Raw genomic sequence first — 230,686 nt, 5'->3', positions numbered from 1 at the left:
AACCGTCATTTTATCTGCAGCGGTCATTCTGAGCGGTACATTTGCTGCGATGTATCCATCCGGTGTTCTCTCGATGATGCAGATTGCCACAGTAGTCCTTAGCGGACTGATCTTGTACTCTCTGCTGTTCCTGCCATTCTTCGTCCCAGTGATGGTGAAGATGTTTGGCCGGGCCAACTGGTGGCCGTTCCCGAACAAGGAACAATCAGATTCCGTTGATTCGGATCGAACCATAGGCATGTAATGCATTGCAATGGATTAGGCTCTGCCGCGTTATGCGGCAGGGCTTTTTTCTTTTTCTTCCTCTACAGAGAAGAAATATGGTTTTATGCAGCAAAAGAAAGGTACATGCCTAAGGACACCATCCCGCGCCTTGTCTTGCCTCTCATCATAAGATATAGAGCAGTTCATTATTGTTCAGAGACATCACAGCAGAGAGGGGCGACGGGATGGTATATCGATATGTGGCTATAGGAGATTCATTAACGGTAGGTACAGGAGCGTTGCTGGGCACCGGCTTTGTTCCTTTATATCGGCGAATGGCAGAAATGAATGTTCGTACGTTTGTATCCATGGAAAATATGGGCGTAAATGGACTGACGTCGGGGGAAATGTTGCAGATGATCTCTTCGCATCCCCGAGTGCGGCAATCGCTCCGTGAAGCGGATATCATTACCATATCTATTGGCGGGAATGATCTGATTCGTACGTTCAAAGCAAGTAATGGCATTCCAAATGCCAGCAAAATGACACAGGTGCTCGGAGAAACCCGCAGTAATGTATCCCAGATCATGCGGCACATTCGGCAGTTAAAGGGTAACCATGAGTATATGGTCCGATCCATCGGATTGTACAACCCGTATCCACAAGCGACGGAAGCTGCCTACTGGGTGCGCCAATATAATTCGTTTTTGAATGGAGCGGGATCAGGCAACTATGCGTGTGCTCAGGTGTATGACAGGTTTGAAGGTCGTGAGCGTGAACTGTTGTTCTGGGACAGAGTGCATCCCAATGCAAGAGGATATCGTGTCATTGCAGAGCAGCTTAATCGGACGGGATATTATCCGTTCTCTTGATCACTTTGGAACAGAACTAGACCGAGCGATGGACTTCCTTTAAGATAAATAGAAGACAGTTCCATTTTGTGAGATAAAGGGGTTAATTTTTGGTGCAAAATATCGATTCCGGTTTCCTCCATCCTTCAGAGCAGCAACGTATATCCGAAGTGTTGGCCTCATATGGTTTCACATCGGACTGGAAAGGTGAGCGTGGAAAGGGTGGGATGAATAATTCTACCTACATGCTCCATATAGACGGGACGAGTTACGTCATGAGACAATATGAGACACATAATGATCCGATGAAAATCACCTTTGAACACGAGGTGTTGGAAGCCCTCCAACATTCGAACTTTAAGTTTGATACTCCTTCACCTGTTAGACTGTTATCTGGCGAGGGAGATACATTCCTTCCTGTAAAAGATCCCCTCACAGGTCATACCAAAATTGCAACGCTGTTTCATTATCGGGAAGGTGTCAATCCCATCTGGCATAAGCCAGACCAATTATTTGGCCTCGGTAAAGCGGCGGGGGCCCTGTCTTCTGTTATGGCAACGCTGGATATACCCCTTGATCCTGTATATCCACCGTACTATCGAATTCAGGATTCGTATCCGCTCTGTTCACCAGAACGATTATTACAGCTATGTGCATCGCCGCCGGAGCAATTGGTCGCATGTGCGCATGAGCTGAAACAACTGAGGGATGGGCTACCAGATCTGTTTGAAGCTCTGCGGGGAATGGAACAGTTGCCGCATCAATTGGTCCATGGAGACGTGAATGCTTCGAATGTATTGGCAGATCAGCAGGATGGTGAAATCTGTGCCATTTTGGATTTTGAATTTGCGACATGGGATTTGCGGGTCATGGAGTTAGCTGTTCCAATGTCTGACCTTCTGACCATGGACAAGAGTGAAGATTGGATGTGGCAGGCACAGGAGGGACTGATCAGGGGATTTCGGGAACAGGTCAGCCTGGAACCGGAAGAGTTGCTGGCCATACCTCGATTGATTTTGCTGCGCAGTCTGGATGTGGTCATGCATTTCATCAGTCGGATGTTTGAAGGTACAGATGAGCCGGAAGTGGCTGTGGAGCAGATTGTGAAACTCAAACTGCGGATGGACTGGATGCGTCTTCATGAAGAACGACTGCGTGAGATATTGGTGTATTAATATCGTTGTTAAGAATAAAGTGCACTGGTTCTGCTCATACGAGGGCAGAGATCAGTGCACTTTTATTGGTTAGCAGAGTGATATATGCAAATTACAGCGCATAGCGGATGAAATTATAATCCACGTTTGCGGAACCAACTGCGGACAGCCCAGCGGCGCTCCTGACGTTTCTTGTATTTGGGTAACGAACGATAGACGTTCAACGATTGCTCGTAAGCCTGCTTCGCGTCTGCATTGCGCCCAAGGGAACGGTGAACCGAGCCAAGCAGATAATAAGCTTCACTGGAAGAGGAATGAATCTCCTGAAACTGATGCACATAATCCAGCGCTTTGTCCTCATGCGTATCTTTGAAGGCTCCAGCAAGGGTTAGGTATGGACGTCCGTACTTGACTCTGGGGTTGATCTCGAGGGCTTGCAAAATATGACGTTCGCCTTTTTCGATGTTGCCCAGATGAAGCTCAGTCGTTCCTAGTGCCTCCCAATACTCAGCCGATTGTTCGTATGGGCGCTCCAATTCAAGCAATAACGTATGTGCCTCATTGTAACGCTTGCGCTCAATCAGCAGGCGAGCCAGCTCCAGCTTGGAAGAAACTTCATTGGGGCTCATAGCAAGTTGTTGCCGAAGCCGGGAGATGTTACGCATACGTTTCAGAGGTTTCGTGAAGCTTGGGAATACGCCAACATAGCGACGATCCAGGAAATACAGTATAACGAGTAAAATGAGGATGGCAATGAACGGATTACCTACAATCCGCCATAGAAGGCCAAAGATAAGAAATTTAATAAGCACAGGTTCAACTCCATTTATGATGTAATCGCGTTTCGTACACTTAAAATATACTTCGATTGATCCAGTGGGTTAACTCCTCTGCGCTTGCGAGCATGAGTCACATCCGTAGGACAATCCTGATATCCGGCAAACGAAGTCGTAAGCACCCCGCGGCCACTTGTCTCGGAACGCAGTTTCACCGGATAATCCATTGAGGTGGCAAGAGGCATAACTCCTTCAATAATACAACGTCCGCTACCAATGACGGGGGCTTCGAAGGTTGCCCGCATATGTACCAGATCGCTAAGGGCCTTACCACCGTATTCTTCGGGGACCGTCAGCCGGAACTGAAGAAGGGGTTCCAGCAACGTGGTACCTGTTCTCGACAATCCATCCATGATTCCCATAGGCGTGGCTACAACAAAATCCAGCGGATGTGTATGCCAGACATGATGTTCCCCTTCTACCAGCGTGATGCGCAGATCGGTTACTTCCCAACCGAGCATACCTTGAGACAAGGCTTCCGGAATACGTCGTTCAACTTCATTTTGATAACGTAATAGCAGATCGTCTGTCCTTACGGTCGAGGCATAGATCAGACCGCTTCCGCGAGGCAAAGGTTCAATCTTGAAGCGGAGGACGGCCCAGCAGGGCTTAGGCATCGTATAGGCGATGTAACCTTCTCCGGCTGTACGGGGTGTCTCCTTATAGATGACGGATGGCGGATCAAACACGACATCCAATCCGAAACGACTCAGCAACAGGCTGGATAAAATCTCAAGCTGAATGGTTCCCATGACCTTGAGATGCAGTTCTCGTTCCTCCGGCAACCATTGCAGGTCGAGTAAGGGATCTTCATCCGTCAACTCTTGCAATGCTGCAACAAGATCGGGGTACTGTGCCGGGTCCTTGCCATGTACTTGTACGGTCAGCAAAGGTACAGCCATCTGTGGCAGAGGAGGTACACCCTCAGGATTGCCGATAATGTCACCCACATGTGTGTCACTCAGTCCGTACAGCACAGCAATCTGTCCCGCGTGAACGGCACCGGTATCCGCCCATTTCCGTCCATCCATGCGGCGAATCTGTGTCACTTTCTCTTCAAGCTCCCGCGTCGAATTATGGATGGTATCCCGATTGTGTAAGCTGCCACCATACATACGGACGTAAGCCGTGCGTCCCATTGTGCGGTCACGTTCAATCTTGAACACAACACCCGATACGGGAGAATCCACAGGTTGGGCAGGTGGCGGCAGAAAAGCAAGGACCGCGTCCAGCAATGCCGTGACGCCAATTCCTTTGCCGGAAGCACCATAACACACGGGGAAAAGCTCACCCTGATGCACATACCGCAGGAATGCTTCATTCAGATCCCTTTGCGATAACGGAGTCTCCTGGATGTAGGCTTCCATGACCTCTTCGTCCAGCTCGGCAAGTATCTCGACCAGACCTGGAATGGAAGGTGTCCCATCGGACAGAGAATCTTGATTCGGGTTCCATAGGGAGTCGATGCCATGAAATGAATCTTCATGGAGCTGATACGTTTGGATTTCGCATGCGAAAGGGGACAGGGTGGAACGAATCTGCTCCATGACTGCTGGGGCAGATGCGCCAATCCGATCCATTTTATTAATATAAATGATGGTTGGGATGCGAAGTGAACGAAGGGCATGCCAGATGGCTTCACTCTGGGACTGAATGCCTTCAACTGCCGACAGAATGAGAATAGCGCCATCCATTACCCGTAGCGTTCGTTCTACTTCGGAGCTAAAATCAATGTGACCAGGCGTATCAATGAGGTCAATGATGGTGTTCTTCCAGATCAGAGAGGTCATGGCTGCCTGAACGGATATGCCACGTTCTTTCTCAATGTCCAGGGAGTCTGTGGCTGTTGTTCCATCATCTACACGTCCCGGACTGCGGACGACACCACTCTCAAATAACATATGCTCGGTGGTTGTTGTTTTCCCCGCATCCACATGGGCGAAGATGCCAATATTCCTGCGATTCAATTCGTTTAACATGGAATGCTAAGCTCCTCTGACAACGGAATGCAATGTTTCCGACAAGTAATAATCCAGATTATCATACCACATCTTCCATATGGAAGAATATGTGGATATATATGATTAGATCCAGGAACCTACGTCCAGTCTGGTTCTATTTTAACGAGAACTGTTCATGGTTCTGCGGTATGCTGCGGGGGTTGTACCGGTTAATTTTTTGAATTGACGGTAAAAATGGGGCAGACTGTCGAACCCGCAAGCATCGGCAACGGCTGCCATCGTCTCATCACCTTGGGCCAGATGCTCTTTCGCCATAATAACCCTTCGTGCTAATGCATAATCCGTTAGAGTCATACCCGTGTATCGTTTGAATGCACGACTGAAATGGGCAGGGGATACAGAGGCGTACTGCGCCAGTTCAGGGAGGGACAGGCCACTCCGAAGGTTATCGTCAATATGAGAGATCGTAGAAGAGAGCCATGAGGGACCCGGAGCGGATTTACCAGGATTCGCAGGTCCCGCTGCTTCCAGACGTTCCAGAAAAATGAGTAACAGTTGCAGTCTTAACAGGGCCGCATGTGCGCTTAGATGATGACCGAGCTGGAATTCGGTCTGAATATCATCAATGAGGGCGGCCACCTCTGATTGCTCCTCTGTGTTCAAATGCCTCTTATACACACGTTGTTTACGACAACGTTCAAACAGGCTTAGCAAGGAAGAAGCAGCGCCTCCGGCGGTCGATGCCAGTAAGCCCGGGCTGAAGAACAATGCGGAAGATGTGACAGGATTGCCTGCATCCGGCAAGGCTCGATGAACCGTGCTGCCCGGTATAATGAACAGATCGCCTTCCTGCATATTCTCAAGTCCTGTATCAATAAAGATGCTTCCCTGTCCACGATATACATAGATAATTTCATGCCAGTCGTGAAGGTGATCTGGCAACTCGTTCTGAGGGGATTTGGTGTCGCTGTACACCAGGCGGAACGGAATACCGGATTCTGCTTGAATAGTGGTGCGAACAGGTGAACGTTCCATAAAGCTCCTTTCCAGACGATCGTCTTCAACGGGATGTTATACCTGGTCATGAGAGAGTATATTTACCGCAATATAAGCAATTTAATTTCCTTTTATTGATGATACAATGAATTTAAAGCGTTTACAATAAAAGGGTGCAGAGCCTTCGAGCTGCATTCCGACAGTACAAATAATCGATGAGGTGAGTGTCCATGTCGGCAAGCACGAAACGGCCAAGGTTGAAGCTGAATTTACTGGGGAGCGATGGTCAGCGCAAGTGCAAGGAGATTATGGAGCGTCCCGTGAAGGTTTTGCAGATTGGAGAAGGTAATTTCTTGCGGGGATTTGCAGACTGGATGCTTCATGAGAGTGCCAGACAAGGCAAATTCCATGGAAGTGTAGCCGTTACCCAACCACGACCGGGAGGCAAAGCCAAGCTGGAGCAGATTCGTGATCAGGACGGATTATATACGATGATTACGCGTGGTCTGTCTCAAGGAAAGCCAGTTGAGCGGACAGAGTTGATCTCCATTTTCTCACAGTGTATCAATCCGTATGAGGAATGGGATGCCTTTCTGAACTTGGCGGAACTGCCTTCACTTGAGTTCGTTATTTCCAATACAACCGAATCAGGATTGAAATATATGCAGACAGATTATATCGAGGGTGAACCGGTCCAATCATTTCCGGGGAAATTAACGGTTTTCCTGCATCAGCGATATTTGAAATTTGATGGTGATCCATCCAGAGGTTTGATTCATCTGCCATGCGAGCTGCTTGAACGCAATGGTGATGTGCTGCGCAGTTGTGTCCTCCGTCATAGTGAGGATTATGGGTATTCGGATGGTTTCCGTTCATGGATCGAGAACCATAATCACTTCTTGAATAATCTGGTAGATCGAATCGTAACAGGTGCGCCGACCCAGGAGGAAGCTGATTCCCTGACAAATCGCTGGGGGTATGAGGACCAGTTGATTAATACGGCAGAGCCATATCATTTCTGGGCCATTCAGGGTGATGAATCATTGGACAAAAAACTTCCTCTCAAGCAGGCAGGTCTCAATGTACATTGGGTGAAAGATCTGAAGCCTTTTCAGGTACGCAAGGTTCGTATTTTGAATGGGGCGCATACCTTAATGTCATCCCTCGGCATTCTGCAAGGCAAGCAGCATGTGAGAGAAACGATGGAAGATCCACATTTTGGCACATGGATCAGGGAAGCTGTTCATCAGGAGATCGTGCCTGCTCTGGATATGCCCGATCATCAGCTGGACCAGTATGCAGAAGAAGTGTTCGAACGGTTCCTTAACCCATATATTGATCACAAATTGCAAGATATTGCTTTGAATACGATCGGAAAATTCAAGGTGCGTGTGCTGCCTACACTTTTGTCTTACGAGCAAAATCAGGGAAGTTGGCCAGAACGATTAATTCATGGATTTGCTGGATTATTGTGTCTCTATCGTCCGGTAAATACGCCAGAAGGTTACAAGGCACAACGACTGAATGGGGAAGATATTCTGCTGCGGGATGACCCGGATGTCCTGGCTGCTTTGGCTGCACACTGGGAAGGTTATGACACGCTTAACAGGAATCAGAAGCAACTGGATGACCGGGTAGCGGCTGTGTTGTCGGATACCTTGATCTGGGGCGAAAATCTGGATGCAAGAGAAGGACTGCGTGCAGCACTTGTTAATGAAATCGGTTTGTTGGAAGGTGAAGGGAAATGAACACAACAAGTACAATCAATGACTGGATTGCCATTCAACCACAGGATGACGTCATTATAGCGCTTCGGGATTATGCCAAAGGAGAACAAATTACACTACCAGAGGGAGTTTCTTTTAATTTGCTGGATGACGTGCCCAAAGGGCATAAGATTGCTGTGCATACGCTGGCACCGGGCGATGATGTGATGAAGTATGGTTTCTCCATCGGGATTGCCCAAGAGCAGATCGAGCAGGGAAGCTGGATTCATAGTCACAATCTGAAGACGGGTCTGCACGGATTGCTTGAATATGAGTACCAACCGGGAGTCCAGATTCAGACAGACATGCCTCCGGAACATCTGTGCTCATTCGATGGATATTTGCGTCCCAATGGTGAAGCAGGTATCCGTAATGAGATCTGGATTGTCAATACGGTCGGGTGTATCAATAAAGTGTGTGAAGCTTTGGCACGTATGGGTCAGTCCCAGTTTGGAAGCCGGATAGATGGTGTATTTCACTTTCCACATCCATTCGGGTGCTCACAGCTTGGTGATGATCTGAAGTATACACAACAGTTGCTGGCCTCCTTGGTGGAGCATCCGAATGCAGGAGGCGTGCTCGTCATCGGTCTGGGCTGTGAGAACAATCAGGTCGATGAATTCCGTGAGTGTATTGCTCCGGAATACCGCGGCAAAGTACGGTTTCTCAAAGCACAGGAAACGGATGACGAGCTTGAGGAAGGGCTTCGACTGATGGAAGAACTTGTGGAGATCGCTGAACATGAACAACGGCAGCCGCTTCCGCTCAGCAAACTCAAAATTGGTTTGAAGTGTGGTGGTTCCGATGGTTTATCTGGCATTACAGCCAATCCACTGGTCGGTGCTGTTGCTGATATGTTGGTTGCTGCCGGGGGTACGGCTATTCTGACGGAAGTTCCGGAGATGTTTGGTGCGGAGACGATCTTAATGAACCGAGCTGCCAATGAGCAGGTATTTCACGATTTGGTGGACCTTGTGAACGGCTTCAAGCAATATTTTGTTAACCATGGCCAGAACATCTATGAGAATCCTTCACCTGGGAATAAGGCTGGTGGCATCACAACACTAGAGGAAAAGTCACTTGGATGTACGCAAAAGGGAGGACGTTCTTCCGTTGTCGACGTTCTGCGCTATGGCAAACGTGTAACTCAAACCGGTCTGAACATTGTAGAAGCACCTGGTAATGATCTGGTGTCTGTAACGGCACTGTCTGCGGCGGGTGCCCATATTGTGCTCTTCACAACAGGGCGGGGGACTCCCTTCGGAGGTCCGGTACCTACCGTCAAGATTGCGACCCAATCCGATCTGGCGAATCGCAAAAAACACTGGATTGATTTCAACGCAGGCCAGCTGTTGGAGGGGCAGACGATGGATGAGGTGAAAGTACAGCTGTTCAGCCAACTGATTGACATTGCTTCCGGACGGTCACACACACTCAGTGAGCAGCATGGATTCCGGGAAATTGCCATATTCAAGGATGGCGTAATTCTCTAAATCCATTGTCGATGGGTGCTGTTAATCGTCTGGGTTACATTATATGGTGAACCACAGCCAATTCCGGTTGAAATTTGCACGACAACCGGAATTGGCTTTATTTAGATTCCACGGATGCCAAGTGCTTTGGTAATACTTGATAATGCGGCGGATGATGCGTGTTGCTGCAGTTGCGTAACCAGCAGTTCACGTGCTTCTACTGCGCTGCCTTCAAATGGCTTAATGTCATGACGTTGCATCCAGTGATCTGCGGTTTCATATGCGGAGCTGTTCCATGCAACTTTGCCTTCTGCGAGCCCCTCTTTTTCTTTGGTTCCACTGATCACAATGGCTGCACAGCCCTGAAGGTCCAGAAGTCCACGGTCAAATGTTTTTTTGTCCTCTTTTGCCCCGAAACCGGCTTGTGATCGCAAGGCACGTCCATCAATGCCTTCCTGTTCTGCAACTAACGCATGGAGTTTGAACGCTTCACGGGAGAGCAGACCCGCTTCATACTGTTCCTTGATGGTTCTGGAGTCAGCAAGCAGTCGGTGTACCCAAGGGAAGTATTCAGATGAGACAAGAAGCGCTTTCTTTTTGATAAATTTTCCATATGCAGCAATGCCCTCCTCAGCCAGGCGTGAACGCCATAACCAGGGATCGAATTCATCATCCTTGTGCCAATTTTCTTTGGGGGTTAGCGATGATAGAGAAGGATATTCGGCAAATAGTGGAGCCAGAGGCAGCAGCCCTATAGACTGGATACGCTGTACTGCTTCTTCGTACGTTATAACGGCTTCATATGTCATGATATCAGTAGGCTCCTTTTTTTGTGTAGTCAAGCTACGACTTGGTTGAAGCAAGGTATCTCCGGCTTACTTCCTCGGCATGCTGACGAATCTCACTGCGAAGTTGGAGGGGTTCGATCACTTCGGCTTCACGTCCCAATCGGTAAAAGAATCGTACGGCCCAGTCCCATTCCCCTGGAGGACAAAGGAATGATAATTCCCAGAGATCCGGGGCAATTTCAATCATCTTCTCACCAATATGCTCGTCCTGTTCGGCTTCAATCATTCCCCGATAACTCAGTTGTGCCTTAACCAGGGTTGGCGGCTGTTCTGGAGGGATCGGCTTGCTCTGCTGTTGATCCACCTGTTCGTTAAGCACCTGTGCATCCTTTGGTTCGATCGCTTTGACATCGATAATTCGGTCAACCCGGAACAGACGCTGTTCACCATGTTCGAGGGAATATGCTTCACAGTACCAGAAGCCGGAGGAAGCATATACCCGTGTGGGACAGATATGCAACCATCGCTGACGCGATACGGAGCGATACAGCACACTGAGCCACCCGTGTTCGGGTATGCATGCCAGCAATGCGTCCAGATGAGGAAGAATGTAATTGCGGTCTGGAATATGATGATGCAGCTGTTTGAGCATGGGATCAATTCGCGACATAATATCATCCGGAATGATGGCCTTAACTTTGTTCATCAGGGTCCAGCGTTTCTCATGAAAGGGTGTGTCGGCGTAGCGACTTAGACCTTCAAGAGCGAATAGGAGCGTCGCTGCTTCTACCGGGTCCAGCTGTAATGGGGGTAATACGTAACCCTCCATCAGTCTGAAACCGCCTCCCGGACCGGAAATGGCAATAATGGGCACATTCATCTCGGAGAGGGACTGAATATCCCGAAGAATCGTGCGACGGGAAACTTCAAATTTCTCACCTAATGAGTGTGCCGTTTCGTGACCATGCTGTAATGCCATTACGATGGCAGCAAGCCGATTTGTTCTGTTCATGTCAGCCACTCCGTTTCGATCTGCGCCGCCGGAAAGTGAAGTCGTAGTTATATTTCTATTGTAACAAAGAATAAGTGACATCATGAGTGTCACCAATATTTGAACTGTTCATTATTTTATAATGGATCAGCATCAGGATTCACAAGCATGTTCCGGCAGGCTTTGTTAAAATGTGTTTCTCGTCCAATTCGCTTTGCATACTGATATTTCCTTCTATCAAAAATACCACAGATCATGCCAAAAACCCGCATCCGGTGTAGATGGATACGGGAAGTAGCAGCTTTTGGCTTACAGAAGACGATAAAGGTCTGAAATCTATACCAATATCCTCGCTGAAGACAATAACAAGTATAAAAGGAATGAATATGTGACACTTTGTATCACGGGTATTTCTATCACATTATATTATTCCGAATGATTTCAATGAAGTGAAATCGCTTATTTCATTTCGAGCAGTTGCACTCCACGGGCTTCAATCTCAACACTTCCCGAAAGCTCACGATTGGTGAGCAGATCATGTGCTTTAGCTGTTCCCAGATCATAGGATTGCGTGGTTGCGTTATGGTTCATGACAAACAGGTACGGTTTACCTTCTTTGGTTCGTGCGCTTACTTCAACACCTTCTGGTGTCTCAAGCAAGGACTCTACGTTCTTGGCTGCTGCAAGCTGTCCCAGCAAACCATCCAGGAAGCGCTCATCCGGGTCGGATGCAACGTACCAGGCTTCACCTTGACCAAAGGTATTACGTGTAACAACAGGCATGCCTTTATAAAAGTCGTCTCCATACTCCGCGATGACTTCGGCTCCTTCACTGTGCAGCAGGTCACACAGCATGCCGCAACCATACTCTCCTTGAAGATCACCGTACGTTTCTTTGAGGACAATGCGGTTCTTTTGCTCAGGCAGCAGGGCATCGATCTCTTCCACCCAGATTCCGAGCAGTTTACGGAGTTCTCCCGGATATCCACCTGTAGTCACGAGATCGTTCTCGTTCACAATGCCACTGAAGAAGGTCGTCAGGAATGTTCCACCTGCTTCAACATACTTCTCCAGTTTGGTGGCAAACCCTGGTTTTACCATGTAAAGGACAGGGGCAAGGACAATGTCGTATTTGCTTATATCCGTATCCACACTGATGATATCTACCTGGATGTTGCGACGGAAGAAGGCTGCATAGTATTTATGGATCTGATCCACATAGTTCAGGGCAACCGTAGGTCCGCTTGATTTTTCGATGGCCCACCAGTTATCCCAGTCGAACACAATCGCTACTTTGGATTCAACAGATGCATCCAGCGTGGTATCTCCAAGGATCTGCAATTCCTTACCCAACTCAGCGACTTCGCGGAATACACGTGTGTTCTCATGCCCAGCATGCTCAATAACTGCACCATGATACTTCTCACAGGCACCGATGGAGCGGCGAAGCTGGAAGAACATAATGGTATCGGCCCCGTGCGCAACAGATTGATAACTCCACAGACGCATGACACCTGGACGTTTCAGTGAGTTATACGGCTGCCAGTTCTGCTGACTTGGTGTTTGCTCCATCAGCATGAACGGTTGACCATCCTTCAATCCGCGCATAAGGTCATGAGCCATTGCCGTGAAGCTGACAGGAGTGGCGAGACCAGGATAACTGTCCCAGGAGACGATATCCAAATATTTTGCCCATTTGAAATAGTCCAATTGTTTGAAGAATCCCATCAGATTGGTAGTAACGACGGAGTCCGGAATATGTTTTTTGATCGCATCGTATTCCAACAGATAACAATCCAGCATGCCGTCGGAGTTGAAGCGAGAGTAGTCCAGCGAGATGCCCTGGAACGTTGAATTATTGTTACCCCAATGTTCGCTCAGGTTGCTTGGTAATACAATCTCGTCCCAATCGTAGAAGGTATGCCCCCAGAAATTTGTGTTCCATGCTTTGTTGACCTGTTCCAGAGTCTGATAGCGTTCTTTCAGATACACGCGGAACGCTTTCTCACAGTTGTCACAGTAACACTCACCGCCATATTCATTGGAAATGTGCCATACGAGAACCGCAGGGTGATCCTTGTATCGTTCGGCCAGTTTATCTGCAATCTTCTCAGCGTATTTGCGATAGGTCGGGCTGTTGGGACAGGAATTATGGCGCCCACCGAATTTGCGTTTGCGTCCATCGGCATCCACACGAAGCACGTCTGGATATTTCTTCGCCATCCAGGCCGGATGGGCAGCCGTACTCGTTGCAAGGCATATATAGACACCATTTTCATATAAACGATTAATTAGTTGGTCGAGTTCTTCAAAACGGTAAGTAACTTCATCAGGCTGAATCAGTGCCCATGAAAATACGTTGATTGTGGCAATATCAATGCCTGCCAATTGGAACATGCGCAGGTCTTCAAGGTGGGTTTCGTGATCCCACTGTTCCGGGTTATAATCGCCCCCGTAGAACATTTTGGGCAGTTTGCTGCTAATCAATGTGTTCACCTCTTGTATAAGAATAATCCTATACTATATGATACATATGACTTTTAAAATATAATAAAAGTAATGACTCATATAAGAATACGGAAGTTTATTTCAGCTTATACCCAAGGAGGCATCCCATGTTTATCTCCCCCCGACATCAACGATATTTCATGACATCACGTGATCAGCCGCTGCCCCTTTATATTGAGAGCCTGGGTTATAACGGCAATCAGGAGAAGGTGTCAAGACCTGTGGGGTATCCCTGTTACCACTGGCTTCAGACCGTGAAGGGAGCCGGAGAATTCAAGTTTGCCGGGTCCACGGTCATACTGGGGGAAGCATCAGGTATTTTGCTGCCACCGAATGAACCGCATGAATATGTGCGCGCCCAAGGAGAGTGGGAGACCCTTTATATTACATTTGGCGGTTCCCAGTGTCCGGCAATCTTGGAGCCACTTAGTCTGGGTGAAGCGGCGTTCCATCAGTGGGAGCAGAGCAGTCCGTTCAACGATTACGGCCAGGAAGTGCTGAATTCAATCAGAAGTGATCAGGATTTGTCGGGACTCGAGGCGTCAGCGGATATATACCGATTTTTGATTTTGCTCAAAAAACATGGCATGACGGGCAATCGGTCTTCGATCTCTCATGCCGTGGAGAGACTCGCTCCGCTCATTGCATTCATGGAACAGCATTATGCGAATCCTGAGATTGGTCTCGAACATATGGCTGACGTCACGGGGATCTCATCCAGACATCTGAACACCTTGTTCAAGCAGTCCTTTGGCATGACAGCCTACAGTTATTTCATTTTGCTGCGCATTCGCAAAGCCAAGGAAATCATGACCGCAGACCATAGACCCACGATTAGAGAAACTGCAGTTAGGGTAGGGTTTCGCGATGCAAGCCATTTTGTAGCAACCTTTCGCAGGATTGAGGGGGTGACTCCTGAACAGTTCCGTAATTTGTACTAACATGTACCCAAATGAACAAAAAGTGATGCCAGGAAGGTATTGATGCGTTAGGGTCATTACCGTTATGATGGTATCGATTCCTGAGATTCGAAAACGTTTAAACGGACCCATGTATCCGTTCTATTTGGAGAGGATGATTGAAGATGACAACAACGATACCCTTATGGGATCATGCTGCACCATATGCAGCCCAGGGCCATGAAGACGAAATGCCACATTTGATTCCATTTATTCACCCTGGTTCAGAGAGCGCTGTCATTGTGTGTCCAGGTGGCGGTTATGGATTTTTGGCTGATCATGAAGGTGCTCCAATAGCTGAATTGATGAACCGTGCAGGTATAAGTGCATTTGTCCTGAAATATCGGGTGGCGCCTCACCAGCATCCTGCACCGATAACAGATGGTCAGCGTGCCATACGTTATGTTCGTGCGCATGCTGAGCAGTATGGTATCAACCCTGCCAAGATTGCAGTACTCGGTTTCTCCGCAGGCGGACATCTCACAGCAACATTGGGAACGCTATATGACGAGGGACAACCGGATCATGAGGACCTCATTGAACGCCAGAGTTCACGCCCGGACCGAGTTATTCTCTGTTATCCGGTCATTACGATGGAGTCCTATGGACATGCCGGTTCCCGTGAGAATTTGCTTGGGTCTGATGCGTCTGCCGAGCAGATCAAGGCTTTCAGTGCGGAGCAGCAGGTGAGAGCGGATGCTCCTGAAGCGTTCATCTGGCACACCAGCGCTGACCAGGCAGTGCCTGTAGAGAATAGCTTGCGTTACGCACTTGCATTGGGTGAGCATGGCATTCCCTATGATTTGCACGTTTTTGAAAAAGGTTCACATGGTCTTGGATTGGCTGAGGACAACCATGCGATTCGGGTATGGTCGGATCTGTGTCTCACATGGCTCAAGAATCAAGGCTGGTAATTTTTCTGGCCGGTATCAAGTGAACGGTCCTGACTAATCGAGTAATCCGTATATTAGCGCTTTGAAGCGAAGGAGAAAATAACGATGAAATTGCAAAAAAACGACAAGCTTTTGTTTATCGGGGATTCGATTACAGATTGCGGTCGGGAGCATCCTGTAGGTGAAGGCAGTTCAGGTCTGGGCCATGGTTACGTAGCGCAAGTGTATGCCCTCTTGCGGTCCATCTATCCGGAATTGATGTTGCGTGTCCAAAATGTGGGTAATGGTGGAAATACGATTCGTGATCTGAAACAGCGCTGGGATCGTGATGTGCTTGACCTTAAACCGGACTGGCTGACGATCATGATTGGCATTAATGATGTATGGCGTCAGTTCGACAACCCATTGTCAACAGACTCACATGTGTTTCTTGAAGAATACGAATCCACATTGCGTGAACTGGTGGCTTCGGTTCGTCCCAACCTGAAAGGTCTGGTACTAATGACGCCTTATTATCTTGAGGCCAATCCGGAAGATCCGATGCGGGCAACGATGGATATCTACGGAGAAGCGGTACGCAGGGTAGCCAGTGAGTATGATGCGGTGTATGTGGATACACAGGCTGCATTTGCTCCATTTTGGGATCATTTCTATACGTCTGTGTTGACTTATGACCGGGTACATCCAGATGCAACGGGCCATATGGTACTGTCCAAAGCATTCTTGGATGCCATCGGATTCGAATGGTCAGGCGGCGTCAAATCTGAATAAGGACGTGATGGCATGAGCGACGTAACTGTAGCAGTACAAACCCCGGCATTACTGGGGGAAGGACCAAGCTGGGATGCGGAGAACAATCGATTATTGTGGGTAGATATTGAAAGCTTTAAGGTGCATGTGTATGATCCGGCTACAGGGCAGGATCAGGCTTATGATGTCGGTGAACATGTCGGGGCTGTTGTTCCCTATCGTGGTGACGAAGTTTTGGTTGCTTTACGCAGTGGATTCCATACGTATCACTTGCATACGGGTGAGCTGCATGCCATTGAGGACCCCGAACAAGATAAGGATACCAATCGTTTTAATGATGGAAAATGTGATGCGAAGGGCCGCTTCTGGGCAGGCACGATGAGCATGAATAATGAAAGCAAAGCCGGATCGTTGTATTGTTTGGAGCAAGGGCAACCCGTTCGCACAATGGTACAAGGTGTGTCTACATCCAACGGCCTGGGCTGGAGTCCGGATCGGCAGACCATGTATTACATTGATACCCCGACACGTTCTATTGACCGGTTTGATTTTGATCTGACGGCAGGTACGATACAAAATCGGACAAGTGTCATTCACATACCGGAGGAATTCGGTTTTCCGGATGGGATGACGGTTGATGGTGAGGGCATGCTGTGGGTTGCGCACTGGGGCGGAGGAAGAGTCACTCGCTGGAACCCGCATACATCAGAACTGTTGCAACAGATCGAGGTGCCGGCAGATCAGGTAACATCCTGCTGTTTTGGTGGACCGGATCTCGAAGAGTTATACATTACAACAGCACGTATAGGGATTAAGGAAGAACGTCTGAAAGAGACACCGGATGCGGGCTCACTTTTTGTCATCAGACCGGGGGTTAAAGGGCAGGAGACTCACACTTATGGTAGCCAGAAATAAACAGGAGCCTATGTAGTGAACCTTAGTGAACTTCTGTCTTGTTTGCCAGGTAAGATACGATTTCATTTTTTAATCTTATATAAAATGTACAAAGGTGCTGCTCTAACAGCATCTTTTTTTGATTTAGATTATCGTCTGTATAGAACAAAAATAAAACGACTTTTCATTAAAGTAACGGACCAAATAGTTCCATTATGTGGTATTATTTGGATTGAAGATAAAACTCTACGGAGGACGTATTAAATATGTAGGAAAGGGTGTAATTATGAAATTAAATCATCTGAACCTAACAGTTACTGATGTTCCAGCTGCTCGCGAGTTTTTAGAGACTTATTTTGGTATGACATGTGAAGGTACGAGAGGAAACGCATTTGCAGTTATGTTTGATGATGAAGGTTTTATTCTCACCCTAATGAAGGGTAAAAACGTACTCTATCCAATGACTTTTCATATCGGATTTCCCCAACCGACCGAACAAGAGGTTGACAGGATATATAGACTTTTGAAAGACAATGGTTTTGAAGTAGACGCACCTAAGCATGCACACGGTTATACTTTTTATGTTGAAGCCCCTGGTGGATTTACTGTTGAAGTCTTGTGTTAATCTATATCCCATTGAAGTCGCTATTTTAGCGGCTTTTTTGTTGTATAAACAAGTTTAAACACTGAAAAAAATTTACAAAAATCGGAATTTCGACAGAGGGGTTTGGAGATTGCCAGCGAATGTTATTTATTGAAAGTATTATCCAGATAACCACGAATCAAGAACAATTATGTAAGCGCTTAACGATATGACTGGAAGGGGGTGAGGCTTCTTGTATCAAGGGATGCATTGATTCGTCTGGCACGCCATCATCAGCACGATGAGACAGCGGGGATAGACCGAAATGCAGTAACGAAGTAGAAGAGGAGGATAAGTTGATATGAGAACGTTTATGGGGAAATTGCGAATGATGAGCCTGACGGTTGCCGTAGTAACCGCCTCGCTGGGAGGACTTGCTGGAACAACAGCGGCGGCACCAAGTGAAGCTTATGAGTGGAAAAATGTGGTGACGGGTGCAGGAGGCGGGTTTGTACCGGGCATTATTTTCAACGAGTCGGAAAAGGATCTGATCTATGCCCGTACAGATATCGGGGGAGCCTATCGCTGGAATGCGGCTGACGAGAGGTGGATACCCTTAACGGATTTTGTCGGCTGGGATGACTGGAACAAGAATGGTGTGGACGCACTGGCTACGGACCCAGTTGATCCTGATCGGGTGTATATGGCAGTTGGGACGTATACGAATTCGTGGGACCAAAATAATGGCTCCATCTTGCGCTCTACGGACCGGGGAGATACATGGCAGACCACAACACTTCCGTTCAAAGTTGGCGGCAACATGCCGGGACGTTCAATGGGAGAACGTCTGACCGTGGACCCAAATGATAACAGTATTCTGTATTTCGGTGCACGAAGTGGTCATGGGTTATGGAAAAGTACCGATTACGGTGTGACCTGGAACGAAGTCACAAGCTTCCCGAATCCGGGAAATTATGTGCAAGATCCTTCGAATGAATATACCAGTGACATCGTAGGTCTGGCATGGATTACGTTTGACAAAACAACAGGTTCGGCAGGGCAAGCAACCCAGACCATCTATGTGGGTGTTGCGGATAAAGCTCAAAGCGTGTATCGCAGCACAAATGGCGGCCTGACCTGGTCAGCTGTTGCTGGTCAACCTACAGGTTATCTCCCGCATCATGGTGTGTTTGATTCAGACGGCAGCCTCTATATTACCTACAGCGATGGTGTTGGACCGTATGATGGGGCAAAAGGTGACGTGTGGAAACTGAATACGTCGACAGGTGTCTGGACCAACATCAGCCCTGTTCCAAGCAGCAGCACGGATAATTATTTTGGATATGGCGGATTGGCTGTTGATGCTCAGAATCCCGGTACATTGATGGTTGCGACATTGAATTCCTGGTGGCCTGATGCCACGTTGTTCCGCAGTACAGATGGCGGAGCGACGTGGACACGCATATGGGAATTTGATGGATATCCGAACCGGAAGTTACGGTATACACAGGATATTTCGGCAGCGCCATGGCTCACATTTGGTACCAATCCTGCCCCACCCGAAACAACCCCGAAACTGGGCTGGATGATCGGTGATCTGGAGATTGATCCGTTTGATTCGGATCGCATGATGTATGGAACAGGTGCTACGATCTATGGAACGAAGAATCTGACAGACTGGGATGATGATGAAAAAATCAATATTTCAGTGATGGCGAAGGGGGTTGAGGAGATTGCCGTACTGGATCTGATTAGCCCGCCAAGTGGTGCACATTTGATAAGCGGGGTGGGGGATGTCTCCGGATTCCGTCATAACAATCTGGACCAGGCGCCAGCTACCATATTTACGAGCCCGAACTATTCTTCCACAGAAAGTCTGGATTTTGCAGAGTTAAGTCCAAATACGATGGTTCGCGTAGGTAAAGCAGATTATGCTGCTGATCCAAATGCAAAATCCATTGGTTTGTCGAGTGATGGGGGGACTACGTGGTATAAGGCCAATGCAGAACCTGCCGGCACAACCGGAGGGGGGACTGTAGCCATCTCTGCGAATGGTAACCGACTCGTATGGAGCACGTCAGATAAAGGTGTACATTATTCGACTGGCGGCAATTCATGGACGGCAAGTACGGGCATACCTGCACAGGCGAAAGTGATTTCGGATCGTGTGAATCCAAACAAATTTTATGGATTTGCAGCGGGTAAAATCTATGTGAGTGTGAACGGTGGTGCTACTTTCACGGCATCATCTGCGACCGGACTTCCGATGGAAGGAAATGCCGATCTGGATGCCGTTCCAGGTGTCGAAGGCGAACTCTGGTTTGCAGGTGGTAGTGAGGAAGAAGGTCCTTATGGATTATGGCATTCCACAGATTCAGGAGCGACATTCACAAAGCTTGCCAATGTAGAGGAAGCAGATAGTATCGGATTTGGTAAAGCGGCCCCTGGGCAGAGCGTTGTTGCGTTATACACGGTTGCACAGATCGATGGAACACGTGGATTCTTCCGCTCCGATGACGGTGGTGCCAATTGGGTTCGTATCAATGATGATCAGCATCAGTATGCTCGTGTAACCACAATTACGGGTGATCCGCGTTTGTATGGAAGAGTATATCTCGGAACAAATGGCCGCGGAATTTTGTATGCTGACCGTGTTGGAGGTAACAATGGCGGGGGTACTCCAGTGACCAACTCTGCGATTACACCGGTTACAGCCGAATTTGATCGCAAAGCAGGCAATCAGGTTAATATTCCAGTCACGTTAACACTTAACGGCAATACACTTGCATCCATCCGTAACGGGAATGCAACGCTGGTTCCAGGTACAGATTACACGTTGACAGGCAATGAGGTCGTATTAAGTAAAAACTACCTGGCTTCACTGCCAAATGGCGCAGCGACGCTAACCTTTCAATTCAGTGCAGGCGACCCTGCGACCTTGAATCTGCTCATTAAAGACACGACAGCTGCACCTGTTGGAACCATACGCATTGAGATGTTTAACAGCAACACTTCAGCGACGGGCAGCTCGATTAGTCCCAAATTTAAACTGACAAACACAGGTACTACAGCCATGAATCTGTCTGATGTGAAAATCAGATACTATTACACGATAAATGGTGAACAGCCTCAGAACTTCTTCGCTGACTGGGCGACAGCTGGCAGTTCGAATGTAACAGGCACGTTCAGTGCACTCAATCCAGCTCGGACAGGTGCTGACCACGTGCTTGAGATTGGATTCACAGCTTCCGCTGGAACTCTGAGTGCAGGACAAAGCACGGAAATCCATACGCGCATCTCCAAGAACAATTGGACCAACTATACGCAAACGGATGATTATTCTTTTGCAGGTAGTCAGACTTCCTATACGGACTGGTCCAAAGTCACCGGTTATATCGCGGGAAGTCTCCAATGGGGAATTGAACCATAAGTGAGTGATTTAACGAAATAAAGGATTGAAATAGGGGTCCTGATTCGCCAGATGATCAAATGGCGAGTCGGGGCTTCTTATTTTGTCGAAATATAGTGTAAACTATAGATAGTTACCATTGCTTAAAGGAACGTTTTAGGATATAAAAAGATGTACAATTAATTTAAAATTAATGTAACCGCTAACACTGGAAAGTGTTTATAACCGATCTATAATAGTTGGTATAGCCTGTACAGATATAGAGGAAAGATTAGACAAGGGGGTCGCGATCATGAACCGGTTGTGCAAGGTGCTGATTGTTGACGATGAGTTTCTGGTAAGACAGGGCATAAAGCACCATATGAACTGGGAAGCGGAAGGATTTATCATTGTGGGTGAAGCTTCCAACGGTGAAGAAGGATTACAGCAGGTGAACCTGTTAAAACCGGATATTGTGATCACCGACATTGTCATGCCTGTCATGGATGGCGAAACGTTTGTCCGTACACTAAAAGCCAGTAATCCGCAGATTGAAGTTATTGTACTTAGCAGCTTCAGTGAATTCGAGTATGTACGTTCAACGCTTCAGCACGGGGCAGCAGATTATATACTGAAACCCAAGCTGGATACAAATGAATTATTGCAAGTCCTTCAACGCACAGCGGGTAAAATTCCCGAGCTACAGTTCGAGCCGTCGCACGATGGCTGGAGACTGGGGCAATTGATGGAGAAGATGTTGTCCGGATTTACACTGGATGAAGATAGCGAAATGCCGATCATTCGAGATACCTTTCCGTATGAATCCTTTCGCTTGCTGGTGTATAAACCCGTGGGTGCTGGAGGGAATCCGCTGAAGATGGATCAGGAACAGATTGAATCCAAGCTCCGCAGTGATCTGCCTGAAGTAGAATGTGCAATGGTTCCCGCAGAGGGTACATTACCTGTGATGCTCCTTAATGTCGATCCTGCGAGAGATGAATGGATGCTTGAACGGATCAGACAGTTGGCCAGTGAAAATGCAGCAGGAGAAGGCAGTCCTGGTTGGGTGCTTAGTGAAAGCTTTACTTCATTTGAACAGATGGGTGTTGTTTACCGGGAACGCCTGATTAAGCTGATTGAATATCGTTTCTATTATAAGGATCGACCAATCCTGGTGTATGGTGAACTGCCTCCAATGCATCCCGCAGGTTACCAGTTTAATGTGAATATGTTTTTGCAGCATGTGAAGCGTAACCGGGTCGAAGCGGCAAGGGAGTATTTACAGGATCATGCAAAAACACTTGGACGGGATTATATTGCCGATGTGTTTGAGATCAAATCATTTCTCGGTAACTTGATCTTCAACGTGACCATTACCCTCGCGGATATGGATGTCCAGTCTGCCGGGCTGGAAGAGAGCAAATATACGTATTTTAAAAATGTGGACGGGGCTTCGAGTCTGGACGAAGTCATGACTGTGCTTGACCAATTCATGACGGAAGTTCAGGAGTGCTCCGTTGGTGCGGGTGGAAAACGAAGTGATCCCAACATGAAGATGCTGCTGGATTACATGCATGAGCACTTTGATCAGCCGCTCGGGCTTGCTGAAGTAGCCAAGCACTTTCATTTTAATCCCTCGTATTTATCCAGTTATTTTTCATCTCACAAAAAAGAAGGATTTAATGAATACTTGAATAAAATCCGGATTGAAAAAGCCGAGGAACTGCTTCGATCCGATGATGTAACGATTTCTGAGATTAGCAGTATGGTAGGCTATTCCGATCATAGTTACTTTTGCAAGGTGTTCAAAAAATTCACCGGATTATCACCAAGCCGATACCGGCGCAAATTCTGGGCATAAAGTCAGAAGGATAAGATTATGAAGAAATGGATGAACCAATTATCTCGTCTCGGATTGTTTCCCAAGTTGTTTCTGGTTATGGTGGTCAGTATTGTCCTTGTTTCTGTACTCATCTTATGGACGACCATTCATATGTCAACCAATCTGTTTACTGAGACGTTCAGTATCACAAACTCCAAGGTGCTTAATCAGATCAAAACAAATTTTGAATCCTTTAATGAGGCCATTGCTGCCGTATCGAATAATGTGACGCAGAGTGGATCGATCCGAGGATTCCTGTCCGAAGGAGATGCCGATTCCCTCACGATGGCCAAATCCTTCTATAATATGAGGGAAACGATGGATCGAATTCAATCCATCACAGAATCCTACGAAGTCGGGATAACAATTATCGGGATTAATGGACGGAGCTATTCCACGAATCGTGCTCACCTTCAGTTGTCCGTGGATGAATTGAAGCAGGAGCCAATTACGATGGAAGCCGCTGAGACGCCGAGTCGTCTTATCTTTGATGTTTACCAAAACGAGGCAACGCTCGGGAGTCAGCAGATGATCTCTGCAACGAAGGCGTTGACGGACCGAACACGCAGCCGAATATACGGTACGCTCTATGTCACGATGAGAGAAGACATATTCCGGCAATTTTACAGCAGCTTTACAAGTCGTGGCAATGATGTAGTCATTATGAATGAAAAAGGTGAGATTGTATCATCGAATCGTGAAGACTGGATCGGAACAACCCAGCTGGATTTGCTATCATATGCCCGGGATATGAACAACAACTCTCCGAGAAGTATTAATGCTCGTGTGATGGATCAGGATAGCGTTGTGCTATCCGAGTATTTACCGTTCTATCGGTTTTATATTGTCAATGTAGTGGATAAGGATCTGGCGATGGGTCAACTTATCGACATGAAGACGGTTGCCCTGATCTGTGCAGCTATCGTTGTGGGGGCACTCATCCTTGTGTTTCTCATCACCAGTCAGATTACCAAGTCACTGCGCAGACTTGTGAAGCAGATGTCCAACATTACAAAAAGTGATCTGGACAACTACATTCCGGTGAGTGGAAGCTACGAGAGCAGGCAGCTTGGTCATGCTTACAATTACATGCTTGATGAACTGCATGATTATGTGGATCAGTTAGTGCAGACACAGCATGAACAACGGAACGCAGAGCTTGCGGCATTACAGAGTCAGATTAATCCTCACTTCTTGTACAATACACTTGCATCTGTCAAAGTTCTGGTGCAACAAGGCAACAAAGACAGGGCTGCGGAGACGATTAATGCATTAATTGGATTGCTGCAAAATACGATCAGTGATGTGAGTCAGACTGTTACAGTGGAACAAGAAGTCGAGAATTTGAAAAATTATGTCTTCATTAATCACGTCAGATATGGTGGTCGGATTAAAGCAGCTTTCTACGTGGCTCCGGATTGTACACACTATCATGTACCCAAACTGGTGATTCAGCCGTTTATTGAGAATGCATTTTTCCATGGATTCATCAAGAAAGAAACGGGTACGATTCATGTCATGGTTTCCAGAGCGGGAGAATCACTCATCTGTGAGATTATGGACAACGGGGATGGAATTGAAGGACTTGTCTTGGGAGAAACGTTGCCCAATCCAAAGAACAATCGTCAATTATTTAGCGGTATCGGTATTCGCAATGTACATGACCGTATTGAGTTATTATATGGTTCACCTTATGGTGTCACCATTATGAGTACGGTTGGGGAAGGAACGAGAGTCACCGTTACACTACCTTTAATCACGAGTTGAATCGAAACCCGATTCGATTAAATACACTTAAAATCGAGATCCCTCGCTTCTGTTTTATACAGAGTCGGGGGATTTTCACGTGTCAGAGGTAAAGCGTGAAATCATTTTTGTACTATTTCAAGATCAAGAAATTACAAAATCAAAAGAAATTACAAAAAACCAAATTTAATGCAAACGGTTTCTGTAAAGGTTTTCATTGTGGTGATAAGATGACAAATCCGTACAAAATTATTACTAACGAATGGAGATATGGGAATGATAAGATGAATACATCGAAAGCAACCGCTTTCAGAAAACGCAAACAAATTACACACAAAGAGGTCGAAGGGGAGTTGAATGTTTTGAAAAAAATGTGGGTATTGATGCTCGTTACAGTACTGCTGTTGTCCGCATGTTCATCCGGAGGCGGAGGTAAATCCGCTAGTGGTGGTGACGAAAAAACAAACGAAATTACGGTCTGGGCTTGGGACAAAGCTTTTAACGTAGCTGCAATGGAAACAGCAAAAGAAGCATATCAAAAAGCAAATCCTGATGTGAAAATCAACATCATTGAATACGCTCAAGCTGATATCATTCAGAAACTGAACACAGGTCTTAACTCCGGAACTGCCAGCGGTCTTCCAAACGTAGTTCTGATTGAAGACTATCGTTCACAAAGCTTCCTGAATGCATATCCTGATGCGTTCAAAGATCTGTCTTCCAGTATCACGGCTTCCGATTTTGCAGATTACAAACTCGGACCAACAGCGTTTGATGGCAAACAATACGGAGTACCATTTGACTCCGGCGTTGCTGGTTTGTACTACAGAACAGATCTGCTGGAGCAAGCTGGCTACAAAGCAGCTGACCTGCAAGACATCACTTGGGATGACTACATCCAAATTGGTAAAGACGTAAAAGCTAAAACAGGTAAAGAGCTTCTTTCTCTTGACCCGAATGACCTTGGTTTGATTCGTATGATGATCCAAACTGCAGGTAAATGGTATTCCGCAGAAGATGGTAAAACACCTGACATTGCTAATAATGCTGCTCTGAAAGAAGCGTTTATTACTTACAAAGCAATGATGGATGCCAACATTGTTAAATTGCACTCTGACTGGAGTCAATTCGTTGCGAACGCCAATAACGGTAGCGTAGCAACAATTCCTACAGGTAACTGGTTCTCACCATCTGTACGTCAAGAAGCTTCCCAATCCGGTAAATGGGCTGTAGCTCCAATGCCAAAAATGGCTGGTCAACCAAACTCTGTTCACGCATCCAACTTGGGTGGTAGCTCTTGGTATGTTATGAACAACGTTCCTGGTGCAGATCAAGCAGCTGATTTTGTAGCAAAAACATTTGGTTCTGACAAACAATTGTATCAAGATCTGTTGAACAACATCGGCGCAATTGGTACGTACAAACCAGCAGTTGATGGTGACGCGTATGCCAAAGCAGACGAGTACTTCGGCGGACAAAAAATCTTCACAGACTTTGCGAATTGGACGAAAGAAATTCCAAGCGTAAACTATGGTATCAACACATATGCCATTGAAGATATTCTGGTTGTAGAAATGCAAGCATTCCTGAACGGTAAATCAATCGATGACGTTCTGGCTGATGCACAAAAACAAGCTGAAGCACAATTAAACTAAGATACCCAAGGTAACTTATAGAACCCTAGGAAACATCGGAGCCGTCTCCCACGTCCGGCGCAAGTCGAACCGGATATGGCGAGAGGCTCCGTGGGTTCTACCCATGTTCCATGGAGAGAGAGGAGCCATACTGTGAAAGCCATGAATACAGGAGACAGTCTCCAAAAGAAAAATAATTTGACTGGATGGGCTTTTGTTTTGCTGGCTGTTGTCGGGATTGTTGCATTTTACTTCTACCCGATGATTCAAGCGCTGCTCTTATCGTTCAAGTCTGGTGTAGGAGCCAATCTTGAATTTTCGGGCCTTTCTAACTACAAAAGATTGTTAGTTGATACAACATTCCGTACAGCATTATCGAATACTTTTATCTACTTGATTATTCAAGTGCCTGTAATGATTATTCTTGGTTTGTTTATTTCCGTATTGCTGAATGACAGCACACTACGCTTCCGGAGTTTCTTCCGTACAGCGATTTTCTTGCCTTGTGTAACTTCATTGGTAGCGTACTCTGTTGTATTCAAATATTTGTTCGCACCAGATGGAATGGTGAATCAATTCCTGATGGGCTTGCACATTATTGGCGATCCAATTCAATGGATCACAGACCCGTTCTGGGCTAAAATTACGATCATAATCGCCGTTACTTGGCGTTGGACCGGATATAACATGATTTTCTATCTGTCATCCCTGCAAAACATCGATCAATCAATCTATGAAGCTGCAAGAATTGACGGAGCGAATGCTTTTACACAATTCTTCAAAATCACTGTACCTTTGCTTAAACCGATTATCCTTTTCACGTCCATCACATCAACGATTGGTACATTGCAAATCTTCGATGAGATTATGAATATTACCAAAGGTGGTCCAGGTAATGCGACCATGTCGATTTCACAATACATCTACAACCTTTCGTTCAAATATTCACCGGACTTCGGTTATGCAGCAACAGTGTCGTATTCCATCGTAATCTTGATTATTGTATTGTCCATCATCCAGTTTAAAGTGGCAGGTGATAATAAAAATGGCTAAAGCTAAAGCAAAACGGATTTTCACGTATGTGTTCCTATCCATCGTCGCCTTTGTATCCATTTTCCCTTTCTTCTGGATGCTGGTCAGTTCAACGAATGCATCTGTCGATGTAACGAAAGGCAGATTGTTACCGGGTTCAGCTTTCATTGATAACTTCAACAAACTGATTGATTCGACAAATCTGGTACAGGCTCTCGGAAACTCGGCGATTATCTCTGTAGTCTCCACTCTCTTGGCACTGTTTATTGGTTCCATGGCAGGTTATGGTTTCGAGGTATATCGCACGAAGTCTCGTGACATTGTGTTTAATATCCTGTTGTTATCCATGATGATCCCGTTTGCAGCGATCATGGTACCACTGTATCGTATGTTTGCAACAATCTCGGGAGTTGCACCGGTTATCGGAATCAACACGATGGCAGCAGTGATCCTGCCAACCATCGCAACAGCGTTCCTGATCTTTTTCTTCCGTCAGAACACCAAAATGTTCCCGAAAGACTTGCTGGAAGCTGGACGTATTGATGGTTTGAGTGAACTCGGCATCTTCTTGAAGATCTATATGCCAACCATGAAAACAACATATGCAGCGGCAGCAATCATTACATTCATGAGTAGCTGGAACAACTATCTGTGGCCACTCATTGTATTGCAAACACCTGACCAACAAACGATTCCACTGTTGATCTCAAATCTGGGTGCTGGTTATTCTCCGGATTACGGAGTAATCATGACAGCAATCGTGATTGCAACACTGCCTACAGCAATCGTTTTCTTCATCATGCAGAAACATTTTGTTGCAGGTATGGTAGGTTCCGTGAAGTAATGAAAACAGCATAATCCGTGCAAATGACGGATGCAGGAAAGAAGAGAGGGCGCTGTTATGGCGTACCTCTGTCTTTTTTGTTTATGTAAAGCAAAAGGAAATCCAGCGTAAACCTTGAATAAGTCAAACTATAACGTTTTAAAGGGAGAGAGAGCCGATGAAAGCAACAAAGGCAGATATCAACTGGTTGGGGGACGTAAGTGTATTTGAGGTGAACCGTCTTCATGCCTATTCCGATCACCGTTACTACCAAACAATGGACGAGGCTGTAGGTTCAGGCGCGATGTCCATGCGTTATGATCTGAATGGTACGTGGAAATTCAACTATGCAATTCGTCCAGACAGCCGTTCTGAGTTTTTCTATACATCCGATTTTTCCAGTGAAGGCTGGGATGATATTGAAGTTCCGGGGCATATCCAACTTCAAGGATACGGACAGATTCAATATGTAAATACACAATATCCTTGGGATGGCTTGAACGACATTCGTCCACCAGCATTACCACAGGATAAAAATCCGGTTGGAAGTTACATTCGCACATTCCACCTGCCGACAGGTTGGGAGTCGAATCCGGTATATATTTCTTTCCAAGGTGTAGAGTCTGCATTCTATGTATGGCTTAATGGACAATTCGTAGGATACGGGGAGGACAGCTTCACGCCATCTGATTTTGACCTGACACCATTCCTTCAGGATGGAGAGAACAAACTCGCGGTTGAGGTGTATCAACGCAGCACAGGCAGCTGGCTGGAAGACCAGGATTTCTGGCGTTTCTCCGGCATTTTCAGAGATGTGTATCTGTATACCGTCCCGACAGCACACGTACGTGATGTTCATGTTCGCACAGATCTGGACAAGTCCTATACCAACGGTACGTTGCAAGTGGATCTGAAGCTGGAAGGAAAAGCGGTTGCAGGAGCACGTGTAGAGGCTGAACTTCGCGATCGTGAAGGTAATACCGTTAAAACGTTTGAATCCAAAGTTAACGATGGACAAGTAAGTCTTCGGGAAGATATTGGTACAGTGAATCTGTGGAGCGCAGAGATTCCATACTTGTATCGCCTTTATATTCGTGTATATGATGCTGCGGGTACACTGGTTGAGGTTGTTCCTCAAGCCGTTGGTTTCCGTACATTTGAAATGATCGATAAAGTGATGCACATCAACGGTAAACGTATCGTATTCAAAGGTGTGAATCGCCATGAGTTCAACCCGCGTCGTGGACGTGCGGTTACGAAGGAAGATATGCTGTGGGATGTTCGTACGATCAAACAGAACAACATGAATGCCGTACGTACGTCACACTATCCAAACCAAAGTCTTTGGTATGAGTTGTGTGATAAATACGGACTTTATGTTATTGACGAGATGAACCTGGAGACACACGGATCTTGGCAGAAACTTGGCGCCGTTGAGCCTTCATGGGTTATTCCAGGTGACAAACCGGAGTGGCATGATATCGTTATGGACCGCGCTGTATCCATGGTGGAGCGTGACAAAAACCATCCGTCCATTCTGATCTGGTCTTGTGGTAATGAATCACATGGTGGTGAAGTCATCTACAAAGTATCCCAATACTTCAAATCGGCTGATCCAACACGTCTGGTACATTATGAAGGTGTATTCCATGATCGCCGTTTCGATGAAACAAGTGATATGGAGACTCGCATGTATGCCAAACCGGCGGACATTGAGGAATTCCTGAATGCAAACCCGACGAAACCTTATATCAGCTGTGAGTACATGCATGCCATGGGTAACTCTATTGGCGGTATGCACAAGTATACGGAGTTGGAAGACAAATATCCGATGTATCAAGGTGGATTCATCTGGGATTACATCGACCAATCCATTTATAAAAAAGATCGTTACGGCAAAGAGTTCCTCGCTTATGGTGGAGATTTCGGTGATCGTCCATCAGACTATTCGTTCTGTGGCAACGGTATTGTCCATGCTGATCGTAAAGTAACTGCGAAAATGCAGGAGGTTAAATTCCTGTACCAGAACATCAAGCTGTTCCCGGATCGTGAAGGCGTCAAAATCGTAAACGGTAATCTGTTCGCAGATACATCTGTATTGGAACTGGTATACAGCCTGGAGCGTGAGGGACATGAAGTGCTGCGTGGAACATTGGAAGTGAACGTGGATGCGCAAAGCGAGACAGTAGTTAAGCTTCCGCTGGGTACAGAATCCCTGGTGGGCGGCGAGTACGCTGTGAACACCGCATTTGTGTTAAAAGAAGCTACACTGTGGGCTGACAAAGGCGAAGAAGTGGCATTTGGACAGTTTATTTTCACACAGGATCAGGTAAATGATGCAGCCCAGACGGACCTGAACCTTGTAAGTGATGTACAAGTGGTTGAAGGTGACGTTAACATCGGTGTTCGTGCTGGCAAAACGCATGCGCTGTTCTCCAAACAGTTTGGCACACTGGTTTCCCTAAAATTGTCCGGTCGTGAGACCATTGCTGTACCACCTGCACCGCTCTTCTGGCGTGCAATGACGGATAATGACAAAGGAATGGCGATGGGCTTCGAACTGGGTGCCTGGTATGCAGCGAGCCTGATGCCACGTTCTGTAGAGTGGAAAGCGGAACAGAAACCGGATCAATACCGGATCGAGTTCACGTACAAGCTCAACATTTCGGAGGATGTACAAGTGAAAGTGGTCTATACTGTACATGCAGATGGAAGCGTGCGTGTGCATAATACGTACAAAGGTACAGCTGGATTGCCTAACCTGCCAATCCATGCATTGTCCTTCAGAACATCACCTGACTTCGAAAACGTGGAATGGCTCGCGATGGGACCCGAAGAAAACTATGCAGACCGCGCATTTGGCGCACGTCTAGGCATCCATGGCAGCAAGGTAGCTGATACTGTAGCTCCATATCTGGTACCACAGGAATCGGGCAACCGTACTGGCGTTCGTTGGGCCAAATTGACAGACAACGCGGGACGTGGCTTCAAAATTGAGGCATCTGGAACTCCGGTTGAGCTGAATGTATCACCATATACAGCATTTGAGCTGGAGAACGCACAACATGCGTACGAATTGCCTCCTGTGCACTATACGGTCGTGACTGTAGCGGGTAAACAAATGGGTGTTGGCGGTGATGACAGCTGGGGTGCTCCGGTTCATCCAGAATACCTGATCCCTTCGGACGGCGAACTGACATTTGAATTTGTTATTCGTGCACTGTAAGTAAAAGGATCGTACAGAATAAAGAATGTATTCTATTAAGAACAGAGGTCTTCGCTCATCGGAGGCCTCTGTTTTGTTATGTCAACGAACAGCTTGAGAGGCTTTATATGAAACCGTTCTCTCTCCAACCTCGTAATGTACGAGACAGGAAACATAAGAGGGGGGTTCAAGATGAGTAAAAAAGCAAAGACAGGTATATGGGTGACGGTGTTGGTCTTCTTGGGTATCATTGTTGGATGTTTCATATGGTATTTCAATACCGCTTCAGGTGAACGTGCACTCAAAACGATGAGGTCCAATAACTCGGGTGGCCTGGAGAGGGTTGTTAAAGTGTACAGCAATAATGGTGAATTGATTCAGACCTATGATGGCAAGATTGACGTGGAAGATACGGAATACGGCAATAAAGTATTATTTGATCTCAATGGGAAACGTGTCGTGATCTATAATGCAACGATTGTTGTTGAAGAGAAGTAAAGCGTAAATTGCCAGTCTTGACGAAGCGCTGGTTTGGAATTGGGATAACACCTTATCTCTTATATGGTAAAATTAAGGGAATAATATAAGGGTCGGGTGAGATTTTTATGGTGGATATGTACCTCATAATCCTTGTTGCTATCTTGGGAATGATCCTGTTCTATAGCTTTATCGCTTATTTCTTGATTCGCTTTATTTCAAAAAAAGCATTCAAGCTGACGTTAACCAAATATGAAATGATGGAGATTATGACTTGGCTTGCTGTGCTGTTTATCACCTTCATGATGATTAAGAATGGTTCGATTAATCTTCTCTTACCGGTTGTTCTACTTATCATTCCATTGATCAATTTACGACTTTCCAATCGAAAACATCGAGAGCCGAACTCGTAAGGCCTTGCTACGTTGGGGTAAGGCACAAGAAGGATGAACATAGGAAAGGTTGACGGAGATTACATCACTAGTCAACCTTTTTCAGTTGCATTATGAATGGTGAAAATGAATGGGAGGAGTTCAATAATGATCTTCGGAAAGTCAACGGATACTTCAGGTTTAACGCAGGTTGCCAATCTGTCGGATGAGCTGCAGCCTGTTTTTGATAAAGTAAAAAGCAAGTATCAAGTCGTTGATATAGAACTCTTCTTTGTTTTCAGGTGCCTTCCTGAAGAATACGAGAGAAGGTCCACAGTCAGGCATGTGAAGAAGGAGAATGTCATCTATTTTGATCTGGTGGTCAGTGAGGATCGGTATAAGACATTAAGCAAAAGCAAACAACGGTATGTGTTAAGCCATGAGTTTTATGCTTTTTTGAGTGAAAAGATTATGAAATACAAGATTGAACATCTAGATTCAAATGAATTTATCGCAAATATGGGCATGTGGCTGAGGGAGATCGGATGGTTACAGACCGAAGAGGAAGCCGAAATAAGTGATTTTGAAGAAAAATATAACTAACATAATAAATGAAAACTTAAACAACAAAAAGAAGCCCTCTTTCGAGAGCTTCTTTTTCATGGGAGAGGAGAAACCGGACGAAGAGCTTATGGGGAAACGTAAGTCTTCTCCGCGGTTGTCTACGACACTTGTGATGTCGATAATTATAGAATCGCCCGATTGTTTCCTTTTTATACATATTCGTCAACAATTCGTCAACAATTTTCCAAGGGAAATGAAGACCGCACATTTTTCAAACCGAACCCGAGTGTGGTAGGATAGTCGTATCAATAAACTTACATAGAGAAAAGGTGACTCGTCAAGTGAGAGTGGTATCTGGGAGTGCAAAAGGCAGGCCGCTGAAGGCTGTTCCTGGCACGGGTACGCGGCCAACCACCGACAAGGTGAAGGAAGCGTTATTTAGCATGGTTGGTCCTTATTTTGAGGGCGGCACAGCATTGGATCTGTTTGCAGGCAGTGGAGGTCTCGGTATTGAGGCGCTGAGCCGCGGCATGGACAAGGCTGTTTTTGTTGATTTGGAATCAAAAAGTATTGAAGTTATCCGCATGAATCTGAAGGCGACCAAGCTGGAAGACCAGGCGGCTGTATATCGTAATGATGCAGGTCGGGCATTGAAGGCACTCGCCAAGCGAGGCACAACGTTTGATCTGGTGTTTCTGGACCCGCCATATCGCATGAAGAACGGGCACGAGTTGATGTTAACCATGCACGAACTGGAACTTCTGGAACCCGAAGCAACCATCGTGCTTGAATATGAATCCAAACATGATTACCCTGAGCAATTCGGCCCGTTTGAACAAACGCGCAAGGCTTTGTATGGGGAGACGGCAGTATCCATCTATTATTATGCGGCAGAAGCAGTTGAAGGTGGAGAATCCATTACACTGGAAGAGGAGGCTCCTCATGACTGAAATGATACATCGACAGGAACGGATCGCCGTATATCCTGGAAGTTTTGATCCCGTAACGATGGGGCATTTGGATATTATCGCCAGAGCGTCGAAGCAATTTGATCGCGTCATTGTGGCTGTGTTGAACAATATGAGCAAAAATCCGCTGTTTACGGTGGAGGAGCGCAAAGAACTGATTACGGAAGTAACCCGCCATTTACCCAATGTGGAGGTGGACAGTTTCCGCGATCTGACAGCCAATTATGTCCGGCAAAAGGAAGCTCAGGTCATCGTTCGTGGTATACGCTCGGTAACTGATTTTGAATACGAGTTGCAATTGGCATCGACCAACAGCAAGTTGAACCCGGATGCGGAAACCATATTTATGATGACAAATCCCAAATATTCCTATTTAAGTTCCAGCATCGTCAAAGAAATCGCTCATTATCATGGAGATGTTACAGATCTTGTCTCACCTGAAGTGGAAGCTGCGCTCCGTCAGAAAATCAGCGAGAAAACCGGCGGTTAAACCAGAAGGTAAGCCCCGATAGACTAACCATGACTGCAAGAAGTAACGCAAGTCCCATGCATGCAGCAGGGAAGATGCTCCAAATGGTGTTGATCGTGTATGTGTTACCTGGACTATGTATGAGTAGCCAACCAAATGGTGTTGAGAGGTCTTGCTCTGCATTCGTCTGTAATGTGGTCCAGACTTCTGTGCTATAACGGCTGAACGGCATCCATAGGAATAGACTGATGAAAAAGGCGATGAATCCATGAGTCAGACGAACTCCAGCAAAGTACAACATCGATTTGCTGCCCGGACCAGTTGTTTTCAGGACAGTAGAGACTTGCAGATGGGAGCATAAACCACCCCATCCAAGAACGGCTGCAAGTAGAGATATGAGCAGCATGGGTGTTAATGAAGTCTGGCTCAAATGATAGGTGCCGAGGTGAAGCTCGAAGAAGGCTGGCCACAGCGCAGCAGAGGACCCGGGAGTCAGATAAAGGGAGACCAACCGGATAAATACGGCAAAACCGATCATGTATCCCCCAGTCATCATTAAGGTCTGCACAGCTTGGGATACGGTGTCACCGAGCAGTTTGCCAAATCCTCTTCCATCACGACGATGGGCTTCTCTGGCTGCAATCATCATATCGGACCATATACTGCGTCGTTTGGACGTTGCGTGGTGGGGTGTAGATGAGCGACTTATGGAACTTACAGGACTTGCAGGGCTTGCAAGCTGAGAATGAAAAGAGTTGTTATCTGCTTGCGCGGCTGTGGAGCCAACCCTGTTTGTCTGGTTACCCGGTGCTGGCAGGAGACGTGTGGCAAGAATGGCAGCAATCCAGCCGCTGATCCAGTGGACCACAAGTAAAAAATATCCGGCCGCTGGCTGGTGGAGAAAAGCAGCACCAACGACCAGTATGATCATCATTGGATTGGCAAAATGAGATGCCGCCGCAAGGACAACCGCCTGCTTGGCGGTAATTTGTCTATCCTGAAATAAACGGGATACCACATCTGCTCCTGCGGGGAATCCGCCGCACATGCCAACGGCAATCGCCAGACCTGCGTTGCCTGGGAGTCTGAACCAGCGTTGCATTAACGGTCCGAGCAAGGCGCCGATCGCGTGGGTGAAGCCAAACGCAGTGAGCATTTGGGATAACATGAGGAAAGGGAGCATGGCAGGGAAGATGATTTTCCACCATATATCCAGACCTTGAATAGAGGCGTCAAACGCTTCTTTGGGGGACGCAACTACCGCAATGACCAACATTAAAGCGCCGGTGCTTAGGATTATCGTTCGTAACGGGCCAGAATCTCTAACCTCGCTCTGTAATGTCATCGTTTCACCTCATATCAGAGATAACGCCGATTTGGCATCTGAATCGTAATGGACGGCCGAATGACGCCCGAAGGGCGGTTCGGCCTTGACCGGACAGGCTATTGTATACAGCGGCCTATCCGGCCTGTACCATTGTATGCACAAGGACCAGAGTGTTAGACTTGAAAAAATGATTAAACAAGATCAGCTGAGTATCTGCATTACAAAGAGCGTGAATCCAACCGGAGAATCGAAGTATTCACAAGGTGGAATTACGATCGCTGATTAGTGTAGAATTCGGCTTGTATAGAGATACAAAGAACGGAGGCTCATGCGATGAATCGGATTCGGAAATCTGGCGGATTCAGAGCTTCGATCTTTGTGATCGTGGTGGCTCTGGTCGTCTATGTTGCCGTGTACATGCCAACGCCGTATATCATATATATGCCTGGCAGTGCAGATGAAGTAAAACCAATGGTAACCGTTAAGGGTGGGGACCAGGAAGAACACGGTGTGTTCATGATGACAACCGTGTCGGCAACATATGCCAATGTGTTTTTGCTAGGAACCTCTCTGTTCAATAAAAATGCTCAAGTGGATAAAAAAGAAGACCGACTGCGCGGCAAAAGCGAAGCGGAATACTCTGCCGAACAGGTGTGGTTCATGAGTGACTCACAATCCTCCGCAATGGAGGCTGCATATGAGCAGGCGGGCGTGACTTACTCTATTGTACCTGAACATATCTTTGTATTTGGACTGTCCGAAGATCCAAAACCGGAAGGAGACATTGCACCGGGAGATATCATTCTGGGAGTGAATGGAACAGCTACGCCGGATAATACGGTGCTTTCTGCCCAGTTAAAAGATAAAAAGGTCGGAGATACCGTCGAAATGCAACTGGAACGTGGTGGAGAGACCATTAGCCGGGATGTGAAACTGATTCAGGTCAAAGACAATAAAACAGGTGAAACCCGCCCGGGACTCGGTGTAATGATTGGTGCGGTTCAGAAGGTGAAAGCTGAGGACCCGAATAAACAGATTTCCTTCACAGATACTCAGGTGGGGGGTCCGTCTGCGGGCTTGATGTTTACGTTGGAGATCTATAACCAGTTAACACCTGGAGATCTGACCAAAGGGCATCGAATCGCGGGTACAGGTACCATTACCAAAGAGGGTGTTGTGGGTGCCATTGGTGGTGTAGTACACAAGATAGTAGCCGCTGATCGAAAAGAAGCGGAGATCTTCTTTGTACCTAAGGATAACTATAAGGAAGCAGCAGCCAAGGCTGAACAGATCGGCACCAAAATGAAACTTGTGCCTGTGAGCACGGTGGATGATGCGCTGGCTTATTTGAAAATCTTGTCCGTGAAATCATAGGATTTTAAACGGGCGGGAAGAGATCGAGCCAACGTTGAACCGGATGGATAAAGAACGGATGAAATCGGAATAATTGATTACAGTGGAATGAAGTGTGATCAAGAGATTTGAGAAGATTAACAGACTCACTAGACCCAAAGGGGTAGAGATACCCAAAAGATCTAAGAGAACAAGAATTAAGATAACAAGAGAAGTTAATAAGGAAATCCCCTTGTTGCGAGGTGCCTGAGCGGCGCGCAACAAGGGGATTTTTTAATTTGTAAGTTTTGTAACGAATAGTGGACATCAATGATCTGCTTGATGATGGATTAAAAAGCTCTATAGAGATGAAGCCTTATGGTCAAAAGCGGATTACAGTCTCACCGGAGACTCATAGTAGTCACTGAACATCTTGCGTGTGTCCCTATGCTCGCAAGCGAGCCCATACGCAACCTGAGCTTGTATATCCAGTTCAAGTTGATTGTGTGTGAACGTCGACGGTTTCAGTACAACAGGCAGTGAGGCAGTCTTCTTCATTTGTTTAAGTAGGCTCTGCCCTTGAGCATTAAATCCGAGGACTCGGAGATATCCGGGTCCGGCAGCCAATTGCTCTGGTGAACACTCCGCTTTGGTGTGATTCAGGAGCAGGTGGGCGAGCATACGCTGGAGTTTGGTGCGTGTGTATCGTTTGGTCTTCAGTGCATTCAGGAGTGCTTCGACTGAAGGCTCCGGGAGCTGAGCGAGTATACGGATCAGCCGGTGTTCCAGGCCTTCCGTGACTTCGGCGATGCGTTCCAGCTCGGAGGCACGGCGGGTGGCCGCAAGGTGCAACAGCGGCTGTGCAAAGCGCTCCCAGTGTATGGGAGCGCGCCCTTCCTGCCATTCGCGATGCAGAATGGCAAGGGTTGCCGCCGGCACGTATGGCGCGGCGGCGTTGGGTCCGTCCGCCATCAGCAGACGGCGGACGGCTGTGGCACTGGCGATCGCCCCCGGCCCGGGCGTCGCCTCATGATACGCGGCACCGGTACGCGCCGCCGTAAAGGGCTGGATCGCGCTGCCAAGTCGTTGCAGCGCGATCAGGTAGTGCAGCCCAAGCGAATTGTTGGGCTGCTCCAGCAGTGCAGCGGCGTCGTGAGCATCGACGCCGCCGGGCGCCAGCGCTGCCGCCGCGCCTGCGTACGCGGCGGGGTAGCTGGCGCCTTCCCGCAGGCGGCGCGCGATGTCCTCGCGCATCCCTGCGGGCTCCACAGCCAGCACGCGCGCAATGCGCTGCAGGCTGTCCAGGTCGCCGGACTCGCTGCCAAAGCAGAGCGAGTCCACAACGCCGGTGCGGTGCAGCAGCGATACCGCGCCGAAGGCAAACCACTCGGCCGGTTGGACCGCGTACGCAACCGGCAGTTCAAGCACGAGATCCGCGCCTGCGTGCAGCGCCATCTCGGTGCGCGCCCTTTTACCCACGATGGCGGGTTCGCCACGCTGGAGAAAAGGGCCGCTCATAACTGCGACAACTGCGTCTGCGCCGCTTAGCCGCCGAGCTTCCTGCAAATGATAGACATGCCCATTGTGCAAGGGGTTATATTCAACAATGACGCCTACGGCTCTCATGATTAGACGTACTCCTTTCAATTGGATAACCGAGTATGTATAACATCCATTCCATCATAGGGGATGACATGTATTAGATCAAATCATGCACCCATTCAGACAAGAAAAAGCACAAATCCGACATCAACGGATGTCAGACTGTGCCTGCAAATTTATTGTATATTACAGATTTTTCGATAATCGGAGAACGGCTTCTTCATCTGAATAAATCAGCACGCTTAGACACTTTCCGGCGCGGGAGATAGACTTGCTTTGGGCCCGAAAAATTCATAATGAATGTTGTCCGCTGCAACACCTAGCCCCTGAAGTTCCGTATACACTGCCCGCATGAACGAAACCGGTCCGCACAGATAATAGGTGGCATCCAGTTCATCAATCACTTGGCGAAGCCAGACCGCATCCATATAACCTTCCTTATGAAAATACTCATTTTCACGATCAGAAACAGCAGGTTGAGTATAACAATAATAAGCTTTAACGCCCTGATTACGTTCGGCCAGACTGTTCACATGATCACGGAACGCGTGAGATTGACCATTTGGACTTGCATGCAAAAATGTAATGGTGCGATTTTCATTCAAGTTAACCAGCGTATTTAACATACTGATCATGGGCGTTAAGCCAACACCACCACTCAGGAGAACAACAGGCCGTTTATCGTCTGCATTCAGCGTGAAGTCGCCAGCAGGAGCGGATAGCTCCACTAGACTGCCTTCTTCAATGTGATCGTGGAGATACGTGGATATAACTCCGTCAGGGCGCTCTAATACACCTCGCTCACGTTTAACGGAAATGCGATAGTAGGGTTTACCCGGGGTATCTGAAAGGCTATACTGACGAATCTGGGTAAATGACTGTGCCTCTGGTTTGATTTTGATACTGATGTATTGTCCCGGTTCATAACTGGCAATGGGCTGACCATCATCTGGAACGAGGTAAAAGGACGTGATGACTTCACTTTCCTGCACTTTCTTGGCAACCTTGAAGGTACGAAATCCTTCCCAGCCACCCGTCTGGTTTTCCGCTTCTGTATACATGTTCTGTTCGATCCCGATAAAGGCGTCTGCAATGACATTATAGGCTTCACCCCACGCCGTGATAATTTCATCCGTTGCCGCGTCTCCAAGTACATCTTTGATGGCTTGAAGCAGATAGGTGCCAACAATCGCATATTGCTCGGGAACGATACCCAGGCTGCGATGTTTATGTGCAACTTGCCGGACGGCAGGCAGGATGGAGGACAGATTATCGATATGCAGGGCAGCGGTGTATACCATATTGGCGAGGGCGGCTTGCTGTCGTCCTTGTTTCTGATTTGCGTGATTGAAAATATTCAGTAGTTCCGGATGAGCTGTGAACATCGTTTCATAGAAATGGCGTGTGATCGCTTCGCCGTGGACTTCAAGTACGGGTACTGTAGATTTAATGACTCTAATGGTGTGCTCACTTAACATACATTTTCCCTCCCGATATGATATGAAATAGTTGGATAATAAATCGGTCATGGAGCTGATCGTGTTTCGGTTTATAGCAAGTATAGATAGGGGACAAGCGGGTCTGTGTGATATAGATCACACTAAACGTTAACGAAATGTGACCGGTGTTTGCAAGGAACTACAACTAAAATGACGACTTGTGATTTATCTTGAAGTGAGTCTATAATAGACCAGATGGAGTAAACGTCTGTGCGGTCAGTGTTTTTAAAAAGGGTGTAAAGTTAAAAGTGTTGACAAACGTCTTGAAAAATCGGTATAATGATTTTTGTTTGTTAAGTCAATTTCATAATACTTTTAACGAAGATTCGTCAGAATACATACAGTCAGGATATATTGCTTTACAAAAGCAGGCTTGACCTGTATAACTGTCGTGAAACGTTTGATACGAATTATGAAATTGGTTTCGTTTGGAGTGATGGAAATGTTAATGCCATTTCGCAAAGTGGCTACCAGTGATGGTCCCCTGAAGTTTAACGAACAGTGGGAGATCAAGGAACTGGTTTCTAACCGACAAGATATCACAGCCGTTACCCCGCTGACTGCGGACTTATCTGCAGAATTCAGAGAAGGTGACGTTGTGGATGTTCATGGCAAGCTGACTGTAGGAGTGGACATGTTGTGCTCCCGTTGTCTTAAGCCAATCAATGAACATTTTCATATTGATTTTCATGAGCAATTCAAGCAGGGAAAACAGCCAAAGGAATTACACGAAGACGATGATACGCTCTATGTGGATGGAGATAGCGTTGATCTGAAGGGTTATGCCGAGGAAGCTTTTCTGCTGGATCTTCCGTTTATACCGCTATGTAGCGATACATGCAAAGGGTTATGCCCCAAGTGTGGCCATGAGCTGAACGAAGGTGACTGCGGTTGTGATAACGAGGTTATTGATCCGCGGCTTGCAGGGCTCAAGGATTTTTTTAAATGAGCATGATTGAAAATCGAACATTTTAAGACTACCTGCAAAGGTTGATTTTGATAAGGAGGTGGGAATAATGGCAGTACCTCAACGGAGAACGTCCAAGACGCGTCGCGACAAACGTCGCACTCACTTTAAATTGGCTGTACCGGGCATGGTGAAATGTGAACAATGTGGCGAACTTAAACTTAGTCACCACGTGTGCAAAGTGTGCGGAACGTACAAAGCAAGAGAGATCATCTCTCAATAATAGTTGGACATTAAGTAGCACTTCATTTCGATGAGGTGCTACTTTTTTTGGATTAGAGAGTGCAGGTAGAGTGAGCTAACAAGCATGAAATCCTTGCACCAGAAGGGTGAATTGTTTTTGTTAGGCCAGTCTTTCTTTTTGACACGGGATGAGATATACTATAGTTTAGTACCAGGTTCTAAGATTTGACGTTACATATAGATGAACCATAATCCGTTTGAGAACGACCCTGGTGACCAGGGATGCAACTATAGAAGCAACACGAAAGAATGGTTGAACTGGCCGGACGGGACGGTTCCGTAAACGATACAGCGGGGGGTGTCAGGCATCGAACGTGTACCGAAAAGACAGAGGCAACAGCAGTTAACCAAAATGATAGAAGAGAACCCGTTTGTGACGGATCAGGAACTTACACGCCAATTGAAGGTGAGTATTCAGACGATTCGTCTTGACAGGCTGGAACTTGGAATACCCGAACTTCGGGAGCGGATGAAACTGATGGCAGAGCTCTCGTATGATCAGGTACGCTCGTTGCCCTTGCATGAGATTATCGGTGATATTGTGGATCTGCAACTGGATAAGAGCGGGATTTCCCTGTTTGAGATTAAGGAAGAACACGTGTTTTCCAGAACAGGGATTGCACGCGGACACTATGTCTTTGCACAGGCTAACTCCTTGGCTGTAGCCATTATTAATGACGAGATCGCGTTGACTGCATCAGCAGACATTCGCTTTGTCCGTTCGGTTCATTTGGGAGAGAAATGTATTGCAAAGGCTTATGTGAGATCGATTCCGGGTCAAAAGGGCAAAGCCAAAGTGGAAGTATTCACTTATGTAGGTGAAGAAATGGTGTTTCAAGGCAACTTTGTAATCTACCATTCAGGTGGAGAAGACAGCGGAGAAGGAGGTCATTTGGAATGAAAATCGTCATTGATGCCATGGGAGGTGACAATGCACCTGCATCAACGGTAGAAGGTGCGATTGCCGCAGCCACGGAATGGGCGGATACACAGATCGTCCTGATCGGCGATGAAGCCAAGCTGGAGCCTCTTTTGAGTCAGTCAGGTGTGAGACCTGCTAATCTTACGGTCCGGCATGCTTCCGAAGTTATTGGTTCGGATGATGAACCCGTCAAAGCAGTGCGTCGCAAAAAGGATGCCTCCATGGTGGTCGCAGGCCGCATGCTGAAAGAGGGCGAAGCGGACGCGATGATCTCGGCGGGCAATACTGGAGCTTTGATGACAGCGGGTTTGCTTGTTGTAGGTCGCATGGAAGGCATTGAACGTCCGGCGCTTGCACCTATGATTCCAACGATTGATGATGTAGGTGTGCTTGCGCTGGATCTTGGAGCGAATATGGATGCCAAACCGGAGCACCTTGCACAATATGGTCTGATGGGCAGTTTGTATCGGCAAAAAGTACAGGGCATTGAGTCCCCGCGAGTGGGCTTGCTTAATGTAGGAACAGAGCCAGGCAAGGGAAATGAGTTAACCAAACATGCATACCCTTTACTGGAACAACTCCCAATTCGTTTTGTTGGTAATGTTGAGGCACGTGATGTGCTGACTGGTGCTTGTGATGTGCTTGTATGTGACGGTTTTGCAGGGAATATCCTGCTGAAGTCGCTGGAAGGCACAGCAGGTGCCATTTTCGCCTTGCTTAAGGAACAATTTTCATCTTCTCTCAAAAGTAAACTGGCTGCAGCTGTACTAATGCCTGAGCTGCGTGGGTTGAAACGAAAGCTGGATTATACGGAGCATGGCGGAGCGCCACTCCTCGGTTTGAGCAGACTGGTTGTGAAAAGTCATGGATCTGCTGATGGCAATGCCATCAAAAATGCTGTGCGCCAAGCTCGGATTGCAGTGCAGAATCAGCTGGTAGAGAGCATATCTAAGGAAATTAGCGGGAAGTGAGTGACGATATGAATAATTTGCGCCCAGTAGGGATTATTGGTACAGGGAAATATGTGCCTGAGAAAATTTTGACAAATAGCGATCTGGAGAAAATGGTCGATACCAATGACGAGTGGATCCTCAGTCGTACAGGAATCAAAGAGCGTCACATCGCTGCACCCGAACAGGCAACTTCTGATCTGGCATATGAGGCGGCTATTAAAGCCCTTGAATCTGCAGGCATGACAGGCAGTGATCTTGATCTGATCATTGTTGCAACGATTACTCCGGATTCTTCGTTCCCATCGACAGCCTGCATTTTGCAGGACAAATTGGGTGCAAAAGGTGCTGCGGCATTTGATCTGTCGGCTGCTTGTTCCGGATTTGTATACGGTTTGGCTAGTGCTACGAGCTTCATCCAAAGCGGTATGTACAACAATGCACTTGTTATTGGAGCGGACTGCTTGTCTCGTATTACGGATTATACAGATCGTAACACATGTGTCCTCTTTGGGGACGGAGCAGGCGCGGTAGTCGTAGGTGAAGTTCCGGAAGGTCGCGGATTCAAAGCGTTCGATCTCGGTGCCGAAGGTGCTGGCGGTAGTCTTCTTCAGATGGAAGGCGGCGGTTCCCGACTGCCTGCTACTGCAGAGACCGTTGAAAATAAAAAGCATTACATCAACATGAACGGTCGTGAAGTGTTTAAGTTTGCGGTACGTGTCATGGGGACGGCTACCATTGAGGTATTACGCAAGGCTGGTATGGAGCGTACGGATGTGGATCTGTTTGTTCCTCACCAAGCGAATATTCGAATTATCCAATCTGCGATGCAACGCCTTGAACTTCCTGAAGAAAAGGTTGTAGTCAACGTGGATAAGTATGCAAACACATCGGCTGCTTCCATCCCGCTTGCTCTGGTAGAAGCAGCAGAAGAAGGTCGCATGAAAGCCGGAGATACCGTTCTGATGGTTGGATTCGGTGGCGGTTTGACATGGGGTGCATCGGTACTCGTTTGGTAAAATAGACATCTGGGAGATGAATGAGATGGGTAAAATAGCATTTGTATTTCCCGGACAGGGATCACAGGCTGTAGGCATGGCCAAGGACGCGTATGAGTCCGTGCCTGCGGCAACCGAGATTTTTCGCACAGCAGATGAAACATTGGGTTTCTCGCTGAGCACCCTTGTATTTGAAGGACCGGAGACCGAGTTGAAACAGACATCAAATACACAACCGGCTCTGTTGACAGCAAGTATTGCCTTGCTAGAAGCTTTCAAAGAAAAAGGAATTCAGCCTGACTATACGGCTGGACACAGTCTGGGAGAATACAGTGCACTGGTGGCAGCGGGCGTTCTTTCGTTTGCTGACGCAGTGAGCACTGTGCGGGCACGTGGTCAGTATATGGAACAGGCAGTACCGGGTGGACAAGGAGCGATGGCTGCTGTGTTGGGTGCAGATCGGGAAGCGCTGGGGGTGCTTTGCCGTGACGTATCTGAAAGTGGTCATGCGGTTGAACTTGCCAACATTAATTGTCCGGGACAAATCGTCATTTCTGGTGTGAAGGAGGGCGTAGCTGCTGTCGCGGAACGAGTGAAAGAAGCAGGCGGTAAACGCGCTATTGCATTGGAAGTAAGCGGTCCGTTCCACTCTTCATTGATGAGGGGTGCAGCTGATAAGCTGGCAGAGAAACTGAAAACCGTTACGTTCTCACCGGCAGCGGTCCCTGTAGTCGCTAATGTGACTGCAAGACCTGCAGAGGATGGACAGGTTCAGGATTTGTTGACAGCTCAGGTCTATTCTCCTGTATTATGGGAAGACAGTGTGACATGGCTTATTGAGCAAGGCGTGGATACGTTCATTGAGATTGGATCTGGCAGTGTATTGACCGGTTTGATTAAAAAAACAGATAAAACCGTAAAACTGTACAATGTGAACAGTCTTGAAACGCTCGAAGCAACGGCAAGTGCGTTGAAGTGATTAGCAGGGATTAGATTTGGGGAAAGGAGGAATGATTATGTCTAAACCATTAGAAGGTAAAAATGCACTCGTTACCGGGGCATCCCGGGGCATTGGACGCAGTATTGCACTGGCACTTGCAGAAGCTGGAGCGAACGTAGCTGTGAATTATGCGGGTAGCCAAGCGGCAGCTGAGGAAGTGGCGGAAGCGATTCGTGCCAAAGGAGTCAAGGCGATTACACTTCAAGCCAATGTTGGCCTGATGGATGAAGCTGAACAAATGGTCAAAGCTACACTCGAAGCATGGGGCAACGTTGATATTCTGGTGAACAATGCTGGTATTACCCGTGATAATCTGATCATGCGTATGAAAGAGGAAGAATTCGATCAGGTTATTGAAACCAATCTCAAAGGTGTGTTTAACTGCCTTAAGGCGGTTACACGTCCAATGATGAAACAACGGTCGGGAAGAATTATCAATATCTCCTCGGTTGTAGGTGTGCTCGGTAATGCTGGACAAGCGAACTATGTTGCTGCCAAAGCAGGAGTCATTGGCCTGACAAAGGCATCTGCTCGTGAACTGGCTTCTCGTGGAATCACAGTCAACTGTGTTGCACCAGGTTTCATTGAGACAGATATGACAAAAGAGTTGTCCCAAGAGCTGGTGGACGGTATGCTAAGTGGTATTCCGTTGTCCCGTCTGGGTCAGCCGGATGAAATCGCCGGTGTAGTCACGTTCCTGGCTTCACAGGCTTCATCTTATATGACAGGGCAGACGTTGCATGTCGATGGTGGCATGTACATGTAATTCTTCCCGGACTTGAACAATAGTCGGGGAACAGGCGCTGGACGATCCGAAATGCCGGAAAAAGGCCGGGTTCCCCGGCCGGGAGCCGCATATGTCTTCTATGGCATTTTGCCTGCGATTCTCGTATAATACCAAAGAAGGAGGTGAACCGGATGTCCGATGTATTGGAGCGTGTAAAACGCATCGTCGTCGACCGCTTGGGCGCAGACGAAGCTGAAGTTACACTTGAAGCATCTTTCAAAGAAGATTTGGGTGCTGATTCTTTGGATGTAGTGGAATTGGTCATGGAATTGGAAGATGAATTTGATTTGGAAATCTCTGATGAAGATGCAGAAAAAATCACGACCGTAGGTGAAGTTGTAAACTACATACAATCTCATACCTAAAGTCATTTTTAGTCCCGCACATGTTTTCGAACAGGCGGGACTTCTCATCATTCATTGGTTTTTCTCATTCCGCAAGCAGCTCTACTCAAACAGGCCTATCTTGGTTGAATAGATGTCTGTTTGCGGATATTCCCACAAAATACTTGCGTAATGCAGTCGATATAGAGGTGACTCGGTTTGAAACAAAGAGTAGTAATTACCGGAATGGGCGTAATGACATCGCTCGGAAAAGATTTGGAAACGTTCTGGGGCAGTTTAATGGCAGGAAAGTCCGGAATTTCTCAGATTGAGGCGTTTGATGTTAGTGAATACACGACACAGATTGCAGCCGAGATCAAGGATTTCAACCCGGAAGAATATATGGATCGCAAGGATGCTCGCAAAATGGACCGTTTTGTACAGTTCGCTGTGGCAGCCGGCTTCAAAGCCGTTGAAGACAGTGGTCTGAAAATTAACGAGAATATTGATGCAGAGCGTTTCGGTGTATCTATCGGATCAGGTATTGGTGGATTGGGTACGTGGGAGGACCAACATAATGCATTGTTGCAAAAAGGTCCAAAACGGGTTAGCCCATTCTTTATTCCCATGATGATCTCCAACATGGCTTCAGGCCAAATGTCCATTTCCCTTGGTGCCAAAGGTCCTAACATTAATGTTGTTACCGCTTGTGCAACAGGTACACACTCCATCGGAGATTCCTTCAAGCTGATTGCCAATGGTGATGCAGATGCCATGATCTGTGGTGGTGCGGAAGCAACAATCAGACCAACGGGTCTTGCAGGGTTCTGTGCGATGCGCGCAATGTCTACACGTAATGATGATCCTGCGAAGTCAAGCCGTCCTTTTGATACAGAACGTGATGGGTTTGTTATGGGCGAAGGCGCTGGTGTTCTGATCCTGGAATCCTTGGAGCATGCTCAAAAACGTGGTGCACGCATTTATGGTGAAGTGATCGGTTACGGTCTGACAGGTGATGCACATCACATGACAGAACCAGATCCGGACGGAGCGGCACGTTGCATGAAGATGGCACTTCGTAATGCGGGCATTGAGCCTGAAGAAGTGGACTACATTAATGCACACGGAACTTCGACACCTGTAGGCGACAGATCCGAAACGCTTGCGATCAAAAAGGCGTTTGGTGATCATGCGTACAAGCTCGCCGTGAGTTCCACTAAATCCATGACGGGCCATATGCTTGGCGCTGCTGGTGGTGTAGAAGCGGTTATCTGCGGATTGTCACTGACACATCAGACACTGGCTCCAACGATTAACTTGGAAAATCAGGACCCAGAATGTGATCTGGATTATGTACCAAATGTTCCACGTCAAACCAAAGTTAATATTGCCATGTCCAATTCATTTGGATTCGGCGGTCACAATGCCACCATTATTCTCAAAAAATTTGAAGCATAAGGGGCTAGTTCGTTTGAGTGAAGATCTGAAGCAGTTACAACATAAACTTCAAATCAAATTTGACAACAGGCAGCTTTTAAAACAAGCGTTTACCCATGCTTCTTATGTAAACGAACACCGGTTCAGTCAGCATCAGGACAACGAGCGCCTGGAGTTTCTGGGCGATGCGGTGCTGGAACTGACTGTATCGGAGTACTTGTATCATTTGTATCCTAACCGTCCGGAAGGTGAATTAACTAAGCTGCGGGCATCCATTGTCTGTGAGCCTTCCCTCGTCAAATTTGCTGAAGCGTTGGGTTTTGGGCAGTATGTACTTCTTGGTAAAGGTGAGGAACTAACTGGAGGACGGACACGGCCGGCTCTGCTGGCAGATGTGTTTGAATCTTTCATTGGTGCATTGTATCTGGATCAGGGGCTTGCGCCTGTTCGGACATTTCTTGATCAGCATGTCTTCCCATTAATCGTATTGGGCAGCAAGCTGCAAATGAGTGATTACAAAACGGAACTGCAGGAACTTACTCAGCATCACAATATGGGAGCTTTGGAATACCGTATCGTTGAGGAACGGGGACCTGCCCATGAACGTGAGTTTGTCTCGGAGGTCCATATGGGTCAAGAACGGCTTGGCAGAGGTACAGGACGTTCCAAAAAGGAAGCGGAACAACAGGCTGCATCTGCAGCACTTGATCGACTGAAGCTTCCGGAAGCCGGAGCTTAACCGATAGCGCATAGACAAACGAAGAGCAAAGAGCAGCCCGCGGGTCCGCCCCGGCGGAAGTAATCGGCCGGACTGCTTTTTGCTCTTTTTTTTGTAAAGAGGTTCAGGGGGAGTTAGCCTGATCGTTAACTAGATAAATGAACTTTATTTCAGTTCAATTTATTTAGGCGCTGGAATGCAATACTTGAAATTTGCAAGAGGAGGTGACGAGAAACCCTATGTTTTTAAAACGGATTGAATTGGGTGGATTCAAGTCATTCGCCGACAAAACGGAGATGGAGTTCGTTCGTGGCATTACGGCTGTTGTAGGTCCGAACGGAAGTGGAAAGAGTAATATATCGGACGGAATCCGCTGGGTTCTGGGGGAACAAAGTGCCAAGTCGCTGCGTGGTGGCAAGATGGAAGATATCATCTTTGCAGGCAGTGACGCACGGAAGGCCGTTAATTTCGGTGAAGTGTCGCTAACGCTTGATAACGAGGATCACGCACTTGCATTGGATTTCGGTGAGGTGACGGTGACTCGTCGTGTACATCGCAGCGGAGATAGTGAATATTTTATTAATAAACAATCTTGTCGTTTGAAGGATATCACGGAGTTGTTTATGGATACCGGCATTGGTAAGGAAGCCTACTCGATTATTGGACAGGGGCGAATCGAAGAGATTCTGAGTACCCGTTCAGAGGATCGCAGAGGCATCTTTGAAGAAGCTTCAGGTATCGTTAAATATAAATCCCGCAAGCGGGATGCGACGCGCAAACTGGATGAGACCGAGCAGAATTTGCTGCGGATTCATGATCTGGTGACTGAACTTGAAGATCAGATTGGACCGCTAAAGGAACAATCGGAGAAAGCGATCCACTATAAAGAACTTCGTTCACAGCTCAAATCGCAGGAAATTTCCATGTATGTGTACCAGATCGAACAGATTCATGCTTCCTGGAGTAAGGCAAATGAGCGCCTGCAATCGCTAAAACAGGAAGAGGTTGGACTCGCAGCGATTGTCTCTACCCATGATGCCAAGCTGGAAAATGATCGGAATGCGCTGCGTATCCTGGAAACAGAGACAGAGCAACTGCAAGCCGCCTTATTGCAATTCAGTGAAGCGACAGAGAAAAGTGAAGGACTTGGAGAATTGCTCAAGGAGCGCTCTCACCATCTGCAAACAAATCAGGAGCAGCTCAAAGTAACACTTTCTGCTAGTGAAGAGAGACATCGCGAACGGGAAACCGAGCTGCTTGCACTGCGTGAGAAGTTTGGCAAACTTGATCTCGAACTGAATGATGTGAGAAATCAGTTGTCCCAGGAAGAAGCCAAACTCATCGGTGTTACAGGTGGCATTAGTCAACAGCAAGAGGAAAGCCTCAAAGGCAATTTGCTGGAACTGATGAATCAGATGGCTCAGACACGCAATGAAATTCGTTATGTGGATCAGCAGAAAGAAACGCTGGAGCGCAGAATGAATCGCGCGGCTGAAGAATCAGGCAAATGGGAAGATCAGAAGGAGACACTGGAGAGTCGCAAAGCGGACATTGAGAAAAAAGTTGTTCGTTTGGGCAAAGAAATCAGTGATCTACGTGGTGGCTACATTACGGAAAGTGAACGACTCCAGTCGCTGCAGAAGCTGCTCGAAGAAAGTCGGGGTACGGTCCGTAAATGGGAACAGAAGCGTGAAGCTCAAGTTTCCCGCCGCGATACGATGAAAGAGATGCAGGATGATTTTGACGGATTCATGCTGGGTGTCAAGGAGGTTCTCAAGGCTTCGCGCAAAGGCACACTTAACGGTGTTCATGGAGCTGTAGCTGAACTCGTAAAAGTTCCCGAGAAGATCGAACTTGCGGTAGAAACAGCAATGGGAGCGTCCTTGCAACATGTAGTCATGGAAAATGAATCAGTTTCCAGACAGGCAATTGCTTTTCTGAAGCAACGCCAGTTGGGGCGTGCAACGTTCCTGCCTCTGGATGTCATTCGTCCTCGTGCCATTGGAGTGGCTGAACGTTCCATGATCGAAGGTATGGAGGGTTTTGTGGGGATCGGTGCTGATCTTGTACAATTCGAATCCAAGTACGCTTCAATCATTGGCAGTCTGTTAGGTAATGTTATTATTGCCGAAACGTTGGAGGTCGCCAATAAAATTGCGGCTCGCTGTCAGTATCGTTTCCGGGTTGTGACGCTTGAAGGTGACGTGGTCAATGCGGGTGGTTCCATGACAGGTGGTAGCCAGCACAAGAAAAATGTGAGTCTGCTCAGCCGGAAACGGCAGCTGGACCAGCTCGACCAGGATATTCTGGATACGGAAAATCAGATCGTGAAACTGCATCGCAGTGTGGATGATGTAAAAGTTCAACTGGAGCAGTGTCAGGACAAACTGGATGAACTTCGTCAGTCCGGTGATGATACCCGAAATGCAGAACAGCAGGCTTCGATGGAAATGAAACAGGTAGAGCATGAGCTTCGCCATGTGCTTGAACAGGTTGCCGTTGCCGGGCAGGAGAAGAGCGGCTTTACCGAAGAGATCAAAGAGCTGGATACGGCTCGTATCGTCGCTGTGAAGAAGCTGGAGCAGCTTGAAGAGGAAGAAAAAGCGACTCATCGTGCCATTCATGCAGCCGAGTTTGCTCGGAAAGCCAATGAATCCGCGAAGGAAGAATTGCAGAGCCAACTCACCGAATTGAAAGTGCGCGAAGGCAAGCTTGATCAGGAGCGATTCTCCAATGGAGAACAATTGCGACGTCTGGAGCGGGAAGTAGAGTCGCTGGTGAAAGATCTTCGTCAGAATCGCACGTTGCTGGCTTCGATGGAAGCAGATCTCAAGAAAACACAGACCGAGAGTGTTAAACAGATTGAAGATCTGAACCAGTATAAGCTGAAAAAAGCGGAAGCTTCTCAGGAGCTGGACTTCAAACGTGCTGCCCGAAGTGAGTTGTCGAAAAAGCTTGAGCTTGCCGAGAGCGAAACGAAGGAACAGCGCACGCAATTAAAAGCTGTGGAAGAACAGATGCGACAGACGGAAATTTCCGTGAACCGGCTGGATGTTGAGCTGGAAAATATACTGCGAAAACTGACGGATGAATACGAACTGGGTTATGAACTGGCCAAAGAGCGTTATCCTGTGCCAGAAGACGTGGAGCATACACAGGCAGAGGTACAGAAGCTGAAGCGCAGTATATCGGCCCTGGGTGATGTGAACCTGGGAGCGATTGAGGAGTTCCAGCGAGTCAATGAGCGATACGAGTTCCTGAGTGAACAGAAGAATGACCTGGTTGAAGCTAAAACAACGTTGTACCAGGTTATTCGGGAAATGGAAGACGAGATGGCGAAGCGATTCAAGATCACGTTTGATGCCATCCGCCGTGAGTTCGGTACCGTGTTTAGCAAGCTGTTTGGCGGGGGACGTGCTGACCTTGTTCTGATGGACCCGGAGCGCTTGCTTGAAACGGGAATAGATATCGTGGCTCAGCCACCAGGCAAGAAACTGCAAAACCTGCAACTGTTATCCGGTGGGGAGCGGGCTTTGACGGCGATGGCTTTATTATTTGCTATTCTGCATGTGAAACCAGTACCATTCTGCGTGTTGGATGAAGTAGAGGCAGCACTGGACGAAGCTAACGTGGTACGTTTTGCCCAGTACTTGCGTGAATTCTCCGAACAGACACAGTTTATCGTTGTTACCCATCGTAAAGGTACGATGGAAGAGGCAGATGTGCTGTACGGTGTTACAATGGAAGAGGGCGGAGTATCCAAGCTTGTTTCGGTTAAACTGGAAGATGAGGAAGCAGTAATTGCCTGATCTGATCCAAACCTGCGAGACAAACGAACTCATTGTAATCATTGAAAATCATTCAGATTGAGCATTTTTGCAGAAGCGCTTAGATTATGGACACGATGGAGGGGCTTTATGAGTTTTTTTAAAAAGCTGAGAGACAGCATTGCAAGCAAAACGGAGTCGGTCACCAAACAGTTCAAGGATGGATTGGAAAAGACACGTAAAGGGTTAGTGGAAAAAGTGTCGGATCTCGTAATCCGCCGCAAAAAAATCGATGAAGAGTTCTATGAAGAACTGGAAGAGATTTTGATCGGAGCAGATGTTGGCGTGAATACAGTCATGAATCTGATCGAAGACCTGCGCGTTGAGGTGAAAAAACGCAAAATTGAGGACGCGGCTGAGCTGCAGCCTGTATTGTCCGAGAAACTGACGGGTCTTCTTCGCGGTGAACAGAATAACGAATTGAAAATGAATCCGAATGGCATTACCGTTATTTTGTTCGTTGGCGTTAACGGTGTTGGTAAAACAACAACGATTGGCAAGTTGGCACATCGATTTAAACAACAAGGTAAAAAAGTCATCATGGCAGCTGGAGATACGTTCCGTGCCGGAGCCATCGAACAGCTGGAAGTATGGGGACAACGTGCCGGTGTCGATGTGATCAAACAGCAATCTGGTTCTGATCCAGCAGCGGTTATGTATGATGCGGTACAGGCAGCGAAACAACGGGGTGCGGATGTTCTGCTCTGTGATACAGCAGGTCGTTTGCAAAACAAATCGAACCTGATGGACGAGCTTAACAAGATCTATCGTGTCATTCAGCGTGAAATTCCGGATGCTCCGCATGAAGTACTGATGGTACTGGATGCAACAACAGGTCAAAATGCTTTAAACCAGGCTAAACTTTTCGGTGAGAAAAGCGGTGTAACTGGCCTCGTACTGACGAAACTGGATGGAACGGCCAAAGGGGGTATCGTTGTTGCGATCCGTCAGGAGTTGGATTTGCCAGTGAAGCTCGTGGGACTGGGTGAGAAGATCGATGATCTGCAACAATTTGATTCAGAGCAATTCGTGCATGCCTTGTTCGCCGGATTGATTCAGGAACAGCCAGCTGAAAGTGTCGAAGAAAAGGAAGCTAATTCCTAGACATTATTAATTGGACAAATGAATAGCGTTAACCGTATTGCCAGTGATATACGTGATAAGTGTCACGTGTAATGTCACTGGCAATACGTGTATAATGGAGGAATAAAGCAGGCAATGTTAAAGGGTTAGAAAGGACGGTTGAAAATGGCCAATACGTATACCTATTCTCGCCGTGAAGAAGTCGCCAATGCGGTGACACATGGAATCGGCGCTGCACTCAGTGTAGCTGCACTGGTGATATTGATTGTATTTTCAAGTATGAAAGGCACGGCTTGGCATGTGGTCAGTTTCACGATCTACGGAATCACCATGCTGTTGCTCTATACAAGCTCTACACTCGTGCATGCATGGAAAGATGGAAAAGTGAAAGATTTATTTGAGATTTTCGATCATTCTTCCATTTATTTGTTTATTGCGGGATCGTACACTCCGCTTTTGTTTATTGCTGTTCGCGGTACACTTGGATGGACCCTGTTCGGTATAATCTGGGGTATCGCATTATTCGGCGTGATCTTTAAGGCGTTTTTTACGAAAAAGTTTCTATTCATGTCCACGATTTTCTATATTGCGATGGGCTGGCTCATCGTTATTGCCTGGCAACCGCTTATGGCTGCCATTCCTACAGGCGGCATTGTGCTGCTGGTTGCTGGAGGCCTGATGTATACACTGGGTACGCTCTTTTATGTATGGCGTGGTTTTCCGTACCACCATGCGATTTGGCATCTCTTTGTGCTAGCAGGCAGTATTCTTCATTTCTTTATGGTACTGCTGTACCTGACACCACTTCGTTAGAACACCATAAACGGATGCATCTCCACGGACTGAGATGCATTCGTTTTTTCTTCTACATCGAGGTGGGTCGCAGGGATACAGATAGAATTTGCTTGTAGTGAAAAAGGTATAAACCGCCCGTTAAACATCGAAATAACATATCATCAGAGCTGTTTTTATTGTGACAAGTATTTTTGCTTGACAACCTGATTTGTTTTAGGTATTATTAGGAACGTTGCAAGAGTGTAAAGTGTTTTTCCTTGACGAAGGGAGTGCCCCGATGTGAGTCAAGAAAATCGGCTTGAGAAGACAAACCGGATTAACTTGCTGTTTGCTTTTTATGAATTGTTACTTACCGAGAAACAGCAGACTTTTCTAAAGTATTACTTTCATGACGATTTCTCACTTGGTGAAATTGCAGCCGAGTTTGAGATCAGCCGCCAGGCGGTATACGAGCATATCAAGCGTGCCGAACAAGTGCTGGAAAATTACGAAAGCAAGCTGGGCTTGCTGGAAAAGCATGAACGGCGTAATCGCAATCTTGAAGATTTGCAAAATGCATTGGAACGCGCAGGCGTCTCCATTGATAACAACAAACAAATACACGATATCGTTGCTCAGCTTAGTGAATGAAAAATTGGCTGAGCGGAACGGATCGGTCTTGAAAACAGTATTAAAGCTTAAGGAGGTGGGATCATGGCATTTGAAGGATTAACGACCCGATTACAGAATGTGTTCAGCAAGCTGCGCGGCAAAGGCAAGGTGTCTGATGAAGATGTAGCCGAGGCTATGCGCGAGGTACGTCTGGCATTGCTCGAAGCGGATGTAAACTTCAAAGTGGTCAAGGAATTCATCGCCAAGGTGAAAGAGAAGGCTGTTGGCAAAGAAGTGATGGAGAGCTTCACGCCAGGAATGGTCATCATCGACATCGTTAACAAGGAACTAACGGATTTGATGGGTGGAAGCCAAGCAAAACTGGCTAAAGCGAACAAACCGCCTACGGTGCTGATGATGGTTGGTTTGCAGGGTGCTGGTAAAACAACCACATCGGGTAAACTGGCTAAAATGCTGCAAAAGCAAAACAGCAGACCATTGCTTGTTGCAGGAGATATTTATCGTCCGGCAGCGATCAAACAGTTGCAAGTACTTGGCGAGCAGATCAAAGCGCCGGTATTCACACTGGGAGATCAGACAAGCCCTGTTGAGATCGCACGTCAAGGTCTTCAACATGCCAAAGATAACGGTAATGACTATGTCATTATCGATACAGCTGGACGTCTGCATGTTGATGAAGAACTGATGGAAGAACTTCGCCAGATTCACAGCGTAGTGAATCCGGATGAAGTACTGCTTGTCGTAGACAGCATGACAGGTCAGGATGCGGTTAACGTAGCAGAACACTTTAACCAGCAGCTTAATCTGACCGGGGTTGTCCTGACAAAGCTGGATGGAGATACTCGTGGTGGTGCTGCGCTTTCTGTCAAAGCAGTTACGGGTTGTCCAATCAAGTTTGCTTCCCTTGGAGAGAAACTTGACGCTTTGGAGCCGTTCCACCCGGAACGTATGGCTTCACGGATCCTCGGTATGGGTGATATGTTATCTCTGATTGAGAAAGCACAATTAAACATTGATACCGATAAAGCCAAGGAAATGGAACGGAAGATGCGTAATGCAGAATTCACGTTTGAAGATTTCCTGGAGCAGATGGATCAGGTGAAAAAGCTGGGACCAATCGACCAGATCATGGATATGATTCCCGGCATGGGCAAGATGAAACAAGCCAAGGATCTGAAGGTTGATGATAAACAGATGGGCCGGATCGAAGCGATCGTTTACTCAATGACGACCGAGGAGAAACGTAACCCGGACATGATCAACCACAGCCGCCGGAAGCGTATTGCTACCGGAAGCGGAACATCTCTGGCTGAAGTAAATCGTCTGATCAAACAGTTTGATGAGATGCGCCGCATGATGAAACAGTTCTCGGATATGATGGGACCTAAAGGCGGTAAAAATAAAGCGATGAAGCAGCTTAAAGGTATGGGCAAAGGAATGAAGTTTCCTTTCCGTTGATTTAAGCAAAGCTGGATCATATACAGATTTCATTGAAGGAGGTGAATTTTCAAATGGCAGTTCGTATTCGTCTGAAACGTATGGGTGCTCACAAAGCTCCTTTCTACCGCGTAGTGGTATCGGATTCCCGTTCCCCACGTGACGGTCGTTTTATCGAGGAGATCGGTTACTACAACCCGGTTGAACAACCGGCTGTTGTTAAGATCGATGAAGATAAAGCATTGGCATGGCTTCAAAACGGTGCACAAGCATCTGACACTGTCCGCAACTTGCTTAGCAAAGCGGGCGTGATGAAGAAGTTCCACGAGTCTAAATTATCTAAATAAAGTGCTGATTCGGAGGGTCATCTATGGAAGAATTAGTAAGCATAATTGCTAAGGCTTTAGTCGATCATCCGGAAGATGTGGCGGTTCGGACGGTTGAGAAAGACCGGCTTGTCGTTTATGAGTTAACCGTTCATCCTGACGATGTCGGGAAGGTAATTGGTAAACAGGGACGAATCGCGAAATCACTTCGTACGGTCGTCACATCAGCAGCAGTTAAGATGGATAAACGGGTTACCGTTGATATCATATCTTAAAGATATACGAAAGGGGGTTAGGATGCATGTCCTAGCCCCTTTTCGTGCATGCTGAAACTAATATGTTAGACTAAATATTATATTGTATTAAATTTTTTGGGTATGAGTGACTTCGGAGCAGTGCGGGGGACGGAATCGATTCTGGAGAAGCGTTAGCGCTCGCCTTAAAGCTTTCTGAAAGAAAGCTACATCGGAAGCATACGCTATCACCTCATTTTCACCTTTTAAAGCAATTTTCAAAATGAGGGGGTAACAGCGATCGAAAGAACGAACCGTCGCCGGAACGGCTGTACCAGAGTCGAGGCACCTGTTTAATTTGATTTAATTTTATAGGAGGATTTATGGCAGAGTTTATGAATGTAGGTAAAATCGTTAATACGCATGGAATTCGCGGTGAGGTGAGAATCATGCCTATAACCGATTTCCCAGAAGTGCGTTTCGCGAAAAATGCAGAGTTGTTTTTCTTTACACCAGATAATCATCCCGTCATAGTTAACGTGGAATCTGCACGTTTGCATAAGAATATGTATATTCTTCGTCTGAAAGAGTATGGCAATATTAATGAAGTAGAGAAGTTTAAGGGCGGCATGGCCAAAGTGTTGAAAGAGAATCTGGCTGAATTGGAGGAAGGTGAATACTACTTCCATCAAATCGTTGGGTGTTCGGTTATCACCGAAGAGGGTGAAACGCTTGGAGCCATCTCTGAAATTTTGACTCCGGGTGCCAATGATGTATGGGTTGTCAAAACGCCTGCAGGTAAAGAAGTGCTGATTCCCGTTATTGATGATGTAGTACTTGATGTGGACATCGAACAGAAGCAAGTGAAGATTCACCTGATGGAAGGGCTGCTGTAACATGAAAGTGGATGTATTAACGCTATTTCCGGAGATGTTTGACGGTGTGTTCGGAGCAAGCATTCTGGGTAAAGCTCAAACGAAGGGGCTCGTATCCCTTGGTGCAACCAACTTCCGTAATTATGCGACCAATAAACATAATACAGTAGATGATGCTCCTTACGGTGGGGGTGGGGGCATGGTGCTGAAACCAGATCCGATCTTTGCTGCTGTAGAAGATGTTCTGGAGCAACGCGGAGAAGCTGCGGCATCGATGAAATCTCCACGTATCATTCTAATGTGTCCGCAAGGTGAGACGTTTACACAGAAAAAAGCAGAAGAACTTGTGCAAGAAGATCATCTGATTTTTATATGTGGGCATTATGAAGGTTACGATGAGCGTATCCGCGAATTTCTCGTGACGGATGAACTATCCATTGGTGATTACGTACTCACGGGTGGGGAGTTACCTGCTATGGTTGCGATCGACAGTATCGTACGTCTTATACCCGGTGTGCTTGGCAATGAGACAAGTGCTGTGACGGATTCATTCAGTACTGGACTCCTCGAATATCCACACTACACACGTCCACCCGAGTTTAGGGGCATGAAAGTACCGGATATGCTGTTGTCGGGACATCATCTGAACATTGAGGCATGGCGCAGAGAACAGTCGTTGCTTCGTACGCTGGAGCGCAGACCGGAGATGTTGGAAAAGGCCGATTTGACGGATAAAGAACGTATTTGGTTGAAAAAGATACGCCCGAACCGTAAAGATAGCACAGAGTAAGTATATGTATCGTATAAACACGTAAATATTATTTTCCAGAGTTCGAAAAGGCCGACCTTGATACCAAAGGTTGGCTTTTTTTTGTGTACATTGAAAAGAATACTGGATTTTCATTAGTATATTTTATAAAATGTAAGTATAATAATGAAACTTAGTTTCATTAAGTGAAACGAAAGGCGGTGTATGAATGGCTTACAATATTATTGGTCTTGATCATATTCAGCTCGCGGCACCTGAAGGTTGTGAAGCGGAGGCATGTCATTTTTTCAATAACCTGTTAGGCTGGACGGAGATTCCCAAACCTGAAATTCTGAGAAAACGGGGTGGTGTATGGTTCGAGTGTGGCAGACACCAAGTGCATATTGGAGTACAAAAAGATTTTATTCCCGCCACAAAAGCTCATCCGGCATTTCATGTACAACATTTGGATCAGTTGCGTGATCATCTCATTTATAACCAAATTCATATTGTCGATGACGAAGCAAGAGCAGATGAAGGAGTAAGACGTTTCTATATAAATGATCCTTTTGGCAATCGCCTTGAGTTTTTAGAGTGGGTTTAAAATCATTCATTTAAATCGTTTAATTACGTAGGCACTTTTTTGCAGCTTTGAACTTTTTTGCATGATTCTAAATAGGGTTGTAAAAGAAAGGGATTTTCTTTATGGTGAACTCAGCTGGATTTGAATAATAAAGATAGCTGAGGAGGAAGGTTATGAATCATCAGCCTTATGAAATCGCCAGAGTAGATATTAGCCAAGCTGGAGAACGCTGCAAAATGCTTTTGGGGGATCTAAACGGGGATGGCAGACTTGAAATGTTGCTGGTACAGGCAGATGGGGGTATAGACGATCGGTATGTCCCACATCAGGTATGTTGTTTGACTGCGTTTGATCTGGAAGGAACATTACTATGGCAGGTTGGAACTCCTGATCCCGATGCAGGTGGTCCGGGTTCAGACTATCCCGCTCAGATCGCAGATTGGGATGGAGATGGAAATAATGAAGTATTGTGTGTTATGGACAAACAATTTCTCGTGTTGGATGGCCGGACCGGAGAGATCAAAGAAACACGTGATCTGCCAGGGGATGAAGCACATGACTGCATTATTCTCGCCAACCTGACGGATAACCAGCAGAAAATGGACATTATACTGAAAGACCGCTATAGGACGTTATGGGCACTCGACCATGATTTTAATTTGTTATGGAAGCATGAAGGGAATCCGGGACATTTTCCATGGGTATATGACATCGATGGAGATGGGAAAGATGAAGTGATGGCCGGATATGACATGCTGGATCATGATGGGACGTTGTTATGGTCTTGTCATAATCTCGAGGATCATGCTGACTGTATATGGTTTGGAGACGTTGACGGTGATGGGGAAGTTGAGGTTGTTATCGGTGGCAGTGTCACGGTCATGATGGACCGCTATGGTAATGAGAAGTGGCGTTATGAAGATTCGATTGAATCACAGCATATTGCATTGGGTCATTTTTGTACTGGAATGGAAGGTTTACAGATTGCAGGCCTGGACCGGATTGTCCGAGGGGATGAGCATGGTAAGGATGGAATGTTCATGCTGGATAGCGCAGGGCAAGAAATTTGGAAAGAAAATCGCGCGACTCGGGGCTGGTTAACCATTATAGAGCCTGTGTGTAACTGGGATGAGGGTGGACTCGATTATATATTGGCGTATCGCAGAGGTGGAAATGTGTTGCCTTCTTTGGTAGATGGAGATATGAAAACGGTTACTGAATTTCCGAAAGAGGGATATGCGGTGCATGCAGACCTGGTTCAGACGGGGAAAGAACAGATCATTATCTATGACGCAGAGGAAGCGGTGATGTATTCCAGCTCTCCGATGACATTATCACTTACCGATGCAAAAAGAGCCAAGCCACAGCTTAAAAGGCTGTATAGCTCGACTCTGTATCCGGGCGGTGAAGTTAAAATCTAGATTTTACTGGTCATTCTCCGATGCAGATAATTCGTTCTGCGGACTGGATTCGGGTTGAAGCAAGATCGCCAAATCAGTACCTGTCGTGACCGTCAAGCGAGGCAGCTTCATGGGATGATCTCCTGGATGCACAAATCCAGACTTTACGGTAAAGGCCATGCGATATCCATGTTGCTGTAACTTGTAGATCATCTGTGTACTGGTATAACCAAAAGGATAGGCCAGATAAGGTGTGTCTATTCCGGTTTGCTTCATATGCTGGATATCATCATCCAGAAGACTGGTGTCCAGACCGACAGGAACACTGTTACCACAGCGCATAAATCCCTTGTGATGCAGGTTATAGGTATGGCTGTTAAATTCAAATACATCAGTTGCTGCCTGCATCTCTGGTTTGGAGATGAAACTGTTGATTGCGGGCTCAAATTCCGAAGGTTGATCTTGAATTTTACTGCCTATGACAAACAGCGAGGCATGAAAATTATATTTTTGAAGCACAGGGTAAGCTAATGTATAATTGTTCTGGTATCCATCATCAAAGGTAATCACAATGGATTTCTGTGGCAGGGAAATCTTCCCGCTAACATATTGCTCAAGCTGATCCAGTGTAATCGTGCGGTAGCCTTCATCATGCAGGTATTTCATATTTTGCTCAAAATCCTCCAGATTAATGATGGATTTATTATCTGTCTCGTGATTATTCAATTTGGGCTCTATGTAATGATACATCAGTACAGGTACTTCTGTAGCAGTACCTTGTTCAATCCTGAAGGTAGAACGATCCAGCGCAGATTGGTTAGAGAAGTCAGTGTGTGACAGCTCGAATGCTTTGCGTTTGACTATGTCCCAGGATGTGCAGGCTTTGTGTGACAGTGCATTCGTTGGGTGAGTTACGGCATATGAATATAGTGTAATGGAGCATGTGAGCATGGCGAGTAGGACAAGTGTGATCTTTTTCCAATATTTCATAAGTCTGGGTATTCTCCTTTTAAAGTGGTCAATAAGTTATATCATAGACGATATTACTACACTGGAAGTTACAGTTTTTTTTCCTGTATCAGGTTGACTTGCAGATGAGAGCGTTGATTCACTATCCATATGGGAGAATGTATTTTAGAATGAAGTTAACATGTGATGGATGAGTTTCAGAGTGGCAGATTGAACAATAGGCATTTGTTTAAATTCTCTTGTGTTTTGATATGCTGCGTGATACAATAAGTCTGTTATGTGGAATACGGCGGTCCTCTATGGATGATGAAGGAGACAAGGTGATCTCTGGAAGAAGTATGAACGCCTGTATGGAAGGAGGGAGTCATAGATGAATATCGTTCAAGCGATTACACAAGAACAACTTCGCAAGGATCTTCCGAGTTTTCGTCCTGGTGACACTTTGAAAGTGCACGTTAAGGTAATCGAGGGAACTCGCGAACGTATCCAATTGTTCGAAGGTGTTGTGATTAAACGCCGTGGTGGTGGAATCAGTGAGACTTTTACAGTTCGTAAAATTTCTTACGGTGTAGGTGTGGAAAGAGCTTTCCCGCTTCATTCCCCTAAAATCGATAGAATCGAAGTGGCTCGCCGTGGTAAAGTTCGTCGTGCGAAGCTTTATTATCTTCGTGAACTACGCGGTAAAGCAGCGAGAATTAAAGAAATTCGTTAATATAACGGATACCGGGAAGGGCTTGGAGACAAGCCCTTTTCGTTTTTGTCCGGGAAAAGTTGAACCGGAGGTACACTTCCGAGTAAAATGGTATGGCAACACATGCGGTGAATAGTCCGGGAGGCTTGTAAAATCAGTTATTGAAGTGCGTGTTCAAAAGACCGGTTTCAGTACCGACTTTTTGAACAACCTCTTGAAGGCATTTGAATTGTGGATTAAATGTACTGTAATGCTTGGTGAAAGATTACATAACTGATGTGAATGTTTTGTATCCATCCATTGAGTTATTGGAACGATACAGAATGCTGGATGTGTGTACTGCTATAAACATGTACTGTGAAGAGAGGAAGATCTTGAATGGAACAAGAAGTTCAACATGACCGGGGCAATCCTGCCGAAGAGAAAAATAGTCGATCCAAAAAAGCCAAAAATGAAATTGTTGAATGGCTTAAAGCTATTGTTATCGCATTAGTTCTTGTCATTCTCATTCGGTGGTTGCTCTTCAAACCGTTTGTTGTGGACGGTCCGTCCATGCAGCCGAACTTTGAAACGGGTGAACGTGTGATTGTCAACGAAATCTTATATGATATCAGAGAACCGAAGCGCGGTGAAGTTATCGTCTTCCATGTACCATCCGAAGGTCGAGATTTCATTAAACGTGTTATTGCTGTAGAAGGTGATACCGTTGAGGTTCAAGACGATACCGTTATGGTTAACGGTAAAAAGGTTGATGAAACGTATATTCAAGGAGCCATTGATGCAGCTGAAGCAAATGGTGGAACCTATAACGTGAAGGATTTCCCGAATGAACAGTTCCCTGATGGCAAAGTGCCGGCAGGTCATGTGTTTGTAATGGGAGATAACCGTCCAAATAGTACAGACAGCCGTATGATCGGTTATGTTTCGTTAAAAGATATTATTGGTCGTGCAGATGTGATTTTCTGGCCGATCGGTGAGATCAAGTGGATCAACCACTGAAATTGAAGTAAATAATGAGGTGAAGACAAGTTGACGATACAATGGTTTCCAGGTCATATGACTCGAGCCAGACGCCAGATTCAGGATAAGTTAAAGCTCATCGACGTGGTCATCGAACTATTGGATGCCCGTCTGCCTGTCTCCAGCCGTAATCCAATGATTGACGAAATATTGCTGGATAAACCCCGGATGATTTTGTTGAACAAATCGGATTTGGCAGATGCAAAAGTGACGCAAGAATGGATTGAATATTTCAAAAAAGAAGGAATTACCGCTTTTCCTGTAGATGCTTCGACGGGAACCAATGTTAAAGATATTCCCGTTCAGGCCAAGCTTCTTCTTAAAGAAAAAATTGATCGTCAAATTGCCAAAGGGATTAATCCTCGTGCGGTTCGCGGGTTGATCGTAGGGATTCCCAATGTAGGTAAATCAACACTGATTAACCGACTGGCTGGACGGAGTATTGCGTTAACAGGAGATCGTCCTGGTGTGACGAAGGGGCAACAGTGGATCAAAGTTGGCAAAGAAATGGAGTTATTGGATACTCCGGGTATTCTTTGGCCCAAGTTCGAAGATCAAAATGTAGGTTATCGTCTTGCCGTAACAGGTGCAATCAAAGAGGAAATTTTGAATGCAGAGGATATCGCCTTTTTTGGAATCAGTTACCTGATGCGTTATTACTGGGACGCTCTTGAAGAGAGATACGGACTTCAGGAGTTCTCCAAAGATGCAGATGATTCAGACAGTGTTATTGCGATTATGGAACAAGTCGGTCGTATCCGTGGATGTGTTGTAAGCGGTGGACGCATTGATCTGGAAAAAGCATCACGAGCATTTCTGCGTGAACTGCGAGCGGGAAAAATGGGACGTTTTTCTATGGAAGCTCCCTATTAAAAAAATGGACTCTACACGATGAAGATCATTATCTTCATTTGTTCATTTCATATATACAAGTGCCGAAAGAAGCGGCCGTTACCGGATTACCGGGAGCGGTCGTTTTTTTGTGTATACAAAAGCGGAAGAAGAGCTGGAACATACGTCGAAAACGATAAAATGGAAGAGGATTGAAGAACAGTACGCTTTATGGAATTGGCTGACCTATATATCAGGTGTATCTAATTCGTGCTATGATGAATGGTGGTGCAATTTAAATTAGACGAGGTCTGATATATTCAATTTAAACCATCAAATACCGATAAATGAAGACATAACTATCTTTATTATTGTAAACCTCAAGGAAAAGTTTTGCTGTGAGAGACAGGTTGTACAGAACAAAAGACAGAGGATCTACGTCTATATTATAAAAAAGTTGTAAGTGATACGCATGCTGAAAAAGCGTGGGTAGAGGAGATGAGTATTATGTTTGAAAATAATGAAGAGATCGGGTTGAATCTACTGGATACACCGATTGGACCAAAGAAGAAAAAAGAAGCCAGTGAACCTCGAGACCTGTTGCTCTACGAGCGGGAGTATTGGGACAGTGGATTTGAACGTATTGCTGGCATTGATGAGGTAGGACGGGGCTGTTTGTTTGGGGATGTTGTTGCAGCGGCGGTTATTTTACCGAAGGATCTTATCCTGGAAGGTGTGAATGACTCCAAGAAATTAACGGAGAAAAAACGAGATGCATTATATGACATCATTATGGAAAAAGCGCTGGCGGTAGGTATCGGGTACGCGGATGCAGAGACAATTGATCGGCTTAACATCAAGCAGGCTGCGAGACTTGCGATGAAACGAGCTGTTGAAGCATTGGGAGAAACTCCTGATTATATGCTGGTGGATGCCGAGAAGGTGGATGTAAATGTACCTCAACTGTCCATCATTAAAGGTGACGCTAATAGTCAATCGATCGCAGCGGCATCTATTATTGCCAAGGTAACGCGAGATCGGCTGTGTAAGGAAGAATGGGATACGTTATATCCGGAATATGGTTTGTCGATACATAAAGGATATGCAACAAAAGTTCATCGGGAGCAAATTATGGCATTGGGGGCAACCCCGATGCATCGGCGCAGTTTTCTGGGCAACCTGCTTGGAGAGCAGCAATCGTTGTTTTAACACAGGTTTGAAGAAAGGAGGGGGAGAGATTTGAATATCGGTTCCATGATAAAGGGGTTAATGGGAGATAGTAAGCCCGGTAATGCCAAACCGCTTGAATTAAAGGAAGGTCAGGTGGTTCGTGGCTCCGTCGTTAGTGTATCCGATGATGGAGGAGAAGCAGTTCTGCAGATTCAAGGTGTGCAAGTGCGCGCCAAGTTGGAGACTCCACTCCGTCCGGGTGAGACCACGTTGCTTCAAGTGCAGCCTCCAGGTGAAAATGGCATAACGGTAATGAAACCTATGACGGGTACACTTGCTGAGCTGCCACAAGCTTCGCTGAACAACCTGCTTAAGGATGTCGGACTGCCGGATACAAAAGGGAACCGGGAGCTGTTACTTGCCATGCAGCGTAGCGGATTGCCTCTAACGAAGGATAATGTGGCTATGGTCCAGAATATGATGACTGCCAAACCCGCACAGGTTCCTGTGGAAGAATGGGTGCAGGCGACGGGGATTGCTTTTCAGCGTGGTCTTCCGGTTACGGCGGAAACAGTAAAAGGATTACACCAGACGGTGTTTGGCCCCCCTCTGCACCAGTTGTTAAGTGGGTTGGCTGACCAGTTGGAAACGATGCTTACTCAAACTACAGGTAAACCGGCATTGCCTGGAGAACAATCTGCTGCGATGAAACCAGCAGTCATGGCTGGTGCACCTGTTGTACCGAATGCATCACAGGCGGAAGAAGGATTGGTTGCATCAAGCAATGGTCGTCAGGTGACTGGAACCGGAACGCCTGCTTTGTCGACGCAACAAGGACAAGCGGCATTGGCAGGATCTATATCCATGACGGATGGCGGGGCAGAGGATGCAGGTACTGCGGTGAAAGGAAACCTGCAGACTGGCGCAGGGGCAGGAAATGCTGAAGCCGGGGCAAAGGCAGTTGCCAGCAGCGTTGAAACGGCTGGCAAAGGGGGCGCAGGTATTCCGTCTGGAACCGGAATACCTGGGGAGAGCCCGCGCGGAGCTGACGCGGGCCAAGTCGGGAGCCGCCCGGGTACACCGGGGGCGGCAGCTGAATCTGTGGCTGGCCGTGTAATTACAGGCCAGCCTGAAACAGGCGCGGCCGGGCGGACTGACGGCCGCGCTGAAACGCCTGCTGCTGCGGGGACGCCGTCCGCAGCAGGCCAGGCGGCGCCAGCAGCGCCTACGGCAGCGCAGCTGGCGCCCAAGCTGCTGGCGCTCCTGGACGCCTTGCGCAGCGCGTCCACTGCCGCACCGGCACAGCCTGGTGCGGCAGCACAGGCTGCCCCTGCATCGCAGGGCGGCCAGACGGCTGCGGCTGCCGGAGGCGTGCCGCAGCCGTTGCCAGCCGGCGCTGATGCGCCGCCGGCTGGCGGTAATGCCGCAGCACCTGCGGGAGCTGCGGCAGTGCACGCGCCTGTCACCCATGAGGGGGACCCGTGGGTGGGGCGCGTGCTGAAGCTGCTCGGTGCGGAGCACGAGCAGCAGGCCGTTCACGGCGCGGCAGCGCAGCCGCGCGTGGGGGATGCGGCGAGTCCGGCGAATGCGGACACGCTGAAGGGCTTGCTGCTGCAGCTTGCCAGCAGCGAAGGTGCACCGGCGGCGCTTAAGGATGCCGCCGGACAGGCCGTGCAGTATCTGACAGGTCAGCAGTTATTGCTGACGACAGATCGCAGTGCTACCTTTGCACAGATGCACTGGTTTATTCCGATCACTGGACCGGACGGGGAAGAAACGGCGTCTGTTCAGATTCAATCACGTCGTGGACCTCGTGGAGAGCTGGATGCGTCCAACTGCCGTCTATGGTTTGATCTGGACATGAAAAGTCTTGGGCCTACTCTGGTAGATGTCCATGTGGTTAATAACATTGTCAGTCTGCGTGTATTGAATGATCGCGAAGGAATGGGACCGCTCCTGGAGAGCGGACGAGAGGTCATCCATCAGGCATTGGACAAGCTGGGCTATCAACTGCTGACCTTCAAGGCGGAACCGTGGCCTGCGGGCCAGGAGCCGGGCGCGGAGCGGAAAATGACGGCCTCGGATTATAGTCCTGAACGTTACAAAGGGGTGGACTTGAAGGTATGAAAGACGAGTCGTCACAACCGGACCTGCTCTCCAAAAAGGCGGTTGCCCTAAAATATGTTCCTGGAGAGAGTGAAGCACCTGTTGTTATAGCTAAGGGGCGCGGTAAAGTGGCAGAAGCCATTCTGGATAAAGCCAGAGAAAACGGCGTGGCAGTTCAGGAGGATGCAGCACTTGTGGAGGTACTCTCCAAGTTGGATCTGGATGAACAGATTCCGGCAGAACTGTATCAACTGGTCGCAGAGGTGCTAACGTACGTCTACCGTGCAGATCGAATGGCCTCAGGACGTGAGGAAAATGAGTCATGGTAGACCGTAGATTGGGTCAGGAGCCAGGATTAAAGCTCACACGACAGCAGAAAGGCCGATTAGGTGAAGAGGCTGCCTGTCAATGGTTGCGAGAGAACGATTATCGGATCATTAGACAGAACTGGCGTTGCCGTAGCGGTGAGATTGACATCATTGCTTCCTGCGAGGGTCTGATTGTCTTTGTAGAAGTAAGAAGCAGAAGTGGAGCCGCTCAGTACGGTACACCTCAGGAATCGGTTGATATGCGTAAAATGCAGCAGGTGCGTTCAACCGCATCCGTTTATTTGCAAATGACGGGAGAGACGGAACTTCAGATCCGTTTTGATGTAATTGCCGTAATGCTTGATCAAGCAGGAAAACCTGTCTCTGTGAATCATATTGTTAATGCTTTTTAAGAATTACACTCCAAGTTGTTATTGCTGTATTAATTGATACGAAATGTATCTTTTTAATGTGTGTTGGTCAGTGATTTCGAAGTACAAGTTTAATTATGTCTTATCTTTGCATTCGTTTTAGTTTTAAAATTAGTTAATATACTAAAGCCGTAGTTCCTGTTTATACAGGAGCTGCGGCTTTTTTTGATTTAACTATGAAATCATTAAACAGAGGATAGGGCATTGATAATAAAATCATTGTATTTCAGAAATTTATGGATACAAAATGTATCATTTGTAATAAACTAAGAAAGTTGAAATTTAAAGAGAGGTTGGTGGGATGTATGAAAGAGCTTCAGAATACTTCGAACAACACAGTAAAACAAGTATGGGAGTGCCCTCGGATGGAAGTGCTGGATATCAGCGAGACCATGAACGGTGGACAGGGGATTTGGCAATATGTTTGGGACGGAGAATTCTGGAAGCTTGAACTTATGGTCAGTTAATTTAAGAGGTTAAAGAGGAATGTTTGATCAATAAAATAAATGGTGAGGTGTAGTGAGAAGATGCAGACAAGTATCAAATGGATCATTCGACTAAGTACACTATCTTTATGTTTCATTTTGTTTGGAATCATGTATTCCGGAGTTTCTTATGCAGCGGATCCGTCTAGCCAGGCAAAAATATCAGGTAAAGTTACTGATCTCGAAGGGTTTCCTATCCAAGATGCAACAATCAAGTATTCCCTTAGATATCAAGGGGAAGAAACTGAAAAAAGCGTAAAGACAGATGGCACTGGAAATTATTCCATACTTGAGTCTGTCCAGGATTATACGGAAATTAGTTTTATAATTGAAGCAGAGGGCTATGTGACAGACAGGCACCGTAATACCTACTATTTGTCAGAAGGAGAACAGATTCTGGTTAATTTCGAGCTATATGAACCTTCTACGATTGTAGGGTCTGTAACCGATCAAACAGGCAAACCGATTCCAGATGCCTTGGTCAAAGTAACAGGAGCCTTGGATCGCCCGGTTAAAACAGATCAGCAAGGCCGTTATGCCGTTACTGGGCTTGATTTTGACTACAATCCGAACATTGCGATCTGGGTAGATTCTGCGGATTATATGCTTTATGAACAGGATCGATTGAATGTTCAGGCTGGAAAAACCTTAATCGTAGATGTTGTTTTGACAGAAGCCGCACATGTGCGGGGGAAAGTAGTAGATGAGGCGGGCAATCCAGTAAGTGGAGCTAAAGTGAATGCCGGAGGCTCGGCAACAACAACAACAACGGATGCTCAAGGAAATTATTTCATAAAGCGCGTGCCAACAGGCACCAGAACAATAACGGGGGAAGCAGCAGGATACTTAAAATCTACTCAGAACGTTACCTTCGTACAAGGAGATCATAATACGTTTAATATCGTACTTAAGAAAGATGCAGATATTACACCTCCAGTAACCAAGTACAGATTAGTTCCTATTACAGATACTGTGAATGGGAAAATATACATCAAAGGATTTACATTCAGACTTCAGGCAACGGACGAAGTCAAAGGTTCGGGTGTAAAAACAACGCAATATCGAATCAATGGGGGAGCATGGGAGACTTATGAAGGACCCGTCAAGTTTTATGCCCCTGATGTCAAGGTGGTAGAGTACTACAGTACAGATGTTGCAGGTAACCAAGAGAAGTATAACAAAATGGATTTTGTTAATGGCACATTTGAAGGCGCAGGCTCATATTGATTCATCATTGATGTGATTTTTGAATAGTATTAAGATGCTAAATTAATTAGACGGCTCCGACATGATGATCGCCCTCGGTAGATCAGTATTCGGAGCCGTCTTTACCATTTTTAATGCCTGTAGCCCTAGGAGTCGACGCCTTCCCTTTGAATCTCGTGAACAGAAGGGTGTATAATCAAGGATGTAATCTGGAGTTTTAATCTTTGATTTGTCATAAACGAATTGTTCCAGACCGTAACCCATCGTTAGGGTTACAAATCATATTATAAACAGGAGGTACGGCCGATGAGTAAAGCTACGAAAACAATAAATGAAGTCAGAAATGCGATTCAAAACCGTCGTACGGTGAAAAAATTCAAAAAAGAAGCTGTTCCTACACAGCAGATTATAGAATTGCTGGACACCGCAGTCTGGGCTCCTAACCATAAACTGCGTGAACCTTGGAGATTTTTATTGTTTACCGGGAATGGACGGAAGAAACTGGCTGAGGCTATTGATGCAGAAATGGGAGAAGACAACAAATTCTCAGCCAATATTATGCAAGTTCCATCCGTTATGCTTGTCGTGCTGGAAGAAGATCCAAGACAGAATATCTGGGACGAAGACTTTGCTGCGGTCAGTGCTTTGGTTCAGAACTTTATGCTTGCAGCCTGGAGTGAAGACATTGGAACGTTCTGGGTGACCAAGCCATTTTTGTACGCTCCCAAATTCCGCAAACCGCTTGGAATAGAGGCGGGAGAGAAGATTGTAGGCATGATTTATATGGGATACCCTGATGTTATTCCTTCTGCCAAAGAACGCACACCAGCTAAGGACAAACTCACTCTTTTTGAATAATATATTATTAAATTATTGTAGACCTTAGCTATATACGATCCCCTTATGTTACAGGGAAATTTACGTACAAGTACCTTTCTTCACAGAAGAGAAGGGCTTGTACGTTTTTTGTCATGTTGGCGTATCCGCATTGTAGAATCTGCATAAGGCACCTTTCTCGATTTTCCTCTGCTGTCTACAGTTGCATGCCCATTTCACTGCCTTTGGGTAAATCGACCCGTTCTTCTTCCATATGCTTCTTAAAATAGCTTCAAAATAAATTAAGATCCAGTTGACGATACTGGATGGCTTCAGCCACATGAGCTGTCACAATTTCACCTTCATGGTCCAGATCGGCAATGGTCTGTGCCATCTTGATAATCCGATCATGTGCACGCATGCTCAGGTTTAATGTTTGCAGCGTTTGCTCTAACAGTTGCTCTGCCTCTTGGGGGAGATGGATTGTTCGTCGCAAAAGCGTGCCGGATAGCTGGCTATTCCAACGAACCGAACTTTTGGCATAACGTGTAGCCTGAATTTGATGAGCGTGGATCACTTTTGCCTGCATTTCTTCAGAGGAAGGGGAAGCAGCAGACTTGCGCCACTCGCCTGGTGGAGGAACCTCAACCTGAAGATCAATACGGTCCAGCAGTGGTCCTGAAATCTTGGCTCGGTATGCGGCAACACGGGCTGGACTACATATGCAGCGTTGCTCCTCCGAATGAGCGGACAAATATCCGCAGGGACAGGGATTCATGGAACATGCAAGCATGAACTGGGCCGGAAAGGTGAATGCAGCGCGAGCCCGACTAATTGTCACTGTGCGATCCTCTAACGGCTGCCTTAATACCTCCAGCACTTGGCGCTGGAATTCAGGTAATTCATCCAGAAACAATATGCCCCGGTGGGCAAGGCTCACTTCACCCGGTTTCGGGATACCACCGCCTCCAATCAGACCAGAAGTGGATATTGTATGATGAGGCGAGCGAAAAGGTCTGTCTGCAATCAGGCCTTGAGGCGCTTCTTTCAATTTGCCTGCGGCACTTAATACTTTGGTGACTTCCAATGCTTCATCTTCTGACAAAGGAGGAAGGATGGAAGGCAGACGTTTGATTAACATCGTTTTGCCCGTGCCTGGCGGTCCAACGAGCAATATGTTATGCATGCCTGCTGCTGCAATCATAAGCGCGCGTTTTACATGATGCTGCCCCAGAACATCGCTATAGTCATCTGCAAATAATGGTGTTTGTCTTGGCTTCCTATCCGCCATCTTATGAGTCATATCCGTTATAGGAGCAGCGAGGTGTACATAATTTTTCAACACGACTGGTCCTGCATTCGAATTATTTGGTATCCTCACTGAACTAGCGGGTTGATCTGGGTTTTCTGGAGCAATATCTTGTAAATGACGAATGCCAAACACCTGGATACCTCGAATCAGTGACGCTTCCTCCACGTTATCCAAAGGCAGGAGCACGGACGTAAAGCCTTGTCGTTTGGCCAGATCCACCATGGATAAAATGCCGGGCACGGACCTGATCGAACCGTCCAACGCCAGTTCGCCAACCACTAGTGTCCGTTCCTTGGGAGGGAGTACAAGCTGGCCGCTTGTCATGAGTAAACCAATAGCAATAGCTAGGTCAAAGGAGGATCCCTCCTTGCGCAGATCAGCGGGGGCCAGATTGATTGTGATCCGCTGTAAAGGATACTGATATCCGCAGTTTTTAATCGCTGCACGGACACGTTCAACGGCCTCACGAATGGCTGAATCCGGTAATCCGATGATGGACGTCTGTGGCAGACCATTGGATAAATCGGTTTCCACCTCGATCAGAACGCCATCGATTCCGTACAAACACGCACTGTGCAATTTTCCGTACATAACAAAGAAACACCTCACTCGATTCTTGACTCCGCATAATACGGGTCAGTCTACGAATTAAGGTGCTTCCTCAGCTTCTACTAAGCATTTTATATAAAAGGAATCATGGAGTCAACCTGTCATTGTCATTGCCGCAGTCATCTTTCCTGATCCCTGAATTTTATTTCTGGAAGGAAATCATTAAATTACTTTGGCGAAAATGGTTACGTATAAACTTTCATTATGTTTATTAGATTTGACTCGAGAAAGCGTGGATCTGTTCGATGGACTTATCTATTATTGTTGTTAAATCATGGGGATGAACTGCTGATTATCTAATCATATTTATGTTTTACACAATCTAATTTATCATAATTAAATTGATTAGTAAAATCATTTGTGCTCAATTATTCTGTTTTTTTTCTATTTTGTGATAGTATAGAACTATAGTTCCTGTGTTATAAGGAATAGAATGCACAATAGGCAGGTGAGAAAGACATATGCAGACTGACAGTTTGAAGCTGGATAACCAATTATGCTTTGCCATATATGCTTGTTCACGTGAGATTACGAAGATGTACCAGCCTTATCTGGAGGTGCTCGGCGTAACGTATTCCCAGTATTTGGTGTTGATGGTTTTGTGGGAACGTGAAGAATGTACGGTTAAAGAGATCGGGGAGGCTCTCTATCTCGATTCGGGAACGTTGACACCCCTTCTCAAACGTTTGCAGTCAGCAGGACTTATTAATCGCGAACGCTCGGCTCAGGATGAACGAAAAGTATTAATTACACTAACCGACTCGGGCCGTGAGTTGCGGAACAAGGCATTATCCATACCTGAATCCATTCAGGGAGATGCGTGTTTGAACAGTACAGAGTTTGAAACATTGCTGGGTCAGTTCAAAGGATTGCTGGAGAAAGTTCACGAAACCAACACGAACGCAGCCAAAAAATAAAATGTAGTTTTACATCAAGGAAACCTCAGTTTTTAGCTGAGGTTTTTTCCATATATACCCAAGCATTCACAATATGGGATCATACTCATATCAAAATACTGTCTATTAAACATTAATTTTTTAAGGAAAGCGTTTTAAAAACGTGTTACAATGAATTGGGTTTAAGTGAAAATAGTCAACATTTGTCTTTTGTTAGTCTACCAACCCGCCTTGTTGCAGTCATGTTGATAGGAGGATTCGAGAATGAATATCCATGAATATCAAGGAAAAGAAGTACTGAAACAGTATGGAGTTACCGTTCCAAACGGAAAGGTTGCTTATACAGTCGATGAAGCGGTTGCGGCCGCAGAGGCATTGGGCAGTCCGGTGACTGTTGTTAAAGCACAAATTCACGCAGGTGGCCGGGGTAAAGCCGGCGGCGTAAAAGTGGCAAAGAGTACGGATGAAGTTCGTGCCTATGCTTCCGAAATTCTGGGCAAAGTATTGGTAACACACCAGACTGGACCAGAAGGCAAAGAAGTGAAACGTCTTCTGATTGAAGAAGGATGCGATATCCGCAAAGAGTATTATGTGGGTGTTGTTGTGGACCGTGCCACAGGCCGTGTAGTTATGATGGCTTCCGAAGAAGGCGGTACTGAGATTGAAGAAGTAGCTGAAGCTACACCTGAGAAAATTTTCAAAGAAATCATTGACCCTGCCATTGGATTGCAAGTGTTCCAGGCCCGTAAACTGGCTTACAGCATTAAGATTCCGAATGAACTGGTGAACAAAGCTGTTAAGTTCATGCTCGCGCTGTACACTGCATTTGTCGAAAAAGATTGCTCTATTGCCGAGATCAATCCTCTCGTTGTTACCGGAGATGGAAACGTTATCGCGCTAGATGCAAAATTGAACTTTGACTCCAACGCCCTGTTCCGTCATAAAGACATTTTGGAACTGCGTGACCTGGATGAAGAGGATGAAAAAGAAATCGAAGCTTCCAAATACGACCTCAGCTACATAGCACTTGATGGCAACATCGGCTGTATGGTCAATGGTGCGGGACTTGCGATGGCAACGATGGACATTATCAAATACTACGGTGGAGACCCGGCCAACTTCCTTGACGTTGGGGGCGGTGCGACAACGGAGAAGGTGACTGAAGCATTTAAGATCATCTTGTCCGATGCCAAAGTAGCTGGGATCTTCGTTAACATCTTCGGTGGCATCATGCGCTGTGATGTTATCGCCAATGGTGTTGTTGAAGCCGCGAAGCAGCTTGGCCTGACCAAACCGCTGGTTGTTCGTCTTGAAGGAACTAACGTGGAGCTTGGCAAACGTATTCTGGGTGAATCTGGCCTGAATATCGTTCCTGCTGATTCCATGGCCGATGGTGCACAGAAAATTGTTGCCCTCGTAAAATAAGTTCATTCCTTAGTACCGGAGCTGTCCGGGAATTGAAAAATAACCGTAAGGATGTGAAGCAACGTGAGTATTTTGATCGATAAAAATACAAAAGTCATTACGCAAGGCATTACGGGTTCAACGGGAATGTTCCACACGAAGGGCGCATTGGACTACGGAACCCAGATGGTAGGCGGAGTTACACCGGGTAAAGGCGGAACTAATGTGGATATCACGTTGGAAGACGGCACAGTAGCTAGTCTGCCGGTGTTCAACACTGTGCAGGAAGCGAAGGAGGCTACAGGCGCAACAGCGAGCGTCATTTACGTTCCTCCTGCATTTGCAGCAGATTCCATTATGGAAGCTGTTGATGCTGAGCTGGACCTCGTAATCTGTATTACAGAAGGTATTCCGGTTCTTGACATGATCAAGGTTGACCGCTTCATGGAAGGTAAAAAAACCGTCCTGATCGGACCAAACTGTCCAGGTGTCATTACACCAGGCGAATGTAAAATCGGTATCATGCCTGGTTATATCCATATGGCAGGGCACGTAGGCGTTGTTTCCCGTAGTGGAACACTTACCTATGAAGCCGTTCATCAACTGACGACACGTGGCATTGGACAATCTTCTGCTGTAGGAATCGGGGGAGACCCTGTAAAAGGCTCCGAGTTCATTGATATCCTCAAACGGTTCAATGAAGATCCACAGACTCATGCGGTCATCATGATTGGTGAGATTGGTGGTACAGCTGAAGAGGATGCTGCAGATTGGGTACGTGAAAACATGACCAAACCGGTTGTTGGCTTTATCGGTGGCGTAACAGCGCCTCCAGGCAAACGGATGGGCCATGCTGGCGCTATTATCTCTGGCGGTAAAGGTACAGCCAAAGAGAAAATTGCGAAGCTGGAATCATGTGGAATCAAAGTAGCACCAACTCCTGCTGAGATGGGTTCAACTTTGGTGAGTGTACTTGAGGAACGCGGTATTTTGAATTTGTGCACGACACATTAATTCTTTTTCGTTATAATAGAAGAAACGGCTCGGAAATGATTTATTTCTGGTAGACCGACTATTATGGTTACGGAAAAGGTAAGCAACCTTTTGTCCTTGAACAGGGCGAAGGGTTGCTTTTTTGCGTTTTTTTTACGGGAAAAGGGGGAGGAATTGTCTCTCATCTGCGTAAACGCTTGCATTCCGTGGTCACTTAACACACAATATGAGGGAAGATCTCTTCCCACTTTGGGAGGTTTATGGTATGGAAGAACGATGGATCTTGTTTGGGTTGCATGAGATGGAGGGTATTGGCAAGAAAACAATCTCGAAACTGATTTTGGGACAACATGAATTAACCGAACTATTGAATTATGGGGAAAACGACTGGGTCGCAGCAGGCTTGCGCAAAGATCAGGCTGCCCGTTTGGCTAGCCAATTTACTATCGACTGGATTGAGAGTAAAAGAGAACACGTTTACAATCAGGGGATAGAGGTTATTACTTATCTGGATCAGAATTATCCCATATTAATGAAGGAAACCGTTCAGCCTCCCTGGGTAATGTATGCTCGAGGGGATGTTAGTTTGCTACACGATTCGTCTATTGCCATGGTGGGAACTCGTATGCCAACCGTGTATGGACGCAAAGTTGGGGAAAAGCTTGCAGAGCAATTATGCAATGCAGGACTGACGATTGTAAGCGGGCTTGCCCGCGGTATTGATAGCGTATGTCATGAGGCAGTACTACGTGCAAAGGGAAAAACGATCGCAGTATTCGGAACAGGGATTGATAATATATACCCTCCCGAAAATACAAGTCTCGCTGAGCGAATCGCGGAGACGGGGCTGCTTTTGTCGGAGTATCCACCAGGTACGAGAGCGCGCCAGGGATTATTTCCGGAACGGAATCGAATCATTGCCGGTCTGACACTGGGAACATTGGTTGTTGAGGCTGACATTCGCAGTGGTTCACTCATTACAGCAGATGCTGCGCTTGAAGCAGGCAGGGATGTATTTGCAGTCCCTGGACCTATTACATCGCCGAAAAGTCGGGGAGCACACAATCTTATCCGTCAAGGGGCCAAATTGGTCACTTGTGCAGCAGATGTATTGGAAGAGTATCGATTGGGCTTGCCAAATGCAGAACAACTTCCTTACAATAGAGGACGTTCGACCGAAACAACCGAGCCTTCCGGGCGAGGGATATTCGCTGAGGTTAAGCTCTCTCCAGATGAACAACGCGTGATTTATCTGTTGGAACAGGGAGAACAATCATTGGATCAAATGGTTGAGCTGCTTGGTTGGGATTTTGGACATTTGCATTCAGTTCTGTTATCTTTAATCATAAAAAAGCAGATTAGCCAATTACCAGGCACTAAATACGCGAGGGTATGACGAAGCTACAACCTACGTAGTGCGTGGAAATATATAATTAGCAGAAGTTATTAACTATGCATAAGCTTACAGAAACAGTTTCATGACAGTTTCATGACTGAGAGGAGGATGAACCTATGGCGGATGCACTCGTAATCGTGGAGTCGCCCTCAAAGGCGAAGACGATAGGCAAATATTTAGGCAGCAAGTTCATCGTAAAAGCTTCGATGGGGCATATTCGCGATTTGCCAAAGAGTCAGATCGGCGTTGAGGTAGAGAATGATTTTAATCCGAAATATATTACGATCCGCGGCAAAGGTTCAATTCTGAAAGAACTGAAGGATGCACGTAAGAAAGTGAAAAAAGTGTATCTCGCAGCTGACCCGGATCGCGAAGGTGAGGCTATCGCATGGCATTTAGCCCATGCCCTTGAACTGGACGATACGGCAGATTGCCGGGTAGTATTTAATGAAATTACAAAACAGGCGGTCAAAGATGCGTTCAAAACGCCGCGGAAAATCAATATGGATTTGGTTAACGCGCAGCAGGCAAGACGTATTCTGGATCGGCTCGTTGGATATAAAATTAGTCCGTTATTATGGAAGAAAGTGAAAAAAGGTTTGTCAGCAGGCCGAGTTCAGTCCGTGGCTGTTAAAATCATTTTAGATCGTGAAAATGAAATTGATGATTTTGAGCCGGAAGAATACTGGAGCATTACCGCCAAACTGACAGCAGACGGCAATCCGTTTGAAGCCAAGTTTCATAAACTGAACGGGGCCAAAACAGAGCTGGGCAGTGAAGCGGAAGTGCAAGCGATCCTGAAACAGATCGAAGGTGCAGACTTTACGATCAAGGAAGTTAAAGAGAAAGAACGGAGCCGTAACCCCTCCGCCCCGTTTACGACAAGTTCTCTGCAACAGGAAGCGGCACGTAAATTGAATTTCAGAGCTTCCAAGACGATGTCGGTCGCCCAACAACTATATGAAGGTGTAGACCTTGGAAAAGAAGGCACAGTAGGTCTCATCACGTATATGCGTACGGACTCCACACGAATTGCGGCATCTGCACAAGAAGAAGCCAAAGAATATATCGTTGGTAAGTATGGTGAGCCATTTGCACCTGAGACTCCACGAAACTATTCCAAAAAAGCAGCTAATGCTCAGGATGCGCATGAAGCGATTCGTCCAACTTCAATTCTGCGTGACCCTGACTCAATCAAGTCATTCATGAGTCGCGATCAGTTCCGGTTGTATAAACTGGTATGGGAACGTTTTGTAGCGAGCCAGATGTCTTCGGCTATTCTGGACACACTCTCTGTAGATATTGCTGCGGGGGACACCATTTTCCGTGCAGCAGGTTCGAAGGTACGATTCCAAGGTTTCATGAAGGTATATGTTGAAGGAAACGACGATGGTACAACTGATGAAGATCGTCTGCTGCCTCCGTTGAAAAGTGGAGATGTGCTTGAGAAGCAGGAGATTGAGCCAAAACAGCATTTTACACAACCGCCACCCCGATATACGGAGGCAAGGTTGGTTAAGACGCTTGAGGAGTTGGGTATAGGGCGTCCGAGTACATATGCGCCAACACTGGAGACCATTCAGAAGCGCGGATATGTTGCAATTGAGGAAAAGAAATTCATGCCAACGGAGCTTGGTGAACTGGTCATCGAACAGATGGAAGAGTTTTTCCCGGAAATCCTGAATGTAGAATTTACCGCAAACATGGAAGGTGATCTTGACCATGTGGAGGAAGGTTCGGAGGATTGGGTCAAAGTACTCGCAGAATTCTATGAATCTTTTGAGAAACGGCTTGAATTTGCGGAAGAAGAAATGAAAGAAATCGAGATTGAAGACGAAGTATCGGATGAGATCTGTGAGAAGTGCGGCAAACCGCTGGTTTATAAACTCGGACGTTTTGGCAAGTTTCTTGCGTGCTCTGGCTTCCCTGATTGCCGGAATACCAAACCGATTATCAAGGATATCGGCGTGACTTGTCCGAAGTGTAAGGAAGGTCATGTTGTAGAGCGTCGTAGTAAAAAAGGACGTATTTTCTACGGTTGTGACAAATATCCTGAATGTGATTTTGTCTCATGGGACAGACCTTCAGCTAAACCATGTCCAAGTTGCGGATCGCTAATGATTGAAAAGCGGAACAAAAAGGGAGCACGATTGCAGTGTACTTCATGTGATCATCAGGAGCCGGTGGATGAACCGGATGACGAATCAGCAGATTAGTATATATGTGAATCAATTCAATTATAGTGAAATATGAAATTGCTTTATGGGGGTAAATGATTTTGACGAATGAACAACAAGTAACCGTTATTGGTGCCGGGCTGGCAGGAACAGAAGCGGCCTGGCAGATTGCAAGTCGCGGCGTACGCGTAAAATTATACGAGATGAGACCTGTTGTGAAAACGCCAGCTCATCATACGGATAAATTTGCAGAACTGGTATGTAGCAATTCGCTGCGTGCGAATGGATTGACCAATGCAGTGGGTGTGTTAAAAGAAGAAATGAGAATGCTCAATTCTCTTGTATTGTCAGCAGCAGACAAACATGCGGTTCCCGCAGGTGGGGCACTTGCTGTGGACCGGGATGGATTTTCAGGTGAGATTACATCCACGTTGCACCAGCATCCGCTCATCGAAGTGGTGAATGAGGAACTAACTTCTTTGCCGGAAGATGGCATCGTTGTTGTTGCAACGGGACCGCTGACTTCACCTGCATTGTCTGAGCAAATCAAGGCACTAATGGGGGAAGAGTATTTCTACTTCTATGACGCAGCTGCACCGATCATCGAAAAAGATTCAATTGATATGAATAAAGTGTATCTGGCTTCCCGTTATGATAAGGGTGAAGCGGCATATCTGAACTGTCCGATGACAGAAGAAGAGTTTGATGTCTTCTATGAAGCTCTCATTACTGCTGAAGTCGCTCAATTAAAAGAGTTTGAGAAAGAAATCTACTTTGAAGGCTGTATGCCAATCGAAGTGATGATGAAACGGGGAAAACAGACGGCTCTGTTTGGTCCAATGAAACCGGTAGGTCTGGTTAATCCTCATACAGGAGAGTTGCCACATGCGGTTGTTCAGCTTAGACAGGACAATGCAGCTGGAACACTGTATAACTTGGTGGGCTTCCAAACGCATCTGAAGTGGGGAGAACAGAAACGTGTCTTTTCTCTTATTCCTGGACTTGAAAATGCAGAATTTGTTCGTTATGGCGTAATGCACCGAAATACATTTATTAACTCTCCTAAACTGCTTCTTCCGACGTATCAGTTTAAAGAGCGTCCTAACCTGTTCTTTGCAGGTCAGATGACGGGTGTAGAAGGATATGTGGAATCTGCTGCATCAGGGCTGATTGCCGGCATGAACGCAGCCAAAGCAGCACTTGGGCAGGAACTGGTGGTATTGCCGGTAGAAACAACACTTGGCAGTATGGCTCAGTATATTACAACTGCTGACTTCAAGCACTTCCAACCAATGAACGCAAACTTTGGTTTGTTGCCGAAGCTTGAAACGAAAATCCGTAACAAAAAGGAAAAAAATGAAGCTCTTGCACAGCGTGCACTGGATGGCATCACTAGTTTTGCTGCGGCAGAAGGTCTAACTGTTCCAGAACGCGTATAAATTATTCGTGGGAGGATGCTGATATCATGGATATGTCATTTCATGCTACAACGATCTGTGCTGTTCGTCATAATGGTAAGGCAGCAATCGCAGGAGATGGTCAGGTGACCATGGGCCAAAGTGTTGTGATGAAGAATACAGCCAAGAAGGTAAGACGTTTGTACCGCGGACAGGTTGTTGCTGGCTTTGCTGGTTCTGTGGCGGATGCGATCACCCTGTTTGAGAAATTCGAAGGTAAGCTGGAGGAGCACCATGGTAACTTGCAGCGTGCCGCGGTAGAGCTTGCCAAGGATTGGCGTCAGGATCGGATCTTGCGTAAGCTTGAGGCGCTCTTGATTGTGATGGACAAATCAGGTATGCTGCTCATTTCAGGCGGCGGGGAGATTATCGAACCGGATGATGACGTTATTGCTATCGGATCAGGTGGAAACTTTGCCTTATCTGCTGCGCGTGCGTTGAAACGTCATGCAGTAAACCTGGAAGCGAAAGATATTGCGCGTGAATCGCTTCAGATTGCATCGGAGTTATGTGTATATACCAATAGTAATATTATTGTAGAAGAGTTATAAGCCAAAGAAATCTCCCGTAGTGGAGCATGATTCTGTAATCTGCTCCAGGACGTCTAGGGGATTCTTTGTCCTTGTTAGGAAAAATAAATTCAACATACTGGTAGGAGGGAAGCAATATGAATACTCAAGCGTTAACACCGAGACAGATTGTTGCAGAGCTTGACAAGTATATTGTAGGTCAAAAGAAAGCTAAAAAATCGGTAGCGGTAGCTCTTCGTAATCGTTATCGGCGTAGCCTTTTGCCTGAGCACACTCAGGACGACATTGTGCCTAAAAATATCTTGATGATTGGACCTACCGGTGTGGGTAAAACGGAAATCGCTCGTCGCCTCGCTAAACTGGTAGGTGCGCCATTTGTGAAAGTGGAAGCTACCAAGTTCACGGAAGTAGGTTACGTTGGCCGTGACGTTGAATCGATGGTGCGTGATCTGATTGAGACATCATTGCGGATGGTGAAGTTGGAGCGGACTGAAAAAGTGAAGGACAAAGCTGAAGAAGCCGCCAATGAGCGAATTGTACATATTTTGGCTCCTTCACAGTCCAAGTCCAAGAGTCAGCGTAATCCCTTTGAGATGATCTTTGGTAATAATGGCAACAACGTTCAGGAACAGGATGAGCCAGAACCGGATACTGGGGTTGCCGAACGCCGCCGTAAGATCAAGTTTGATCTGTTGTCCGGCAAGTTGGAGGATGACATCATTGAGATTGATGTCGAAGACACTGCGCCTAACATGATGGACATGTTTGCTGGACAAGGTAATGATCAGATGGGCATGAATATGCAGGAGATGTTTGGCAGCCTCTTACCTCGTCGTACGAAAAAGCGCAAGCTCGCTATTAAAGAAGCGCGCAAAGTGTTGACCCAGGAAGAAGCAGGCAAATTGATCGATATGGATGATGTTACACAAGAATCCATTCGTCGAGCAGAGCAGACAGGTATCATTTTCATAGATGAAATTGACAAGGTTGCCAGTCAAGGGCGCGGTAGTGGTCCTGATGTATCCCGTGAGGGTGTGCAACGTGACATATTGCCTATCGTAGAGGGCTCTACAGTAATGACGAAATATGGCCCTGTCAAAACGGATTATATCCTGTTTATGGCAGCTGGCGCATTCCATGTCGCCAAACCCTCTGATCTCATTCCCGAGCTTCAGGGACGCTTCCCAATTCGTGTGGAACTAAGCAGTCTAACACTGGAGGAGTTTGTATCCATTCTGACTGAACCCCAAAATGCACTGACCAAGCAGTATGTTGATCTGTTGCGGACAGAGAATATTGAGATTGAGTTCTCGGATGAGGCCATTCGCGAGATTGCCAAATTGGCTGAATCCGTCAATCAAAATACAGAAAATATAGGCGCTCGTCGATTGCATACGATTCTTGAAAAGCTTTTGGAGGATTTATCCTTTGAGGCACCTGAGCTTACACTGGAACGTATGGTTATCACTCCTGAGTATGTCCGGGAGAAATTAAATGATATTGCGCTTGATCGTGATTTGAGTCAGTATATCCTGTAACATGGGACTAGCAACGTAGTTGTTAAAATGATGTTATAAATGAACGGTATGCAAGAGAGTAGAGAACATTTGTGTGATCGACAAAGGGAAGCAATCCTTTAGCGATTCATAGAGGCCCTCTTACTTGACGCATATCGTTTATTTTTGTTTCCATCTAAAGGATTTTGAAGTTACAACCGATAAAAGATGTGTGGTTGTTATACGGATCGACAAAACCTAGGACTTGTGCCGCATGTATACGAAGTTAAAACCTATCGGAGTGATAATTATTCTTCGTTTCAATACCCAACGATTCCCATTAAAAGGATTTTCCTTATTCCAAGTCTGGTCATCGGTTTAGTCGATAGATTGGTAAATGTTGCGTAAATGCGCAAAATTATGAATTGTAGAAAAGTGTGAAGCCACTAATTGTTTTCTTAAAATTAAAATATAGAGACTCTACTTAATTGTTAAGAAAGTGTTGTGTAGGAAGGACGAGTTTTCTTCATTCTTGAAAGATAATTTGTCAATTGATTAATATACAGCTTTGTATGTATACCTATCGTATTGTCCATAAACCCTTAGTATAACAGCAAAAAATTCTAACATTATCAACTATGAAATATTCGGAAATATACATAATTACGGGCGTTGTAAGCTCATGTTGAGACTTGAAAGTTTTTTTTTATTTTAAGAATGTTTAAGAACAATAAGGGAGAGTATTAACATACTTTTGTTTTGGGCCCGAACATTTACGAAAAAATTCATAATTTGCAGAAAATACACAAAAAGCCCCGTCTTTCAGAAAAGATAGGGCTTTTTTCTTATTGTAATATATCCCAAACTCGAAGAAACTTATGTTATACGACAACATCAGAGTTAATTCTACTTAAGTCCTAGAAAACCGTGTAAAGACGAATGTTTTTGTCGAAAAAACATAAGAATTTTCAAGGGAAAAGATTCAATCTTTTTCCATTACTTCTAAAGAGAGGAGGGGGATTGTGAATCTTTTAAACGATATCAGCTTTAAAAGATTGCAAGGTGCACTCGATGCGTCCAATATCAGACAACGAACGATTGCTGACAACATCGCGAACGCCGATACCCCGTATTTCAAGCGCTCGAACGTTTCTTTTGAAGAAATGTTGCAAGGGCAAATGAATGGAGATATGCCTGTTCTTAAGGGTAAAGTAACTGATGCAAGGCATTTTGTCATAGGTCCTTCCTCTTCCGTACCAACGCCAGTAGTTAATATGGACCAGTCAACTTCCATGAATAACAACGAAAACAATGTCGATATAGACAGGGAAATGAGTCTTCTGGCGGAGAATCAGTTGCGTTATAACGCTTATATTCAGCAAGTGAACGAACAAATTAAAATCATGCGTGTTGGCGTGGAAGGGAGATAACCTAAATTGAACATTAGTAATAGTTTTAGTATCAGTAGCTCAGCGCTGACAGCCCAACGGTTGCGGATGGACGTTATATCTTCCAACATTGCCAACGCAGAGACGACGCGCGCGAGCGTATCCAATGGTGAAGCGGTCCCTTACAAACGTAAAATGGTTGTGCTTGAGCCGAATAAAACGTCATTTGGTACGATGCTGCAAAATCAGATGAGAGGTAGCGGTTCAGGAGATGGCGTAAGAGTAACGGAGATTCGCGAGGATCAGTCACCTTTGAAGCCTGTGTATGACCCTTCTCATCCGGATGCAAACGCAGAAGGATATGTATTTATGCCTAATGTGGATATTGCGAAAGAAATGGTTGACATGATTTCTGCCTCGCGTTCCTATGAAGCAAACGTAACAGCACTGAATTCAACCAAAGCGATGATCTCCAAAGCTTTGGAGATTGGAAGATAATCTGCTTTGAGATGAAAATAAGAAAAATACAAACCAGGGATGAAGGGGAGGGACATTAATGATTCAGAACAACATGTTTAGCACACAGGGGATACAACCGCTACAGATGAAGAGTGCAACCGAAAGTAAGCCTTCTACACCAGCCGAAACCATTCAGAGCTTCGGTACATACTTACAGAATGCATTAGGGTCCGTTGCAGCACAGGAGGCTCAATCGCATGAAATGTCGAATCAATTTTTGGTCGGCAAAGCGAATGTGGATCAGGTGATGATTGCTTCAGAACAGGCCTTGTTAAGCCTACAACTCACAACTCAAGTCCGAAACAAAGTGGTCGAAGCATACCAGGAAGTTATGCGAACGCAGTTATAAAATAACCTACTTGCGCTTCGATAATAGCGCTGATCATTACAACAAAGCAGCTGCGATGCTGCTCCTGATCGTCAACCTATGAAACGGCTGGGGTTGAGTAAGGACAGACTAAGCAAAGTTTCGGATGGGGTGACAGAGTGAATGAGAGAATTGCCCAGTACAGGGATAAGGCATCCCAGTATTGGAATAGTTTTAGCAAAAAGCAAAAAGTATTATTTATTTCCACCTTCCTGTTTCTGATTTTGGCTGCAGTTGTACTCACGATGCAATTGTCAAAAACGGAATATGAAGTTGCTTTTACAGATTTGAATGCAAGTGATTCAGCGGGCGTAATCAGTTATCTCGATTCATCTAGCATTCCATACAAATTAAGTTCAGATGGCAAGACCATATCTGTACCGAGTACAAGTGTTGCAATTGCAAAGGTGAACGTTGGATCTCAAGGGATTATTCAGAATGGTTCATTAGGATATAAGTCATTCGAGGAGTCATCATCCCCCATCGGGATGACGGATAAAGAGTTTGATGTAAAGTACAACAACGCTATAAACGGAGAAGTTGAACAGTTACTTCAGCGGATGCAAGGGATACAGGATGCTAAAGTACTGGTTAATATGCCGAAAGATAACATCTTTGCTGGTTTAGAAGAACAAGACAAAGCATCAGCATCGGTAGCTCTCCAATTCAAACCGGGTTATCACCCAAATCAGGCAGCGGTAGATGGATACTTTAACTTGGTCAAAACTGCAATTCCTAATCTGCCTGTTGAGAATATCACGATTACAAACACAGATGAAGCAGAATTGATTCCAACTGCCCGAGGTGGCAGTGGCGGGTTGTCTTCCGAAGTTCAAGAGAACATGGCACTACAGAAAAAGTTTGAAAACGATGTCCGTAATAACGTGAAGCAATTCCTTTCCCAGATTGTAGGCGAAGACAAAGTTAATGTTTTGGTAGCCTCCAAGCTTAATTTTGACAAAGAAACACGTAAGGAAAATCTGGTCACACCTGTTGATGTAGATAATATGAAAGGCATCGAGATCAGTGTGCAGGAGATTCAAAAGAGCTACACTGGCGCAAGCAATCCCACAGGTGGTGTTGCTGGCACAGGACAAGAGGAAGTTCCGGGTTACCCATCATCTGATGCAGCCGGTAACTCTACCTCTGAAGAATCATCAAGTACTATAAACTACGATGTTAATCGAATCGCCAAGGATATCATTTCCAGTCCGTATACTGTAAAAGACTTAACCATTAATGTTGCAGTTGAACCACCGAATGGAGAAACAGAATTACAGGGACCGGTTCAGGACGCAATTGAGAACATTTTGGTTAACATTGTTCGTGCTTCACTGGCAGACTCAGGCACTATAATAAGTGACGCCGATCTGACAAAGAAAGTTTCAGTCATGTCACAAGGATTCCAGTCTGCCTCTGCAGACAATACAGGTTTCCAGCTTTCCTCAACGATGATGTGGGGTGGAGGCGCACTCATAGCGGCATTGATCGCAGCGGTAGTTATTTTGTTAGTACGCCGTCGCCGCAAACAAAACGAAGTCGAAGAAGAAGAGATTCCTCTTCCAATAGCAACAGAGTTCCCGTCCATTACGCTGGACAGTGTAACGAACGAAAGTCAGGTGCGCAAACAATTGGAGAGTTTGGCCAAGAAAAAGCCAGACGAATTCGTCAATCTGCTGCGTACATGGCTGGCTGACGAATAGAGGTGAACGCATTGGCGAAGGCAAGCAGTCAAGGTTTGACTGGAAGACAAAAAGCAGCAATTTTGTTGATTACATTAGGTCCGGAAGTATCGGCTCAGATCTTCAAACATCTGCGTGACGAGGAGATTGAGCAACTGACGTTGGAGATTGCCAACGTTCGCAAGGTTGATTCTTCCGAAAAGGACATGATCATGGCCGAGTTTCACCAGATCTGTCTGGCGCAGGAATATATCTCTCAGGGCGGTATCAATTATGCGAGAGAAATCCTGGAGAAAGCTCTGGGTTCTTCAAAAGCACTTGAAGTCATTAACCGTTTGACAGCTACGCTGCAAGTCAGACCGTTTGACTTTGCACGCAAAGCGGATCCGAACCAAATTTTGAACTTTATTCAGAATGAAAGCCCGCAAACGATTGCCCTGGTTCTGTCTTACCTGCAATTCGAACAGGCAGCAGCGATTCTATCATCCTTGCCACAAGAGAAACAGGCAGATGTCGCTCGCCGGGTGGCTGTTATGGATAGTACTTCGCCGGAAGTCATCTCTCAAGTGGAGCGGGTTCTGGAACAGAAACTATCTTCTACCGTAACGCAGGATTACACGAATGCGGGTGGTATTGAATCGATCGTTCAGATTCTGAACGGAGTCGATCGGGGTACAGAGCGTACCATTTTGGACTCGCTCGAGATTCAGGATCCTGAGCTTGCAGAGGAAATCAAAAAACGCATGTTTGTATTCGAAGATATCGTCAATGTGGATGATCGTTCGATTCAGCGCATTATTCGGGATATCGACAACGCAGATTTGCAGCTGGCACTCAAAGTGGCAAGCGAAGAAGTTCGGGATGCCGTGTTCCGGAATATGTCGAAACGGATGTCCGAGACATTCAAAGAAGAGATGGAATTCATGGGACCTGTGCGATTGCGTGATGTTGAGGAAGCTCAGACACGTATCGTAGGAACGATACGCAGATTGGAAGAAGCCGGTGAGATCATTATCGCACGCGGTGGAGGAGATGATATCATTGTCTAATTTGATTAAGTCTTTCCAGTATGTACCCGTTGATGACCGTAAAAAACTTGAAAATCATCATCATTATGGTGGTGCTGAGGAGTCAGAAACGGAATTATACGGTGATAGTGCTGAAGATTCTGAAGCAGAAACGCTTCAAGCACGCGTGGACGAAGAAACACAACGTCTTACCGCAGAGATGCTGGAAGATGCCAAGGAGTTTGCAGAAAAGCAAGTACGTGAAGCTTCAGAAGAGGCAGAGCGCATGCTTCAAGAGGCCCGTGAACAGATCGACAGCTGGTGGCAGGAACAACGACAACAGGATGAACATCTGACTGAAGCGCTTCGTTCACAAGGTTTCCAACAGGGTTTTGAAGAAGGCAAAGTACAAGCTGAACTGGATCTCCAGGTGCAGATCGAAAAGATGATGATTGAAGCCCAGGAAGTGCTCAAGGAAGCTTATGTAGCTAAAGATCAGATCATTCAGGAAGCCGAACCGTTCCTCGTGGAACTCGCTTGCGGGATCGCTGAGAAGGTCATTGATAAGCAACTTACCATTGAACCCGATCATACATTGGAACTGATTCGTCAGAGTTTGTCACGTAAACGGGAGCAGGGTTTGATCACACTCTGTGTGGCACCTGATCAGTTTTCATTTGTACAGGCAGCTCGTGAAGAATTATCTCTGTCCATTGACTCTCAGGCAGAATTGCAGATTTTGCCTGATTCAACGGTCAAAGATAAGGGTTGTGTCATTCGTTCTTCGTTCGGAAGTGTAGATGCGAGAATTGATACACAGCTTGCTGAGATAAAAAAAGAACTGGTCCGCATAGCACTTGAGGATGAGGAGCGAAAAAATCAACATGAAGGTTCTTAGTTCACAGCGATATATGGAACATTTGCGCCAATTCGATCCTGTTCGTATTAACGGCAAAGTTACTCAGGTCATTGGTCTTATGGTGGAGTCAGAAGGGCCAGATGCAAGTATCGGTGACGTATGTTATATCTATCCTGGTAAATCGGCCAAACCTCTACAAGCCGAAGTTGTTGGGTTTCGAGATAACAAAGTGCTGCTTATGCCACTGGGTGAACTTCAATCCATTGGTCCTGGTTGCGATGTAGTAGGTACGGGTAAACCACTCGGCGTTCAGGTAGGCTCCGAATTGCTCGGTAAAGTGCTGGACGGACTTGGGCAGCCGCTAGACGGTTCCCTTCTCCCATCCAGAATGCCGATGTATTCTACCTCCAATACTCCGGTTAATCCAATGGATCGTCCACGTGTACTTGAAACGATGGGTGTTGGTGTAAGAGCTATCGACGGATTGTTGACCGTAGGTAAGGGACAGCGTGTAGGTATTTTTGCCGGTTCTGGTGTTGGTAAGAGTACGTTGATGGGCATGATCGCTCGGAATACGGCAGCAGATGTCAATGTCATCGCGCTTGTAGGTGAGCGTGGACGTGAGGTTCGCGACTTTATCGAACGGGATCTGGGTCCAGAAGGACTGGAACGCTCCGTAGTCATTGTTGCAACTTCAGATCAGCCTGCCCTGATTCGGATTAAGGGAGCAGTTATTGCGACCACTATTGCAGAGTATTTCCGAGATCGTGGAATGAATGTGATGCTCATGATGGATTCGGTAACCCGATATGCGATGGCACAAAGGGAAGTGGGTCTGGCCGTAGGTGAACCTCCGGCAATGAGAGGATATACGCCATCGGTTTTTGCAAGTTTGCCCAAACTGCTTGAACGGGCGGGTACAGGACCTACCGGTTCGATTACAGCCTTTTACACCGTTCTGGTCGATGGGGATGACATGAATGAACCGATCGCGGATGCGGTAAGGGGTATTCTGGATGGACACATTGTGTTAAATCGATCCATTGCAAATAAGGGTCATTTTCCAGCGATTGATGTGCTAGCCAGCATAAGCCGTGTTATGAAGGATATTGCTCCGGAAGAGCAGTTGGAAGCCGTTAATAATATGAAACGTTTGATGGCTGTGTACAAAGAATCGGAAGATTTGATCAATATTGGAGCTTACCAGCGGGGATCAAATGCAGCCATAGATGAATCGATAGACCAGATTGATAGTATATGGAACTTTACCAAGCAGAAAGTCGACGAGAAAGTCACTTTAAGTGAAGTACAGGAACGTTTGATTCTTGAATTTGCAAGGAGATGAATGGGTAAACGATGAAATTTCGATATCATTTCCAGAAAGTTGTTGACCTGAAGAGTAATGAAAAAACACAGGCAGAGTGGATGTTATCCACAGCGATCGGTAAACTTCAGACGGAGGAAGAACATCTGATACAACTTCTTAATGATAGAAGTAATCTGATCGGCATTATCCAATCTGCTACGGAAAATACAGCGTCTGTAAACAGTCTGCAGGAGATGCAGCGTTATGTACATCACCTTGACGAGTGCATTTCACGCAAAAACAGTGATGTTAAACATGCTCAGGTCAATGTGCAACGGAATCAGACGTTTCTGAACGGTAAGATGGTTGATGAAAAAGTATGGCTTGGAGCGAGAGACAAGGCAAAAATCAAATTTCAGCAGGAGATGCTCCTCCGGGAACAGAACGATCTGGACGAGATGGCTACTGTACGCTTCGCTGCCAAAGCCGGACGCGCGAATTGATGTGAGCCGGACGCGAAGTTGTCTCGTGAAGGAGGAATGAACGATGGCTGTTAAAGATGATAGCGACATGGAAAAAGAGTCGGGAGGCGGTTGGGAAAAATTTCTCATGATTTCAATCCCGATTGTATTCACCGTAGTATTGCTAGGTGTACTACTAACGCTATTTAATGTAGATATTCGTAATAATTTGTTTGAATTCGCCAATAAGATACCGGTAGTCAAGGAATGGGTACCTGATCCTGTATTGGATCCGGAGAAGGAGAAGCTGGAGAAGAGCGAGCAGCAGGTTGAAAGTGCTGAAGCCACAATCGAAAAGCTGAAATCCCAAGTAACCGCCAAAGAAACAGAGCTCAAGGCAGCACAGGAAGCAACAACAACCGAAGCAAAGAAGGCCAGGGACCTTCAGAAGAAGTTGGATGATGCGGAAAAAGCGGCTGAAACGGCTACAGCAGCAACGCCCGAAACGGAATCTGATTATCAGAAACAAATCAAGGATTTGGCTAAAATGTATGCTGATATGAGCCCAAGCAAAGCAGCACCGATTTTGCAAAATATGACGAATGAGGAAATGGTATTGTTGTTGAATGCCATGCAGTCATCTGCTCGGACCAAGGTGCTTGAAAAGATGGACCCGAAAACAGCAGCCGACGTCACTATGATGATGAAGGATGCTAAACCGTCCGGGGATCTGGCACTGGATGCGCTGCAATCCAGATTGAAGAAAGAAACCGCAGCAACTTCAACTGCATCCACAACCACTAGCAAAAACCTGGATAAAAACCAGCTTAGTCAAACATTTGCTTCGATGTCTGCTTCAAGTGGTGCCAAGCTATTATTGGAAACATACAAGTTAAGTCCTGACAAAACATTGACCATCCTGAATTCAGTAGATGATGCAACACGCTCTCAATTGCTTGAGAACATGTCTTCAGAGGACTCGGTTGAAACTGCAAAAATTTTGAACAGATTAATGGGTAACAAGTAGAGTTGATTACACTGTATAACCGAGAGGAGGTGAAAATAAATGTCGATTGTATATCAAATGGCATCCACAGCATCTGCAAAAGCAACGGGAGCAGGTCAGACGACTGGAGCACAATCGAAAGGTTCAGCTGCAGGTGCTATCGGTGAATTTCTCCAAACTCTTGCACAATCGTTATCTGGAGGAAACACAGAAGGTGATAGTTCAAGCGCTACTGGAAGTTTAACTGCCAATCCGTTGGTGATTTCCTTTGCTACAAGTGAAGAAGGAGAAGCGGCATCAATCACGGCTGTACTGAATTCGTTGTTCACGGACTTGGATGTGCTTGACGAAGCTTTGGAAAATGACCCAGCTCTGCTTGCAGGTTTGCAAACTCTGATCCAACAGATGTATACACAATTAAGTAATCCTTCAGGTACTAATGCAGAAGGTTCCGACGAGTCTTCGAACGGAGCGGAAAGCATAAAAACAGTACCCGCAATTGAATTGTCGCAGCATCCGGCAGCAGTACGTTTTGTTCTGCAAGATATGCTTACACAATTAGTAGCTGGAATGAATGATCCTGAGAGTAACGTTGCGAAGAACGCTCCTGAATTCAAACATTTGTTACAATCTCTGCAGAGTCAGCTTCAAGAGGCTGGAGTGGATACCACTAGTAACAAAGGATGGACTGAACTGAAATCCATACTGGATACATTGACTGCAGTTAAGGATCAGACTGCACAGGTCGCTCCAAGTACTTCGCTTCAAACATCCAAACAGGATTCGGTCGTACCACAAGTTCTTGTTGCGGCAGTGGCGAATTCTGGAACCCAGGTGAAAGCTGAGGCTGAGACAACATCTGCTTCAAATGCAGGTGGAGAAGTGGAACACTCAACCATCATTACTGCAGGAGAGCTGTCCTTGCGTTCATCAGGTACAACAGTAGGAAAACCGGCTGAACCTGTAATGCAAACATCACAGTTTGCCAAGGAAATGACACAGTTTGTTGTTAACAAGCTGGATATTGTCCAGCAAAAAGGATTTTCCGAGGCAACCATCTCACTTCGGCCTGAGCATCTAGGTAAATTGGATGTTCAAATTACCTTGCAGAACGGGCAGTTGGTTGCACGGTTTATGACTGAGCATACGATGGCTAAAGACATGCTTGAACAACAAATGACGCAGCTGCGTTCTTCACTTCAAGCCCAGGGAATTCAAGTGGAACGACTTGAGGTTACCCAGAACAGTTCAATCGGATCACAGATGTATCAGGACGGAGGCCGTCAGCCGGGAAGTAACTCTCAACAACAACGCCGTTCGCGTGAGCGTGAGGAACAATCGGATGATGCTATAGCTACAGCAGGGGTTCAAGAAGAATTGCGTAACTGGCGTAGCGAGCAAGTCGAAGGAAATGAATTACAGAGAGATACGTTTAGTGCTAAGGCTTAAACAGAAATGAGGTGAGCATATGGCTAATGAAATTGTCTCAACGAATAATACCTGGCCGAACTATTCGGCAGCCAATAAAGCAACCACAAGTGCTGCAACAAAAGAATTGGGTAAAGATCAGTTTCTAAAAATCCTGATTACCCAGTTGCAAAATCAAGACCCGATGCAGCCGATGGAGGATAAGGAATTTATCGCTCAAATGGCACAGTTCAGCTCCGTGGAACAATTGGTCAATATTTCTACGCAGCTTAAAACATTGAACCAGTCCCTTGGTGCTGTATCCGGCATGATTGGCATGGAGGTAAGTTGGCTTTCTTCTAATAAAGATGATAACGGAACTCTTCGTCAGGGTATTGTAGATTCCATCATTGTAAGAGATAGCGTCCAATACGCAAAAGTAGGCAACGACGAGATTAAGCTGGATGAGATCATTCAGGTGAATTATCCAAAACAGGCAGAAGAGAGCCAAACTCGGGTACAGAACGTTCAGGATGTAACCCCTGAAACGAACGAGAGCCAGGAAGTTGAATCATCTGCTGAAACGGGTGATACGGAAGATAGCGGGAAAACGATATGAGTGATCGCATAACGGTTGGACAATTATACGCAGGCCCGATTACACCGAATATGCTTCAAAGACCCAAAACGGGAGAAGCTTCGGCTATACCCGAAAAACCTTTTGCAAAGGTGCTGGAAGATAATCTTCTGAAATTGAGCAATCATGCTGCCAAACGATTGGAACAGCGTGGTATTGAACTCAAGACTGAGCAAATGGAACAGATTGGTTCTGCTTTGGACAAAGCTGCTGCCAAAGGAGCCAAAGAGTCGTTGATTTTAATGCAGGATATGGCTTTTATCGTCAATGTCAAAAATCGTACTGTGGTTACAGCTATGGATAGTGAGAGCATGAAGGATAATGTGTTCACTCAGATTGATAGTGCCGTAATCATTTCTTAACCGGCTGGCCCTTCTCGGGAGCCGGAATGCCGCTGACCGACTGATGCGGTAACCAAATGAAGACTGGGAGGATTTTTAAAAATGATAAAATCAATGTACTCAGGCGTTTCCGGGATGCGGGGTTTCCAAACAAAACTCGACGTAATTGGTAACAATATTGCGAACGTAAACACGGTTGGCTTCAAAGGCAGTCGGGTTATGTTCAAAGATATTATGAGCCAAACAACGGCAGGGGTAACTGCCCCTGGCGATGCAAGTGGTGGTGTCAATGCGAAACAAATCGGTCTTGGTGTAACGGTAGGTTCAATTGATACGCTGCATCTGGCAGGTAGCCCAATGACAACGAATAATCCAACAGATCTTCGGATTAATGGAGATGGATTCTTCTTGGTACGTTTGAGTGAAGATCAGGAAGTACCTTACCTGACTCGTGCGGGGGATTTTCATGTGGATGCTGCACGTAACCTTTTGACATCGGATGGATTGTTTGTTCTGGATAACGGTGGCGGAAATATTACCATTCCAGATGACGTCGTTTCCTTTACGATTGGTCAGGATGGAACGATTAACCAGACCATGGCAGACGGAACTATCGAAGCGGGAGCACAACTTGGTATCGGAAAAGTGGTCAATCCAGAAGGTCTTGAGAAAATTGGGGGCAACTTGTACCGTATGACAGCAAACGCGAATCCGGATGGGGCACTGGAACCATTGACAGCGAACAGTGCTGAGGACGGAACGGGAGCAATCATTGCTGGACAGCTCGAAATGTCTAATGTGGATCTGACCGGTGAATTTACTGAGATGATCGTAGCTCAGCGTGGATTCCAGGCCAACTCCCGGATCATTACAACGTCGGATGAAATACTTCAGGAAGTTGTTAACCTGAAACGTTAATAGCTGATTAATGAATTTTTAAAACGTGGGGGAGCTTGCTCCTCCCACTCTGATCAAGGGGGCTTAGCATGATTTCGGTTACGCGGTTAAATGGTTCTCCCATGTGGTTAAATGCGCTGATGGTTGAAATTGTGGAAGAGACGCCGGATACGTATATTACTCTGGTAACTGGAAAGAGACTGATTGTGCTTGAAAAAGCCGCTGACGTTATTTCCAAAATTAAAGATTACAACCGTGAAATCGGGGTTCAGGCAGCCACTATTAAAGTGCAGCAAACGGAGGAATCCTGATGAAAAAAATGATGCCCTGGCTTGCAACAATGTTGCTGGCGATAACACTCATTGTGGTGGTTGTGTTTGTATTTATGCAAGGACAGAACGGGAATAAGGACGACACACATACGGCGGCAGCTTCAGAAGCCAAGAAGATGACTGCGGATGAGATTGTAGAAGTTTCCTCTGAGCTTGGAGAAATTAAAACCAATTTGGCTGATACAGATCATGTTATTGTCGTTAGCTTCTCATTCAAGTTGGCTGACGTAAAAGCCAAGGAAGATTTCGAGAAAATTAAAGAAATTGTCGTAAAACCGATTATCATTCAGACGCTTGCAGATACGAAGTCTGATGAACTGGCTACAGCAAAGGGTCGGATACTATTTAATGAGAAATTAACAGGTCTTATTAATGAAGCTTTACCAGAAAGTAATTTAAGTAGTACGAGCTTTTCATCCATTGTGATAGCAACGATGTAAATGAACAGAACATGCTGTAGACCTGTAAGGGGGTGAGAACATGGTGGATGTATTATCACAAAATGAGATTGACGCCCTATTAGCAGCCCTTTCCTCTGGTGAGATGGATGCTGAGGAATTGAAGAAGGAAGAAACTCAGAAAAAAATCAGATCGTACGATTTTAAGCGGGCAGTGCGTTTTTCCAAAGACCATATCAGAAGCTTGACTCGTATTCACGAAAACTTTGCACGCTTTCTCACCACTTATTTTTCAGCCCAACTGCGGACGTTCGTTCAAATCAATGTCGTTCAGGTCGAACAGTTGCCTTATGATGAGTTTATCCGTTCTATTCCTAAGATGACGATATTGAACATTTTTGAAGCGGAGCCACTACAGGGACGAATGGTGATGGAAGTCCATCCAAACGTGGGATATGCGATGTTGGATCGCCTGCTTGGTGGAACCGGAACTGCTCCAACCAAGATCGCATCGATGACGGAGATTGAGACGACCATCATGGAGCGGATATTCAGCCGAGCATTTGAAAGTTTGCAGGAAGCATGGAAGACTGTGTTGGATATTTCCCCAAGGATGGAAGCGCTCGAGACCAATCCGCAATTTATGCAGATTGTATCTCCCAATGAGACCATTGCTCTGATCTCGCTCAGTACCAAAATTGGTGACACGACAGGCATGATCAATCTATGTATACCGCATGTCGTTCTTGAACCTATTATGTCACGGTTGTCAACTCATCAGTGGTTTGTTTCGGAGAAGAAAACGAGAGCTCCGGAGGAGTATGATGCTCTAAAAGAGCGTGTGAACAAAGCCAAGTTACCAATCGTTGCGGAATTGGGAGAATCGAGAATTTCAATTGCAGAATTTCTGGGTTTGTCCGTTGGTGATGTCATTACGTTGAACAAACCAGTTGATGAGGGACTTTCCATTAAAGTGGGTGACAAACTGAAATACATGGGCAGTCCGGGGACAATCAAAGACCGTGTGGCTGTGCAAATAGACAAGATTGTCACCGAAGGAGTTGAAGAATTTGACGAGTAAGGATTATTTATCCCAAGAAGAAATCGATGCTTTGCTCAGGCAATCGGAATCGATAAACAGCTCTGAACCCGCTGAAAAGACGGTTGATGATTTTTTGACCGAGCTGGAGCAGGATGCCTTGGGGGAGATTGGTAACATTACATTTGGTAGCGCGGCAACAGCCTTATCCACGCTATTAGGCCTCAAAGTAGATATTACAACACCTAAAGTTTCTATTATTAGTCGAACGCAGTTTGAAGAAGCTTTTCCTAAGCCGCATGTTGCTGTTCATGTGAATTACGTGGATGGATTCGAAGGCATTAACTCACTTGTTATCAAGAAGAGAGATGCTCAAGTCATCGCTGATTTGATGCTGGGTGGCGAAGGAAATCCGGTCGATGAAGAACTGAATGAAATCCATATTAGTGCAGTACAGGAAGCAATGAACCAGATGATGGGTTCCTCTGCAACCTCAATGTCCACCATTTTTAATCGTTTTGTGAATATTTCCCCTCCAGGAATCGATATTCTCAATCTGGAGAGTGGAGAGGGTGTAAGTAATCTTCCAGCAGATGAGACCCTTATCCAAGTTTCATTTCGTTTGTTAATCGGGGATCTGATCGATTCCAATCTGATGCAGTTGCTTCCAGTACATTTTGCCAAAAACATGGTAGATATGCTGATTGGAGGCGCTCAGGAGTCAACTGCAAGCGCACCAGTGGCATCAACATCTGAACCTGCGCCAGCAGCTGTACCAGCAACGCCACCACCGGTTGCGGAGCAGCCGCCCGTTCAGCACCAACAGGCTCCACAGGCTCCACAACAACCTGCGCAGGACTATAACGGATATGGACAGGCCCCGATGGGTATGCCTCAAGGAATGCCGCCACAGCAGCCGTATGGCACGCCACCGCAGCAACCTTATGGTGCACCTCAACATTACGGTGGAATGCCAAATAGGAATGTTAACGTACAACCAGTTCAATTCGCCAATTTGCAAAATGGGGCGTATGGTCAGGTAGACGAAAACAATTTGAATTTATTGATGGACATTCCCCTTAAAGTCACCGTAGAATTAGGAAGGACCCAGAAGCAAATTAAAGATATTTTGGAACTGTCACAGGGTTCGATTGTCGAACTGGATAAGTTAGCCGGGGAACCTGTCGATATTTTGGTAAATAACAAACTGATCGCCAAGGGAGAAGTTGTCGTTATTGACGAAAACTTTGGTGTTCGTGTTATAGATATCGTTAGCCAATGGGACCGAATTCAGAAATTACAATAAGCACAATTTAGGGAGGACTTGAATCAAGATGGCAAACCGAATTTTAGTCGTAGACGACGCTGCATTTATGAGAATGATGATCCGGGACATTTTGTCCAAAAATGGATATGAGGTTGTTGGTGAGGCTCAGGATGGCTCACAAGCAATTGAGAAATTTAAAGAGCTTCGTCCGGATCTGATCACAATGGATATTACGATGCCTGAGATGGACGGCATTGCAGCTTTGAAAGAAATCAAGAAGATTGATGCTAACGCTAAAGTAATTATGTGCTCCGCGATGGGTCAACAAGCGATGGTAATCGACGCTATTCAAGCAGGTGCCAAAGACTTTATCGTTAAACCGTTCCAATCTGACCGCGTTATCGAAGCGATCAGCAAGACACTGGGCGTTTAAGAGACATGATGATGGCTCAGGGTGATATTCCAGGAGGAGCTGGCGTGGGAAGTAATTATTATTTACAGCTTGTATGGGTGATTGTTGTCCTGGCCGTCATCCTGGCCCTTATTGTTTACCTGATCCGTTTTCTAAACAAACGGAATCAGCAAATGTTCCGGCACGGCACAATTCGTACCCTGGGTGGAGTTGGACTGGGGCAAAACAAGTCGTTGCAAATTATGGAAATTGGTGGATGTGTATATCTGCTTGGTGTAGGTGAAGACATCCAGTTGATAGATAAGGTTTCGGATCTGGAAGAGGCCCAAAGAATCATTGATTCCTTTGAACGAGATGCTGCTGCACAACAAGGAAATCTCTCACCTCTCATTGCCAAGCTGACAAAACGTTTCCGTAGAGAAGAACCGCCGCGGGAAATGGAACTAGAGGACACAACTTCTTTTCACGAAATGTTTGAATCCAAACTTCGGCAGATGCCTAACCGTAAAGAGAAGATGGAAAAGCTCCTGGATAAAGACAATACTACAGATCGGTCGAGGGATTCATGAAGAAAAAGATTTGGTTAGCGTGTTGTTTATTAGGACTTATCAGTCTGGCATCTGTAACGGTTGCCTTTGCCGAACCCATTCCGAATATTGATATTCAGATTGGAAACGGTGATGGAGGGACGCCAAGTACGAGTTCACTGTCCATCATTCTGTTAATTACGGTGCTTAGTATTGCTCCAGCAATGCTTGTACTGATGACCAGTTTTACTCGGATTGTGATTGTGCTCGGTTTTATACGTACATCTTTGGGTACACAACAAATGCCACCCAATCAGGTGCTGGTCGGTTTGGCGCTATTTCTGACACTTTTCATTATGTCGCCGACATTGTCTTCCATAAATCAGGTAGCGCTTCAGCCCTATCTCCAGGGAGAGCTAACGCAAACCGAGGCACTTGAAAAAGCAGCGGATCCCATGAAGAAATTTATGTTTAGTCACACCAGAGAAAAAGATCTTCTGCTGTTTATGAAGTACAATCAGACTGAACAACCAAAGACCTATCAGGATATCCCAATTACTGTTATGGTGCCGGCATATGTAATCAGTGAGTTGAAGACAGCATTCCAGATGGGGTTTATGATTTTTATTCCGTTTCTGGTTATAGACATTGTTGTCGCGAGTACACTCATGGCAATGGGGATGATGATGCTTCCGCCGGTCATGATCTCATTACCTTTCAAAATACTGCTCTTTGTCCTTGTGGATGGGTGGTATCTGGTTGTCAAGTCACTGTTACTGAGTTTTAACACTTGATCCGGAAAGTTAAAGGAGGACGGTCATGACTTCGGAATTTATTATCGGTCTGGCCGGGAAAGCGGTATACACGTCATTGCTGGCCAGTGCACCCATGCTTATACTAGCTCTGGTTGTAGGACTTGCAATCAGTATTTTTCAAGCGACAACTCAAATTCAGGAACAAACATTAGCTTTTGTACCCAAGATTGTTGCCGTACTTCTGTCAGTACTTTTGTTTGGACCTTGGATCTTAAATATCTTGGTCGATTTTACGTTCAACATTCTCGATAATCTATACAGATACATAGGGTAGGCTTTAGCAGATGGAGACATTGTTGCAAAGTTTCCCTGTCGCTCTGCTTATGTTTTGTCGAATCACATCATTTTTTGTAACTGCGCCAGTTTTTTCGGCTCGAAATGTGCCGACTTCAGTTAAAATTGGTATCTCTGCATTTGTCACATTGTCTGTCTATCTGATTTACGGAATAGACCAGACCGTACCCACCGATCTGAGCTATGTTTTATTGATCATCAGAGAGATTCTAATTGGCCTGCTTTTAGGTTTTGTGGCTTATCTTTTGATGACGGCTGTTCAGACTGCGGGAACCTTTATCGATCTACAGATCGGTTTTGGTATGGCCAATGTATATGATCCAATGACAGGTGCTTCAGCGCCACTTACGGGTAACTTGAAGTATGCATTTGCTATGCTTCTGTTTCTGACGATGAATGGACACCATTATTTGCTGGATGCGATCGTTTACAGTTACCGGTGGGTACCATTATCGAATGTGTTTTTCCTACGGTTGGCAGATGGAAGTATTGCTGAATTTTTGATTCAGACCTTAGGTCAATCATTTATGCTGGCTTTTCAGATGTCGGCTCCGATTGTAGTTGCGTTGTTTTTGACGGATGTTGGATTAGGTTTTTTGGCCAAAACTGCTCCTCAATTTAATGTATTTGCAGTTGGGTTGCCGCTTAAGTTACTCGTTGGTCTTGCTATTCTGCTTTTGCTGGTTCCCAGTTTCTCCTTTGTATTTAGTCAATTGTTCGAAGCGATATTCAGATCGATGGAAAAATTGCTTGGAACCATTGGACAAAGGCCCGGCTGAGTGAAACGGAGGAAAAGACACAAATGAAACTTCAACTCGACCTCCAGTTGTTTTCAGGGGAGAAGACGGAGAAAGCTACCCCGAAAAAGAGACAGGATACACGAAAAAAAGGACAGATTGTCAAAAGCGCTGAACTATCTGGCGCATCCATTCTCCTAATCGTGTTTTTGATCATGATGGTATTCAGCAATTACTATAAAGAACGTATAGTTCGTCTGTTTACAGATATCTTCATCAATCGATTGAGTATGGATATCACCGGAGAGAATGTGATGGCGCTTATGATGCGCTATGGCATTGAAGTTTTGTTATTGATCGCTCCCGTTTTGCTGGGTGCGTTACTGGTTGCTTTGATCGTTAACTACATGCAAGTTGGTTTTCTTCTTGTAGGGGAAGGTTTGAAGCCAAAACTTGAGAAACTGGACCCGATTAAAGGTTTCAAAAATATATTCTCTCTCCGCTCATTAGTGGAATTTGCTAAATCCATTTTGAAAATGTCGATTATCGGTTATCTCGTTTACAGTACAATTAAGGGCTACCAGTCAGATATTGCTTCACTTTCTCATTTTTCATTGGATGCTATTTTACATTTCGCTGCGTCGATCACTTTAAGTCTTGGGATCAAGATTGCAGTGGCATTAATGATACTTGCGATATTTGATTACATGTATCAGAAGTATGACCATGAGAAGAAGATTCGTATGTCCAAGCAAGACATCAAAGACGAGTACAAGAAAATGGAAGGTGATCCGCTGATCAAAGGTAAAATCCGGGAACGCCAGCGTCGTATGGCAATGCAGCGTATGATGCAGGAAGTGCCGAATGCGGATGTAATCATCACGAACCCGACCCACTTTGCGGTTGCGCTAAAGTATGAAGGTTCCGAGATGGAGGCACCACAGATTATTGCCAAAGGTCAGGATTATGTCGCCTTGCGTATTAAGGAAATTGCCAAAGAAAACGGTGTTATTACGATGGAAAACAAGCCGCTGGCACGGGCATTGTTCCAGAGAGCCGAGATTGGTGACGCTATACCGGCCGATTTGTTTCAAGCGGTAGCTGAAGTGCTGGCTTATGTATATAAACTAAAGGGCAGAACGAAATAAAAGGGGATCGGAGGCCGTACATTCATTGAAGATTAAAGATATAGCTGTCCTTGCGGGTATCATTGGCATTGTGTTAATGATGATTCTCCCGATCCCGCCCTGGCTGTTGGACTTGTTGCTCGTCGTCAACATTTCAATTGCACTGATGATACTCCTTGTTGCCATGAACAGCAAAGAAGCGTTGCAGTTTTCTATTTTTCCAGCTTTGCTGTTGATCACTACACTATTCCGACTGGCACTGAACATTTCGACAACCAAGCTAATCCTTGGTGATGGGGATGCGGGAGCCGTAGTTGCTACCTTTGGTAGCTGGATTGCTGGAGGGCAAATTGCAATTGGATTTATCGTGTTTTTGATCCTCGTTGTTGTTCAGTTTATCGTTATTACAAAGGGGTCTGAGCGCGTAGCTGAAGTTGCTGCCCGATTCACCCTCGATGCGATGCCTGGTAAACAAATGAGTATCGATGCGGATCTGAATGCGGGTCTAATCAACGAGCAACAAGCTCGTGAGCGTCGTTCCAAAATTGAACGTGAAGCCGATTTCTATGGAGCGATGGATGGGGCAAGTAAATTCGTAAAAGGTGACGCAATTGCAAGTATTATCATCCTCCTGATCAATCTCATAGGTGGGTTCATTATCGGTATGACTGTGCATGGGATGGCTTTTGCAGATGCAATGTCAACGTACTCTGTACTGACTATCGGAGATGGATTGGTAAGCCAAATCCCGGCTCTGCTTATTTCCACAGCAGCAGGACTTATCGTCACCAGAGCGTCTTCAGAAGGAAACCTGGCAGATGATATTACGGGGCAACTGTTTACATATCCAATACTAATTTATATCGTAGCTTTCGTTATTGCCATGCTCGGTTTCTTCACACCCATTCATGTTATTACTACGCTTCCGTTGGCAGGTGTGTTGGCATATGCCGCGTGGCGTATGCAGAATAATCTGAATTTGAAACAAGTAGCGGAAGAACAGTTGGAAGAAGAACAGCAGATTGAAGAGGTTAGAAGTCCTGAAAGTGTAATTAACCTGCTTCAGGTGGACCCTATTGAGTTTGAATTTGGTTATGGTTTAATCCCGCTTGCTGATAATCAGCAGGGTGGGGACTTATTGGATCGGATCATTATGATTCGGAGGCAGTGTGCTCTTGAACTGGGGTTAGTCGTTCCGGTCATACGGATTCGAGATAATATCCAGCTCAGACCCAATGAGTATGTTATCAAAATCAAGGGTAATGTGGTAGGTGGCGGAGAACTGTTGTTGAATCATTACCTTGCCATGAGTCCTGGCTATGATGAGGAGTCTGTAACAGGTATTGAAACGACGGAACCTGCTTTTGGACTTCCAGCACTATGGATTGATGAAGTAACCAAAGACAGAGCCGAACTTGCAGGATATACGGTCGTTGATCCGCCTTCCGTTGTGGCTACACATCTGACGGAACTGATTAAGAAACATGCGCATGAGTTACTTGGAAGACAAGAGACAAAAGCACTTGTGGATAATCTCAGAGAGAACTATTCTGCCCTTGTGGATGAACTGATCCCTTCTCTACTTTCCATTGGTGATGTACAGAAAGTGCTTGCTAAGTTATTGCGTGAGAAAATATCTATTCGGGATATGGTGACCATCTTCGAGACACTGGCTGACTATGGTACGTATACGAAAGATCCTGATGTGCTGACTGAATACGTCAGACAATCCCTCTCGCGTCAGATTACTCAGCAGTTCTCACAGAAAGGTGAGACACTTCGAGTGATCACGGTTGGACCTGGTCTTGAGAAGAAAATTGCTGAAAGTGTGCAACAATCGGATCAAGGCAGTTATCTTGCGTTAGACCCTGTTTCTACACAAAGTGTATATCAGAAGCTCAGTGAACAAGTAAACCGTTTGATTCAATCAGGTCAACAACCTGTTGTATTAACTTCTCCAACCATTCGGATGTATCTGCGTCAGGTTATTGAACGTACTATGCAGGACATTCCTGTGCTTTCCTACAGCGAGTTGGAGCCGAATGTTGAAATTCAAAGTATCGGGGTGGTGAACTTATGAGAGTAAAACAATACGTTGTTGAGACCATGCCCGAAGCTATGCTTCAAATTCGCAAAGACCTGGGAAGTGATGCTGTTATTCTGTCCACCAAAGAGATTAAGGTGGGCGGAGTGATGGGAATGTTTCGAAAAAAAAGGATTGAAGTTGTAGCTGCAGTGGATAAGGAAGAAAACAAGCAAACAACAAAGCCAGTACAAAATCAATTCACACCTGTACCTCGTGCATTTGTACCTGAGGCTTATCGGCAAACAGCTCGTTCGTTTGTTGCGGCTTCTGATGAGTCGGCTACAACGAATACAGCTGATCAAAGTGTACAGGACCAATCTGCTGCTGCTCCGTCTGTGTTTGAATCGCGTAATATCGGTTCAGACATAGACAGCAGCTCAGGTTCTTCGAGCATGGATCATAAACCGCGACCGCAAGGGGCGGATTTTTCGGGTTCAACAACTGGTCCAAAGCCAACAGGTTCAGACCTGCAGCAGGATAAGTTGATGACTGAATTGCAGGATCTTAAACAAATGGTGACCAGGCTTTCAAAGCAAGGTACTTCTGCAGACCCTGTGCCAGAGGAACTGCAACCGATCCGAGAGCGTTTGACAGAACAAGATGTCTGGCCTGAAGTATGGGAATCCTGGTTTGATTCAATTCAAGCAAAATGGTCTGAGGATGGATTGAAAGAACAGGATGTAGAACAAGCGGTGAAACTTGAGGTCATGCACTTTTTGGAGCAACGTATTGAAGAAGGCATTCTTCCAACCACTCGAATCGTCTATGTAGCTGGACCAACCGGTGTAGGGAAAACTACGACGATTGCAAAATTGGCTGCTGAACAAATGTTCAAAAAACAGCGTAAAGTTGGATTCATTACATCAGACACGTATCGGATCTCGGCGGTAGAACAGCTTAGAACATATGCTTCTATACTGAATGTTCCACTTGAGGTGGTACAATCGCCCGGTGATACACAACGTGCCATTTCTCGATTAGAGAATTGTGATTTGATCTTTATGGATACAGCGGGTAGAAACTACAGAAATGAATTACTTGTTTCAGAACTGCAAAGTTTGCTTGCTCCTGTAGAGAATAGCGAAACCTTTCTGGTCATGAGCATGACTTCCAAAAGCGCTGATATGGTGCAGATCACGGAACATTTCAGTAAATATGGACTGGATAAGGTGATTTTTACCAAAATGGATGAGACTGGGAGTTGCGGTCCGCTATTTAACTTGTTACACCGTTTTCCACTCAAGCTCGCATATGTGGCAAATGGACAAAATGTTCCGGACGATTTGTTGAAACCAGATGCAGATTCGTTGTCTAAACAGTTGCTGGGAGAATGGTCACAATGAAGGATCAGGCAGCTGCACTTCGAAGTATGGTCTCCGCGCCATTGGAATTGGAAGGCATTGAGCGAGATATTCGATCCTCGAAAATCATTACTGTGGCCAGTGGTAAGGGAGGTGTTGGTAAATCCAATTTCACACTGAACTTTGCCTTGGCGTTGCAGGCTTTGGGGCAAAAGGTACTTGTATTTGATGCTGATATTGGAATGGCTAATATTGATGTTCTTATGGGTACGTCTTCTTCCTATAATCTTTACCACCTGTTGTACCGACAAAAAACCATAAGGGAAATCATACAACTGGGTGCCAGTGGCTTGCCTTACATTGCTGGAGGATCGGGCATGAAAGAGTTGTTCTCATTGTCAGATCGTGATCTGGAGTTTTTCGCCAGTCAAGTCGAGGATATTGCCCAGGAAATGGATTATGTCATCTTTGACACTGGGGCAGGACTCTCCAGAGAGAATATGAAGTTCATCGGTGCTGCTGATGAATGCCTGATTATAACTACACCTGAACCGACTTCAATAACCGATGCTTATGCTTTAGTCAAAGTTATGCACGGCCAGGAAAATGCTACGCCCTTTCGGATGATCGTTAACCGGGTGGAAGACGAACGAGAAGCGGAACGGGTGGCAGAAAAAATAGCTGGAGTGGCGAGGCGGTTTTTGCAGACGGATATTCCGCTGCTTGGGTATATTTCAGAAGACGCCCAGGTAGTCAAGGCGGTTAAAAGGCAAATGCCCTATAGTCTGGCTTATCCGAATGCCAAAGCCTCTAAAGATATAGAGAAACTTGCTCTTCGTTATCTGGCTGTACCTGCAACTCCGGGATCCGGAACCTTGACAGGAATCAGGGGATTTATGAATAAGTGGCTTAAACGGACAACGTGATTTCTGAATAAAGGAAACAGGGGTGACACAACATGGCGGCGTATCAAGTATTGGTTGTCGATGATTCCGCTTTTATGCGTAAGATTGTTACGGATTTGATCCAAGCGGATCCGGAATTCAAGGTTACGGCAACGGCATCAAACGGTAGAGAAGCGATTCAAAAATCACTAGAATTGAAACCCGATATTATTACAATGGACGTTGAGATGCCCGAAATGAATGGGTTGGATGCATTAAAATCAATTATGAAGGAATCTTTCGTTCCTGTGATTATGCTCTCTGGTATCAATGAACAAGGCATGAAAGAAACCATTATGGCGCTTGAAGCTGGGGCATTTGACTTCATTCGCAAACCATCTATTTCACATGACCAGGATATTGCTCAAGTTGGTAAAGCCTTGGTTGAACGCATGCGAGCTGCGATGAATGAGATCAAAAGAAAAGCTGATCGTGAGTTATCCATGAAAAATAGAGACATGTTGCGAGGAGCAGTTGCTCCCCCAACTCAGCCATTGCAGAAAGAACTGCCGGCCAGGGATCGAGCGGAGCCCGTGAAAAAAACGATCGAATCTGTCGAGACGATTCAACGCTCTATTCGAGAGCGGACTGAAGCCTTTCAGGCCAAAGCAAAGAAACCCATTGAACCATTGTCACCTTCAAAACCAGATCGCGTAGAGAATAAACCGGAGCCTTTGCCAAAAGCTGAGCGTAATTTGGGGGCGAAGGCAGAAAAAGCAGTGAGGTCAGCTAATCCAGTACAGACTCCAAAGGAAGTTCGACTACCTAATGCAGCTAGAGTGGCAGCTGATCAAATAGCGGCAACTTCTGCCTCTGCAAAAGCCAAGGATGTAATCAAGCCTAATCCTGTTCCCAAAGGTGGAGGGGGGCTGGAAGGACCATTCAACAAACTTGTGGCAATAGGTTGTTCTACGGGTGGACCGAGGGCTCTCAAAACTTTGCTTGAGCAGTTGCCTGCTGATTTGCCTGCACCGGTCATTATTGTGCAGCATATGCCGCCCAATTTCACACGTTCTTTGGCTCAACGATTGAATACATTCAGTCCACTGCATGTGGTTGAAGCTGAAGATGGAATGGTTCTGAAAAAAGGAACCGCCTATATAGCACCCGGTGGATTCCATGTGAAAGTTAACAAAACAGCAGACGGGAAGTTTATTGTGAAATTGACTGAAGACCAACCAGTGAATGGACATAGACCTTCAGTGGATACGATGTTTGAGTCACTTCTGCCGTTTACATCTTTACAAAGGCATCTTGTTTTGCTAACGGGAATGGGAAGTGATGGAGCACGTATGATGAAGAGATTATACGAAGCTGGAGTTACATCAACCTTTGCCGAGAATGAAGAAACATGTGTTGTATATGGTATGCCGCGCTCTGCTGTAGAGCTGCAATGCGTTCGTCATCTTCTGCCATTGCAGGAGATTGCTTCTAAACTAGTTCAAGCAGTGAAATAACGGAGTGTAACTCACGGAGGAGGTGCCTCACAATGGACATGAACCAATATTTATCCATGTTTATTGATGAGTCTAATGATCATCTGCAATCGCTTAACGAAAACATGCTTCAACTTGAAGGCAATCCGGAAGACCTGGGCATAGTTCAGGTTATATTCCGCTCTGCTCATACCTTGAAGGGTATGGCAGCAACTATGGGCTTTGAAGATTTGGCATCACTTACACATAAAATGGAAAATGTGTTGGATCTGGTTCGTAATGAGAAATTGAAAATGCAGGATTTCATTTTTGATACCATGTTCAAGAGTCTGGACGCTTTGGAAACCATGGTTCAGGATATTACCGAAGGTGGACAAGGTAAAGCAGATGTGTCGTCAATCGTAGCTTCACTTCAAGCCATTGAAAATGGTGAAATGACAAACGGAAATGGACCTGTTACAGAAACAAACAAGCCGGCTAACGCTTCAATCTCTTCGGCTGTGGAGCTGGATGAATTCCAATATTCAGTGCTGGATCAGTCGATCGCCGAAGGTCATCGTGTGTTCTACGTGGATGTGCTTGTTAGCGAGCATAGCCAGTTAAAAGGTGTACGGGCTTATATGGTCTTTGATATGCTGGAACGTTCGGGTGAAGTCGTTAAGGCTTACCCATCCGTTCAGGATATTGAGCAGGAGAAGTTTGAGCGCAGTTTCTCGTTGTATTACATAACAACTAAAGAGGCGCACGAACTGGAAGAAGGCATCATGAGTATCTCTGAGATTGAAAGTGCAAAGCTCATTCAACTGGATCAGGAGACTCTTCAGCAGATGGCTAATCAGGTAGCAGCTACAGTTGAAGCGCCACCCGCACCAACAGCTTTAGCTGAGGTTGCTTCGCCGGATAAGAATTCTGTACCCAAAGAAGAAACCACAACGGCACCAGCTAAAACAGCTGCACCGAAGCAAGCTGCTGCACCTTCACGTACCATTCGTGTGGATATTGAACGTCTCGACGTATTGATGAACCTGTTCAGTGAATTGTTGATTGACCGTTCACGTCTGGAGCAACTGGCGAGTGAGACAGGCAACAATGATTTATCCGATACAGTAGCTCATTTAAGTCGAGTTAGCACAGATTTGCAAAATATTGTACTGAAATTGCGGATGGTTCCGGTAGATACCGTATTTAATCGATTCCCGCGCATGATCCGTGATCTGGCTAAGACACTTGATAAAAAAATCGATCTGGTGATTACAGGTGCTGAGACGGAACTGGATCGTACGGTAATTGATGAGATTGGTGATCCGCTTGTGCATTTACTGCGTAACGCGGTTGACCATGGTGTGGAATCCATTGCAGAGCGTGTAGCTGCAGGTAAACCAGAGATGGGTACAGTAAACCTGCGTGCCTTCCACAGTGGAAATCACGTATTTATCGAGATTGAAGATGATGGTAAAGGTATCTATCGCGACAAGCTTTTGAAAACAGCGATCAAACGTGGTGTTGTTACCGAAGAACAAGGTGCCAAGATGAGTGATGATGAAGTGAATCAACTGTTGTTCGCACCTGGTTTTAGTACTGCTGATATTATCTCGGATATCTCTGGCCGGGGCGTTGGCTTGGATGTAGTAAAATCGAAGATCACTTCGCTTGGCGGTAATGTAACGATTCATTCAACTCCAGGCAAAGGCACGAACTTCTCTGTTCAGCTTCCGTTGACACTATCCATTATTGCTGCAATGCTTGTACGACTTGGTTCAGAGAAATATGCTGTTCCGTTGTCCTCCATTGTAGAGACGGCCATTGTACAACGTGAGCAAGTTCGTAATATTCACGGCAATAAAATGATCACGTTCCGTGAGTCACTGATTCCGTACTTGTCTTTGAGCGAAGTATTCTCTGTACCGGATTTCAATGACGCTGATGAGCAAGAAACAGAAATTGTCGTGATTCGTAAAGGCGACCGTCTTGCAGCCGTAGCTGTTGAAGAATTTATTGGACAAAGTGAGATTGTTCTCAAATCAATGGGAACCTATCTTCCTGCTATTGAAGGAATCTCTGGAGCAACCATTCTCGGAGATGGACAAGTAGCCCTGATTCTTGATCCTAATGCATTTATTAAATAAGCATAGAGCTAAGTCTTACATTTAATAGGGAGGTTTTTTATATGGAAGAAGAGTTGAAAGTCATCGTCTTTAAATTGGGTTCCGAAGAGTATGGTATTGAGGTAGACAAGGTTCAGACGATTGAGCGCATGATGCCAATTACCCGTGTTCCCAAGACACTTTCCTTTGTAAAAGGAGTTATTAATCTACGCGGTGTTGTAATTCCAGTCATTGATCTGCGCGGTCGTTTCTCCCTTCCGGAAACGGAATACACGGATCAGACTCGTATTGTTATCGTAGGTGTAGACGACATGCAAGTTGGCTTTATCGTAGATTCTGCCAATGATGTTATTGATATCAAGAGCAGTGCGATCGATAGCCCACCAGAAGTGGTTGGCGGCGTCAAGGCGAGATACCTGCGAGGTGTTGCTAAATTGGAGGATTCACGCTTGTTGATCATGCTCAACCTAAACGAAGTATTAAATAAAAGCGAGATTGTACAGCTGGAAAGTGTTGAGGGCTAGTACCGTGGAGATGTTCAACCGATTTGAGGTATTCCAGATGGATGTGCTCAAAGAGGTCGGTAACATTGGAGCAGGCAACGCCGCAACGGCGTTGTCTCAACTCCTCAACAGACCGATTGACATGGGTGTACCTACAGTACAAATGCTCCCTTTTGAAGAAGTTGCCGAAAAAGTGGGCGGAGATGAACGCATCGTAGTGACCGTGTTTCTTCGTGTAGAAGGCGAAGCACCGGGAAATCTTTTCTTTATGATGACACCAGAGGCTGCTAAAATGTTGTTGAATAGACTTGCCGGGTTTGATCTGAAAGAAGGACTCGATTTTACAGATATGGAACAATCAGCGCTTTCCGAGATTGGAAATATTTTGGCTGGATCCTATCTTTCTTCTCTGGCAGATTTCACGAAGTTGTCTATGTATCCAACTGTCCCTGGACTTGCCATCGACATGGCAGGTGCCATTCTAAGTTATGGCTTGCTGCAATTTGGCGAGATGGGTGACGCTGCATTGTTGATTGACACATCTTTCTTTGAAGGTGAAGATCAAGTTGAGGGTCAGTTTTTCCTCATTCCGGATCCACCATCCTTTGCAAAGATATTTGAATCGCTAGGGGTGCCACTGAGCCATGATTGAGGACAAAAGCGTCGTTAAAGTCGGTATGGCGGATTTAAACATCGCTCATCTTCCTGGTGTAATCCGTACGACTGGCTTGGGTTCGTGTGTGGGATTAACAATGTATGACCCACATTTGAAGCTGGCTGGAATGGCGCATGTCATGCTTCCTACTTCAGAGATCGCCCGTGAAGGGAAACTGAACACTGCGAAATATGCGGATACGGCGTTGCCTGAGCTTTTGGAAAAGATGATTAAACTAGGCGCTTCACACTCACGTATTGTGTCTAAAATGGCCGGAGGCTCTCAGATGTTTGCCTTTGCTGGCGCTGGAGATACAATGCGTATTGGACCAAGGAATGCAGATTCTTGTCGAGAGTGGCTTCAAAAACTCAATATCCCTCTTCTAGCAGAAGATACGGGTGGGAATTATGGACGAACGATTGAGATGGATTGTGAAACTGGACTTTTGACTATTCGAAGCGTACAAATGGGTGTAAAGGAACTATAAGACTATGATAGGAAACTACCGCATTAATCTTGGAGCAGGCATCGTTGGGTTTATTCTTACTTTTTTTGTAGCATACAGCAGCAATGTGCTGATGACCAGTTTAATTCGCGGATTGATCGGATTCGTAGCCTGGTTTGTCCTTGCATATGGTTTACGCTGGGGATTGGGATTGCTGCTGAACCCTCAGATCGAGGGAAATGGGTATGGTTATGATTCACCAAGTGCTCAAGATCAAAGAGGTTCACAGGTGGACATTAAAATCGAAGACGATGGACAAGAGCTGAATGATTTGCTCAAGAATGGACAGAACGCTTCATCTGGGGACGATCTTCCGCCATCTGAGACGAAAGCTCCAACGGGATTCGCCCCTTTGGATCCGCCTAAACTTGTCCGGACCAAGGATCCGGAGGAATTGGCGCAGGCCGTTCGTCACCTGACAGACAAATAAGGAGGGTGAAAGCAATTGAACGAGCGTAAAGCTTCACATTTGAACCATTCTGATCTGTGGGAAAAGTGGAAAGAACATGGAGATCTTGAAGCCAAGAAAACTTTGATTGAAAAGTATCTTCATATTGTAAATTATGTATCCGGTCGACTGGCTGTTGGTTTGCCCAAAAATGTTCCCAAGGATGACTTGGAAAGCAATGGAGTTATGGGTTTAATTGATGCATTGGAGAAGTTCGACTATGAACGTGGTCTGCAATTTGAAACTTATGCATCATGGAGGGTCCGCGGAGCCATTCTTGACGGTCTGCGTCAAGGTGATTGGGTTCCGCGTTCTGTGCGTGAGAAGGCCAAGCGAATTGAAGACGCCTATCAACAGCTGGAACAAAGTTATCTCAGGTCTGTTAGTGATGAGGAAATGAGCGAGTACTTGGACGTATCCACTAAAGATTTTCAACATATGCTTCAGGAAGTGGCAGTCATGTCACTTTGCTCGCTGGAGGATCCAATTCGTGAAGAAGAGTCTGAGACTCGTCTGTCTTTGATGGTGGATGAGAAAGCCAAAAATCCGGATTATAAAGTGAATGAGTTTTATTTGAAGGAAGCTTTGGTGCAAGGGCTTGACAAGTTGACGGTAAAAGAGAGAACGGTTGTTTCACTATTGTATTACGAAGATCTTTCTCTTAGTGAAATTGCTGAGGTTATGTCCCTTTCTCCGTCTCGTATATCCCAGTTACATTCCAAGGCAATATTACGATTACGCGGCACGTTGGACAAACAGAAAGATTTGTTGATGCGTAAAGATTAATAGAGAGAAGTAATATCATTGGAGTTTGGGGAGTGGAAAGTCTAAAAGGGGGAAGAATTGCGGTGACACAGCGGACTGCTTTGGAACAATGTTTAAACATTGTTTTATCGGACGACAAATGCACAGCCTACCTTGAATTTTCCAAAGAGGAAGAAGGCTTTGCCTGCACGATTGATGAACTTGAACAATTTGTGGCGGACAAGGGCATCAGACAAGGTGTATCGCGAGAGGCATTATTACTTTTTGTGAGCAACCCTGAAACCTATTTAAAAGATAAATACAAGATTGCCGAAGGTATCGCTCCCATTCAGGGAACAGATGGATTCATCAAGATTCTGGTTGGAATGGACGATACGAACGAACGACGACCGCTCGAATCGGAAGATGGAACTGTCGATTACAAAGAAGTGACCCGGTTAAACAATGTCCGTAGTGGCCAGATCATTGCAGAGCGGATCGCTCCTAGCGATGGCATACCAGGCAGGGCAGTAACGGGTGAGGAAATTCCTTATCGTCCGGGAAAAGAAGCTCGGTTTAAAGTTGGGAAAAACGTTGTGATTAACCCGGATGGTTCTGCGATGTATGCTGCACTGGATGGGCTGGTTACCAAAACGGACGGTAACAAACTGAATGTGTTTCCTGTTTATGAAGTCAATGGTGATGTTGACTACAATAACGGTAATATCGACTTTGTAGGCACAGTTGTCATACGAGGCAATGTACTTACCGGATTTAAAGTAAAAGCAGCAGGTGACATTCGTGTCGTCGGAGGTGTCGAAGGAGCTGAACTGGAAGCAGGCGGCTCAATCGAAATTACCGGTGGTATTATTGGTTATAACAAAGGACTGGTACAAGCAGGCCATAATGTTAAATGTACTTTCATTCAAGAAGGCAACGTAGATGCCGGTGAAGATGTTCTGGTTTCCCAAAGTATTATGCACTCCAATATTCGTGCTGGCCACGGTGTCATCTGTGCGGGAACCAAGGGTCTTATTGTTGGTGGCTCGATCCAGGCTGGTCAGAACGTCTCAGCGCGTGTTGTGGGCAACAGCATGTCCACGGTCACTTCCATTGAAGTTGGTGTGCTACCAAAGTTGCGTAACGAACTCAATGATTTGCGCAAGGAAGTCAGAGAGCAGATGGATTCCTTGGACAAAACGAAGAAAGCTTTGACATTGCTGGATCAATTAGCTGCCGCTGGACAACTAACTCCAGATAAGATGTCGATGCGAATCAAGCTGAATGCTACGCAGAAATCTGCTCTTCGTATAAGTGAAGAAACGAAAATGCGTATCTTTGAAATTGAAAAGGCACTTGAAGATACAAGTAAGGCTCGTGTTGATATTCTGAAGATGATTTATGGAGGCTCTAAAATAGTTATCGGCAGATACACGAAATTTATTAAAGATCCAGTGAGTCGAATTTCATTTTATTATCACGATGGTGATATTACGATGGTTCCATACGTTTAAGTACAGCATTCAGTCACAGGAAGAAATCCATTCGAAACCGTGAGGTGAGCGTATGAGTTTCAAAGCAGTGGAGTTGCAGATTGCGGTACCACGAACAAGTGAAGCGGGACGTTATCAAAGTGAAGCCCAACAGCGACCGATTACGGATCAGAATCTTTTGGCAGAGCAAACGTCGAAAGAAGCAAATGAAGCAAGGCAACGAAGTGAAGCAATGGACGAAACTTCACAGACTTCGGTGCGTGATGGTCATAACCATGATGGGGATCAGCAGAGTGGTTCCGATGGACAGGAGACTGCTCAGGCTCAAGAAACTGTCAAACCTGCAGAGCACCCGTACAAAGGTAAACACATAGATTTGTCATTATAATAGATGGTTGTTATAGACATGAAGCCTTGCGCACCGATGGTTGAATCAGAAGGAGAGAACCCAATTTGTCACCATGGATCATTATTGTCATATTAGGGGGCTGCGCCATCGCCTACGCTTATATTATGCCTCGGAAAAACAAGGCGCAAGAGCCCGGGCATCAATTGGTGCAGGAGATGGAATCTACGCTTGAACATTACATGACCGAGATCGAAAATGATAATGATGCTCTTATTCAACGTGTGGCTGAAATGAAGGGAGAAGCGACAGCAGCAGATCAACGTATGCAATTGCAACTTCAGGAATTACAGCAGCGGTTGGATCAGCTGGAACAGAGCAAAAAGAACGAACCTGTCGCATCAACTGTGCCACACTCAGGTAATGTACCTGTGCAAGCCTCCGAAGGTTTGCAAGCTCAAGCGCTCGTGAAAAGTGTACAAGCAGAGGCGGCCCAGCAGGCGTTAGAAGCAGACCTACAGATCAGCAAGGTTGAAACTTTGCCTGAGCGTGAATCGATTAAAGATAGATACCCAGAACTCTTTAATTTACATGCTGAGGGTAAATCGATGGATGCCATATCCAAGCAGACAGGCATTCAGCGTGGTGAGGTACAGTTAATACTTCAATTGGCAGAACGGGAGGAAAGCTAAGTCATGGACAAGCGATCCTTATGGATTGGTCTGGGGAGCGGCATGATTATTGGTGCAGTTTTGCTTCAACTGGCCACAGTCGGACAAAATGCATTATCGGATAGTAATCTGGCCCCTGAGCAGACTGCCAATATGACCAAAGAACAGCTTGAAACAGCGGCGAAAAGCCTGGATATGAAGGTGGTCGGTTCTGAAGAGGATTTGTACACAGAAGCTGAGTGGATAGAGAAGAAAAAGCAGGAAAGCAGTGAGTTGCAAGGGGAAACAGCAACACCACCTGAGACAGTAACCTCTACGGAAACACCTGCAGAGCCTGAGAAGCCACAAGAGCCTACTGCAAGTGAAGGTGAAGGGCAGAAAGAGATAACTGAGCCGAAGACAACAGAACCTGTAACGCCGAGCAATCCGAAAGGCGCAACAGTATCATTCAAAGTACGTTCAGGCAATAGCCTTGCGATCGTTGCAGCAAACCTAAAAACCGCGGGAATCGTAGATGATGCTCAAGCATTCATAAAGGCTGGCAAGGCTGAGCGAATCAATACCAAAATCCAGGTGGGTACCTATGCGCTTGAAAAAGGGGAAAGTTTCAAATCCATTATCGCAAAAATTACGAAAGAACCGTCAAACTGAGCATGCTCGGACAGGACGGTTTTTGCGTATTAAACGGTACATTTTCAAAGCTTGATAATAATTAGCTCTGAGTTACATATCAAGTTTAAATGATTCGATACTAGCAAAAAATGAAAAGTAGATTTTAGCTTCAAAGACTGTTGCATCGGACAGTCAGTTATGCTATATTAGATAACGGTGTTAAAACACACGCATGTGCTAATTTTGTTGAGGGTGCTTTCCTTATGGAGAGTCTTGGCGAAAAATGATGCCGGCGGAGGACACAATAAAAACCATATTAGGAGGTGTGTGAAGATGGCAGTAATCTCCATGAAGCAGCTTCTCGAAGCTGGGGTACACTTCGGTCACCAAACTCGTCGTTGGAACCCAAAAATGGATCGTTATATCTTCACTGAAAGAAACGGAATTTATATCATCGACTTGCAAAAGACGGTGAAAAAAGTCGAAGAGGCTTACAACTTCGTTAAAGGAATCGCAGGAGAGAATGGTACAATTCTTTTCGTGGGTACTAAGAAACAAGCTCAAGATTCCGTTAAAGAAGAAGCTGAACGTGCTGGTCAATTTTACATTAACCAACGCTGGCTTGGCGGTACCCTGACTAACTTCCAAACTATTCAAAAACGTATTGATCGTTTGAAACAGTTGGAAGCTTGGGAAGAAGACGGTACATTCGCTGTATTGCCTAAAAAAGAAGTTATCTTGCTTCGCAAAGAAAAAGATCGTCTGGAGAAATTCTTGGGCGGTATTAAAAATATGAAAGGCCTGCCAAGCGCCCTGTTCATCATCGATCCACGCAAAGAGCGCATCGCTGTTGCGGAAGCTCGCAAATTGGGTATCCCAATTGTTGGTATCGTTGATACTAACTGCGATCCGGATGAGATCGATTATGTTATCCCAGGTAATGACGACGCGATCCGCGCTGTTAAATTGCTGACAGGTAAAATGGCTGATGCTGTAATCGAAGCTAACCAAGGCGAAGAAACTTCCGCTTAATAGATTCGAACATATGTTATAAACTAAATGAAAAGGGTGGTTGGCAGGTGGATAACCTCTCACTGCCCTTTTTTTAGAGTGTACGTACAATACTTAATGTTGGAGGGAATTTATAATGGCAGTTAATGCGAGTGCAGTAAAAGAACTTCGCGAAAGAACGGGCGCTGGTATGCTCGATTGCAAAAAAGCACTGGAAGAAGCAAACGGTGATGTAACAAAAGCAGCTGAATTGTTGCGTGAGAAAGGTCTTTCTGCAGCAGCAAGCAAAGCAGGCCGTGCAGCAACTGAAGGCGTTGTTGAATCTTACATCCACGCTGGTGGACGTATTGGTGTCTTGGTTGAAGTTAACTGTGAAACAGACTTCGTTGGTAAAACGGATCAATTTAAGGATTTCGTTAAAGATGTAGCTATGCAAATTGCTGCAGCTAATCCTAAATTCGTTACACGCGAAGAAGTTCCTGCAGATGAGCTGGAAAAAGAAAAAGAAATCCTGAAAGCTCAAGCTCTTAACGAAGGCAAACCAGAAAAAATCATTGAAAAAATGGTTGAAGGCCGTATCGGTAAATACTACGAAGAGTACTGCCTGCTGGAACAAACTTTCGTTAAAGATCCAGACAAAACGATCTCTCAATTGCTGAACGAAAAAATCAGCCAAATTGGTGAAAACATCTCCATCCGTCGTTTCGTTCGTTACGAACTGGGTGAAGGTCTAGAGAAAAAAGTAGACAACTTCGTAGAAGAAGTAATGTCCCAAGTAAACAAATAAGACGGTTTCTATAAACCGGCGAGCAGAATTGATTTTCGAAGATATAAGAATGATGAAACTTCGAAGCGTAAACTCCCTTATATCTCAGGAAAACAATGCCTTACCGGTTAAACGTTTTTCCTAAAAGAGCGGAACACAACTGTGTTCCTTTCTTTTTAAGCAGGAGGCCATGCGCGAGAAGTTTTGTTGGTTGAACACCAAGCGTGTTCGATTCAAAGTGGAGGGTGAATAATTGGAACAGCCAGTATTTAAACGTGTTGTCTTAAAGGTCAGCGGAGAATCTCTTTCCGGTCAAAACGGCTACGGTATTGATGCAGATACGATCTCGTCGATTGCCCAACAGGTAAAAGAGGTTGTTGCACTTGGTGTACAGGTTGCTATTGTATGTGGCGGCGGAAACATCTGGCGTGGAATTGCCGGTAGTGAAAACGGCATTGATCGTGCAACTGCCGATTATATGGGTATGCTGGCGACAGTAATGAATTCGCTGGCACTGCAGGATGCTTTGGAACAGATTGAAGTGCCTACGCGTGTACAGACATCTATTGCAATGCAACAGATTGCAGAGCCTTATATTCGTCGTAGAGCTATTCGCCATCTGGAGAAAGGCCGGGTCGTTATTTTTGCAGCAGGTACAGGTAACCCGTTCTTTTCCACGGATACAACAGCAGCACTGCGCGCAGCGGAGATTGAAGCAGAAGTTATCTTGATGGCCAAAAATAAAGTTGATGGTGTATACTCAGCAGATCCGTTTAAGGACAGTACAGCTGTGAAATTTGATCAGTTGACTTACATGGATATTCTTAACAAAGACCTTGGTGTAATGGATTCGACGGCATCCTCGCTTTGTAAGGACAACAACATCCCGTTGATCGTATTTGCCATTACTGAACAAGGTAACATCAAACGTGTTGTTCTGGGCGAACGCATCGGAACAATCGTTAAAGGGAGTGTAGATTAATGCCACAAGCGGTTAAACAACATGCCGAAGAGCGTATGGAAAAGGCAATTCAAGCATTGCGTCGTGACCTGGCTACTTTGCGTGCAGGCCGCGCAACTCCAGCTCTTCTGGACCGAATTCAGGTAGAGTATTATGGAGCAATGACGCCATTGAATCAACTCGCTAATATCAGTACTCCGGATTCCCGTACACTGATGATTCAGCCTTGGGACAAATCCTCCATGGGTGACATCGAGCGTGCCATCATGAAATCGGATCTGGGTCTTACTCCAGCCAATGATGGCAGCATGATCCGTTTGTCTATTCCGGCATTGACGGAAGAACGAAGAGCGGAACTTGTTAAGCTGACCAAGAAGTTCGGTGAAGAAGGTAAAGTAGCGATTCGTAACATTCGCCGTGATGCGAATGATGACATCAAGAAAATGGAAAAGTCAGATATTTCCGAGGATGAATCCCGGAGACATCAGGACGATATCCAAAAATCGACCGACAAGTTTATTGCTGAAGTCGATAAGGTACTCGCTGCCAAAGAAAAAGAAATTATGGAAGTGTAAGACAAGCGCAGCCCCTCCAATACGGTGGGGTTTTGTCTCTTTTTCCAAGCTTCAGATAAAGAAACTTCAGGGATTTTGGAGGAACAGGAATGATCAAACGGGTTCGGTCGTGGTGGAATGGGGCTGACAAGCAGGAAACGCTGACTATATCCGAGGACAATATCCCGCAGCACGTCGCCATCATCATGGACGGCAATGGACGATGGGCCAAACGTTTGGGACTCCCGCGTATAGCCGGGCACCAAAATGGCATGAAGGCGGTCAAACGTGCGACCATCGCGGCGGATGAACTGGGCATCAAATATCTGACGATGTACGCTTTTTCGACAGAAAACTGGACGCGTCCAAAAGAAGAAGTGGATTTTCTGATGCGACTTCCGCAAGAATTTCTGGCTATAGAGCTGGATGAACTTATAGAAAAAAATGTGCGCATTCGCATGATGGGGCAAGAGGAACATTTACCTTCTCATACCATCAATGCCTTGCGGGAAGCCATTCGTCTTACGGAACATAATACAGGTCTCGTTTTGAACTTTGCAATGAACTATGGAAGTCGTCGTGAAATGACGGACTGTGTTAAACAGATCGCTCTGCAGGTGAAATCGGGGGAACTATCGGCAGAGGACATAACACCTGAACTCATTGATAAAAATATGCTGACGGTTGACATGCCTGATCCGGATCTGCTGATCCGGACGAGCGGAGAGTTGAGATTAAGCAACTTTATGCTTTGGCAGCTTGCATATAGTGAATTATGGTTTACGGATATATACTGGCCCGAATTTGGCAAAAAGCATTTGCTTGAAGCAGTAGCCGAATATCAGCGCAGAACAAGGCGTTACGGCGGTTTGAAATAGATGGAGGATGAAGCCGTTGAAACAGCGATTAACGACAGGAATCATAGCAGGTGTGTTGTTTTTAGGTTTTTGCATGCTGGGCGGACCCTGGTACCATGGTTTGGTATTGCTTATGGCTCTCATCGGTTATTATGAATTTGTTAAAATGACCGGGGTGATGCCTTTTTCAGGTGTGGCCCTGATTGGATATGCTGGTGTTTTTGCCATTGTGTTTCCTTGGGAAATGCTGTGGGAGGCAAGACCGCTATCCTTATTTCAGGTCATCTGGATAGTAATGCTTGTACTGATGACAGCTTCGGTTGTTACTAAAAATAAGGTTCCCGTGAATACAGTGGCCATGCTTTTCCTCGGCGTGTTGTATATAGGGATCGGTTTCTATTACATTGCAGAATCCAGACATCTGCTTCATGGGTTGTTCTGGACGTTCCTGTTGCTGGGTTCCATATGGGCCAGTGATGCAGGAGCTTATTTTGTAGGGAAACTCATTGGTAAAAACAAACTGTGGCCTTCCATCAGTCCAAACAAGACTATAGAGGGCGCACTGGGTGGCATCGTAATTGCAATTGTTACTTCTGTCATTTTTGCATTAGTATCAGATGGTTTGCTTTCCTGGCAGAGAGCGATTGTAATCGGAATTGCCTGTGCAGTTGTAGGTCAAATGGGTGACTTGATCCAGTCTGCATACAAACGTGTATATAATATCAAGGATTCAGGCAGTCTTCTCCCTGGGCATGGAGGCATTCTTGATCGGTGCGACAGCTGGATTGTTGTTTTTCCATTCGTACATATACTAATGCTACTGCCCTACTAAAGAAGAACATGAGTCTGAGATAACAGCATTGTTCGCCGTAGGCATTGGATAATTAAAGATGAGGTGCAGCATGAAAAAAATTGCGATTCTCGGGTCAACCGGTTCCATTGGAACCCAGACACTGGATGTAGTTGACATGCATCCAGAACTCTTTCAAGTGGAGGGACTGGCTGCCGGAGGCAATACAGACCTGCTGATCGAACAAACCAAACGTTACCGGCCGAAGAAGGTATCGGTGGGGTCCAAAGAACTGGCGGAGAAGGTAGCTCCACATTTGCCAGCAGGAACGCAACTATTTTATGGCAACGAAGGACTCGTAGAAGTTGCGGCAGGAACCGATGCACATACGGTTGTTACAGCGGTGGTGGGCAGTGTCGGATTGGAGTCAACGCTTGCTGCCATAGACGCAGGCAAACAGATCGGACTGGCCAACAAGGAGACATTGATTACAGCCGGGCATATCGTTACGACAAGAGCGGCTGCCAAAGGAGTCTCTTTACTGCCCGTTGATAGTGAGCACTCTGCCATTTTCCAATGCTTAAATGGTGAAAACAGAGAACGCCTGACAGGCATCACGCTCACCGCTTCAGGTGGATCATTCCGTGATCTTACCCGTGAACAGTTGAAGAACGTGACTATAGAGGATGCGCTTAAACATCCGAATTGGTCAATGGGCTCCAAAATCACGATAGACTCGGCAACGATGGTTAACAAGGGACTTGAGGTCATTGAAGCACATTGGTTATTTGGTCTTCGATATGATCAGATTAATGTATTGCTTCACCCGGAGAGTGTTATTCATTCATATGTGGAATTTGATGACACAAGCATCATCGCACAACTGGGGAATCCGGATATGCGAGTTCCAATTCAATATGCACTGACTTACCCTGACCGCTTGCCATCACCGGCACAGCGTCTGTCTCTTGCTCAAGCTGGGAAATTACATTTCCGTGAGATGGATATGGAACGGTTCCCGTGTTTAAGAATGGCGTATGAGTGTGGTAAAATGGGAGGAACCGCAACAACGGCGTTTAATGCAGCCAACGAGGTTGCTGTAGCCCGTTTCTTGCGTAAAGAGATTTCATTCCTTAAAATAGAAGATATTATTGCTTCTGTGCTGGAAGCACACCACAATGTGGACGAGCCTGATCTGCAGGAGATCGCACGTTGTGATCAGGAGAGCCGTAAGCTTGCGGCCAGTCTGTAATCTCTTTTTTCATAACAAATTGGAAGAAGTGATTCTCTTGTGCGGCATCAGAGAATAATGATAATCTAGAGGGACAGACTGCGGTATGTGCCGTGAAGGAGGATGGATAGGGATTGGAAACCATACAAGTGGTATTTCTAACGGTGCTCATGTTCTTTGTCATCGTGACGGTTCATGAATGGGGGCATTATTATTTTGCCAAACGCGCCGGTATTCTTGTACGGGAGTTTGCGATCGGTTTTGGTCCCAAATTGTTCTCATATAAAAGAAACGAGACCCAGTTTACATTGCGTTTGTTGCCTTTTGGTGGATATGCACGGATGGCAGGGGAAGATCCGGAACTGGTAGAGATCCAGGAAGGACAGACCATTGCGGTAAGATCAGCGGATGACCAGGTGAAGATGATCTATCTGGACCAGCTGGATAACCGTAAAAATGTAATACGTGGTGAAGTCATCTCCATTGATATGGAGAGAGCGTTGAAGCTTCAACTCGATGTAGATGGAGAGATTCAGGAGTATCGTATACATCCCCAAGCGATGTTGGTAAGTCGTGGTAAACAAACGCAGATTGCACCGAAAGATCGTCAATTCGGCAGCAAAACTGTTGGACAGCGTGCATTAGCTATTTTTGCGGGCCCACTCATGAACTTTATCTTGGCCTTTGTGCTGTTTGCTGTATATGCGCAGATGGCAGGAGTTCCGGTGGAAAACCCGAAGAATCTTGAAATTGGTGAAGTGCTTGAAGGTGGGGCAGCTGATCAGGCGAACCTGCAAAAGGGCGATATTATCGAAACCATCAATGGTACTGCAATTGGTACGGATTCACAAAAAATGGTGTCCATGATTGCCGATTCCAAAGACAAGCCGATGGAATGGACGCTGCGCCGGGGTTCGGATACGTTTAATATAACGATTACTCCACGCGCTGTAGAAGGACAAGAGGGCGGTAAAGTGGGAATCGTACCTACGTTACCAACCCGATCTGTTGGATTTGTAGAGACATTTAAAGTTTCAGGCGTGGCCATGGTTGATACAACCAAAATAATATTTGAAGGTTTTAAACATTTGATCAATCAGTTCAACATGGATGATATTGGTGGCCCAGTTCGTACATTTGAAGTGACAGGGCAAATTGCTAAACAAGGGATTGAACAGTTAACGAGATGGGCAGCAATTCTGAGTCTGTACCTTGGGATTTTTAACCTGCTACCAATACCTGCACTGGACGGCAGCCGTCTGGTATTTTTGGGAATTGAAGCGCTGCGCGGCAGACCTGTTGATCCCAATCGCGAAGGCATGGTGCATTTCATCGGATTTGCGATGTTGTTTGTGTTGATGCTGGCAGTAACTTACAATGATATATTACGTTTAATTAACGGATAATTACGGTTGGACTACGCTCTGAACATTCAGAGATAGTCGTTATGGGAGGACGCTGGAGTCTTATGTCAAAGGAAAATGATAAACAGTTCGTGACTGAAATCACACCACAGGGTGAGGATTTCTCACGCTGGTACATTGATGTTATCAAAAAAGCTGATCTCATGGACTATGCACCCGTACGCGGTTGTATTGTGTTCAAACCAGACGGTTTTGAAATCTGGGAACATATTAAGGATGAGTTGGATCGTCGTTTCCGGGAAACGGGTCATCGCAACGCATACTTCCCGATGTTCATTCCTGAGAGCTTCTTTCAAAAGGAAAAAGAGCACGTGGAAGGTTTTAACCCTGAATTACCATGGGTTACGGAAGCTGGCGGAGAGAAACTGGAAGAACGTCTGGCAATCCGTCCTACATCCGAAACGATTATTGGTCACATGTATTCCAAGTGGATTCAGTCTTATCGGGATCTTCCGGTACTGATCAACCAGTGGGCTAACGTAGTTCGTTGGGAAAAAAGAACGTTGCCTTTCCTTCGCACAAGTGAGTTCCTGTGGCAGGAAGGTCATACAGCGCATGAGACGGAAGAAGAAGCACGTGAAGAAACGATGAAAATGCTAGAGATTTATCGTGAAGTGGTTGAGGAATACTTGGCTATTCCTGTAATTGTAGGTCAGAAAACCAAGTCCGAGAAGTTTGCGGGTGCGGTGGATACGTACTCGATTGAAGCCATGATGAAGGATGGACGTGCAGTACAAGCAGGTACATCTCACTACATGGGGACGAACTTTGCAAAAGCATTTGAAATCCAGTATCTTAGCCGGAATAATGTGCTCGAGCTGGCTTACACCACTTCATGGGGAGTAAGCACACGTTTGATCGGTGCATTAATTATGGTTCACGGAGATGACCGTGGTCTCGTACTTCCTCCTAAGGTAGCACCGACACAAGTGGTCATGATTCCAATTGGACCTCCGAAAACGCGTGATGCTGTTGTTGGGCGTGCAGATGAGTTGTTCACTGAGTTGAAAAAAGCTGGAGTCCGTGTGAAAATGGATGATCGCAGCGATGTTCGCCCAGGTTGGAAGTTCAATGAATACGAGATGCGCGGTGTTCCGATTCGTCTGGAGATTGGTCCACGTGATATGGAAAATGGCGTTTGTGTACTCGTATCACGCATCACAGGTGAGAAGAAAGTGGTAGAACAAGCAAACCTGGTAGAAGAGATCCAGGCTATGCTGACACAGATCCAGGTAGATATGTTAGAGCGTGCTCGCACATTTATGTCGGATAACTTCTACTCCGTGGATACACTCGATGAGATGAAAGAACTGATGGAAAATAAACGCGGGTTTACACTGGCTGGATGGTGCGGTTCAGAAGCTTGCGAAGATAAAGTAAGAGAAGTCACTGGTGCAACAAGCCGGAACATTCCGTTCCAGCCTGCGGAAGAAAAGCATACGTGCCTGGCTTGTGGTGAAAAGGCTGAACACACGGTTGTGTTTGCAAGAGCGTATTAAGTCAGGATAACCTGACGAAGAGCACTTTTTCACCAGTTGAGTAATGAATGAGAGCTTCTGTCGGATAAAATGAGTCGGTGCGAGTTCGGATCGGTGACATTTTTGAATGCAGGGGCTTTTCATGCTTTAAGGGGGTACAAGGAGGAACACGATGAGCGGATTCGAGGAGAAGAGAAAACGGTTTGAGTTGTTGATGAAACAGGCAGAGCTTCCGGCTGGTCTGTTAGAGCCCTATTTTTTGGATGGATGGATTGAACAAGTAGAGACCAATCGAAGTAATCGGGAATGGAATATTCTGATTGCAAAGGATACGTTGGTACCCGCTCCAATCTATCGCACATTTTGCCTGCATATTCAAGAGAAGATGAATCATATCGCCAAAATTTCATTTGGCTTCAAATACACGGACCAAGTACAAAATGGTGATATCGTCAGTGAATATTGGAATTTGTTTCTGGAGTGGGTTACCCGTGAGATTCCATCTGTAAATGGTTGGATGAACCGGACAACCTTTGAATGTGAAGAGGATCTTCTACAACTGACAATGAGTGATGCTACGTCGATGGAATTGGCTCGTAAGAAACAGATTGATCAAGCTATTACAAAATTCTATGAAAAATACTTTCATCTACCTCTTCGCATCAAGATGCAAGTGGGTGAAGTGGGAAGCAATAAAGAGGCCATGGAACAGTTCCAGGCCCAAAAACGTGTAGAAGAACTTGAGGTCATCGAGAAGATGATGAGTGAAGTGGACACAGAAATCCCGGTGGATGAGGAGCAGGGTGATCTGCGTTTGCAAATGGGTTATGACATCAAGGAGCCAGCAGTACCCATGCAGGAAATCCAGGATGAAGAGAAAAAGGTCACGCTTCAAGGTTCAGTGTTTGGACTGGATCGAAAAGAATTGCGAAACGGAAATACGTTGTTTACCTTCTACCTGACCGACTTCACGGATTCCATGCAAATGAAGATGTTTGCCAAAACAAAAGAGGATGTTAAAATTCTCAGTTTGTTGGCTAACGGTAAATGGGTAAAAGTGCGTGGTCGTGTAGAGTATGACCGGTTTATGCAAATTCCTGAGCTCGCCATGATTCCTTCGGATTTGATTGAAGTTAAAGCACCGCCGTCTCGCAAAGATAATGCACCAGAGAAACGGGTGGAGTTCCATTTGCACTCTACAATGAGTACGATGGATGCTGTAACTTCAATCGACAAATACGTGAAAATGGCAGCCGAGTGGGGACATAAGGCGATTGCTGTCACTGATCATGGTGGGGTGCAGGTATATCCCGAGGCTTCCAAGGCTGCTAAGAAAAACGGGATTAAGATGATCTACGGCCTTGAGGCCAATGTCGTGAATGACTCTGTTGCCGTTGTAATGGCTCCTCAGCCATTGGATCTCCAAACAGCGACATACATCGTATTTGATATCGAGACCACAGGTTTGTCGGTAACACAGAACAAAATCATTGAGATTGCAGCCGTGAAGATGCAAGACGGTAAAGAAATCGACCGGTTTGCAACGTTTGTGAATCCGCATGAACGCATTCCCTACAACATTCAGCAGTTGACCAATATTAATGATGACATGGTAAAAGACGCACCTGAGCTGGAGCCTGTTATCCGTGATTTTGTGCAGTTTGCTGGTGATGGTGTGCTTGTTGCGCATAATGCACGCTTTGACATGGGCTTTATCCAGGCTTCTCTGAAGCAAATTGGATTGCCAGAGCTTCCTAACCCGGTCCTTGACACATTGGAACTGGCGAGATTGTTATTTCCAAAAAACAAGAACCACCGTCTGAATACGATGGCTGATAAATATAAGGTTGGACTCGAAAGTCATCACCGTGCCATTGATGATACGGTTGCACTCGCGGGTATACTGATCGGATTATTAAATGATGCTGCTCAGATGAAAGGATTAACGAGACTTGATCGCTTGAACGATTATGTAGGTGTCGACTTGTCGAATACAAGACCTTTCCATTGTGGCATCTATGCATTGAATGATGTCGGTAAGAAAAATCTATATAAGCTGGTATCTCTCTCTCATACGGAGCATTTCAAGCGGGTACCGTGCATTCCCAAATCAAAACTGATAAATTTGCGTGAAGGTCTTGTTATTATATCGGGCTGTGAAAAAGGGGAGTTTTTCGAAGCGGTGCTTAACAAATCGCTCGAAGAAGCGGAAGAGATCGCTGAGTTCTATGACATACTGGAGATTCAACCACTTACGATGTATATGCATTTGGTGGATAAAGGGTTGGTATCTACACCCGAAGAAATCAAAACAGCGATCCGTAAAGTCATTGATATAGGTGCGAAACTTAATAAACCGGTCATAGCTACAGGTAACGTGCACTATTTGGAACCACGTGACAAGTTATATCGGGATATCACCATTCACGGAATTACAGGTTTTAGTCCACTCAAAGATCAACGTAAACCGGATGCACATTTTAGAACGACGGAGGAAATGCTGGAAGAGTTCCAGTTTCTGGGCCAAGATAAAGCTTACGAAGTCGTTGTTACAAATACGGTAGAGTTATCTGATCGATTTGAGGAAATTAAGTTATTCCCGGACAAACTGTTTACTCCGATTCTGGAAGGTGCGGACGAAGAAATCCGTAATACCTGCTATAACACTGCCAAGTCCATCTATGGCGAGGAATTACCAGAAGTAATCGTGGCACGACTAGAGAAAGAGCTCATTCCAATTATTAAATACGGTTTTTCTGCCAACTATCTGATTTCGGAGCGCTTGGTTAAAAAATCGAATCAGGATGGTTATCTCGTAGGTTCGCGGGGATCGGTAGGCTCCTCTGTTGTTGCTACATTCCTGGGTATATCCGAGGTTAATCCACTACCTGCTCATTATATTTGCGTAAATTCAGAATGCAAACACAGCGAGTGGTTCCTGGACGGCAGCGTTCGGAGTGGATTTGACCTTCCAGAGAAAGAGTGTCCGGATTGTGGTGGCACACTTAAAGGAGAAGGCCAGGATATTCCGTTTGAGACCTTCCTTGGGTTTAAAGGAGATAAAGTTCCCGATATTGACTTGAACTTCTCTGGAGATTATCAACCTCACGCACATAACTACACGAAAGTGCTATTTAGTGAGAAAAGTGTTTTCCGTGCGGGGACCATTGGTACGGTGGCTGAGAAAACAGCATTTGGTTTTGCCAAGAAGTATGAGGAACAGCATCAAAAGAAATGGCGTGGAGCTGAATTGAATCGTTTGGCCTCTGGCTGTACTGGGGTGAAACGGAGTACTGGACAGCATCCTGGCGGTATTGTCGTGGTACCTGATTATATCGAAGTCGAAGACGTTACACCTGTTCAGTTTCCGGCTGACGACGTTAATGCGGAGTGGAAAACGACACACTTTGATTATCATGCTTTTGAAGAGAACTTGCTGAAACTTGATATTCTGGGGCACGATGACCCAACGATGATGCGGATGTTGCAGGATTTGACAGGTGTCGATCCAACAACCATTCCGATGAATGATCCGAAAGTCATGAGCATGTTTAACTCAACCGAAGCTCTGGGTGTTACACCGGAACAGATTAGGTCGCCAGTCGCGACGTTTGGCGTGCCAGAGATGGGGACGAAGTTTGTACGTCAGATGCTTGTTGAATCCCAGCCGACGTCTTTTGCCGATTTACTTCAGATTTCCGGATTGTCCCATGGTACAGGGGTATGGCTTGGAAATGCTCAGGATCTGATTAAGAACGGAACGTGTAACATTAAGACGGTAATTGGTTGTCGGGATGACATTATGTTATTCCTGATTTATAAAACGGGAATGGACGCAAGTCTGGCATTTAAGATTACCGAGAGTGTTCGTAAGGGACGGGGTCTACCACAGGAATGGATTGACGAGATGAAAAATTGTAAAGTGCCTCAATGGTACATTGATTCTTGTCTCAAAATCCAGTACATGTTCCCGAAGGCTCACGCGGCCGCTTATGTTATTTCGGCAGTACGTACGGCATTCTTCAAGCTGTATCATCCGATTGAATATTACGCAACTTACTTTACCGTTCGGGCGGATGAGATTGATATCGAACTCATGTGTCAGGGATACGACGCGATCTATCGCAAAATTACGGAAATTGAGCAATTAGGTTTCCAGGCACCTCCAAAAGAGAAAAACATGTTACCTGTCCTGGAAATGGGTCTGGAAATGGCAGCGCGCGGATTCTCGCTGAAATCCATTGACTTATACCGTTCGGAAGCGACAAAGTTCATCGTTGACGGAAAAACACTAATCCCTCCATTTTCGGCGTTGGCAGGAATCGGGGATAATGCTGCTCGCAATATTGCTGCAGCACGTGATCATGGTGAGTTTCTATCGGTTGAGGACTTCCAGCAGAAGTCGAAAGCAAGTAAGACCATTGTTGAACTCCTGTCGAATATGGGATGTTTCCGTGGTTTGCCAGAGAGCAATCAGCTTTCCCTTTTCTAGGATTGAATTTGGATCTAACCTTAGCGATTGTTGGGGGAACGTAATTTTTCCTTCATTAGTAAGTAAACTGCCTGAAGCATCGCTTACTTGTCACTATTACCAGACTATGTTATAATTTTTGAAGTGAACGAGATAGTACGAATTTCTAAAGAGTGGGGAAACCCACTCTTTAGTCTTTGGTATACAAGAATCTTGGGTATTGAATAATCTGCCAGTGCTTTTTTGCTGGTGTAACCTAAGTTGGAGGTTATTGGTTTTGAGCACAACGAACATTAAATCTACCGTGGAAGAAATGATCCAACCCTACTTGAACGAACAAGGCTTCGAGCTGGTTGACATCGAATACGTCAAAGAAGGCAGCAACTGGTTTTTACGGGTGTATGTCGACAAAGAGGGTGGCATCGACATCGACGATTGTGTCTTGATCAGCGAAAAGCTGAGCGCCAAGCTGGATGAGAACGATCCGATTCCAACCATCTATTTCCTTGAAGTGTCTTCTCCCGGTGCGGAGCGTCCACTGAAAAAACCTGAGGACGTTACCAAATCTGTAGGCAAAAATGTTTTTGTTACAACCTACGAGCCGGTGAACGGATTGAAGGAATTTGAAGGCAAGCTGCTTTCCTTTGATGACGGGGAACTCGTGATCGAAGCAGGCAAAAAACAGCATGCCATTTCTTATGATAAGGTTGCCAGTGCGCGCCTAGCTATTTTGTTTTAAGTGCCTTGTTCACTTTATTAATGAAAAAGACACATCTCACGATAACGGCAAGGTGCTCATGAGTTCAGAGCCTTTCGCCGTTTTACGTATGAGATGCCATGTTTGAAAGGGGGATCAACATTCATGAGTATGGATTTTATTGAAGCAATGAATGAATTGGAACGGGAAAAAGGGATCAGCAAGGATGTGCTGTTTGAAGCGATCGAGGCTGCACTAATTTCCAGCTACAAGCGGAATTTCAACACGGCCCAGAATGTGCGTGTTGACATGAACCGTAATACGGGAGTTATTCGGGTGTATGCCCGTAAATTGATCGTGGAAGAAGTCCTGGATTCACGTACCGAAATTTCATTGCCTGCTGCACGAGAAATCAACCCACACTTCCAGCTGGAAGATATTGCGGAGATTGAAGTTACGCCGCGTGATTTCGGACGTATCGCGGCACAAACTGCCAAACAGGTAGTGACCCAGCGGATTCGTGAAGCCGAACGCGGCCTGATCTACAACGCTTTCGTAGATAAGGAAGAAGATATCGTTACGGGAGTGGTGCAGCGTCAGGATTTGCGCAATATCTACATCGATCTGGGCAAAATCGAAGCGGCTTTACCGCTGACCGAATTGATGCCGAACGAGAAGTTTGTTCATGGTGACCGTATTAAGGCGTATATCACCAAGGTCGAGAATACGACAAAAGGGCCGCAAATCATTTTGTCCCGTACCCATCCGGGCCTCTTGAAACGTCTCTTTGAACTGGAAGTGCCTGAGATCTTTGACGGTGTAGTTGAAATTCGCTCCGTCGCTCGCGAAGCAGGGTTCCGCTCCAAGATTGCCGTTCATTCCCGCAACGAGGAAGTTGATCCAGTTGGATCTTGTGTAGGTCCTAAGGGAATGCGCGTGCAGACCATTGTGGGTGAGCTGCGCGGTGAAAAAATCGACATCGTTCGTTTCTCCGATCAGGTAGACGAATATGTTGCTAATGCACTGAGTCCTTCCAAAGTATTGGAAGTTCATGTATTTGAGGAAGAAAAGATGGCTCGGGTTATCGTTCCGGACTATCAACTGTCGCTCGCAATTGGTATCAAAGGCCAAAATGCCAGATTAGCAGCCAAATTAACCGGCTGGAAAATCGACATTAAGAGCGAGAGCCAGGCGGAACAGGAATTCGGCAGAGAAAAAGATTCTTCTTCTGAAATGCATCAGGATTCCGTCTCCGTCGACTAAAGTAAAGTACGGGGGGCGCTGACGTATGAAACCAAAAAAAGTGCCGCTGCGCAAATGTGTGGCATGCCAAGAAATGATGCCCAAAAAGCAGCTGATTCGCATTGTTAAAACGCCAGAGGATGAAGTGCTGATCGATTTGACTGGCAAAAAATCCGGACGTGGTGCCTATTTATGCGGCAAAGAGTCCTGTTTTAAGCTCGCACTCAAAAACCGGGCTTTGGATCGGGCGTTAAAAGGCAAAGTCTCACCTGAAATTTACGAGCAATTAGCAGCTGACTTCATTGCGGTTGAGGATGAATTCAAAGCAGCACAGGAGCGTGAACATGACTAATATTAAAACGCTGTCTTATTTGGGACTCTCTATGCGTGCAGGTAAACTTGTAACAGGTGAAGAAATTGTACTTAAAGCGATCCGTTCTTCCGAAGCTAAAATGGTTATTGTTGCGGGTGACGCCTCAGCCAATACACAAAAGAAATTTCGCGATAAATGCGGAACTTATAAGGTTCCTCTGTTGATCGGATTTGACCGGGATAGCCTGGGATCAAGTATCGGTAAAGACACGCGTGTTGTTCTTGCAGTAACGGATCGAGGGTTTGCAAAAATGATCTCCAAGCAAGTCGGTATAATGTCGGAGGTGGAGTATATTGAGTAAACAGGAAAACAAGGATAAATTGCGAGTTTATGAATATGCGAAGTCCCTTAATATGAGTAGTAAAGAAATTATAACCATTCTTAAAAAGCTGGAAATTCCCGTAAACAATCATATGAGTGTCATGGAGAATGGTTCAGTCGGTAAGGTGGAACAATTTTTTAAAGATATAAAATCCACTGCTGCTTCGAAACAAGGCAACGATGCAAAACCAGTTGCTATTTCGGCAGTGCGCAGTGACAAACCAGTGGACAGCAACCAGCCGGCCGGCGGAGTGAACACGCCGAAGAGCAGTAACCCATCCGGTAGTCCCGTACAAACAAAAATACAACAGGAAAAGCAGGTAGGTATGAACAATAGACCAAATTCCAACAATAACAATGGCACCCAAAGACCCAGCGGCCAAGACAGCCGCAACAGAACGAACTCTTCCCAAGGCTCAAGCCAAGGAGGACAGTCAACTAACCGTCCAAGACCAGCTCAAGGTGGACAAAGCAGTACTGCATCCCGTCCGCAAGGAACGGGTCAACGTCCGAATAACAGCGGTGGCGGTCAAGTAAGAACTTCAGGCCCTAACAGCGGTGGTAATACAGGTACTGCTGGCAACCGTAGCGGTGGCCAAGGTCAGAGCCAAGGACAAGGCCAACGTAGAAGCGGCCCAGGTGGTACTACTGGCAACAACAACAATAGTGGTAACCGTTCGAACAGCGGTGGCGGTGGACGTCGTTATGATGACAACCGTGGCGGCAACTTCCGTGGTAACCGTGGTGGCAAGAATAACCGCAACAGAAATCAACAACAGTACCAACAACGTGAGAAAATTGATAACACACCTAAGAAAATCATCGTTCGTGGTGATATGACCGTTGGTGAAACAGCGAAGTTGCTCCATAAGGATGCTTCCGAAGTTATCAAAAAGCTCATCGCTATGGGCGTTATGGCAACAATCAACCAAGAACTTGATATCGAAACGATCCTTCTGCTTTCAGGTGAATTCGGTGTTGAGGTTGAAGTGAAGATTGTGCTTGAAGATGACCGTTTCGAAACACTGGAAGAGAATGATGATGCTGCTGACTTGCAGGCTCGTCCACCAGTAGTTACGATCATGGGTCACGTTGACCATGGTAAAACTACTTTGCTGGATGCTATTCGTTCCACGAATGTATCCGATGGCGAAGCAGGCGGAATCACGCAACATATCGGTGCATATCAAGTTGAAATTAACAACAAAAAGATCACGTTCCTGGATACTCCGGGTCACGAAGCGTTTACAGCGATGCGTGCACGTGGCGCACAAGTTACGGATATGACGATTATTGTCGTAGCTGCGGATGACGGTGTTATGCCACAGACCATTGAGGCGATTAACCATGCCAAAGCTGCAGGGCTACCAATCATCGTGGCTGTCAATAAAATTGACAAGCCGGGCGCTGATCCAGACAAAGTGAAACAAGAATTAACCAGCTATGAACTCGTTCCTGAAGAGTGGGGCGGAGATACCATCTTTGTTAACGTGTCAGCGAAACAAAGAATGGGTCTGGAAGGTCTGCTTGAAATGATTCTGCTGGTTGCAGAAGTGAACGAATACAAAGCGAACCCGGACAAACGTGCCCGTGGTACAGTGATTGAAGCCGAACTGGATAAAGGACGTGGCCCAGTTGCACGTATCCTCGTACAGCACGGTACATTGAAAGTCGGCGATGCTTTCGTTGCAGGTAACTGCTTCGGTCGTGTTCGTGCGATGGTCAATGACAAAGGTCGAAAATTGAAAGAAGCTGGACCTTCAACACCTGTAGAAATCACAGGTCTGACTGAAGTTCCAGGTGCGGGAGATCCATTCATGGTGTTTGAAGATGAGCGCAAAGCGCGTTCCATCGCTGACAAACGTTCGATCACGCAACGTGAATCCGATCTGGGTACGCATACTCGTGTGACGTTGGATGATCTGTTCCAGCACATCAAAGATGGCGAGATCAAAGATCTGAACGTAATCATCAAAGGTGATGTACAAGGTTCCGTTGAAGCATTGAAAGGTTCCCTTGCGAAGATCGAAGTTGAAGGTGTACGCGTGAAAATTATTCATAGCGGCGCTGGTGCAATCACAGAATCCGACATCATTTTAGCTGCAGCATCCAATGCTATCGTGATCGGTTTCAACGTTCGTCCTGATAACCAGGCGAAATCAACTGCAGATCAAGAGCAAGTAGACATTCGTCTGCATCGCGTGATCTACAGTGTTATCGAAGAAATTGAACAAGCGATGAAAGGTATGCTTGATCCGATCTACAAAGAGAAAGTTATCGGTCATGCTGAAGTTCGTAGCACGTTCTCCATCAGTAAAGTGGGTACCATCGCTGGTTGTATGGTTACCTCGGGTAAAATTACGCGTTCTGCGGAAGCACGCCTGATTCGTGATGGCATCGTCCTTTACGAAGGTAAGCTGGATTCCCTGAAACGTTATAAAGATGATGCCAAAGAAGTAGCACAAGGTTACGAGTGCGGTATCACACTTGATAAATATAATGATCTCAAAGAAGGCGACGTTATCGAAGCTTTCATTATGGAGACAGTCCAACGATAAGCAAGGAAGCATGAGGTGAACAACGATGGCTAAGATTCGTACAGGTAGAGTGGGCGAGCAGATCAAGAAAGAAATAAGTCTGCTCATCCAGTCTGAACTGAAAGATCCACGTATCGGCTTTATTACGGTAACGGGAGTCGAAGTGACAGGAGACTTGTCGCAAGCCAAAGTTTATCTGAGTGTCTTCGGTGAGCAGGAACAAAAAGATAACACGCTCAAAGCTCTGGCAAAAGCAAATGGATTTTTGCGTTCCGAGCTGGGCAAACGTATCCGGTTCCGGCATGTTCCCGAGTTGATATTTAAGATTGACGAATCCATCGCTTATGGCAGCCGAATTGAGAAGCTGCTTGGCGATATTGGTTCCGACAAGAACGAATCCCAGTAACAGAATAGAGGAGACGGCAATGCACACTTATGAACAGGCGCTCCAGGCCGGAAAGCAATTTCTGCTGGAGCATGATGATTACCTGGTCGTGTCGCATGTACAGCCGGACGGTGACGCAGTCAGCTCGACAGTAACGGTGGGCTGGCTGCTGTCATGTCTGGGTAAGACATTCACGATGATTAATGAAGGTGAAATCCCGCATCGCATGCAATTTTTGTGGGAAGCAGGCAACATTGTGAACATGACCGAACAACCACCGCAGCGAAAATATAAAGCTGTTATCTGTGTGGATTGTGCAGACTTTGCCAGAGTAGGTTTGACACGTCATTATTTCGAAGACGATGCTGTTATCTTGAATATTGATCATCACCCTACAAATGATGCTTATGGTACAGTTAACATCATTAAGTCAGATGCTGCTGCAACGGCTGAAATCTTGTTCGATTTTCTTAACCTGTTCCAAGTAACATGGGATAAAGATGTTGCGACGGCAGTTTATACAGGATTGCTTACGGATACAGGTGGATTCCGCTATGCCAACACCAGCCCAAATGTAATGACAACGGCCTCCAGACTGCTTGAACATGGCGTGGATGGTCCCTATCTCGCCCAGACCTTGTTGGAGCAGGTGACTCTTCCGCAAGTTCGGATTTTGAATCAGGCACTATCAAGCCTGCAGATGACAGATGATGGAAAGATAGCCTGGGTTGTTATTACACCAGATGATATGGTGGCTTGTGGAGCAGCTAATGAAGATCTTGAAGGGGTAGTGAACTATCCGCGCAACATTCAGGGCGTGGAAGTTGGTATCTTTTTCAAAGTCATCAACGAGAATGCAGTCAAGGTTTCTTTGCGTTCAGCTGGTAAGATTGATGTTGCTGCACTAGCACAGACCTTTGGCGGAGGCGGGCATGTGCTCGCAGCCGGATGTCGTCTGGAAGGCAGACTTGATGATATTATCCCAAAAGTACTGAAGCAGGTGAATTCGCAATGGTAAAGCCATTTGAAGGTGTACTTCCGGTATATAAACCGGCGGGATTTACTTCTCATGATGTTGTAGCCAAAATGCGTCGCATTCTCAAAATGAAGCGCATTGGGCACACAGGCACACTGGACCCACAAGTTACAGGTGTTCTGCCGCTCTGTCTTGGACGGGCGACACGTGTGGTGGAGTACATGCAGGAGCTTCCGAAAGAATATCTGGCTACGCTGAGATTGGGACTGTCTACTGACACAGAGGATATGACAGGGGAAGTCATTGAGCGGGCTGAAACGACTGTGGAAGTAACACAGGAACAGGTTCAACAGGTGCTTGAGCAGTTTCTGGGCACGATCTCACAGGTACCACCTATGTATTCTGCGGTAAAGGTAGATGGCAAACGTCTTTATGAGCTTGCTCGTGAAGGTAAGACGGTAGAGCGTAAGAGCCGTGAGGTCACAATCTATGAGCTCGAACTTACTGGAATTGAGACTCAGGGTGAGACCACCGATATATCCTTCCGGGCCTTATGTTCAAAAGGTACTTATATTCGGACATTGTGTGTAGACATTGGGCGGCAACTCGGATATCCATCCACCATGGTTCAACTGGAGCGTACGATATCTGCAGGTATCTCAGCAGATCATTGTCTTCGTATTGAAGAAGTGGAACAACTTATGGCTGAGGGAACTTTGGCGGAGGCGCTGATTCCTGTTGACGAGGCTATTGCTTCGATTCCGGCCCACAAGGTTGGAGATGAACAGGCCAAAGGAGCACTTCAAGGTCAGAAACTGTCTGCACGTCTTTTGGAACCGCCTGTAGAGCAACCTGGTTTGCTGCGGTTGTATGCTCAGGATGGTACGTTTCTGGGGATATTTGAACGGGATGAACTAAAACCAACGGTAAGGGCAGTTAAAGTCTTTTTGCCGGAATAAAGAGGTTTCGGGCTTGGAGTTGTGGTGATGCTCAAGCTTGGCCTATCTAGTGAAATGCAGGTGAATGATTGTGAAAACCGTAATGCTAACCTATCCGCAGACGTTACATTCGACTGAGCTGAGCACACTGCCCCAAGTGCTTGCGATTGGTCAATTCGACGGACTGCATCTCGGACATGCAAGTGTCATTTTATCAGCTGTCCGCATTGCGCGGGAAACGGGCATGCAGGCAGCGGTCATGACCTTTCATCCACATCCGAAGGAAGTTATGCGCAAAGGGGATTACGAGGGTTATTTAACTCCCTTGAGAGATAAAGAAGACATCTTGGCAGGAATGGGCGTTGATGTACTCTATGTGGTGGAGTTCAATGAAGATTTCTCACGGTTGACGCCGCAACAATTCGTACACGACTTGTTGATTCCTCTTCAGACACGAACAGCGGTGGTGGGTTTTGACTTCCGTTTTGGTCACAAGGGTGCAGGGGATGAACAACTTCTTCGTACTTTGGGAGAAGGAGAGATGACGGTGGAAACCGTTCCTCCTTTCTTGTTAAATGGTGAAAAAGTGAGCAGCTCTCTCATTCGTGGCCTGTTGAAGCGTGGGGAGATGGATGAGGCCAGTCAGTGGCTTGGCCGACCTTACAGCATCAGGGGAACCGTCATTCACGGGGAGAAGCGTGGACGAACGATTGGATTTCCTACAGCCAACCTTGAACTCACGGATCATTACGTTACCCCGTCTAAGGGTGTTTACGCTGTTCGTGTGCAGTATGGTGAACAGGAATTGCACGGCGTAATGAATCTGGGTGTGAAACCTACGTTTCACGAAAGCGGGATGAAACCTACGTTTGAAGTGCACCTGCTTGATTTTGATGGACACTTGTATGACCAGGAACTAAAGGTTGAGCTCGTTCACTATATTCGTGCAGAACGAAAGTTTGACTCCATTGATGCATTGATTAGCCAGATTCGTGAAGATGCATTAACTGCCGGCCGCCTGTTATCTTAAAGGTTCAGGATTAAATGCATGTTTAGATTTACTTTAACTAGGCAATTATGATATACTGTACTACGTTGTCGATTGAGACAACATTAACCTTGGCTTGGTTGCTTGCTCTCACCGGCGGTGACGAGGCTAATGGCGATTATATTGAAGGAGGTGAACAGGATGGCATTGACTCAAGAACGTAAACAACAATTGATCGACGAGCACAAAACTCACGAGTCCGATACAGGATCTCCAGAGGTGCAAGTTGCTATCCTTACGGAAAACATCACAAGTTTGACAAACCACTTGCGTACGCATAAGAAAGACCACCACTCACGTCGTGGACTTTTGAAAATGGTAGGTCAACGTCGTAAGCTTTTGGCTTATGTGAAAAACAAAGATGTTAAACGTTACAGCGCACTGATCGAAAAACTCGGATTGCGTCGTTAATTATCGTACATGTTTTCAAAATCAACCTGGCTGTTATCCGTCATTCTTTTGTCTAAAAGGACAAGCGGAACTTACAGCCGGGTTGTTTTGTAGATGAACATGTTGCCATATATTTGTAGATGGGGCTCCGTGAGGAGCTTTTGTTGTGCAGGTTAGCATGTTGAAAGTTCCATACATAGCTAATGAATGCAGGACAAGCAGGAAATACTGTGAATATGCAGAATCCATTGAATTAGGAACGATTAAAAGGAGGGGTTTCATGGAACAGCGTGTTGAAATGCAGCTTGGTGGAAGAAAGCTTACGCTTGAGACCGGGCGTTTGGCCAAGCAGGCTAATGCTGCCGTTAAGGTAACATACGGGGATACCGTGGTATTGTGTACCGTGACAGCATCAAGTGAGCCGAAAGATCTGGACTTTTTCCCATTAACGGTGAACTATGAAGAAAGATTGTACGCCGTAGGTAAAATCCCGGGAGGATTTATTAAACGTGAAGGCAGACCGAGTGAGAAAGCGATTCTTTCAAGCCGTCTGACAGACCGTCCAATTCGTCCTTTGTTCCCGGAAGGCTTCCGGAATGATGTACAAGTTCTGAATATCGTTATGAGTGTGGATCAGGATTGCGAACCGCAGATCGCTGCAATGATTGGTACATCAGCAGCATTGAGCATTTCGGATGTTCCATTCAGCGGACCGATTGGTGGCGTGAAAGTGGGTCGTATTGATGGCGAGTTCATCATTAACCCAACGATTGCACAGCTTGAAGTCAGTGATATTGAACTGGTCGTTGCAGGGACCAAAAATGCCATCATGATGGTTGAGGCCGAAGCTAACGAAGTGCCGGAAGAAGTGATGCTCGAAGCAATCATGTTTGGACATGATGAGATCCAAAATATTATTGCTGTAATCGAACAACTTGTACAAGTTGCTGGAAAAGAAAAAATGGCTGTTAAGTTGCGTACCGTTAATGCTGAAGTTAACAGCAGTGTGCGTGAATTCGCGAGCGCTCGTCTGGTCGAAGCGGTTAAAATCGCTGAGAAGCATGCTCGTCAAGATGCAATCGATGTAGTGAATGACGAAACCGTTGCTCACTTTGAAGAAAAATATATTGAAAGTCCGGAATTGTTCAAAGACGTGAAGGAAGTTCTGCACGACATCGTCAAAGAAGAAGTCCGCCGTTTGATCACGCATGATAAAGTTCGTCCGGATGGACGTGGACTTGATGAAATTCGCCCAATTGAATGTGATACATCTCTGCTGCCACGTGCACATGGTACAGGACTGTTTACGCGCGGTCAAACGCAAGCACTTAGCGTTTGTACACTTGGTGCACTGGGTGATGTTCAGATTTTGGACGGAATCAGTCTTGAAGAAACGAAACGTTTCATGCATCACTATAACTTCCCACCATTCAGCGTAGGCGAAGCGCGTCCATTGCGTGCTCCGGGTCGTCGCGAAATCGGACATGGTGCATTGGGTGAGCGCGCTCTTTCCAAAGTGATCCCTTCCGAAACGGATTTCCCGTACACGATTCGTTTGGTATCTGAAGTTCTGGAATCCAACGGATCATCATCTCAGGCAAGTATCTGTGCCAGCACTTTAGCTATGATGGATGCAGGTGTTCCAATCAAAGCTCCGGTTGCGGGTGTGGCTATGGGTCTGATCAAAGATGGTGACCATGTATCCATTCTGAGTGATATTCAGGGTATGGAAGATCACCTGGGTGACATGGACTTCAAGGTAGCAGGAACACCTGAAGGTGTAACCGCGATTCAAATGGACATTAAAATTGCTGGTATTAATCGTCAAATTTTGTCTGATGCATTGGCGCAAGCCAAAGAAGGTCGTATGCACATTTTGGGCAAAATGAACGAAATTTTGAAAACTCCACGTGAGCAGTTATCACAATATGCACCTAAAATTACAACGATGCATATCAATCCGGACAAAATCCGTGATGTGATCGGTGCAGGTGGTAAAATTATCAATAAAATCATCGAAGAAACCGGTGTTAAAATTGATATTGAACAGGATGGACGTGTCTTTATCGCTTCTTCCAACCAGGAGATGAATGATAAAGCCAAAGCGATCATCGAAGGTATTGTGCGCGAAGTATTGGTCGGCGAGATTTATGTCGGCAAAGTAAAACGCGTAGAGAAATTCGGTGCATTTGTTGAAGTACTTCCGAACAAAGAAGGTCTGGTACACATCTCGCAACTGTCAACTGAACGTGTTGCCAAAGTGGAAGATGTTGTAGCTATCGGTGATTCCATTACGGTAAAAGTAACGGAAATTGACCCACAAGGTCGAATCAACTTGTCCCGTAAAGCAGTTTTGACTGCTGAAGCTCCGGCTCAATCCTAGGATACCGAAGCGACAGGTTATAAATGGATAGATTGAATGAAGAGACAGAATGTGAATTTCTGGCTCTTTTTTTAACGTTTAAATATGTAAAGCAAGGATGAAACCATGGCTTAGCATTCATATTTTTGCCCTTGTCCTCATATGATGGGGACAAAGACGGCGGGAGGATGGAGCTGTGGGAAACCAATCCAAAAAGCTGGCGGCTGTTCTGGCGGGTGTGACTGCGGTCATATTGATCGGACAAGTTGGCAGTGTACGTACATACATTACGGAGATCCGTGATGGGCCAGGTACGCAAAATGCTTTTGATATGTTTAAGGAGGCAACGGGAGAAGATGCGCTGTTGTCTGCGATTCGGGATAAAGCGGCTGAAACGAAAATTGCTCCGGTGAATGCCAGAGTGGATCGGGTATGGAAAGCGATTCCTGGTTATAATGGCATGGAGATTGATGTGGAAGCGACATACCGTAAGGCGCTGAGTGGAACGTTGAATACCAAAATAGCGTATGTCTACCGTCAGATTGAGCCGGAGATTCAGCTTAAAGATTTGGGTGCACATCCGATCTATCGGGGCAATGCAAACAAACCGATGGTTTCTTTTATGATTAATGTGGCCTGGGGGAACGAGTACATTAAACCGATGCTGGATACGCTTGATGCCGAGAAAGTGAAGGCTACTTTTTTTCTGGATGGAAGTTGGTTAAGCAAAAACGTTGAACTGGCCAAAGAAATTCAGAAACGTGGGCATGAGATGTCCAACCATGCATATTCTCACCCTAATATGAGTCGATTGAGCGCAGAACGGGCCAAGCTGGAAATTAGCAAAACCCAGGATCTGCTCCATAAAACACTGGGTGTAGAGAATCGTTGGTTTGCTCCGCCTTCCGGTGACTTTAATCAGAAGACCGTTGACATTGCTTCATCCATGGGACTGCAAACCGTGTTATGGACAGTAGATACTGTGGATTGGCGTAAGCCAAGCCCGGATGCTGTTGTTGCCAAAATTGCTAAAAATACCGAGGCAGGCACATTAATTCTAATGCACCCTACAGCTGCTTCTTCGGGAGCTTTAAAGGGCATGATTCAATCCATACGGGCCAAAGGTCTGGTGATCGGAACAGTAAGTGAGACGCTGTCTTCTGAACGTGTAAATACCCCTGCGGTTGAGTGAACGTTATTTTTTTGTTAATATCAAACAGTTGGAACCAAATGTCGATTTCAATTTCAAGGTTGAGATCAAGGCAATTATAGAGATGTAGGAGGGCCAACCATGAAAAAAATTCAGCTGGGCAATGGCCTCAGAGTTGTCATGGAACAGATACCGACCTGCCGTTCTGTGTCTTTCGGAATATGGGTCAAGACAGGTTCGCGCAATGAGCAACCTGCAAGTAACGGAGTATCACATTTTATTGAACACATGTTATTCAAGGGAACAGATCGTTATGATGCCAAGGCGATTGCGGAGCAGTTCGATGCGATTGGCGGTAACGTGAATGCATTCACTTCCAAAGAATACACGTGTTATTATGCTAAAGTGTTGGATGAACATTTGCCGATTGCGGTTGATGTATTGTCTGATATGTTTTTCCGCTCCAAAATGGATGATGGTGAATTGATCAAGGAGAAAAACGTCATTCTGGAAGAAATCTCGATGTATGAAGATACGCCTGATGATATGGTTCATGATCTGATGGCCTTGGCTGCCTATGGTGAGCATCCACTCGCATACCCAATCCTGGGTACGGAAGAGCGTCTCAAAGCGATGGATTCCAGTCATCTGCGTGCATATATGAAGCAGCACTACACGATTGAGAACACGGTCATTAGTATCGCGGGTAATATTGATGACAGTGTAATCGATCTGATGGAGAAACATTTTGGTGCTTTTGATGTAAATGGAGTAACGGAAGCAGTCACGATGCCAGCCTTCCAAAGCGGACAGCTCTTTCACAAAAAGAAAACGGAACAGAATCATATCTGTATCTCGTTCCCGGGCTGTAAAATCGGAGATCCCCTGCAATTCGCTATGGTTGTTCTGAATAACGCCATTGGTGGAGGCATGAGCTCCAGACTGTTCCAGGAAATTCGTGAGAAACGGGGTCTTGCGTACTCCGTGTATTCCTATCATAGTTCTCATGCGGACAGCGGACTGTTCACGATATACGCGGGTACAGCACCGAAACAGACCAAAGAAGTGCTTGATCTGACCAAAGAGGTTCTACGCGACTTGGCTGTAAACGGCTTGTCCGAAGATGAGCTTCGTAAAGGAAAAGAACAGCTGAAAGGTAGCTTGATTCTGAGTTTGGAAAGCACAGGCAGTCGTATGAATCGTCTGGGTAAAAACGAACTCATGTTGGGCAGACACCATACGCTGGATGAAATGATCACCAAAATTGAGCAAGTTACCATGGACGATATTAACGCGGTACTTGATCTGATGTTTGCTGAACCATTTGCACTTGCTATGGTTGGCGCTTCAGATAAGACGATCGCTGGATTGAGAAGGGATGATTTTGTTGCATTACGTTCAAATACAGAAACTGCCGGGCAATGAAGATATTAAACTGCCTCAAAAAATGTCGGAGCTGGCATCCGGCTTTGATGTAGTAGCTGCACTTCAGGAAGATGTTGTATTGCAGCCGGGTCAGCGTACGCTGATTCCTACCGGACTTGCGATGGCAATGCCAGCTGGATTGGAAGCACAGATTCGTCCTCGGAGCGGACTGGCTTTCAAACATGGTATTACTTGCCTCAACACACCGGGGACCATTGATGCGGATTATCGCGGAGAAGTTAAAGTTCTGTTGATTAATCTGGGTCAGGAACCGTTCACGATTGTACGGGGAGAGCGCATCGCACAGATCGTCTTCCAGACCGTGCCTGCGGTTGAATTGACGGAAGTGAATGAACTATCGGAAACGGTACGTGGTGAAGGCGGATTCGGTCATACCGGGAAATAAGCAACGTAAATATACTCATTCTTTAGAGTCGTCCCTGACAGGGGCGGCTCTTTTTTACATTCGAGAAACGGAAGGAGGAATGAAATTATTGTTTTCACCCCCCTGTGGGCCCCTGCATACGATAAGGCATACATGTGGTGAAAGGAGTGACGTCCCGATGCTGACCGGAGTCCGGATTGTAGTCCTGGGCGGAGATGCGCGGCAGCTTGAAGTCATTCAAAAGTGCGCTGAGCTGGATGCAACGGTAAGTGTAGTGGGTTTCGATAAAATAGAGCGTTCCATTCCAGGGATTGAGCACCAGGAACTGGAGGATGAAGTGTTTGCTTCCGCAGATGTACTGGTACTACCTGTCGTCGGTTGCGATGACCAGGGAAAAGTAAGTACTTCGTTCAGTGACACACCGATCTATTTGAAAAAGGAACATATTGCAGCATTACCGGAGCATTGTATTGTGTTCACAGGTATGGCAAAGCCGTTCTTGCGCGAACTTTGTCTTGAAAATGGGCTGCGACTTGTTGAAGTACTTGATCGTGATGATATTGCACTTTACAACTCTATTCCAACAGCTGAGGGAGCCATCGCCATAGCTATTCGGGAGACGGACTTCACAATCCATGGTTCGGAATGCATTGTGCTTGGCATTGGTCGAACAGGATTCACAATGGCCAAAACACTGCAGGGACTTGGAGCAAATGTACGGGTGGGAATCAGGCGGGAAGAGGATGCTGCCCGCGCTACAATAATGGGCTGGAAGCCTTTCATGACAACGGATTTGGCCGCTCAAACCGGGGAAGTTGACTTGCTTTTTAATACGATACCGACTATGATAATCACAGCACAAATCCTGTCCAGAATGCCGCAAAAGGCTGTCATTATCGACCTCGCATCCGCTCCTGGCGGCTGTGATTTCAGGTATGCCGACAAACGCGGTATCAAAGCGCTACTTGCGCCTGGCCTCCCCGGCATTGTTGCTCCCAAAACGGCTGGCGGCATTATTGCCGACGCGTTGATCCGTTTGCTTTTGGAAGAACAGAACGCACGGGAGGTTAAATCATGAACTGGCAGGGAAAAACGGTAGGTTATGCAATTACGGGTTCTCATTGTACGTTTGAAGAGGTTATGCCGGTAATTAGCCGCTTCGTAGCTGAAGGTGCCAACGTCATTCCGATTATTTCGAATTCGGTTCTGACGACGGATACACGCTTTGGTACGGCGCAAAATTGGCAAAAACAGTTGAAAGATATAACAGGTAATGATATCATTTCTACAATTGTTGAAGCGGAGCCACTAGGGCCTTCCAAGCTGCTTGATGTGCTGGTTATTGCTCCATGCACAGGGAATACAACAAGCAAGCTGGCTAATGCGATGACCGACAGTCCAGTGCTAATGGCAGCCAAAGCGCAGATGCGCAATCAGCGTCCGCTTGTGCTCGCGATTTCCACGAATGACGGTCTGGGCTTGAATGCTGCGAATATCGCCAAATTGCTCGTGGCTAAATACTTGTATTTTGTGCCATTTGGGCAAGACGATCCAGTGAAAAAACCAAACTCGTTAGTCGCCAAAATGGAATTGATTCCAGAGGCTTGCTGGAGTGCTCTTGAGGGCAAACAGTTGCAGCCGATGATTGTGGAGCGTTCTTCACAGGCTTGATGGAACAATGATTCGGTGACAACGTTTATGCGCTTGGAGAAATGAAGAAGGGTTCGAGAGACAAAGAAAATCATGGGGGACGATATGCTGGATTGAACAGCTACTATGTCCACGTTCCTGTCTATAAGGCATTCCTGCTTGCGGGCAGTACAGGTTAAGCAAGCGGGAGAGGTCTATTGTGAATGTATGCGTCATGACCTCGCTAACAACCGCGACCTTTGATTTGCGATTGTCCCAGACAATTACAAGAAAAGGGAGCGGCATGGAATGCCGTATAAAATGCTGAAATTATCGCATCAGAACGCTCCCTAGAGTGATCCATTTGTTGATTTGACCCGTGTCCAGTCTTCTTGCGTACACAAATGGAGGAATAAAGATGCGTATCATGGTACAGAAATTCGGAGGCACGTCTCTCTCCACTGTTCAGGCGAGAGAGCATGTGCTCCGTCACGTTAAACGTGAACTTGAAGCAGGATTGAGTCTGGTCATCGTTGTGTCTGCGATGGGACGCCGCGGCGAGCCATATGCGACTGATACGTTGCTGGACTGGGCTGCACAGAACGGAAACGCACTATCCGCACGCGAAAAGGATTTACTGCTGTGCTGTGGTGAAATCATATCTGCGACAACGTTGAGCAGTTTACTCGAACATGAAGGCATTCCAACTACAGTGCTGACCGGTGCACAAGCAGGTTTTGTGACGGACGACAATTTCGGGAATGCCCGGATATTGGATGTCCGTCCTGTTCGTGTGTTGGAGCAGCTTCAACTCGGCCGTGTCGTCGTTGTAACCGGATTCCAGGGGCAGACAGAGAACGGAGACTTCACAACACTGGGTCGTGGGGGAAGCGATACGTCTGCTACAGCTCTGGGTGCAGCATTACGTGCTGAAATGGTGGATATCTACACAGATGTGAACGGGATACTTACCGCTGATCCGCGAATTGTTGAGGATGCACGTCCACTGACTGTTGTGAGTTATGCAGAGATCTGTAACATGGCTCACCACGGGGCCAAGGTAATCCATCCACGTGCGGTTGAGATTGCGATGCAATCCCAGATTCCAGTACGGGTAAGATCTACTTTTGCAGACACGGAAGGAACGCTGGTTACGCATCCGGAAGGATTCCAGGATGTGCAGACAGGCATTGTTGACCGTTATGTAACAGGCATTGCCTACGTGAGCAATGTAACGCAAATTACGGTGGATGTGCCTGGTGGTGCAGATCGATTGCAACTAAAAGTGTTCAAAACCATGGCTGAGAATTCAATCAGCGTTGATTTTATTAATGTTACCCCCTCGGGAGTTGTCTATACGGTTTTTGACAGTGATTCCGAGAAAGCCATACAGGTATTGCAGGAGATAGGTCTCAAGCCACAAAGCCTGTCCGGTTGTGCCAAAGTGTCCGTCATTGGCGGAGGCATTAATGGTGTACCTGGAATCATGGCTCGAATCGTGGAGTCCTTGACACTGGCAGACATTCAGATCCTGCAATCGGCAGATTCGAATACAACGATCTGGGTACTCGTAAAAAAAGAAGATATGGTTCAGGCCCTGAGGGCACTTCACGCCTCATTCGAACTTCATTTGTAAATAACTGAAGTTAGAGGAGCCAAACCTGTTTTGAAGGAGGAATCGAATTGGACTTTGGAAGATTGATTACAGCAATGGTCACTCCGTTCAATGAACAAGGAGAGATTCATTGGGAGGAAACGGCACGTCTAATCGACTATCTAATTGTAGATCAAAAGTCGGAGACGCTTGTGGTTTCTGGAACAACAGGGGAGTCTCCAACACTTAGTGATACTGAGAAAGTTCAATTATTCGAATTTGCAGTGAAACATGCGGCCGGTCGGTGCAAAATTATAGCCGGAACGGGAAGCAATAACACGGCACATTCCATCCATTTGACACAGGAAGCTGAACGTGCCGGAGTGGATGGCATATTGTTGGTTGTTCCGTATTACAACAAACCTAGCCAAGAAGGTTTGTTCAAACATTTTGAAGCGATTGCAGGCTCCACCACGCTGCCAATTATGCTCTACAACGTGCCTGGGCGTACTGTAACCAGCCTGTCAGCAGAGACAACGCTTCGTCTTGCACAGATTCCTAACATCGTCGCTACGAAGGAATGTGCGTCTATGGAGCAGGTTACTTTGATTGCAGCAAGTGCTCCAGAAAATTTCAGAGTTTATTCCGGTGATGATGCTTCAGGCTTACCAGCGATTGCGGTTGGAGCACATGGAATTGTCAGCGTAGCCAGTCATGTCGTAGGGGCAGAAATGAAGAAAATGATTGACGCCTTCTATGGCGGAGCACCTCTTCAGGCTGCTCAGATTCATCAGCAGTTGTTCCCGGTGTTCAAAGGCCTGTTTGAGTGTCCACAGCCTCTACCAAACCCCGTAGCGGTGAAATATGCGCTGACATTGCGTGGTCTAGACGTTGGTTCCGTACGATTGCCACTTATTCCGCCAACGGAAGAGGAGCAGGTTTATATCAAAGGTTTGCTTAATTTGTAATCATTTTGGTTGTATATGGACTATTTTATTAATCATGGAAATATCATTCAGATCAGCAAAAGAACCGCTCCTCTTCGTAGAGGCTGCGGTTCTTTTTTTACGAGTAATGTGAGGTTTCTTTTCCACTGCCAAGGGGAAACCTACAGGTTAACGAGAGAGTGACTTGTTTTTTTTGTTTTTAATCATGTATAATGATGTCAAGTGACTGGGTGCGGTATTTTTTTGAAATTGAAAGCGACATCGTTTCGTGGTGTAGCTTTGCGGTGAAAAAGGAAGGAACGGCTAAGAGGGAATTTCAACTCCAACATGTTGGTCAAAGGGAATAACTTCGAAGAACTTCTTCCAAATATCGTGAATAAAGGTGTTCTTTTGCATTCATCCCGATAGGTGGGTATGTGATGTATGGACTACTTTTCTTAACTTACAATAAATAATAAGGTACGACGTCCAACTACCATAGGAGGTTTAGATTCATTTGTCTAAGAAAAATAATAACGATAAACTGATGATTTTTGCTTTGGGCGGCGTAGGCGAGATTGGTAAAAATATGTACGTCATCCAATACGCCAACGACATTGTAGTCGTAGATGCTGGTCTTAAATTCCCGGAAGAAGATATGCTTGGTATTGATATTGTCATCCCTGACATTTCTTACCTGACTGAGAACCGTGACAAAGTAAGAGGAATCATCCTTACTCACGGACATGAGGATCACATTGGTGGTCTGCCATATGTTCTCAAACATCTGAATGTCCCTGTATACGGAACAAGACTTACGCTTGGACTTGTAGAAAACAAGTTGAAAGAAGCGAATTTGCTGGGTGAAACAAAACGTATTCTGATTGATGCTGATTCCGAGATCCAACTTGGATCTGTTTTGAAAGCATCCTTCTTCGCTACTAACCATAGTATTCCGGATTCTGTTGGTGTATGTGTCGAAACACCGGAAGGTGCAGTTGTTCACACAGGTGACTTCAAATTCGACCATACTCCAGTCAATGGTCAATATGCAGATCTTCAGCGTATGGCACAGATCGGAACAAATGGCGTATTAGCGCTGTTGTCCGACAGTACGAACGCTGAAAAACCTGGATTCACACCATCGGAGAAAAATGTGGGTATCGTGCTGGAAGATATTTTCCGTAAAGCAAGTCAACGTGTTGTTGTAGCGACATTTGCTTCCAACGTACACCGTATCCAACAGGTGATCAATGCAGCAGAAGTGACTGGACGTAAAGTTGCAGTTATCGGACGCAGCATGGTGAATGTGGTTGGTATTGCTTCAGAACTGGGTTATCTTGAGATTCCGGATGGCATGATCATTGAACCTGAAGAAGTAGGCAAGATGGCAGCTGATCGTGTCGTGATTCTCTGCACAGGAAGTCAAGGAGAGCCAATGTCAGCACTGACACGTATGGCTCGTTCCACACACCGTAAAGTGGACATCCTGCCAGGTGACACCGTCATTATCGCAGCAACACCTGTTCCAGGTAATGAAAAATATGTAGGCCGTACGATTGATGAACTGTTCCGTCTGGGTGCTAACGTGCATTACAGCGGTGCTAACAGTGGCGTCCACGTATCTGGTCACGGTAGCCAGGAAGAGCTGAAACTGATGCTCAACCTGATGAAACCTAAATTCTTCTTGCCAATTCACGGTGAATTCCGTATGCAGCGTCGCCACGCGGTTCTTGCTGAATCTGTAGGGGTAGAACCTGAGAACATTTTCATCACGGATATCGGTGAAGTGATTGAAATTCAAGGTGGAGCAGCACGTAGAGCAGGTAAAGTTACTGCAGGTAATGTGTTGATCGACGGCCTGGGTGTAGGCGATGTGGGTAACATTGTACTTCGTGACCGCAAATTGTTGTCACAAGATGGTATCCTTGTTGTTGTGGTAACACTGAGCAAACAGGATGGAAAAATTGTTTCCGGTCCTGACATCATCTCTCGCGGATTTGTGTATGTACGTGAATCGGAAGGACTACTGGATGAGGCCAACCGGATCGTTAGCAGCACATTGCAGAAGTTAATGAGTGAGAACGTTAACGAGTGGGCTTCACTCAAAACAAATGTTAAAGATGCACTGGGACGCTTCCTGTATGAGCAAACTCGTCGTAGACCGATGATTCTGCCAATCATTATGGAAGTTTAAAATAAGCTAAACAAAAACATATATTCAGGCACACAGTCGCCCCTTCTCTACGAGTAATATTGGACGGTTCCTCGTAGAGAAGGGGCTTTTTTTGCGTTTTCAGGAAGATCTGCAATAGCGTCAATATGTGAAGCAATTTGATGTAGCGGGTATAAGGCGGTTGGAAAAATCCCCATACTAAGGAAATACATTAAATGTTTCTGGAGAAGGGGATTATTAAAATGAATGAACGTATGAATGACAAGCAGACGTCAAGATCCAATCAACCGGAAGTTGAAGCACCGGAGATTCCGATTCAGGAGGACAAGGCCATCTCTCCTGTGACAGAGACTATTCAGCAGTTTGGGCAGACACAGTCGCCTGCAGGTGAATCGAATATTTTCTGTATGACCATTATTGGACAGGTCGAAGGGCATTTGATTTTGCCACCACAAAATAAAACAACAAAGTATGAGCATATCATTCCACAGCTGGTGGCCGCAGAACAAAATCAGCGTATTGAAGGTATACTAATCATTTTGAACACGGTAGGTGGAGATGTAGAGGCGGGTCTGGCCATTGCAGAGATGATTGCTTCTCTAAGCAAACCTACGGTGACTGTGGTCATTGGAGGCGGGCATAGCATTGGAGTACCGATTGCTGTAGCTTCAACATATTCCCTGATTGCCGGAAGTGCAACGATGACGATCCATCCGATTCGGATGAACGGCCTTGTCATTGGTGTACCTCAAACGTTTGAGTATATGGAGAAAATGCAGGAGAGGGTTGTTCGGTTCGTGACTTCTCATTCGAATATCTCTGAAGAGATGTTCAAAGAACTGATGTTTAAGACCGGTGAGTTAAATCGGGATATTGGTACAGCTGTAGGAAGCGCAGATGCAGTGAAATATGGATTGATGGATGCAGTAGGCGGAATTGGGCAGGCTATTACTCAGTTAAATCAGCTCATAGGAGACAAGAGACAGACTCTGCAAGCGGGAGGTTATACCCAATGACATTATATACAGTGATGCCCCCGGAACAACTCTGGTCGGGAATGTGGAAAGAGGACGAAGATACAAAGGAGATCAAGATGAATGGTTTATTGATGCAGGTGAGACCTGTTAATGACAATGAAGCCGTTATTGTACGTTTGCTGGATTGTCCACTTGAAGCCTATCTCAATGCTGCTAATATGCCCGGTTCGACCATTCCGCTTTCGGGTAACTTGGGATCAGCATAACGCGACGAATTCAGACAAATTGAGCAGAAAAAGAACATATGTACGGATTATATTTGTATGGTATAATATTCTTCTGGGGGTGACCTGATTTTGGCCAGAAGAAAAAAGAGGAAAAAAAAGGGCGCTGGTTTTAGTGGCGTTTTAAAATATGAAATTTACGGGATTGTGCTTATTACCCTTGCTGTCATAGCATTATCGGGTGAAGCCACCGTTGGACGTTCGCTTTCCAAGATGTTCGGACTGATGCTTGGTAAGTTTTATTTTGCGATTCCACTTGTTGGTATTTATTATGGTCTCATGGTGATGATTCACCGGAAATGGCCGAGTGGCTGGACCACACGCAAGACAGGACTTGTTTTGCTGGTCTTTGCCTTAACTCTGATGAGCACTGTCTCTGCAATGCACCAGAAGCTCATTCCGGTTGGTGCGCTTGAGCCTGGTGCTGTGATTACACAGGTACATAATGATATGCAAACCGAGTTGCTAACCCCTGCTGCGCCAGGGGAGAGGGACTCCATGCTTAACAAGGACATCAGTGGTGGTTATCTCGGAGCTGGGCAATTTGCTCTTTTCCTGTGGCTGTTTGGCAGCCTTGGGGCGAGACTCATCATGATTGTCATGTTTATCATCAGTTTTATGCTGATTACGAGTCTATCTTATGTGGATTTGATACGAATATTCCGTACCAAGATCTGGGATGCCGGGAGTTCGATGTACAAAAAGCTGGAGTCTAGACCCACTTCACGTTCTTCTTCAGCATCTGATGGAAGGAAGAAAGGTAACGCTCGTAAAGTGGTGCCTGTTCCTGTTGAAGATGACGAAGACGAGTATGAGGATGAATTAGAGGAACAGCATCTGCCAAAACGAAAAGCGCCCATCTTCTTCCAACTTTTCGGAAAATGGGGAGCTAAACGGGAACAGGCGACATCAGAACGTGAAATGGATGAGGTCGATTCGGCAGAAACAGAACAAATTTTATACCGCGCCGAACAAGATCATAATCTAGAGGCTTGGCAGGATGCAACAGAAGACGTAGCGAACAAATCAGCTTCATCACGTGTTCCTGTTCAGGCTAAACCTAATTCAGCGCCGATCATTCGAGACTTTTTTGAGCACGTCAGAACAGAAGAGGCAAGCATTGAAGATGATCTGGACGATGCTTACCCTTTCCCGGATAATCTGTCCGATCCAAACGTAGTACAACAGGGCGAGCATGCCATTAAAATAACGGATGAACTGGTAGAGACGGAGTGGTCTGCATCCGATACGGGTACAAACGGGGTGAATGCTGTGGATGAGATTCAGAGTGGAGAAGAAGTAACTAATGATGCACAGGGAACAGATACTCCAACTCCTGAAGGGCAGAACACACAACCGGTGAAACCACCACCGCCACCTCCTAAGCCGTACAAGCTGCCATCATTCCGTCTCCTTGCCAAGCCGAACAATGGGGGCAAGGCGGGTGACCAGAAGGATTATATGCAGACAGCACGCAAGCTGGAAGCTACACTGGAGAGTTTCGGTGTTCGTGCCAAAGTGCTTGAAGTAGTCCGGGGCCCTGCCGTTACAAGGTATGAAATTCAACCTGATATTGGTGTTAAAGTCAGCAGAATTGTCAGTCTAACTGATGATATCGCGTTGGCTCTGGCGGCAAAGGATATTCGGATGGAAGCACCGATCCCCGGAAAGTCTGCGATTGGTATCGAAGTACCTAATGGTGAAGTATCCGTTGTAACGATGCGGGAAGTAATGGAGACAGCAACGTTCCAGGATGCAGAATCCAAAGTGACCATTGCATTTGGCCGAGATATCTCGGGTCAGACGATTATTGGTAACTTGGCTCGTATGCCCCATTTGCTGGTCGCGGGTGCTACGGGTTCTGGTAAGTCGGTGTGTATTAACGGAATTATTACCAGCATATTGTACAAAGCCAAGCCGGATGAAGTGAAGTTCCTGATGGTCGATCCCAAGATGGTTGAGTTGAACGTATATAACGGAATTCCACATCTGATGGCGCCAGTAGTAACTGATCCTAAACGAGCGTCACTTGCTCTCAAAAAGATTGTGGTTGAGATGGAGAAACGATATGAACTGTTCTCCAAATCAGGCACGCGTAACGTCGAGGGTTACAATAATCTGATGAAAGATAATCCTGCGGCTGTTCTGCCTTATATCGTTGTCATTGTGGATGAGCTTGCAGATCTGATGATGGTTGCTGCCGGAGATGTGGAGGATGCCATCGCACGACTCGCTCAGATGGCTCGTGCAGCCGGAATCCATCTGATTATTGCCACACAACGTCCTTCTGTTGACGTTATTACCGGAGTAATCAAGGCTAACATTCCATCGCGGATTGCCTTCGGCGTATCCTCCCAAGTCGATTCCCGAACGATTCTGGATATGGGTGGGGCTGAGAAACTGTTGGGCCGTGGAGACATGTTGTTCATGCCAATGGGCGCATCAAAACCGGTTCGTGTACAAGGTGCATTTATGAGCGATGAAGAAGTCGAGAATATTGTAAACTACGTACGTGGTCAAGGTGAAGCGCAGTATGATGAGTCCATTGTACCTGAAGTGGATGATTCCATTCAGGCAGCAGAGGAAGTACAAGATGAGTTATATGAGCAAGCTGTACAGATTATTTTGGAGGCAAAACAAGCTTCAGTCTCCCTGCTGCAACGTCGTATGCGGGTTGGTTACACACGTGCAGCGCGTTTAATTGACTCCATGGAAGCTCGTGGTGTAATCGGTCCTTATGAGGGCAGCAAACCAAGAGAAGTACTGGTTTCACTTGAACAGTATCAGCAGAATAAAATAAGCTCATAGTGTAACATGTAACATGGTTACAACGAATTATTTAAGCCCTCAACCGTATTGGTTGAGGGCTTTTTGCTTGCTCAGCAGACTGAAGTTTTGCCATCTACTCCAAAGATCGGATGATTTGGTGCATAGGAAACAAGCCGGCTTGTCATAATAACCTTAGCGATTCTGTTAATCCCACAAGAGAAAGGTAGAGCACAGTCGATGCGAAAAATGAACCTATGGCTTTTCACTGCTATTTTGCTGATATCCGCATTGGGAATTCGTTATTTGCTTCCTGGGAATACAGCAACTGAAAGTTCAGCCGAGCGTACACCGCAGGTAGAAGAAAAGGCCTTGCCTACGTTTAGCAGCAATACAGTGAAATATGGAAGTTACGGTCAGGATGTATATGAGCTTCAGGGGCGTCTGAAGTACCTGGGATTTTACAATGGTAAAATCGACAGTAATTTTGGCAGCAGCACACTGAAATCCGTTAAATGGTTTCAATCCGAGTTTGGCATGAAGGCAGATGGTGTGGTTGGAGCAGAGACCAAACTCAAGCTGTACAATGCGTCAACCAAATGGTCGCCAACAGAGCCGCCGTTACACAAGGAATCCTCAGGTGGGGGTGGAGACAGCAACAATACCGCCGATAAAGAGCAAGACAATATGGGATCTGCCAATGCCCTTGGTCTCTCAGAGAATGAACTCAAGATTATGGCTAACGCTGTATATGGTGAAGCCCGGGGTGAACCGTTTGAAGGTCAAGTCGCAGTAGCAGCAGTAATTCTGAATCGCGTAAATTCACCAAGCTTTCCGAGTACACCTTCTGGTGTGATTTTTCAACCAGGTGCATTTACGGCTGTAGCGGACGGACAGATCTATCTGGAACCAAACGCACAAGCCAAAAAGGCAGTCGAGCAGGCCTTAAATGGATGGGATCCGTCCGGTGGATGTCTCTATTATTTTAACCCGAAGACAGCAACATCCAAATGGATCTGGACCCGTCCACAAGTGAAAACAATCGGACAGCATATCTTTTGTATGTGATGATGTTGGAAGCAACCAGAAGGCGTGACTTCGGTTGCTTCTTGCCTTTTGAATGGGTTAAAATGGTTGTTACGTTTAGCTTAATACGATTGCATGATAAATGACGCCGTAAAGGGGTTTTGACATTTGAATACATCAGGATTCGAACGAGGTAGCAAGAGAGAGTTTCGTATACATGTGCTTCCGACTAAACGTTTTAAAACGTTTGCTATATCGCTATATGCAGGAGTTCCCTTACGGGAAGATACAGTAACCAAAGTAGCGCTGACACCTTTTGTTCTGCGACGGGGCACGGAGTCCTATCCGGAAACAACGCAATTTCGTGAGCAACTGGAGCATCTGTATGGAGCAGGTTTTGGTTTTGACGTCTATAAACGCGGGGATTACCAGATTGTACAGTTCCGAATGGATACCATTAATGATTCCTTTGTTGGAGGAGATGAGCAGCTACTGGATCGTTCATTTGCCTTCCTTGGAGAGGTTCTTACACGACCTGTACAGGAGAATGGACATTTCAGGACGTCTTATGTACAAGCAGAGCGAGAGACTGTTCGCAAAAAGCTGGAGTCCATCGTGAATGATAAAATGCGCTATGCCGCTGAACGCAGTATTGAGGAAATGTGCAAGAATGAGCCGTACCGTCTTCACCCACTGGGTGAGCGAAAGGATCTGCCCGGGATTGAGCCCGACACACTGACTGCGTCTTATCAGGAGTGGCTGCAGCAGGCGAGTATGGATCTTTACGTGGTAGGGGATACGACACTGGAGGAGGTCGAGAACCTTGTTCAGCGTCATTTCAATGTAAATCGAACGTCCTCCTCTGATTACCAGACACAGGCAGCGCTTCGAGGAGATAAGGAAGTGGAGACCGTTGTTGAGCGACTGAATGTGAGTCAGGGAAAACTTAATATGGGACTCCGCACATCTATCACTTATGGAGATTCTCAGTATGCTGCAGCACTACTGTACAACGGGATTCTCGGTGGTTATCCTCATTCCAAACTGTTTGTCAATGTTCGTGAAAAAGAAAGCCTGGCGTATTACGCGTCTTCACGATATGACGGACATAAGGGCATTGCAACGATTCAATCCGGGATTGAAATCCCTAATTATGAGAAGGCCGTCACGATCATCAAACAGCAGCTGGAAGAAATGAAAAGCGGTACAATCAGTGATCTGGAAATGTCCCAGACCAAAGCAATGATCCGTAACCTGCTTAAGGAAATGCAGGATTCTGCTTTTGAGATGATCGCTTATGACTTCAATCGACAGTTGTCTGGCAAAGAAAGAACGGCTGAAGAACTGTTGGCTCAGGTAGAACATATTAGCAAGGAAGATGTGCGTGAGGCGGCAGAACAATTCCGTCTGGATACGATTTATTTCTTGCGGGATGAGAAGGAGGAATAATCGGTGGAGAGCATTCGGTATGAGCATTTGCAGGAGACACTATATTACGAAGTAATGGATAACGGACTGCATGTCTATATTTTGCCAAAACCGGGATTCCAGAAAACGTATGCTACGTTTGCAACCAAGTATGGATCGGTGGATAATCATTTTCAGGTTGAAGGACAGGAAGAAGTTAAGGTTCCGGATGGGATTGCCCATTTTCTGGAGCATAAAATGTTCGAAGAACCAACAGGCGATATTTTTGCCACGTTTGCATCTCATGGTGCTTCAGCTAACGCATTTACGAGCTTTGATCAGACGGTTTATTTGTTTTCAGCGACCGAACATGTGAATGAAAATATACAAACATTAGTCGACTTTGTGCAAAATCCTTACTTCACGGATCAAAATGTGGAAAAGGAAAAAGGCATCATTGGACAGGAAATTGACATGTATGCTGATAATCCAGATTGGCGTGTTTATTTTGGATTGATCGAAGCCATGTATCAGAAACATCCGGTGCATATCGATATTGCAGGAACGGTGGAATCTATCCGTACGATTACCAAAGAGATGTTATATGAGTGTTATAACACCTTTTATCACCCGAGTAATATGCTCTTGTTTGTGGTGGGTGGTGTAGATCCACAAGAAGTCATTGATATGGTTCGATCGAACCAGAAGCGTAAGAATTATAAGCCACAGGGGAGTATTCAACGTTTCTTCGAACCGGAGCCTGAGCAAGTAGGAGAAGCCAGACGGGAAGCGAAACTGGCTGTTTCACTGCCCAAATGTCTGTTTGGATTCAAGGAGTCGGACGTTGGACTTACCGGGGAACAATTGTTACGGCGAGATATGACAACGCAGCTGATGATGGATCTTTTGTTTGGCTCAAGCACACGATTATTTCAGAAGCTCTACGATGAAGATCTGATCTCCGACAGCTTTGGACATGAGTATAACAGTTCACCGCAATATGCGTTTTCAGCCATTGGTGGTGATACAAAAGACCCGGATCAACTGCTCGGGCGTATACGTGAAGAAGTGGATGCCATTGTAGAAAAAGGGTTTGAATCCCCGGATTTTGAACGTGCACGCAAAAAGAAAATAGGCGGATATTTGCGTATGCTTAATTCTCCGGAGAACATTGCGCATGAATTTACACGTCAGCAATTCCGTGGCGGTGATTTTTTCAATATGCTCCCGCTCTATGAATCGATTACACTGGAAGATGTAAATCTCAGACTGAGAGAGCATATTCGCTGGGATCAACTGGCTGTATCGCTAGTCGTGAGTCCTTGATATGGAGAGGGGAACAGGACAATTGAAGGCAATCGGGGAAATGACTGTACTGGTAACTGGAGCAAGCGGTGGCATTGGAGCGGCTATCGCAGAACGCTTTGCCAGAGTGGGAATGAATGTTGTTATACACTATATGAAATCGCATGAAGCAGCGAATGAAGCCGCCAGACGGTGCATGGAACAGGGCAGTGGAAAAATCATGACCGTGTCTGCGGATCTTCGCAGCCGGGAACAGATTGAGCGCATGCGTGAGAAGCTCGAGTCGCATAATCTCATGCCAGATATTCTTGTGAACAATGCAGGAATCTCGCACTATGGGATGTTGGCTGATGTTACAGAGGAGATCTGGGATGAAGTGATGGCAATTAACCTCAAAGGCACGTTTATGTGTACACAGGAAATGATGCCTCACATGATCTCCCAAAGGTATGGCCGAATCATTAATGTATCGTCGATCTGGGGACTGTCTGGTGCTTCTTGTGAGGTGCTGTATTCCACAACCAAGGGTGGGGTGAATGCATTTACCAAAGCGCTTGCGAAAGAACTCGCACCTTCCGGAGTAACCGTAAATGCGGTTGCTCCTGGCGCCGTTCAGACATCCATGCTGAGCCATCTGGATCAGAGTGAACTGAAGATGCTGGAAGAGGAAATTCCGGCAGGAAGACTTGCTCAACCTGATGAAATCTCATCATTGGTTTATTTTCTGGCTCTCCCTGAATCGGGTTATATCAATGGGCAGATCATCAGTCCAAATGGCGGTTGGTTAACGTAAAAAGCAAGAAAAACTTGACTGGCTGTGAACAAAACAGGTGAAGGTTGCTGAGAAGCAGTCGTCTTCCGGATTATTTTCAAAATGCTCGTATATAAAATGCCTCGAAAGCACATATTACAACTGTTGATTTTAAATCTCATGCGTCATCTAAGGAGGATTTATCATGTCAACAGAAAAAACAGTGCTCTCCAGTTTTGACACATGGAAGAAGTTCCTGGGTGACCGCGTACTGCAAGCAGAGAAGATGGGGATGAGTGAAGAAACCATCAACAAACTTGCGTATGAAATCGGCGACTTCCTTGATGAGAAAGTCGATCCGGCGAACCATTCCAACCGGGCATTGAAAGAGTTATGGGATGTCGGCGATGCAGATGAGCGTCGTACGATTGCGTGCCTGATGGTCAAATTGGCCAAACAAAACGCATAAGATTACAGATGAAGAGCTCCCGCAAGGGGGCTTTTCTCTAATGATTACAAACGGATTACAGAGCTGTTCTTGTAATTCATTTTCATTTTATATATCATTAACGTGACCCATTTTTAGAAGATGTCTCAGATTGTTGTCCAGTGGACACGTTCTGTTGCTGTCGAATAATGTGGAATAATGCATTACGGGGTGTTGAAATGGAATCTAAACAATGGTACATGGAATATAAAATACATAAGAACAGACCCGGTTTGTTAGGCGATATTGCCTCTATGCTGGGGATGCTTGAAGTGAATATATTGACCATTAACGGTGTTGAAGGCAAAACTCGAGGCATGCTCCTTGAATCGGATGATGATGAAAAAATCCGCTTGCTTGGTGAAATGCTTGGCAAAGTAAACAGCATCACCGTATCGGCTTTGCGTCAACCTAAATTGGTGGATATTTTGGCCGTGCGTCATGGCAGATACATTGACCGTGACTCGGATGATCGCAAGACATTTCGTTTTACTCGAGATGAACTTGGGTTACTTGTGGACTTTTTGGGTGAAGTATTTAAGAGGGAAGGCAATCAGGTCATCGGTTTGCGCGGAATGCCTCGTGTTGGTAAAACGGAGTCTATTATTGCGGGCAGCGTATGTGCAATGAAGCGATGGACGTTTGTTTCCTCCACACTTCTTCGTCAGACGATAAGGAGTCAAATGTCCGAAGACGAATTGAACCCGAACAATGTCTTCATCATTGACGGAATTGTAAGTACGATTCGTTCCAGCGAGCGGCATTACAATTTGTTGCAAGATATTATGTCGATGCCAAGTACCAAAGTTATTGAACATCCGGATATTTTTGTACAGGAATCCGAATATGATTTTAATGATTTTGATATTATTATTGAATTGCGTAACATTCCCAATGAAGAGATTATTTATGATACGTTTACGGCTAGCTACACCGACGAATTGTAAGGAACCGTACGGAATCATGAAATAGATTAGCAACAACTCAAGAGATAAACATAAGGAGGAGATGGCATGTCTGAACTGGGTCAGCAGTTAAGGGAGGCCCGGCTGCAAAAAGGGATGAGTCTTGACGATGTACAGGAAATGACAAAAATTCGCAAGAGGTATCTGGAGGCCATAGAAGCAGGAGACTATAAAGTGCTGCCGGGTAGCTTCTATGTGCGTGCTTTCATCAAAACCTATGCGGAGACCGTGGGACTGAACCCTGATGAGCTGCTGGAGGGACACAAAAAAGACGTACCCGAAGAAGAAACGGAAGCAACGATGGAACCGGTTATTCAGAAGCGTTCCAGCCGTCCGGTTGAGCGTAGTAATCGGTGGATGTCTGTCGCGCTGATGTGGACATTCCCTGTTTTGATCGTAGTACTGTTGTATGTATACGTGGTGTATAACAATGGTGATGAATCAGATAATCCGGGTCTTGATCAGGTCAAAATTACAGACAGTCAACAACAGCCTGAGGATAAACCGGATCCACCTGCCGACAACGGACAGGCATCTAATCCGCCTGCGACAGATTCAGGTACTGACGGTACTGGTAAGGGCGACGCTGGCGGTAATGGTGGCGGTACAGACACGGAAGGACAGACGGACGGTCAAACTGATGGCCAAACTGATGGTCAAACCGACGGACAAACGGGAGAAAATCAGGAAGAACCGACAGACAATTCACCGTCTAATGTGACTGTTGCAGAAGATGGGAAATCAGGAAATATTACGAACTTTAAAGTTAACGGTAGTGCAGGGCAACCTGTAACGGTTACGATCAAAGCAACAGGTCATAGCTGGCTGGAAGTGTACAAAGGCGAAAACTCCAGTGGAGAGAAGTTGGAGTATGGTAACACAGCCGAAGGTGACAGCTATACCTTTGAGTTGGATAGTACAGGCATGTATATTAAGTCCGGTTACGCTGCAGCGACCACGATTGAGGTTGGCGGGCAAGTTGTAACGGATGGCAAGGCGACCAATCGAATCCGTCTGAAGCTTGGTGAAGACAGTAGTAACACTACTTCTTCCACAGGTGTTGAAAATGGATCAACGGACGGCACAGGGGGTACCACGGGTAGCGAATAACCGGGTCAACTGCAGGAGACAATAATCGTGTCTTAACTTGCAGTTAACTTTTGGTGAAGTGAGGTGGATGGCTGTGACAGTCAGCTGGATCGTAACAGGTTTAGGGATCATTGTCAGCCTCCTGGGTTATTACCTGACTCCAAGTGCTTGGGGTTACGGAATATTGGGTTTTGGACTTGCACATGTACTTTTGGGTGTGCTCGATATGTTCAGACAGCCCAACCGCAGCCGCTATTAGGTTGGAAGCTGGACCAGCAAGCATTTTTGGCAGCCACTTGAAGTGGAAGCCAAAAATGCTTTTTTCTTTGTGTAAAATAGCTAGAAATTAGACTTTTGCTTAGGGTATCCTCTATAATGTTACAGTACATACGATTAACTGAAAGGGTGACTGGTTTGAGCTCAGAAAATTCATTTGATATCGTGTCCAAAATGGACTTGCAAGAACTGACAAATGCCGTTACACAAACCGAGAAAGAAATTGGCGCTCGTTATGACTTCAAGGGCAGCAAGAGCAGCCTGAAACTGGATAAGGATGCGTTAACGATCGTATCTGATGATGAGACCAAACTCAAGGCTGTCATTGACGTGCTGCAATCCAAAATGGCGAAGCGTGGTCTACCATTGAAAAACATTGATTACGCAAAGGTAGAGCCAGCGTCTTCTGGTACAGTCCGCCAGCGTTTGAATTTTAAACAGGGGATTGATCAGGACATCGCCAAGAAAATCAATATTCTGATTCGGGATTCCAAGATGAAGGTGAAGAGTCAGATTCAGGGAGATCAACTTCGGGTAACTGGTAAGAGTAAAAATGATTTGCAAGCTGTCATGCAGCTGCTAAATGGTGCTAACCTACCTTTGGATTTGCAATATACAAATTTCAAGTAATATGGCCTTTCTGTAGCAAAAGTGTTTTTTTGACACGGTATTGGGCGTATATTATACTAAGTGTGCATTGCTGGCAGTCAAGCATCAAGTCCAGTCCTCATCGTTTGCTGACTTTGTGAAAAGCAGTACATCTTCTGGAAGTCACCGGAACGTTTAAAGCGTTTTGCTTTTGAGCGGTTGACTTTATTTTTTGCGTTTCTACATAGTGGGATCATGTTAATCTGGATTGACATTGAAACTGTACATTTCATGTTCCGGATGATGATAACGGGATTATGATGATTGTTTGGAGTAATGGAGGATATGAGGGAGGGCGTCTTGTGAATTTACCCAACCGGATTACGCTTGCACGAATTTGCTTAATCCCTTTTTTGATGGTGTTCCTGCTCGTGGATTTTCCATTTTATCCAGAGCCGTTGCAGCTTGGAAGCTTGTCGCTTCCGTATAATCAACTGATTGCTGCTGTTATTTTTATCATCGCCGCAAGCACAGATGGAATTGACGGATACCTTGCGCGGAAAAATAACATGGTTACCAATCTGGGGAAACTGCTCGATCCACTCGCAGACAAGTTGCTGGTTACTGCAGTTTTGATCTCGCTTGTGGAGATGGGCAAGCTGGATTCCTGGATTGCAGTTGTGATTATTAGTCGTGAATTTGCAGTTACCGGCTTGCGTCAAATTGCATTGCTGGATGGTTCGGTTGTTGCCGCAAGTGCTTGGGGCAAGCTGAAGACTGTAGTGCAGATTGTGGCGATTGTGCTGTTGCTGTTGAACAATTTCCCGTTTTCATACACGGGTATTCACGTCGATATTATCGCGGTATGGGCAGCAGCGCTTATTACTATCTGGTCGGGTATCGATTACTTTATCAAAAACAAAAATTTGCTTCATTTAACAAAAGCATAATGGTTTGTTCTTAAATGGGTAATCATGAAGGAAGCATTGGGTCAGGGGCAATAGGAAATTATCCTATTGCCCTTTGATCACTCACCACGTGTACAGGAGGATGCTCAATGAAGGCAGAAATCATTGCAGTTGGCACAGAGCTACTGCTTGGACAAATCGTCAATACCAATGCCAGATACCTATCCCGTGAATTGGCTGCGATGGGGATCGATGTATATTTCCAAACGGTGGTTGGGGATAACCTGAATCGACTTAGTGAAGCTATTCGCATTGCGCAGGGCCGTGCAGACGTTATTTTATTTTCCGGTGGCATCGGACCTACCCAAGATGATCTGACCAAGGATGCGCTCGCAGCTGTTCTTAACCGGAAACTGCATACAGATCGAATGGCGATGGACAAAATTGAGAGCTTTTTCAGAGATCGTAATGTGGACATGACAGAGAATAACCGACGTCAGGCGATCGTTATTGATGGAGGAACACCTCTGGCCAATGAAACGGGCCTTGCGGCAGGAAATGCGATTTCTGACAATGACAAATATTATGTCGTGATGCCTGGACCACCTAAAGAGTTGATTCCAATGTTTGAACAGGAAGTCAAACCTTGGCTGTTCCAGCATGTACTCACAGAAGAGATGCCGATCTATTCCCGAATGCTCAAATTCGCAGGTATTGGTGAATCTGCTCTGGAAGATCGACTATTGGATCTGATTGACGCGCAGACAGACCCTACGATTGCTCCTTACGCGAGCGAAGGTGAAGTTACGGTACGTGTCTCCACGAAGGCTGCGAGTGAGGGAGAGGCGAAGCTGAAGCTGGATGCGATGGAAGTTCAGATTCGCGAGCGTTTGACAGAACATCTCTACGCGAACGAGGATGTGCCTATAGAGTACACGATTGTAACCATGATGTCTGACATGGGGCTGACGCTCAGCGCTGCTGAGAGCTGTACAGGGGGGCTTGTCATGCAAAGTCTGACCTCTGTACCCGGAAGTGCGTCAATGCTCAAAGGTGGAATTGTTTGTTACTCCAATGAAATTAAAGAAAAGCTGCTGAATGTGCCTCATGATTATCTGGAAGGTGAAGATGCACCTGGAGCGGTAAGTCCAGAGGTTGCAAAAGTGCTTGCTGAGCAGGTCCGCATGATTGGCGATGCTGATTTTGGCTTGGCTGTTACCGGTGTAGCTGGACCGGGATATTCGGAACGTAAACCACCCGGACTTGTCTTCATCGCTCTTGCTGAACGTGGAAAAGAGACGGAGATTCATGAGCTGCGTATTAATGGGAATCGTGAGACAGTTCGCATTCGTTCAGCCAAAGCGATTCTCTATCGCTTATGGCAAAAACTTGTGGCGATGGATTGATTAGTTAATAGCTTCGATTGCATTTACAGTTCCAAGCAAGTATAATTAAGGAAGACGGAAGAACCGTAGAATTAGGCTTTACAGCCTTGTTTACGGTTCTTTTTTCTGTTTAATGGAAAGTTTCCTTGAGGAAGAGGCGCCTCGGCCTTCACAAAAAAACGAATGTATGTTCGAAAAAAAGCTTGGCAAACGTGTTAAAACAAGGTATCATTATCTTATAAACAGTAAAGGGTGTGAGCTTATTGTCAGACCGTCGTGCCGCGCTTGATATGGCGCTCCGTCAAATAGAGAAGCAATTTGGTAAAGGATCCATCATGAAACTGGGTGAGTCCACTCATATGAATGTGGAAATTATTCCCAGCGGTTCCTTGGCTTTGGATATTGCATTAGGAACAGGCGGCTTGCCTAAAGGCCGTATTGTTGAAATATATGGACCTGAGTCTTCGGGTAAAACAACCGTAGCATTGCATGCTATCGCTGAAGTACAACGAGCGGGTGGACAAGCTGCATTTATCGATGCCGAGCATGCTCTTGACCCACAATACGCAAGCAAACTTGGTGTTAATATTGATGAATTGCTTCTGTCTCAGCCAGATACGGGTGAGCAAGGGCTGGAAATTGCAGAAGCTCTTGTACGCAGTGGTGCAGTAGATATCGTTGTTATTGACTCTGTAGCCGCATTGGTTCCAAAAGCAGAGATTGAAGGCGAAATGGGCGATTCACACGTTGGTTTGCAAGCGCGTTTGATGTCTCAGGCGCTGCGTAAACTGTCTGGTGCAATCAGCAAATCCAAAACAATCGCAATCTTCATTAACCAGCTTCGTGAGAAAGTCGGCGTTATGTTTGGTAACCCGGAAACAACACCTGGTGGTCGTGCTCTGAAGTTTTATTCCACAGTACGTCTGGATGTGCGTCGTATTGAGAGTATCAAATCAGGCAATGACATGATTGGTAACCGTACTCGTATTAAAGTTGTGAAAAACAAAGTGGCACCTCCGTTTAAACAAGCGGAAGTGGATATCATGTATGGCGAGGGTATTTCGAGAGAAGGCAGTATCATTGACATTGGTACAGAGCTGGACATCGTTAATAAAAGTGGTGCATGGTACTCCTACGAAGGCGAGCGTTTAGGACAAGGTCGTGAGAACGCAAAGCAGTTCATGAAAGAGCATAAAGATATTGCTGACATCATTGAACAAAAAATTCGTGTAGCCAGTAACTTGGTTACTGCAGTTCCTGCGCCAACTACTGAAGAGCAACAAAAAGAAGCAGCAGAAGAACAAGAATTGTTTGAAATCAACGAGTAATCTCTCAAAACCTCCCATGTAGGGAGGACCCTGAGGGTGTTCCCCTCTGGACTCCGTAAACTTGCCTGATTGAGCTTGGCTCGATTTGGATAAGGAATTATGGTGGGAGTGCTCTCGGTGTCCAACAGCCCCTGTCCCAATGGACAGGGGCTGTTGGCACGCTGACTGTCAGAGATAACTGTGGAGATAAAGGCCGGGCTGACTTCCCGGCCTTTTGTATTATTAGTGTTCTTTGTCTTATGTGAAGATGTGCTTGGCGTAGTCAGAATGAAAATGTTATGAAAGGGGAGACCTGAATGGATCAACATGACGAGGATTTGTATGAAGAAGCAGAACAGGATGGCCTATCCCAATTTCCGGACAACGAAGAACTTATTATTACACGTGTAGAACGAACGAAGAGCAGGCAAGCTCGTTATCGAATCACTTTTGGTATCCACTCTATTACGGTTCTTGAAGATGTGATGATTAAATACAGGATGACTCAAGGTAATACGTTTATGAAGAAGGATCTGGAGGAAATCATTGTAGCTGACGAGCGACAGCGGACGTATGCACAGTCTCTGCGCTTTTTGGAGCATAAACCGCGCACACGCCATGAATTAAGTCAGAAACTTCGTCAGAAGGAGTTTGCTGCACCTTTGATTGAAGAGGCGCTGGATCGGCTTGAGCGGGAGAACCTGGTGGATGACGATCTATTTGCGAAGGAATGGACAAGACAGCGTATGGAGGGCAAGCGGAAGGGAAAACTGTGGATAAGGCAAGAGCTACGTCAAAAGGGCATTGCCAATGATCTCATTGTTGAGGCACTAGAAGGGATCAGTACAGATGCGGAATTTGAGACTGCCTTGAGTGCAGGACGCAAAAAATGGAATCAGGTCAAAGGGGACGTCAAAGAGAAGAAAAATAAAACGCTTCCCTTCCTAATGAGACGTGGTTTTTCAATGGATATGGTGCGCCGGGTCGTGAATTGTTTAATTGAAGAAGATGAGGCTGGGGACTCTGAAGATGACGAAGCGTTGTTATGGGATTAGCAGCCTAGAGTCTCTATACTGCATTCTCTTGACAATTTCTTTCGTCAAATACTAAAATGGACATGAGTCTGTAAGAAATGGACAACCCTTTTTCCTTCCAAAAAAGCGGTTTCGGTTTCTTAAGATTTATACCATTCTTAATTATGGGTTCGCTGGAAACAGTGAATAGTACGTGGAAACATGTACATGTGAAATGAAAATCGGCGGGGGATCGCCGTGAGTATTCGTTATTCCCAAACATATGTAAGGTTTGAAAACTGCAAATTGACCCAAGGAATGCCTTGGAGGAACCAACGAGGAGGTGAACAGTATGGAAATTGCAATCACGATCGCTCTCGTTGCAGCCGCGCTATTCATTGGGTTCGGAGTAGGATATTTTATTCGCAAATCTCTTGCAGAGGCTAAAATCTCTAGTGCGGAACAAGCTGCCGTACAAATCGTGGAGAACGCGAAGAAAGAGGCAGAAGCACTGAAGAAAGAAACGGTGCTGGAGGCGAAGGATGAAATCCATCGCATTCGTGCTGAAGCTGAAAAAGACACTCGTGAACGTCGGAATGAAATTCAACGACAAGAAAGACGATTGTTGCAAAAAGAAGAGTCGCTGGATAAAAAATTGGAATCACTCGAACGTAAAGAAGAGCAAGTGGCTAACAAAGAGAAACGAATTGATGAGACTCAGCAGCAGATCGAAATGATTTACAAAAACCAGGTGACAGAGTTGGAACGTATATCCAACCTCACCATGGAAGACGCACGCAGTATCATACTGTCCAACGTAGAACAGGAAGTTCGTCATGAGACGGCTCAAATGATCAAGGACATTGAACAACAGGCGAAGGAAGAAGCGGACAAAAAGTCCCGCGAGATTATTACACTCGCCATCCAACGCTGTGCGGCTGACCACGTAGCGGAAACAACGGTATCTGTTGTTACCCTGCCAAATGAAGAAATGAAAGGCCGGATTATCGGTCGTGAAGGACGTAACATCCGTGCGCTTGAAACCCTTACAGGGATTGACCTCATTATCGATGATACGCCAGAAGCTGTTATTCTGTCGGGCTTTGACCCGATTCGCCGTGAAATCGCCCGTACTGCCCTGGAGAAACTGGTGGCTGATGGACGTATTCACCCGGCACGGATTGAAGAGATGGTTGAGAAATCCCGCAAAGAAGTGGATGAGCGCATCCGTGAATACGGTGAGCAAGCCACCTTTGAAGTGGGCGTGCATGGTCTGCATCCGGATCTGATCAAAATTTTGGGCCGGTTGAAGTTCCGTACAAGTTACGGTCAAAACGTCTTGAAACATTCCATGGAAGTCGCTTATCTGGCTGGACTGATGGCTGGCGAACTCGGAGAAGACGTAACTCTGGCAAGACGTGCAGGTCTATTGCATGACATCGGTAAAGCGCTGGATCACGAAGTGGAAGGATCACACGTCGAAATTGGCGTGGAACTGGCGAAGAAATACAAAGAACATCCGGTTGTAATCAACAGTATCGCGTCCCATCACGGAGATTGCGAAGCGACTTCGGTCATTGCCATGTTGGTTGGCGCAGCAGATGCGCTCTCCGCAGCAAGACCAGGCGCACGCCGCGAAACGCTGGAAACGTATATCAAACGACTGGAGAAGCTGGAAGAAATCTCAGAATCCTTCGAAGGTGTCGAGAAATCGTACGCCATTCAGGCCGGACGCGAAGTTCGCGTTATGGTACAGCCTGAGAAGATCGATGATGCTGAAGCCTTCCGCTTAGCCCGTGACATCACGAAGATGATTGAGAATGAACTCGACTATCCGGGTCACATCAAAGTCACCGTCATCCGGGAAACCCGTGCGGTTGAATACGCAAAATAGAGCAATACGGAAAAGTGGCCGCGGTAGTGGGCCACTTTTCCTGTTGATAGCCTGTTAAAAGGCAACTATACATTATGGAGCATAAGATAGAGTCCTGCAAAGGTTCAACATTTGAAAAAAGAGAACTTTGCAGGAATTGAGGAGGCAGTAATCAGTGAAAGTTTTGTTTATTGGTGACATTGTAGGCAACGTGGGACGTAAGGCATTAAAGGAAAATTTACCGTACCTAAAATCGAAGTATAAGCCACATGTGGTGATTGTGAATGGTGAAAATGCGGCAGCAGGTCGCGGCATTACCGGTGCAATCGCAAATGAGTTTTTCAACTGGGGTGTACATGGTATTACACTTGGTAATCATACTTGGGACAATAAGGATATTTTTGATTTTATAGATGATGAGCCCCGCATGATTCGTCCAGCGAACTTTCCACCAGGCACACCAGGGCGAGGATACACGGTTGTCAAAGGCGAAGGAAAAGAACTGGCGATTGTCAATCTGCAAGGAAGAACGTTCCTGCCTGCTCTGGATTGTCCATTCCGTGTAGCTGATGAAATTGTAGATGAGCTGCGCCAAGACCATAAATGTATTTTGGTCGATATGCATGCGGAAGCAACGTCAGAAAAGATTGCCATGGGATGGCATCTGGATGGACGTGCGTCTCTCGTTGTAGGTACACATACGCATGTACAGAGTAATGATGATCGGATTTTGCCTGGAGGAACGGCTTACTTGACGGATGCAGGCATGGTAGGGCCTCGTGACGGTATATTGGGTATGGAGCGTGAGGCCGTGCTGCGTAAGTTCTACACCCAGCTACCTGTACGTTTTGTTGTAGATGATGGAAAATGGCACTTCCATGGTGTTTTTGTTGAAATTGATGAAGCAACAGGTGCGGCAACACGCATCGAAAAAATTCGTCTGATGGAGGACGAGTGGCGCATGGAATAGGGGCATTGTCCCAATTTGCAGGGAAACCCGTCTAAAAAGAAGGAATTTTTTTGCCTCCCGCGAATAACATCTAGTAAGTGGAAACAAACTTTCAACATTCCCAGGGAGGTACTTACCATGGATGTATTAAAAGTTTCAGCAAAGTCCAATCCTAATTCTGTAGCCGGCGCTCTTGCAGGGGTTCTTCGTGAACGTGGAAATGCTGAACTGCAGGCAATTGGAGCGGGAGCACTGAACCAAGCCATTAAAGCGGTAGCGATAGCCCGGGGATTTGTAGCACCAAGCGGAGTTGACCTGATTTGTATTCCAGCTTTTACAGACATTGTGATCGACGGCGAGGACCGAACGGCCATTAAGCTGATTGTGGAGCCCAGATAATACATGCAGTATGCATTGAACCTGTTTACGATGTAGACAGGTTTTTTTGCGTTTTCTTAGCAATAACATATTGAGGAGGGTTTAAGATGTCCATGTCTGATTGGCATGTAGCTGATTTTCACTGTGATGCACTGAGCAAAATTTTGATGCAGCCTGCTCTTTCTTTTGAAGATGCTCCACAACTGGATGTGAATTTGCAACGCTTGAAAGAGGGGAAAGTAGGGTTGCAGGCGTTCGCCATCTATTTACCCGAAGTACTTGGCAGAGGCAAGTTTGAACATGTCATGGGGCAGTTGGAGATTTATCGTAGACGTGTGGAGAGAAGTCAGGAGCGGCTTGGCGGCACACAGACGTTGTTATGGCGTGAACAGGTGGCTCAGGTGGGGCAAACAGAGGGGCCGTGGGGATTAATCACACTGGAGGGTGTGGACGGCCTGGAGGGCAACCTGTTCTATCTGGAGTTATGTTATCAGATGGGCGTTCGAATAATTGGACTAACGTGGAATTATGCCAATTGGGCGGCTGACGGAGTCATGGAGAAGCGTGGGGCAGGTCTGACCGAGAAAGGGAAAGAACTGGTGCACCAGTGTAATGAAATCGGAATGCTGTTGGATGTGTCACATCTGACAGAGAAAGGTTTCTGGGAACTGGCTGACTTGAGCACACGTCCTTTTATCGCCTCCCATTCCAACAGTTATAGCGTATGTCCCCATGTGCGTAATCTGAAAGATGATCAGATTCAGGCTATCATTGCCCGGGAAGGGCGGATTGGACTGACGTTTGTACCCTGGTTTGTAAAGCAGGAGGGTGAGGTACGTATAGAAGATCTGCTGCCTCATATTGAGCAATTCTGTTCTCTAGGCGGGCAGCACCATCTGATGATGGGGTCTGATTTTGATGGAATTTCAACGTATATTCAGAAACTTGAACATTCAGGACATTATCCGAGACTGATGGAAATCCTGCTCAAACATTATGATGAACATCTGGTTCGTGGCTGGTTGTGGGGGAATGCAATGAGTTATCTGGGGGAACACTTGCCAGAGAGCAATCCGAAGATGCAGATGAAGGGGAATTCTATGAAATAGTGAACTGGTGTGTGCGTTGAAGGGGTTGAATTGGAACTTGTTTTCCAAATAAAGGAGGGGAATGATGGTGAAATAAGTGTATTTCATGAATTTTCACCAGTTCGTTTTCATTTCACTCCAAAAAGGGGTATAATACCATTGGATTGTTAAGAGCCTGAGTACAGGCCATAGATAAACAAGGAGTGAATTTACAATGAGTAAAACAGTACCTGTGGGCGTATCTGCCCGTCACATTCATGTATCCCAAGAGCACGTTGAAATTTTGTTTGGCAAAGGTTATGAACTGACTGAATTTAAACCTCTGTCCCAACCTGGCCAATACGCTGCTAACGAAACTGTAGCGGTAATTGGTTCGAAAGGACAGTTTGATAAAGTGCGCATCCTTGGACCTGTTCGCCCTGAAACGCAACTGGAGATCTCCATGACAGATTCATTTGCGATTGGTGTTAAAGCACCTGTACGTGAATCTGGAAGCATTGAAGGTACACCAGGAATCACAATTAAAGGTCCTGCTGGCGAAGTAACGATTGATAAAGGTGTTATCGTTGCTGCTCGTCACATTCACTTCCATACTTCTGATGCTGCTAAATGGGGTATTGAGGACAAACAAATGTTGAAAGTTCGTCTGGGTGGAGATCGCGGTCTTGTACTGGAAAATGTACTGGCTCGTGTATCCGATTCTTTCGCACTGGACATGCATATTGATACAGATGAAGCTAACGCTGCTGGCGCTCGTAATGGGGACACTGCTGAAATCATCGATTAATGACATGTATAGCTTCAGCCCCCAATTTTGGCGGTCTGAATAACATATAAACCTGAGCACAGCCAACAGGGGCCGGTTAATTCCAGCCCTGACGGCAAGGCTCAGGTTTTTGTGTTTTCTGAGTGCTCTTCTGAGCATGGCATGTTTCGGATTAGACGAAGGGAGATGCGCTTTGGATGTGGAACTACAGCCCAATTCATGCTATAATTTGCTGTAATGCTCTTTTAATGTTCCAAGCAAGTAATTCACGTGGAACAGGGATGAATGAACGATTTTTTATTAATAGAGGCTGTAAGGAGTGACCGAAGGAAATGGCTAAAGACTCAAAAAAGGATTACTCCCAATATTTTGATTTCTCCGATGCCAAAGTAATTTCGCAAGATGAATTCAGCAAAAAGATAAGAATCCGGGGCCGTGAGATTAACATCAAATCGGAACCCAATCATCGTCAGGAGAAACAGCGGGGCAAGGAAGACGTCCAGGTGCTTTACGAAAATGCCGTTCCCGATGAACTGAAAAACATAGGGAAAGGCAAACATTATATTGTATATACGTATGGATGTCAGATGAACGAGCATGACTCGGAGACCATCAAAGGACTTCTAGAGTCTATGGGATATCAGGCTACAGAGGATCGCAAAGAGGCTGATATTATTCTGCTCAACACATGTGCCATACGAGAAAATGCGGAAGATAAAGTATTTGGTGAGCTTGGTCACCTGAAAACGCTAAAACTCGAACGTCCGGGATTGTTACTTGGTGTATGCGGGTGTATGTCCCAAGAAGAAGGCGTCGTCAACCGAATCATGCAGAAGCATGGCTTTGTGGATATGATCTTTGGTACACATAATGTGCATCGACTGCCACATCTAATCCAGGAAGCGCTGTTCAGCAAAGAAATGGTTGTTGAGGTATGGTCCAAGGAAGGCGACATTATTGAGAACCTGCCGAAGAAACGTGAGGGTATGCGCGGCTGGGTGAACATTATGTATGGCTGCGACAAATTCTGTACATATTGCATCGTTCCGTTCACGCGGGGCAAAGAACGCAGTCGTCGTCCGGAAGATGTCATTGCCGAAGTACGTGATTTGGCACGACAAGGCTTTAAGGAGATCACGCTTCTTGGTCAAAATGTGAATGCGTACGGCAAGGATTTCACCGACCTGAACTACAGTTTTGGTGACTTGATGGATGCCATTCGCCTAATTGATATTCCGCGAGTACGGTTTACAACCAGTCACCCACGTGACTTTGATGACCGCTTGATTGAAGTACTGGCCAAGGGCGGAAATTTGGTAGAGCACATTCATCTACCGGTGCAATCTGGCAGTTCGGAAGTACTCAAACGTATGAGCCGCAAGTATAACCGGGAACACTATCTGAAACTGGCTGACAAAATTAAAAAGGCCATCCCGGATGTTGTGTTGACAACGGATATTATTGTTGGTTTTCCAGGGGAAACGGAAGAACAGTTTGAAGATACACTTTCCCTTGTCCGTGAAGTAGGGTATGATTTTGCCTATACCTTTATTTATTCCCCGCGTGAAGGTACACCGGCTGCAGTGATGGAAGATAACGTACCGATGGAAGTGAAGAAGGAACGTTTGAAGCGCTTGAACGAAACGATCAACGAATACAGCCACCGAAGCAATGAAGAGCAACGCGGCAAAATCGTTGAAGTGCTCGTTGAAGGCGAGAGCAAACGGAATTCCGAAGTTCTGGCAGGACGTACGCGCAGCAACAAGCTGGTGCATTTTGAAGGACCTAAAGATTTGATCGGTACTTTCGTACAAGTGGAAATCACCGATCCGATGACTTTTTATATTCGGGGCAACCTGCTCTCAGAGCCGGTAGCTGCCAATCAGTAATACACACACACAAATAAGATGAGAATTTTGGGGTTCAATATCAGGTTCGGACATTTGCGCAAGTAGCGGAGGGGACGGAATCGGTCTGTAGAAGCGAAGCGTTCGCCTTTGTCTCCGGATTTTAACCTTAAACAATTGTAATCAGAAAAATCCGGAGACAACAGCGATCAAAAGAACGATCCGTTCCCGCAGCGGTCATGGAGCAGACGTTTGAACTCATTTGAGCCCAGGTTCTCATCTTATATCATCTCATAGAATGGAGCGATTTCAGTGGCGCAGGAAGAAGTGCAGTACAACCATTATGGAATGCCAACCTACGATACGCGCAATCTGGTCATACGCGACGACATTATGGGAAAAGCCAAAGAATTGGCTGATATGCTCGGAACGAGTGAGGAAGTTAGACAGTTTCAACAGGCTGAAACCAAAATTCGGGATCATGAGCGCATCCAGCAGTTGATTGCAACGATTAAGAAAAAACAAAAAGAGATTGTTGCTTTTGAAAGCTTCAAAAATGTGGAGATGGTCAGCAAAATTGAACAGGAAATTGAAGATCTGCAAAGCGAACTGGACAGTATTCCATTGGTTACGGAATTCCAGCAGAGTCAGAGCGACATCAACTACTTGCTTCAACTCGTGATTTCGGTAATCCGGGATACAGTTTCCGAAAAAGTAAACGTGGAGGCTGGAACGGATTCACCTCCGACCAGTTGCGGTTAAATGACGGAAGGGTGCGGACGCTGTCCGCGCCTTTTTTGACATTGCATAACTGTTAACGTGGAGTGGCTATCGCCAAGTACTCGGAATATAATTCCAAGCAAAGCTCCACGCTGTGGGGTTATTTTGTGTGGCGTAGCTGATTTTTAATGATAAAGGCACATGACATCAAGAGAGCTTGATACGTACAGTAAATAAAGGAGAAATGAATAATGAGTATTTTGGACAAAATGGTGGAAGACGGAGACGGACGATTCTGGGGATTTCTCGGCTGTCGTTATATTAAAGGAGACGGCAAAGAAGTACAGATCGCGTTGACAGCAGGCGAACATCATACCAACTCCATGGGGATTATACATGGGGGTGTACTGACTTCACTGATGGACCAAGCGATGGGGATGGTTGCAACAGCAGCAATGGAAGTAGATGGCTGTGTGACAACGAATCTGAACGTACATTTTCTCGCACCGATGAGACAAGGGGAATTAACGGTGACGGCTACGGTACTACATCAGGCTGGACGCAGTGTTACGACTCAATCGGAGGTTCGTGATGCATCGGGCACGTTGGGATGTATGGCTACGGCGACATTCCGCATAGCACGCCCGAGAACGTAACGCACGAATCCTACGGTTGACAAAAGATATTATTGTGTCATAATGAAATTATCAAAATGAAAATAGTCGGTGGTGCCCATGAGCGAAAACTACGAACACTTCAATGCAGAGAGCGACGAACAAGCAGCACGTGCTTATAGTTCCCAAAAATATCGTACCCCCGATGGTGTTCCTGCGGATATCGTTATGTTCACCTTGACCAAGCGGGAACGCAAGACAGTGACCAAGACACTTCCCATTCGGGAACTGAAAGTGATGCTGATCAAGCGCAAAGGCTGGCCTTTTGCAGGTAGATGGGCATTACCCGGTGGTTTTTGTCAGGAGAATGAATCCATCTACGGAGCAGCAAAGCGTGAGCTGATGGAAGAGACAGGTGTAGACGGTGGACATCTGGAGTACTTGAATGTATACAGTCAGCCGGGTCGTGACCCGAGGGGCTGGATTATTTCTCACGCATTTTTCGCGCTTGTGGAAGAATGGATGCTGGATCAACGCCAAGCAGCAGATGATGCCGAAGATGTTGGATTGTTCACCATTCAGGAGGCGCTGCAAGAATTGGAACTGGCCTTTGATCACAGAACAATCATCGAAGATGCTTATCGACGTATTCAACAGCAGATGCTGGAAACGACGATTGCTCGTCAGTTCCTGCCACGTGATTTTACATTAAGTGAATTATATCAGGTTATTCAAAGTGTTGTACCGGATTTTGAAGAACCAAACTTCATTCGCAAGATTACGTCTACCCGCAGTCGTAAAGGCATTGTGGAAGAGGTACGGGATGAAGAGGGGAACTTGGTGAGTTCCAACCAGTACTCGCAGCGTCCGGCGCAGCTATATCGTTTTACAGAACTCGTACCACGACTTTCCATCTATACGTAATAAGGCGTAGGTGCGTCAATTGGATTGAATCAGAATCAACCATTTCTGGGATAAGGGAGTGTTGACGATGAAAGCACTGATTGTCATTGATTTTACGAAGGATTTTGTGACAGGTTCTTTGCCTGTAGGTCAGCCGGCAGTAGAGATCGAAGAGACGATTGCAGCTGTAACCGAGGCCTATTGTAAGAACAAACATGAGGTAATCATGGCTGTGGATCTGCACGAAGAAAATGATCCGTACCACCCGGAGACTGTACTTTTCCCACCTCATAACATCAGAAATACGGAGGGAAGACAGTTATATGGACGTCTTGCCCAAGTGATGGAAGAACGAAAAACTGATATTCGGTGGATGGATAAGACGAGATATAGTGCATTCTGTGGGACCGATCTGGAACTCAGACTGCGTGCACGTGGTATTACGGATATTGCACTGATTGGGGTATGTACGGATATTTGTATATTGCATACCGCAGTGGATGCTTACAATAAAGGTTTTCATATTACGGTATATGAAGATGCTGTTGCCAGCTTTAATCCGGCAGGACATGAATGGGCGCTAGGACATTTTCGTTCCAGCCTGGGTGCTTCGGTGGTTAAGGCGAGTGAGACAGTCCTTGCGTAATTTAATCGATAATCCTGTTGGGTTGACCTCCCTGTTAGGAACCGGATGAATGTGGTGAATGGTGTATAGAGTTTTGTTACGGGAGACTTGTTTGTTTAATACGGATGAACAGAATCATGAAGAATAAGTCTCCATATGTTAACCCGTGTCCACAGATGAAACCTGGGGGCACGAGCGGAAGTCAGAGAGGATGAGACAAATGCAGACAACTAGCCTGGCTTTACATACGGATAAATATCAGATCAATATGATGTACGCCCATTGGGTGAATGGTACTCACAAGCGGAAGGCGGTATTTGAAGCCTATTTCCGTAAGCTTCCTTTTGGCAACGGATATGCGGTATTTGCCGGATTAGAACGGATTGTGAACTACATCAGCCAGCTTCGGTTTACGATGGACGACATCAAATTTTTATCCAAACAAGAGGAAAATTACGATCCGGTCTTTCTGGAAGAGTTGCTCCAGTTTTCATTTCAGGGGACGATTCATTCCATGAAGGAGGGCGCAATTGTTTTCCCTGACGAACCGCTCATTCGGGTAGAAGGCTCCATTATGGAGACACAATTGGTGGAGACGGCGATACTTAACTTCATGAATTATCAGACGTTGATTGCAACCAAGGCTTCGCGGATCAAACAGGTGGCACAACAGGATACGTTGCTCGAATTCGGTACACGGCGTGCACAGGAAGCGGATGCTGCCATCTGGGGCGCACGAGCTTCGTATGTAGCAGGCTTCCATGCAACGTCCAACATGCTGGCCGGAGAGCGCTTCGGAATCCCAACAGCAGGTACACACGCCCATTCCTGGGTACAGAGCTTTATGAGTGAACAGGAGGCGTTTGACGTGTATGCCAAAGTGTTGCCTGATCAGGTTACATTATTGGTTGATACCTTTGACACGTTGAACAGTGGAGTACCTCACGCCATCAAGACAGCCAAGAAGTTGGAGAGCCAAGGCAAAAAGATGAATGCTATTCGTCTGGACAGCGGTGACCTTGCGTACTTGTCGATTCAGGCGCGTCAGATGCTGGATGAGGCTGGGCTGGATTATGTGAAAATTGTAGCATCCAATGATTTGGATGAAAATACGATTTTCAACCTGAAAGCTCAAGGAGCACGGATAGATACATGGGGTGTTGGTACACAGTTGATTACGGCTTCTGACCAGCCATCTTTGGGTGGAGTGTACAAATTGGTGGAGCGTGAAGTGGACGGTGCCATGCTGCCTACGATCAAAATATCTGCCAATCCTGAAAAGGTGTCCACTCCAGGTAAAAAGGAAGTGTTCCGGATCATTGATCCGAAACATGGCAAAGCGATTGCAGATTATATCTGCTATCCAGATGAAGAGCAGCCGCTACAGGGCGGACCGCTCAAGCTGTTCAACCCGCTACACCCTTACCTGAAAAAGACGGTTACCCGCTACGAAGCGGTCAATATGCTGGAGCCAATCTTTGTGAATGGACGCAAAGTGTATGAACTGCCTAATCTGGATGAGATTCGGGCGTACCACCGGGAACAGATGAACCTCTTCTGGCCGGAATACCAACGGAAACTGAACCCGGAGATCTACCGTGTGAACATCAGCCCTGCGGCATGGAATATGAAGCAGAAGCTCATTGCGGAACATGTGAAATCCACAGAGGAATGATCTACACATAAGAATTACAAAGAGGCATAACCAGTGAGGGATACTGGCTTATGCCTTTTTGATGCCTATAAAATGTATACGTTCTTAGCGGATTTGAACGATTCAATGATCGCAAGCAAAATTTCCCGCTATACGCGTTCTGTCTTCTGTGAAAGTACGTCGATAGTTGATAGACTTTATTCTTATATGATCCCGATGAGATGGACCAGGGATGTAAGAAATCTCATGGACAGACTGCCCAGGTAGCAGGCTATACTGGAATTTGTCTTGTTCAGTTCGAGAGGTTGTTCAAAAATAGACTTTTGAACATGTATTTACAGGGGGAACAGCAGTTATTATTTCTCGGGAAAGCGCAGGAGACGCCAAATTCTGCAACTATTGATTCAATCCTGCAGCTGCAGGGGATGAAAGTAAGAGGAGGTGCAGACATGAGATGGATACTAGGACTGGTCTGGATCGCTTTTATTGCCTATGCATTGTTGTTGGCACCGGGGCAGTCACCTGGAAGTGATCCGATTTTCAAAGAACTGATTACCATGCAAAGCAAAGAACCTTGGTTACTTACGGTATTTTCGTGGTTAGGTATTTTCCCGGCAGTTTATACTTGTATGCTGTTAAGAACATCTGTGAAAGAACGAGGTGGCCGTGTACCGGCTTGGCCTTTTGTTATACTTTCTTTCGGACTTGGTGCTTTTGCCCTGCTTCCCTATTATGCATGGTCATCGTCCGCAAATAGAGCTTCGGGTTACGCAAGCTTGCACTTTGGTCGTCAGCGGGAGTCGGAAATTGGACGGGTAGCAGCTCATAAGTTGACGCATGTAGTCCTTCTGCTGTTGACGCTGGGTACGGCATTCTATGCCGTGACGCAAGGTCATCCGGATGAATATATGGACGCGTTCAAGCAATCTGCCTTTGTACATATCATGACGATTGATTTTGTACTGCTGACCTTGCTTTCCGTGATTGCGATATACAGGGATGCCAAAGGCAGTCGACGTTCACCAGCTTGGGCCGCGGCAGGCATCATCCCTATTGTGGGTCCGCTAATCTATCTGTTGACGCTCAGGAGAGACAGAGCTTGATCATCAACATCTGAAGAATCCAGAAGTAAAAGGTAGCCGTTAAGCCTGAATACGAACAATTCATGTGCTTAATGGAAAAATATATAAAATCCAAATAAGGAGTGGCTATTGATGAAAAACCATTTTAACGCATATGTTGTCCGTAAAGAAGAACAGGGAGGAGTGAAAGCTGCTATAGAGCAACTGAAGAAGGAAGATCTGCCAAATGGAGATGTAACGGTACAGGTGCAATATTCCAGTGTCAATTATAAAGACGGACTCGCGACTCTTGAGAAGGGTGGTGTCGTTCGTGAATACCCCATGGTACCTGGAATCGATCTGGCAGGAACGGTAGAGGAATCGGTCAGTGGACGTTTTGCACCGGGAGATCGGGTGATCAGTACAGGGTTTGAACCAGGGGTATCCCATTATGGGGGTTACAGTGAGTATGCTCGTCTGCGCAGTGAATGGCTGGTGCCTCTGCCACCGGGTCTCAGTGAGAAAGAAGCCATGGCAATTGGAACCGCAGGATTTACGGCTGCACTTTCGGTAGATGCGCTGTTACAGGCTGGAATGACACCGGCGATGGGCAAGGTTCTGGTTACGGGTGCAACGGGTGGCGTTGGCAGTATGGCAGTTGCGATTCTGGCGAAACTTGGCTTTGAAGTAACAGCCAGCACAGGCAAGAAGGAGCGGGAGGAGCCTTTGCTTCTAAACTTGGGGGCCTCAGAGGTTATTACTCGTGAAGAAGCCGATGCTCCAGCTAAAGGAGCCATGGGTAAACAGCTATGGGCGGGAGTAATTGATCCAACAGGAGGCCCGGCTCTCGCGGAGCGATTGAAACAGATTCAATACGGAGGAGCGGTTGCGGTATCCGGGTTAACTGGAGGCGCAGCTTTTGAATCGACGGTACTTCCATTTATTTTGCGTGGTATCCAGCTTATTGGTATAGACTCTGTATATTGTCCGATGGAACGTCGGGAACGGGTATGGAAACTGCTCGGCGGAGAATGGAAACCGGAGCGCGCGCTGGAACTGGGAATCCGCGAAATTTCTCTGGACCAGTTGCCTCATACGCTTGAGACGATACTCCAAGGCGGTGCGGTAGGTCGGACTGTGGTCAATACAATATCAGATCTGCCATCCGCATAAGTTTCCAAGTCCTAAGACATGCTAATTCTACCTGATTGGGTCACAGTACATGTGACTGGAAAGGAAGGATTGGCATGTGTTTTGATAGAAAAGGACGAAGTCTGGTTCGAAGAACAATGAAGTCGATACTTGTAAGTGGTGTGTTGATCACAAGTGTCTGGTCCCTGGTGGCTTGTTCGGCATCATCCATTGAGCAGGAGCGGAAGGTCTACACCCGTGAAGCAACAGATGAAGGAAATGTGCGGGCACAGAGTCAGGGACACGGATTAAACGGTGAATTGGTGAGTGAGATCAGTAAGAGTTTTGAAGCAAAAGGCATTCAGCTGATGAATAATATGTCTGCCGATGACGGGCATGGTGGGATCTCTTATATGTATTTGTTGAATGGAAGTGGCAGACACATCGTGAAAGTCCATATTTTCAGTGATGCAGCTACCCGGGCGGCCAGCATGAAACAAATGTATAGTGAGAATCGTGATGAGGCTGTCTTGGAGAATGCGCTTGGCCGGACAACGATTCGCAGCAAAGGATACGTCTCACTTGTTTATACAGCTTCGGGTGGGGAAAAGGACAAGTATGAACAGGATGTTATGCAGGTGTTCCAACATGTGCTGGGGCAAATAAGGTAAGTTGAGCGAGATCCCCTTCGCACTTTATTATACAGCTGAAAATAAACCCGAAAAACCCGTCTGATCTTTCAGACGGGTTTATATATTTCACGCATCACATGCCGCAGCTCAGGCAAAATGAGTTTTTCCATGGCCAATTTGACAGCTCCTTTGGAGCCCGGCATGGAGAAGACGGCTGTGCGTCCAATCGTTCCGGCGACGGCTCTGCTCAGGATGGCAGCGGAACCGATATCCTCGGTGTAACTGAGAAAACGGAAGATCTCACCAAAGCCCGGAAGTTCCTTGTCGAGTAGCGAGGATACCGCTTCGTAGGTTGTATCTCGGGGTGCAATCCCTGTTCCCCCGCTGAGCAGCACGGCTTCGATATCATCACGAACAGCTGCATCTTGCAGGATGCTTCGAATGTTCTCCGTTTCATCTGGAGTGATGATGTATTCAACAATCTGATAACCCGCTTCACTCAGAAGCTGGTGCATGAGCTGGCCACTGGTATCGGTGTCTTTGGTGCGTGTGTCCGACACTGTAACAATCATGCACGATACCGTGGTCGGAGCTTCCTGGCGATGTTGTTCCACTGAATTAGTCATGAAACTTCCTCCTTCAATCAACATGTCCTCATAGCATAGACCATCCGTTAGAATCAGGCAATGTACTGGGGAAGAGTTGAACCTTATTGCACAACGAATGCGGGATGGTGTACACTCGCTAGATATAGATAGATCAGGTAACAAGAAGGACAATCAGAGAGGTGTATACGCATGAATGAAACGATTTTAAAAGAACAATCCATACCTGTATATATACTGTCAGGTTTTTTGGGGAGTGGCAAAACAACACTGCTTGTTCAGTTGATCGAACATTGGCAACAGCAGGGTTTGCGTCCCGCAGTGGTCATGAATGAGTTAGGCGAAGTCAATCTGGATGGTCAGATTGTGGATTCCACCGTTCCAATGACAGAGATGTTAGGTGGCTGCATCTGTTGTACCGTACGTGGTGACTTGGGATTGCAACTTGCTGATCTCGTTCAAGAGGAATCACCGGATGTGATCGTTATTGAAGCAACCGGTGCGGCAAATCCAATGGAGATTCTGGATGCGGTAACGGAAACCTCGCTCTACATGCGACTGGAACTGAAAAGTCTCATTACCGTTGTGGATGCGGCACATCTATCTGGTTTGTATCAGGAGCAGAAGGGGCAGACCTTTAAACTGATGCAGGAGCAGATTCGCTGTGCGTCTGTGCTTCTCTTGAACAAAACGGATCGGGTGAGCGCACAGGAACTGAAGGATCTGGAACAGCTTTTGGCAAAATGGAATGGCTTCGCACCTGTAATCCCTACAGTCAAATGTGAGGTGGAGATGGATCTGTTGCTTCGCAGTGGGGCAGACGTGCATGTACGTGATTCAGCTTCTGAAGCAGGTAAGCCAGCTCACCAAGAGCATCATGTGCATACGGAAACCTGTGGTACACATGGCTGCAATCATGGACATGAACATACTGATCATACAGTCCAAGGCGATGATACGAATACTGACGCATCCCATAGCCCTGTCCATGCCCACAGTCACGAGCATTCCGCTCCTCATGCATCACACGAACATGTCATGGTATATACGCATTATTTCAGTCAACCGGTGAACAGCGAGGCGTTTGAACAATTTTTATCCGCATTGCCACGTGATGTGTATCGAGCAAAAGGCATTTTATCGTTTAGTGACACGGCGAGTCGCTTCTGGTTCCAGTATGCCTACCGTGAATCGGACTACATGAAGATCACACCTCAGGGAGATGTCCCTAATGTTGCTGTGTTTATAGGTGAACATTTTGACCAAACTGTCATTCGTGACCAATTACTGGAATTGGAAGCGATAAAGTAGGTTAGATGATTCAATATTCCTCCGAACTGGGTATTAAGATGCATAGCAAACTTTGCCTGGGAGGTAACTTTAAATGACACAACAACAATATCAACAATGTATCGATGCTTGCCTGGAGTGCATGAATGCATGCAACGTATGTTACATATCGAGTCTGAAAGAATATGATCTGGCAATGTTGCGTGATTGCATTCGTTTGAATCGGGAATGTGCGGAGATCTGCAGTTTTGCTGCACAAGCGATGACACGTGGAAGTGATTTCATTGCTGAAATATGCGAATTGTGTGTGAAAGCTTGTGAAGCTTGCGCCGCAGAGTGTGGCAAACACCACCATGATCACTGCCAAGCATGTGCAGAGGCTTGCCGCAGATGTGCAGAAGCTTGCCGATTGATGGCAGCAGTAGCGTAAATATTATTTCACTGGAATATATAATTAAAACAGATAATGACCGTTGTCCCCTAAGGGAAGGCAGTGAACACAAGCATCTGAGACGATGTGCCTATGTGTTGCCTTTCAGTAGGGGATTTTTAATGCAGGTTGCCAAGTCTGATCGTGGTATGTATAATGATGGCAATGAATTGAAATGAAGAATATCAATGATCGGGAGAGTAGCCAGATCCATACATGACAGCGAGCCGGGAGAGGTGGAAGCCGGTATGACATGACCTGAGTGAACCGCACCCGTGAGATGGTTATCCGAAAAGATGTACGTATCCCAATTGGGGATAGGCCAGATCTGTCTGAGGGTAACCCGGCTTGCGACCGTTATACGCATCGAGCGGAACAGGTTCTACGGGTATGCATGTTGATGCATATGAAGAGCAGCCTGTTCACCTAGAGTGGTACCGCGGGAACTGTTAAGTCAGCTCTCGTCTCTTATGTAGAGACGAGAGCTTTTTTGTGTTTATTTTTAGCCACTAATGAATGGATAAGGAGTGTTAGACATGTTGATGAAGCAGGCTGCGGCCGATATTGCCCCTTTAACGGGATTGAATGAACAAGAGGTTATGAGATTATTGGAAGTTCCACCACAAGCGGAGATGGGTGATGCAGCATTCCCTTGTTTTGCATTGGCGAAGTCATTAAAAAAAGCACCGGCAGTCATTGCCACTGAGCTCGCAACGGGATTACAGGCATCTGGAATTGAAGCGACTCCCGCCGGGCCGTATGTAAATATCCGTTTCAATCGGGAGAAGCTCGCGCCGAATCTGCTGAAAGAACTGGGGAATGCGGCATTTGGTAAGCTTCAGCTTGGTCAAGGTTCGCGTGTTGTGATTGATATGTCTTCCCCTAACATCGCAAAACCCTTCGGAATCGGACATTTGCGTTCTACTGTAATCGGTGCAGCACTGTATCGGTTGTATAACGAAGCAGGTTATACCTCCGTAAGTGTGAATCATCTGGGAGACTGGGGAACCCAGTTTGGCAAGCAGATCGCAGCATACAAACGGTGGGGCAATGATGAAGCGCTGCAGGCAGACCCGATCCGTACTTCTCTGGAGCTGTACGTGCGCTTCCACGATGAGGCGGAGAACGATCCTTCACTGGAGATTGAGGCACGCGAGTGGTTCCGCAAGCTGGAGCAAGGAGATGATGAGGCACAGCGGTTATGGGCATTCTTTGTGGAAGTGAGCATGAAGGAATTCAACCGGATGTATGAACGTCTGAATGTACAGTTCGACCATACGCTGGGAGAGAGCTTTTACAATGACAAGATGGGCGCAGTGGTTGAAGAACTCAAGACAAAAGGTTTACTTGAAGAGAGTGACGGAGCACTCGTGGTACGCTTAGAGGATGAGAACATGCCCCCGTGTCTGATTATCAAAAAAGATGGAACAACGATCTATCCTACACGGGATTTGGCTACGGCGGTTTATCGTCATGAGGTGATGAAGGCAGATCGGTTGTTATACGTGGTCGGAGGCGAGCAGAAGTTACATTTCCGTCAGGTATTTGCGGTCCTATCCCGGATGGGTCATGAATGGTCTGCGAAGTGTGAACATATCCCGTTTGGCCTAATGCGTTTTGAGGGACGGAAAATGTCTACCCGCCGCGGTAAAGTTGTCTTTTTGCAGGAAGTGTTGGATGAGGCAGTTGCTCGTGCTTTGCAGATTATTCAGGAGAAAAACCCGAATCTGGAGAACCCTCAGAAGGTGGCTGAGGCTGTTGGTGTAGGTGCCATTGTCTTCGGTGATCTGCGGAATAATCGGTTAAACGATGTGGACTTCTCCCTGGAAGATGCCGTGAGTTTTGAAGGGGAGACCGGACCTTATGTGCAATACACCCATGCTCGGATTCAAAGTGTGCTTGCCAAGGCAGAAGAGGCGATCCGTATGGGAAATGAAAACCCATTGACTAAACCCAACCTTGCGGAAGGTGAGAATAACACAGAAACCACTTCATCCCTTATCGGAGATACCTCATGGGCATTGCTGAAACTGCTTGGTGATTATCCCGAGTATCTGGAAAAAGCAATTCATCGGAATGAGCCTTCGGTCATTGCCAAATATACAATAGATGTCGCTCAAGCGTTCAACCGCTTCTATCACGCCGAACGGATTGCGGATGCGTCATCTGATGTAAGATCCTTCCGGGTGGCATTGGCCAAACGGACTGCCGAACGACTCGCGTACAGTTTACATTTGCTAGGTGTGCAGGCCCCGGAACGGATGTGATCCCAATGACATGGAGTACACGTGGTATTTTCAAGAAGTCGGATCAAGCTACACCAGACTCATCAGTCCGAGGTATATTGCTTCAACAAGTGAGCAAGCGATTAGGTCATGCTCAGGTACTGAATCAAATTAATCTGGAAGTGAAACAGGGTGAATGTGCTGTGCTTGTTGGCAGAAACGGCTCGGGAAAAAGCACGTTGCTACGTATGTTGGCAGGTATTTTGTTACCCGATACAGGATCGATCCAGCGCACAATGAAGGGTTCTGATGGGTATGCAGTAGATGGCCTGCCACGTTTACCCTTTACATCTAGGGAGTACTTGTGGGACATGGGACGGATTCGGGGCATTCGCCCCGAAGAACTACGTGGGCGGATAAGAGAACTTAGTGAACTTTTATATCTGGATACCGCGATCGATCAGAAGTTACCCCTATTATCCAAGGGCACATTGCAAAAAGTGAATTTGATTCAGGCCCTGTTACCTGGACCGGGTGGTCTCTTGCTGTTGGATGAACCGTTGTCTGGCTTGGATATTCCAGCTCAAGAGGGCATTGTATCCTTATTGGGGCAATGGAAGGATGAAGGGACATCCATCGTTACAGCTTGTCATGAACCGTTGCTTATTGAACGTTTGGCAGACCAGGTGATTGTGTTGAAGAAAGGCCGCGTGCTCCGCTACTGGAGTCGTGAAGATATACTACAAGCTGGCGAACCCGCTGTACGTATTCAAAGTCTGACGAAAGCCGGAGAAGATCTGGCTAACGATCTATCGATTGTACAACAACCGGGAATACTGTCTTTGGTTCGTAATACAAGCTCGAAGAAATCCAATTCTTGGTTGTGGGATTGGAAAATAGTTCAACAATCAACAGATGATGTCCTCAAAAGAATTTTGGCATCCGGAGGTTCGGTTGTCTCTGTACAACAGGAGGAAAGTCAATTACATATGGAAAGTCTGCTGGAAGGACAACATCCAGCTGTACATGCGAGTCGTGGAGGTATCACGGAATCTGTGGACTTAAGCTCTTCCATGGATGATGCGGGGGGAGAAGTCGAATGATCTATCTAACCCGATATTTGTTAAGGCACCACATTCGCTCACAGAAATATTTTGCACCGGTTATCTTTTATATCATCTCCATGCTGCTAATTTATTCCTACAAACCCAACCCTATTGCCGACAGTTACAGCGTTACGGCTATGCTGTTATTTCTGGCAGCTGCTTGGCTCGGAGTAATGGTGATGAATACGGAATCTGCAAAGCAGGTTCAATTACTCGTCCTACATATAGGAAGCAGGCGTAAGGTTGTAATAAGTCAATTTATCTGTGCCTGGATCATGCTAATCATGCTCACCGCAATCACTGTGCTGTATCCCGTGTTCGCGGGAATGTTCGAGAGACAACTCACAGGTGAGGAGTGGATGATGACTTGGTTAGGACATCTGGGGTTATCACTGCTGGGATTAGGCATTAGTGTATTCTTTCAAAAATCGTACATTCCCTTGCTTAGTCGCAGTATGCCTGCCCTCATTATTGTATTATTACTATCGTTTATCCAAGGTTCCTTAAGCGAACGTTTGCCTGAATCGTTAGATTGGATCGGCCGTATTCTTCCACCAGCCTTTTATCTGGTTCGTGAGATGATGTTATTTGATGAATCCAAGATGAACTCTTTTGTTTCGGTTACGCTGTGGACTGTGATCTATGCATTAGCGTTACTAATCATCCATGTGTGGCTGTCCGGGAGAAGAGATCTGCGGGGTTAGAAGACGCGCTTCCCGATAACTTGAATGTTGCTCTTGGTTTGGTTAGGATAGAGGGACATGGAATGGATAGCATCGTACGGTTGAAGGAGGCGCTCGCATATGCAAAATACAGATATCCAGAATGGTGACATGCTGGACAGCGAACACTCCAGGGAATTGTTTGCCTATTACGGATTGGCCGTGTACTACGGGCAGGCGCTTGAACAGCAGCTGGTCAATCTGATTTTATTAATGAAAATGTCTCAGGGCAAGGCTGTGTCTGAAGAAGACCTGGAAGATCTGTACGAACGAAAGATGAGCAGTTCACTGGGGCAGCTCATTCACGAAGTACGTCATCATTTTACATTCTCTGAGGAAGAGACTCGCCAATTGAATGAATTATGGCAGCAACGTAACCGTATCGTACATCATTATTTCAAGGAACGAATTCACGAGACATTCAGTCCGGAAGGACGCTCACGCATGATTAAGGAATTGGAGGATTTCAAAGACCGTGCACAGGAGTTGGAGATCCGTCTTCAGCAATATACGGGTGCCTGGATTGCAGAGCTTGGTCTGGATGCCGAATCCGCAGCAGCTCTGCAAACGCTGGAGCGTATGCATACCGAGAGTATGCAGGCAAGGGCTTTGGAAGAGGATGAATGACAAGCAGACGGATAACAAAACGCTGGATATTAATTATAACTCTGGCTGTACTATTAGTCGGAATCCTATGGACTGTGGTTACCGCAGTACGTATATCTGCATTTACGGATGAGGATTCATCGAGGATATCGGATGCAGCAATCATTCTGGGTGCAGCCGTGGAGGGGGATAACCCTTCACCTGTATTTCGTGAACGCATCGAACACGGGATTGAATTATACCGTCAGGGTACAGTTCGTAATCTGCTTTTCACAGGTGGATCAAGTGGTGATGGAGAACATACAGAAGCTGAAGTTGGTCAAAAGTATGCTATCGCACATGGAGTAGATCCTGCGGACATTCGCATAGAGACCAAATCCAGAATTACCGAGGAGAATCTGTTCAATTCAATTCCAATTGGTGAACAGGCCGGTTATCACACCTATACGATTGTGAGTGATCCGCTGCATATGAAACGGGCCATGAAGCTGACTGCCGGGCTGGGTATGGATGCCGTACCATCTCCGACACGAACAACGGCGTATCGAACCTGGCGCAGCAAGTTTCCTTTTCTCGCAAGGGAGACTGTGATGTACATGGGATATACGATCAAGGGATGGATAGACAATCCGCAGCAGCCATGAGGTTGCACGCGGGTTGTTTTTTTGTCTGGACGAAATAACAGTAACCGAACATGCCTCCAGATGAAAATACGAAAAAAACGATCTACACCGCAAACCCTAAGGTAGCTGTGTAGATCGATTTTTGTTTTGCTGTTGAGTACATCATTTTTGGTTGGTTACTTAAAGAGCTTTCTGTTTTACACTGTTATGCATTGCCTCCGACAAAGGAGGTTGAGGTTGGAATGATCTCACCCGACGGATTCTCGCTGGTTGCACTCGCTGCTGCTTGCGCACCTTGCTGAAGCTGATACATCTTATAATAGCGGCCTTTAAGCTCCATCAGTTCATCATGTGCACCCTGCTCAACGATGCGCCCGCGATGCAGAACCAAAATCTGATCTGCTGAACGAATAGTGGAGAGACGGTGAGCAATGATGAAGGTGGTACGTCCTTTTTTGAGGACTTCAAGTGCATTCTGAATGAGTGCTTCCGTTTCCGTATCAATATTGGCAGTCGCTTCATCCAGAATGAGGATGGCCGGATCAAATGCGAGTGCACGAGCGAAGGAGATTAACTGACGCTGACCAGCGGACAATGTGCTTCCTTTTTCAATGACAGGTTCGTCAAAGCCTTGAGGCAAATGAGCCAGTATACGTTCGGCTCCTACATCACGCAGCGCCTGTTCAATTCGTTCACGGGAGATCTTCTCATCGCCAAGACTGACGTTGGAAGCAATGGTGCCTGTGAACAGATACGGGTCCTGTAATACAATCCCCATATGCTCGCGAATCCACTGTTTAGGCAGATCTTTGACGTTCTGACCGTCAATCGTGATCTTGCCTTTTTGCGGATCATAGAACCGGAATAGCAGGTTGATGATTGAGCTTTTACCCGAACCGGTGTGGCCGACCAGAGCGACTGTCTGACCTTGGGATGCTTTGAACGAGATATTGTTAAGCACGTAATCTTTTTTATAGGCAAAGGATACATCATCGAAGACAACATTCCCTTTGTATCTTGGCATGGAGCCATCGGTTACAGCTTCTCCCTTTTCATCCATCAGCTCAAAGACACGCCCAGCAGATACGAGGGAGGAGTCCAGGTTCGCGAGCTGATTCACCATGCCGGTAATTGGCTGGAACAAACGGCCCAGAACATCAACGAAGGCATACAGAACACCCAGGGAGATAATACTTGTGCCATCAAGCACACTGGAACCGAAGTACCACAGGACCACCGCAAAGGCGATATTCCGTAATACGTTAACCAGGTTGTGTGAGGTGAAGGCATTCAGGTTCAGCATTTTGTTCTGGTGTTTCATATAGTCATCATTCAGATCTTCGAATTCCTGTTTGGTTTGTTTCTGATGGCGGAATACGCGGATAATGGACATCCCCTGAATGGACTCGTTAATGATTGCATTGATCTCACTCAGTCGGGATCGAATGATCGTGTTGTAACGAGTGGCGAATTTGCGATAGAGCACAATCCATGTAATGAGCATCGGCACAACGAATAATGAGATTAGACCCAGGCGAACATCAAGCAGGAAGAGTGCGACATACACACCTGTAATCGTGATGATTCCTGAGAAAAAGTTCGAAAGAACGGCAACGAACAGATCCTTGACGGCTTCTGTATCGTTTGTGACCCGAGATACAACTTTACCTGCGGGCAGGTTATCAAAAAAGTGCACCGGCAGTCGCTGAATATGGGCATACACATCGTTACGCAGTCTTTGAATAACCTTGTTGGCCGAGGATTGCAGCCAGAAAGTTTTACCAAACTCCATAATGACCGAGATCACGAGGAAGATCATGTAATACACAATTAATTGATAGATGCTGGGCATCTCCGGTTTGTAAAAAGCAAACAGTTCACCAGCGGACAGGGGGGTTGCCGCATATTGGCCTGTTACCTCACCTGCGCGTGTAACCGTGAGGGTTCCATCCGTATATGTGCGGTCCCCGTCAGGTGCATTGACTGGTTCGTTTACAAAATAAAAACTTCTGCCGGCTTGTAATACCCGCACTTCGGAACCTTTGTTTTCATCCGGTTCGAACAAACCTTCGCGTTTGTAATTCTTACCGTTGTAAACTGCGGCTTCATCTGAAGCTGTCGTCTCATAGAAAGGCTGCTCAATCGCGAGCAAGTGATTGTCAATCATGGATTTGGCGATGAACGGCCCGGCAAGCTCGGCCGCAACACCAATAGTAAGCATAATTAATGCAGCGATAAATGTTCCTTTGGCTTTCAAGGCGTAATCAAGCAGCCTTTTGCCTGTATTAGACTTCAATGAATTGACCTCCTACGTGGACAGATTGGACTCGACCTGTTGCCGTTCATACTGTTCACGGTACCAGCCGTTCATGGCTAACAATTCCTGGTGAGTGCCTTCTTCCGTAATTTTCCCGTGCTCCAGTACGATGATTCGGTCAGCATGTTCAATAGCAGACAGGCGATGAGTCGAGATCAGCGTGGTTTTGCTCGAGCGTTTGTTGCGTATATTTTCAATAATTTTGGCTTCAGTACGTGCATCGACCGCAGATAAGGCATCATCAAGGATCAGGATATCAGGATTAGCAATAAAGGCACGCGCCAGCGAAACCCGCTGTTTCTGTCCGCCGGACAGAGAGATTCCTTTTTCACCAACGAGTGTATCCAGTCCATCGGACAAGGTTCCCAGATCCCCGTCAAAAGCGGCGGTACGAATGGCTTCCATGATGACTTCATCACTGGCCCCAGGTTTACCAAATTGAATGTTTTGACGAACTGATTTGGAGAACAGAACTTGTTCCTGTGGTACGTACCCGATCCAGCTGTGCAAGTCATCTTTGGCGATATCCTGAATCGGATGACCCGAGATGCTTAATGTGCCCGAACCGGCAGGGTATTCATGAAGCAGTTGTTTGAGCAAAGTAGACTTACCGCTACCCGTACGACCCACAACACCCAATGTTTGACCCCGTCGTAGCGAAAAGCTGATATGACTGAGATTGTCGACAGTTGAACTTGGGTAACGGAATGTAACATCCTGCATCGCAATTTCTTCCGGATTCGTAACGTGGGCAGGTTGCTCCACATCTTGTACGGCAGGTTCTACCGATAAAGTCTCGTTGACCCGATCAAGCGAAGCGCTACCACGTTGCATCAGGTTAATTAATTCGCCGATGGCAAACATGGGCCAGATCATCATCCCCAGGTACATGTTAAACGATACGAGATCCCCCAGGGTAATTTCATTATGAAATACAAGATATATGCCGTAGGCAAGTGCAATCACATAACTGAGTCCAACGAAGAGCCGGATGGTGGGTTCGAATAGGGCATCCATTCTGGCAACAGCCAGGTTTTTGCGATACACATCTTCGGTCACGTCGGCGAACCGTTTCTCGTCCAGACGTTCCTGCACATAAGCACGCACGACACGAATCCCGGCGATGGATTCCAGCACCTGGTCGTTCATATCTCCGAATGCATCCTGTGCCAGGGTGTAACGTTGATGTACAGCTTTACCATAGATCATCATGGCAATGGCGATAAAAGGTAATGGCAGGATTGCCGCCAAGGTCAGTTTCCAACTGACCAGGAAACCCATCGCGAACAATACGGTGGCCAGAAAGGCTGTAGAGTCTGTTAAGGTCAGCATGCCGAAGCCTGCTGTAGTAGCAATGGATCGAAGATCATTGGTGGCCCGAGCCATCAAATCTCCTGTTCTGTTTTTCTCAAAAAAGGGAGGAGTCATCCGTAACAAGTGGTCCATAAAGCGTGAACGAAGCAGCCGCTCCACCAGATTGGCACCACCAAACAGTTTGTGCATCCAAACGTATGTAACCAGATAGATAATGATGACCGTTCCCAGAATAAGCAAAATATAACGGGTAAGTGAGGTGCCGGTAATGGAACCGCGCACAATCTCGTCAATGGCATTACCAAGAAGACGAGGAGGCAGCAGTTCGGCAATGCCCACCAGAATAAGCAAGATGACACCGGTTAGGTATCGTTTGCGTTCCAGCCGGAAGAACCAGGCCAGGTTTTTAAGTACAGAGAACAAGTGTTATCCCTTCCTTTCGATGTCCGAGAAATGCAGATTCCGTTCATGTATGCCGAAATGTACCCACAAAAAAAGACATACCGCACGCAGGCGGTATGTCTTCATATCATCATACGGCAGCATGGCTCAGAGAACAGAGCCGCCACCATATATAAGTTCGATTGTGAGTAAACATTACAGAGATTTTAATGAAAGATCGCCTGTCATGCCGACTTATGAACGGAATAATGATTTCGGGTGTGCTCCGGTATTTAGTTGTGTGCTGAATTGACCAATCATATGTTTGTTAAACACCGTAATCACCCTTTCTTTTTTTGGAAATAAATACAATGTAGACCTCGTATGTTTGCATCTTAACACCGGTTTTTACAATCTGTCAAACATTTTTCACAATTTATTTTGTCTTTATGTGGTCACTCGGGTTTGTATTCAAGTCCCTGTAGAGATATGATGGAACATATATATACAGAAGGAGCTGACACCAAATGAGTACCATACATGTATCCGATCAAGCTGCTCGCTGGTACAAGGAAGAGCTGAATTTGAACGAGGGAGACAGCATTCGATTTTTTGCCCGTTATAGCTCTGGCGGAGGTCTTCACCCTGGATTTTCGCTAGGTATTGCTGTGGAGAAACCAAGACATCCTGCGGATCAAACCGAAGTATCGGGGATTCAATTCTTTATGGAAGATCACGATTATTGGTATCTGAAAGGGCACCAACTGCATGTGGATATCGTTGATGAAGGTCAGGATATCGAATATCGTTATACTGAAGTCTAAGCAATAGATGGATTACAGGTCGCCACCGGCTTCCGAGTAGGAGGAGGGGATAAGCAGTGAATCTGCCAGCACGAGATTTGGCCCAGTATATCGCGAAACGCTCTCATATTGTTGTAAAGGCGGCTGTGTGGGCTGAGAACGAACAAGGTGAATTACTGCTGATTCAGCATGCTGAACACGGTCACTGGCGGTTGCCAGCAGGTGAGATGCGCCCGGGTGAGGCTATTGAAGATGCTGCACATCGGGAGTTATGGGAAGAGACAGGTTGGACTGCTGATACCATGACACTGGAAGGCCTCTATTCGGGGCCAGACCTTCGGTATCTGCATTCAAGCGGAGATGAAGAGTATTATGTCATTGCTCTGTTCCGGACAGTGATCATTCAGGATGACCTTGTGGAGTCGCGTGTAAATAGTGATGCAGGTCTGAAGTTTTTTGCGCTGGAGTCGTTACCACCTCTGAATCAGATTAGCCGAATCCTGTTAGCGCGGGATATTGCAGAATAAAATAAGTGTTGACGCAAAAAAATGACCTTGGCATGCACGATAAAGTGGATGCCAAGGTCATTTTTTGAAAAATCCGATTCAGGTGCTCAGAGTATGAATTACACCTGATCCAGTGGTTCATCATCCATCGCAAAATCAAAATCATCAATATCGAATACCTGCACAGGTGATTCAGACTCAATAATACGTGCAATCAGTTCAACCTGATCGGTGAGAATCGGGATACTCAGACGCTGAGATGTCAGCAACAGTTCTGTCTCAATGGGATCGAAATACTCCCCGTACTGTGCCGTATCTATTGCGTTGATAATGGCAATGGATACTTGGTCACCAAATAAAATGGAGGGGCTTTTGGCCCATGGAACAAGTAACGCACGCTCTATTTTTTTCTTATTCAGCGGTTCCTCGAAATAAGAAATCATTTCATTGATTTTGGATTTCACATGCTGATCATCTGCCGGGTTATCCATCATGGGATCAGGACTGGTCTGGAATTCATATAGCTCAAGGATGGTGGTATAAGGAACAATATATTCAACAGGCGCGGGCGGCGCTAGCAATTGACCGTAAATGGCCACCATCACGGCTTCTGTAATAAACTGACGTGACATGGTTCCTTAATCCTCCTGCGCCATTAATAGTTGCAAAGTGAATCTATATTTCATGCAACAGCATAACCACAATGTGGATTATTCTGTTGTAGACTCGTGTACATAATTTGCATGAATAGAAGTATATCACACAACGGTGGGAAATACAGCCAATCTGCATAGCATGTCAGGTTACAACTATCACAACTTGAATCAGGATTTGCCCAGTAGCAATGATAAAATTCCCGCCGCAATCAATGGACCCACAGGTACACCCTTGAATAGGGCAACCCCAAGTACCGTTCCGATTAACAGCCCTGCAACGACAGTTGGCTGTGTACCCATCAACGTAGCGCCACGTCCTCCGAGATATGCCACCAGTAATCCTACGCCAATGGCGAGTAGTGATTTCCAGTGCAGGAAAGACTCACCGATCGTCTGCAGACTCATCTTGCCACTGGCAAGAGGTGCCATCACGCCAATGGTCAGAATGATAATGCCCAGTGTAAGTCCGTATTTTTCAAGCCATGGAAATGCCTGATTCAGGTTCAGGACTCGTAGCAACAACAGAAATACCATCGCTACGGTCACAGGTGTGTTGCTGCTGATAATTCCGAGAGCCGCAAATACGAGCAACAGCAGGGAAGTCATATCCATTGTTTTCATTTCCCTTCAGTCTGTCCACGTTGTTTGCTAACGATATGTTCCGCAATGTAACGTCCATGCCAGCGCCCGGATTCAATAAAGACTTCATTGGCATTACGCCCCGAAGCGATGACTCCGCCCACATATACACCAGGTACGCTGCTTTCCATCGTTTGTGCATCATATAGAGGTTTATCCATATCATCAGACATCTCCACACCTACCGACGTGAGTAGTTGACGATCTGGACGGAAACCGGTCATGGCCAGTACGAAGTCATTATCCAGTTCCCGAGTGGAACCATCCGTGTGTATCAGACGAATCGAATCATCGAGTATTTCATTCACGCGTGATTCCAGGTGGAGTGTGATATGACCTTTTGTCACCATGCTCTCGAATAGCGGGCGTACCCATGGTTTAATATGCTGGGACAGACCACTGCCGCGATAAACCATATCAATATGTGCTCCGACCCGAACCAGTTCCATGGCCGCATCCACGGCTGAGTTGCTTCCGCCAATAATGGCGACACGTGTACGGGTATAAGGGTGGGCTTCCCGGAAGTAGTGGGTTACCTTATCTTTATCTTCTCCAGGGATGCCCAGATAGTTAGGATGGTCAAAATAACCGGTAGCTACAACTACATTGCGTCCAGCATGTACGATGGCTTCCCCGCGGCGATTGAGCGTATGTACCTCAAACGTACCATCATCCTTGCGTTTAATTTCACGGGCTTCCTCATAGTTATGAACACGCAGACCAAAATGTTCGGCTACCCTGCGATAATAGGCAAGTGCTTCATAACGAAACGGTTTATCATTAGGTGTGCTGAACGGAACGTTTCCGATCTCAAGCAGCGGGGCTGTGCTGAAAAACTGCATATGGGTTGGATACAGATAAATAGATTGAACGATATTGTATTTCTCAACGATCACAGCGGACAGTCCCAGCCGCTCACATTCAATGGCAGCAGACAGACCGCATGGGCCTCCGCCGATAATAATGACATCTTCCATGTTCTTAATCCTCCTTATTTCAAGCAATATAATCCTACCGTAAATAACGAGCCAATGCCAGTTCAAGCGTGGAGTTTAATTAGACAAGCTTACTTGAAACCAAAGGAGTTGACGTGTTGAGAAGAAAAGACTAATATCAAATTAGATGTATATCTAATTGAAAGCGAGATGAACGATGATGCAGCTGGAGAAAATTGTGGCTTATCATAAAGCGTTGGCTGACCCGACCCGGCTTCGCATGCTGCTGTTGTTGGCACAGGGTGAACTGCACGGACAGGCACTTGCCGAGCGGCTGAATCTGTCACAGCCAACCGTGACACATCATGCATCCAAGCTAAGAGAGGCGGCGCTGATTAAGGAACGACGGGAGAAAAATACAGTGTATTTCACACTCAATCCTTCGTTTATCCGCGAGAATGCACAGGCTTCGGTTGATTTTATCTTTAATCGAGAGGAGGTTGCGGATATGAGTGATGTGAATGAAACATTGAAAGCGTCGGTCATGAGAAATTTTTTCTCCAAAGATGGGCGACTGCGTCAGATTCCGGCTCAATACAAGAAAAAACTGATTGTACTTGGTCATCTGGTCGAGCAGCTTGAATTTGGCCGGAAGTATACGGAGAAAGAAATCAATACATTTATAAAGCAATACCATGAAGACTTTGCAACGATTCGGCGAGAATTTATTATGCATCAGTTCATGTATCGCGAAGAGGAGATCTATGAATTGAATCCGAAGGAAATGTGGACACGCTGGGATCAGGTCAAATAGAGTAGCGTTTGGTAAAAAAAATTGGGCTTGACAACTGTAAAGCTCAGTGTGTAACATAATGGATAATTCTACAAGGGAGGCGATTGTTTATGACAAACTTAAATGCAGTATACGTTAATTTGAATATGAACAGCGTCTCCGGAACGGATCAAAGCATGTAATTTTGCGTTAGCTGGGTAGCAGTATCCATTGTAACGTGAAGTATGTCATGCTCAGATGAAGCCACGGGTGACGCACCCGTGGCTTTTTTGTTTGCCAATAAAAGGGTGTTCCTGAATGGTTTATATCGGAGGGTTAAGTATTCTATCCGGTAGATCTGCAAGAAGGGACGATCTCTGATTCGGTTAACTACTTATTGCCACGGGTGTATTTCTACTCGTGGTTTTTTGTTTTGATCTGAACCGGAGATGATTGTTCAATCGGCTTGAACGAAGTAAACAACTTATTTTGGGAGGAATTTTTATTTTAGATAACCATATTGAGAAGTACGGCTGGTCAGCAAAGTGGCAGGAACTGTGGCAAGAGACAGGGATGGAAGAGCAGGAGAAAAAGCCAGCCAGAATTATCGCAGACCATGGACATCTGCAACGTCTGATTACAGAAGAGGGCGAATGCTGGGGGAGAATTTCGGGCCGAATGCGTCATGATAGTCTGGAGAGCAGCTTGGTACCAGCGGTTGGAGATTGGGTGGCGATTACAGGCCAGGCAGGTGAAGAAGCAATTATTCACCATCTGGTGCCACGTCGGAGCAGGGTATCGAGACAGGCGGCAGGTCCGGTGACCAAGGAACAATTAATCGCCTCAAACGTAGATACACTGTTGATCGTGGCTGCACTTAATCATGATTTCAACCTCAGACGACTCGAAAGATACGTGATGATGGCTTGGAATGGTGGCGTAAGGCCAGTCATTGTCTTGAGCAAAAGTGATCTGTGCAACAATGTGGAAGAACAGATCAGAAATGTAGAAGGGATTGCTCCAGGCGTTGAAGTGCTTGCAATATCTGCAGTGGAGGGTCAAGGCAAATCCTTATTGGAACGATATTTGCAGCCAGGGCTGACTGTTGCGCTGACAGGATCTTCTGGCAGTGGCAAGTCTACGCTGGTGAACTGGATGATGGGTGAGGATGTGCAGCTTACACAATCCGTCCGCGAGGGAGACAGCCGTGGGAGACATACGACAACACACCGGGAGATGTTTGTACTACCCCAGGGAGCCGTATTGATCGATACTCCAGGAATGCGTGAGCTTAATCTCTGGGATGAGGGCAATGATGGGCTGTCGCATGCGTTTGGAGAAATTGAAGAACTTGCGGCCACGTGCAGATTTCTGGATTGCAGCCATACACAGGAAGCTGGATGTGCAGTGAAAGAGGCCATACAGGATGGTTCATTGGATGAAAAAAGATTGAATAATTATCTGAAGATGCAGAAGGAATTGCAATATCAGCAACGCAAGGAAGAAGTGGCATCCAGAAGGCGTACCGCCTCCAGCAAACCGGCCAATAGTCGTAAACCCAAGCACTCCCGTAGTGTGAAAGAGTGGGAGGAAGCCTGAAATCAGGCGGGCATCATCCGGTATCTTGCATAAGATAGGTCAGGAGGGATGTCATTATGCCAGATTACAGGATTATTGTAGATCTGTCTGACCACATGTTATATCTTCTGGATGGCAATCAGGTGATTAAGGGCTATCCCGTGGGCACCGGCAAGATGCTCACACAGACTCCAAACGGGGAGTTCACTATTATTAACAAACAATCCAATCCGGGTGGGCCATTTGGCGTGTTGTGGATGGGGCTGTCTGCTCCCCATTATGGGATACACGGAACCAATGAGCCTTGGTCTATTGGCAAATCCGTCTCCCATGGTTGTATACGCATGTACAACTCGGATGTACTGGATTTGTCTTCCAAGGTATCTGTAGGCACGAGAGTAACGATCCGGCCCTAGGGCCGGATTTTACTTCATGAAAGGTAGTTCAAAAAGTCCGCTTTTGATTACGAATCATGCCTAGCGGCGTGATCAGCATCGAATATGAAATTCAGCCGAAATAAGCGGGAGGCTTACGAAGTATGTTTCCGAAGGAAACATTTTGGTTGCTCACGTAGTTTTCCCTACGCTCCGCTACTCCATTTCTAGCTTCATTCCATCTTCGTGGTACTTAAAACCAGACTTTTTGAACACGTATTATAAGGTTAAGATAGCCAGTTACCAAATAAGTTTTACAGCCAGGACTAAAGTGGGTTAATTTGGAATTAAAGAAAGAAGAACATATAATATGGTAAAGCTGCGGCGGTTACGAGAGAAAGTGAGTGATAGCGATGCTGATCAGGCGGGCGCGTGAAGGGGATGCGCAAGGAATAGCCCATGTACATACAGAGAGTTGGAAAACAACGTATCGGGGAATTGTGCCTGACGATTTTTTGGATCATTTGACTACAGAATCAAGATTGTCTCAGTGGGAGAAGACTATTCGTTCTGGCGAAAAGGATCAGATCCTGGTGGTAGCTGAACAGGATCATGGGAACATTGTCGGATTTGCTTGTGGGGGTAAGGAGCGTAAAGGCAAATTACCTTATGATGGAGAGTTGTACGCTATATATTTGCTGAAGGAAGTGCAACAAACGGGGATAGGTCAGCAACTGGCGACACTTGTCGTTCATCATCTGCAGACCCACAATATGAAACGTTTGATCATATGGGCTTTGGAGCGAAATTCAGCTTGTCGCTTTTATGAAAAGATGGGAGGCACTCCAGTCCAAACACAGTCCCTCCGCATTGGTGGTCAAGATCTGATCGAAGTTGGCTACGGATGGGAAGACTTAAGCCTCTTTGGAGAGAAGAGCCTGCCCGACTGTTGAAAGACGTTCAGATGGCGAGAGAATAGTGTGGGTTGTGTTGTTTCCTTAAACTTTAAAAATGGAATAGCTAATTCAGGTCTTCACGTTTGCGTAATTCTGAACAAGGTTAATGATGTATTACACCGTTGTGCAGGTGTGACATTTAATCTTGATCAGGAGGCGTATTCACATGACTTTAATGGACACTGAACATACAACATGGACGAAACAATATATTAATGGCAGCTGGGTAGATGGCTCCGGTGAGAAAACAATGGAGAATATCAATCCTTATTCGGGAGAAGTTATTGCTACATGGCGCTCTTCCAATAAGAAAGACATAGATAAGGCTTATGAGTCAGCTCAGAAAAATTCGATTGAATGGGCGAAGTCATTACCTGCTGCGAAAGAAGAGGTATTGCGTAAAGTTTCATCCCTGATGACGGAGCGGAAAGAGGAGATCATTCAACTGTTGATCACGGAATCCGGGAGTACCCGAATCAAATCGGAGGCGGAGTTTGCAGCGGCTAAACGCATTGTGGACGAAGCAGCATCTTTTCCTTATCGCATGAAGGGTGAGATCATCCCGTCCAATACCCCTGGCAAAGAGAACCGTGTGGTTCGTGAGCCGAAGGGAGTGATTGGAGTTATCGGGCCATGGAACTTCCCTTTGCATCTATGCCTGCGATCTGTAGCTCCAGCAATTGCTCTTGGTAATGGTGTGGTGATTAAACCAGCATCGGATACTCCGATTACGGCAGGGTGGCTTATTGCCGATTTGTTTGAACAGGCTGGTCTGCCTGAGGGCGTGCTGAATGTCGTTGCGGGAAGTGGCAGCGAGATCGGAGATTACTTTGTCGCTCATCCGGTTCCCAAAGTAATTTCATTCACGGGTTCCACAGAAGTTGGACAAGGGATCGGTAAACTGGCGGGTGAACATTTAAAAGAAACGGCACTGGAACTAGGTGGCAACAACGCCATGGTTGTGCTGGAAGATGCGGACATTGAACGTGCTGCCGAAGCGGCGGTCTTTGGTAAGTTTCTGCATCAGGGACAGATCTGCATGGCTCTGAATCGTATCATTGTGCATACCGATATTTACGACCAATTCGTCGAATCATTTGTTGCCAAAACGAAGAATGTCCAGGCAGGTGATCCAGCGGATGCCAAAACACTCGTGGGTCCTCTCATTCGGGAAAAAGAGGTAGAACGATTGCTGGAGCTTGTGAACAAAACCAAGGGCGAAGGCGCACAGTTAATGCTCGGGGGGACCAGTCAAGGCAGCGTGCTGTCTCCTACTGTACTTGCCGATGTTAAACCTGAACAGGATATCGTGCAGCAGGAATTATTTGGCCCAGTAGCAGTGATCATGAAGGCTCATGATGAGCAGGAAGCTGTACGTTTGGCGAATGATACTCCTTATGGACTTAGTGGTTCGGTATTCACCAAAGATCTGAATCGAGGATATCAGGTTGCCCAGCGCATTGAATCGGGTATGGTGCATGTAAATGATCAGTCTGTGAACGATGAAGCGCATGTGATGTTTGGCGGTGAAAAAGCTTCAGGGATTGGACGTTTCGGTGGGGACTGGGCCATTGAAAAGTTTACACGTACTCGTTGGATCAGTATTCAGCACCAATATCGGGAATATCCGGGAGTGAAATAAGTCGAAAAAGAGTGAACTAGCAGGAGCATTTATGAATGATTAGAGTGGGTTACAAAAAAACGACAAATCATGCGAAAGCCCGTCTCCAGCTTGGTGGGACGGGCTTTTTGCACAATTTTACACCTCAGCAAAATACGGCTTAATATAAGAGTGGATAAGCTGTTTGGGGCTGACGCTATCTGGTTATTTATCGATACACGGAAAAATCGATCCGTAAATCCAATGGCAAAGGGGCTTTAAATTCATGTCCATTGACCGCTTTATTCTGAGGAAACTGAATACCTGTCAGGAAGAACATACACGTGCCAATTTGGTTCGGCTGTTTGTCATTCGTATTCGTAAAGCCGAGATTGCGGAAGAACATGATGCCGCCTATGTCCTGAGCAAACTGCACTGAGTGATGGCTGACAATAATTGCGATCCGCTGTTAACGTGTATACAACTCAAAAAAGGAAGCTTGTCTATAACGACAGCTTCCTTTTTCATGTCTTGTAATAAATGTGTCTTGGTTGACTCCTTTTAATATAAGGATAAAGCAAGGGAGTCGTTTTCACTTCGACTGTGGAGAATGGCTTCTCCATTAACAATCTCAATACTAATTAAAGAATGCAGACATTTTTGAATGGCGCGTTTACCGTTGCTAATTTTATGCTCAAGAGCACTGCTAAGCAATCTTAATGTCTTCTGCATAGGTTGTTTGTTTTCTTGATTAAAATATACAGGGATTGATTTGTTTTGAAAGGTTATTAGGGTTCTCACTTGAAATCACCTCACGGTTGTTATTTCATACAGCTAATATTAAATTCCAATGCTTAAAATTACCTTAAAATCAGCTTATGAAAACATAAAGGTGGGTAATGTTTGAAAAGTGTTCACAATTCAATTGTGAGCGAAGGAATAAAAGTCCTGAAAAACGTAACTTAATTACCATTTAAATGGAACAAAAAACGATAGTTTTCGTATCCTCGCAATATTTAATTGCATAACTGCCACGAAAGTTCTGAGTCGAATGTACGATATTTTAATATATACGTGGGTCATATGTAACAAAATTACAGGTGGTACATTGCAAACGGGGTGTTTATGTAAGAAAATAGGGTTGATATAACGATTCATTCTCTTTTTTTTGATTTAATCTGACATTAGGACAATTTACATATGAGACCATGGGAGGGATTCGGATGATTCTAACCGTGTATTCCGGCCGCGAGGAAGGAGAATGGTTCGACATCGATGTTCCGGACGAATGTACCATTGAACATTTGAAGACATTACTCGGCGTTCGCATTTTTGGACAGGCACCGGGAGACGGCATTCAGTACATCCTTGAAGCCAAGTTTCCGGAAGGTTTGTGGTTCTCTCCGCAGAACGCACAGCAATTAATGGAAACAGGGCTGCGACAAGGCAGTTGCGTACGTGTCCAGCGGGCTTTTTCAACGACTTCGGAAGAAGCGCCTGTATATGGAAGACGTTCATTGTTTCAACAGGACAGCAACGAATAGGGCTTTTGAACGTATACATTCATTATTGAACGAACTAAAGGAGGTCTTCTCTTCGTGAATGTGTTATATCAGCGTTCTCCAAGAATGACACCGGTTCTCAAGGAAGAGAGACTCGAAATACTCAGGCCTCCAACAGAACCGAGCAAACCCACGTTTTCCATGATATCCATTATTGTGCCGATCATGATGACTATGGTCAGCATTGGTTTCTACGTATATATCAATATGACCGGCAAAATGGGCAACAGCAATTATATGATGTTTCAGATGATGACGGTCATGATGATGCTTACTTCTTACACCATTCCATTCTTCGTGTATCTGAGCAACAAGAAATCATATCGCAAAAAATTGGAAGAACGAAAAACAATGTATCTTGCCCAACTGGACAAACACCGGGAAGAACTGAAAGAAGCTCAGGCGGAGCAAGTGAAGAGCCTGTACGAAATTCACGGTGATCCGGGTGTATGTCTTCAAGTGGTGAAGAACCGGAACAGCTCCTTGTGGGAGCGTTCACCAGAGGATGATGATTTCCTTCAGGTGCGCATTGGAACGGGAGAGATTCCATTCCGCATCAAACTTCAGGTTCCGCGGATTGATGGTTACGAGAAGGATGAGCTGATTGAAGCTGCCCATGAACTTGCGGCTGAATTCCAGACGGTACCGGATGCTTCCATTACATTACCTTTGTTCCAATCGAAGGTTATGGGACTGGTCGGCGATCGGGAGGAAGTACTTGCTTCCCTGCGAGTCATCATCTCACAACTGACGGTACGCCATTCCCCGGATGAACTGAAGCTTGCTGCATTCTATGAAGAAAAGGACAGCAAGGAATGGGACTGGCTTCGCTGGATGCCCCATATCTGGGATGAAGACCAAGGACAACGCTATATGGCCGACAGGCACAGCGGTGCGCATCAATTGGCGGACAGCTTGTTTTCCGTGTTGAACCGGCGTCGTAACAATAAGGAAGACCGCTACAAGAAAAGCGTACAAACGCCATGTTACGTTGTGATTCTCTCCGATACGCAATTGATTGAAGAAGAACCGTTACTTCCGCTGCTGTTGGAGTCGGCTCATGACATTGATGTATGCACCATCATACTGGCTAATCGCAAGGAGTCTCTACCGATGCATTGTCAGTTGATTATGGATGCCTCCAAAGGCAAAGGGGTGTATATCAAAAAAACGGAAGATGCCGATGTTATACAACAAATGTACAAGCCTGATGTGATCTCGAAGGAGATGGCAGAGGCGCTTTCCCGTTATATGTCACCGATCCGCTTAAAGCGTTCATCTGCTTCAGATATCCCGCAAGTGCTTCCGTTATTCGATATGCTGAGCACATCACGTGTGGAAGATCTGGATGTGGTGTCCAGGTGGGGACAGACGAGATATCCTGACACGCTGCCCGTACCGATGGGTGTACGAGCTGGCGGTAAAAAAATTGCGATAAACCTGCATGACAAAATTGAACGTCAGGGTCATGGTCCCCATGGTCTGATTGCAGGTACAACCGGTTCAGGTAAAAGTGAAGTCATCCAGTCCATCGTTGCTTCACTCGCTGCTGAATTCCATCCACATGATCTGGCATTCATGCTGATTGACTATAAAGGTGGCGGTATGTCCAATACATTTGTTGATCTGCCTCATGTGGTAGGGACAATCACCAATCTGGATGGAAATCTGATCGAGCGGGCAAATATCTCACTTCGTGCCGAACTGGTCAGAAGGCAAAAAATATTAAATGATGCGGGAAACCTCCAGCATATTGATGAATATTACAAGATTCTGCGTTCCAGACATGAACAGCCACTGCCACATCTGGTCATTATCATTGACGAGTTTGCTCAATTGAAGCGGGACCAGCCGGAGTTTATGGATGAATTGATCAGTATCGCGGCCATTGGCCGGACACTTGGGGTTCATCTAATTCTGGCAACCCAAAAGCCAGCTGGTGTTGTGGACGATAAAATATGGAGTAATTCCCGTTTTAGGATCTGTCTTCGCGTACAGAGTGAGGGAGACAGCAGGGACATGATCAAGATTCCAAATGCTGCCTGGATTACAAAGCCTGGTCGCGGATATTTCCAGGTTGGTAGTGATGAAGTGTTTGAAGAAATGCAATTCGCCTGGAGTGGTGCACCTTATAACCAGCAGGAGGATTCAACAACAGTATTGCCTGTTATGGAAGTGCGCCTGAACGGTAAGCGGGAGCCTCTGTTAACTGGAGAGCGCAGAGCCGTTCTCAAAGGTGAAGATGTTCCGAAACAGCTTCAGGTATTTATTGATTATGTTGCGCAATCTGCAGCTGATGCGGGTATCCGTCGTTTGCCAGGACCATGGTTGCCACCTTTACCAGAGACACTGGAATGGGAAGGTCTTCAGGACTGGCAGGAAGAAGAAAATCGGGATCTGCTGCTTGATGGCGGGGCGAGTGGTCTGAAACCACTGGTTGGTTTGCTGGATGATCTCCCTAATCAGCGCCAACAACCGCTCGCATTGCCTGTGGATCAAGGACATCTGGTCGTGTACGGCATGCCAGGACTGGGCAAAACAACATTTGTTCAGACCTTGCTTATGTCTTTGGCCCGTTCCCATAGAACTGAACCTTGGCATGGTTACATTATCGACATGGGCCGCATGATGAAGGACTTTGCAGCACTACCTCAGATTGGTGGCGTGATGATGGCGGAAGAGGAAGACCGGATCAAACGGTTATTCCGCTATATTCTCAAGCTGTCAGCACAACGCAAAGATATCATCTCGGAGGCGGGGGTTAAAACGATTTCGGCCTACCGCCGGACAGCTCACGCGGCTGTTCCGCAGGTTGTGGTCGTTATCGATGGTTATCTTTCATTCCGCAATGCCTATCCGGAAGAGAATGAACTTCTGGAGACGATCCTGCGTGAAGGCGGAAGTCTGGGTATCACCTTTGTGCTCACCGCCAATCGGGTAACAGATGTATTTGAAAAATTCAGAAGTAATATTCCCAATGCGGTTTCATTTGAGTTATCCGATCCAAGCGATTATTATTATGCCGTGGGAAGACCTTCCAAGGCGCCAAGCCAACTTCCGCCAGGAAGAGGTCTGGTCAAAGGGCAAGTGCCTCCGTTAATGTTCCAGGCGGCATTACCATCTTCAGGGGCAGATGAGGGCAAGCGTTCATCTGAACTGCGCCGTACGATTGCTGAGATTCGCCAAGGCTGGACAGCGGAAGAAGCGCCGCAGATTGCTCCACTTCCGGAAGAGATCAAACTCAAGGATCTACTCATTCGGACAGGATCATATGGTCAGGCGTGGGATACATCGTCTATAACTGTCCCTGTGGGACTGCTTACGGATGATCTGGAACCATTCGAGCTTAATCTGCGTGAAGGTCCGCATTTCATGGTAACGAGTCCGATGGAAGGCGGCAAAACGACATTTTTATTGACATGGATGTTATCACTGGCTTATCATGCTTCTCCGGAAGATGTGCAAATATACACAGTAGATATGCGTTATGGCTCAGGTGGGCTGGGGGAAATCAGCAGTTTGCCCCATGTCCGTGGACATGTATCGCGAGAAGAACAGCTTGCACCTGTCATTCAACAGTTGTACGATGAAGTTCTGAAAAGAGGCGAGATTTCCGGTGGACCGGAACTTGTGCTCGTCATCGACGATGCGGACACCTTGTCCAAGCAGCTAAACGATTTTAATGTAAAAGATCAATTGGGAGCGATTGTTCGTCAAGGAAGGGATCGCGGTGTACATGTGATTCTGTCCGGGGTTCCGGCAGACTTCCCGACCTTCGGTTCTGACTGGGTAACGGATGTGAAGGCTTCCCAGAGCGGAATGCTGTTCGGGACTTTAGACCCTAACGATCTCTCGTTCTTCCGTATACCTTATTCCGAATCTGGAGGTAGTTCAGGTGGGCTGAAGGTACTGCCTCCGGGTCAAGGTTATTATGTAAAACGTAAATATTCCAGGGTTAAAGGTGCAGTTCCATGTGATGACAGCTGGAAAATGACCGATTGGATTTCTGAAATTCGTGACCGATGGCATGTTGTAGTTTGAGGGGAGGTGGCTCATAATGTTGACGGTTCATGATTCTAAGCAAAAGGTAGTCACGTTGCAAACAAAGGAACTTTTTTTCCTGGCTGGTATTCTCGGTTCAGACCGACTGCTTGGTGTAGAAGATCCGTTTCGCGGCTATATGGCTGAGGATATCGCGAGGGAGTGGGAGCGTGTCAAAACCTCTCTGCTTGACAAAGGATATCTGATTCGGGATCAGGATACCGATGAGCTGATCATGACACCGACCGTTTTCTCCAGGGTAGCCATTGCCGGATTGTCCGACAGAGCTTGTTGGATTCGCTACACGATCAACGGCAAGTCGTATGAGAGTTATATACATTGCACGGATGAGCGGGTCGTTGAAGTTTCCCGTGTTGACGACGTACCGGACTCGTTCCGGCTCAGCGATCTGGGAAGTGTTCGTGAAGCCATCGATGTTCTGATAGAGCGGATGAAATGGAGCGGCCATTCTCCTGCGGAGAAACCGGCCCTAATGTGCTCCAAGAAAAAATTTTATGATGTCATGAATGAGCTCGAAAACAGCGGAGTACAGACCGTAGCAGCGGAACTCGAACAGGAGACAAGTGATCCTGAGGGCTCACTTGCACTGGCACGCTGTCTGGTGGGTAAGGAGTCAGACGGGGAGCTCAGGTTGCTTGTATGGAATGAAGACGGGTGGAAGTCGCAGTCGGCAGCCTTTGCTGCAAGTGCGGTATCCAACTGGTTGTTCCGGATGAGCACTGCGGCTTCAGATGATTGGCTTGTTGCAGCACTAACGACTAGAGAACAGTTTCACGAGATGCTGCTGGACTGGCTTAAACAGCCTGCAGGGGAAGAGGAAAGGTGATGGTAAATGCGCATTCGTGTGGAACCGGATGTGCTTCGGGCACTGAGCAAGCAGATTCAGTATGCAGCGGAGCAAATACAGCAAAAGATGACAGTGTTGGATCAGGCGATTCATTCGCTGGAGTGGGAGGTTGAATCCCGCGCAGCGGTGATGAATGAATGGAATCACAGTAAACGACTGGGCGAGGATGCGCTGCGTCGATTAATGGACTTAAGCGTACAGCTGGGACGCAAAGCGTTGTTATTCCAGCAGGCAGACATGGAGTATCGTTCCGTGCTGAGTCATGTGAACACAGCCTATGGTAATGCGGTCAATATGCTGAATGTTCTTCAGAACAATCGTACAGGAGAAATCATGCCTGCACATTCTGCAACTGTAGCTGTAGTATCCGATCCCCTTTCCGCAATGGCGGCCGTATATCGTGTACAGGATGCCGCTCCGCCTGATGGCTCCCCGGCTACACTGGTGCAGGCTATGCAGCCTGAGCCTGTAGCATGGAGATTCACAGATCCTTCCTTTCGGGGAAGAAGAGGGACCGAGCCTGTGGTTTCCTGAACAGGGTGAATGAAAGTAACAGCAGAAAGTGAATCTTTTTTTGTAAATAGGCTGTTAGGAGAAGTTTCAAATGCTAAAAATGGGGTAAATAGGATTAGGTCCTTCGGCTTTTGTCCGATCGATCCTGGTATAGTACAATTTGAACAAGTAAAAAATTAATTGCACAAACCAAGGAGGAATTTACAAATGGCAGGACGTATTTTAGTTACCCCAGAGCAGCTTGATCAGGTTTCCAACCAATTTAAACAAAGCGGTGAGCAAAGTCAGCAAATCGTATCTACATTGACTCAATCCATCACAAGCATGGAAGGACAATGGGAAGGTATGACAAAGCAACGCTTCTTCCAAGAGTTCCAAGAAGCTAGCAAACAAATGCAATCATTCGTTCAAACGCTGAACAGCATCAGCGCTGAACTTACAGCTATTGCTAACAAATTCCGTACAGCTGACCAAGCTCGTTAATCTGCTTTACATAGATCAGGCCGATGTGAAGTCTGATTTCGTCCTGAATTATAGGTGGATAGCAAGCTGAAGATGTACAACTACAGCAAAAACCGGGCGTTGTCACAACACCCGGTTTTTGCTGCAACTATGACACTAGGACAGAGAGAGGGATAAGCATGTCTTTTCAACCAAATCCCGGGGATGAAGTGGTGATTAACGACATTGCCTATACGATTGGGCAACATCCGGCAGCGCCGGGTCTGGCTTATGCCCAAGCCGGAAGGCAGGGGATTGTTTATCAGTTAATACCCCGTAATGGTTCCGTTCATGGGGCCAAAGCACTAAAAGTCTTTTTTCCTAAATTCCGTATTCCGGCTATGGTATATCAGTCTGAGCATATGGAGTCTTATAGTGAACTGCCAGGTTTGCAGGTATGCAAGCGTGATGTGCTCACTCCGGAAAGAAACGGAGCGCTCATTGGAAAACATCCCGATCTGTTATATGCGGTGTTGATGCCATGGGTGCAAGGTCAGACCTGGTTCGATGTGATCAGTGATCAGAGACAGTTGACGGCTGAAGAGAGCTTGAAGCTGGCCAGAGCACTTGCTGGAACAGGTTCGGCTATGGAACAACGTGGACTGGCTCATTGCGATATGTCCGCTCCCAATGTAATGATTCCGTTTTTTTCCGAAGTGGAGAACCTGGGGAAGACGTCTGCGGTAGAACTTGTGGATGTCGAGCAGATGTACGGTTCCAAGATGGATCGTCCGGATGCCCTGCTTGCCGGGTCACCCGGTTATGCAGCCCATCGAACAGTGCACAGCGGTTTGTGGAGTTCATATGCTGACCGATTTGCAGGAGCTGTTATCATTGCTGAAATGTTAAGCTGGTCAGACCCTGTGATTGTAGAGAAGGCGTGGGGCGAAAGTTATTTTGACCAGCATGAAATGCAAACAGTGAGTGAACGGTATTATGCGATGCGGGAGTCCCTTGAGAAGCGTTGGGGTTCCAAACTGTCAGATCTGTTCATTCGAGCTTGGGAAAGTCACGATTTGAGCAGCTGTCCGACGTTTGGTGAGTGGTATGTTGCATTGGCTGCGGTAAACGTGGATCAGGCCAATGCGGCGGTTGCTGCGACATCGGAAGAAGCAGCTACCAATTCGTCCGAAGCTGATGTGAATCTGAAAAAGAGCTCAGAACCAGTAAATGAACCGGTGAATACGCAAGACGGGAACCGTCCCCAAACGCCGCACTCTCCAGATCAGGAAGCGGTTGTGAATCGTCTGTTCCTGCAAGCAAGAGCCCTGGAGGATGAAGATAAACCGGCTGCAGCACTGGAAGTGTACCGCTCTCTTTATCATTTTATTCCTCATAACAGCGCGATGCAGATGGAAGTCGAGGCTGCAATCAAGGAACTGGATGCCAAGCTTAATCCAAAAGAAGACACAGACAAGCCCGTACCTGTGCCATTCTACAGATCCAAAAAGTTCATGATTTCCTCCGCTGTGCTTATTGTATTGCTGGCAGGTGGCGTGCCAACGGTCAAAATACTCGCCGATCAGGCAGAGGTAAAACAGAAAGAACAGCTGGAAGCCACACGACTGGCAGATATCAAAGCTGCGGAAGAGGCGGAAGCAGCAAAGGCAGCTGCGCTCAAACAGCAGGAAGAACAAGAGAAACAAAAGGCCGCAGATGCTGCAAAACTGGACGCAGAGGAAAAGAAAAAGCTCGCTGAAGCCAAGCAGAAGGCAGCTGATGCAAAGAAAAAAGAAGAAGAACGTAAGGCGTTACAGGCCAAATACGACAAACAGGCGAAATATGAGGCCTTTCTGGTGAAGCAGGAGCAGCAGAAGAAAGAAGCTGCTAAGAGAGCACAGCAGGAGAAGTACGATAAACAGGCAAAATATGAAGCTTATCTGGTCTGGAAAAAAGAGAATGATGCCAAGCTTGCAAAACAGGAAGCGGAGCGTAAAGCGGCAGCTGAAGTTAAACGTCAACAGGAGATTGCTCAGAAAGCAGCTCTGAAGAAAAAACGTGCCCAGAATGTGGTCACGCTGATTGCTCATTACAATAAGACGTATAACGCGCAAAAAGGCAGAAAAATTGAAAATGCGGAAGCGTATGCCCGTGATTTCAAAAATCTTTACAATACCGATGCTTCCTATTTCAAAGGTGTCGGCAAAGTGGCCGCTCGAATGAGCGCCATTAACAAATTCCTGAGCAACACTAATTATACGTTGCCCAACTTATAAATAACGTGAACGATGGAGGTGACCCACCCTAGATGAACTACACGATTCAAGCATCACAGCGTACACCTGCACTTATTATATATTTAATTGATATTAGCGCCTCCATGAACATGGTTCTGGAAAATCGTCGACGGATTGACGTCGTCTATGATGCCCTATCTCTCGCGATCCGCCAAATGGTATTTCGCTCTACCAAGGGAAATCGTCTGACACCTCGCTATCGTATAGCCGTATTGGCTTACAGCGATGATGTATATGACTTGTTGAACGGAATCAAAGGGATTGACGAGATCGCTGCAGTTGGTTCTTTGCCTGACCTGACTCCGAGACGCTTTTCCGATTCTGCGAAGGCTTTTCTACAGGCGGAAAAGATTCTACAGGCCGAAATTCCGAATATGCAGGATTGTCCTGCGCCACTTGTATGCCACATGACCGATGGGGTAGCCACAGGTGAAGATCCCGAACCTATTGCAAAAAGAATTATGGGTATGAGTGTACCAGACGGCAATGTACTGGTGGAAAATATTTTTATATCCGATCATCTGCTGGAAGGTCCAATTGCTGAACCCAGAAGATGGAAGGGAATCTCTTCGGAAACGAATCTACAGGATGAGCATGGAGAGAAGCTGCGGAATATGTCATCCGTCCTGCCCGAAAGTTATCGGGAAATGCTTGTTGAAGCTGATTATTTGCTTGCACCCGGTGCACTCATGATGCTGCCAGGTACCTGTGCAGAATTGGTATCAATCGGGTTCCAGATGTCCGCTGCTACGCCTGTTAGATAGGAGGGGAATCATGAGAGCGATGCGTTTGGCAACATTGTCTGCTGGAGATAAGGGGGGCCATGCCGAGCAACGGCATGGCAACTTTCGCTATGTTAGTGTACAGACGGGAGAACAGCCACTAACCCGCTATCAGGGTACATTTAAGTGCAGATATGGTTATGGCAGAGCGGCTGAGACGGTACATCAGGGAGATACCGGACAGGACTTTGCTGCGGTACGTATGAAAGGAAATATCTGCAATTTTGTATTGTGTGATGGGGTAGGCATGAGTTACCTGGGCGATTTTGCAGCGCGTTTTCTGGGGAATGCTTTGCTGGATTGGTTGGAAACGACGCAACACCCGACAGAAGAGGGCGTGGAGCGTCTTCTCCATGATCTAACCCTTCCTGCATCTCAGCAGTTGGAGAAATTACAGCCACTGGAAAGTTCCCCTTTGTTGCTGCGTGAAGTGTTGATGGAAAAGCGAAGTCGGGGCAGTCAGGCCATGTATGTGTGTGGACGGATCGAGCTTACGGGAGGTGGCCGCAAAAGCCGTGTATGGTTAGCGTGGCAAGGAGATTCCCGTATTCGCCTTTGGCGTAATGGTCAGGAACAGTCTGAATTATTTCAGACTCACTGCAAGACAAATGAGCGTTGGTCTACACTTGAAGGGCCTGTTGGTGGTAAGCCGCACATCTGCGAGATGAAAGGGTCGGCAGGAGATTCACTGCGACTCCAGTTATATACGGATGGACTGAACGACCTGGATGCCATTCAAGCCTATGTCCCGGATGAACACATTCAGGTACTGCTGGATGCTACACATACCGGCGGACTTGAAGATGATGCCGCTTTCATTGAGCTGGAATGGTGAGTGCGGGATATCAAGTTGTGGATCGATCCTGCTGAAGCTGTGACAGCGGCGAAGATCAACTGTGAAAAAACTTGTTGATGTTGATTTAAAAGACACTCTTTTTGGGTAATCTTGTGAAGAATTGGCTAATGAAAGCTTGAATGTACATTCTTACATAATTGCTAATCAAAGGAGTGGAATGGATAATGACACAACATAACGGTAAGTCACGGTTCCAAGGCAAGGTTGCGATTATTACCGGAGCAGGCTCCGGGATTGGGAAAGCCACTGCGGTCAAGCTGGCTAAAGAGGGTGCACATGTTGCATTGTTTGATCTGGTGAATGATCGGATCTCGGAAACGGAAGCAGAGATTAATGCGCTGCACCCCGGTGCGGCAAGAGCATTTGATGTAGACATTTCTGACCCGGCACGTGTGGAAAAGGCTGTACTGGAAACCGTTGAGTTATTCGGTGGTTTGGATATCGTTTTTGCCAATGCGGGCATTAACGGAGTATCGGCACCCATTGAGGAAATTCAGGTTGAAGATTGGCAACAGATTATTACAACCAACCTGAATGGTACATTTTTCACCGTAAAATATGCTTTGCCTCACGTTAAGAAACGGGGTGGCGGCAGCATTATCATTACAAGTTCGATTAACGGCAATCAACGCTTCTCAAGCTTTGGCATGTCGGCGTACAGCACGTCCAAGGCAGGACAGGTTGCTTTTGCCAAGATGGCTGCGCTTGAACTGGCGAAGTTCAAGATACGTGTGAACGTAATCTGCCCAGGAGCGATTGCGACAAATATCGATCAAAGTACGGTCAAAACGGATGATCTGCAACAGATCATTATTCCGATGGAGTTCCCGGAAGGACAGCAACCACTTGCGGACGGGCCGGGTCAGCCGGAACATGTTGCCGATCTGGTAAGTTTCCTCGCATCGTCCGAATCCAGACATATTACGGGAGCAGAGATCGTCATTGATGGTGCCGAATCATTGCTCAGCTAAGTGAGCATTCTGGATAAATTTCATTTTTACTAAGGCGTGTCTTAGGGTGTGTCTGCGATAGTCGTTCCTCTGGAACGGCTTTTTTTGTTATAATGCTAACATTCGAATAGAGATACTGAAGAGCAGTAGGGTACATTCATTAGGAGCGATCATATGCATATAGAGTTACCGATACAAGAGGTTATTCCTGAGTTAAGACAGTTATTTCGGGATCAAGATACAGGTGTGTTAATTGCAGAGCCAGGAGCGGGAAAAACGACTGTTGTACCGCTGGCTTTGCTGGAGGAGCCGTGGGTTGCGGGACGGAAAATCATTATGCTGGAACCTCGAAGGCTGGCTGCGCGTTCGGCTGCATCGAGACTGGCGGCTACACTAGGGGAAAAGGCGGGTCAGACTGTAGGATATCGTGTACGCATGGATACCCGGGTGAGTCAGGCGACGCGTATTGAAGTTGTGACGGAAGGCGTATTGACCCGAATGTTGCAGCAGGATCAGGGACTTGAAGACACGGCGATGATTATATTCGATGAATTCCATGAGCGTCACTTACATGGGGATTTGGGTTTGGCTCTGGCATTGGAATCCCGAGCGATGTTACGTCCAGACTTGAAATTGCTGGTGATGTCGGCGACCCTCGATTCTGTTCCCGTCTGTGCATTGCTTGGCGAAGGTACAAAATCAATTCACTGTCCCGGGCGAACGTTTCCGGTGGAAACACGATATGTATCGAGACCAACAGCCATGCCACTGGAACAATTCACGGCTCAGACGGTGCACAGGGCATTAGCCGAACAGGAGGGGGACGTGCTTGTTTTCCTTCCTGGCGCAAAAGAGATACATCGTACAGAACGGGAGTTATGGAATGGTTCTCTTCCCGAACATGTGAAAGTTCATTCCCTGTATGGCAGTATGCCCGTGGAACAACAGGATGAGGCCATACGCCCGGCAGCTGAGGGCTCGCGCAAGGTGGTCTTGTCCACCTCCATTGCGGAATCCAGTCTCACACTCGCTGGAGTTAAGATTGTGGTGGATGCAGGGCTAAGTCGTGCATCGGCATTTTCGCCGCGCACGGGCATGAGCCGGCTTGTAACCCTGCCGGTGTCCAAGGCGTCAGCCGATCAACGGCGGGGTCGTGCAGGGCGAATTGCCCCGGGGGTGTGTTACCGGCTATGGAGCGAGGAGGTTCATGGGGGGCTGCCTGAGGCAGCTCGCCCGGAGATCACCTCCGCGGATCTTGCGCCGCTGGCGTTGGAGCTTGCCGTCTGGGGTGTCCAGTCCCCAGCAGAGCTGCAATGGCTGGACACCCCGCCTGACGCCGCCTACGGCCAGGCACAGGCGCTGCTGCGCCAGCTGGGCGGCCTGGACGACGCAGGCCGCATCACGCCCTTCGGGCGGCGGATGAACACGCTTGGCGTGCATCCGCGACTGGCCAGCATGCTGCTCCGCGCAGCGGAGCTTGGGCTGGCCAGCTACGCCAGCATGCTGGCGGCACTGCTGCAGGAGCCTGCCGGCCTCCGCAGCAGTGGCAGTGCGGGCGCGGGCACGGACCTCCGCCCGCGCGTAGAGGCGCTGCTGACCGCGGACAGCAGCGGTATGCCGCAAGCGGCAGCGGCTGTCGCAGACGGCGCGGCCGTGCGGCGCATGCTCCAGGAGAGCCGCCAGCTGCGTTCGGAGCTCGGCCCGGCGGCCGATCCGGTAAGGCCGGATGAGGACAGCTGCGGACTGCTACTGTCCTTCGCCTATCCGGACCGGATCGGGCAACGCCGGGAGGACGGCCGCTATCTGCTGAGCAGCGGCCGCGGCGTACGGCTCGCAGCGACAGAATCGCTGAGCCGTTCAGCGTATCTGGTCGCAGCCGAGGCAGACGACCAGGGCGCAGACGCGCGCATCCTGCTGGCTGCGCCGTTGCAGGAGCAGACATTGGTGCAGGCAGGTCAGCACTTGCTTCACAATGAAGTGCAAGTGGCCTGGGATTCCAACACTCGCAGCGTGCGCGCACATAAGAGACTTCGTATTGGAGCCCTTGTGATGAAAGAGAGCAGTATTGCACAGCCACCTGAAGATCAGGTGTTGGAAGCACTATTAACCGGAATTCGAATGGAAGGGCTGGATTGTCTGCCCTGGACAAAAACATCCAGACAACTTGCGGACAGGCTGCGGTTCCTGCATCTCCATATACCTGAGTGGCCCGACCTGATCGAAGATGATCTGACCGAAGAGTTGGCAGAACATCTTACCCCTTATCTGACAGGCATGCGTTCGGCAGCCGACCTGAAGAGATTGTCGATGCAAGATGTATTACTGGGTGGCCTGAGCTGGACGCAACGACAACAACTGGACGATGAAGCTCCGACGCATATACAGGTGCCCAGTGGTTCGCGTATTCCCGTGGACTACAGTCGTCCAGAGGACCCGGCGCTGGCGGTAAGATTACAGGAGATGTTTGGACAACAGGAGACACCGCGTATAGCGGGTGGGCGAGTCCCGTTGACAATCCACCTATTATCACCGGCTCAGCGACCTGTACAGGTCACACGTGACTTGGCGAATTTCTGGCGAGAGACGTATTTTGACGTCAAAAAAGACCTGAAAGGTCGTTATCCGAAGCACTACTGGCCGGATAATCCACTTGAAGCGGTCGCCACAAATCGGGCCAAACCAAGGGGGAAATAGATGAATGATTTCGTTTTTCAGATATCAACGATTGGGTTCCCAAAGGGCGCTCTTCATCAGGCTCAGACTCTCCTGAACAACCTTAAGTTTTGTAGCTGACCGAATCATTCTCTGACTTAAAAAATCATCCTCTAACCAGGACGTGTCTCAAAACTCACTAACGTGCAACTTTTACTGCCTTTTCGACCCATGTTAGTCACTTTGCCTTTTCGCTCCATGCTGCGTTACTTTCCCCTTGACGTGCCCCGGCACGCCTACCGAAAACATCCGGCATGGAACGAGAATTCAGCAAAATCTTCTTCTTTTGAGGTTGAAGTCGCGCCCCAGAGCGTGTCCTCAACCTGCCCAAAGCCGGAGTGTAACTGAACGTGCCGGGGGCTGAACATGGAGCAGAATCATGGAGCGGAGCGCTAACGAACTTGTGACGTCTTATTCAGCGACTTAAAAGCGCCCGCAGTAATCTAAGGAATCTGAAACACGCTATATTTGAATAACCAGCCGTTTAAAACGGGTTTTTCAGGTGATTTTGGTTAATAACGTGTCTCATGTTCCTTACAAACTAAAATGAGGACCCGAAGGCTAAATAAGACGTCCTCGGTTCCTTAGAAATCGTCTGGACAATTCGCCAGGATCAGCCAGTCTGGACTTCAAGATGTTTTGGACACCCACGTCCTTCAACGTAGAGCTTGCCTGACAACGTATCACATGCCTGAGTTTGAAGGCATACTCTGATGAGGAATAAAAAGGAATAAACCTCAGCAATTCATTGCTATTAACACATACGATATTGACTTGCAAGCGTTTGAAAGAAACGAAGGCGGGTAATAACATAACGAACCACTCAATCAGATGAGGAGGGATTCATTATGCAAAAGAAAATCGTAGGTGTGTTTAATACAGAACGTGAAGCATCGCAAGCTATCGAGGGTCTGAAGGCACAAGGATTCACTTCAGACGAAATCTCCGTTGTTACACAAGATCGGGATGAACTGAAGGCAATTCGGGAAGAGACAGGTACCAAAGCCCCTGAAGGCGTGGCTGCAGGTGCAGCAACAGGTGGTGTACTTGGTGGCGTAGCCGGTCTGCTCGCAGGTATCGGTGCACTGGCTATACCCGGTATAGGACCGATTCTGGCCGCAGGCCCCATTGCAGCAGCATTTACCGGTGCAGCTGTGGGTGCGGGAGCTGGTGGACTGGTGGGTGGACTGGTAGGTCTTGGTATTCCGGAAGAGGACGCTAAACAGTATGAGGAGTATGTACAGAATGGTAAAATCCTGCTGCTCGTAGATTCTACGGATCGGGACTCCGATGTGTACGATGTATTCAGTGGCAACAGCCAGCTTAACCGGGACAGAGCCGAAGCAGCTCATCGCGGAGACGTGCCAGCCGAACGGCCGGATCTGGATATGGAAGAACGCAGATTGGAAGCCCAAAACAAGGCAGCGCGATTCGGTAACAATACATTCCTGTAATCTTGCCGCAAATATAATCGAAATGAAATAAAACCCAATGACTTAATATCTGTAAAATGGAATGACATATATGATCCACCAGATGGTCATTAGCCGGTTTCCTTAAGGGAAGCCGGCTTTTGTCCCTGTGTTGCATATGGGTGGGTGTCAGTAATGTCGGATGGTGTTTTTACCCAGTCAAGCAGGGAATAACAATACATATAACAGTACAGCTAAAGCGAGTCCAATCACCAGTAGCATCCATGTGAGAAACCGAATTAAACCGGTCGATGCCTGAAACGTCTGTTCATTGATTTGTGTACGCTTCCGATGATAGGCTGCTGCCGAATACACAATGATGGATATGCCGCCAATCAGAGAAGTGATACCCGTAATAATCGCCGCAATATGTGCAAGTTGATCATACGCCGACGAATTGAAGCCAAATCCGGCAGCAAGAAAGCCGATGCCCGCCATGGCAATACCGGTGCGTACCCAAGCCAGAAAAGTTCGCTCGTTAGCTAGATGTTGTTGGACATACTTGGAATCGGTAGTGGTTAGGTCTTTGTCTGTTAACGAAATGTGAATCAACCCCGTTCATTAGATATACGGCTTCATTGTACGTTGTTTTTATTGCAAAACCAAGAAAAGGAGTCTGAATGTATGCCTCGCAAAGAACGAATTACAGAAATAGAGAGTTTAAGGGGAATCGCCTTTGCCGCAGTGGTTCTCCAGCATTCCATCGCACATTTCTCTCTGGTCCCGGAAACGAGACTGGAGGATGGGGTGTTACTGGCCATACTGCTGATGCTCTCCAAATTTGCCGTTCCTTTATTCATATTCATAACAGGTATGGTGCTGTTTTATAACACGGGAGACAAGCTGCATTACGGCAAGTTTATGAGAAAAAGAGTAAACGACGTGATCGTGCCTTATCTCATCTGGTCACTCATTTATTTTACACTTGCACCGCGGGGTTGGACCGGATTTGGATGGAATGACATCCCAGACCTGGGTCTGAAGTTGCTTACGGGCAAAACGACTTCACACTTTTGGTACATCATTATGTTGATTCAGTTTTATCTGTTATTTCCGCTCTTTTTGCGAGCCATTCGTTATGTATATAACCGATATGAGGCCAAGGGGCGCTTGATCGCATTACTGATTTCTGGTGTGGTGTATCTTGTACTTGCGGATCAATTAAGAAACATCGCCAAGGTCATGGAATGGCTGAATATCCCGGTGCTGACAGATGCTTTTACAACGTATGCAGATCGGAATTTCCTCTATTTCTTTATTTATTTTGTGCTTGGTGCCGCAGCGGGGTTATCCGTCCAGCATTGGAATGAATGGATTCATCGATTACGCTGGATATACTGGACAGTGTTTATTGTTCTGGGTCTGCGGTTTACATATCTATTAATGCTGGAGTTTCAGAAGGCGGAAGGAATCAAAATTACGTTTTACACAGTCAGCTTGATCCGCCCTGATATGGCACTCTTTCTGATCGCTTCCATTATGGTCATGTATCAGTTGGCAGGAAAACTTCATAACCTCAGGGCTACACGATTGCTGGGATGGATTGGTGGTGTATCGTATGGCGGTTATCTGATGCATATGTTGATGCTGCGGTACAGCTACATTCCGGATGAGTTGTTCTATGTTGCTATGGGCTTGAACCCTGTCGTTCGAATGACCATCACCTGGTTGCTCGCTCTTACATTATCCTGTGTAGTGACATGGCTTATCTCGCGTGTAAGCTGGGGCAAATGGATTGTGGGAACCGTACCGAAGTCTGTTCGCGATAAATGAATCCATCAACATATGAAAAATTCACAACAGAATCACAGCTTTACAGGATCGTACAGGGTCTATGCCGATATTGGAATTCAGGATTCAGCTATGCAGGAAACAGCATTCAGGACTACAGATGTAACAGCCTTTAAAATTCGATCGAACGACTCGCTGGGTTCCTGAAATAAAACAAACTTTCCAATACTATTTAAAATTTCATTACATGAAAAATTCACAACAGAAAACCTTTTTCCGTGCTTCCCCCAGCTTAACGCGTATTCACACGATTTCTTTCTCACCTTCTTTAAAGATGGATAAAAGGCAGACCAAGCGGAGAAAGATGGCAGAACCCGAACATAAGTTTTATAATACTAGATATATAGGTTCTGACAGGAGGGGAATGAACGTGGCTTTTATGATTGCACAGCGGGCATTTATCAAGCTGTATCTGATTACGATGGTTGAACAGCATAGGGGGTATGGTTACGAGATGCTGGAGGCGATGAAGCAGGAATTCAAAGACTACGGTTATGTACCACCCCAGAGCGAGGTATATCGGGCACTGCATGAATTGGTACAGCAAGGTGTTTTTTATCGTACGAAGAAGCTGAAGGGCAACGATCCGAAGGTCGATTTTCAGGAAATCGTTTTATATCATTTCACGGATGATGGTGCGGAGAAAGCTGAGTTATACAAGAAACAGGTCAAAACGGATCTGGATCGTTGTCTCGGCATGTTACACAAGGCAGAAGAGGACAATTACGGTACGAAAGGAAGATGAGCATGAACAGACAGTTACAGTGGGGAGTACTCGGTACGTCAACCATTGCCAAAAATGCAGTCATTCCGGCGATCCAGCAGTCTGAACGTGGTGAGGTGTTGGCGATTGCCAGCCGTAGCAAGGAAAAAGCGGAAACCCTTGCCGAAGAACTGGGCATTGCCAGATCATATGGCAGTTATGAAGAGCTCATCGCTGATCCGGACATTGAAGCCGTCTATATTCCTTTGCCTAACCATATGCACAAAGAATGGACCATCAAAGCGGCACAGGCTGGCAAACATGTGTTGTGTGAGAAACCAGCTGCCCTGAATGCTGATGAATCGGCAGAAATGATTGAGGTATGTCATCAGCAAGGTGTTCTTTTTGCAGAAGCAATTATGTATCGATATCATCCCAAGCACAGACGTGTGCAAGAGATTATAGCTAGTGGAGAGATTGGCATTGTCAGAGCCATCCATGGTAACTTTACCTGTAATACCGCTGATGACAAGGAAAATGTAAGGTTCAAAAGAGAGATGGGCGGCGGATCATTATTTGATCTTGGCGTGTATCCGATCTCGGCAGCCCGGATGTATCTGGGACAGGAACCGGAAGCGGTGACAGTTCACGCTCTATTCTCGGACGAGCATGATGGCGTGGATATGATGGCGTCGGGACTGGTAGAATTTCCGAATTCGGTAGCTTTAACTTTTGACTGTGGCATGTGGGCTTCAGGTCGAGCGGAGATGGAGATTCTCGGGACGGAAGGGCGGATTGAACTGCCAAAAGTGTTTGGCTGGGAAAACAGTGATATTCCACCTCAGATTATTGTACACACGGATTCGGTCAGCCGTGAGGAGCGTGTATCGGTGTCGAATTCCTATGTGCTTCAGGTAGAGACGTTTGCAACGGCTGTGCTTGAAGGAGAGGCCTTACCTTTCAGTCCGGAAAATACCATTCAAAACATGCGCGTTATTGATGCATGCCTGGAATCGGCTCGAACTCGTCAACGTGTGCAACTGATCGATTAGGTCAGTTCAGTTTAAACATACTAGAAAAGTAGACTCCATCTTCAGGGATGAGAGTCTTTTTTATGTCTTAAAATGTTACAATTATAATATTTTACAATTTAAACGTCTTCATTTGATATTTCTACCAAAATGATGTGATATAAATAGTCATGAGATGACTTGTTTACTATAATCTAGCAGAACGTAAAACTAGAAAGTTATAGCTTGCAGTATGCATATCGTGACAACGTTCATCTACTTTGAGGGATCGGGAGGCCGGATTGATGAAAAAGTTGATATCCACCGCATTACTGGCATTGTTGTTAACGTTTGTTTTCCTCACAGGATCACAGTTCACTCCAGTCGCACAGCAGAAGGCAACTGCTGCAACATGTACCATCATCAATACGTTTACAGGTGTAGCAAACTATTTGAGTGCAAACGGAACGTTGCCATGTAACTTTATTACCAAATCACAGGCAACAGGACTCGGCTGGGTAGCGTCAAAAGAAAACTTGGCTGTAGTGGCTCCTGGAAAAAGCATCGGTGGGGACACATTTGGCAATCGGGAGGGACTTCTGCCTTCGGCCAGCGGACGTATATGGCGCGAAGCGGATATTAACTATACTTCCGGCTTCCGTAATTCGGATCGGATTGTGTATTCCAATGATGGACTTATCTACAAAACGACAGATCACTATGCATCATTTACACGTTTGAAATAGAGGAAGGAGCAGCCATGATTACCGTGATTCTGGATGGAGAAGACTTTGCGAGTAGCGCTGAACTTCATCAACAATTAAAGGACAAGCTGAAACTGCCTGATTTTTATGGCGGTAATCTCGACGCTCTGTGGGATTGCCTGACGGGTACGATTGAACTTCCACTAGAGCTAAAATGGACCAACTACCAAATCAGCGAAGAACGACTGGGGAATGAAGCAGGCCGGGTACGTGATTTGATGTTGGAGGTACAGGCTGAACAGGCTGGATTTCAATTGCGTGTTGAGAAGTAGGCAGCAAATAAAGGCAGTTCTAATACAATCTGTCCAGCCGAGCAGACCACTTGTGGTCTGTTTTTTTGTGTTATAGGAGGTTGTCCAAAAAGGTTGTTCAGAAAGTCCTTGTGTTGATTACGAATCATCTGAAAGAAGAGCGAGATTTTACTTTTCTTCCTTATCGTTAAAATTATTTTCACGGAGGTATTGATTTTTGCATAACTTACGTTAAAATAAAATTAACATGAAAAATATTTTAACGCCGGGGAGTGGAATTCATGAACGATAACACAGCAGTTGGCAAGCAAGGTATGGGTGAGTTAATACGAATCAGACCGTACATGCAATTTATGCTTAGTAAAGTGGTATCCAGATTTGGTGATTCGATTGACTCGATTGCCTACAGTTGGATGGTATACATTCTAACCGGTTCGAAAGTGTTGATGGGTACGTTGCTGGCGGTGAATTTTTTGCCCAATATCCTTCTGGGTCTGTTCGCCGGGGCTTTGGTTGATCGCATGTCTCCCAAAAAAGTGATTGTGATTACGAATACGGGGCGCGGGTTGTTGGTGGGTATTACAGCTCTGCTGTTTGGATTGGGCCAACTTGAAGTCTGGCATCTGTTTGTCATGACAATTCTGAATTCTTTGCTGGAATGCTTCACTAGTCCTGCGGAAGTATCAAGTGTCCCCCGATTGCTTCCCCCATCGATGCTGCTTTCGGGTAATGCGATGTCCTCTTCCGCAACCAGAGTGGCCGAACTCGCAGGACTTGCAGTGGCTGGTGCCCTTATTGCTACAATAGGCATTGCCTGGACGATCCTGATTGATGCGGGGTTGTTTGCGCTAAGTGCTTTAATTATGAGCCGAGTGGGCTATCCTGAAGGTTCAACATCTGCTAACAATGAAGATAAAACAACAATGGAAATAGATTCTCTTCCATCCGACAAAAGTAGCATATTCTCCGAAATGGCGGAAGCTTTTCATTTTCTCCGTAAACATGCCTTATTGTTAATTGTCTCCATCCTGTTTGCCTTCGTTAATTTCTGCCTGATGCCGTTTAATGTTCTCCGTACACCCTATGTCATTGAAACGTTGCATGCTGGCGCTGGGGGATTAAGTCTGCTGAGTGGGCTGATGGTGGGAGGTATGTTGCTTAGCGGTGTATGGTTGACACAAAGGGGAGCGAATTATCGTAAAAGTATGCTGGTCATCAGCGGTATTGTCATGTTGGGTCTCAGTTATGCGATGACGGCACTACCCGCTTATATGACTTCCTTCCAACTGCCGGTTGCAGCGGCCTTTTGTCTACTGATGGGTATGGGGATTCCGCTGGCTACAACACCGCTGGCAACCTATCTTATGGAAGTTACCCCTTCGGAGATGCTGGGCAGAGTGTATGCCCTTCAGAGTATGCTCGTCTTGAGTGTTGCACCACTTGGGAGTCTGGTTTCGGGAGCACTTGCAGATTGGATGACCATGCCTGTTCTTTTTATCGTCTTTGGGATTATGCTTGCCATGTCCGCAGGTATGCTGTTATTTAGCAAAAGCTTTCGGAGTGCGATGTGAAGGATATTTAGAAAGAAACATGATCTGATTTTTTGATAACATGTCATCGCCAGCTTACTTTGACCGAAGTCCTGACGCAGCGGTATAATAGAGATATCGATGGACAACAGGTACCCCGGAAATGAGGATACAGGGATGGCGCACAAGGTTCTTTCAACAATTGAAGAAATTAAAATCTACTCCGATCCTTATCGGATACAGATTATGAATATGTTTAACAAGCAGGGCAGACCATCCACTGTCAAAGAGATCGCCGACCAGATGGGTGAGGTGCCAGCCAAAGTTCACTATCATGTAAAAAAGCTGGAGAAAATTGGTCTGCTGACGATCGTTTCCACACGTGAGATTAATGGGATTATCGCAAAATATTATGAACCATTCACCGGAGAGATCCATCTCCGTCATGAAGATGAAGACAAGGAAAACTCACCATTGAAACAGGTGTTTCGGTCCGAGACGCTCAAATTATTAAATGAGATGTTCGAACAGAGTCGTCAGCGATTCATGCATCAGGCGGAAAACGAAGACCGAATGTTTCTCTCGGACATTACGCTGTATGCCACCCGAGACGAAGTAGAGGAGTTGTATAAAAACATCATAAAACTCTGTGAACCCTATACAACAAAAGAGAATCGACAAGGGGAACATGAGGTCTTTCAGTTATTTTCAGCACTTTCTAAACCTATAGTGAAAATACCTGCTTCCAAGACAGATGCAAAAGAGAAAAAGAAAGCTACGTCTGATAAGGGCAAATCAACTCCGAAAACCTCTCGATCTGTGTCGAAGCGGCAGGGATCTGCATCATCTGGTCGTGAGTCGGAAGAATAAACGGATGGAATACATGGGTTCAGCCTTATCACTGGAAGCCAAGTAACCGCAAACGTGAGAGACTGCTTAGGAGAAAACTAGAAAAAGCCGCCCAATGGCGGCTTTTTAATGCGTGATAAGGAAGGCTAATGGTGGAGCAGCCTATGGAATCCAATTCAATTTTGACGCCTACCGTTTCAGTTCATAACGAAGTTACATGTTCTCATCGTAGCCCTTCACATCACGTTTGGCTGCGGTTGCGGGGGAATTAGATGTGCCATATTCTTCGACAGCTTCCCATGCATCTGCGTTGTCGAACTTGCCGGCCCGCTGCTGTCTTCCTTCCCCAGCACCACTCGGAGGCATGGTCATCACTTCTTCTTCAACGGGCCGATCGTTGCTGATTTCCCGGTTAGGTGTGTCGTCAATACAGTAAGCCGTATAGGGGATAGCTTCAAGTCGTTCGAAGGGAATATCTTCGCCGCACGTTACACAGGTCCCATATGTACCTTGCTCCATACGTTCCAATGCGTCGTTCACTTGATTGAATTCGTCTGTTAATGTATCGTCGATCGCCAGATCACGGCTGCGTTCAAATGTTTCCGTACCGGCATCTGCCGGATGATTATCGTAGGAGGACAGCTCACCGGTTGAATCTTTCAGCGACTGGGCCGGAGCACCGTCTTCCATGCTGGATTCAAAATGACGCTGCAAGTTTTCACGTTGCTCCAAAAGGGCATTTTTCAGTATTTGATGTTGATCTTTAGTTAATGTACTCATAAGGACATGCTCCTTTCCCGTTGTGGGGTGTAGTGAGTCTTTACCCGAAATGGATGAAAAGCAATCATTTTCGTGAGGAATAGGGCTTTATCGTTTTATATCTGACGGATTATGTGTTATAAAAAATAGAGAGAGAAAATGCCGTATGTTCTTCACAGGAAATAGAAACACGGCTTGGCTTATAATGGAGGTTGTCAATATGGATGAACATATGAAACGAAGATTGGATAAACAGAGACAATTGTTTAAACAATTGGGAGTGCAGCTAGATGCGTTATCGATACATGAAAAACAATTTAATTATAAACTTCGTGGTTATGATCCGGATGAGGTAGATGCTTATCTTGACCTAGTCATCAAAGATTACGAACGTTTCTATGCCAATATTGCAGATCTGATGGACAAATGGCAAGAACAGCAGTTAACGATCCGAGATCTCAAATCGTCCGCGAAACCGGTGGAAGATCCAACCAAGATTGATCGCAAACAGCTGGATGATATTGTGAAACAACTGGAATATAGTGTGCGACAGCTCAAGATTAGAGCACGTCCCGAGAAGGATCTGTTCTCTGAATAAAATCAGCAAGACTAGGATTATATTAAATAAAGGTGGTTAATCATGAGTACTCATTTTTCGGTCAGTGTGCATTGTTTGTTGTTATTGTCACTCAGCGCGCCTGAACGAATCACGTCTGCACATATTGCAGGTAGCGTGAATACCAACCCTGTCGTCGTCAGACGTATACTGGGCGGGCTGAAAAAGGCAGGATTAGTGAACTCTTCTCCTGGAACAAGAGGTTTCTACTTGGCGAAGCCATCAAGTGAAATCACATTAGACATGATCTATCAGGCTGCGAAGGACGAAGGTCCATTGTTCCCGATTCACGGCAATTGTAACCCGGATTGTGAAGTGGGCTTGCATATAGACAGCTTGCTGACCAATCTGTATCAGGTTGCGGAGTCCAAGGTGGAGCAGTTCTTCGCATCCATTACCCTTGAAGATATGGAACGTTCCAGTTCCCAGATGTTAGCTGTCCCATCGCAGTCAGAGTAGATTGTAATCAGAGGTAACGGAAAGGTGGGTTGTGATATGAAAAAAATTGTAGTCATTTCCGATACGCATTGTTCACGTAAATCACAGAAGTTACCTGCCAGGCTCGTTGATGTACTTGCGAGTGCCGATCTCATTCTTCACGCTGGTGACTGGTCGGATTGGAGTGTATACCCATTGCTTAGTGAGTATGCACCAGTTGAAGGTGTAGCTGGTAATACGGACCCGTCCGAAATCGCTGAAAAACTGGGATATTCCCGTATTGTTGAAGTGGAAGGACTTCGTCTGGGTCTTGTACACGGTCATCTGGGATCAAAGGGTACGGAGCAGAATGCAATTCATACCTTTGCAGGCCAGCATGTGGATGCTGTGATTTACGGACACTCACACATCCCGGTGATGCATACCGTCGACAACACGCTGGTATTTAATCCGGGATCACCTACAGATCGGCGTTTCCAGAAACAATACTCATTCGGCATCATGACAATAGATCAGGGGAAAATACAGGCTGAACACGTGTTCTTTGATCGGGATTAGAGAGATATGATTTCATCCTATATATAGTTATGGTACAAGACATCTTTGAACAGAATTGAATTCTGTTCCAGAGATGTCTTTTTTTGATTTTTGATCACATCATTCTCTTGAGAAGTTATCTGTGAATGGGGAATGTGCTCTGTTCGTTATCTGTCATTCATCTGTTGGCGTTTGCCCCTATGGTGACGTTCGCCGGAGTGATACAATGCCTTTACGACATGGAATGAATACGTTTACATAAGGAGATGGATCATGATGAAACTGTCTGTATTCACCGTGGCTACCCCTGATCTGAATGCAGAGGAATTGGCATCGGCTGCGGCAGCAGCGGGGATTGATGGAATAGAGTGGCGTTTCCGCGGAATTCCTGAAGATGCGATATCCGAGGAGCCTTCTTACTGGAGAAATAATCGATGCTCGGTAGATCCAAGCCGCTGGCAGGAACAGGTTCCTGTTTTTCGTGAAGCAGCGTCAGGGCAAGGTCGGAAATCCATTGCACTTGTACCGTATCTGAACTGTGGAGATCTAGCTGCCACCGAGCAGGCGTTTCAGGCTGCGGCTGGGTTGGAAACATCTATGATACGTGTGGGTGTTCCTGGATATGATCGCAAGACCAGTTATCCTGAGTTGTATCGTCAAGCCGTTGATTACCTGAGTGAAGTACAAGATCTGGCCAAACAGTACAACGTCAAGGCGATTGTAGAGACACATCATCAGACGATTGCACCGACGGCATCGCTTGCCTATCGGCTTGTGCAATCGTTCGAACCGCAGCATGTGGGTGTGTTGTACGATCCAGGCAACATGGTGCATGAAGGGTATGAGAATCATCGGATGGGACTTGAGTTGTTAGGCCCTTACCTGGCTCATGTGCATGTGAAGAATGCCGGGTGGTTTGAAGCAGAAGGGAAAGATTCACAAAAGGCTGATTCGACTGGGAAGAGCAGTGGGGTGGATCTGAACACAGCCTGGAAATGTCACTGGACACCGCTGACTGAGGGCATGGTCGATTGGGTACAGATGGTGCGGGATCTTCGTGCCGTCGGGTATGACGGATACTACGGAATTGAGGACTTTAGTGGTGCCTTGGAATCCAAGGCGATGTTACAGCATTTTGCAGACGTTTTTGCCGAAATTGAGCGTCGTGTGGACGAGGAGGAGCAGTCATGAGTATCGTACGAGTAGCGGTGATTGGTATTGGAAACATGGGAGCAGCTCATGCCAGAACATTGGTTGCCGGAGAAGTACCGGGTGCAGAATTGGTCGCCGTATGTGATGTAAGAAGAGAGATGGAGAGCTGGGTATCCAGTCATCTTCCGGCTACGGTCACCTATTGGCAGGATGCTGAGCAGATGATGGCTTCGGGCACGATTGATGCAGTCATTATTGCAACGCCGCATTATGACCATCCGGAACAGGCCATTCAGGCTTTCCAGCATGGCTTGCATGTCATGATCGAGAAGCCAGCCGGTGTGTATACGAAACAGGTACGCAAGATGAATGAAGCGGCCGCAGCCAGCGGTAAAGTTTTTTCCATGATGTACAACCAGCGGACCAACCCACTCTACATTAAACTGAGAGACTTGATTGCGTCGGGGGAACTGGGAGAGGTACGTCGTACCAACTGGATTATTACGAACTGGTACCGATCCCAGAGTTACTATGATTCCGGCGGCTGGCGGGCAACTTGGGCAGGGGAAGGTGGCGGTGTACTGATTAACCAGGACCCCCATCAGTTGGATCTGTGGCAGTGGACCATTGGCATGATGCCGGTGCGAATGCGTGCTTTCTGTTCGTTTGGCAAGTATCGGAATATTGAAGTGGAAGATGATGTAACGGCTTATGTGGAGTATGAAAATGGCGCAACAGGTGTGTTCGTAACCACGACAGGTGAAGCACCAGGTACCAATCGATTCGAGGTTAACGGAGACCGAGGTAAAATCGTGATCGAAGATGGAAAACTTACGTTCTGGCGACTTCGAGAATCTGAGCCGGAATTCAATCAGCGGTTTACCGGAGGTTTTGGACAGCCAGAATGCTGGAAGTGTGAGGTTCCGATTACAGGTGTGGAAACGGGTCACCCGGGTCTGATTCGTAACTGGGTTGATGCGATTCGTACAGGCGTACCACTTATTGCTCCCGGTGAGGATGGTATACACGGATTAACATTGTCGAATGCGATGTTGCTGTCTACCTGGACGGATAACTGGGTGAATCTGCCGATCGATGAGGATCTGTTCTATGAGCATCTGCAGGAACGCATTGCTGGATCAACGACGAAGAAAGACAAGGCATTCAGTGGCAGTCAACCTGCTGATTTGAGTCAGACGTTTAAATGAAGACGATTTGTTATATAAGACGAGTTCATGTAATCATAATTTTATAATAAGGATGGGATGACATGGCTAAAGACGGAATGTTTTATGCACCAAAAAGTGTTACAAAAGAGGTCGTATGTGGTCAGGGTGAATTCACCATTGCTGCTGTTGCGCTGGATCACGGGCATATTTACGGCATGGTTGGAGGATTGTTGGACGCTGGAGCTACCCTCAAGTGGGTATATGATCCGGACCCGGCGAAGGTAGAGGCATTTCAAAAGCAGTTCCCACAGGCTCAAGCCGCTGGATCTGAAGAGGAAGTGCTTGCAGATGATGAGGTGTTATTGGTGGCGAGTGCAGCGATCACTTCAGATCGTGCGCCGCTTGGCATGAGAGTGCTAGCCGCAGGAAAGGACTATTTTACAGACAAAGCCCCGTTTACCACGCTGGAGCAATTAAAGCTTGCACGAGAAGAAGTGAAGCGAACAGGCAAAAAGTACATGGTGTATTACAGTGAAAGACTGCATGTGGAAAGTGCGATTTATGCCGGACAACTCATTGAACAGGGAGCAATCGGCAAAGTAGTGCAAGTTATGGGTACAGGCCCGCATCGCTTAAATGCCGGAGGAAGACCCGACTGGTTCTTCAAGCATGAGCAGTATGGCGGCATTCTCTGTGATATCGGGAGTCACCAGATCGAACAATTTCTGACGTTTGCATCATGTACGGACGCTGAGGTAGGGTTCAGTCGTGTGCATAACTTCAATCACCCGCAGTTCCCAGAATTGGAAGACTTCGGCGAAGCCTCTCTGATCGGGGATAACGGAGCTTCCGGTTACTTCCGAGTGGACTGGTTCACACCGGATGGTCTGGGCACATGGGGCGATGGGCGTACCGTTATTCTGGGAACGGACGGTTATATCGAGCTGCGGAAGTATATCGATGTAGCGAGAGAGCCGGAAGGTGATCAAGTCTATCTGGTAAACCATGAGGGCGAGTTTAGATACAGTGTAAAAGGCAAGGTCGGTTATCCTTTCTTCGGCCAACTCATTCGCGATTGTCTGGATCGTACCGAGACCGCCATGACACAGGAACATGCATTCAAAGCGGCAGAACTCTGCCTGATTGCACAGCATAAAGCGATGAGCGAGCGCGTGGTGTGGAGTAGCGGAGCGAAGTAAATGTTTTAGGTGAAGGAGAGCACAGGTTGATCACGGAAGATTATCGGCAATTCTTCTATAGTTGAGTGAGGAAAGAGCAGCCCAAATGTTAAACTGCATCCTACGTGTTAGTTATGGCTAACATATAGTACAGTTTACTCGGGCTGCTTTTTTGAGTACATTCGTGACTTCGCAGATGGATTAATCTGGGTTATATTATATGTAGTTCCGATATTCGTTAAAAAGAGAGGTATTTACGAAGTTCGTAGATATGATGTTATGAGAAAGTGATGTAGACATTGTATAGAGGGAGATTATTCTAGATGATTCGAAATACAGTAAGAGCATTGATTATTCAGAAAGACAATCTTTTATTAATAAAGAAAAGGAGAGCAAATATAGGTATTTATTATGTACTACCTGGAGGAGCTCAAGAAGAGAACGAAACATTGGAACAGGCGTTAAGTCGCGAGTGTATGGAAGAACTGGGTATTGAAATATCGAGTAGTAGGTTAGTTTGTGTAAGAGAATACATATCGCGCAATCATGAATACTCTTTCATAATGAAGGAAGTTCATTCTATTGATTTTATTTATGAGTGCAACAATCAATTCCTAAATAATGAATTAAGAAGCCTACAAGCTGATGTTGGACAGGTTGGGATTGAATGGTTACCCATTAATGAAATTAAGAGGACAGTGTATAGGCTAGAAGAATCTTTAGAACATTATAAATTTCCTAGAACAACCAATGAATTCTTTAAAGAATATTTTTCGGATCAAGTAATAAAACCATATTCTAGCGTAATATTTGAAAGTAATCCATAGAAGACATCACCATCTCATAACACCATATTCACGCATCGGGCATTCGCCCTCGGTCGCCAGGAGAGATTTCGGGGAAGCTGAATCAGGCGTCAACCCTGCACTGGCTAAGTCCGTCGGACCCGCGCTTACGCGCTTAAGCCAGT

At 46.3% G+C, this 230,686-nt stretch carries 220 protein-coding genes and 1 other annotated feature (1 of these 221 only partly in view); of the genes, 200 read left to right on the top strand and 20 right to left on the bottom strand.

All coding sequences use genetic code 11. The features are described 5' to 3' along the window. From IFU39_RS09795 to IFU39_RS09785, 3 genes are all read left to right on the top strand, one after another. Positions 1 to 244, top strand: partial view of an MMPL/RND family transporter gene (locus IFU39_RS09795; RefSeq protein WP_091017384.1) — the end only. It extends 2,924 nt beyond the left edge of the window; the window shows 244 of its 3,168 coding nt (coding positions 2,925-3,168); the start codon falls outside the window, past its left edge; the stop codon is at positions 242 to 244. Positions 245 to 449: 205 nt separating this feature from the next. Then, on the top strand, positions 450 to 1,076 hold the full coding sequence (locus IFU39_RS09790; RefSeq protein WP_017689264.1) for a GDSL-type esterase/lipase family protein: 627 nt from the start codon (positions 450 to 452) through the stop codon (positions 1,074 to 1,076). A gap of 92 nt (positions 1,077 to 1,168) precedes the next feature. Then, a complete protein-coding gene (locus tag IFU39_RS09785) occupies positions 1,169 to 2,230 on the top strand; it encodes a phosphotransferase (protein WP_192132389.1) in 1,062 nt (353 codons plus the stop codon). Positions 2,231 to 2,343: 113 nt separating this feature from the next. Here IFU39_RS09785 and IFU39_RS09780 read toward each other — a convergent pair whose 3' ends face one another. The 3 genes from IFU39_RS09780 to IFU39_RS09770 form a co-directional block, all read right to left on the bottom strand. Further along, complete coding sequence (locus tag IFU39_RS09780) at positions 2,344 to 3,021, bottom strand: tetratricopeptide repeat protein (RefSeq protein ID WP_091017381.1); 678 nt, start codon at positions 3,019 to 3,021, stop codon at positions 2,344 to 2,346. 14 nt (positions 3,022 to 3,035) lie between these two features. After that, positions 3,036 to 5,024 carry an elongation factor G gene (locus tag IFU39_RS09775; RefSeq protein ID WP_192132387.1) on the bottom strand — a complete coding sequence of 663 codons (1,989 nt, stop codon included), beginning with the start codon at positions 5,022 to 5,024 and terminating at the stop codon, positions 3,036 to 3,038. A gap of 141 nt (positions 5,025 to 5,165) precedes the next feature. Beyond that, complete coding sequence (locus tag IFU39_RS09770) at positions 5,166 to 6,041, bottom strand: AraC family transcriptional regulator (protein WP_192132385.1); 876 nt, start codon at positions 6,039 to 6,041, stop codon at positions 5,166 to 5,168. A 191-nt stretch (positions 6,042 to 6,232) separates the two neighbouring features. Here IFU39_RS09770 and IFU39_RS09765 point away from each other — a divergent pair, with 191 nt between their 5' ends. Both IFU39_RS09765 and IFU39_RS09760 read left to right on the top strand, forming a co-directional pair. Beyond that, the gene (locus tag IFU39_RS09765) at positions 6,233 to 7,750 is read left to right on the top strand and encodes a tagaturonate reductase (protein ID WP_192132383.1); all 1,518 of its coding nucleotides are present in this window, start codon (positions 6,233 to 6,235) and stop codon (positions 7,748 to 7,750) included. Continuing rightward, on the top strand, positions 7,747 to 9,261 hold the full coding sequence (locus IFU39_RS09760; protein WP_192132381.1) for a UxaA family hydrolase: 1,515 nt from the start codon (positions 7,747 to 7,749) through the stop codon (positions 9,259 to 9,261). Before IFU39_RS09765 ends, IFU39_RS09760 begins: the two co-directional genes overlap by 4 nt. Positions 9,262 to 9,362: 101 nt before the next feature. On the opposite strand, the gene IFU39_RS09755 is transcribed toward IFU39_RS09760, so the two are convergent. The 3 genes from IFU39_RS09755 to IFU39_RS09745 form a co-directional block, all read right to left on the bottom strand. Continuing rightward, positions 9,363 to 10,049 carry an AlkZ-related protein gene (locus IFU39_RS09755; RefSeq protein ID WP_192132379.1) on the bottom strand — a complete coding sequence of 229 codons (687 nt, stop codon included), beginning with the start codon at positions 10,047 to 10,049 and terminating at the stop codon, positions 9,363 to 9,365. A 34-nt stretch (positions 10,050 to 10,083) separates the two neighbouring features. Beyond that, a complete protein-coding gene (locus tag IFU39_RS09750; RefSeq protein WP_192132377.1) occupies positions 10,084 to 11,040 on the bottom strand; it encodes a helix-turn-helix transcriptional regulator in 957 nt (318 codons plus the stop codon). Between the two features lie 438 nt (positions 11,041 to 11,478). Further along, complete coding sequence (locus IFU39_RS09745; RefSeq protein WP_192132374.1) at positions 11,479 to 13,506, bottom strand: beta-galactosidase; 2,028 nt, start codon at positions 13,504 to 13,506, stop codon at positions 11,479 to 11,481. Positions 13,507 to 13,634: 128 nt separating this feature from the next. Here IFU39_RS09745 and IFU39_RS09740 point away from each other — a divergent pair, with 128 nt between their 5' ends. The 17 genes from IFU39_RS09740 (at position 13,635) to coaD (ending at position 34,186) form a co-directional block, all read left to right on the top strand. Next, the gene (locus IFU39_RS09740) at positions 13,635 to 14,468 is read left to right on the top strand and encodes an AraC family transcriptional regulator (protein ID WP_192132373.1); all 834 of its coding nucleotides are present in this window, start codon (positions 13,635 to 13,637) and stop codon (positions 14,466 to 14,468) included. Positions 14,469 to 14,611: 143 nt separating this feature from the next. After that, positions 14,612 to 15,400, top strand: coding sequence for an alpha/beta hydrolase (locus IFU39_RS09735; RefSeq protein ID WP_192132371.1), 789 nt, complete (start codon positions 14,612 to 14,614; stop codon positions 15,398 to 15,400). 84 nt (positions 15,401 to 15,484) lie between these two features. Then, complete coding sequence (locus IFU39_RS09730) at positions 15,485 to 16,150, top strand: SGNH/GDSL hydrolase family protein (RefSeq protein ID WP_047842445.1); 666 nt, start codon at positions 15,485 to 15,487, stop codon at positions 16,148 to 16,150. Positions 16,151 to 16,162: 12 nt separating this feature from the next. Then, the gene (locus IFU39_RS09725) at positions 16,163 to 17,044 is read left to right on the top strand and encodes an SMP-30/gluconolactonase/LRE family protein (protein ID WP_192132368.1); all 882 of its coding nucleotides are present in this window, start codon (positions 16,163 to 16,165) and stop codon (positions 17,042 to 17,044) included. Between the two features lie 265 nt (positions 17,045 to 17,309). Then, a complete protein-coding gene (locus IFU39_RS09720) occupies positions 17,310 to 17,648 on the top strand; it encodes a VOC family protein (protein ID WP_192132552.1) in 339 nt (112 codons plus the stop codon). Between the two features lie 319 nt (positions 17,649 to 17,967). Beyond that, positions 17,968 to 21,036 carry a X2-like carbohydrate binding domain-containing protein gene (locus IFU39_RS09715; protein WP_091017362.1) on the top strand — a complete coding sequence of 1,023 codons (3,069 nt, stop codon included), beginning with the start codon at positions 17,968 to 17,970 and terminating at the stop codon, positions 21,034 to 21,036. Between the two features lie 271 nt (positions 21,037 to 21,307). Further along, positions 21,308 to 22,855 (top strand): response regulator transcription factor, encoded by a 1,548-nt coding sequence (locus IFU39_RS09710; protein ID WP_105598182.1) that lies wholly within the window; start codon positions 21,308 to 21,310, stop codon positions 22,853 to 22,855. 18 nt (positions 22,856 to 22,873) lie between these two features. After that, the gene (locus IFU39_RS09705) at positions 22,874 to 24,643 is read left to right on the top strand and encodes a cache domain-containing sensor histidine kinase (RefSeq protein WP_105598183.1); all 1,770 of its coding nucleotides are present in this window, start codon (positions 22,874 to 22,876) and stop codon (positions 24,641 to 24,643) included. A 350-nt stretch (positions 24,644 to 24,993) separates the two neighbouring features. Further along, the gene (locus IFU39_RS09700; RefSeq protein ID WP_223199980.1) at positions 24,994 to 26,277 is read left to right on the top strand and encodes an extracellular solute-binding protein; all 1,284 of its coding nucleotides are present in this window, start codon (positions 24,994 to 24,996) and stop codon (positions 26,275 to 26,277) included. Positions 26,278 to 26,418: 141 nt separating this feature from the next. Next, on the top strand, positions 26,419 to 27,309 hold the full coding sequence (locus IFU39_RS09695; protein ID WP_036610887.1) for a carbohydrate ABC transporter permease: 891 nt from the start codon (positions 26,419 to 26,421) through the stop codon (positions 27,307 to 27,309). Then, positions 27,302 to 28,132, top strand: coding sequence for a carbohydrate ABC transporter permease (locus IFU39_RS09690; protein WP_036609483.1), 831 nt, complete (start codon positions 27,302 to 27,304; stop codon positions 28,130 to 28,132). The genes IFU39_RS09695 and IFU39_RS09690 overlap by 8 nt, the downstream gene beginning before the upstream one ends. 157 nt (positions 28,133 to 28,289) lie before the next feature. Next, positions 28,290 to 31,337 carry a glycoside hydrolase family 2 TIM barrel-domain containing protein gene (locus tag IFU39_RS09685; protein ID WP_105598184.1) on the top strand — a complete coding sequence of 1,016 codons (3,048 nt, stop codon included), beginning with the start codon at positions 28,290 to 28,292 and terminating at the stop codon, positions 31,335 to 31,337. A 171-nt stretch (positions 31,338 to 31,508) separates the two neighbouring features. Then, complete coding sequence (locus IFU39_RS09680) at positions 31,509 to 31,814, top strand: hypothetical protein (RefSeq protein WP_017689244.1); 306 nt, start codon at positions 31,509 to 31,511, stop codon at positions 31,812 to 31,814. A gap of 143 nt (positions 31,815 to 31,957) precedes the next feature. After that, positions 31,958 to 32,206 carry a hypothetical protein gene (locus tag IFU39_RS32640; RefSeq protein WP_143786534.1) on the top strand — a complete coding sequence of 83 codons (249 nt, stop codon included), beginning with the start codon at positions 31,958 to 31,960 and terminating at the stop codon, positions 32,204 to 32,206. 126 nt (positions 32,207 to 32,332) lie between these two features. After that, positions 32,333 to 32,767, top strand: a complete 435-nt coding sequence (locus IFU39_RS09675) for a hypothetical protein (protein WP_192132366.1) — start codon at positions 32,333 to 32,335, stop codon at positions 32,765 to 32,767. 302 nt (positions 32,768 to 33,069) lie between these two features. Then, complete coding sequence (gene rsmD, locus IFU39_RS09670) at positions 33,070 to 33,678, top strand: 16S rRNA (guanine(966)-N(2))-methyltransferase RsmD (protein WP_091017351.1); 609 nt, start codon at positions 33,070 to 33,072, stop codon at positions 33,676 to 33,678. A 1-nt stretch (position 33,679) separates the two neighbouring features. After that, positions 33,680 to 34,186: a pantetheine-phosphate adenylyltransferase gene (gene coaD, locus IFU39_RS09665; RefSeq protein WP_085981453.1), complete on the top strand. Its 507-nt coding sequence runs from the start codon at positions 33,680 to 33,682 to the stop codon at positions 34,184 to 34,186. On the opposite strand, the gene IFU39_RS09660 is transcribed toward coaD, so the two are convergent. Then, positions 34,164 to 35,510, bottom strand: coding sequence for a nucleoside recognition domain-containing protein (locus tag IFU39_RS09660; RefSeq protein ID WP_192132364.1), 1,347 nt, complete (start codon positions 35,508 to 35,510; stop codon positions 34,164 to 34,166). The two genes, coaD and IFU39_RS09660, sit on opposite strands and share 23 nt — an antisense overlap. Positions 35,511 to 35,595: 85 nt before the next feature. Here IFU39_RS09660 and IFU39_RS09655 point away from each other — a divergent pair, with 85 nt between their 5' ends. Further along, on the top strand, positions 35,596 to 35,778 hold the full coding sequence (locus IFU39_RS09655; RefSeq protein ID WP_091017348.1) for a hypothetical protein: 183 nt from the start codon (positions 35,596 to 35,598) through the stop codon (positions 35,776 to 35,778). A gap of 47 nt (positions 35,779 to 35,825) precedes the next feature. Beyond that, positions 35,826 to 36,866, top strand: a complete 1,041-nt coding sequence (locus IFU39_RS09650) for a SepM family pheromone-processing serine protease (RefSeq protein WP_192132362.1) — start codon at positions 35,826 to 35,828, stop codon at positions 36,864 to 36,866. A gap of 351 nt (positions 36,867 to 37,217) precedes the next feature. Here IFU39_RS09650 and IFU39_RS09645 read toward each other — a convergent pair whose 3' ends face one another. Both IFU39_RS09645 and hmpA read right to left on the bottom strand, forming a co-directional pair. Next, complete coding sequence (locus IFU39_RS09645) at positions 37,218 to 38,450, bottom strand: nucleotidyltransferase (RefSeq protein WP_192132360.1); 1,233 nt, start codon at positions 38,448 to 38,450, stop codon at positions 37,218 to 37,220. A 218-nt stretch (positions 38,451 to 38,668) separates the two neighbouring features. Then, the gene (gene hmpA, locus IFU39_RS09640; protein WP_192132358.1) at positions 38,669 to 39,904 is read right to left on the bottom strand and encodes an NO-inducible flavohemoprotein; all 1,236 of its coding nucleotides are present in this window, start codon (positions 39,902 to 39,904) and stop codon (positions 38,669 to 38,671) included. Between the two features lie 463 nt (positions 39,905 to 40,367). Here hmpA and IFU39_RS09635 point away from each other — a divergent pair, with 463 nt between their 5' ends. The 21 genes from IFU39_RS09635 to IFU39_RS09535 all read left to right on the top strand — a co-directional run bounded on the left by IFU39_RS09635 (position 40,368) and on the right by IFU39_RS09535 (position 60,210). Then, positions 40,368 to 40,874, top strand: a complete 507-nt coding sequence (locus IFU39_RS09635) for a YceD family protein (protein WP_047842456.1) — start codon at positions 40,368 to 40,370, stop codon at positions 40,872 to 40,874. Between the two features lie 67 nt (positions 40,875 to 40,941). Then, positions 40,942 to 41,115 carry a 50S ribosomal protein L32 gene (rpmF, locus tag IFU39_RS09630; RefSeq protein ID WP_017689233.1) on the top strand — a complete coding sequence of 58 codons (174 nt, stop codon included), beginning with the start codon at positions 40,942 to 40,944 and terminating at the stop codon, positions 41,113 to 41,115. A gap of 372 nt (positions 41,116 to 41,487) precedes the next feature. After that, on the top strand, positions 41,488 to 42,036 hold the full coding sequence (fapR, locus tag IFU39_RS09625) for a transcription factor FapR (protein WP_047842457.1): 549 nt from the start codon (positions 41,488 to 41,490) through the stop codon (positions 42,034 to 42,036). Then, positions 42,033 to 43,028 (top strand): phosphate acyltransferase PlsX, encoded by a 996-nt coding sequence (gene plsX, locus IFU39_RS09620; protein ID WP_017689231.1) that lies wholly within the window; start codon positions 42,033 to 42,035, stop codon positions 43,026 to 43,028. Before fapR ends, plsX begins: the two co-directional genes overlap by 4 nt. An 8-nt stretch (positions 43,029 to 43,036) precedes the next feature. Beyond that, a complete protein-coding gene (locus tag IFU39_RS09615) occupies positions 43,037 to 44,026 on the top strand; it encodes a beta-ketoacyl-ACP synthase III (protein ID WP_192132356.1) in 990 nt (329 codons plus the stop codon). Positions 44,027 to 44,051: 25 nt separating this feature from the next. Further along, a complete protein-coding gene (gene fabD / locus IFU39_RS09610) occupies positions 44,052 to 44,984 on the top strand; it encodes an ACP S-malonyltransferase (protein ID WP_192132354.1) in 933 nt (310 codons plus the stop codon). Positions 44,985 to 45,021: 37 nt separating this feature from the next. Continuing rightward, a complete protein-coding gene (gene fabG, locus IFU39_RS09605; RefSeq protein ID WP_017689228.1) occupies positions 45,022 to 45,771 on the top strand; it encodes a 3-oxoacyl-[acyl-carrier-protein] reductase in 750 nt (249 codons plus the stop codon). Between the two features lie 152 nt (positions 45,772 to 45,923). After that, positions 45,924 to 46,157: an acyl carrier protein gene (gene acpP, locus IFU39_RS09600; RefSeq protein WP_024630176.1), complete on the top strand. Its 234-nt coding sequence runs from the start codon at positions 45,924 to 45,926 to the stop codon at positions 46,155 to 46,157. Positions 46,158 to 46,334: 177 nt separating this feature from the next. Then, positions 46,335 to 47,573, top strand: a complete 1,239-nt coding sequence (fabF, locus tag IFU39_RS09595; protein WP_062833763.1) for a beta-ketoacyl-ACP synthase II — start codon at positions 46,335 to 46,337, stop codon at positions 47,571 to 47,573. A 13-nt stretch (positions 47,574 to 47,586) separates the two neighbouring features. Next, on the top strand, positions 47,587 to 48,291 hold the full coding sequence (rnc, locus tag IFU39_RS09590; protein ID WP_036670338.1) for a ribonuclease III: 705 nt from the start codon (positions 47,587 to 47,589) through the stop codon (positions 48,289 to 48,291). A 218-nt stretch (positions 48,292 to 48,509) separates the two neighbouring features. Next, a complete protein-coding gene (gene smc, locus IFU39_RS09585) occupies positions 48,510 to 52,079 on the top strand; it encodes a chromosome segregation protein SMC (RefSeq protein WP_149846516.1) in 3,570 nt (1,189 codons plus the stop codon). 108 nt (positions 52,080 to 52,187) lie between these two features. Beyond that, positions 52,188 to 53,201, top strand: a complete 1,014-nt coding sequence (ftsY, locus tag IFU39_RS09580; protein ID WP_149846517.1) for a signal recognition particle-docking protein FtsY — start codon at positions 52,188 to 52,190, stop codon at positions 53,199 to 53,201. Between the two features lie 144 nt (positions 53,202 to 53,345). Next, entirely contained in the window at positions 53,346 to 53,993 is a 648-nt protein-coding gene (trhA, locus tag IFU39_RS09575) for a PAQR family membrane homeostasis protein TrhA (protein ID WP_017689222.1), read from the top strand. Positions 53,994 to 54,254: 261 nt separating this feature from the next. Continuing rightward, positions 54,255 to 54,605, top strand: a complete 351-nt coding sequence (gene ylxM / locus IFU39_RS09570; protein ID WP_017689221.1) for a YlxM family DNA-binding protein — start codon at positions 54,255 to 54,257, stop codon at positions 54,603 to 54,605. Positions 54,606 to 54,668: 63 nt separating this feature from the next. Further along, positions 54,669 to 56,045 carry a signal recognition particle protein gene (ffh, locus tag IFU39_RS09565; RefSeq protein WP_062833767.1) on the top strand — a complete coding sequence of 459 codons (1,377 nt, stop codon included), beginning with the start codon at positions 54,669 to 54,671 and terminating at the stop codon, positions 56,043 to 56,045. A 53-nt stretch (positions 56,046 to 56,098) separates the two neighbouring features. Next, positions 56,099 to 56,371 carry a 30S ribosomal protein S16 gene (rpsP, locus tag IFU39_RS09560; protein ID WP_017689219.1) on the top strand — a complete coding sequence of 91 codons (273 nt, stop codon included), beginning with the start codon at positions 56,099 to 56,101 and terminating at the stop codon, positions 56,369 to 56,371. A 23-nt stretch (positions 56,372 to 56,394) separates the two neighbouring features. After that, positions 56,395 to 56,625: a KH domain-containing protein gene (locus IFU39_RS09555; protein ID WP_024630185.1), complete on the top strand. Its 231-nt coding sequence runs from the start codon at positions 56,395 to 56,397 to the stop codon at positions 56,623 to 56,625. Between the two features lie 341 nt (positions 56,626 to 56,966). Then, positions 56,967 to 57,479, top strand: coding sequence for a ribosome maturation factor RimM (gene rimM / locus IFU39_RS09550; protein WP_192132352.1), 513 nt, complete (start codon positions 56,967 to 56,969; stop codon positions 57,477 to 57,479). 1 nt (position 57,480) lies between these two features. Next, positions 57,481 to 58,248: a tRNA (guanosine(37)-N1)-methyltransferase TrmD gene (trmD, locus tag IFU39_RS09545; RefSeq protein ID WP_091017334.1), complete on the top strand. Its 768-nt coding sequence runs from the start codon at positions 57,481 to 57,483 to the stop codon at positions 58,246 to 58,248. Positions 58,249 to 58,435: 187 nt separating this feature from the next. Further along, entirely contained in the window at positions 58,436 to 58,810 is a 375-nt protein-coding gene (locus IFU39_RS09540; RefSeq protein ID WP_192132350.1) for a glyoxalase, read from the top strand. Between the two features lie 152 nt (positions 58,811 to 58,962). After that, positions 58,963 to 60,210 carry a hypothetical protein gene (locus IFU39_RS09535; RefSeq protein WP_192132348.1) on the top strand — a complete coding sequence of 416 codons (1,248 nt, stop codon included), beginning with the start codon at positions 58,963 to 58,965 and terminating at the stop codon, positions 60,208 to 60,210. Positions 60,211 to 60,213: 3 nt separating this feature from the next. On the opposite strand, the gene IFU39_RS09530 is transcribed toward IFU39_RS09535, so the two are convergent. Further along, the gene (locus IFU39_RS09530) at positions 60,214 to 61,179 is read right to left on the bottom strand and encodes a polysaccharide deacetylase family protein (protein WP_091017328.1); all 966 of its coding nucleotides are present in this window, start codon (positions 61,177 to 61,179) and stop codon (positions 60,214 to 60,216) included. A 349-nt stretch (positions 61,180 to 61,528) separates the two neighbouring features. On the opposite strand from IFU39_RS09530, the gene rplS reads away from it, so the two are divergent. The 10 genes from rplS (at position 61,529) to IFU39_RS09480 (ending at position 70,264) form a co-directional block, all read left to right on the top strand. Continuing rightward, entirely contained in the window at positions 61,529 to 61,870 is a 342-nt protein-coding gene (rplS, locus tag IFU39_RS09525; RefSeq protein ID WP_017689212.1) for a 50S ribosomal protein L19, read from the top strand. A 357-nt stretch (positions 61,871 to 62,227) separates the two neighbouring features. Beyond that, entirely contained in the window at positions 62,228 to 62,848 is a 621-nt protein-coding gene (gene lepB, locus IFU39_RS09520; RefSeq protein ID WP_017689211.1) for a signal peptidase I, read from the top strand. 30 nt (positions 62,849 to 62,878) lie between these two features. After that, positions 62,879 to 63,742, top strand: coding sequence for a ribosome biogenesis GTPase YlqF (gene ylqF / locus IFU39_RS09515; RefSeq protein WP_036670353.1), 864 nt, complete (start codon positions 62,879 to 62,881; stop codon positions 63,740 to 63,742). 465 nt (positions 63,743 to 64,207) lie between these two features. Next, positions 64,208 to 64,909, top strand: a complete 702-nt coding sequence (locus IFU39_RS09510; protein WP_091017327.1) for a ribonuclease HII — start codon at positions 64,208 to 64,210, stop codon at positions 64,907 to 64,909. Positions 64,910 to 64,954: 45 nt separating this feature from the next. Further along, on the top strand, positions 64,955 to 66,997 hold the full coding sequence (locus tag IFU39_RS09505; RefSeq protein WP_244660933.1) for a DNA ligase: 2,043 nt from the start codon (positions 64,955 to 64,957) through the stop codon (positions 66,995 to 66,997). Next, positions 66,994 to 67,305 (top strand): EscU/YscU/HrcU family type III secretion system export apparatus switch protein, encoded by a 312-nt coding sequence (locus IFU39_RS09500; RefSeq protein WP_091017323.1) that lies wholly within the window; start codon positions 66,994 to 66,996, stop codon positions 67,303 to 67,305. The genes IFU39_RS09505 and IFU39_RS09500 overlap by 4 nt, the downstream gene beginning before the upstream one ends. Next, positions 67,299 to 67,697 (top strand): YraN family protein, encoded by a 399-nt coding sequence (locus IFU39_RS09495; RefSeq protein WP_091017321.1) that lies wholly within the window; start codon positions 67,299 to 67,301, stop codon positions 67,695 to 67,697. Before IFU39_RS09500 ends, IFU39_RS09495 begins: the two co-directional genes overlap by 7 nt. A gap of 323 nt (positions 67,698 to 68,020) precedes the next feature. After that, positions 68,021 to 68,182, top strand: a complete 162-nt coding sequence (locus tag IFU39_RS09490; protein WP_139331839.1) for a paeninodin family lasso peptide — start codon at positions 68,021 to 68,023, stop codon at positions 68,180 to 68,182. A 60-nt stretch (positions 68,183 to 68,242) separates the two neighbouring features. Next, positions 68,243 to 69,427, top strand: a complete 1,185-nt coding sequence (locus tag IFU39_RS09485; protein ID WP_192132345.1) for a carboxypeptidase-like regulatory domain-containing protein — start codon at positions 68,243 to 68,245, stop codon at positions 69,425 to 69,427. Positions 69,428 to 69,712: 285 nt separating this feature from the next. Beyond that, a complete protein-coding gene (locus IFU39_RS09480) occupies positions 69,713 to 70,264 on the top strand; it encodes a nitroreductase family protein (protein ID WP_105598201.1) in 552 nt (183 codons plus the stop codon). Between the two features lie 250 nt (positions 70,265 to 70,514). On the opposite strand, the gene IFU39_RS09475 is transcribed toward IFU39_RS09480, so the two are convergent. Continuing rightward, positions 70,515 to 72,125 (bottom strand): YifB family Mg chelatase-like AAA ATPase, encoded by a 1,611-nt coding sequence (locus IFU39_RS09475; protein WP_105598202.1) that lies wholly within the window; start codon positions 72,123 to 72,125, stop codon positions 70,515 to 70,517. 479 nt (positions 72,126 to 72,604) lie between these two features. On the opposite strand from IFU39_RS09475, the gene IFU39_RS09470 reads away from it, so the two are divergent. The 105 genes from IFU39_RS09470 to IFU39_RS08955 all read left to right on the top strand — a co-directional run bounded on the left by IFU39_RS09470 (position 72,605) and on the right by IFU39_RS08955 (position 180,077). Then, a complete protein-coding gene (locus IFU39_RS09470) occupies positions 72,605 to 73,060 on the top strand; it encodes a MarR family winged helix-turn-helix transcriptional regulator (RefSeq protein WP_036609387.1) in 456 nt (151 codons plus the stop codon). Between the two features lie 243 nt (positions 73,061 to 73,303). Then, positions 73,304 to 74,464 carry an ADP-forming succinate--CoA ligase subunit beta gene (gene sucC, locus IFU39_RS09465; protein ID WP_036609384.1) on the top strand — a complete coding sequence of 387 codons (1,161 nt, stop codon included), beginning with the start codon at positions 73,304 to 73,306 and terminating at the stop codon, positions 74,462 to 74,464. Between the two features lie 63 nt (positions 74,465 to 74,527). Continuing rightward, entirely contained in the window at positions 74,528 to 75,457 is a 930-nt protein-coding gene (sucD, locus tag IFU39_RS09460) for a succinate--CoA ligase subunit alpha (RefSeq protein ID WP_192132343.1), read from the top strand. Positions 75,458 to 75,701: 244 nt separating this feature from the next. Next, positions 75,702 to 76,832: a DNA-processing protein DprA gene (dprA, locus tag IFU39_RS09455; RefSeq protein ID WP_192132340.1), complete on the top strand. Its 1,131-nt coding sequence runs from the start codon at positions 75,702 to 75,704 to the stop codon at positions 76,830 to 76,832. Between the two features lie 116 nt (positions 76,833 to 76,948). Continuing rightward, positions 76,949 to 79,048, top strand: coding sequence for a type I DNA topoisomerase (gene topA / locus IFU39_RS09450; protein ID WP_047842473.1), 2,100 nt, complete (start codon positions 76,949 to 76,951; stop codon positions 79,046 to 79,048). 56 nt (positions 79,049 to 79,104) lie between these two features. Beyond that, on the top strand, positions 79,105 to 80,448 hold the full coding sequence (gene trmFO, locus IFU39_RS09445) for an FADH(2)-oxidizing methylenetetrahydrofolate--tRNA-(uracil(54)-C(5))-methyltransferase TrmFO (protein ID WP_370511405.1): 1,344 nt from the start codon (positions 79,105 to 79,107) through the stop codon (positions 80,446 to 80,448). A 26-nt stretch (positions 80,449 to 80,474) separates the two neighbouring features. Further along, complete coding sequence (gene hslV, locus IFU39_RS09440) at positions 80,475 to 81,017, top strand: ATP-dependent protease subunit HslV (RefSeq protein WP_076208907.1); 543 nt, start codon at positions 80,475 to 80,477, stop codon at positions 81,015 to 81,017. Between the two features lie 116 nt (positions 81,018 to 81,133). Beyond that, positions 81,134 to 82,534, top strand: a complete 1,401-nt coding sequence (gene hslU / locus IFU39_RS09435; RefSeq protein ID WP_036609375.1) for an ATP-dependent protease ATPase subunit HslU — start codon at positions 81,134 to 81,136, stop codon at positions 82,532 to 82,534. 980 nt (positions 82,535 to 83,514) lie between these two features. Further along, complete coding sequence (gene flgB / locus IFU39_RS09430) at positions 83,515 to 83,922, top strand: flagellar basal body rod protein FlgB (RefSeq protein ID WP_076208905.1); 408 nt, start codon at positions 83,515 to 83,517, stop codon at positions 83,920 to 83,922. A 6-nt stretch (positions 83,923 to 83,928) separates the two neighbouring features. Further along, positions 83,929 to 84,378, top strand: a complete 450-nt coding sequence (gene flgC, locus IFU39_RS09425; protein WP_017689191.1) for a flagellar basal body rod protein FlgC — start codon at positions 83,929 to 83,931, stop codon at positions 84,376 to 84,378. A 58-nt stretch (positions 84,379 to 84,436) separates the two neighbouring features. Continuing rightward, positions 84,437 to 84,748, top strand: a complete 312-nt coding sequence (fliE, locus tag IFU39_RS09420; RefSeq protein ID WP_017689190.1) for a flagellar hook-basal body complex protein FliE — start codon at positions 84,437 to 84,439, stop codon at positions 84,746 to 84,748. Positions 84,749 to 84,885: 137 nt separating this feature from the next. After that, the gene (fliF, locus tag IFU39_RS09415; protein ID WP_091017304.1) at positions 84,886 to 86,469 is read left to right on the top strand and encodes a flagellar basal-body MS-ring/collar protein FliF; all 1,584 of its coding nucleotides are present in this window, start codon (positions 84,886 to 84,888) and stop codon (positions 86,467 to 86,469) included. Between the two features lie 11 nt (positions 86,470 to 86,480). Next, entirely contained in the window at positions 86,481 to 87,497 is a 1,017-nt protein-coding gene (fliG, locus tag IFU39_RS09410) for a flagellar motor switch protein FliG (protein WP_047842476.1), read from the top strand. After that, positions 87,490 to 88,353, top strand: coding sequence for a FliH/SctL family protein (locus tag IFU39_RS09405; protein ID WP_192132338.1), 864 nt, complete (start codon positions 87,490 to 87,492; stop codon positions 88,351 to 88,353). Before fliG ends, IFU39_RS09405 begins: the two co-directional genes overlap by 8 nt. After that, positions 88,340 to 89,659 carry a flagellar protein export ATPase FliI gene (gene fliI / locus IFU39_RS09400; RefSeq protein WP_036609365.1) on the top strand — a complete coding sequence of 440 codons (1,320 nt, stop codon included), beginning with the start codon at positions 88,340 to 88,342 and terminating at the stop codon, positions 89,657 to 89,659. Before IFU39_RS09405 ends, fliI begins: the two co-directional genes overlap by 14 nt. Before the next feature lie 11 nt (positions 89,660 to 89,670). After that, positions 89,671 to 90,123: a flagellar export protein FliJ gene (gene fliJ / locus IFU39_RS09395; RefSeq protein WP_036670362.1), complete on the top strand. Its 453-nt coding sequence runs from the start codon at positions 89,671 to 89,673 to the stop codon at positions 90,121 to 90,123. A 43-nt stretch (positions 90,124 to 90,166) separates the two neighbouring features. Continuing rightward, the gene (locus IFU39_RS09390; protein WP_192132336.1) at positions 90,167 to 91,108 is read left to right on the top strand and encodes a MotE family protein; all 942 of its coding nucleotides are present in this window, start codon (positions 90,167 to 90,169) and stop codon (positions 91,106 to 91,108) included. A gap of 39 nt (positions 91,109 to 91,147) precedes the next feature. Further along, positions 91,148 to 92,536, top strand: coding sequence for a flagellar hook-length control protein FliK (locus IFU39_RS09385; RefSeq protein ID WP_192132334.1), 1,389 nt, complete (start codon positions 91,148 to 91,150; stop codon positions 92,534 to 92,536). A 19-nt stretch (positions 92,537 to 92,555) separates the two neighbouring features. Then, positions 92,556 to 93,113, top strand: a complete 558-nt coding sequence (locus tag IFU39_RS09380; protein WP_192132332.1) for a flagellar hook capping FlgD N-terminal domain-containing protein — start codon at positions 92,556 to 92,558, stop codon at positions 93,111 to 93,113. Then, positions 93,110 to 93,493 carry a TIGR02530 family flagellar biosynthesis protein gene (locus IFU39_RS09375; RefSeq protein ID WP_047842481.1) on the top strand — a complete coding sequence of 128 codons (384 nt, stop codon included), beginning with the start codon at positions 93,110 to 93,112 and terminating at the stop codon, positions 93,491 to 93,493. Before IFU39_RS09380 ends, IFU39_RS09375 begins: the two co-directional genes overlap by 4 nt. 81 nt (positions 93,494 to 93,574) lie before the next feature. Next, positions 93,575 to 94,390, top strand: a complete 816-nt coding sequence (gene flgG / locus IFU39_RS09370) for a flagellar basal body rod protein FlgG (RefSeq protein ID WP_091017297.1) — start codon at positions 93,575 to 93,577, stop codon at positions 94,388 to 94,390. Positions 94,391 to 94,458: 68 nt separating this feature from the next. Further along, positions 94,459 to 94,680 (top strand): flagellar FlbD family protein, encoded by a 222-nt coding sequence (locus tag IFU39_RS09365; RefSeq protein WP_017689179.1) that lies wholly within the window; start codon positions 94,459 to 94,461, stop codon positions 94,678 to 94,680. Next, positions 94,680 to 95,141: a flagellar basal body-associated FliL family protein gene (locus IFU39_RS09360; RefSeq protein ID WP_091017295.1), complete on the top strand. Its 462-nt coding sequence runs from the start codon at positions 94,680 to 94,682 to the stop codon at positions 95,139 to 95,141. The genes IFU39_RS09365 and IFU39_RS09360 overlap by 1 nt, the downstream gene beginning before the upstream one ends. A gap of 40 nt (positions 95,142 to 95,181) precedes the next feature. Continuing rightward, complete coding sequence (gene fliM, locus IFU39_RS09355; protein WP_074094566.1) at positions 95,182 to 96,180, top strand: flagellar motor switch protein FliM; 999 nt, start codon at positions 95,182 to 95,184, stop codon at positions 96,178 to 96,180. Continuing rightward, a complete protein-coding gene (gene fliY, locus IFU39_RS09350; RefSeq protein WP_192132330.1) occupies positions 96,170 to 97,444 on the top strand; it encodes a flagellar motor switch phosphatase FliY in 1,275 nt (424 codons plus the stop codon). Before fliM ends, fliY begins: the two co-directional genes overlap by 11 nt. Positions 97,445 to 97,472: 28 nt before the next feature. Continuing rightward, positions 97,473 to 97,838, top strand: coding sequence for a response regulator (locus IFU39_RS09345; protein ID WP_017689175.1), 366 nt, complete (start codon positions 97,473 to 97,475; stop codon positions 97,836 to 97,838). A gap of 11 nt (positions 97,839 to 97,849) precedes the next feature. Continuing rightward, positions 97,850 to 98,386 (top strand): flagellar biosynthetic protein FliO, encoded by a 537-nt coding sequence (locus IFU39_RS09340; protein WP_091017292.1) that lies wholly within the window; start codon positions 97,850 to 97,852, stop codon positions 98,384 to 98,386. Then, entirely contained in the window at positions 98,383 to 99,138 is a 756-nt protein-coding gene (gene fliP, locus IFU39_RS09335) for a flagellar type III secretion system pore protein FliP (protein WP_036609355.1), read from the top strand. Before IFU39_RS09340 ends, fliP begins: the two co-directional genes overlap by 4 nt. A gap of 25 nt (positions 99,139 to 99,163) precedes the next feature. Further along, entirely contained in the window at positions 99,164 to 99,433 is a 270-nt protein-coding gene (gene fliQ, locus IFU39_RS09330; protein ID WP_017689172.1) for a flagellar biosynthesis protein FliQ, read from the top strand. 10 nt (positions 99,434 to 99,443) lie between these two features. Next, positions 99,444 to 100,232, top strand: coding sequence for a flagellar biosynthetic protein FliR (gene fliR, locus IFU39_RS09325; protein WP_017689171.1), 789 nt, complete (start codon positions 99,444 to 99,446; stop codon positions 100,230 to 100,232). Positions 100,233 to 100,255: 23 nt separating this feature from the next. After that, positions 100,256 to 101,338 (top strand): flagellar biosynthesis protein FlhB, encoded by a 1,083-nt coding sequence (flhB, locus tag IFU39_RS09320; RefSeq protein WP_188310541.1) that lies wholly within the window; start codon positions 100,256 to 100,258, stop codon positions 101,336 to 101,338. A 25-nt stretch (positions 101,339 to 101,363) separates the two neighbouring features. Then, positions 101,364 to 103,397 carry a flagellar biosynthesis protein FlhA gene (gene flhA / locus IFU39_RS09315; RefSeq protein ID WP_091017288.1) on the top strand — a complete coding sequence of 678 codons (2,034 nt, stop codon included), beginning with the start codon at positions 101,364 to 101,366 and terminating at the stop codon, positions 103,395 to 103,397. Further along, the gene (flhF, locus tag IFU39_RS09310) at positions 103,394 to 104,746 is read left to right on the top strand and encodes a flagellar biosynthesis protein FlhF (RefSeq protein ID WP_091017286.1); all 1,353 of its coding nucleotides are present in this window, start codon (positions 103,394 to 103,396) and stop codon (positions 104,744 to 104,746) included. The genes flhA and flhF overlap by 4 nt, the downstream gene beginning before the upstream one ends. After that, entirely contained in the window at positions 104,743 to 105,630 is an 888-nt protein-coding gene (locus tag IFU39_RS09305; protein WP_091017284.1) for a MinD/ParA family protein, read from the top strand. Before flhF ends, IFU39_RS09305 begins: the two co-directional genes overlap by 4 nt. Before the next feature lie 32 nt (positions 105,631 to 105,662). Further along, entirely contained in the window at positions 105,663 to 107,105 is a 1,443-nt protein-coding gene (locus tag IFU39_RS09300; RefSeq protein ID WP_091017282.1) for a protein-glutamate methylesterase/protein-glutamine glutaminase, read from the top strand. Between the two features lie 32 nt (positions 107,106 to 107,137). After that, on the top strand, positions 107,138 to 109,210 hold the full coding sequence (locus IFU39_RS09295; protein ID WP_192132329.1) for a chemotaxis protein CheA: 2,073 nt from the start codon (positions 107,138 to 107,140) through the stop codon (positions 109,208 to 109,210). Between the two features lie 41 nt (positions 109,211 to 109,251). Continuing rightward, positions 109,252 to 109,713, top strand: a complete 462-nt coding sequence (locus IFU39_RS09290) for a chemotaxis protein CheW (protein WP_036609340.1) — start codon at positions 109,252 to 109,254, stop codon at positions 109,711 to 109,713. 10 nt (positions 109,714 to 109,723) lie between these two features. After that, complete coding sequence (locus IFU39_RS09285; protein WP_091017763.1) at positions 109,724 to 110,344, top strand: chemotaxis protein CheC; 621 nt, start codon at positions 109,724 to 109,726, stop codon at positions 110,342 to 110,344. Beyond that, positions 110,337 to 110,834 (top strand): chemotaxis protein CheD, encoded by a 498-nt coding sequence (locus IFU39_RS09280; RefSeq protein ID WP_017689162.1) that lies wholly within the window; start codon positions 110,337 to 110,339, stop codon positions 110,832 to 110,834. Before IFU39_RS09285 ends, IFU39_RS09280 begins: the two co-directional genes overlap by 8 nt. A gap of 4 nt (positions 110,835 to 110,838) precedes the next feature. Further along, positions 110,839 to 111,282: a hypothetical protein gene (locus IFU39_RS09275; protein WP_091017278.1), complete on the top strand. Its 444-nt coding sequence runs from the start codon at positions 110,839 to 110,841 to the stop codon at positions 111,280 to 111,282. A gap of 15 nt (positions 111,283 to 111,297) precedes the next feature. Beyond that, positions 111,298 to 112,086: a FliA/WhiG family RNA polymerase sigma factor gene (locus IFU39_RS09270; RefSeq protein ID WP_017689160.1), complete on the top strand. Its 789-nt coding sequence runs from the start codon at positions 111,298 to 111,300 to the stop codon at positions 112,084 to 112,086. A gap of 62 nt (positions 112,087 to 112,148) precedes the next feature. Next, positions 112,149 to 113,558 (top strand): DUF342 domain-containing protein, encoded by a 1,410-nt coding sequence (locus IFU39_RS09265; protein ID WP_192132327.1) that lies wholly within the window; start codon positions 112,149 to 112,151, stop codon positions 113,556 to 113,558. Between the two features lie 52 nt (positions 113,559 to 113,610). Beyond that, positions 113,611 to 113,925, top strand: coding sequence for a hypothetical protein (locus tag IFU39_RS09260; protein ID WP_036609332.1), 315 nt, complete (start codon positions 113,611 to 113,613; stop codon positions 113,923 to 113,925). A gap of 65 nt (positions 113,926 to 113,990) precedes the next feature. Further along, a complete protein-coding gene (locus IFU39_RS09255) occupies positions 113,991 to 114,575 on the top strand; it encodes a hypothetical protein (RefSeq protein ID WP_192132325.1) in 585 nt (194 codons plus the stop codon). 3 nt (positions 114,576 to 114,578) lie between these two features. Then, positions 114,579 to 115,205 carry an endolytic transglycosylase MltG gene (locus IFU39_RS09250; protein ID WP_192132322.1) on the top strand — a complete coding sequence of 209 codons (627 nt, stop codon included), beginning with the start codon at positions 114,579 to 114,581 and terminating at the stop codon, positions 115,203 to 115,205. Positions 115,206 to 115,499: 294 nt separating this feature from the next. Beyond that, a complete protein-coding gene (gene rpsB, locus IFU39_RS09245; protein WP_047842496.1) occupies positions 115,500 to 116,198 on the top strand; it encodes a 30S ribosomal protein S2 in 699 nt (232 codons plus the stop codon). Between the two features lie 115 nt (positions 116,199 to 116,313). Beyond that, positions 116,314 to 116,964 carry a translation elongation factor Ts gene (gene tsf / locus IFU39_RS09240; protein ID WP_036609326.1) on the top strand — a complete coding sequence of 217 codons (651 nt, stop codon included), beginning with the start codon at positions 116,314 to 116,316 and terminating at the stop codon, positions 116,962 to 116,964. A gap of 232 nt (positions 116,965 to 117,196) precedes the next feature. Further along, a complete protein-coding gene (pyrH, locus tag IFU39_RS09235; RefSeq protein ID WP_017689153.1) occupies positions 117,197 to 117,925 on the top strand; it encodes a UMP kinase in 729 nt (242 codons plus the stop codon). Next, the gene (gene frr / locus IFU39_RS09230) at positions 117,925 to 118,479 is read left to right on the top strand and encodes a ribosome recycling factor (RefSeq protein WP_017689152.1); all 555 of its coding nucleotides are present in this window, start codon (positions 117,925 to 117,927) and stop codon (positions 118,477 to 118,479) included. Before pyrH ends, frr begins: the two co-directional genes overlap by 1 nt. A gap of 89 nt (positions 118,480 to 118,568) precedes the next feature. Beyond that, positions 118,569 to 119,336: an isoprenyl transferase gene (locus IFU39_RS09225; protein ID WP_192132320.1), complete on the top strand. Its 768-nt coding sequence runs from the start codon at positions 118,569 to 118,571 to the stop codon at positions 119,334 to 119,336. Between the two features lie 16 nt (positions 119,337 to 119,352). After that, entirely contained in the window at positions 119,353 to 120,147 is a 795-nt protein-coding gene (locus tag IFU39_RS09220) for a phosphatidate cytidylyltransferase (RefSeq protein ID WP_047842497.1), read from the top strand. A gap of 70 nt (positions 120,148 to 120,217) precedes the next feature. Then, positions 120,218 to 121,357 (top strand): 1-deoxy-D-xylulose-5-phosphate reductoisomerase, encoded by a 1,140-nt coding sequence (locus tag IFU39_RS09215; RefSeq protein ID WP_105598216.1) that lies wholly within the window; start codon positions 120,218 to 120,220, stop codon positions 121,355 to 121,357. Between the two features lie 113 nt (positions 121,358 to 121,470). After that, on the top strand, positions 121,471 to 122,742 hold the full coding sequence (rseP, locus tag IFU39_RS09210; RefSeq protein ID WP_091017268.1) for an RIP metalloprotease RseP: 1,272 nt from the start codon (positions 121,471 to 121,473) through the stop codon (positions 122,740 to 122,742). A gap of 62 nt (positions 122,743 to 122,804) precedes the next feature. Beyond that, on the top strand, positions 122,805 to 124,259 hold the full coding sequence (proS, locus tag IFU39_RS09205) for a proline--tRNA ligase (protein ID WP_091017266.1): 1,455 nt from the start codon (positions 122,805 to 122,807) through the stop codon (positions 124,257 to 124,259). Positions 124,260 to 124,410: 151 nt separating this feature from the next. Then, positions 124,411 to 128,730, top strand: a complete 4,320-nt coding sequence (locus IFU39_RS09200) for a PolC-type DNA polymerase III (RefSeq protein ID WP_192132318.1) — start codon at positions 124,411 to 124,413, stop codon at positions 128,728 to 128,730. A gap of 256 nt (positions 128,731 to 128,986) precedes the next feature. After that, positions 128,987 to 129,448, top strand: a complete 462-nt coding sequence (gene rimP, locus IFU39_RS09195; protein WP_091017262.1) for a ribosome maturation factor RimP — start codon at positions 128,987 to 128,989, stop codon at positions 129,446 to 129,448. A gap of 123 nt (positions 129,449 to 129,571) precedes the next feature. Further along, on the top strand, positions 129,572 to 130,669 hold the full coding sequence (nusA, locus tag IFU39_RS09190; protein WP_062833827.1) for a transcription termination factor NusA: 1,098 nt from the start codon (positions 129,572 to 129,574) through the stop codon (positions 130,667 to 130,669). A gap of 25 nt (positions 130,670 to 130,694) precedes the next feature. Then, positions 130,695 to 131,000 (top strand): RNase P modulator RnpM, encoded by a 306-nt coding sequence (gene rnpM / locus IFU39_RS09185; RefSeq protein ID WP_017689143.1) that lies wholly within the window; start codon positions 130,695 to 130,697, stop codon positions 130,998 to 131,000. Next, the gene (locus IFU39_RS09180; protein WP_017689142.1) at positions 130,993 to 131,322 is read left to right on the top strand and encodes a L7Ae/L30e/S12e/Gadd45 family ribosomal protein; all 330 of its coding nucleotides are present in this window, start codon (positions 130,993 to 130,995) and stop codon (positions 131,320 to 131,322) included. The genes rnpM and IFU39_RS09180 overlap by 8 nt, the downstream gene beginning before the upstream one ends. Next, complete coding sequence (infB, locus tag IFU39_RS09175; RefSeq protein WP_192132316.1) at positions 131,315 to 133,900, top strand: translation initiation factor IF-2; 2,586 nt, start codon at positions 131,315 to 131,317, stop codon at positions 133,898 to 133,900. The genes IFU39_RS09180 and infB overlap by 8 nt, the downstream gene beginning before the upstream one ends. 25 nt (positions 133,901 to 133,925) lie before the next feature. Then, on the top strand, positions 133,926 to 134,285 hold the full coding sequence (gene rbfA / locus IFU39_RS09170) for a 30S ribosome-binding factor RbfA (RefSeq protein WP_017689140.1): 360 nt from the start codon (positions 133,926 to 133,928) through the stop codon (positions 134,283 to 134,285). 19 nt (positions 134,286 to 134,304) lie between these two features. Next, positions 134,305 to 135,282 (top strand): DHH family phosphoesterase, encoded by a 978-nt coding sequence (locus IFU39_RS09165; RefSeq protein WP_192132314.1) that lies wholly within the window; start codon positions 134,305 to 134,307, stop codon positions 135,280 to 135,282. Then, complete coding sequence (gene truB, locus IFU39_RS09160) at positions 135,276 to 136,199, top strand: tRNA pseudouridine(55) synthase TruB (RefSeq protein ID WP_192132312.1); 924 nt, start codon at positions 135,276 to 135,278, stop codon at positions 136,197 to 136,199. The genes IFU39_RS09165 and truB overlap by 7 nt, the downstream gene beginning before the upstream one ends. 70 nt (positions 136,200 to 136,269) lie before the next feature. Further along, entirely contained in the window at positions 136,270 to 137,208 is a 939-nt protein-coding gene (locus tag IFU39_RS09155; protein WP_062835982.1) for a bifunctional riboflavin kinase/FAD synthetase, read from the top strand. Positions 137,209 to 137,255: 47 nt separating this feature from the next. After that, positions 137,256 to 137,390: a hypothetical protein gene (locus IFU39_RS33205; RefSeq protein ID WP_256719971.1), complete on the top strand. Its 135-nt coding sequence runs from the start codon at positions 137,256 to 137,258 to the stop codon at positions 137,388 to 137,390. Further along, positions 137,368 to 137,637, top strand: a complete 270-nt coding sequence (gene rpsO / locus IFU39_RS09150) for a 30S ribosomal protein S15 (RefSeq protein ID WP_036609297.1) — start codon at positions 137,368 to 137,370, stop codon at positions 137,635 to 137,637. Before IFU39_RS33205 ends, rpsO begins: the two co-directional genes overlap by 23 nt. 259 nt (positions 137,638 to 137,896) lie before the next feature. Continuing rightward, on the top strand, positions 137,897 to 139,999 hold the full coding sequence (gene pnp / locus IFU39_RS09145; protein ID WP_091017255.1) for a polyribonucleotide nucleotidyltransferase: 2,103 nt from the start codon (positions 137,897 to 137,899) through the stop codon (positions 139,997 to 139,999). Positions 140,000 to 140,174: 175 nt separating this feature from the next. Beyond that, a complete protein-coding gene (locus IFU39_RS09140) occupies positions 140,175 to 141,170 on the top strand; it encodes a polysaccharide deacetylase family protein (protein ID WP_192132310.1) in 996 nt (331 codons plus the stop codon). A 99-nt stretch (positions 141,171 to 141,269) separates the two neighbouring features. Beyond that, positions 141,270 to 142,553, top strand: a complete 1,284-nt coding sequence (locus IFU39_RS09135) for a M16 family metallopeptidase (RefSeq protein WP_105598220.1) — start codon at positions 141,270 to 141,272, stop codon at positions 142,551 to 142,553. Continuing rightward, positions 142,513 to 142,959, top strand: a complete 447-nt coding sequence (gene dut, locus IFU39_RS09130) for a dUTP diphosphatase (protein WP_017689132.1) — start codon at positions 142,513 to 142,515, stop codon at positions 142,957 to 142,959. The genes IFU39_RS09135 and dut overlap by 41 nt, the downstream gene beginning before the upstream one ends. Before the next feature lie 157 nt (positions 142,960 to 143,116). Next, positions 143,117 to 144,016 (top strand): dipicolinate synthase subunit DpsA, encoded by a 900-nt coding sequence (dpsA, locus tag IFU39_RS09125; protein ID WP_076208873.1) that lies wholly within the window; start codon positions 143,117 to 143,119, stop codon positions 144,014 to 144,016. Then, positions 144,013 to 144,609 carry a dipicolinate synthase subunit B gene (locus IFU39_RS09120; protein WP_062833836.1) on the top strand — a complete coding sequence of 199 codons (597 nt, stop codon included), beginning with the start codon at positions 144,013 to 144,015 and terminating at the stop codon, positions 144,607 to 144,609. The genes dpsA and IFU39_RS09120 overlap by 4 nt, the downstream gene beginning before the upstream one ends. A gap of 376 nt (positions 144,610 to 144,985) precedes the next feature. Next, complete coding sequence (dapG, locus tag IFU39_RS09115) at positions 144,986 to 146,203, top strand: aspartate kinase (RefSeq protein ID WP_017689129.1); 1,218 nt, start codon at positions 144,986 to 144,988, stop codon at positions 146,201 to 146,203. A gap of 47 nt (positions 146,204 to 146,250) precedes the next feature. Continuing rightward, positions 146,251 to 147,129 carry a 4-hydroxy-tetrahydrodipicolinate synthase gene (dapA, locus tag IFU39_RS09110; RefSeq protein WP_091017250.1) on the top strand — a complete coding sequence of 293 codons (879 nt, stop codon included), beginning with the start codon at positions 146,251 to 146,253 and terminating at the stop codon, positions 147,127 to 147,129. Positions 147,130 to 147,604: 475 nt separating this feature from the next. Then, on the top strand, positions 147,605 to 149,284 hold the full coding sequence (locus tag IFU39_RS09105) for a ribonuclease J (protein WP_076208870.1): 1,680 nt from the start codon (positions 147,605 to 147,607) through the stop codon (positions 149,282 to 149,284). A gap of 221 nt (positions 149,285 to 149,505) precedes the next feature. After that, the gene (locus tag IFU39_RS09100; RefSeq protein WP_146117090.1) at positions 149,506 to 150,279 is read left to right on the top strand and encodes a ClpP family protease; all 774 of its coding nucleotides are present in this window, start codon (positions 149,506 to 149,508) and stop codon (positions 150,277 to 150,279) included. After that, positions 150,276 to 150,506, top strand: coding sequence for a YlzJ-like family protein (locus IFU39_RS09095; protein WP_192132308.1), 231 nt, complete (start codon positions 150,276 to 150,278; stop codon positions 150,504 to 150,506). The genes IFU39_RS09100 and IFU39_RS09095 overlap by 4 nt, the downstream gene beginning before the upstream one ends. A 90-nt stretch (positions 150,507 to 150,596) precedes the next feature. Next, complete coding sequence (locus IFU39_RS09090; protein ID WP_192132306.1) at positions 150,597 to 153,332, top strand: FtsK/SpoIIIE family DNA translocase; 2,736 nt, start codon at positions 150,597 to 150,599, stop codon at positions 153,330 to 153,332. 198 nt (positions 153,333 to 153,530) lie between these two features. Beyond that, the gene (gene sleB, locus IFU39_RS09085; RefSeq protein WP_091017245.1) at positions 153,531 to 154,358 is read left to right on the top strand and encodes a spore cortex-lytic enzyme; all 828 of its coding nucleotides are present in this window, start codon (positions 153,531 to 153,533) and stop codon (positions 154,356 to 154,358) included. A gap of 126 nt (positions 154,359 to 154,484) precedes the next feature. Further along, positions 154,485 to 155,765, top strand: a complete 1,281-nt coding sequence (gene yfmF / locus IFU39_RS09080) for an EF-P 5-aminopentanol modification-associated protein YfmF (RefSeq protein ID WP_192132304.1) — start codon at positions 154,485 to 154,487, stop codon at positions 155,763 to 155,765. 3 nt (positions 155,766 to 155,768) lie between these two features. After that, positions 155,769 to 157,049, top strand: coding sequence for an EF-P 5-aminopentanol modification-associated protein YfmH (yfmH, locus tag IFU39_RS09075; protein WP_192132302.1), 1,281 nt, complete (start codon positions 155,769 to 155,771; stop codon positions 157,047 to 157,049). 1 nt (position 157,050) lies between these two features. Further along, positions 157,051 to 157,821: an elongation factor P 5-aminopentanone reductase gene (ymfI, locus tag IFU39_RS09070; protein ID WP_036670413.1), complete on the top strand. Its 771-nt coding sequence runs from the start codon at positions 157,051 to 157,053 to the stop codon at positions 157,819 to 157,821. Positions 157,822 to 157,984: 163 nt separating this feature from the next. Next, positions 157,985 to 158,248, top strand: coding sequence for a DUF3243 domain-containing protein (locus IFU39_RS09065; RefSeq protein WP_017689119.1), 264 nt, complete (start codon positions 157,985 to 157,987; stop codon positions 158,246 to 158,248). Between the two features lie 197 nt (positions 158,249 to 158,445). Beyond that, complete coding sequence (locus IFU39_RS09060; RefSeq protein ID WP_036609270.1) at positions 158,446 to 159,213, top strand: DUF3388 domain-containing protein; 768 nt, start codon at positions 158,446 to 158,448, stop codon at positions 159,211 to 159,213. A 66-nt stretch (positions 159,214 to 159,279) separates the two neighbouring features. Next, complete coding sequence (locus IFU39_RS09055) at positions 159,280 to 160,341, top strand: helix-turn-helix domain-containing protein (protein WP_091017240.1); 1,062 nt, start codon at positions 159,280 to 159,282, stop codon at positions 160,339 to 160,341. 67 nt (positions 160,342 to 160,408) lie between these two features. Continuing rightward, positions 160,409 to 160,579 carry a hypothetical protein gene (locus IFU39_RS09050; protein WP_017689116.1) on the top strand — a complete coding sequence of 57 codons (171 nt, stop codon included), beginning with the start codon at positions 160,409 to 160,411 and terminating at the stop codon, positions 160,577 to 160,579. 155 nt (positions 160,580 to 160,734) lie between these two features. Next, positions 160,735 to 161,226 (top strand): YajQ family cyclic di-GMP-binding protein, encoded by a 492-nt coding sequence (locus IFU39_RS09045; RefSeq protein WP_047842512.1) that lies wholly within the window; start codon positions 160,735 to 160,737, stop codon positions 161,224 to 161,226. A gap of 320 nt (positions 161,227 to 161,546) precedes the next feature. Next, the gene (gene pgsA / locus IFU39_RS09040) at positions 161,547 to 162,134 is read left to right on the top strand and encodes a CDP-diacylglycerol--glycerol-3-phosphate 3-phosphatidyltransferase (RefSeq protein WP_017689114.1); all 588 of its coding nucleotides are present in this window, start codon (positions 161,547 to 161,549) and stop codon (positions 162,132 to 162,134) included. 107 nt (positions 162,135 to 162,241) lie between these two features. Beyond that, the gene (locus IFU39_RS09035; RefSeq protein ID WP_192132300.1) at positions 162,242 to 163,498 is read left to right on the top strand and encodes a competence/damage-inducible protein A; all 1,257 of its coding nucleotides are present in this window, start codon (positions 162,242 to 162,244) and stop codon (positions 163,496 to 163,498) included. 242 nt (positions 163,499 to 163,740) lie between these two features. Then, positions 163,741 to 164,805 (top strand): recombinase RecA, encoded by a 1,065-nt coding sequence (gene recA, locus IFU39_RS09030; RefSeq protein ID WP_091017235.1) that lies wholly within the window; start codon positions 163,741 to 163,743, stop codon positions 164,803 to 164,805. Between the two features lie 296 nt (positions 164,806 to 165,101). Beyond that, entirely contained in the window at positions 165,102 to 165,839 is a 738-nt protein-coding gene (locus IFU39_RS09025) for a regulatory protein RecX (protein WP_091017233.1), read from the top strand. 310 nt (positions 165,840 to 166,149) lie between these two features. Continuing rightward, positions 166,150 to 167,691, top strand: coding sequence for a ribonuclease Y (gene rny / locus IFU39_RS09020; protein ID WP_036670418.1), 1,542 nt, complete (start codon positions 166,150 to 166,152; stop codon positions 167,689 to 167,691). A 154-nt stretch (positions 167,692 to 167,845) separates the two neighbouring features. Continuing rightward, positions 167,846 to 168,640, top strand: coding sequence for a TIGR00282 family metallophosphoesterase (locus tag IFU39_RS09015; RefSeq protein ID WP_017689109.1), 795 nt, complete (start codon positions 167,846 to 167,848; stop codon positions 168,638 to 168,640). Positions 168,641 to 168,757: 117 nt separating this feature from the next. Continuing rightward, on the top strand, positions 168,758 to 169,018 hold the full coding sequence (locus tag IFU39_RS09010) for a stage V sporulation protein S (protein WP_007430104.1): 261 nt from the start codon (positions 168,758 to 168,760) through the stop codon (positions 169,016 to 169,018). Between the two features lie 86 nt (positions 169,019 to 169,104). Beyond that, positions 169,105 to 170,106: a dipeptidase gene (locus IFU39_RS09005; protein ID WP_445739032.1), complete on the top strand. Its 1,002-nt coding sequence runs from the start codon at positions 169,105 to 169,107 to the stop codon at positions 170,104 to 170,106. 193 nt (positions 170,107 to 170,299) lie between these two features. Beyond that, a complete protein-coding gene (gene pduL / locus IFU39_RS09000) occupies positions 170,300 to 170,872 on the top strand; it encodes a phosphate propanoyltransferase (protein ID WP_017689107.1) in 573 nt (190 codons plus the stop codon). Between the two features lie 311 nt (positions 170,873 to 171,183). Further along, positions 171,184 to 172,740: a tRNA (N6-isopentenyl adenosine(37)-C2)-methylthiotransferase MiaB gene (gene miaB / locus IFU39_RS08995; protein ID WP_091017231.1), complete on the top strand. Its 1,557-nt coding sequence runs from the start codon at positions 171,184 to 171,186 to the stop codon at positions 172,738 to 172,740. Between the two features lie 306 nt (positions 172,741 to 173,046). Further along, complete coding sequence (locus tag IFU39_RS08990) at positions 173,047 to 173,460, top strand: RicAFT regulatory complex protein RicA family protein (RefSeq protein WP_197997748.1); 414 nt, start codon at positions 173,047 to 173,049, stop codon at positions 173,458 to 173,460. Between the two features lie 209 nt (positions 173,461 to 173,669). After that, entirely contained in the window at positions 173,670 to 174,074 is a 405-nt protein-coding gene (locus IFU39_RS08985; RefSeq protein WP_091017230.1) for a PaaI family thioesterase, read from the top strand. A gap of 78 nt (positions 174,075 to 174,152) precedes the next feature. Beyond that, positions 174,153 to 174,956, top strand: a complete 804-nt coding sequence (locus IFU39_RS08980) for an NUDIX hydrolase (protein ID WP_036609248.1) — start codon at positions 174,153 to 174,155, stop codon at positions 174,954 to 174,956. Between the two features lie 67 nt (positions 174,957 to 175,023). Next, positions 175,024 to 175,581 carry a cysteine hydrolase family protein gene (locus tag IFU39_RS08975; protein ID WP_091017228.1) on the top strand — a complete coding sequence of 186 codons (558 nt, stop codon included), beginning with the start codon at positions 175,024 to 175,026 and terminating at the stop codon, positions 175,579 to 175,581. A 199-nt stretch (positions 175,582 to 175,780) separates the two neighbouring features. Then, positions 175,781 to 177,235, top strand: coding sequence for a nicotinate phosphoribosyltransferase (locus IFU39_RS08970; RefSeq protein ID WP_091017227.1), 1,455 nt, complete (start codon positions 175,781 to 175,783; stop codon positions 177,233 to 177,235). A gap of 428 nt (positions 177,236 to 177,663) precedes the next feature. After that, a complete protein-coding gene (locus IFU39_RS08965; protein ID WP_192132298.1) occupies positions 177,664 to 178,317 on the top strand; it encodes a hypothetical protein in 654 nt (217 codons plus the stop codon). A gap of 111 nt (positions 178,318 to 178,428) precedes the next feature. After that, on the top strand, positions 178,429 to 179,448 hold the full coding sequence (locus IFU39_RS08960; protein ID WP_192132296.1) for an oxidoreductase: 1,020 nt from the start codon (positions 178,429 to 178,431) through the stop codon (positions 179,446 to 179,448). Positions 179,449 to 179,564: 116 nt separating this feature from the next. Then, positions 179,565 to 180,077, top strand: coding sequence for a hypothetical protein (locus IFU39_RS08955; RefSeq protein ID WP_192132294.1), 513 nt, complete (start codon positions 179,565 to 179,567; stop codon positions 180,075 to 180,077). Between the two features lie 68 nt (positions 180,078 to 180,145). On the opposite strand, the gene IFU39_RS08950 is transcribed toward IFU39_RS08955, so the two are convergent. Next, the gene (locus tag IFU39_RS08950; RefSeq protein WP_091017221.1) at positions 180,146 to 180,664 is read right to left on the bottom strand and encodes a MogA/MoaB family molybdenum cofactor biosynthesis protein; all 519 of its coding nucleotides are present in this window, start codon (positions 180,662 to 180,664) and stop codon (positions 180,146 to 180,148) included. Between the two features lie 171 nt (positions 180,665 to 180,835). On the opposite strand from IFU39_RS08950, the gene IFU39_RS08945 reads away from it, so the two are divergent. From IFU39_RS08945 to IFU39_RS08915, 7 genes are all read left to right on the top strand, one after another. Continuing rightward, the gene (locus tag IFU39_RS08945) at positions 180,836 to 181,954 is read left to right on the top strand and encodes a CobW family GTP-binding protein (protein WP_192132292.1); all 1,119 of its coding nucleotides are present in this window, start codon (positions 180,836 to 180,838) and stop codon (positions 181,952 to 181,954) included. 73 nt (positions 181,955 to 182,027) lie between these two features. Next, positions 182,028 to 182,363 carry a four-helix bundle copper-binding protein gene (locus IFU39_RS08940; RefSeq protein WP_036609230.1) on the top strand — a complete coding sequence of 112 codons (336 nt, stop codon included), beginning with the start codon at positions 182,028 to 182,030 and terminating at the stop codon, positions 182,361 to 182,363. 179 nt (positions 182,364 to 182,542) lie between these two features. Further along, positions 182,543 to 182,835 (top strand) — a binding site (T-box leader). 64 nt (positions 182,836 to 182,899) lie between these two features. Then, the gene (argS, locus tag IFU39_RS08935) at positions 182,900 to 184,630 is read left to right on the top strand and encodes an arginine--tRNA ligase (RefSeq protein WP_091017218.1); all 1,731 of its coding nucleotides are present in this window, start codon (positions 182,900 to 182,902) and stop codon (positions 184,628 to 184,630) included. Positions 184,631 to 184,635: 5 nt separating this feature from the next. Continuing rightward, entirely contained in the window at positions 184,636 to 185,691 is a 1,056-nt protein-coding gene (locus tag IFU39_RS08930; protein ID WP_192132290.1) for an ATP-binding cassette domain-containing protein, read from the top strand. After that, the gene (locus IFU39_RS08925; RefSeq protein WP_192132288.1) at positions 185,688 to 186,398 is read left to right on the top strand and encodes a hypothetical protein; all 711 of its coding nucleotides are present in this window, start codon (positions 185,688 to 185,690) and stop codon (positions 186,396 to 186,398) included. Before IFU39_RS08930 ends, IFU39_RS08925 begins: the two co-directional genes overlap by 4 nt. A 99-nt stretch (positions 186,399 to 186,497) precedes the next feature. Beyond that, positions 186,498 to 187,043, top strand: coding sequence for a hypothetical protein (locus tag IFU39_RS08920; RefSeq protein WP_053061520.1), 546 nt, complete (start codon positions 186,498 to 186,500; stop codon positions 187,041 to 187,043). Then, on the top strand, positions 187,040 to 187,666 hold the full coding sequence (locus tag IFU39_RS08915; RefSeq protein WP_192132286.1) for a YdcF family protein: 627 nt from the start codon (positions 187,040 to 187,042) through the stop codon (positions 187,664 to 187,666). Before IFU39_RS08920 ends, IFU39_RS08915 begins: the two co-directional genes overlap by 4 nt. 184 nt (positions 187,667 to 187,850) lie before the next feature. Here the strand turns inward: IFU39_RS08915 and IFU39_RS08910 are convergent, their stop codons facing one another. Together IFU39_RS08910 and IFU39_RS08905 are read right to left on the bottom strand one after the other, a co-directional pair. Continuing rightward, positions 187,851 to 189,941: an ABC transporter ATP-binding protein gene (locus IFU39_RS08910; protein WP_192132284.1), complete on the bottom strand. Its 2,091-nt coding sequence runs from the start codon at positions 189,939 to 189,941 to the stop codon at positions 187,851 to 187,853. Positions 189,942 to 189,953: 12 nt separating this feature from the next. Continuing rightward, entirely contained in the window at positions 189,954 to 191,699 is a 1,746-nt protein-coding gene (locus IFU39_RS08905) for an ABC transporter ATP-binding protein (protein WP_105598235.1), read from the bottom strand. A 485-nt stretch (positions 191,700 to 192,184) separates the two neighbouring features. Between IFU39_RS08905 and IFU39_RS08900 the strand changes: the two genes are divergently transcribed. Together IFU39_RS08900 and IFU39_RS08895 are read left to right on the top strand one after the other, a co-directional pair. After that, positions 192,185 to 192,481 (top strand): HesB/YadR/YfhF family protein, encoded by a 297-nt coding sequence (locus IFU39_RS08900; protein ID WP_036609218.1) that lies wholly within the window; start codon positions 192,185 to 192,187, stop codon positions 192,479 to 192,481. A gap of 56 nt (positions 192,482 to 192,537) precedes the next feature. Further along, positions 192,538 to 192,987 (top strand): NUDIX domain-containing protein, encoded by a 450-nt coding sequence (locus IFU39_RS08895; protein ID WP_105598236.1) that lies wholly within the window; start codon positions 192,538 to 192,540, stop codon positions 192,985 to 192,987. Positions 192,988 to 193,085: 98 nt separating this feature from the next. Here the strand turns inward: IFU39_RS08895 and IFU39_RS08890 are convergent, their stop codons facing one another. The 3 genes from IFU39_RS08890 to IFU39_RS08880 form a co-directional block, all read right to left on the bottom strand. Further along, positions 193,086 to 193,598 carry a hypothetical protein gene (locus IFU39_RS08890; protein WP_036609214.1) on the bottom strand — a complete coding sequence of 171 codons (513 nt, stop codon included), beginning with the start codon at positions 193,596 to 193,598 and terminating at the stop codon, positions 193,086 to 193,088. A gap of 192 nt (positions 193,599 to 193,790) precedes the next feature. Further along, positions 193,791 to 194,234, bottom strand: coding sequence for a DUF441 domain-containing protein (locus IFU39_RS08885; protein ID WP_036609212.1), 444 nt, complete (start codon positions 194,232 to 194,234; stop codon positions 193,791 to 193,793). Between the two features lie 5 nt (positions 194,235 to 194,239). Beyond that, positions 194,240 to 195,238 (bottom strand): YpdA family putative bacillithiol disulfide reductase, encoded by a 999-nt coding sequence (locus tag IFU39_RS08880; protein ID WP_192132282.1) that lies wholly within the window; start codon positions 195,236 to 195,238, stop codon positions 194,240 to 194,242. Between the two features lie 178 nt (positions 195,239 to 195,416). Between IFU39_RS08880 and IFU39_RS08875 the strand changes: the two genes are divergently transcribed. From IFU39_RS08875 to IFU39_RS08850, 6 genes are all read left to right on the top strand, one after another. After that, a complete protein-coding gene (locus IFU39_RS08875) occupies positions 195,417 to 196,010 on the top strand; it encodes a DUF2087 domain-containing protein (protein ID WP_076249781.1) in 594 nt (197 codons plus the stop codon). Between the two features lie 447 nt (positions 196,011 to 196,457). Beyond that, positions 196,458 to 197,567 (top strand): ribosome small subunit-dependent GTPase A, encoded by a 1,110-nt coding sequence (rsgA, locus tag IFU39_RS08870; RefSeq protein WP_192132280.1) that lies wholly within the window; start codon positions 196,458 to 196,460, stop codon positions 197,565 to 197,567. A 56-nt stretch (positions 197,568 to 197,623) separates the two neighbouring features. Beyond that, positions 197,624 to 197,962: a L,D-transpeptidase gene (locus IFU39_RS08865; RefSeq protein WP_091017202.1), complete on the top strand. Its 339-nt coding sequence runs from the start codon at positions 197,624 to 197,626 to the stop codon at positions 197,960 to 197,962. Between the two features lie 371 nt (positions 197,963 to 198,333). Beyond that, on the top strand, positions 198,334 to 198,873 hold the full coding sequence (locus IFU39_RS08860) for a GNAT family N-acetyltransferase (RefSeq protein WP_192132278.1): 540 nt from the start codon (positions 198,334 to 198,336) through the stop codon (positions 198,871 to 198,873). Positions 198,874 to 199,042: 169 nt separating this feature from the next. Continuing rightward, complete coding sequence (locus IFU39_RS08855) at positions 199,043 to 200,518, top strand: aldehyde dehydrogenase family protein (RefSeq protein ID WP_091017198.1); 1,476 nt, start codon at positions 199,043 to 199,045, stop codon at positions 200,516 to 200,518. Between the two features lie 244 nt (positions 200,519 to 200,762). Beyond that, positions 200,763 to 200,915 (top strand): hypothetical protein, encoded by a 153-nt coding sequence (locus tag IFU39_RS08850; protein WP_164783094.1) that lies wholly within the window; start codon positions 200,763 to 200,765, stop codon positions 200,913 to 200,915. Between the two features lie 122 nt (positions 200,916 to 201,037). On the opposite strand, the gene IFU39_RS32865 is transcribed toward IFU39_RS08850, so the two are convergent. Then, positions 201,038 to 201,277: a hypothetical protein gene (locus tag IFU39_RS32865; protein ID WP_074094612.1), complete on the bottom strand. Its 240-nt coding sequence runs from the start codon at positions 201,275 to 201,277 to the stop codon at positions 201,038 to 201,040. Between the two features lie 422 nt (positions 201,278 to 201,699). Between IFU39_RS32865 and IFU39_RS08845 the strand changes: the two genes are divergently transcribed. The 11 genes from IFU39_RS08845 to IFU39_RS08795 all read left to right on the top strand — a co-directional run bounded on the left by IFU39_RS08845 (position 201,700) and on the right by IFU39_RS08795 (position 216,952). Next, the gene (locus IFU39_RS08845) at positions 201,700 to 202,020 is read left to right on the top strand and encodes a hypothetical protein (protein ID WP_074094613.1); all 321 of its coding nucleotides are present in this window, start codon (positions 201,700 to 201,702) and stop codon (positions 202,018 to 202,020) included. A gap of 54 nt (positions 202,021 to 202,074) precedes the next feature. Further along, positions 202,075 to 206,079 (top strand): type VII secretion protein EssC, encoded by a 4,005-nt coding sequence (gene essC / locus IFU39_RS08840; protein WP_192132276.1) that lies wholly within the window; start codon positions 202,075 to 202,077, stop codon positions 206,077 to 206,079. Between the two features lie 16 nt (positions 206,080 to 206,095). Then, positions 206,096 to 206,926: a hypothetical protein gene (locus IFU39_RS08835; RefSeq protein ID WP_091017195.1), complete on the top strand. Its 831-nt coding sequence runs from the start codon at positions 206,096 to 206,098 to the stop codon at positions 206,924 to 206,926. Between the two features lie 6 nt (positions 206,927 to 206,932). Next, a complete protein-coding gene (locus IFU39_RS08830; RefSeq protein WP_017689072.1) occupies positions 206,933 to 207,481 on the top strand; it encodes a WXG100 family type VII secretion target in 549 nt (182 codons plus the stop codon). A gap of 186 nt (positions 207,482 to 207,667) precedes the next feature. Further along, entirely contained in the window at positions 207,668 to 207,943 is a 276-nt protein-coding gene (locus IFU39_RS08825; protein ID WP_017689071.1) for a WXG100 family type VII secretion target, read from the top strand. A 158-nt stretch (positions 207,944 to 208,101) separates the two neighbouring features. After that, positions 208,102 to 210,177 carry a hypothetical protein gene (locus IFU39_RS08820; protein WP_192132275.1) on the top strand — a complete coding sequence of 692 codons (2,076 nt, stop codon included), beginning with the start codon at positions 208,102 to 208,104 and terminating at the stop codon, positions 210,175 to 210,177. A gap of 32 nt (positions 210,178 to 210,209) precedes the next feature. After that, positions 210,210 to 210,962, top strand: a complete 753-nt coding sequence (locus IFU39_RS08815) for a vWA domain-containing protein (protein ID WP_192132273.1) — start codon at positions 210,210 to 210,212, stop codon at positions 210,960 to 210,962. Positions 210,963 to 210,972: 10 nt separating this feature from the next. Continuing rightward, on the top strand, positions 210,973 to 211,815 hold the full coding sequence (locus IFU39_RS08810; protein ID WP_091017192.1) for a protein phosphatase 2C domain-containing protein: 843 nt from the start codon (positions 210,973 to 210,975) through the stop codon (positions 211,813 to 211,815). 185 nt (positions 211,816 to 212,000) lie between these two features. Next, on the top strand, positions 212,001 to 212,807 hold the full coding sequence (locus IFU39_RS08805; RefSeq protein ID WP_091017190.1) for an SDR family oxidoreductase: 807 nt from the start codon (positions 212,001 to 212,003) through the stop codon (positions 212,805 to 212,807). Positions 212,808 to 212,960: 153 nt separating this feature from the next. After that, on the top strand, positions 212,961 to 215,480 hold the full coding sequence (hrpB, locus tag IFU39_RS08800) for an ATP-dependent helicase HrpB (protein WP_192132271.1): 2,520 nt from the start codon (positions 212,961 to 212,963) through the stop codon (positions 215,478 to 215,480). An 866-nt stretch (positions 215,481 to 216,346) separates the two neighbouring features. Beyond that, positions 216,347 to 216,952 carry a general stress protein gene (locus IFU39_RS08795; protein WP_017689064.1) on the top strand — a complete coding sequence of 202 codons (606 nt, stop codon included), beginning with the start codon at positions 216,347 to 216,349 and terminating at the stop codon, positions 216,950 to 216,952. A gap of 177 nt (positions 216,953 to 217,129) precedes the next feature. Here the strand turns inward: IFU39_RS08795 and IFU39_RS08790 are convergent, their stop codons facing one another. Continuing rightward, positions 217,130 to 217,522: a YidH family protein gene (locus IFU39_RS08790; RefSeq protein WP_197997731.1), complete on the bottom strand. Its 393-nt coding sequence runs from the start codon at positions 217,520 to 217,522 to the stop codon at positions 217,130 to 217,132. Positions 217,523 to 217,594: 72 nt separating this feature from the next. Between IFU39_RS08790 and IFU39_RS08785 the strand changes: the two genes are divergently transcribed. The 7 genes from IFU39_RS08785 to IFU39_RS08750 all read left to right on the top strand — a co-directional run bounded on the left by IFU39_RS08785 (position 217,595) and on the right by IFU39_RS08750 (position 223,888). Further along, on the top strand, positions 217,595 to 218,743 hold the full coding sequence (locus IFU39_RS08785) for an acyltransferase (protein WP_192132269.1): 1,149 nt from the start codon (positions 217,595 to 217,597) through the stop codon (positions 218,741 to 218,743). A 388-nt stretch (positions 218,744 to 219,131) separates the two neighbouring features. Continuing rightward, positions 219,132 to 219,506, top strand: a complete 375-nt coding sequence (locus IFU39_RS08775; RefSeq protein ID WP_036609188.1) for a helix-turn-helix transcriptional regulator — start codon at positions 219,132 to 219,134, stop codon at positions 219,504 to 219,506. 2 nt (positions 219,507 to 219,508) lie between these two features. Next, positions 219,509 to 220,516 carry a Gfo/Idh/MocA family protein gene (locus IFU39_RS08770; protein WP_036670444.1) on the top strand — a complete coding sequence of 336 codons (1,008 nt, stop codon included), beginning with the start codon at positions 219,509 to 219,511 and terminating at the stop codon, positions 220,514 to 220,516. A 263-nt stretch (positions 220,517 to 220,779) separates the two neighbouring features. Further along, a complete protein-coding gene (locus tag IFU39_RS08765; protein WP_192132266.1) occupies positions 220,780 to 221,220 on the top strand; it encodes a ribonuclease in 441 nt (146 codons plus the stop codon). Between the two features lie 14 nt (positions 221,221 to 221,234). Next, entirely contained in the window at positions 221,235 to 221,510 is a 276-nt protein-coding gene (locus IFU39_RS08760) for a barstar family protein (RefSeq protein ID WP_150367636.1), read from the top strand. Positions 221,511 to 221,770: 260 nt separating this feature from the next. Continuing rightward, positions 221,771 to 223,060 (top strand): MFS transporter, encoded by a 1,290-nt coding sequence (locus tag IFU39_RS08755; RefSeq protein ID WP_192132264.1) that lies wholly within the window; start codon positions 221,771 to 221,773, stop codon positions 223,058 to 223,060. A gap of 135 nt (positions 223,061 to 223,195) precedes the next feature. Beyond that, entirely contained in the window at positions 223,196 to 223,888 is a 693-nt protein-coding gene (locus IFU39_RS08750; RefSeq protein ID WP_091017179.1) for an ArsR/SmtB family transcription factor, read from the top strand. Between the two features lie 192 nt (positions 223,889 to 224,080). Here IFU39_RS08750 and IFU39_RS08745 read toward each other — a convergent pair whose 3' ends face one another. Further along, the gene (locus IFU39_RS08745; protein WP_091017177.1) at positions 224,081 to 224,647 is read right to left on the bottom strand and encodes a TraR/DksA C4-type zinc finger protein; all 567 of its coding nucleotides are present in this window, start codon (positions 224,645 to 224,647) and stop codon (positions 224,081 to 224,083) included. A 199-nt stretch (positions 224,648 to 224,846) separates the two neighbouring features. Here IFU39_RS08745 and IFU39_RS08740 point away from each other — a divergent pair, with 199 nt between their 5' ends. The 7 genes from IFU39_RS08740 (at position 224,847) to IFU39_RS08710 (ending at position 230,543) form a co-directional block, all read left to right on the top strand. Beyond that, on the top strand, positions 224,847 to 225,224 hold the full coding sequence (locus IFU39_RS08740) for a DivIVA domain-containing protein (RefSeq protein ID WP_017689054.1): 378 nt from the start codon (positions 224,847 to 224,849) through the stop codon (positions 225,222 to 225,224). A 42-nt stretch (positions 225,225 to 225,266) separates the two neighbouring features. Next, complete coding sequence (locus IFU39_RS08735; protein ID WP_149846528.1) at positions 225,267 to 225,701, top strand: Rrf2 family transcriptional regulator; 435 nt, start codon at positions 225,267 to 225,269, stop codon at positions 225,699 to 225,701. A gap of 36 nt (positions 225,702 to 225,737) precedes the next feature. Next, the gene (locus IFU39_RS08730; RefSeq protein WP_124114130.1) at positions 225,738 to 226,238 is read left to right on the top strand and encodes a metallophosphoesterase family protein; all 501 of its coding nucleotides are present in this window, start codon (positions 225,738 to 225,740) and stop codon (positions 226,236 to 226,238) included. Positions 226,239 to 226,493: 255 nt separating this feature from the next. Continuing rightward, the gene (locus tag IFU39_RS08725) at positions 226,494 to 227,408 is read left to right on the top strand and encodes a sugar phosphate isomerase/epimerase family protein (protein ID WP_192132546.1); all 915 of its coding nucleotides are present in this window, start codon (positions 226,494 to 226,496) and stop codon (positions 227,406 to 227,408) included. Further along, positions 227,405 to 228,577: a Gfo/Idh/MocA family protein gene (locus IFU39_RS08720; RefSeq protein WP_192132262.1), complete on the top strand. Its 1,173-nt coding sequence runs from the start codon at positions 227,405 to 227,407 to the stop codon at positions 228,575 to 228,577. The genes IFU39_RS08725 and IFU39_RS08720 overlap by 4 nt, the downstream gene beginning before the upstream one ends. A 62-nt stretch (positions 228,578 to 228,639) precedes the next feature. Next, positions 228,640 to 229,737, top strand: coding sequence for a Gfo/Idh/MocA family protein (locus IFU39_RS08715; RefSeq protein ID WP_192132260.1), 1,098 nt, complete (start codon positions 228,640 to 228,642; stop codon positions 229,735 to 229,737). 302 nt (positions 229,738 to 230,039) lie between these two features. After that, positions 230,040 to 230,543, top strand: coding sequence for an NUDIX domain-containing protein (locus IFU39_RS08710; protein ID WP_105598251.1), 504 nt, complete (start codon positions 230,040 to 230,042; stop codon positions 230,541 to 230,543). Positions 230,544 to 230,686 lie beyond the last annotated feature (143 nt).

The organism is Paenibacillus sp. CFBP 13594 (assembly GCF_014842675.1).
Classification (GTDB): domain Bacteria; phylum Bacillota; class Bacilli; order Paenibacillales; family Paenibacillaceae; genus Paenibacillus; species Paenibacillus amylolyticus_B.
Note: the sequence above shows the minus strand (reverse complement) of the source record. Positions and strands in the feature narration are given on the sequence as shown.

Bases quoted from the DNA above. Each gene is read 5' to 3' on its own strand.
- fliM (WP_074094566.1), top strand. From the start codon at position 95,182: ATGGTGGATGTATTATCACAAAATGAGATTGACGCCCTATTAGCAGCC.
- IFU39_RS08900 (WP_036609218.1), top strand. From the start codon at position 192,185: ATGAGTACCATACATGTATCCGATCAAGCTGCTCGCTGGTACAAGGAA.
- IFU39_RS09100 (WP_146117090.1), top strand. From the start codon at position 149,506: ATGAATGAACGTATGAATGACAAGCAGACGTCAAGATCCAATCAACCG.
- IFU39_RS09055 (WP_091017240.1), top strand. From the start codon at position 159,280: ATGTCTGAACTGGGTCAGCAGTTAAGGGAGGCCCGGCTGCAAAAAGGG.
- fliP (WP_036609355.1), top strand. From the start codon at position 98,383: ATGAAGAAAAAGATTTGGTTAGCGTGTTGTTTATTAGGACTTATCAGT.
- flhB (WP_188310541.1), top strand. From the start codon at position 100,256: ATGAAACTTCAACTCGACCTCCAGTTGTTTTCAGGGGAGAAGACGGAG.
- flgG (WP_091017297.1), top strand. From the start codon at position 93,575: ATGATAAAATCAATGTACTCAGGCGTTTCCGGGATGCGGGGTTTCCAA.
- IFU39_RS08980 (WP_036609248.1), top strand. From the start codon at position 174,153: ATGAGCGAAAACTACGAACACTTCAATGCAGAGAGCGACGAACAAGCA.
- rnpM (WP_017689143.1), top strand. From the start codon at position 130,695: ATGAAACCAAAAAAAGTGCCGCTGCGCAAATGTGTGGCATGCCAAGAA.
- IFU39_RS08915 (WP_192132286.1), top strand. From the start codon at position 187,040: ATGACAAGCAGACGGATAACAAAACGCTGGATATTAATTATAACTCTG.
- hrpB (WP_192132271.1), top strand. From the start codon at position 212,961: ATGCATATAGAGTTACCGATACAAGAGGTTATTCCTGAGTTAAGACAG.
- IFU39_RS09475 (WP_105598202.1), bottom strand. From the start codon at position 72,125: ATGTACGGAAAATTGCACAGTGCGTGTTTGTACGGAATCGATGGCGTT.
- IFU39_RS09715 (WP_091017362.1), top strand. From the start codon at position 17,968: ATGAGAACGTTTATGGGGAAATTGCGAATGATGAGCCTGACGGTTGCC.
- hslU (WP_036609375.1), top strand. From the start codon at position 81,134: ATGAATACTCAAGCGTTAACACCGAGACAGATTGTTGCAGAGCTTGAC.
- IFU39_RS09360 (WP_091017295.1), top strand. From the start codon at position 94,680: ATGAAAAAAATGATGCCCTGGCTTGCAACAATGTTGCTGGCGATAACA.
- IFU39_RS08990 (WP_197997748.1), top strand. From the start codon at position 173,047: ATGCCAACCTACGATACGCGCAATCTGGTCATACGCGACGACATTATG.
- pnp (WP_091017255.1), top strand. From the start codon at position 137,897: ATGGAACAGCGTGTTGAAATGCAGCTTGGTGGAAGAAAGCTTACGCTT.
- IFU39_RS09050 (WP_017689116.1), top strand. From the start codon at position 160,409: ATGGCTGTGACAGTCAGCTGGATCGTAACAGGTTTAGGGATCATTGTC.
- rny (WP_036670418.1), top strand. From the start codon at position 166,150: ATGGAAATTGCAATCACGATCGCTCTCGTTGCAGCCGCGCTATTCATT.
- IFU39_RS09250 (WP_192132322.1), top strand. From the start codon at position 114,579: ATGGACAAGCGATCCTTATGGATTGGTCTGGGGAGCGGCATGATTATT.
- IFU39_RS09685 (WP_105598184.1), top strand. From the start codon at position 28,290: ATGAAAGCAACAAAGGCAGATATCAACTGGTTGGGGGACGTAAGTGTA.
- dprA (WP_192132340.1), top strand. From the start codon at position 75,702: ATGGAAGAACGATGGATCTTGTTTGGGTTGCATGAGATGGAGGGTATT.
- IFU39_RS09555 (WP_024630185.1), top strand. From the start codon at position 56,395: ATGGAAGAATTAGTAAGCATAATTGCTAAGGCTTTAGTCGATCATCCG.
- fabG (WP_017689228.1), top strand. From the start codon at position 45,022: ATGTCTAAACCATTAGAAGGTAAAAATGCACTCGTTACCGGGGCATCC.
- fliI (WP_036609365.1), top strand. From the start codon at position 88,340: ATGAAGGTTCTTAGTTCACAGCGATATATGGAACATTTGCGCCAATTC.
- IFU39_RS09485 (WP_192132345.1), top strand. From the start codon at position 68,243: ATGCAGACAAGTATCAAATGGATCATTCGACTAAGTACACTATCTTTA.
- trmD (WP_091017334.1), top strand. From the start codon at position 57,481: ATGAAAGTGGATGTATTAACGCTATTTCCGGAGATGTTTGACGGTGTG.
- IFU39_RS09495 (WP_091017321.1), top strand. From the start codon at position 67,299: ATGGTAGACCGTAGATTGGGTCAGGAGCCAGGATTAAAGCTCACACGA.
- IFU39_RS09660 (WP_192132364.1), bottom strand. From the start codon at position 35,510: ATGACATTACAGAGCGAGGTTAGAGATTCTGGCCCGTTACGAACGATA.
- IFU39_RS08820 (WP_192132275.1), top strand. From the start codon at position 208,102: ATGTCTTTTCAACCAAATCCCGGGGATGAAGTGGTGATTAACGACATT.
- rpsO (WP_036609297.1), top strand. From the start codon at position 137,368: ATGGCATTGACTCAAGAACGTAAACAACAATTGATCGACGAGCACAAA.
- dpsA (WP_076208873.1), top strand. From the start codon at position 143,117: ATGCTGACCGGAGTCCGGATTGTAGTCCTGGGCGGAGATGCGCGGCAG.
- IFU39_RS09200 (WP_192132318.1), top strand. From the start codon at position 124,411: ATGAGCGGATTCGAGGAGAAGAGAAAACGGTTTGAGTTGTTGATGAAA.
- IFU39_RS08925 (WP_192132288.1), top strand. From the start codon at position 185,688: ATGATCTATCTAACCCGATATTTGTTAAGGCACCACATTCGCTCACAG.
- IFU39_RS09690 (WP_036609483.1), top strand. From the start codon at position 27,302: ATGGCTAAAGCTAAAGCAAAACGGATTTTCACGTATGTGTTCCTATCC.
- IFU39_RS09510 (WP_091017327.1), top strand. From the start codon at position 64,208: ATGTTTGAAAATAATGAAGAGATCGGGTTGAATCTACTGGATACACCG.
- trhA (WP_017689222.1), top strand. From the start codon at position 53,346: ATGGCCAATACGTATACCTATTCTCGCCGTGAAGAAGTCGCCAATGCG.
- IFU39_RS09060 (WP_036609270.1), top strand. From the start codon at position 158,446: ATGGAATCTAAACAATGGTACATGGAATATAAAATACATAAGAACAGA.
- IFU39_RS09305 (WP_091017284.1), top strand. From the start codon at position 104,743: ATGAAGGATCAGGCAGCTGCACTTCGAAGTATGGTCTCCGCGCCATTG.
- IFU39_RS08735 (WP_149846528.1), top strand. From the start codon at position 225,267: ATGAGTACTCATTTTTCGGTCAGTGTGCATTGTTTGTTGTTATTGTCA.
- IFU39_RS08725 (WP_192132546.1), top strand. From the start codon at position 226,494: ATGAAACTGTCTGTATTCACCGTGGCTACCCCTGATCTGAATGCAGAG.
- pduL (WP_017689107.1), top strand. From the start codon at position 170,300: ATGAGTAAAACAGTACCTGTGGGCGTATCTGCCCGTCACATTCATGTA.
- IFU39_RS09345 (WP_017689175.1), top strand. From the start codon at position 97,473: ATGGCAAACCGAATTTTAGTCGTAGACGACGCTGCATTTATGAGAATG.
- IFU39_RS09300 (WP_091017282.1), top strand. From the start codon at position 105,663: ATGGCGGCGTATCAAGTATTGGTTGTCGATGATTCCGCTTTTATGCGT.
- rpsB (WP_047842496.1), top strand. From the start codon at position 115,500: ATGGCAGTAATCTCCATGAAGCAGCTTCTCGAAGCTGGGGTACACTTC.
- rbfA (WP_017689140.1), top strand. From the start codon at position 133,926: ATGGCTAAGATTCGTACAGGTAGAGTGGGCGAGCAGATCAAGAAAGAA.
- IFU39_RS09635 (WP_047842456.1), top strand. From the start codon at position 40,368: ATGTTAATGCCATTTCGCAAAGTGGCTACCAGTGATGGTCCCCTGAAG.
- fliJ (WP_036670362.1), top strand. From the start codon at position 89,671: ATGAAATTTCGATATCATTTCCAGAAAGTTGTTGACCTGAAGAGTAAT.
- IFU39_RS08750 (WP_091017179.1), top strand. From the start codon at position 223,196: ATGGCGCACAAGGTTCTTTCAACAATTGAAGAAATTAAAATCTACTCC.
- IFU39_RS09275 (WP_091017278.1), top strand. From the start codon at position 110,839: ATGATAGGAAACTACCGCATTAATCTTGGAGCAGGCATCGTTGGGTTT.
- IFU39_RS09695 (WP_036610887.1), top strand. From the start codon at position 26,419: ATGAATACAGGAGACAGTCTCCAAAAGAAAAATAATTTGACTGGATGG.
- IFU39_RS09390 (WP_192132336.1), top strand. From the start codon at position 90,167: ATGGCTGTTAAAGATGATAGCGACATGGAAAAAGAGTCGGGAGGCGGT.
- IFU39_RS08815 (WP_192132273.1), top strand. From the start codon at position 210,210: ATGAACTACACGATTCAAGCATCACAGCGTACACCTGCACTTATTATA.
- IFU39_RS08920 (WP_053061520.1), top strand. From the start codon at position 186,498: ATGCAAAATACAGATATCCAGAATGGTGACATGCTGGACAGCGAACAC.
- IFU39_RS09380 (WP_192132332.1), top strand. From the start codon at position 92,556: ATGGCTAATGAAATTGTCTCAACGAATAATACCTGGCCGAACTATTCG.
- hslV (WP_076208907.1), top strand. From the start codon at position 80,475: ATGGATATGTCATTTCATGCTACAACGATCTGTGCTGTTCGTCATAAT.
- IFU39_RS09035 (WP_192132300.1), top strand. From the start codon at position 162,242: ATGAAGGCAGAAATCATTGCAGTTGGCACAGAGCTACTGCTTGGACAA.
- IFU39_RS08860 (WP_192132278.1), top strand. From the start codon at position 198,334: ATGCTGATCAGGCGGGCGCGTGAAGGGGATGCGCAAGGAATAGCCCAT.
- IFU39_RS09285 (WP_091017763.1), top strand. From the start codon at position 109,724: ATGTTCAACCGATTTGAGGTATTCCAGATGGATGTGCTCAAAGAGGTC.
- IFU39_RS09540 (WP_192132350.1), top strand. From the start codon at position 58,436: ATGGCTTACAATATTATTGGTCTTGATCATATTCAGCTCGCGGCACCT.
- IFU39_RS08890 (WP_036609214.1), bottom strand. From the start codon at position 193,598: ATGTCACGTCAGTTTATTACAGAAGCCGTGATGGTGGCCATTTACGGT.
- IFU39_RS09025 (WP_091017233.1), top strand. From the start codon at position 165,102: ATGGATCAACATGACGAGGATTTGTATGAAGAAGCAGAACAGGATGGC.
- IFU39_RS08875 (WP_076249781.1), top strand. From the start codon at position 195,417: ATGCAGCTGGAGAAAATTGTGGCTTATCATAAAGCGTTGGCTGACCCG.
- IFU39_RS09135 (WP_105598220.1), top strand. From the start codon at position 141,270: ATGAAAAAAATTCAGCTGGGCAATGGCCTCAGAGTTGTCATGGAACAG.
- fliQ (WP_017689172.1), top strand. From the start codon at position 99,164: ATGACTTCGGAATTTATTATCGGTCTGGCCGGGAAAGCGGTATACACG.
- IFU39_RS08950 (WP_091017221.1), bottom strand. From the start codon at position 180,664: ATGACTAATTCAGTGGAACAACATCGCCAGGAAGCTCCGACCACGGTA.
- IFU39_RS09725 (WP_192132368.1), top strand. From the start codon at position 16,163: ATGAGCGACGTAACTGTAGCAGTACAAACCCCGGCATTACTGGGGGAA.
- IFU39_RS08830 (WP_017689072.1), top strand. From the start codon at position 206,933: ATGCGCATTCGTGTGGAACCGGATGTGCTTCGGGCACTGAGCAAGCAG.
- ftsY (WP_149846517.1), top strand. From the start codon at position 52,188: ATGAGTTTTTTTAAAAAGCTGAGAGACAGCATTGCAAGCAAAACGGAG.
- IFU39_RS09530 (WP_091017328.1), bottom strand. From the start codon at position 61,179: ATGAAATATTGGAAAAAGATCACACTTGTCCTACTCGCCATGCTCACA.
- rpsP (WP_017689219.1), top strand. From the start codon at position 56,099: ATGGCAGTTCGTATTCGTCTGAAACGTATGGGTGCTCACAAAGCTCCT.
- IFU39_RS09675 (WP_192132366.1), top strand. From the start codon at position 32,333: ATGATCTTCGGAAAGTCAACGGATACTTCAGGTTTAACGCAGGTTGCC.
- IFU39_RS09340 (WP_091017292.1), top strand. From the start codon at position 97,850: ATGGCTCAGGGTGATATTCCAGGAGGAGCTGGCGTGGGAAGTAATTAT.
- argS (WP_091017218.1), top strand. From the start codon at position 182,900: ATGTTGATGAAGCAGGCTGCGGCCGATATTGCCCCTTTAACGGGATTG.
- IFU39_RS09700 (WP_223199980.1), top strand. From the start codon at position 24,994: ATGTGGGTATTGATGCTCGTTACAGTACTGCTGTTGTCCGCATGTTCA.
- IFU39_RS09280 (WP_017689162.1), top strand. From the start codon at position 110,337: ATGATTGAGGACAAAAGCGTCGTTAAAGTCGGTATGGCGGATTTAAAC.
- IFU39_RS08785 (WP_192132269.1), top strand. From the start codon at position 217,595: ATGCCTCGCAAAGAACGAATTACAGAAATAGAGAGTTTAAGGGGAATC.
- sleB (WP_091017245.1), top strand. From the start codon at position 153,531: ATGCGAAAAATGAACCTATGGCTTTTCACTGCTATTTTGCTGATATCC.
- IFU39_RS09470 (WP_036609387.1), top strand. From the start codon at position 72,605: ATGCAGACTGACAGTTTGAAGCTGGATAACCAATTATGCTTTGCCATA.
- IFU39_RS09650 (WP_192132362.1), top strand. From the start codon at position 35,826: ATGAATCGGATTCGGAAATCTGGCGGATTCAGAGCTTCGATCTTTGTG.
- IFU39_RS08850 (WP_164783094.1), top strand. From the start codon at position 200,763: ATGTCCATTGACCGCTTTATTCTGAGGAAACTGAATACCTGTCAGGAA.
- IFU39_RS08795 (WP_017689064.1), top strand. From the start codon at position 216,347: ATGCAAAAGAAAATCGTAGGTGTGTTTAATACAGAACGTGAAGCATCG.
- fabD (WP_192132354.1), top strand. From the start codon at position 44,052: ATGGGTAAAATAGCATTTGTATTTCCCGGACAGGGATCACAGGCTGTA.
- IFU39_RS08880 (WP_192132282.1), bottom strand. From the start codon at position 195,238: ATGGAAGATGTCATTATTATCGGCGGAGGCCCATGCGGTCTGTCTGCT.
- IFU39_RS09165 (WP_192132314.1), top strand. From the start codon at position 134,305: ATGCACACTTATGAACAGGCGCTCCAGGCCGGAAAGCAATTTCTGCTG.
- IFU39_RS09290 (WP_036609340.1), top strand. From the start codon at position 109,252: ATGGAAGAAGAGTTGAAAGTCATCGTCTTTAAATTGGGTTCCGAAGAG.
- IFU39_RS08940 (WP_036609230.1), top strand. From the start codon at position 182,028: ATGACACAACAACAATATCAACAATGTATCGATGCTTGCCTGGAGTGC.
- IFU39_RS09705 (WP_105598183.1), top strand. From the start codon at position 22,874: ATGAAGAAATGGATGAACCAATTATCTCGTCTCGGATTGTTTCCCAAG.
- IFU39_RS08845 (WP_074094613.1), top strand. From the start codon at position 201,700: ATGATTCTAACCGTGTATTCCGGCCGCGAGGAAGGAGAATGGTTCGAC.
- IFU39_RS09260 (WP_036609332.1), top strand. From the start codon at position 113,611: ATGAGTTTCAAAGCAGTGGAGTTGCAGATTGCGGTACCACGAACAAGT.
- trmFO (WP_370511405.1), top strand. From the start codon at position 79,105: ATGATTTTGACGAATGAACAACAAGTAACCGTTATTGGTGCCGGGCTG.
- IFU39_RS08720 (WP_192132262.1), top strand. From the start codon at position 227,405: ATGAGTATCGTACGAGTAGCGGTGATTGGTATTGGAAACATGGGAGCA.
- IFU39_RS08835 (WP_091017195.1), top strand. From the start codon at position 206,096: ATGTTGACGGTTCATGATTCTAAGCAAAAGGTAGTCACGTTGCAAACA.
- IFU39_RS09385 (WP_192132334.1), top strand. From the start codon at position 91,148: ATGTCGATTGTATATCAAATGGCATCCACAGCATCTGCAAAAGCAACG.
- fliE (WP_017689190.1), top strand. From the start codon at position 84,437: ATGATTCAGAACAACATGTTTAGCACACAGGGGATACAACCGCTACAG.
- miaB (WP_091017231.1), top strand. From the start codon at position 171,184: ATGGCTAAAGACTCAAAAAAGGATTACTCCCAATATTTTGATTTCTCC.
- truB (WP_192132312.1), top strand. From the start codon at position 135,276: ATGGTAAAGCCATTTGAAGGTGTACTTCCGGTATATAAACCGGCGGGA.
- IFU39_RS09005 (WP_445739032.1), top strand. From the start codon at position 169,105: ATGTCCATGTCTGATTGGCATGTAGCTGATTTTCACTGTGATGCACTG.
- IFU39_RS09750 (WP_192132377.1), bottom strand. From the start codon at position 11,040: ATGAACAGAACAAATCGGCTTGCTGCCATCGTAATGGCATTACAGCAT.
- IFU39_RS09645 (WP_192132360.1), bottom strand. From the start codon at position 38,450: ATGAGAGCCGTAGGCGTCATTGTTGAATATAACCCCTTGCACAATGGG.
- IFU39_RS08985 (WP_091017230.1), top strand. From the start codon at position 173,670: ATGAGTATTTTGGACAAAATGGTGGAAGACGGAGACGGACGATTCTGG.
- IFU39_RS09770 (WP_192132385.1), bottom strand. From the start codon at position 6,041: ATGGAACGTTCACCTGTTCGCACCACTATTCAAGCAGAATCCGGTATT.
- IFU39_RS33205 (WP_256719971.1), top strand. From the start codon at position 137,256: ATGATATACTGTACTACGTTGTCGATTGAGACAACATTAACCTTGGCT.
- IFU39_RS09735 (WP_192132371.1), top strand. From the start codon at position 14,612: ATGACAACAACGATACCCTTATGGGATCATGCTGCACCATATGCAGCC.
- ymfI (WP_036670413.1), top strand. From the start codon at position 157,051: ATGGAGAGGGGAACAGGACAATTGAAGGCAATCGGGGAAATGACTGTA.
- IFU39_RS09065 (WP_017689119.1), top strand. From the start codon at position 157,985: ATGTCAACAGAAAAAACAGTGCTCTCCAGTTTTGACACATGGAAGAAG.
- IFU39_RS08765 (WP_192132266.1), top strand. From the start codon at position 220,780: ATGAAAAAGTTGATATCCACCGCATTACTGGCATTGTTGTTAACGTTT.
- IFU39_RS09375 (WP_047842481.1), top strand. From the start codon at position 93,110: ATGAGTGATCGCATAACGGTTGGACAATTATACGCAGGCCCGATTACA.
- IFU39_RS09095 (WP_192132308.1), top strand. From the start codon at position 150,276: ATGACATTATATACAGTGATGCCCCCGGAACAACTCTGGTCGGGAATG.
- IFU39_RS08810 (WP_091017192.1), top strand. From the start codon at position 210,973: ATGAGAGCGATGCGTTTGGCAACATTGTCTGCTGGAGATAAGGGGGGC.
- IFU39_RS09730 (WP_047842445.1), top strand. From the start codon at position 15,485: ATGAAATTGCAAAAAAACGACAAGCTTTTGTTTATCGGGGATTCGATT.
- IFU39_RS09720 (WP_192132552.1), top strand. From the start codon at position 17,310: ATGAAATTAAATCATCTGAACCTAACAGTTACTGATGTTCCAGCTGCT.
- IFU39_RS08960 (WP_192132296.1), top strand. From the start codon at position 178,429: ATGAAAAACCATTTTAACGCATATGTTGTCCGTAAAGAAGAACAGGGA.
- IFU39_RS08825 (WP_017689071.1), top strand. From the start codon at position 207,668: ATGGCAGGACGTATTTTAGTTACCCCAGAGCAGCTTGATCAGGTTTCC.
- IFU39_RS08770 (WP_036670444.1), top strand. From the start codon at position 219,509: ATGAACAGACAGTTACAGTGGGGAGTACTCGGTACGTCAACCATTGCC.
- IFU39_RS09710 (WP_105598182.1), top strand. From the start codon at position 21,308: ATGAACCGGTTGTGCAAGGTGCTGATTGTTGACGATGAGTTTCTGGTA.
- IFU39_RS08710 (WP_105598251.1), top strand. From the start codon at position 230,040: ATGATTCGAAATACAGTAAGAGCATTGATTATTCAGAAAGACAATCTT.
- IFU39_RS08965 (WP_192132298.1), top strand. From the start codon at position 177,664: ATGAGATGGATACTAGGACTGGTCTGGATCGCTTTTATTGCCTATGCA.
- IFU39_RS09755 (WP_192132379.1), bottom strand. From the start codon at position 10,049: ATGACATATGAAGCCGTTATAACGTACGAAGAAGCAGTACAGCGTATC.
- IFU39_RS09365 (WP_017689179.1), top strand. From the start codon at position 94,459: ATGATTTCGGTTACGCGGTTAAATGGTTCTCCCATGTGGTTAAATGCG.
- IFU39_RS09775 (WP_192132387.1), bottom strand. From the start codon at position 5,024: ATGTTAAACGAATTGAATCGCAGGAATATTGGCATCTTCGCCCATGTG.
- rpmF (WP_017689233.1), top strand. From the start codon at position 40,942: ATGGCAGTACCTCAACGGAGAACGTCCAAGACGCGTCGCGACAAACGT.
- IFU39_RS09500 (WP_091017323.1), top strand. From the start codon at position 66,994: ATGAAAGACGAGTCGTCACAACCGGACCTGCTCTCCAAAAAGGCGGTT.
- IFU39_RS09740 (WP_192132373.1), top strand. From the start codon at position 13,635: ATGTTTATCTCCCCCCGACATCAACGATATTTCATGACATCACGTGAT.
- IFU39_RS08885 (WP_036609212.1), bottom strand. From the start codon at position 194,234: ATGGATATGACTTCCCTGCTGTTGCTCGTATTTGCGGCTCTCGGAATT.
- IFU39_RS08755 (WP_192132264.1), top strand. From the start codon at position 221,771: ATGAACGATAACACAGCAGTTGGCAAGCAAGGTATGGGTGAGTTAATA.
- proS (WP_091017266.1), top strand. From the start codon at position 122,805: ATGTCAAAGGAAAATGATAAACAGTTCGTGACTGAAATCACACCACAG.
- IFU39_RS09615 (WP_192132356.1), top strand. From the start codon at position 43,037: ATGAATAATTTGCGCCCAGTAGGGATTATTGGTACAGGGAAATATGTG.
- IFU39_RS08760 (WP_150367636.1), top strand. From the start codon at position 221,235: ATGATTACCGTGATTCTGGATGGAGAAGACTTTGCGAGTAGCGCTGAA.
- IFU39_RS09010 (WP_007430104.1), top strand. From the start codon at position 168,758: ATGGATGTATTAAAAGTTTCAGCAAAGTCCAATCCTAATTCTGTAGCC.
- IFU39_RS09490 (WP_139331839.1), top strand. From the start codon at position 68,021: ATGAAAGAGCTTCAGAATACTTCGAACAACACAGTAAAACAAGTATGG.
- IFU39_RS09120 (WP_062833836.1), top strand. From the start codon at position 144,013: ATGAACTGGCAGGGAAAAACGGTAGGTTATGCAATTACGGGTTCTCAT.
- coaD (WP_085981453.1), top strand. From the start codon at position 33,680: ATGATACATCGACAGGAACGGATCGCCGTATATCCTGGAAGTTTTGAT.
- IFU39_RS09790 (WP_017689264.1), top strand. From the start codon at position 450: ATGGTATATCGATATGTGGCTATAGGAGATTCATTAACGGTAGGTACA.
- IFU39_RS08930 (WP_192132290.1), top strand. From the start codon at position 184,636: ATGACATGGAGTACACGTGGTATTTTCAAGAAGTCGGATCAAGCTACA.
- IFU39_RS09480 (WP_105598201.1), top strand. From the start codon at position 69,713: ATGAGTAAAGCTACGAAAACAATAAATGAAGTCAGAAATGCGATTCAA.
- IFU39_RS08955 (WP_192132294.1), top strand. From the start codon at position 179,565: ATGAAGTCGATACTTGTAAGTGGTGTGTTGATCACAAGTGTCTGGTCC.
- IFU39_RS08745 (WP_091017177.1), bottom strand. From the start codon at position 224,647: ATGAGTACATTAACTAAAGATCAACATCAAATACTGAAAAATGCCCTT.
- IFU39_RS09215 (WP_105598216.1), top strand. From the start codon at position 120,218: ATGAAAAAAATTGCGATTCTCGGGTCAACCGGTTCCATTGGAACCCAG.
- ffh (WP_062833767.1), top strand. From the start codon at position 54,669: ATGGCATTTGAAGGATTAACGACCCGATTACAGAATGTGTTCAGCAAG.
- IFU39_RS08715 (WP_192132260.1), top strand. From the start codon at position 228,640: ATGGCTAAAGACGGAATGTTTTATGCACCAAAAAGTGTTACAAAAGAG.
- plsX (WP_017689231.1), top strand. From the start codon at position 42,033: ATGAAAATCGTCATTGATGCCATGGGAGGTGACAATGCACCTGCATCA.
- rplS (WP_017689212.1), top strand. From the start codon at position 61,529: ATGAATATCGTTCAAGCGATTACACAAGAACAACTTCGCAAGGATCTT.
- IFU39_RS08970 (WP_091017227.1), top strand. From the start codon at position 175,781: ATGCAGACAACTAGCCTGGCTTTACATACGGATAAATATCAGATCAAT.
- IFU39_RS08945 (WP_192132292.1), top strand. From the start codon at position 180,836: ATGAATGAAACGATTTTAAAAGAACAATCCATACCTGTATATATACTG.
- fapR (WP_047842457.1), top strand. From the start codon at position 41,488: ATGATAGAAGAGAACCCGTTTGTGACGGATCAGGAACTTACACGCCAA.
- IFU39_RS09180 (WP_017689142.1), top strand. From the start codon at position 130,993: ATGACTAATATTAAAACGCTGTCTTATTTGGGACTCTCTATGCGTGCA.
- IFU39_RS08740 (WP_017689054.1), top strand. From the start codon at position 224,847: ATGGATGAACATATGAAACGAAGATTGGATAAACAGAGACAATTGTTT.
- fliR (WP_017689171.1), top strand. From the start codon at position 99,444: ATGGAGACATTGTTGCAAAGTTTCCCTGTCGCTCTGCTTATGTTTTGT.
- sucC (WP_036609384.1), top strand. From the start codon at position 73,304: ATGAATATCCATGAATATCAAGGAAAAGAAGTACTGAAACAGTATGGA.
- IFU39_RS09295 (WP_192132329.1), top strand. From the start codon at position 107,138: ATGGACATGAACCAATATTTATCCATGTTTATTGATGAGTCTAATGAT.
- IFU39_RS08855 (WP_091017198.1), top strand. From the start codon at position 199,043: ATGACTTTAATGGACACTGAACATACAACATGGACGAAACAATATATT.
- topA (WP_047842473.1), top strand. From the start codon at position 76,949: ATGGCGGATGCACTCGTAATCGTGGAGTCGCCCTCAAAGGCGAAGACG.
- lepB (WP_017689211.1), top strand. From the start codon at position 62,228: ATGGAACAAGAAGTTCAACATGACCGGGGCAATCCTGCCGAAGAGAAA.
- acpP (WP_024630176.1), top strand. From the start codon at position 45,924: ATGTCCGATGTATTGGAGCGTGTAAAACGCATCGTCGTCGACCGCTTG.
- IFU39_RS08975 (WP_091017228.1), top strand. From the start codon at position 175,024: ATGAAAGCACTGATTGTCATTGATTTTACGAAGGATTTTGTGACAGGT.
- nusA (WP_062833827.1), top strand. From the start codon at position 129,572: ATGAGTATGGATTTTATTGAAGCAATGAATGAATTGGAACGGGAAAAA.
- flhF (WP_091017286.1), top strand. From the start codon at position 103,394: ATGAGAGTAAAACAATACGTTGTTGAGACCATGCCCGAAGCTATGCTT.
- IFU39_RS08865 (WP_091017202.1), top strand. From the start codon at position 197,624: ATGCCAGATTACAGGATTATTGTAGATCTGTCTGACCACATGTTATAT.
- rimM (WP_192132352.1), top strand. From the start codon at position 56,967: ATGGCAGAGTTTATGAATGTAGGTAAAATCGTTAATACGCATGGAATT.
- IFU39_RS09680 (WP_017689244.1), top strand. From the start codon at position 31,509: ATGAGTAAAAAAGCAAAGACAGGTATATGGGTGACGGTGTTGGTCTTC.
- IFU39_RS08730 (WP_124114130.1), top strand. From the start codon at position 225,738: ATGAAAAAAATTGTAGTCATTTCCGATACGCATTGTTCACGTAAATCA.
- IFU39_RS09535 (WP_192132348.1), top strand. From the start codon at position 58,963: ATGAATCATCAGCCTTATGAAATCGCCAGAGTAGATATTAGCCAAGCT.
- hmpA (WP_192132358.1), bottom strand. From the start codon at position 39,904: ATGTTAAGTGAGCACACCATTAGAGTCATTAAATCTACAGTACCCGTA.
- IFU39_RS09765 (WP_192132383.1), top strand. From the start codon at position 6,233: ATGTCGGCAAGCACGAAACGGCCAAGGTTGAAGCTGAATTTACTGGGG.
- frr (WP_017689152.1), top strand. From the start codon at position 117,925: ATGCCACAAGCGGTTAAACAACATGCCGAAGAGCGTATGGAAAAGGCA.
- IFU39_RS08805 (WP_091017190.1), top strand. From the start codon at position 212,001: ATGACACAACATAACGGTAAGTCACGGTTCCAAGGCAAGGTTGCGATT.
- IFU39_RS09505 (WP_244660933.1), top strand. From the start codon at position 64,955: ATGATAAAGGGGTTAATGGGAGATAGTAAGCCCGGTAATGCCAAACCG.
- IFU39_RS09225 (WP_192132320.1), top strand. From the start codon at position 118,569: ATGATCAAACGGGTTCGGTCGTGGTGGAATGGGGCTGACAAGCAGGAA.
- dapG (WP_017689129.1), top strand. From the start codon at position 144,986: ATGCGTATCATGGTACAGAAATTCGGAGGCACGTCTCTCTCCACTGTT.
- IFU39_RS09760 (WP_192132381.1), top strand. From the start codon at position 7,747: ATGAACACAACAAGTACAATCAATGACTGGATTGCCATTCAACCACAG.
- smc (WP_149846516.1), top strand. From the start codon at position 48,510: ATGTTTTTAAAACGGATTGAATTGGGTGGATTCAAGTCATTCGCCGAC.
- tsf (WP_036609326.1), top strand. From the start codon at position 116,314: ATGGCAGTTAATGCGAGTGCAGTAAAAGAACTTCGCGAAAGAACGGGC.